Source organism: Microbacterium sp. Y355 (genome assembly GCF_059445345.1).
In genome coordinates, this window is the sequence record NZ_JCAIUD010000002.1 from 57517 (window position 1) to 286148 (window position 228632).

The 228632-nt window shown below is 64.3% G+C and carries 219 protein-coding genes and 6 tRNA genes (2 of these 225 only partly in view); 129 read left to right on the top strand and 96 right to left on the bottom strand.

Annotated elements, in window-relative coordinates; genetic code table 11:
* A protein-coding gene (locus AC1C2O_RS17280) for a RidA family protein (protein WP_495431810.1) crosses the window boundary here: on the top strand, positions 1-38 show its 3' end. It extends 421 nt beyond the left edge of the window; only the last 38 of its 459 coding nucleotides appear in the window; its start codon lies off the left edge, out of view; the stop codon is at positions 36-38.
* 81 nt (positions 39-119) lie between these two features.
* Here the strand turns inward: AC1C2O_RS17280 and acs are convergent, their stop codons facing one another.
* Complete coding sequence (acs, locus tag AC1C2O_RS17285; protein ID WP_495431811.1) at positions 120-2087, bottom strand: acetate--CoA ligase; 1968 nt, start codon at positions 2085-2087, stop codon at positions 120-122.
* 363 nt (positions 2088-2450) lie between these two features.
* Here acs and AC1C2O_RS17290 point away from each other — a divergent pair, with 363 nt between their 5' ends.
* From AC1C2O_RS17290 to AC1C2O_RS17335, 10 genes are all read left to right on the top strand, one after another.
* The gene (locus AC1C2O_RS17290) at positions 2451-3455 is read left to right on the top strand and encodes a TadA family conjugal transfer-associated ATPase (RefSeq protein WP_495431812.1); all 1005 of its coding nucleotides are present in this window, start codon (positions 2451-2453) and stop codon (positions 3453-3455) included.
* Complete coding sequence (locus tag AC1C2O_RS17295) at positions 3449-4348, top strand: type II secretion system F family protein (RefSeq protein ID WP_495431813.1); 900 nt, start codon at positions 3449-3451, stop codon at positions 4346-4348. Before AC1C2O_RS17290 ends, AC1C2O_RS17295 begins: the two co-directional genes overlap by 7 nt.
* 28 nt (positions 4349-4376) lie before the next feature.
* Positions 4377-4574, top strand: a complete 198-nt coding sequence (locus AC1C2O_RS17300; protein ID WP_495431814.1) for a DUF4244 domain-containing protein — start codon at positions 4377-4379, stop codon at positions 4572-4574.
* 2 nt (positions 4575-4576) lie between these two features.
* Positions 4577-4939, top strand: a complete 363-nt coding sequence (locus tag AC1C2O_RS17305; RefSeq protein WP_495431815.1) for a TadE family type IV pilus minor pilin — start codon at positions 4577-4579, stop codon at positions 4937-4939.
* Positions 4939-5268: an Rv3654c family TadE-like protein gene (locus tag AC1C2O_RS17310; RefSeq protein ID WP_495431816.1), complete on the top strand. Its 330-nt coding sequence runs from the start codon at positions 4939-4941 to the stop codon at positions 5266-5268. The genes AC1C2O_RS17305 and AC1C2O_RS17310 overlap by 1 nt, the downstream gene beginning before the upstream one ends.
* A gap of 89 nt (positions 5269-5357) precedes the next feature.
* Complete coding sequence (topA, locus tag AC1C2O_RS17315) at positions 5358-8210, top strand: type I DNA topoisomerase (protein ID WP_495431817.1); 2853 nt, start codon at positions 5358-5360, stop codon at positions 8208-8210.
* On the top strand, positions 8207-8845 hold the full coding sequence (gene tmk, locus AC1C2O_RS17320) for a dTMP kinase (protein WP_495431818.1): 639 nt from the start codon (positions 8207-8209) through the stop codon (positions 8843-8845). Before topA ends, tmk begins: the two co-directional genes overlap by 4 nt.
* A 462-nt stretch (positions 8846-9307) precedes the next feature.
* Positions 9308-10465 carry a DNA polymerase III subunit delta' gene (locus AC1C2O_RS17325; RefSeq protein WP_495431819.1) on the top strand — a complete coding sequence of 386 codons (1158 nt, stop codon included), beginning with the start codon at positions 9308-9310 and terminating at the stop codon, positions 10463-10465.
* Positions 10462-12027, top strand: coding sequence for an alpha/beta hydrolase (locus AC1C2O_RS17330; RefSeq protein ID WP_495431820.1), 1566 nt, complete (start codon positions 10462-10464; stop codon positions 12025-12027). Before AC1C2O_RS17325 ends, AC1C2O_RS17330 begins: the two co-directional genes overlap by 4 nt.
* A 59-nt stretch (positions 12028-12086) precedes the next feature.
* A tRNA-Thr gene (locus AC1C2O_RS17335) sits at positions 12087-12162 on the top strand.
* A 52-nt stretch (positions 12163-12214) separates the two neighbouring features.
* Here AC1C2O_RS17335 and AC1C2O_RS17340 read toward each other — a convergent pair.
* Positions 12215-13561 carry a GH1 family beta-glucosidase gene (locus AC1C2O_RS17340; RefSeq protein WP_495431821.1) on the bottom strand — a complete coding sequence of 449 codons (1347 nt, stop codon included), beginning with the start codon at positions 13559-13561 and terminating at the stop codon, positions 12215-12217.
* Positions 13558-16329, bottom strand: a complete 2772-nt coding sequence (locus AC1C2O_RS17345) for a glycosyl hydrolase (RefSeq protein WP_495431822.1) — start codon at positions 16327-16329, stop codon at positions 13558-13560. Before AC1C2O_RS17345 ends, AC1C2O_RS17340 begins: the two co-directional genes overlap by 4 nt.
* 79 nt (positions 16330-16408) lie before the next feature.
* On the opposite strand from AC1C2O_RS17345, the gene AC1C2O_RS17350 reads away from it, so the two are divergent.
* The 3 genes from AC1C2O_RS17350 to AC1C2O_RS17360 are packed head-to-tail and all read left to right on the top strand — an operon-like array spanning position 16409 to position 18170.
* Positions 16409-17011 carry an isochorismatase family protein gene (locus AC1C2O_RS17350; protein WP_495431823.1) on the top strand — a complete coding sequence of 201 codons (603 nt, stop codon included), beginning with the start codon at positions 16409-16411 and terminating at the stop codon, positions 17009-17011.
* Complete coding sequence (locus AC1C2O_RS17355) at positions 17008-17541, top strand: DUF1697 domain-containing protein (protein ID WP_495431824.1); 534 nt, start codon at positions 17008-17010, stop codon at positions 17539-17541. The genes AC1C2O_RS17350 and AC1C2O_RS17355 overlap by 4 nt, the downstream gene beginning before the upstream one ends.
* Positions 17538-18170, top strand: coding sequence for a M23 family metallopeptidase (locus AC1C2O_RS17360; RefSeq protein ID WP_495431825.1), 633 nt, complete (start codon positions 17538-17540; stop codon positions 18168-18170). The genes AC1C2O_RS17355 and AC1C2O_RS17360 overlap by 4 nt, the downstream gene beginning before the upstream one ends.
* Before the next feature lie 6 nt (positions 18171-18176).
* Here AC1C2O_RS17360 and AC1C2O_RS17365 read toward each other — a convergent pair whose 3' ends face one another.
* Positions 18177-18404 (bottom strand): hypothetical protein, encoded by a 228-nt coding sequence (locus AC1C2O_RS17365; RefSeq protein ID WP_495431826.1) that lies wholly within the window; start codon positions 18402-18404, stop codon positions 18177-18179.
* A gap of 25 nt (positions 18405-18429) precedes the next feature.
* On the opposite strand from AC1C2O_RS17365, the gene AC1C2O_RS17370 reads away from it, so the two are divergent.
* Positions 18430-18945 (top strand): CGNR zinc finger domain-containing protein, encoded by a 516-nt coding sequence (locus AC1C2O_RS17370; RefSeq protein WP_495431827.1) that lies wholly within the window; start codon positions 18430-18432, stop codon positions 18943-18945.
* 25 nt (positions 18946-18970) lie between these two features.
* Here the strand turns inward: AC1C2O_RS17370 and AC1C2O_RS17375 are convergent.
* Both AC1C2O_RS17375 and AC1C2O_RS17380 read right to left on the bottom strand, forming a co-directional pair.
* Positions 18971-19043, bottom strand: a tRNA-Lys gene (locus AC1C2O_RS17375).
* A gap of 117 nt (positions 19044-19160) precedes the next feature.
* Positions 19161-19835, bottom strand: a complete 675-nt coding sequence (locus AC1C2O_RS17380; RefSeq protein WP_495431828.1) for a fasciclin domain-containing protein — start codon at positions 19833-19835, stop codon at positions 19161-19163.
* Positions 19836-19986: 151 nt separating this feature from the next.
* Here AC1C2O_RS17380 and AC1C2O_RS17385 point away from each other — a divergent pair, with 151 nt between their 5' ends.
* From AC1C2O_RS17385 to AC1C2O_RS17410, 6 genes are all read left to right on the top strand, one after another.
* Positions 19987-21702 (top strand): cytochrome c biogenesis protein DipZ, encoded by a 1716-nt coding sequence (locus AC1C2O_RS17385; protein WP_495431829.1) that lies wholly within the window; start codon positions 19987-19989, stop codon positions 21700-21702.
* A gap of 90 nt (positions 21703-21792) precedes the next feature.
* Positions 21793-22392 (top strand): ECF RNA polymerase sigma factor SigK, encoded by a 600-nt coding sequence (sigK, locus tag AC1C2O_RS17390; RefSeq protein ID WP_495431830.1) that lies wholly within the window; start codon positions 21793-21795, stop codon positions 22390-22392.
* Positions 22389-23156, top strand: coding sequence for an anti-sigma factor (locus AC1C2O_RS17395; protein WP_495431831.1), 768 nt, complete (start codon positions 22389-22391; stop codon positions 23154-23156). The genes sigK and AC1C2O_RS17395 overlap by 4 nt, the downstream gene beginning before the upstream one ends.
* Positions 23157-23175: 19 nt before the next feature.
* Positions 23176-23805 (top strand): DNA-directed RNA polymerase subunit beta, encoded by a 630-nt coding sequence (locus AC1C2O_RS17400; RefSeq protein ID WP_495431832.1) that lies wholly within the window; start codon positions 23176-23178, stop codon positions 23803-23805.
* 217 nt (positions 23806-24022) lie between these two features.
* Positions 24023-24907 (top strand): aminodeoxychorismate lyase, encoded by an 885-nt coding sequence (locus AC1C2O_RS17405; RefSeq protein WP_495431833.1) that lies wholly within the window; start codon positions 24023-24025, stop codon positions 24905-24907.
* A gap of 31 nt (positions 24908-24938) precedes the next feature.
* A complete protein-coding gene (locus AC1C2O_RS17410) occupies positions 24939-26636 on the top strand; it encodes a long-chain-fatty-acid--CoA ligase (RefSeq protein WP_495431834.1) in 1698 nt (565 codons plus the stop codon).
* 22 nt (positions 26637-26658) lie between these two features.
* On the opposite strand, the gene pstB is transcribed toward AC1C2O_RS17410, so the two are convergent.
* From pstB to AC1C2O_RS17445, 7 genes are all read right to left on the bottom strand, one after another.
* Positions 26659-27438: a phosphate ABC transporter ATP-binding protein PstB gene (gene pstB / locus AC1C2O_RS17415; protein ID WP_495431835.1), complete on the bottom strand. Its 780-nt coding sequence runs from the start codon at positions 27436-27438 to the stop codon at positions 26659-26661.
* Between the two features lie 28 nt (positions 27439-27466).
* On the bottom strand, positions 27467-28561 hold the full coding sequence (pstA, locus tag AC1C2O_RS17420; RefSeq protein ID WP_495431836.1) for a phosphate ABC transporter permease PstA: 1095 nt from the start codon (positions 28559-28561) through the stop codon (positions 27467-27469).
* Position 28562: 1 nt separating this feature from the next.
* Positions 28563-29534, bottom strand: a complete 972-nt coding sequence (pstC, locus tag AC1C2O_RS17425; protein WP_495431837.1) for a phosphate ABC transporter permease subunit PstC — start codon at positions 29532-29534, stop codon at positions 28563-28565.
* A 115-nt stretch (positions 29535-29649) separates the two neighbouring features.
* Positions 29650-30765, bottom strand: a complete 1116-nt coding sequence (locus tag AC1C2O_RS17430; RefSeq protein WP_495431838.1) for a phosphate ABC transporter substrate-binding protein PstS — start codon at positions 30763-30765, stop codon at positions 29650-29652.
* Positions 30766-30900: 135 nt separating this feature from the next.
* Positions 30901-31863, bottom strand: coding sequence for an NUDIX hydrolase (locus AC1C2O_RS17435; protein WP_495431839.1), 963 nt, complete (start codon positions 31861-31863; stop codon positions 30901-30903).
* Positions 31860-34025, bottom strand: a complete 2166-nt coding sequence (locus AC1C2O_RS17440) for an RNA degradosome polyphosphate kinase (RefSeq protein ID WP_495431840.1) — start codon at positions 34023-34025, stop codon at positions 31860-31862. The genes AC1C2O_RS17435 and AC1C2O_RS17440 overlap by 4 nt, the downstream gene beginning before the upstream one ends.
* Before the next feature lie 54 nt (positions 34026-34079).
* Complete coding sequence (locus tag AC1C2O_RS17445) at positions 34080-34766, bottom strand: winged helix family transcriptional regulator (protein ID WP_495431841.1); 687 nt, start codon at positions 34764-34766, stop codon at positions 34080-34082.
* Between the two features lie 136 nt (positions 34767-34902).
* Here AC1C2O_RS17445 and AC1C2O_RS17450 point away from each other — a divergent pair, with 136 nt between their 5' ends.
* The 3 genes from AC1C2O_RS17450 to ygfZ all read left to right on the top strand — a co-directional run bounded on the left by AC1C2O_RS17450 (position 34903) and on the right by ygfZ (position 37090).
* On the top strand, positions 34903-35193 hold the full coding sequence (locus AC1C2O_RS17450; RefSeq protein WP_495431842.1) for a hypothetical protein: 291 nt from the start codon (positions 34903-34905) through the stop codon (positions 35191-35193).
* Positions 35194-35354: 161 nt separating this feature from the next.
* The gene (locus AC1C2O_RS17455) at positions 35355-35957 is read left to right on the top strand and encodes a heme-binding beta-barrel domain-containing protein (RefSeq protein WP_495431843.1); all 603 of its coding nucleotides are present in this window, start codon (positions 35355-35357) and stop codon (positions 35955-35957) included.
* 2 nt (positions 35958-35959) lie between these two features.
* Complete coding sequence (gene ygfZ, locus AC1C2O_RS17460) at positions 35960-37090, top strand: CAF17-like 4Fe-4S cluster assembly/insertion protein YgfZ (protein WP_495432169.1); 1131 nt, start codon at positions 35960-35962, stop codon at positions 37088-37090.
* On the opposite strand, the gene AC1C2O_RS17465 is transcribed toward ygfZ, so the two are convergent.
* Entirely contained in the window at positions 37087-37908 is an 822-nt protein-coding gene (locus tag AC1C2O_RS17465; protein ID WP_495431844.1) for a class I SAM-dependent methyltransferase, read from the bottom strand. The two genes, ygfZ and AC1C2O_RS17465, sit on opposite strands and share 4 nt — an antisense overlap.
* 47 nt (positions 37909-37955) lie before the next feature.
* Here AC1C2O_RS17465 and AC1C2O_RS17470 point away from each other — a divergent pair, with 47 nt between their 5' ends.
* Positions 37956-38699, top strand: a complete 744-nt coding sequence (locus AC1C2O_RS17470; RefSeq protein ID WP_495431845.1) for a phosphoglyceromutase — start codon at positions 37956-37958, stop codon at positions 38697-38699.
* Positions 38700-38778: 79 nt separating this feature from the next.
* Here AC1C2O_RS17470 and phoU read toward each other — a convergent pair whose 3' ends face one another.
* A complete protein-coding gene (phoU, locus tag AC1C2O_RS17475) occupies positions 38779-39486 on the bottom strand; it encodes a phosphate signaling complex protein PhoU (protein ID WP_495431846.1) in 708 nt (235 codons plus the stop codon).
* Between the two features lie 198 nt (positions 39487-39684).
* Here phoU and AC1C2O_RS17480 point away from each other — a divergent pair, with 198 nt between their 5' ends.
* A complete protein-coding gene (locus AC1C2O_RS17480) occupies positions 39685-40908 on the top strand; it encodes a sensor histidine kinase (RefSeq protein WP_495431847.1) in 1224 nt (407 codons plus the stop codon).
* On the top strand, positions 40905-41588 hold the full coding sequence (locus AC1C2O_RS17485; protein ID WP_495431848.1) for a response regulator: 684 nt from the start codon (positions 40905-40907) through the stop codon (positions 41586-41588). Before AC1C2O_RS17480 ends, AC1C2O_RS17485 begins: the two co-directional genes overlap by 4 nt.
* A 70-nt stretch (positions 41589-41658) precedes the next feature.
* Here the strand turns inward: AC1C2O_RS17485 and AC1C2O_RS17490 are convergent, their stop codons facing one another.
* Positions 41659-42129: a DNA modification methylase gene (locus AC1C2O_RS17490; protein ID WP_495431849.1), complete on the bottom strand. Its 471-nt coding sequence runs from the start codon at positions 42127-42129 to the stop codon at positions 41659-41661.
* A gap of 136 nt (positions 42130-42265) precedes the next feature.
* On the opposite strand from AC1C2O_RS17490, the gene AC1C2O_RS17495 reads away from it, so the two are divergent.
* From AC1C2O_RS17495 to AC1C2O_RS17515, 5 genes are all read left to right on the top strand, one after another.
* On the top strand, positions 42266-42748 hold the full coding sequence (locus tag AC1C2O_RS17495; protein ID WP_495431850.1) for a CarD family transcriptional regulator: 483 nt from the start codon (positions 42266-42268) through the stop codon (positions 42746-42748).
* A 118-nt stretch (positions 42749-42866) separates the two neighbouring features.
* Entirely contained in the window at positions 42867-44099 is a 1233-nt protein-coding gene (ispD, locus tag AC1C2O_RS17500; RefSeq protein ID WP_495431851.1) for a 2-C-methyl-D-erythritol 4-phosphate cytidylyltransferase, read from the top strand.
* A gap of 54 nt (positions 44100-44153) precedes the next feature.
* Positions 44154-45557, top strand: a complete 1404-nt coding sequence (gene cysS / locus AC1C2O_RS17505; RefSeq protein WP_495431852.1) for a cysteine--tRNA ligase — start codon at positions 44154-44156, stop codon at positions 45555-45557.
* A complete protein-coding gene (rlmB, locus tag AC1C2O_RS17510) occupies positions 45550-46560 on the top strand; it encodes a 23S rRNA (guanosine(2251)-2'-O)-methyltransferase RlmB (protein ID WP_495431853.1) in 1011 nt (336 codons plus the stop codon). The genes cysS and rlmB overlap by 8 nt, the downstream gene beginning before the upstream one ends.
* Before the next feature lie 68 nt (positions 46561-46628).
* Positions 46629-47267, top strand: coding sequence for an NAD(P)-dependent oxidoreductase (locus tag AC1C2O_RS17515; protein WP_495431854.1), 639 nt, complete (start codon positions 46629-46631; stop codon positions 47265-47267).
* On the opposite strand, the gene AC1C2O_RS17520 is transcribed toward AC1C2O_RS17515, so the two are convergent.
* Positions 47268-48572 (bottom strand): DUF4032 domain-containing protein, encoded by a 1305-nt coding sequence (locus tag AC1C2O_RS17520; RefSeq protein ID WP_495431855.1) that lies wholly within the window; start codon positions 48570-48572, stop codon positions 47268-47270. It abuts the gene before it with no gap.
* Between the two features lie 68 nt (positions 48573-48640).
* A complete protein-coding gene (locus AC1C2O_RS17525; RefSeq protein ID WP_495431856.1) occupies positions 48641-49747 on the bottom strand; it encodes an ABC transporter ATP-binding protein in 1107 nt (368 codons plus the stop codon).
* A 216-nt stretch (positions 49748-49963) separates the two neighbouring features.
* On the opposite strand from AC1C2O_RS17525, the gene AC1C2O_RS17530 reads away from it, so the two are divergent.
* Both AC1C2O_RS17530 and AC1C2O_RS17535 read left to right on the top strand, forming a co-directional pair.
* On the top strand, positions 49964-50935 hold the full coding sequence (locus tag AC1C2O_RS17530; protein WP_495431857.1) for a DsbA family protein: 972 nt from the start codon (positions 49964-49966) through the stop codon (positions 50933-50935).
* A 105-nt stretch (positions 50936-51040) separates the two neighbouring features.
* A tRNA-Thr gene (locus AC1C2O_RS17535) sits at positions 51041-51116 on the top strand.
* Positions 51117-51151: 35 nt separating this feature from the next.
* Here the strand turns inward: AC1C2O_RS17535 and AC1C2O_RS17540 are convergent.
* Positions 51152-51451, bottom strand: coding sequence for a hypothetical protein (locus tag AC1C2O_RS17540; RefSeq protein WP_495431858.1), 300 nt, complete (start codon positions 51449-51451; stop codon positions 51152-51154).
* 66 nt (positions 51452-51517) lie between these two features.
* Here AC1C2O_RS17540 and AC1C2O_RS17545 point away from each other — a divergent pair, with 66 nt between their 5' ends.
* Positions 51518-52240: a tyrosine-protein phosphatase gene (locus tag AC1C2O_RS17545; protein ID WP_495431859.1), complete on the top strand. Its 723-nt coding sequence runs from the start codon at positions 51518-51520 to the stop codon at positions 52238-52240.
* Between the two features lie 75 nt (positions 52241-52315).
* Here the strand turns inward: AC1C2O_RS17545 and AC1C2O_RS17550 are convergent, their stop codons facing one another.
* The 3 genes from AC1C2O_RS17550 to AC1C2O_RS17560 all read right to left on the bottom strand — a co-directional run bounded on the left by AC1C2O_RS17550 (position 52316) and on the right by AC1C2O_RS17560 (position 54581).
* Positions 52316-53704 carry an FAD-dependent oxidoreductase gene (locus tag AC1C2O_RS17550; RefSeq protein ID WP_495431860.1) on the bottom strand — a complete coding sequence of 463 codons (1389 nt, stop codon included), beginning with the start codon at positions 53702-53704 and terminating at the stop codon, positions 52316-52318.
* A complete protein-coding gene (locus AC1C2O_RS17555; protein WP_495431861.1) occupies positions 53686-53823 on the bottom strand; it encodes a hypothetical protein in 138 nt (45 codons plus the stop codon). The genes AC1C2O_RS17550 and AC1C2O_RS17555 overlap by 19 nt, the downstream gene beginning before the upstream one ends.
* Positions 53824-53924: 101 nt before the next feature.
* Complete coding sequence (locus tag AC1C2O_RS17560; protein ID WP_495431862.1) at positions 53925-54581, bottom strand: SOS response-associated peptidase family protein; 657 nt, start codon at positions 54579-54581, stop codon at positions 53925-53927.
* A gap of 106 nt (positions 54582-54687) precedes the next feature.
* Here AC1C2O_RS17560 and AC1C2O_RS17565 point away from each other — a divergent pair, with 106 nt between their 5' ends.
* On the top strand, positions 54688-55674 hold the full coding sequence (locus tag AC1C2O_RS17565; protein WP_495431863.1) for an aldo/keto reductase: 987 nt from the start codon (positions 54688-54690) through the stop codon (positions 55672-55674).
* 112 nt (positions 55675-55786) lie between these two features.
* Positions 55787-56701 (top strand): DMT family transporter, encoded by a 915-nt coding sequence (locus AC1C2O_RS17570; RefSeq protein WP_495432170.1) that lies wholly within the window; start codon positions 55787-55789, stop codon positions 56699-56701.
* Between the two features lie 237 nt (positions 56702-56938).
* Here AC1C2O_RS17570 and AC1C2O_RS17575 read toward each other — a convergent pair whose 3' ends face one another.
* Both AC1C2O_RS17575 and msrB read right to left on the bottom strand, forming a co-directional pair.
* On the bottom strand, positions 56939-57484 hold the full coding sequence (locus AC1C2O_RS17575) for a nitroreductase family protein (protein ID WP_495431864.1): 546 nt from the start codon (positions 57482-57484) through the stop codon (positions 56939-56941).
* On the bottom strand, positions 57481-57891 hold the full coding sequence (gene msrB, locus AC1C2O_RS17580; RefSeq protein WP_495431865.1) for a peptide-methionine (R)-S-oxide reductase MsrB: 411 nt from the start codon (positions 57889-57891) through the stop codon (positions 57481-57483). Before msrB ends, AC1C2O_RS17575 begins: the two co-directional genes overlap by 4 nt.
* 74 nt (positions 57892-57965) lie before the next feature.
* On the opposite strand from msrB, the gene AC1C2O_RS17585 reads away from it, so the two are divergent.
* From AC1C2O_RS17585 to groL, 4 genes are all read left to right on the top strand, one after another.
* Positions 57966-58958, top strand: coding sequence for a DUF2332 family protein (locus AC1C2O_RS17585; RefSeq protein ID WP_495431866.1), 993 nt, complete (start codon positions 57966-57968; stop codon positions 58956-58958).
* 9 nt (positions 58959-58967) lie between these two features.
* Positions 58968-59225, top strand: coding sequence for a DUF3263 domain-containing protein (locus AC1C2O_RS17590; protein ID WP_495431867.1), 258 nt, complete (start codon positions 58968-58970; stop codon positions 59223-59225).
* 58 nt (positions 59226-59283) lie between these two features.
* The gene (locus AC1C2O_RS17595) at positions 59284-59859 is read left to right on the top strand and encodes a LytR C-terminal domain-containing protein (protein WP_495431868.1); all 576 of its coding nucleotides are present in this window, start codon (positions 59284-59286) and stop codon (positions 59857-59859) included.
* 111 nt (positions 59860-59970) lie between these two features.
* Positions 59971-61590 (top strand): chaperonin GroEL, encoded by a 1620-nt coding sequence (groL, locus tag AC1C2O_RS17600; protein WP_495431869.1) that lies wholly within the window; start codon positions 59971-59973, stop codon positions 61588-61590.
* 77 nt (positions 61591-61667) lie between these two features.
* Here the strand turns inward: groL and AC1C2O_RS17605 are convergent, their stop codons facing one another.
* The 6 genes from AC1C2O_RS17605 to AC1C2O_RS17630 form a co-directional block, all read right to left on the bottom strand.
* Entirely contained in the window at positions 61668-61955 is a 288-nt protein-coding gene (locus AC1C2O_RS17605; protein WP_495431870.1) for a WXG100 family type VII secretion target, read from the bottom strand.
* Between the two features lie 126 nt (positions 61956-62081).
* Complete coding sequence (locus AC1C2O_RS17610) at positions 62082-63791, bottom strand: sensor histidine kinase (protein ID WP_495431871.1); 1710 nt, start codon at positions 63789-63791, stop codon at positions 62082-62084.
* An 18-nt stretch (positions 63792-63809) separates the two neighbouring features.
* The gene (locus tag AC1C2O_RS17615; RefSeq protein ID WP_033106665.1) at positions 63810-64496 is read right to left on the bottom strand and encodes a response regulator transcription factor; all 687 of its coding nucleotides are present in this window, start codon (positions 64494-64496) and stop codon (positions 63810-63812) included.
* 218 nt (positions 64497-64714) lie between these two features.
* Entirely contained in the window at positions 64715-66358 is a 1644-nt protein-coding gene (locus tag AC1C2O_RS17620) for a DNA repair helicase XPB (protein WP_495431872.1), read from the bottom strand.
* Between the two features lie 57 nt (positions 66359-66415).
* The gene (locus AC1C2O_RS17625) at positions 66416-68143 is read right to left on the bottom strand and encodes a helicase-associated domain-containing protein (protein WP_495431873.1); all 1728 of its coding nucleotides are present in this window, start codon (positions 68141-68143) and stop codon (positions 66416-66418) included.
* A gap of 2 nt (positions 68144-68145) precedes the next feature.
* A complete protein-coding gene (locus AC1C2O_RS17630) occupies positions 68146-68421 on the bottom strand; it encodes a multidrug ABC transporter ATPase (RefSeq protein ID WP_495431874.1) in 276 nt (91 codons plus the stop codon).
* A gap of 98 nt (positions 68422-68519) precedes the next feature.
* On the opposite strand from AC1C2O_RS17630, the gene AC1C2O_RS17635 reads away from it, so the two are divergent.
* Together AC1C2O_RS17635 and AC1C2O_RS17640 are read left to right on the top strand one after the other, a co-directional pair.
* Positions 68520-68900, top strand: coding sequence for a cold-shock protein (locus AC1C2O_RS17635; protein WP_495431875.1), 381 nt, complete (start codon positions 68520-68522; stop codon positions 68898-68900).
* Entirely contained in the window at positions 68884-69528 is a 645-nt protein-coding gene (locus AC1C2O_RS17640) for a DUF3027 domain-containing protein (protein WP_495431876.1), read from the top strand. Before AC1C2O_RS17635 ends, AC1C2O_RS17640 begins: the two co-directional genes overlap by 17 nt.
* A 61-nt stretch (positions 69529-69589) precedes the next feature.
* Here AC1C2O_RS17640 and serC read toward each other — a convergent pair whose 3' ends face one another.
* A complete protein-coding gene (serC, locus tag AC1C2O_RS17645; protein ID WP_495431877.1) occupies positions 69590-70702 on the bottom strand; it encodes a phosphoserine transaminase in 1113 nt (370 codons plus the stop codon).
* Positions 70703-70804: 102 nt separating this feature from the next.
* Between serC and AC1C2O_RS17650 the strand changes: the two genes are divergently transcribed.
* The 4 genes from AC1C2O_RS17650 to AC1C2O_RS17665 all read left to right on the top strand — a co-directional run bounded on the left by AC1C2O_RS17650 (position 70805) and on the right by AC1C2O_RS17665 (position 73540).
* Positions 70805-71506 (top strand): iron-dependent transcriptional repressor DtxR, encoded by a 702-nt coding sequence (locus AC1C2O_RS17650; RefSeq protein WP_495431878.1) that lies wholly within the window; start codon positions 70805-70807, stop codon positions 71504-71506.
* A 358-nt stretch (positions 71507-71864) separates the two neighbouring features.
* Positions 71865-72590 (top strand): M23 family metallopeptidase, encoded by a 726-nt coding sequence (locus AC1C2O_RS17655; RefSeq protein ID WP_495431879.1) that lies wholly within the window; start codon positions 71865-71867, stop codon positions 72588-72590.
* Positions 72591-72921: 331 nt separating this feature from the next.
* Positions 72922-73419, top strand: a complete 498-nt coding sequence (locus tag AC1C2O_RS17660) for an HNH endonuclease (protein WP_495431880.1) — start codon at positions 72922-72924, stop codon at positions 73417-73419.
* Positions 73420-73468: 49 nt separating this feature from the next.
* Positions 73469-73540: transfer RNA gene (locus AC1C2O_RS17665), tRNA-Arg, on the top strand.
* A 76-nt stretch (positions 73541-73616) separates the two neighbouring features.
* On the opposite strand, the gene AC1C2O_RS17670 is transcribed toward AC1C2O_RS17665, so the two are convergent.
* A complete protein-coding gene (locus tag AC1C2O_RS17670) occupies positions 73617-74642 on the bottom strand; it encodes a LacI family DNA-binding transcriptional regulator (protein ID WP_495431881.1) in 1026 nt (341 codons plus the stop codon).
* Between the two features lie 113 nt (positions 74643-74755).
* On the opposite strand from AC1C2O_RS17670, the gene AC1C2O_RS17675 reads away from it, so the two are divergent.
* Genes AC1C2O_RS17675 through AC1C2O_RS17690 form a run of 4 tightly spaced genes read left to right on the top strand, consistent with a single transcriptional unit; the run spans position 74756 to position 80443 of the window.
* Positions 74756-76051 (top strand): ABC transporter substrate-binding protein, encoded by a 1296-nt coding sequence (locus tag AC1C2O_RS17675; RefSeq protein ID WP_495431882.1) that lies wholly within the window; start codon positions 74756-74758, stop codon positions 76049-76051.
* Between the two features lie 56 nt (positions 76052-76107).
* Positions 76108-77001 carry a carbohydrate ABC transporter permease gene (locus tag AC1C2O_RS17680; RefSeq protein WP_495431883.1) on the top strand — a complete coding sequence of 298 codons (894 nt, stop codon included), beginning with the start codon at positions 76108-76110 and terminating at the stop codon, positions 76999-77001.
* Positions 76998-77858 (top strand): carbohydrate ABC transporter permease, encoded by an 861-nt coding sequence (locus AC1C2O_RS17685; RefSeq protein ID WP_495431884.1) that lies wholly within the window; start codon positions 76998-77000, stop codon positions 77856-77858. The genes AC1C2O_RS17680 and AC1C2O_RS17685 overlap by 4 nt, the downstream gene beginning before the upstream one ends.
* Positions 77859-77884: 26 nt before the next feature.
* Complete coding sequence (locus AC1C2O_RS17690; protein WP_495431885.1) at positions 77885-80443, top strand: family 78 glycoside hydrolase catalytic domain; 2559 nt, start codon at positions 77885-77887, stop codon at positions 80441-80443.
* 10 nt (positions 80444-80453) lie between these two features.
* Here the strand turns inward: AC1C2O_RS17690 and AC1C2O_RS17695 are convergent, their stop codons facing one another.
* From AC1C2O_RS17695 to AC1C2O_RS17720, 6 genes are read right to left on the bottom strand one after another with little or no spacing between them, the layout of a single operon-like run.
* Positions 80454-83225: a family 78 glycoside hydrolase catalytic domain gene (locus AC1C2O_RS17695; RefSeq protein WP_495431886.1), complete on the bottom strand. Its 2772-nt coding sequence runs from the start codon at positions 83223-83225 to the stop codon at positions 80454-80456.
* Complete coding sequence (locus AC1C2O_RS17700; RefSeq protein WP_495431887.1) at positions 83222-85000, bottom strand: glycoside hydrolase family 3 protein; 1779 nt, start codon at positions 84998-85000, stop codon at positions 83222-83224. Before AC1C2O_RS17700 ends, AC1C2O_RS17695 begins: the two co-directional genes overlap by 4 nt.
* On the bottom strand, positions 84997-85881 hold the full coding sequence (locus AC1C2O_RS17705; protein ID WP_495431888.1) for an ATP-binding cassette domain-containing protein: 885 nt from the start codon (positions 85879-85881) through the stop codon (positions 84997-84999). Before AC1C2O_RS17705 ends, AC1C2O_RS17700 begins: the two co-directional genes overlap by 4 nt.
* On the bottom strand, positions 85878-87632 hold the full coding sequence (locus tag AC1C2O_RS17710; protein WP_495431889.1) for an ATP-binding cassette domain-containing protein: 1755 nt from the start codon (positions 87630-87632) through the stop codon (positions 85878-85880). Before AC1C2O_RS17710 ends, AC1C2O_RS17705 begins: the two co-directional genes overlap by 4 nt.
* Entirely contained in the window at positions 87629-88570 is a 942-nt protein-coding gene (locus tag AC1C2O_RS17715; RefSeq protein ID WP_495431890.1) for an ABC transporter permease, read from the bottom strand. The genes AC1C2O_RS17710 and AC1C2O_RS17715 overlap by 4 nt, the downstream gene beginning before the upstream one ends.
* Positions 88571-88625: 55 nt before the next feature.
* Complete coding sequence (locus AC1C2O_RS17720) at positions 88626-90155, bottom strand: ABC transporter substrate-binding protein (protein WP_495431891.1); 1530 nt, start codon at positions 90153-90155, stop codon at positions 88626-88628.
* Positions 90156-90280: 125 nt separating this feature from the next.
* Here AC1C2O_RS17720 and AC1C2O_RS17725 point away from each other — a divergent pair, with 125 nt between their 5' ends.
* Positions 90281-90892, top strand: a complete 612-nt coding sequence (locus AC1C2O_RS17725) for a TetR family transcriptional regulator (protein ID WP_495431892.1) — start codon at positions 90281-90283, stop codon at positions 90890-90892.
* Between the two features lie 91 nt (positions 90893-90983).
* Here the strand turns inward: AC1C2O_RS17725 and AC1C2O_RS17730 are convergent, their stop codons facing one another.
* The gene (locus tag AC1C2O_RS17730; protein ID WP_495431893.1) at positions 90984-92183 is read right to left on the bottom strand and encodes a cytochrome P450; all 1200 of its coding nucleotides are present in this window, start codon (positions 92181-92183) and stop codon (positions 90984-90986) included.
* Between the two features lie 14 nt (positions 92184-92197).
* The gene (locus tag AC1C2O_RS17735; protein ID WP_495431894.1) at positions 92198-93175 is read right to left on the bottom strand and encodes a PDR/VanB family oxidoreductase; all 978 of its coding nucleotides are present in this window, start codon (positions 93173-93175) and stop codon (positions 92198-92200) included.
* 127 nt (positions 93176-93302) lie between these two features.
* Between AC1C2O_RS17735 and AC1C2O_RS17740 the strand changes: the two genes are divergently transcribed.
* Entirely contained in the window at positions 93303-94190 is an 888-nt protein-coding gene (locus AC1C2O_RS17740) for an IclR family transcriptional regulator (RefSeq protein ID WP_495431895.1), read from the top strand.
* A gap of 39 nt (positions 94191-94229) precedes the next feature.
* Here the strand turns inward: AC1C2O_RS17740 and AC1C2O_RS17745 are convergent, their stop codons facing one another.
* On the bottom strand, positions 94230-94832 hold the full coding sequence (locus AC1C2O_RS17745) for a GrpB family protein (protein WP_495431896.1): 603 nt from the start codon (positions 94830-94832) through the stop codon (positions 94230-94232).
* A gap of 127 nt (positions 94833-94959) precedes the next feature.
* Between AC1C2O_RS17745 and AC1C2O_RS17750 the strand changes: the two genes are divergently transcribed.
* Positions 94960-95340: a hypothetical protein gene (locus AC1C2O_RS17750; protein WP_495431897.1), complete on the top strand. Its 381-nt coding sequence runs from the start codon at positions 94960-94962 to the stop codon at positions 95338-95340.
* A gap of 2 nt (positions 95341-95342) precedes the next feature.
* Here AC1C2O_RS17750 and AC1C2O_RS17755 read toward each other — a convergent pair whose 3' ends face one another.
* Both AC1C2O_RS17755 and AC1C2O_RS17760 read right to left on the bottom strand, forming a co-directional pair.
* Positions 95343-96083, bottom strand: coding sequence for a gamma-glutamyl-gamma-aminobutyrate hydrolase family protein (locus AC1C2O_RS17755; RefSeq protein WP_495431898.1), 741 nt, complete (start codon positions 96081-96083; stop codon positions 95343-95345).
* A gap of 94 nt (positions 96084-96177) precedes the next feature.
* Positions 96178-98352, bottom strand: coding sequence for an MMPL family transporter (locus AC1C2O_RS17760; RefSeq protein WP_495431899.1), 2175 nt, complete (start codon positions 98350-98352; stop codon positions 96178-96180).
* Positions 98353-98421: 69 nt separating this feature from the next.
* Between AC1C2O_RS17760 and AC1C2O_RS17765 the strand changes: the two genes are divergently transcribed.
* The gene (locus tag AC1C2O_RS17765) at positions 98422-99015 is read left to right on the top strand and encodes a MarR family winged helix-turn-helix transcriptional regulator (protein ID WP_495431900.1); all 594 of its coding nucleotides are present in this window, start codon (positions 98422-98424) and stop codon (positions 99013-99015) included.
* Positions 99016-99022: 7 nt separating this feature from the next.
* On the opposite strand, the gene AC1C2O_RS17770 is transcribed toward AC1C2O_RS17765, so the two are convergent.
* Complete coding sequence (locus AC1C2O_RS17770; RefSeq protein ID WP_495431901.1) at positions 99023-99361, bottom strand: histone-like nucleoid-structuring protein Lsr2; 339 nt, start codon at positions 99359-99361, stop codon at positions 99023-99025.
* Between the two features lie 71 nt (positions 99362-99432).
* Positions 99433-100287: a LuxR C-terminal-related transcriptional regulator gene (locus AC1C2O_RS17775; protein WP_495431902.1), complete on the bottom strand. Its 855-nt coding sequence runs from the start codon at positions 100285-100287 to the stop codon at positions 99433-99435.
* A 110-nt stretch (positions 100288-100397) separates the two neighbouring features.
* Between AC1C2O_RS17775 and AC1C2O_RS17780 the strand changes: the two genes are divergently transcribed.
* A complete protein-coding gene (locus AC1C2O_RS17780) occupies positions 100398-100745 on the top strand; it encodes a DUF485 domain-containing protein (RefSeq protein ID WP_495431903.1) in 348 nt (115 codons plus the stop codon).
* On the top strand, positions 100742-102376 hold the full coding sequence (locus AC1C2O_RS17785; RefSeq protein ID WP_495431904.1) for a monocarboxylic acid transporter: 1635 nt from the start codon (positions 100742-100744) through the stop codon (positions 102374-102376). Before AC1C2O_RS17780 ends, AC1C2O_RS17785 begins: the two co-directional genes overlap by 4 nt.
* A gap of 71 nt (positions 102377-102447) precedes the next feature.
* Here AC1C2O_RS17785 and AC1C2O_RS17790 read toward each other — a convergent pair whose 3' ends face one another.
* Entirely contained in the window at positions 102448-102957 is a 510-nt protein-coding gene (locus AC1C2O_RS17790; RefSeq protein WP_495431905.1) for a methylated-DNA--[protein]-cysteine S-methyltransferase, read from the bottom strand.
* A gap of 197 nt (positions 102958-103154) precedes the next feature.
* On the opposite strand from AC1C2O_RS17790, the gene AC1C2O_RS17795 reads away from it, so the two are divergent.
* The gene (locus AC1C2O_RS17795; protein WP_495432171.1) at positions 103155-106817 is read left to right on the top strand and encodes an AAA family ATPase; all 3663 of its coding nucleotides are present in this window, start codon (positions 103155-103157) and stop codon (positions 106815-106817) included.
* Positions 106818-107072: 255 nt separating this feature from the next.
* Here the strand turns inward: AC1C2O_RS17795 and mscL are convergent, their stop codons facing one another.
* Genes mscL through AC1C2O_RS17810 form a run of 3 tightly spaced genes read right to left on the bottom strand, consistent with a single transcriptional unit; the run spans position 107073 to position 108389 of the window.
* Positions 107073-107480: a large conductance mechanosensitive channel protein MscL gene (gene mscL / locus AC1C2O_RS17800; protein ID WP_495431906.1), complete on the bottom strand. Its 408-nt coding sequence runs from the start codon at positions 107478-107480 to the stop codon at positions 107073-107075.
* A 23-nt stretch (positions 107481-107503) separates the two neighbouring features.
* The gene (locus AC1C2O_RS17805) at positions 107504-107776 is read right to left on the bottom strand and encodes an FmdB family zinc ribbon protein (protein ID WP_495431907.1); all 273 of its coding nucleotides are present in this window, start codon (positions 107774-107776) and stop codon (positions 107504-107506) included.
* A gap of 16 nt (positions 107777-107792) precedes the next feature.
* On the bottom strand, positions 107793-108389 hold the full coding sequence (locus tag AC1C2O_RS17810) for a 5-formyltetrahydrofolate cyclo-ligase (RefSeq protein WP_495431908.1): 597 nt from the start codon (positions 108387-108389) through the stop codon (positions 107793-107795).
* A gap of 64 nt (positions 108390-108453) precedes the next feature.
* On the opposite strand from AC1C2O_RS17810, the gene galU reads away from it, so the two are divergent.
* From galU to AC1C2O_RS17830, 4 genes are all read left to right on the top strand, one after another.
* Positions 108454-109341 (top strand): UTP--glucose-1-phosphate uridylyltransferase GalU, encoded by an 888-nt coding sequence (galU, locus tag AC1C2O_RS17815; RefSeq protein ID WP_495431909.1) that lies wholly within the window; start codon positions 108454-108456, stop codon positions 109339-109341.
* Positions 109342-109362: 21 nt separating this feature from the next.
* Complete coding sequence (locus AC1C2O_RS17820; RefSeq protein WP_495431910.1) at positions 109363-109992, top strand: GNAT family N-acetyltransferase; 630 nt, start codon at positions 109363-109365, stop codon at positions 109990-109992.
* Between the two features lie 74 nt (positions 109993-110066).
* Positions 110067-110924 carry a hypothetical protein gene (locus AC1C2O_RS17825; RefSeq protein ID WP_495431911.1) on the top strand — a complete coding sequence of 286 codons (858 nt, stop codon included), beginning with the start codon at positions 110067-110069 and terminating at the stop codon, positions 110922-110924.
* 54 nt (positions 110925-110978) lie between these two features.
* Positions 110979-111051: transfer RNA gene (locus tag AC1C2O_RS17830), tRNA-Ala, on the top strand.
* A gap of 63 nt (positions 111052-111114) precedes the next feature.
* On the opposite strand, the gene AC1C2O_RS17835 is transcribed toward AC1C2O_RS17830, so the two are convergent.
* Both AC1C2O_RS17835 and AC1C2O_RS17840 read right to left on the bottom strand, forming a co-directional pair.
* Positions 111115-111996: a metallophosphoesterase gene (locus tag AC1C2O_RS17835; RefSeq protein ID WP_495431912.1), complete on the bottom strand. Its 882-nt coding sequence runs from the start codon at positions 111994-111996 to the stop codon at positions 111115-111117.
* A gap of 27 nt (positions 111997-112023) precedes the next feature.
* Positions 112024-112944, bottom strand: a complete 921-nt coding sequence (locus AC1C2O_RS17840; protein WP_495431913.1) for an AEC family transporter — start codon at positions 112942-112944, stop codon at positions 112024-112026.
* Positions 112945-113087: 143 nt separating this feature from the next.
* Here AC1C2O_RS17840 and AC1C2O_RS17845 point away from each other — a divergent pair, with 143 nt between their 5' ends.
* The gene (locus AC1C2O_RS17845; RefSeq protein WP_495431914.1) at positions 113088-113222 is read left to right on the top strand and encodes a hypothetical protein; all 135 of its coding nucleotides are present in this window, start codon (positions 113088-113090) and stop codon (positions 113220-113222) included.
* 91 nt (positions 113223-113313) lie between these two features.
* Here AC1C2O_RS17845 and AC1C2O_RS17850 read toward each other — a convergent pair whose 3' ends face one another.
* The 5 genes from AC1C2O_RS17850 to AC1C2O_RS17870 all read right to left on the bottom strand — a co-directional run bounded on the left by AC1C2O_RS17850 (position 113314) and on the right by AC1C2O_RS17870 (position 117674).
* Positions 113314-114276 (bottom strand): sensor histidine kinase, encoded by a 963-nt coding sequence (locus AC1C2O_RS17850; protein WP_495431915.1) that lies wholly within the window; start codon positions 114274-114276, stop codon positions 113314-113316.
* The gene (locus AC1C2O_RS17855; protein ID WP_495431916.1) at positions 114273-114989 is read right to left on the bottom strand and encodes a response regulator transcription factor; all 717 of its coding nucleotides are present in this window, start codon (positions 114987-114989) and stop codon (positions 114273-114275) included. Before AC1C2O_RS17855 ends, AC1C2O_RS17850 begins: the two co-directional genes overlap by 4 nt.
* A 4-nt stretch (positions 114990-114993) precedes the next feature.
* Entirely contained in the window at positions 114994-115563 is a 570-nt protein-coding gene (locus AC1C2O_RS17860; RefSeq protein WP_495431917.1) for a DUF3060 domain-containing protein, read from the bottom strand.
* 47 nt (positions 115564-115610) lie between these two features.
* A complete protein-coding gene (locus AC1C2O_RS17865; RefSeq protein ID WP_495431918.1) occupies positions 115611-116834 on the bottom strand; it encodes an OmpA family protein in 1224 nt (407 codons plus the stop codon).
* Between the two features lie 63 nt (positions 116835-116897).
* On the bottom strand, positions 116898-117674 hold the full coding sequence (locus AC1C2O_RS17870; RefSeq protein WP_495431919.1) for an IclR family transcriptional regulator: 777 nt from the start codon (positions 117672-117674) through the stop codon (positions 116898-116900).
* A 52-nt stretch (positions 117675-117726) separates the two neighbouring features.
* On the opposite strand from AC1C2O_RS17870, the gene hutH reads away from it, so the two are divergent.
* From hutH to AC1C2O_RS17890, 4 genes are all read left to right on the top strand, one after another.
* Positions 117727-119307, top strand: a complete 1581-nt coding sequence (hutH, locus tag AC1C2O_RS17875; RefSeq protein ID WP_495432173.1) for a histidine ammonia-lyase — start codon at positions 117727-117729, stop codon at positions 119305-119307.
* Positions 119294-120940, top strand: coding sequence for a urocanate hydratase (hutU, locus tag AC1C2O_RS17880; RefSeq protein ID WP_495431920.1), 1647 nt, complete (start codon positions 119294-119296; stop codon positions 120938-120940). Before hutH ends, hutU begins: the two co-directional genes overlap by 14 nt.
* A 101-nt stretch (positions 120941-121041) precedes the next feature.
* On the top strand, positions 121042-122160 hold the full coding sequence (hutI, locus tag AC1C2O_RS17885; RefSeq protein ID WP_495431921.1) for an imidazolonepropionase: 1119 nt from the start codon (positions 121042-121044) through the stop codon (positions 122158-122160).
* A complete protein-coding gene (locus tag AC1C2O_RS17890) occupies positions 122157-123062 on the top strand; it encodes an arginase family protein (protein WP_495431922.1) in 906 nt (301 codons plus the stop codon). The genes hutI and AC1C2O_RS17890 overlap by 4 nt, the downstream gene beginning before the upstream one ends.
* 18 nt (positions 123063-123080) lie before the next feature.
* Here AC1C2O_RS17890 and AC1C2O_RS17895 read toward each other — a convergent pair whose 3' ends face one another.
* Complete coding sequence (locus AC1C2O_RS17895) at positions 123081-124358, bottom strand: DUF445 domain-containing protein (RefSeq protein ID WP_495431923.1); 1278 nt, start codon at positions 124356-124358, stop codon at positions 123081-123083.
* 68 nt (positions 124359-124426) lie between these two features.
* On the opposite strand from AC1C2O_RS17895, the gene AC1C2O_RS17900 reads away from it, so the two are divergent.
* Positions 124427-124699 (top strand): metal-sensitive transcriptional regulator, encoded by a 273-nt coding sequence (locus tag AC1C2O_RS17900; RefSeq protein WP_495431924.1) that lies wholly within the window; start codon positions 124427-124429, stop codon positions 124697-124699.
* A gap of 2 nt (positions 124700-124701) precedes the next feature.
* Here the strand turns inward: AC1C2O_RS17900 and AC1C2O_RS17905 are convergent, their stop codons facing one another.
* A complete protein-coding gene (locus AC1C2O_RS17905; RefSeq protein ID WP_495431925.1) occupies positions 124702-126246 on the bottom strand; it encodes an amino acid permease in 1545 nt (514 codons plus the stop codon).
* Between the two features lie 151 nt (positions 126247-126397).
* Here AC1C2O_RS17905 and AC1C2O_RS17910 point away from each other — a divergent pair, with 151 nt between their 5' ends.
* From AC1C2O_RS17910 to AC1C2O_RS17930, 5 genes are read left to right on the top strand one after another with little or no spacing between them, the layout of a single operon-like run.
* Positions 126398-127753, top strand: coding sequence for a glutamine synthetase family protein (locus tag AC1C2O_RS17910; protein ID WP_495431926.1), 1356 nt, complete (start codon positions 126398-126400; stop codon positions 127751-127753).
* The gene (locus tag AC1C2O_RS17915) at positions 127734-128555 is read left to right on the top strand and encodes a gamma-glutamyl-gamma-aminobutyrate hydrolase family protein (protein ID WP_495431927.1); all 822 of its coding nucleotides are present in this window, start codon (positions 127734-127736) and stop codon (positions 128553-128555) included. Before AC1C2O_RS17910 ends, AC1C2O_RS17915 begins: the two co-directional genes overlap by 20 nt.
* Positions 128552-129913, top strand: a complete 1362-nt coding sequence (locus tag AC1C2O_RS17920; protein WP_495431928.1) for an aldehyde dehydrogenase family protein — start codon at positions 128552-128554, stop codon at positions 129911-129913. Before AC1C2O_RS17915 ends, AC1C2O_RS17920 begins: the two co-directional genes overlap by 4 nt.
* A gap of 59 nt (positions 129914-129972) precedes the next feature.
* Positions 129973-130752 carry a 3-oxoacyl-ACP reductase gene (locus tag AC1C2O_RS17925; RefSeq protein ID WP_495431929.1) on the top strand — a complete coding sequence of 260 codons (780 nt, stop codon included), beginning with the start codon at positions 129973-129975 and terminating at the stop codon, positions 130750-130752.
* Between the two features lie 37 nt (positions 130753-130789).
* Entirely contained in the window at positions 130790-131518 is a 729-nt protein-coding gene (locus AC1C2O_RS17930) for a FadR/GntR family transcriptional regulator (protein WP_495431930.1), read from the top strand.
* On the opposite strand, the gene AC1C2O_RS17935 is transcribed toward AC1C2O_RS17930, so the two are convergent.
* The 4 genes from AC1C2O_RS17935 to AC1C2O_RS17950 are packed head-to-tail and all read right to left on the bottom strand — an operon-like array spanning position 131515 to position 135568.
* Positions 131515-132672 carry an acyl-CoA dehydrogenase family protein gene (locus AC1C2O_RS17935; protein ID WP_495431931.1) on the bottom strand — a complete coding sequence of 386 codons (1158 nt, stop codon included), beginning with the start codon at positions 132670-132672 and terminating at the stop codon, positions 131515-131517. The two genes, AC1C2O_RS17930 and AC1C2O_RS17935, sit on opposite strands and share 4 nt — an antisense overlap.
* On the bottom strand, positions 132669-133427 hold the full coding sequence (locus tag AC1C2O_RS17940) for an alpha/beta fold hydrolase (RefSeq protein ID WP_495431932.1): 759 nt from the start codon (positions 133425-133427) through the stop codon (positions 132669-132671). Before AC1C2O_RS17940 ends, AC1C2O_RS17935 begins: the two co-directional genes overlap by 4 nt.
* A 33-nt stretch (positions 133428-133460) precedes the next feature.
* Entirely contained in the window at positions 133461-134360 is a 900-nt protein-coding gene (locus tag AC1C2O_RS17945; protein WP_495431933.1) for a sugar kinase, read from the bottom strand.
* On the bottom strand, positions 134357-135568 hold the full coding sequence (locus tag AC1C2O_RS17950) for an MFS transporter (protein WP_495431934.1): 1212 nt from the start codon (positions 135566-135568) through the stop codon (positions 134357-134359). The genes AC1C2O_RS17945 and AC1C2O_RS17950 overlap by 4 nt, the downstream gene beginning before the upstream one ends.
* A 150-nt stretch (positions 135569-135718) precedes the next feature.
* Here AC1C2O_RS17950 and AC1C2O_RS17955 point away from each other — a divergent pair, with 150 nt between their 5' ends.
* The 6 genes from AC1C2O_RS17955 (at position 135719) to nrdF (ending at position 141498) form a co-directional block, all read left to right on the top strand.
* Complete coding sequence (locus AC1C2O_RS17955) at positions 135719-136474, top strand: SDR family NAD(P)-dependent oxidoreductase (RefSeq protein ID WP_495431935.1); 756 nt, start codon at positions 135719-135721, stop codon at positions 136472-136474.
* 83 nt (positions 136475-136557) lie between these two features.
* Entirely contained in the window at positions 136558-137298 is a 741-nt protein-coding gene (locus tag AC1C2O_RS17960) for a TetR/AcrR family transcriptional regulator (RefSeq protein ID WP_495431936.1), read from the top strand.
* 333 nt (positions 137299-137631) lie between these two features.
* Positions 137632-137865, top strand: a complete 234-nt coding sequence (nrdH, locus tag AC1C2O_RS17965; protein ID WP_495431937.1) for a glutaredoxin-like protein NrdH — start codon at positions 137632-137634, stop codon at positions 137863-137865.
* Positions 137866-137874: 9 nt separating this feature from the next.
* On the top strand, positions 137875-138336 hold the full coding sequence (gene nrdI, locus AC1C2O_RS17970) for a class Ib ribonucleoside-diphosphate reductase assembly flavoprotein NrdI (protein ID WP_495431938.1): 462 nt from the start codon (positions 137875-137877) through the stop codon (positions 138334-138336).
* Positions 138291-140477, top strand: a complete 2187-nt coding sequence (gene nrdE, locus AC1C2O_RS17975; protein ID WP_495431939.1) for a class 1b ribonucleoside-diphosphate reductase subunit alpha — start codon at positions 138291-138293, stop codon at positions 140475-140477. The genes nrdI and nrdE overlap by 46 nt, the downstream gene beginning before the upstream one ends.
* 40 nt (positions 140478-140517) lie before the next feature.
* Entirely contained in the window at positions 140518-141498 is a 981-nt protein-coding gene (nrdF, locus tag AC1C2O_RS17980; protein WP_495432175.1) for a class 1b ribonucleoside-diphosphate reductase subunit beta, read from the top strand.
* Between the two features lie 99 nt (positions 141499-141597).
* Here the strand turns inward: nrdF and AC1C2O_RS17985 are convergent, their stop codons facing one another.
* From AC1C2O_RS17985 to AC1C2O_RS17995, 3 genes are read right to left on the bottom strand one after another with little or no spacing between them, the layout of a single operon-like run.
* Complete coding sequence (locus AC1C2O_RS17985; protein ID WP_495431940.1) at positions 141598-141840, bottom strand: hypothetical protein; 243 nt, start codon at positions 141838-141840, stop codon at positions 141598-141600.
* Positions 141841-141871: 31 nt separating this feature from the next.
* Positions 141872-142423, bottom strand: coding sequence for a UGSC family (seleno)protein (locus AC1C2O_RS17990; protein ID WP_495431941.1), 552 nt, complete (start codon positions 142421-142423; stop codon positions 141872-141874).
* 46 nt (positions 142424-142469) lie between these two features.
* Positions 142470-143750, bottom strand: coding sequence for a Bcr/CflA family efflux MFS transporter (locus tag AC1C2O_RS17995; RefSeq protein WP_495431942.1), 1281 nt, complete (start codon positions 143748-143750; stop codon positions 142470-142472).
* A 117-nt stretch (positions 143751-143867) separates the two neighbouring features.
* Here AC1C2O_RS17995 and AC1C2O_RS18000 point away from each other — a divergent pair, with 117 nt between their 5' ends.
* Positions 143868-145571 carry a dihydroxy-acid dehydratase domain-containing protein gene (locus AC1C2O_RS18000; RefSeq protein WP_495431943.1) on the top strand — a complete coding sequence of 568 codons (1704 nt, stop codon included), beginning with the start codon at positions 143868-143870 and terminating at the stop codon, positions 145569-145571.
* Positions 145568-146974, top strand: a complete 1407-nt coding sequence (locus tag AC1C2O_RS18005) for an FAD-dependent oxidoreductase (RefSeq protein ID WP_495431944.1) — start codon at positions 145568-145570, stop codon at positions 146972-146974. The genes AC1C2O_RS18000 and AC1C2O_RS18005 overlap by 4 nt, the downstream gene beginning before the upstream one ends.
* Positions 146975-146992: 18 nt before the next feature.
* Here AC1C2O_RS18005 and AC1C2O_RS18010 read toward each other — a convergent pair whose 3' ends face one another.
* The 7 genes from AC1C2O_RS18010 to AC1C2O_RS18040 form a co-directional block, all read right to left on the bottom strand.
* Entirely contained in the window at positions 146993-147904 is a 912-nt protein-coding gene (locus AC1C2O_RS18010; RefSeq protein ID WP_495431945.1) for an IclR family transcriptional regulator domain-containing protein, read from the bottom strand.
* 33 nt (positions 147905-147937) lie between these two features.
* The gene (locus tag AC1C2O_RS18015) at positions 147938-148735 is read right to left on the bottom strand and encodes an ABC transporter permease (protein ID WP_495431946.1); all 798 of its coding nucleotides are present in this window, start codon (positions 148733-148735) and stop codon (positions 147938-147940) included.
* The gene (locus tag AC1C2O_RS18020; RefSeq protein ID WP_495431947.1) at positions 148735-149568 is read right to left on the bottom strand and encodes an ABC transporter ATP-binding protein; all 834 of its coding nucleotides are present in this window, start codon (positions 149566-149568) and stop codon (positions 148735-148737) included. The genes AC1C2O_RS18015 and AC1C2O_RS18020 overlap by 1 nt, the downstream gene beginning before the upstream one ends.
* Positions 149569-149652: 84 nt before the next feature.
* Positions 149653-150750: an ABC transporter substrate-binding protein gene (locus AC1C2O_RS18025; RefSeq protein WP_495431948.1), complete on the bottom strand. Its 1098-nt coding sequence runs from the start codon at positions 150748-150750 to the stop codon at positions 149653-149655.
* A 91-nt stretch (positions 150751-150841) separates the two neighbouring features.
* Positions 150842-151291, bottom strand: coding sequence for an aconitase X swivel domain-containing protein (locus AC1C2O_RS18030; protein WP_495431949.1), 450 nt, complete (start codon positions 151289-151291; stop codon positions 150842-150844).
* Positions 151288-152568, bottom strand: coding sequence for an aconitase X (locus AC1C2O_RS18035; RefSeq protein ID WP_495431950.1), 1281 nt, complete (start codon positions 152566-152568; stop codon positions 151288-151290). Before AC1C2O_RS18035 ends, AC1C2O_RS18030 begins: the two co-directional genes overlap by 4 nt.
* Before the next feature lie 37 nt (positions 152569-152605).
* A complete protein-coding gene (locus AC1C2O_RS18040; protein ID WP_495431951.1) occupies positions 152606-153709 on the bottom strand; it encodes a hypothetical protein in 1104 nt (367 codons plus the stop codon).
* A gap of 170 nt (positions 153710-153879) precedes the next feature.
* Between AC1C2O_RS18040 and AC1C2O_RS18045 the strand changes: the two genes are divergently transcribed.
* The 6 genes from AC1C2O_RS18045 to AC1C2O_RS18070 are packed head-to-tail and all read left to right on the top strand — an operon-like array spanning position 153880 to position 159957.
* Complete coding sequence (locus tag AC1C2O_RS18045) at positions 153880-154365, top strand: MaoC family dehydratase (protein WP_495431952.1); 486 nt, start codon at positions 153880-153882, stop codon at positions 154363-154365.
* A complete protein-coding gene (locus tag AC1C2O_RS18050) occupies positions 154362-155294 on the top strand; it encodes an SDR family oxidoreductase (RefSeq protein ID WP_495431953.1) in 933 nt (310 codons plus the stop codon). Before AC1C2O_RS18045 ends, AC1C2O_RS18050 begins: the two co-directional genes overlap by 4 nt.
* The gene (locus tag AC1C2O_RS18055) at positions 155291-156889 is read left to right on the top strand and encodes an AMP-binding protein (protein ID WP_495431954.1); all 1599 of its coding nucleotides are present in this window, start codon (positions 155291-155293) and stop codon (positions 156887-156889) included. Before AC1C2O_RS18050 ends, AC1C2O_RS18055 begins: the two co-directional genes overlap by 4 nt.
* On the top strand, positions 156886-157764 hold the full coding sequence (locus AC1C2O_RS18060) for an amidohydrolase family protein (protein WP_495431955.1): 879 nt from the start codon (positions 156886-156888) through the stop codon (positions 157762-157764). The genes AC1C2O_RS18055 and AC1C2O_RS18060 overlap by 4 nt, the downstream gene beginning before the upstream one ends.
* The gene (locus AC1C2O_RS18065; protein ID WP_495431956.1) at positions 157764-158945 is read left to right on the top strand and encodes an acyl-CoA dehydrogenase family protein; all 1182 of its coding nucleotides are present in this window, start codon (positions 157764-157766) and stop codon (positions 158943-158945) included. Before AC1C2O_RS18060 ends, AC1C2O_RS18065 begins: the two co-directional genes overlap by 1 nt.
* A 31-nt stretch (positions 158946-158976) precedes the next feature.
* Complete coding sequence (locus tag AC1C2O_RS18070) at positions 158977-159957, top strand: aldo/keto reductase (RefSeq protein ID WP_495431957.1); 981 nt, start codon at positions 158977-158979, stop codon at positions 159955-159957.
* Positions 159958-159963: 6 nt separating this feature from the next.
* Here the strand turns inward: AC1C2O_RS18070 and AC1C2O_RS18075 are convergent, their stop codons facing one another.
* The gene (locus AC1C2O_RS18075; RefSeq protein WP_495431958.1) at positions 159964-160761 is read right to left on the bottom strand and encodes an IclR family transcriptional regulator; all 798 of its coding nucleotides are present in this window, start codon (positions 160759-160761) and stop codon (positions 159964-159966) included.
* Between the two features lie 301 nt (positions 160762-161062).
* Positions 161063-161986: an NADP-dependent oxidoreductase gene (locus tag AC1C2O_RS18080; RefSeq protein ID WP_495431959.1), complete on the bottom strand. Its 924-nt coding sequence runs from the start codon at positions 161984-161986 to the stop codon at positions 161063-161065.
* A gap of 76 nt (positions 161987-162062) precedes the next feature.
* On the opposite strand from AC1C2O_RS18080, the gene AC1C2O_RS18085 reads away from it, so the two are divergent.
* Positions 162063-162644: a TetR/AcrR family transcriptional regulator gene (locus tag AC1C2O_RS18085; RefSeq protein WP_495431960.1), complete on the top strand. Its 582-nt coding sequence runs from the start codon at positions 162063-162065 to the stop codon at positions 162642-162644.
* Positions 162645-162695: 51 nt separating this feature from the next.
* Here the strand turns inward: AC1C2O_RS18085 and AC1C2O_RS18090 are convergent, their stop codons facing one another.
* Positions 162696-163649, bottom strand: a complete 954-nt coding sequence (locus AC1C2O_RS18090; RefSeq protein ID WP_495431961.1) for a GlxA family transcriptional regulator — start codon at positions 163647-163649, stop codon at positions 162696-162698.
* A 116-nt stretch (positions 163650-163765) separates the two neighbouring features.
* On the opposite strand from AC1C2O_RS18090, the gene AC1C2O_RS18095 reads away from it, so the two are divergent.
* The 3 genes from AC1C2O_RS18095 (at position 163766) to AC1C2O_RS18105 (ending at position 167194) form a co-directional block, all read left to right on the top strand.
* On the top strand, positions 163766-164404 hold the full coding sequence (locus tag AC1C2O_RS18095) for an HD domain-containing protein (RefSeq protein ID WP_495431962.1): 639 nt from the start codon (positions 163766-163768) through the stop codon (positions 164402-164404).
* A gap of 97 nt (positions 164405-164501) precedes the next feature.
* Entirely contained in the window at positions 164502-164711 is a 210-nt protein-coding gene (locus AC1C2O_RS18100; RefSeq protein WP_495431963.1) for a hypothetical protein, read from the top strand.
* Positions 164712-164848: 137 nt separating this feature from the next.
* Positions 164849-167194: a glycoside hydrolase family 3 protein gene (locus AC1C2O_RS18105; RefSeq protein ID WP_495431964.1), complete on the top strand. Its 2346-nt coding sequence runs from the start codon at positions 164849-164851 to the stop codon at positions 167192-167194.
* Positions 167195-167251: 57 nt separating this feature from the next.
* Here the strand turns inward: AC1C2O_RS18105 and AC1C2O_RS18110 are convergent, their stop codons facing one another.
* Entirely contained in the window at positions 167252-167854 is a 603-nt protein-coding gene (locus AC1C2O_RS18110; protein ID WP_495431965.1) for a GNAT family N-acetyltransferase, read from the bottom strand.
* 33 nt (positions 167855-167887) lie between these two features.
* On the opposite strand from AC1C2O_RS18110, the gene AC1C2O_RS18115 reads away from it, so the two are divergent.
* Both AC1C2O_RS18115 and AC1C2O_RS18120 read left to right on the top strand, forming a co-directional pair.
* Positions 167888-168817: an aldo/keto reductase gene (locus AC1C2O_RS18115; RefSeq protein WP_495431966.1), complete on the top strand. Its 930-nt coding sequence runs from the start codon at positions 167888-167890 to the stop codon at positions 168815-168817.
* Between the two features lie 37 nt (positions 168818-168854).
* A complete protein-coding gene (locus tag AC1C2O_RS18120) occupies positions 168855-169238 on the top strand; it encodes a PLD nuclease N-terminal domain-containing protein (RefSeq protein WP_495431967.1) in 384 nt (127 codons plus the stop codon).
* Here AC1C2O_RS18120 and AC1C2O_RS18125 read toward each other — a convergent pair.
* On the bottom strand, positions 169224-170204 hold the full coding sequence (locus tag AC1C2O_RS18125; protein ID WP_495431968.1) for an epimerase: 981 nt from the start codon (positions 170202-170204) through the stop codon (positions 169224-169226). The genes AC1C2O_RS18120 and AC1C2O_RS18125 overlap by 15 nt on opposite strands.
* Complete coding sequence (locus AC1C2O_RS18130) at positions 170201-170821, bottom strand: DUF4166 domain-containing protein (RefSeq protein ID WP_495431969.1); 621 nt, start codon at positions 170819-170821, stop codon at positions 170201-170203. Before AC1C2O_RS18130 ends, AC1C2O_RS18125 begins: the two co-directional genes overlap by 4 nt.
* Positions 170822-170888: 67 nt before the next feature.
* Between AC1C2O_RS18130 and AC1C2O_RS18135 the strand changes: the two genes are divergently transcribed.
* Positions 170889-171929, top strand: a complete 1041-nt coding sequence (locus AC1C2O_RS18135; RefSeq protein ID WP_495431970.1) for a Gfo/Idh/MocA family protein — start codon at positions 170889-170891, stop codon at positions 171927-171929.
* Between the two features lie 29 nt (positions 171930-171958).
* On the opposite strand, the gene AC1C2O_RS18140 is transcribed toward AC1C2O_RS18135, so the two are convergent.
* From AC1C2O_RS18140 to hrpA, 8 genes are all read right to left on the bottom strand, one after another.
* Positions 171959-172435, bottom strand: coding sequence for a heme-degrading domain-containing protein (locus AC1C2O_RS18140; protein WP_495431971.1), 477 nt, complete (start codon positions 172433-172435; stop codon positions 171959-171961).
* A gap of 12 nt (positions 172436-172447) precedes the next feature.
* Complete coding sequence (locus tag AC1C2O_RS18145; protein ID WP_495431972.1) at positions 172448-173428, bottom strand: NYN domain-containing protein; 981 nt, start codon at positions 173426-173428, stop codon at positions 172448-172450.
* Complete coding sequence (locus AC1C2O_RS18150; protein WP_495431973.1) at positions 173421-174422, bottom strand: Gfo/Idh/MocA family protein; 1002 nt, start codon at positions 174420-174422, stop codon at positions 173421-173423. The genes AC1C2O_RS18145 and AC1C2O_RS18150 overlap by 8 nt, the downstream gene beginning before the upstream one ends.
* Positions 174423-174480: 58 nt before the next feature.
* Positions 174481-175425: a quinone oxidoreductase family protein gene (locus tag AC1C2O_RS18155; RefSeq protein ID WP_495431974.1), complete on the bottom strand. Its 945-nt coding sequence runs from the start codon at positions 175423-175425 to the stop codon at positions 174481-174483.
* A gap of 70 nt (positions 175426-175495) precedes the next feature.
* Positions 175496-176323 carry a MetQ/NlpA family ABC transporter substrate-binding protein gene (locus AC1C2O_RS18160; RefSeq protein WP_495431975.1) on the bottom strand — a complete coding sequence of 276 codons (828 nt, stop codon included), beginning with the start codon at positions 176321-176323 and terminating at the stop codon, positions 175496-175498.
* Between the two features lie 71 nt (positions 176324-176394).
* Positions 176395-177138 (bottom strand): methionine ABC transporter permease, encoded by a 744-nt coding sequence (locus AC1C2O_RS18165; RefSeq protein WP_495431976.1) that lies wholly within the window; start codon positions 177136-177138, stop codon positions 176395-176397.
* The gene (locus AC1C2O_RS18170) at positions 177135-178112 is read right to left on the bottom strand and encodes a methionine ABC transporter ATP-binding protein (protein WP_495431977.1); all 978 of its coding nucleotides are present in this window, start codon (positions 178110-178112) and stop codon (positions 177135-177137) included. Before AC1C2O_RS18170 ends, AC1C2O_RS18165 begins: the two co-directional genes overlap by 4 nt.
* A 106-nt stretch (positions 178113-178218) precedes the next feature.
* Positions 178219-182172, bottom strand: coding sequence for an ATP-dependent RNA helicase HrpA (gene hrpA / locus AC1C2O_RS18175; protein ID WP_495431978.1), 3954 nt, complete (start codon positions 182170-182172; stop codon positions 178219-178221).
* A gap of 69 nt (positions 182173-182241) precedes the next feature.
* On the opposite strand from hrpA, the gene AC1C2O_RS18180 reads away from it, so the two are divergent.
* From AC1C2O_RS18180 to AC1C2O_RS18225, 10 genes are all read left to right on the top strand, one after another.
* On the top strand, positions 182242-183063 hold the full coding sequence (locus tag AC1C2O_RS18180; RefSeq protein WP_495431979.1) for a CPBP family intramembrane glutamic endopeptidase: 822 nt from the start codon (positions 182242-182244) through the stop codon (positions 183061-183063).
* Positions 183064-183065: 2 nt separating this feature from the next.
* Positions 183066-183719 carry a hypothetical protein gene (locus AC1C2O_RS18185; RefSeq protein ID WP_495431980.1) on the top strand — a complete coding sequence of 218 codons (654 nt, stop codon included), beginning with the start codon at positions 183066-183068 and terminating at the stop codon, positions 183717-183719.
* Between the two features lies 1 nt (position 183720).
* A complete protein-coding gene (locus AC1C2O_RS18190) occupies positions 183721-184017 on the top strand; it encodes a transcriptional regulator (RefSeq protein ID WP_495431981.1) in 297 nt (98 codons plus the stop codon).
* Complete coding sequence (locus AC1C2O_RS18195; protein ID WP_495431982.1) at positions 184014-184895, top strand: ABC transporter ATP-binding protein; 882 nt, start codon at positions 184014-184016, stop codon at positions 184893-184895. Before AC1C2O_RS18190 ends, AC1C2O_RS18195 begins: the two co-directional genes overlap by 4 nt.
* A complete protein-coding gene (locus AC1C2O_RS18200) occupies positions 184892-185677 on the top strand; it encodes an ABC transporter permease (protein WP_495431983.1) in 786 nt (261 codons plus the stop codon). The genes AC1C2O_RS18195 and AC1C2O_RS18200 overlap by 4 nt, the downstream gene beginning before the upstream one ends.
* A 47-nt stretch (positions 185678-185724) precedes the next feature.
* The gene (locus tag AC1C2O_RS18205) at positions 185725-186561 is read left to right on the top strand and encodes an aldo/keto reductase (RefSeq protein WP_495431984.1); all 837 of its coding nucleotides are present in this window, start codon (positions 185725-185727) and stop codon (positions 186559-186561) included.
* Positions 186562-186637: 76 nt separating this feature from the next.
* Positions 186638-187207 (top strand): FMN reductase, encoded by a 570-nt coding sequence (msuE, locus tag AC1C2O_RS18210; protein ID WP_495431985.1) that lies wholly within the window; start codon positions 186638-186640, stop codon positions 187205-187207.
* A gap of 84 nt (positions 187208-187291) precedes the next feature.
* The gene (locus AC1C2O_RS18215; protein WP_495431986.1) at positions 187292-189091 is read left to right on the top strand and encodes a thioredoxin domain-containing protein; all 1800 of its coding nucleotides are present in this window, start codon (positions 187292-187294) and stop codon (positions 189089-189091) included.
* Positions 189092-189232: 141 nt separating this feature from the next.
* Positions 189233-190720: an HNH endonuclease signature motif containing protein gene (locus AC1C2O_RS18220; RefSeq protein WP_495431987.1), complete on the top strand. Its 1488-nt coding sequence runs from the start codon at positions 189233-189235 to the stop codon at positions 190718-190720.
* A 29-nt stretch (positions 190721-190749) separates the two neighbouring features.
* The gene (locus AC1C2O_RS18225) at positions 190750-191505 is read left to right on the top strand and encodes a phosphotransferase enzyme family protein (protein ID WP_495431988.1); all 756 of its coding nucleotides are present in this window, start codon (positions 190750-190752) and stop codon (positions 191503-191505) included.
* On the opposite strand, the gene AC1C2O_RS18230 is transcribed toward AC1C2O_RS18225, so the two are convergent.
* Both AC1C2O_RS18230 and AC1C2O_RS18235 read right to left on the bottom strand, forming a co-directional pair.
* Positions 191495-192085 (bottom strand): HAD family hydrolase, encoded by a 591-nt coding sequence (locus AC1C2O_RS18230; RefSeq protein ID WP_495431989.1) that lies wholly within the window; start codon positions 192083-192085, stop codon positions 191495-191497. The genes AC1C2O_RS18225 and AC1C2O_RS18230 overlap by 11 nt on opposite strands.
* Before the next feature lie 13 nt (positions 192086-192098).
* The gene (locus tag AC1C2O_RS18235; RefSeq protein ID WP_495431990.1) at positions 192099-193649 is read right to left on the bottom strand and encodes a dolichyl-phosphate-mannose--protein mannosyltransferase; all 1551 of its coding nucleotides are present in this window, start codon (positions 193647-193649) and stop codon (positions 192099-192101) included.
* Between the two features lie 36 nt (positions 193650-193685).
* Between AC1C2O_RS18235 and rsmI the strand changes: the two genes are divergently transcribed.
* From rsmI to AC1C2O_RS18255, 4 genes are read left to right on the top strand one after another with little or no spacing between them, the layout of a single operon-like run.
* Positions 193686-194504 (top strand): 16S rRNA (cytidine(1402)-2'-O)-methyltransferase, encoded by an 819-nt coding sequence (rsmI, locus tag AC1C2O_RS18240; protein WP_495431991.1) that lies wholly within the window; start codon positions 193686-193688, stop codon positions 194502-194504.
* Positions 194501-195208 carry a class I SAM-dependent methyltransferase gene (locus AC1C2O_RS18245; RefSeq protein WP_495431992.1) on the top strand — a complete coding sequence of 236 codons (708 nt, stop codon included), beginning with the start codon at positions 194501-194503 and terminating at the stop codon, positions 195206-195208. The genes rsmI and AC1C2O_RS18245 overlap by 4 nt, the downstream gene beginning before the upstream one ends.
* A gap of 45 nt (positions 195209-195253) precedes the next feature.
* The gene (gene metG / locus AC1C2O_RS18250) at positions 195254-196831 is read left to right on the top strand and encodes a methionine--tRNA ligase (RefSeq protein WP_495431993.1); all 1578 of its coding nucleotides are present in this window, start codon (positions 195254-195256) and stop codon (positions 196829-196831) included.
* 16 nt (positions 196832-196847) lie between these two features.
* Positions 196848-197744, top strand: a complete 897-nt coding sequence (locus tag AC1C2O_RS18255) for a TatD family hydrolase (protein WP_495431994.1) — start codon at positions 196848-196850, stop codon at positions 197742-197744.
* A gap of 48 nt (positions 197745-197792) precedes the next feature.
* On the opposite strand, the gene AC1C2O_RS18260 is transcribed toward AC1C2O_RS18255, so the two are convergent.
* Positions 197793-199049, bottom strand: coding sequence for an MFS transporter (locus tag AC1C2O_RS18260; protein ID WP_495431995.1), 1257 nt, complete (start codon positions 199047-199049; stop codon positions 197793-197795).
* Between the two features lie 35 nt (positions 199050-199084).
* Between AC1C2O_RS18260 and rsmA the strand changes: the two genes are divergently transcribed.
* The 9 genes from rsmA (at position 199085) to AC1C2O_RS18305 (ending at position 209749) form a co-directional block, all read left to right on the top strand.
* Complete coding sequence (rsmA, locus tag AC1C2O_RS18265; protein WP_495431996.1) at positions 199085-199933, top strand: 16S rRNA (adenine(1518)-N(6)/adenine(1519)-N(6))-dimethyltransferase RsmA; 849 nt, start codon at positions 199085-199087, stop codon at positions 199931-199933.
* 9 nt (positions 199934-199942) lie between these two features.
* Positions 199943-201010 carry an L-glyceraldehyde 3-phosphate reductase gene (mgrA, locus tag AC1C2O_RS18270; protein WP_495431997.1) on the top strand — a complete coding sequence of 356 codons (1068 nt, stop codon included), beginning with the start codon at positions 199943-199945 and terminating at the stop codon, positions 201008-201010.
* Between the two features lie 7 nt (positions 201011-201017).
* The gene (locus AC1C2O_RS18275) at positions 201018-201953 is read left to right on the top strand and encodes a 4-(cytidine 5'-diphospho)-2-C-methyl-D-erythritol kinase (protein WP_495431998.1); all 936 of its coding nucleotides are present in this window, start codon (positions 201018-201020) and stop codon (positions 201951-201953) included.
* Between the two features lie 111 nt (positions 201954-202064).
* Positions 202065-202484 carry a hypothetical protein gene (locus tag AC1C2O_RS18280; protein WP_495431999.1) on the top strand — a complete coding sequence of 140 codons (420 nt, stop codon included), beginning with the start codon at positions 202065-202067 and terminating at the stop codon, positions 202482-202484.
* Between the two features lie 128 nt (positions 202485-202612).
* Positions 202613-203626 (top strand): LacI family DNA-binding transcriptional regulator, encoded by a 1014-nt coding sequence (locus AC1C2O_RS18285; protein WP_495432000.1) that lies wholly within the window; start codon positions 202613-202615, stop codon positions 203624-203626.
* Between the two features lie 161 nt (positions 203627-203787).
* Positions 203788-205338 (top strand): multiple monosaccharide ABC transporter ATP-binding protein, encoded by a 1551-nt coding sequence (mmsA, locus tag AC1C2O_RS18290; protein WP_495432176.1) that lies wholly within the window; start codon positions 203788-203790, stop codon positions 205336-205338.
* Positions 205335-206687 (top strand): multiple monosaccharide ABC transporter permease, encoded by a 1353-nt coding sequence (gene mmsB / locus AC1C2O_RS18295; RefSeq protein ID WP_495432001.1) that lies wholly within the window; start codon positions 205335-205337, stop codon positions 206685-206687. Before mmsA ends, mmsB begins: the two co-directional genes overlap by 4 nt.
* A gap of 37 nt (positions 206688-206724) precedes the next feature.
* Entirely contained in the window at positions 206725-207846 is a 1122-nt protein-coding gene (locus tag AC1C2O_RS18300; RefSeq protein WP_495432002.1) for a substrate-binding domain-containing protein, read from the top strand.
* Between the two features lie 85 nt (positions 207847-207931).
* Positions 207932-209749 carry an ABC-F family ATP-binding cassette domain-containing protein gene (locus AC1C2O_RS18305; protein ID WP_495432003.1) on the top strand — a complete coding sequence of 606 codons (1818 nt, stop codon included), beginning with the start codon at positions 207932-207934 and terminating at the stop codon, positions 209747-209749.
* 34 nt (positions 209750-209783) lie between these two features.
* Here the strand turns inward: AC1C2O_RS18305 and AC1C2O_RS18310 are convergent, their stop codons facing one another.
* Genes AC1C2O_RS18310 through AC1C2O_RS18325 form a run of 4 tightly spaced genes read right to left on the bottom strand, consistent with a single transcriptional unit; the run spans position 209784 to position 213368 of the window.
* Entirely contained in the window at positions 209784-210683 is a 900-nt protein-coding gene (locus AC1C2O_RS18310; protein WP_495432004.1) for a L,D-transpeptidase, read from the bottom strand.
* On the bottom strand, positions 210680-211588 hold the full coding sequence (locus AC1C2O_RS18315) for a pseudouridine synthase (protein WP_495432177.1): 909 nt from the start codon (positions 211586-211588) through the stop codon (positions 210680-210682). The genes AC1C2O_RS18310 and AC1C2O_RS18315 overlap by 4 nt, the downstream gene beginning before the upstream one ends.
* 5 nt (positions 211589-211593) lie before the next feature.
* Positions 211594-212088 (bottom strand): MarR family winged helix-turn-helix transcriptional regulator, encoded by a 495-nt coding sequence (locus tag AC1C2O_RS18320; RefSeq protein WP_495432005.1) that lies wholly within the window; start codon positions 212086-212088, stop codon positions 211594-211596.
* A 35-nt stretch (positions 212089-212123) separates the two neighbouring features.
* The gene (locus AC1C2O_RS18325; protein ID WP_495432006.1) at positions 212124-213368 is read right to left on the bottom strand and encodes an HNH endonuclease signature motif containing protein; all 1245 of its coding nucleotides are present in this window, start codon (positions 213366-213368) and stop codon (positions 212124-212126) included.
* Positions 213369-213518: 150 nt separating this feature from the next.
* Between AC1C2O_RS18325 and AC1C2O_RS18330 the strand changes: the two genes are divergently transcribed.
* The 6 genes from AC1C2O_RS18330 (at position 213519) to AC1C2O_RS18355 (ending at position 219017) form a co-directional block, all read left to right on the top strand.
* A tRNA-Gln gene (locus AC1C2O_RS18330) sits at positions 213519-213590 on the top strand.
* 1 nt (position 213591) lies between these two features.
* Positions 213592-215025, top strand: a complete 1434-nt coding sequence (glmU, locus tag AC1C2O_RS18335; protein ID WP_495432007.1) for a bifunctional UDP-N-acetylglucosamine diphosphorylase/glucosamine-1-phosphate N-acetyltransferase GlmU — start codon at positions 213592-213594, stop codon at positions 215023-215025.
* An 8-nt stretch (positions 215026-215033) separates the two neighbouring features.
* Entirely contained in the window at positions 215034-216068 is a 1035-nt protein-coding gene (locus tag AC1C2O_RS18340) for a ribose-phosphate diphosphokinase (protein ID WP_495432008.1), read from the top strand.
* A gap of 55 nt (positions 216069-216123) precedes the next feature.
* A complete protein-coding gene (locus AC1C2O_RS18345; protein ID WP_495432009.1) occupies positions 216124-216552 on the top strand; it encodes an FMN-binding protein in 429 nt (142 codons plus the stop codon).
* 6 nt (positions 216553-216558) lie between these two features.
* Positions 216559-217428 carry an FAD:protein FMN transferase gene (locus AC1C2O_RS18350; protein ID WP_495432010.1) on the top strand — a complete coding sequence of 290 codons (870 nt, stop codon included), beginning with the start codon at positions 216559-216561 and terminating at the stop codon, positions 217426-217428.
* A gap of 14 nt (positions 217429-217442) precedes the next feature.
* Positions 217443-219017 (top strand): FAD-dependent oxidoreductase, encoded by a 1575-nt coding sequence (locus AC1C2O_RS18355; protein ID WP_495432011.1) that lies wholly within the window; start codon positions 217443-217445, stop codon positions 219015-219017.
* Between the two features lie 76 nt (positions 219018-219093).
* Here AC1C2O_RS18355 and AC1C2O_RS18360 read toward each other — a convergent pair whose 3' ends face one another.
* On the bottom strand, positions 219094-220587 hold the full coding sequence (locus tag AC1C2O_RS18360; RefSeq protein WP_495432178.1) for a sensor histidine kinase: 1494 nt from the start codon (positions 220585-220587) through the stop codon (positions 219094-219096).
* Between the two features lie 5 nt (positions 220588-220592).
* The gene (locus tag AC1C2O_RS18365; protein WP_495432012.1) at positions 220593-221321 is read right to left on the bottom strand and encodes a response regulator transcription factor; all 729 of its coding nucleotides are present in this window, start codon (positions 221319-221321) and stop codon (positions 220593-220595) included.
* A gap of 180 nt (positions 221322-221501) precedes the next feature.
* Between AC1C2O_RS18365 and AC1C2O_RS18370 the strand changes: the two genes are divergently transcribed.
* Positions 221502-222989 (top strand): ABC transporter permease, encoded by a 1488-nt coding sequence (locus tag AC1C2O_RS18370; RefSeq protein WP_495432013.1) that lies wholly within the window; start codon positions 221502-221504, stop codon positions 222987-222989.
* A 26-nt stretch (positions 222990-223015) separates the two neighbouring features.
* Positions 223016-223744, top strand: a complete 729-nt coding sequence (locus AC1C2O_RS18375) for an ABC transporter ATP-binding protein (RefSeq protein WP_495432014.1) — start codon at positions 223016-223018, stop codon at positions 223742-223744.
* Positions 223745-223771: 27 nt separating this feature from the next.
* Here the strand turns inward: AC1C2O_RS18375 and AC1C2O_RS18380 are convergent, their stop codons facing one another.
* Positions 223772-224530 carry a FadR/GntR family transcriptional regulator gene (locus tag AC1C2O_RS18380; RefSeq protein WP_495432015.1) on the bottom strand — a complete coding sequence of 253 codons (759 nt, stop codon included), beginning with the start codon at positions 224528-224530 and terminating at the stop codon, positions 223772-223774.
* Between the two features lie 135 nt (positions 224531-224665).
* Between AC1C2O_RS18380 and AC1C2O_RS18385 the strand changes: the two genes are divergently transcribed.
* The 4 genes from AC1C2O_RS18385 to dgoD form a co-directional block, all read left to right on the top strand.
* Positions 224666-225976, top strand: a complete 1311-nt coding sequence (locus AC1C2O_RS18385; protein WP_495432016.1) for an ABC transporter substrate-binding protein — start codon at positions 224666-224668, stop codon at positions 225974-225976.
* A gap of 69 nt (positions 225977-226045) precedes the next feature.
* Positions 226046-226972 carry a carbohydrate ABC transporter permease gene (locus AC1C2O_RS18390; RefSeq protein ID WP_495432017.1) on the top strand — a complete coding sequence of 309 codons (927 nt, stop codon included), beginning with the start codon at positions 226046-226048 and terminating at the stop codon, positions 226970-226972.
* Complete coding sequence (locus tag AC1C2O_RS18395) at positions 226969-227868, top strand: carbohydrate ABC transporter permease (protein ID WP_495432018.1); 900 nt, start codon at positions 226969-226971, stop codon at positions 227866-227868. The genes AC1C2O_RS18390 and AC1C2O_RS18395 overlap by 4 nt, the downstream gene beginning before the upstream one ends.
* 8 nt (positions 227869-227876) lie before the next feature.
* On the top strand, positions 227877-228632 hold the 5' portion of the coding sequence (gene dgoD / locus AC1C2O_RS18400; RefSeq protein ID WP_495432019.1) for a galactonate dehydratase. 396 nt of this gene lie beyond the right edge of the window; 756 of the gene's 1152 nt are visible here — the first part of the coding sequence; its start codon is at positions 227877-227879; its stop codon lies off the right edge, out of view.

Below are 228632 nucleotides of genomic sequence, written 5' to 3' on the forward strand. Positions count from 1 at the left end.
GCCCGGTTGAGGTTGAGGTCACTTTCATCCTCGCCTGACCGTATTCACCGAGACCGCAAAACCACGCCGAAACTAACTCGAAAACGAGTAGTCTCGGCGTGGTTTTGCAGTCTCGCGGGCTATTTCACCTGCGCCGAGATGATGCTCATCACCGCGGTGTCGGCAAGCGTCGTGGTGTCGCCGACCTCGCGGCCTTCCGCGACATCGCGCAGCAGGCGCCGCATGATCTTTCCGGAGCGAGTCTTGGGCAGCTCGCCCACGATGTAGACGTCGCGGGGGCGAGCGATCGCACCGATCTGCTCGCCGACCCACTGGCGCAGCTGCGTCGCGAGCCCTCCCGCATCGTGCGCCGACAGGTAGCTCTCTTTGATGATCACGAACGCGACGACGGCCTGCCCAGTGGTCTCATCGGATGCTCCGACCACGGCGGCTTCGGCTGTCGCCTCATGCGCGACCAGAGAAGACTCGATCTCGGCGGTGGACAGGCGGTGTCCGGAGACGTTCATCACGTCATCCACGCGTCCGAGCAGCCATACGTCGCCGTCCTCATCGAGGCGCGCGCCGTCACCAGCGAAGTAATACCCCTGGTCTTCGAACTTCTCCCAGTAGGTCTCCTTGTAGCGCTCAGGGTCGCCCCAGATGCCGCGCAGCATCGCGGGCCACGGCTCGGTGATCACCAGCAGACCACCGTTGCCGTTGCCGACCTCGGCGCCGGACTCGTCGACGACGTCGAGTGAGATTCCTGGAATCGGCACCTGCGCGGAGCCAGGCTTGGTCGAGGTCACACCGGGCAGTGCCGACACCATGATCGCGCCGGTCTCGGTCTGCCACCAGGTGTCGACGATCGGGGCCTTGTTCGCCCCGATGACCTCGCGGTACCACATCCATGCCTCAGGGTTGATCGGTTCACCCACCGAACCGAGCAGGCGAATCGAGGAAAGGTCGAACCCTGCAGGAATGCTGCGCCCGGTCTTCATGAAAGAGCGGATCGCGGTCGGCGCGGTGTAGAAGATCGATACCTTGTACTTCTCGATGATCTCCCACCAGCGTCCGGGATGCGGAGCATCCGGGGTGCCTTCGTAGAGCACCTGGGTGGCGCCGTTGGCCAGCGGACCGTACGCGACGTAGCTGTGGCCGGTGATCCAGCCGATGTCTGCCGTGCACCAGAACACGTCGGTTTCGGGGTTCAGATCGAAGACGTTCTTGTGCGTGTATGCCGCCTGAGTGAGGTAGCCCCCAGAGGTATGCAGGATTCCCTTGGGCTTGCCCGTCGTGCCGGAGGTGTAAAGGATGAACAGCGGATTCTCGGCAGGAAATGCTTGCGCTTCGTGCTCTGCGGATGCCGCAGGGACGGCTTCGTGCCACCAGTGATCGCGGCCCTCGACCCAGTCGACCTCGTTCTCGCCGCGCCTGACAACCAGCACATGCTCGACGGTCTGCTGCTCACCATCGCCACGGTCGCTGAGCGACTGATCGACGGCGGGCTTGAGGGCTGAGACGCGACCCTTGCGGTAGCCACCGTCGGCGGTGATGACGACCTTCGCGCCGGCATCGTCGATGCGCGAGCGGAGGCTGTCTGCGCTGAAGCCGCCGAATACGACGGAGTGGATCGCGCCGAGGCGGGCGACCGCGAGCATCGACGCGACGGCCTCGGGGATCATCGGCAGGTAGATGGCGACACGGTCGCCGGCGCCGACGCCGTAGCCGGCGAGCACGTTGGCCACACGCTTGACCTCATCGGTGAGTTCGGCGTAGGTGATGCGGCGGGAGTCTCCTGGTTCGCCTTCCCACAGCAGAGCTGTGCGGTCACCATTGCCAGCTTCGACGTGACGGTCGAGACAGTTATAGGCGACGTTGAGCTCGCCGTCGTCGAACCACTTTGCGAACGGCGGCGTCGACCAGTCCAACACGCGAGTGAAGGGCTTGTGCCAGTGCAGCAGTTCTGCGGCCTGCTCGCCCCAGAATGCTTCGCGGTCAGCGGCGGCACGCTCATACAGTTCGGGCTTTGCGATGGCGGTGGCGGCGAACTCGTCCGAGGGCGGGAACTGCCGGGTCTCGTCGAGGAGGTGATCGATCTGGCTGCTCATGGCGTTGCGCTCCTTTGCGGCGGGACGAGGTCGCGCAGAAAACGCGACCGTGACACGGTGAATCTAGTCTGCGCCCGATTCGGCCAGTACTGCCGAAAGTGAGTAGTGCGAGGGTTTTGCGAGGGAGGTCGTCGTGCGTACACTCGACGACAGCCGAATTTTAATTCTGGCCTCGGCGTGTGTGCTTCCTTCAGGGAAGCGGCGCGCCTGTGGCGGCATCTCATTCCCCCCGTGAGGTGTCGCCCTTTCCTTTCGTGGGACGATTTCGCAGTTGTTCTGCACTTCCAGGCGGATGCCGCGAGTTGCCCACAGCGCGTGGGTTCTGCGCCTCCACGGGGGAGCCTGGCCGCATAGCTTCAGGGGATGCCACAGCCGTTTATCATCCAGCCGCGTGACGCTGCGCGCGCGGCCCCAGGCTTCCAGGCGCTCCCTGCCGATCTGGATGCCGCATTCGGGCCGCTCGCTGAGCACTGCGCCGACCCGCGGGTGACCGACGTCTTCATCAACGGCACCGACGGTCTGTTCATCGATCGGGGCGATGGGGTCGAGCGGGTGGCGGCGTGGGCGGCCTCAGAGCGAGAGGTGCGCGACCTTGCCGTGGCCATGATCGGCGCAGGTGGGCGACATCTGGATGATCAGTCTCCGTGTGTTGATGTGCGCCTTGCCTCAGGCATCCGCGTGCATGCGGTGCTCTCGCCGGTGTCGACGTCCGGCACCGCGGTGTCAGTGCGAATCCCGCGCGTGGGCGTGGCCGACCTGGATGCGCTCGCCGCGCTTGGCGCATTCGATGCCCGTCAACGCGCCTGGCTCGAACAGCTCGTCATGGACCGAGCGAACATCCTTCTCACCGGTGGCACCGGCACAGGCAAGACGACGCTGCTGGCCGCTCTATTACACGCGGTACCTCCATCGGAGCGCATCGTCACCATCGAGGACGTCGCAGAGCTCCGCCCCGCGCATCCGCATCACGTCGCGCTCGAAGCCCGACAGGCGAACCTCGAGGGCGCGGGGTCGATCACGCTCGCTCGCCTCGTCAGGGAGTCGCTGCGGATGCGGCCAGACCGACTCATCGTCGGTGAATGTCGCGGCGAGGAGGTGCGCGAGCTGCTGTCGGCGCTGAACACCGGTCACGACGGCGGTGCCGGCACGTTGCACGCCAGTGGAATCGCTGATGTGCCTGCCCGGCTTGAAGCGCTCGGTGCGCTCGCCGGGATGGATGCCACAGCTCTGGCGCGTCAGGCGGTGAGCGCATTCACGATCGTGGTGCATCTTGCTCGCGGCACAGACGGCGTGCGCCGGATTGCGCAGGCAGGGCGGTTTCTGCTGCGAGCCGACCGCCTCGATATTGAAGAGGTGCAGCCGTGGTGAAAGTGCATGCTCGCAAGAGCGTTGATTCCGGCGCCGAAGCTGCCGCAGTGTCGGTGCGCACCCTCGCCGTGCTCCTGCAGGCGGGAGCCGTGCCGCTGACCGCTTGGCGACATCTCGCCGATTCAGGAGACGTGCACGCCGAGCGAGTGGTCGAACGTTGCGACGACGGCGTGCCCCTCGTCGCTGCGATCGAAGTGGAGGACGGCGCCTGGCGCGACGTCGCCGCGGCATGGGAGGTCGCGACGACTGTCGGTGCGCCGCTGGCCGAGGTGCTGCGATCGTTGGCCGAGACGATGCAGGATGCCGCGTCTGCCTCCGATGACGTGCGCATCGCGCTCGCCGAGCCTGCCGGTACGGCCCGCCTGCTGATGTGGATGCCTCTGGCAGGACTCCTGCTCGGATTCGCGCTGGGGTTCGACACCTTGGGCGTACTCATCGGTAACCCGATCGGGACAGCCTGCCTTGTCGCGGGCCTGGCGCTGGTCTTCTGCGCGCGAGCGTGGACGCACCGGTTACTGCGGCGCGCGCAGCCGGACCCTGGCACACCGGGAATGCATGCCGAGTTGGTCGCCGTCGCGCTCTCTGGAGGCGCATCCATAGAACGCTCACTGCGCCTTGTTGAAGACAGTCCCGCTCGTGACCAGCTGAGCGGCGCGCGCACCAAAGGCGTGCTGCAGCTCTCGCGGGCGGCCGGGGTGCCAGCGGGCGAGCTCCTGCGCGCATCCGCAGCCCAGGAGCGTCACGATGCGCGCATCCGCGGGCGTCTGCGAGCCGCAAAGCTCTCCTCTCAGCTGCTCATCCCGCTCGGCGTCTGCACACTGCCCGCTTTCCTGCTGCTGGGCGTCGCGCCGATGATCCTCTCCGTGATCTCATCCACCCCGCTGCCGATTTGACGACAGCGCCAATGAAAGAAGGAACACCATGAACACCATTCCCACCCTCACCAGACGGCGCGCCGCCTCGCTCTTCACAGACGAGTCGGGTGCCGCGACCGCGGAGTATGCGATTACGACGATGGCCGCCGTTGCCTTTGCTGGGCTACTGGTCGTCATCATGCGCTCGAGTGAGGTGCGCGGCATCCTCACCGATCTCGTGCGCCGGGCATTGACCGTGTCCTAACGATGCGACTCAAGACGTCCGTGCGTGCGACGAAGACAGACGAGCACGGATCTGTCGCCGCAGAACTCGCGCTCGCGCTCCCCGCGGTGGTGCTTGCACTGCTGCTGGGAGCGGGCGCGCTGGGCGCTGCGGCGCGGCAGGTCTCGCTCCAGGACGCCGTCGCTGACGCTGCGCGGCTCCTCGGCCGCGGCGAAGACACCGCAACCGCGTATGCGGTGGTGGTGGCATCCGTCAGCGGTGCGCAGGTGTCCAGCGAGCAGCGCGGCGATCTTTCGTGCGTGAGTGCACGGCTCGACGTCACGATCGGGAGGGTCATTCAGATTCCCCTGACGGCGTCGAGCTGTGCGCTCAGCGGAGGACTCTGATGGCCGGATCGGCACTTGCGGCCGGTGTGCTGGCCGTTGCGGCGTCGCTCTCGCTGGGGCTGGCAGCCGTCGGCGGCGCGGCGGTCACCGCGCAACGAGCGGCTGGGGCAGCGGATGCTGCGGCGCTGGCCGCAGCAGACGCCGTATCCGGGGCAATCATCACTGATGAGGATCCCTGCGCGCTCGCCGCGCGAGTGGCCGCGGCATCCGATGCGACCCTCACCTCGTGCACAATCGATGGGTCAGTGGCGACCGTTCAGGTTCAGGCGGCGTACTCTGGTCTAGCTGCCGTCTCCCGAGCCCGCGCTGGGCCCCCCGAGGGATTCTGACGGCATTGATCCGGGCTTCACCTACGGCTTCGCTGTGAACGCACCATGCAAGTGGTGTGTATGGTGTGCTTCGAAGAAAGGACGCACCCTTGGCTGAAGGAAAGAAGCTCGTCATCGTCGAGTCTCCGACGAAGATGCGGTCGATTCAGGGATATCTCGGTGATGACTACGAGGTGCTCAGCTCTGTCGGCCATATCCGCGACCTCGCTGATAAGAAGGACATCCCTGCCGCTGATAAAGCCGCGTACGGGAAGTACTCGATCGACATCGAGAACGGCTTCGATCCGTACTATGTCGTCTCCGATCGCAAGACGAAGACAGTCGCCGAGCTCAAGCGTGCCCTGAAGAATGCCGACGAACTCCTCCTCGCAACTGATGAGGACCGCGAGGGTGAGGCGATCGCCTGGCACCTGCTGGAGACGCTGAAGCCGAAGGTTCCCGTCAAGCGCATGGTGTTCCACGAGATCACCAAGGACGCGATCCAGGCGGCGGTCGGAAACACCCGCGAGCTCGATCTCGCACTTGTTGACGCACAGGAGACCCGCCGCATCCTTGACCGCCTGTACGGCTGGGACGTCTCACCGGTGCTCTGGTACAAGGTGAAGACCGGTCTGTCGGCCGGTCGCGTGCAGTCAGCAGCCACCCGCATGATCGTCGAGCGTGAACGCGAGCGCATGGCGTTCGTCTCTGCCGAGTACTGGGATGTTGACGCTTCCGCGTCCAGTGGCATCTCCTTCCGCGTGCGCCTCGTGCGCGTCGACGGCGGCCAGCTCGCCCGTGGTACTGACTTCGATGACGCCGGAAAGCTGAAGAAGGCTGTCGTCGTTCTCGATGAGAACAAGGCCACAGCCCTCGCGCACGCCGTTGAGAAGTCTGGTGCCGGCACCGTCACCAAGGTCGAGGCCAAGCCAGGAACCCGCAGCCCCTACGCGCCGTTCACCACCTCCACTCTGCAGCAGGAGGCCGGTCGCAAGCTCTCGATGAGCGCGAAGCAGGCGATGAGCGTCGCCCAGCGTCTGTACGAAAAGGGCTTCATCACCTATATGCGTACCGACTCCGTGGCACTGAGCACTCAGGCGGTGCAGGCAGCGCGGAGCCAGGCTGTCTCGCTTTACGGCGACAGCGCGGTGCCGCTGAAGCCGCGCGTCTACAAGTCCAAGAGCAAGAACGCCCAAGAGGCGCACGAGGCGATCCGCCCATCGGGCGAGAACTTCCGCACCCCGGCATCCGTCTCGGGTGAGCTCGACCGCGAAGAGCAGCGCGTCTACGACCTGATCTGGAAGCGCACCGTCGCCAGCCAGATGGCCGACGCAAAGTACGAGACCACCACGGTCACCATCGCGGTCGACGCCGATGGCCAGAACGCCGAGTTCACGGCATCCGGAACCGTCTACACCTTCAAGGGTTTCCTCGAGGCGTACGAAGAGGGCCGCGACGAGAAGCGCGGCGATGCCGACGCAGCCTCCGACCAGTCGCTTCCTGCCGTCGCCGTCGGTGACGAACTCGCAATGACGGATGCCGAGGCAAAGGGCCATAAGACCAATCCGAAGCCCCGCTTCACCGAAGCATCGCTGGTGAAGACGCTCGAAGAGCACGGCATCGGCCGCCCATCGACGTTCGCCAGCATCATCGGCACAGTCATCGATCGCGGCTATGCCACCAAGCGTGGCCAAGCGCTCGTGCCGACTTGGATGGCGTTCAGCGTCGTGCGTCTGTTGGAAGAGCACTTCGCGCACCTCATCGACTACGACTTCACTGCCGGTCTCGAGGATGACCTCGACGCGATCGCACGCGGTGAGCAGAAGCGTGGCGATTGGCTGAAGTCCTTCTACTTCGGCACCGATGCGCAGGTGGGCCTGCGTCAGGTCGTCGACAACCTGGGCGAGATCGATGCCCGCGCGCTGAACTCGACGCCCATTACCGACACCGCCACGCTCCGCTTCGGCAAGTACGGCCCCTACCTCGAGGTCGTCGACCCGGCGAAACCGGAGGAGCGCGGGCGCATCGTCAACGTGCCCGAGGATCTCGCTCCGGACGAGCTCACCGCGGCCAAGGCGCAGGAGCTCATCGACGCTCCCGTCGCAGGCGACCGAGTTCTTGGAGAGAACCCCGAGAACGGCCGAGTCATCGTCGTCAAGGACGGACGCTACGGCCCCTACGTGCAGGAGAACCTGCCGGAGGAAGTCGTCGAGGTCGACGAGACGACAGGTGAGGTCGTCGAGGCTCCGAAGAAGAAGAAGACCGCGAAGAAGGATGCGCCGAAACCGCGCACCGGCTCACTGTTCCGCTCGATGTCGGTCGACACGATCGACCTCGACACCGCACTGCAACTGCTGAGCCTGCCGCGAGTGGTCGGCGCTGATCCTGAATCAGGCGACGAGATCACGGCCCAGAACGGCCGGTACGGTCCGTACCTGAAGAAGGGTACCGATTCGCGCTCCCTCGAGGGTGAACAGCAGATCTTCGACGTCACTCTGGATCAGGCGCTCGCGATCTACTCGCAGCCGAAGTACGGCGCCGGCTCTCGCCGTGCATCCAGCGCGCTCGCCGAGTTCGAGGCCGACCCGGTCAGCGGCAAGCCGATCCGCATCCGCGACGGCCGTTTCGGTGCGTACGTCACCGACGGTGAGACGAACGTGACGATTCCGCGCGGACAGATGCCGGACGACATCACCTTCGAAGCCGCCGTGCAGATGCTCGCCGACAAGCGCGCCAAGGGACCAGTTGCCAAGCGCGGCGCTGCCAAGAAGGCGCCGGCGAAGAAGGCTCCTGCGAAGAAGCCTGCGGCGAAGAAGGCACCTGCTAAGAAGGCTCCAGCGAAGAAGGCCCCGGCCAAGGCCGCAGCGAAGACCGATGAGGAGAAGGCCGCCGCACGCTCGGCCGCCGCCAAGAAGGCCGCGGCCACTCGTGCGGCCAACGCCGCCAAAAAGGCGGCCTCGTGACCGCACGCTCAGGGCTGTGGATCACTCTCGAAGGCGGCGACGGCTCCGGGAAGACCACCCAGGCCGAGCTGCTGGAGAACTGGTTGGCGGATGCCGGACACACGGTAGTTCGTACGCGTGAGCCCGGCGGCAGCGAGGTGGGCCAGCTGATCCGCGACATCGTGCTGCACCACCGCGGCGACATTGCACCGCGTGCAGAGGCGCTGCTGTATGCGGCCGACCGGGCGCATCACGTTGCAACTGTTGTGCAGCCCGCGCTCGATCGCGGCGAGATCGTGCTGCAGGATCGCTACCTCGACTCCTCGGTCGCCTACCAGGGCGCGGGGCGCGTGCTCGATGCCACCGAGGTGCGCGATTTGTCGCTGTGGGCGGCTGAAGGTGCGCTGCCCGACCTCACCGTGCTGCTCGACCTCGACCCCGCGGCCGCGCGCGTTCGTCTCGACTCTGCCGACAAGCCGTTCGATCGGCTGGAGGCAGAGAAGGCAGAGTTCCACACCCGAGTGCGTGAGGCTTTTTTGCGGCTTGCCGATGCCGAGCCAGAGCGATTCCTGGTACTGGATGCTGCGGCATCCGTCGACGAGATCGCCGAAGCCGTCCGAGCTCGCGTCGCCACGCTTGTTCCCGCCACATCCTGAGTCGTCGCATCGCGTGCACGTGTAGGTGCGTGTGCCGTCGCTGAGACTTCGCTCGGGTGTCGCAGGTGGTCGCCTCCGGGCGGGGGATGCGGCATTCTGCGCCCCTTGGGTTGGCCCGCCGGCCGGGGTGAGGTGGCGGGGTGTCGCAGGTGGTCGCTTTCGGGTGGGGGATGCGGCATTCTGCGCCCCCTCGTCCGGCGTACCCGCCGGGGTGGGGTGGCGGGGTGTCGCAGGTGGTCGCTTCGGGGTGGGGATGCGGCAATCTGCGACCCCTGGTCCGGCGTACCCGCCGGTGTGGGTGGCGGGGTGTCGCAGGTGGTCGCTTCCGGGTGGGGGATGCGGCGATCTGCGACCCCTGGTCCGCCCGACCGCCCGACCGCCCGCCCGCCGGCCGGGCGGTCGCGCTGAGACGGGCCCGGGCATACGGCGGGCGCTGTCGGACACTCCGGTTAGGCTGAGTCCATGCCCGCTGCAGCCCTCGCCCCGTTCCCATGGACGGATATCTGGGGACAGGATGACGCGGTCACGGCGCTGCGCACGGCGGCATCCGATCCATCCGCTCTCTCGCATGCCTGGTTGATCACAGGCCCGCCAGGGTCTGGGCGATCAACTCTTGCCTACGCCTTCGCCGCCGCGCTCGTCGCCGACAGCCCGGACGACGAGCACACCATGCGACAGGTGCTCGCCGGCACGCATCCCGATGTTACGGCGCTCCGCACCGACAAGGTCATCATCACGATCAAAGAGGCGCGTGCGCTTGTCGAGCGCTCCTATTTCGCGCCCTCGGCAGGGCGCTATCGGGTTCTCGTCGTGGAAGACGCCGATCGCATGGTCGAGCGCACGTCCAATGTGCTGCTGAAGGCGCTTGAGGAGCCGCCCGAGAACACGGTGTGGATTCTCTGCGCGCCGAGCGAAGCAGATCTCCTGCCGACGATCCGCTCGAGAGCGCGGACGCTGCGACTGCGCGAGCCGGATGTCAGTGACGTCACGCGGCTGATCGTGCAGCGCACCGGAGCGGACGAAGCCATCGCAGAGCAGGCCGCTCGGCACGCGCAGCGCCACATCGGCATGGCGCAGCGGCTGGCAACGGATGACGCCGCTCGCCGCCGTCGAGACACCACGCTGCGCTCTGTGCTCGCGGTGCGAGGTGTCGGCAGCGCCGTGGAAGTCGCGGGTGAGATCATCCAGGCCGCCACAGACGATGCCAAGACGCTTACTGCCGAGCGGGATGCCGCCGAGAGGTCATCACTGCTGCGCATGGTCGGAGTCGGAGAAGGTCAGGCGGTGCCGCCAGTGCTGCGCGCCCAGATCTCCGCCCTTGAAGACGACCAGAAGAAGCGCGCGACTCGCAGCCTGCGCGATGGCATCGACCGCGTACTCACCGATCTGCAGTCGATGTTCCGCGACGTGGTCATGCTGCAGTTCAGTCGCGGTGACGATCTCATAAACCGTGAATTGCATGATGATCTGAGTGCGTTGGCCACAGCGTGGCCGGTGGAACGTACGCTGGTCGTTCTTGACCATCTCGCAGAGACGAGGGAGTCGCTGGAGCGCAACGTCGCCCCGACTCTGGCCCTGGAAAGTTTGCTCGTGACTGTCGCGAGCGGGAGGAAACCGTGAACACTCGAAAGACTTCCCGTCTGCGACGTCTCGCCGCCGCGATCGCAGGGATTGCGGTGGCATCCGTGGCGTTGAGCGGATGCCTCTACTCGGTGATCCCCGAGCAAGCCCAGCCGCGCCCGTCCACGACGAACGCGCCCGACACCGAGGGCGTCGCGACAGATCTGCTGCCGTTCTACGAGCAGTCGCTCGAGTGGACGCAGTGCGATGACGCATCCGTCGGATTCGACTGCACGTACGTGACCGCGCCGCTGGACTGGGAGAACCCTGGTGCCGGCGAAATCGAGATCTCAGTGGTGCGCCATCAGGCGTCCGGTACTCCAATGGGATCACTGCTCACCAACCCCGGTGGACCCGGTGGTAGCGGGCGTGACTTCATTCTCACCAGCCTCGACTACGCCGTCGGCGCCGATCTCATCGACAACTACGACGTGATCGGGTTCGATCCGCGCGGCGTGGGCGATTCGACCGCCGTGACGTGCTTCGACGCGGCGGGCATGGACGCATACCTCTATGACATTCCCAAGGCGCCACGTGGCACCGACGAGTGGGAAGCCGAGCTGACCGAACGTAACCAGGCTTTCGCCGACGCATGTGAAGCGAACAGCGAAGGGATCCTGCAGTTCATCACGACGATCAACTCGGCGCGTGACATGGATCTGATTCGTGCCGTGCTGGGGGACAAGCAACTCAACTACCTGGGCTACTCCTACGGCACCTTCCTCGGCGCGACCTACGCCGAGCTCTACCCCGATAAGGCCGGTCGACTCGTGCTCGACGGTGCAATCGATCCTGCCGTCTCCGGTCTTGAGGTGGGTACGACCCAGGCCCTCGGCTTTGAATCGGCACTGCGCGCCTACATGCAGAACTGTCTCGACTCCGGCGAATGCCCGTTCAACGGCACGGTCGATGAGGCGATGGCTGATCTCGGTGCGCTCCTGGCGAGTGTGGATCGTACGCCGCTGAAGAACGATGACGGCCGGATGCTCGGCGCTGACGCGCTCATGACCGGCATCATCGTCACCCTGTATTCGGAAGAGTCGTGGGGTGTGCTCACGCAAGCACTGGAGGGCGTTCTGCAGGGCGACCCCTACGCCGCTTTCTACCTCGCGGATGCATACAACGGCCGCGAGGACGGCGTCTACATCGACAACTCCAGCGAGGCGTTCCGTGCCTACAACTGCATGGATTACCCGTTGGAAGACGACGAGGCTGCTGAGGCCGCGGCAGAGTCGAAGATCGCAAAGGGTGCGCCGACCATCGCTCCATACTGGAGTGGTCCAGACTCCTGCATCGTGTGGCCGTACGAGCCGACCGGCACACGCGGCGAGATTCACGCCTCCGGCGCGGGTCCGATCCTCGTGGTGGGCACGACCAATGACCCGGCGACACCCTACGAGTGGTCTGTTTCGCTCGCAGAGCAGCTCGAAGAAGGTGTGCTCATCACTCGAGTGGGCGAGGGTCACACCGGCTACAACAAGGGCAATATCTGTGTTGACGAGGCTGTTGAGGCGTTCTTCCTCGACGACACTGTCCCAGGGGAAGATCTACGCTGCGAGTGATTTCGCGATGAGCGGGGGAACAAGGTAATATCGTTCTTCGTGCCGCTCTCGCAGCGCACGCCGCCTTAGCTCAGTCGGTAGAGCATCTCACTCGTAATGAGAAGGTCGTCAGTTCGATTCTGACAGGCGGCTCCACACACAAAACCCCGCCTACCCGAAAGCATCGGATGGGCGGGGTTTTGGCTCTCTAGATCGTGCGGTGTGAAGCGATAACGTCTCGGTACCAGTGAGCAGAATCCTTCGGAGTGCGTTTCAGCGTGACCGGGTCGACGTGCGCGATGCCGTACTTCTTGCTGAAGCCTGCTCCCCACTCGTAGTTGTCCATGAGGCTCCACAGGTAGTAGCCGCGCACATCCGAACCCTCGGCCACGGCACGATCGATCCATTCCAGGAAGCCGCCGACATAGCGGATGCGTTCCTGGTCGCGGAGTGGGTCGTCGCCGGGCGCAGTGGGCGCGTCTGGTAGCCCGTTCTCGGTGATGTAGATCGGTCCGGTCCAGCCGTAGTCGTCGCGGACCATCTGCAGCGCCTCGTAGACGGCCCGCGGGTAGAACTCCGAACCGTCGTCGAGGAAGTTGCCGCCAGCGGGCGGATCGCTCTCTGCCCATCCGGTTCCGTCATGCGTCTTCGAATTCACGACTACCCGGGCGTAGACGTTCAAACCGAGATAGTCGAGGGGTTCCTCGATGATCTTCTGGTCTGTGTCATGGATTTCAGGATACGTTCCCTCCGCCTGGAGACGCGCCTGAATTCGTTCGCTGTAGCCACCGCCGCGCAGCGTGTCGAGGAAGTATCGGAAGCCGTCGTCTTCGCCCTGATCTGCCAGGGCAAGGTCTTCGGGGGAATTGGTGGCTGGCTGGCGCTTCCAGATGTCGAGCACAACGCCGATGTCCCCAGGGGAACCAGCCGCGCGGAACGCCTGCACGGCTTTTCCGTGGGCGAGCATCTGGTTGTGCATCGCCTGGCGACCGGCGCGCTCGTCGCGCAGACCGGGCGCGAACGCTCCCAGCGCGTAGCCCACCCATGTGGAGATCGGCTCGTTCACCGTCGCCCAGCGACCGATGCGATCGCCGAGCGCGTCGAAGGTGACGGAGGCGTACTCGGCGAACCAATCAGCCACGTCGCGATTGGGCCATCCGCCACGGTCTTCAAGCGCCTGTGGCAGATCCCAGTGATACAGCGTGGCGTTGGGGGTGATGCCGGCTTCCAACAGGGAGTCGGCGAGCCTACGGTAGAAGTCCAGGCCCTTCTGATTGACCTTGCCGACGCCATCGGGCATGATCCGCGACCAGCTCAGCGAGAACCGATAGCTGTCCAGCCCGAGCCATTTCATGAGTTCGATGTCTTCGGGGTACCGGTGGTAATGGTCGCAGGCCACATCCCCTGGGATGTCGTCGTGCACCTTGCCAGGGGTGTGACCGAACGTATCCCAGATCGACGGGCCTTTGCCGTCTTCGTTCCACGCCCCCTCGATCTGGAAAGCGCTGGTAGCGACTCCGAATTCGAAGGACGCAGGAAGGTTCAGGAGGGTCATGCAGACTGCCTTTCGTTGAACAGGATTCTCACGGGACCGATCAGCCCGTGCGGGCGTGACGGGTTCTCATCGAAGACTTCGATCCCGCTCTCGATCACCGCGTTGCGAAGCGCAGTTCTTACCTCGATCTCGATCTCCGCTCGGTTCACGGTTGACGCGTCGAGGTCGAAGTCGAGGATTGTGTCGTCGACATATGCCGTACCGATGACGCGCCCGTTCACTCGCACGACCGCAGAACCCGCTAGCCCGCCGAGGTCGATCCTCGCGGCACTCTCCGCGAGAGCGTCGTCCGGGCGCGTAACTCGCGCGCGGTAGCGACCAGTGCCGGACACTCCTTTAAGCTCAGCGATGTCTCGCCAATCACCGGGGCTGACGCCACCCAGCTCGATCTCGCGCGGACCACCTGGCTCCTCGCTGAGCACGTGCAGGCGCCAGCCCTCGAGCTCCACTTCCACCTCGCCGACCACAGGTGCGTCGAGCACGGTCTCTGGGTCCGCCGCGACATCGAGCTCGAACACACGCACCGCGAGCGCAGGAACGAGTATCTGCAGCGTCGTGCGGTCGCCCTCCGCAGCATGGGGTACAGAATCGATGCGCCCGCTCCACAGATCGAGCTCCCGTACTCGGCCGACTCCTTCGAGCGTCAGCCGCGCAGACATCGGCTGCGAAAGTGTGTTGTACACCAGTAGGTAGCGACTTGTTCCCGCTTCACGCCATTGGGTAAGCAGCGCCTTGCTGTCAACGGTCGCCCTGGGCACGAGGCCCAGTCGCGTGAGGGCTTCGGATGCCCCAGCCATCGTTTCGACATGCGCCGTCGAGGGCATCGCCAGGGCGCGGGCCATTGCCGCACGCACGCGCTCGTCGCCGGCCTGCCCAAGTGCGAAACCGGAATCGGATGACGGAGGCTGGCCGACCACGACGAGACGTACCCCGTTCGCGGCCGCCTCTGCGAGCGCCTCAGCCGTCTCAGGCGGCAGCATCCGCTCATCCACGATGAGTCCTCGGTAGGCAGGGCCGTCGGGGAACACCTCCGAGCCTTCACCGACTCCTTCGACCACCCCGTCCGGATCGATGAACTGCACGCTGAATCCCGCCAGCTCGAGCGCCTCGGTATCGGCCAGTCGAGCGGGGGCCGTTGCATCCGCCGTCGCATCTCGCACTCCACGCGCTGCGGTGGTCAGGAAGCCATCGCGGTAGATAGCGATGTCCGTGCGCGCGACCCCGGTTTCCAACACGACAGTGCCACGCGCCCAGTAGTCGGTGAGGGGTCGCCAGTTTGCCCACTCAGGGAAGTGAGTGTCATTCCAGCTGTCAGAGACGATCTGCTGGAATCGGGTCTGCGTCGGCCATTCGGCGTCTGGCGATTGCGACGCCACCCCGTGCACAAACGGCTTGGTGATACCCGCAGCCCATTCCTTTGCGAGCATCTGCTGTAGATCACCGAGGGTGACCGCGTAGGCGGCCCGAAACTGCGCGCCCAGCTCGGTGCTGATGCGCACGGCGCCGCCCTGGTGAGCGCCGCCCACGACAGTGCGTTGCGAGTCGAGCGCAAATCGCCAGGTTGCATCGGTACGTGTGAGGGGTACGCGGTCGCCTGAATTCAATGACTCGCTCTCGGCACGGCCGCCGGCACGCACGAACGCACGGTTGCTGCGTACCGCCTCCAGATTCTGCCCATACGCCGCCTGCGATTTGTGCCGCAGCCCGTGGCCCGCTGCCCATTCCTGCAGCGCCAACAGGTGATCCGAGATGTAGAGATCGGTCAGTAGCCGGTAATAGTCGCGGCGCACTCGCGCTCCGACACCTGTGTCGAGTTCGAAGTCGGGCACTGGCTCCTCGTTCGGCACCCAGAAGCGGCACATTCCGTGCGCGAACAGCACCGGAAGGTACGGCGTCGGATCGTAACCGTGACGTTCGATGAAGCGTTCCAGCATGTCGACTGTCCAGTAGAGCGAGTCGGCATTCAGTTCCAGCGAGTCCTCGAAGAGCTCCGTGCCGACCGTCCGCAACAGCGCGGAGTTCTCGGGCCCGATCTGATGTTCGTCGATGTATGCCGTCGCCGCGAGTGCGGCGTCACGGTCGAGAAAATTCGTCACGCCCTGTTCGCAGTCGCGCATCCAATACGCGAAGAGCACCCAGTCGCCGTCGCGAGGCTCCCAGGTGATCGCGCCGTCTTTGACCTTCGATGTCAGGTCTATCAGTGAGGTCGAATCGAGCACCGTCGATGCGGCGGGCGGTTCGATGATGTGCCGATGGGGAGATCCAGGGGCTGTCGGGACGACCGATGCTGGGGCGTGGCGCTGCACGACTCTGGCCGCGGTGACGCGCACGAGAGTGGAGGGGCGTTCGGCGTTGGGGTCGTCGAACGCCGCAGGTAATGGCACCGTCTCTGCTCCACCTGAGGGCAGTTGTACCGATCCGTATTGCAGCTCGCGAGTGGCGTAGGGCGTGCCGGCGGTGGTGTTCGGAGTGCTGAGCGGCCAGGCTGCGCCGAGCGTCATCGCCACCGAAACGCCGAGTCCGGATGCTTCGAGCAGCACGGCATGCAGCGCAACGCGTTGCACCTCGTCACCCCAGAACCCGCGACTAAAGGCGATCTCCACCTCGCGAAAGCCTGCGTCGGCGATCGCGTGCAGTTGGCGGACGAGTTCTTCGGTCGAGACAGGGCTTTGCCACCACCAGCGCACCCCTGGGCGGTCATCGGCCCACGGTTCAGCGAAACGCAGGGGATCAAGAGGATCAAGTCGGACACGCGGGCCATCGAGCACGGTGAGTCCCTTTTCTGAATCGTTTCATTTATTCCGGAACAGCATATGCCAAAAGTTCTTCTCGGCGTACCCTCGAAGTATGACTAGGGCACTCCTCATCGTCGACGTGCAGAACGACTTCACCGAGGGCGGCGCACTCGCTGTCGCGGGAGGTGACGCCGTGGCATCCGGTATCACCGCCTATCTCGCTGCGCACGCGGGTGACTATGAGGTGATCGTGGCGTCGCGAGACTGGCACGACGTGGACAGCGACAACAGCGGGCACTTCGCTGACGAACCCGATTTCGTGGACTCCTGGCCGCTGCACTGCGTCGCGGGCAGCAACGGTGCCGAGTATGACCCGCTGCTGGTGACTGATGCCGTCACACACCACATCCTCAAGGGGCAGGGCGTTGCCGCGTATTCGATGTTCGAGGGCATCGCGGATGACGGCGCTTCGGTCGCCGTCGTGCTGAGTGGCCACGGTGTACTCAACGCCGATGTGGTCGGCCTCGCGACGGATCACTGCGTCCGGGCATCCGCACTCGACGCCATCGCGCATGGCGTGCACGTGCGGGTGCTGACCGATCTCGTCGCCGGAGTTGGCGCGGAGAGCAGCGAGGCGGCGTTGGTCGAACTCGCCCATGCGGGTGCAGAGTTGATCGAGAGTTCTGCTGGAGCAGGCGGAAGCGCACAGGCGTGAGCCGTAGCGTTCTGTTGCTGCGGGCCGTCAACGTCAGCGGGCGCAACCTCGTGCCAATGGTGAGACTGCGTGAGGTGCTGGACGCCGAAACCGATCTGACCGGCGTGACCACGTATATCGCCAGCGGAAACATCATCTGCAACGAGCCAGCGGATGCCACGGCATCCTGCGCTGCCGTGCGGAAGACGATCGCGGCGGAGTTCGGCGTCGACACTCCGGTGATCTACCGCAGTCATGCGCAGTTGGTCACCTCGGAAGCAGCGCAGCCGTTCACCGACGGCGTTGAGAAGCTCGTGCACGCGATGTTCCTCGAGGGGAAGCCCACGCCAGGTGCCGTCGCAGTGCTCGAGGAACGCCTGATTCCGGGGGAGCGGCTCTCGCTCGTCGGATGCGATCTCTGGATCGACTATGCCGAGAGCGGAGTGCACTCCACCAGGCTCACCAAAGTGGTGCTGGAGCGTGCGCTGGGTGTCACCGGAACCGCGCGGAACCTCCGCACGACGCGGAAGCTGATCGAGCTGACGGCATGACAGGAGCGGATGCTGTAGGGCTCGCGCTGCCGTTCGCCGGGCCCTGGCTCGTGCAGAACAGTCCGGCGACGCGGGTACCCAGTCACGGCACCGAACTGTTCGGAACGTCCCATGCGATTGATTTCGTGCCCGTGGGGAAGGACGGGCGGAGTGCTCCGCGCGGGCTGCGGAGCTGGCTAAGGGCGGAACCGGTGGACAGGTTCGTGGGCTTCGGGCGACCGATCCTTGCTCCGGTCGCGGGCGAGGTCATCGCTGCGCACGACGGCGAGCCCGACCATGAGGCACGCCGCTCGCCGTTCGGACTCTTCGCCTACGCGCTCACCCAGCCGTCTCGAATCCGCCGCGGGGCTGCGGGGATCGCCGGGAACCATGTCGCGATCCGCGCGGGCGAGGCGCTCGTGCTGCTCGCTCATCTGCGTTCGGGGAGTGTGCGGGTTCGTGTCGGGCAGCGCGTGTTGGTGGGGCAGCAGCTCGGGGAGTGCGGCAATTCCGGCAACAGCACCGAACCTCATCTCCACGTGCAGGTCTCGGAAACGCTCGAGAGGAACGGGCGCGGCATTCCGCTGATGTTCGTGCGCGCGGATCGCTCGGCGTGGGTTCCGGTGAACGGCGAGATCGTACGCGCATGAGGACGATCAGCGCACCGGGCCAGGCGTGTCTGTGGATGCCTCGCGACTGAGCGCGCGCGGCGGCGTCTGCGGGTGTGACTGCAGGTCGACGCGACGGACGCCGCATCCCGTGCAGTGCACGTAGAGGACGATCCCTTCACTCGTCGCGTGGCGTGATGTGACGAGCCAGGCGTGCTCGTGTGCCGGTGCTTGAACGTGTGGACGGCGAATCGGGAGCGTATTTTGTGAGGTCATATCTCTAGCGTGATGTAATGGCCTTATGCATCTCAACCCTTACGGCGAGTACGCGGTGCTGCTCGCCGCATCCCTCGCGAATGAGTGGCCCGAGGACCGGGTAGGTATCGAGCAGCGCACGCTCGAATTCGGCATGACAATGACGTTCCCTTCGGGCTCGGGCGACCACGCAGGGGTGCGAGCTGTGATCGATGACTGGCTGCGCATTGTCGACGCAGTTGACGAGGAAGAACGTGCAGTGCAGCTGAATGTGCAGATGGCGGCGACGGCCGCCTACCCCCGCCTCACCAATCACGACGGCGAAGGCTGGCACCTGCACTACCGTGACAGGAACGACTCACTCCCGTTCGTCCTGCGTGCAGTGATTAGCGTCGGAACCTCCCTGCACCTCGTCACCCGAGGCATGCACAGACTCGGCAGATGCGAGTCCGAACCGTGCACGAACGTCGTCGTGGATGTCACCCGCAACGGCCGTCAACGATACTGCTCGGTGCGCTGCGCCAACCGTGCGGCAGTGCGTAGGCACCGAGGGCGGGGCTGAGAACATACACCGATGAATGAAAGGGTGGGCCCCATGGGGCTCGAACCCATGACCCGCGGATTAAAAGTCCGATGCTCTGCCAACTGAGCTAGAGGCCCTCGCGTACAGTCTAGAACCACAAAAGCGCGGTCGCCGACGACATGGTGTCGTCGGCGACCGCGCTTCTGCCGATTGTGCCGTTGCTCCCCCGAACCGGCACGATCAGATCCGTCCGGTCACTCAGCCGGGGGCATCAGAACCGAGTCGATGAGGTAGACGGTCGCGTTCGCAGTCTGGACTCCACCGCAAATCACGTTGGCGTCGTTGACCATCCACGCGTCCCCGCTACCGGTGACCTCGAGGTCTGCACCCTGAACAGTGGTGTGCATGCCGGCGATGTCCGCAGGCTCGATCTGGCCGGGAACCACGTGGTAGGTGAGGATCGACGACAGCGTCGCTGAGTCGGTCTTCAATCCCTCGATAGTGGCCGGGTCGATCATCGCAAACGCGTCGTCCACGGGTGCGAACACGGTGAACTCGTCGCCGTTGAGGGTGTCAACGAGGTTCACATCAGGGTTCAGCTGTCCGCTCACCGCGGCGACGAGGGTCGTCAGCAGTGGGTTGTTGGATGCTGCGACCGCAACTGGATCCTGAGACATGCCCTGGATCGAGCCGCCACCGTCCGGGACAGCTTCTGCGTAAGCCTCGCAGCCGGGGCCGACGAGGTTCGCCGCGGGATCCATTGTCTCGGGCATCGCCTCAGGCGTCGTCTCTGTCGTCTCTGAAGACTCAGGTGTGGTGGGCTCTGCCTCTTCAGCAGTGTCGGTGCCCATGGAACAACCCGACAGCACGAGAACGCTGGCGAAGCCGAGCGACAGAGCTGCGGTGATCTTCTTCTTGGTGCTGAACATGTCTACCTCCGGGAATCGAAGCCACGGAATTCCCGTGGCGTTGATGATTCTTCGGAGCCCCTTCCGCATTGGATGGGAACTTTCTTCAAAAACTTTTGAGCCAATCCGTTGGGCCGCTCAATCCGAAGTACCCGCAACGGAAGGCGAGGACATGGACCTCATCATCATCGGGCTGCTCGGCGGCCTCATCACGGGGATCTCGCCGTGCATCTTGCCGGTACTCCCGGTCATCTTCCTCACTGGAGGTGCACAGTCGGCGCGTTTTGAAGGGGAGGGGGATATTGCTCCCGCTCGACGCAGCCGTCCGTATCTCGTTATCGCAGGACTCGTTCTGAGCTTCAGCCTGGTCACTCTGGTCGGCTCCCTCATCCTCGGACTCCTCAATTTGCCGCAGGACATTATCCGATGGGTAGGGATCGTCGTACTCGCGCTCCTCGGCGTCGGGCTGCTTGTCCCGAAGCTTGAGCGGCTACTAGAGAGGCCTTTCCAACGTCTTCAGTCTCGAAAGGAAGTGAAGAACCAGGGCAGCGGCTTTGGCGTCGGGCTCGCGCTCGGCGCGGTCTTCGTCCCCTGCGCTGGCCCGGTGCTCGCGGCGATCATCGTGGCAGGCGCCACAGGTCAGATCGGCGTCGGAACCGTGGCGCTCACATTCTCCTTCGCCATCGGCGTGGCCATCCCGCTTCTCGTCTTCGCCCTCGCTGGTCGAAGTGTCGTCGAGCGTATCCGAGCATTCCGCACACGTGAGCGCGGACTGCGTATCGCTGCGGGCATCGCGATGATCGCACTCGCGATCGGACTCGTCTTCAACGTGCCGCAGATGCTGCAGCGGCTGGTCCCGGACTACACGGCAGGAATCCAAGAGGACCTGGCAGACAAGCAGGCCGATGCGCTCGACCTCGGTGGCCTCGTCACCGACGAGAACCGCGAGCTCGACAACTGCACCAACGGAGCCGAAGAGCTTGAGTCCTGCGGGACGGCACCATCGATTCGCGGCATCGAAGAATGGCTGAACACTCCGGGCGGCGAAGCGATCGACCTGAAGGATCTGCGTGGACAGGTCGTGCTGATCGACTTCTGGGCGTACTCGTGCATCAACTGCCAGCGCTCGCTCCCACACGTCGTTGCCTGGGATGAGGCTTACAAGGATGCGGGGTTGCAGGTTATCGGCATCCATTCGCCCGAGTACGCGTTCGAGAAGGATGCGGCCAACGTGGCTGCCGGAATCGAGGACTTCGGCATCGACTACCCGGTTGCACTCGATAACAACCTGTCCACCTGGACGAACTATCGCAACCGCTACTGGCCCGCGCACTACCTCATCGACGCCGAAGGCACCGTCCGACACATCTCGTTCGGCGAGGGCAACTACGCAGCGACCGAGAGCATGATCCGCGAGCTGCTCGACGACGCCGACCCCACAGCCACGCTGCCAGAACCGACAGAGGTTGCAGATGCGACGCCGGAGCTGGGCTCGACGACGCCCGAAACTTTCCTCGGCTCTTCCAAGGACATCAACTACGGCGGCGGCGACACCTACGGCGCCGGGACGACGACCTTTACGCTTCCGGACAAGCAGCCAGCGGACTCGTTCGCCCTGGAGGGGGAGTGGGAGATCGCGACCCAATTCGCGACTCCCACAGGTGATGGCGGAAGCATCCGCCTGACCTATCGGGCCGCTGAGGTGAGGATGGTGCTCGCCGGCGAGGGAGAGATCATCGTCACCACCCAGAACGGTGAAAGTCGGACGATCACCGTCGACGGCACACCGAAGTCGTATGAGCTCCTGAAGACCGCCGACGGTGAGACCGGCGAGCTGACAGTGGAGGTCCCGACTGGCATCCAGGCATACTCCTTCACGTTCGGATGAACTGTGTGGCGGATGCGCCGTGTGGCGGATGAGCCGTATTCAATGACGCGCTGATCGGCGAGTGGTTCGGATGAGAAGAGGAGATACGGCATGCTTGTGGAGATGGTCATCGACGGCGTGGATATGCGCGAGGACGGCACCGCGGGAGATCCCGTTGCCGACCTCCTCATCCGCGTGGCCGGCGGAGACCAGACCGCCTTCGCGGAACTCTACGACTTGCTCTCCTCGCGCGTGTTCGGACTCATCCTGCGCGTGCTCGTCAATCGCTCGCAGAGCGAAGAGGTGCTTCAGGAGGTCTTCCTGGAGATCTGGCAATCCGCGGCGCGCTTCGCTCCGAACAAAGGGCACGGACGTACCTGGATCCTCACGATCGCTCACCGCCGGGCGGTCGATCGGGTCAGAGCGTCGCAATCCAGCACGGATCGCGACGTTCGGGTCGGAATCCGCGATATCGGAGTGGCGCACGACAGCGTCGCCGAGCAGGTCGAGATGAGTATCGAGGGGGAACGGGTGGTCGCAGCACTTGCGACGCTGCCTGAACCGCAGCGTGAGGCACTCGTCCTGTCGTACTACGGCGGTTACAGTCAGAGCGAGATCTCGGTGCTCATCGGGGCACCGCTGGGCACGATCAAGACCAGGGTCAGAGACGGACTTTCACGACTTCGGAACGAAATGGGGGTGAACGCATGAACGAGAACGAATTCGCCGAACTCGCGGCAGGGAACGCCCTGCACGCGCTGTCGGATGCTGATGGGCAGCGCTATGCGGACGCCCTCAGTGCGCATCCTGAGTGGGCAGCGATCGCGGAAGGCGACGCTGAGACCGCGGCGCTGCTCGCCGACGCCACCTCGCCGGTCGTACCGCCTGCCGGTATTCGAGAGATGCTGCTCGCGCAGATCGCCACCACGCCGCAGCAGCCGTCCGAACCTCGTCGTCCAGAACCAGTGGTTTCGGATGCGTCTGAGGATGCGGCTGAGGGTGAGATACGCGCTCCGCGGCGATGGTCGCGCGTGCTGTTCACGCTCGCCGCGTCCGTCGTGCTTCTCGTCGGCATCGGGTTCGGAGCCGTGTTTCTGTCGTCGCAGCTGACGCCACCAGCATCCGTCGTCGCTCTGGAACAGATCGAATCAGCAGCGGATGCGCAACAGGCGACGGTCGAACTGGAATCCGGCGTGCTTGCCACGGCCCACTGGTCGGAATCCGTCGGAAATGCAGTGCTGGTCACCGAAGGTCTCGACACGCTCAGCGCGGAACAGTCGTATCAGCTGTGGTTCGTGCGCGCAGGCGAGCCTGTACCCGCTGGGCTGTTCAACACGGATGCTGGATCTGCGACCGCCTTGCTCGACGGAGACATGCATGAGGGTGACATCATCGCCGTGACGGTGGAAGAAGCCGGCGGATCGCCGACGGGTCTGCCCACGACGGATCCGATAATCGCGATCCCGACCGCCTGAGCGCGAGTAGCCTGGATGGATGCCTGAGCAGTTCCACCGACCGGTTCGCCGACCATCGGCATCCTTCGACAAGCTCGTCGGAGCATCCGACTCTGCCGAAGCGCTGCGCGTGGCTCACGCCACGGCATCCGCTCTGCTGACGCGAGCCCGCGACGACGAATCCGGTGAGAGCGCGAAGCGGCTGATCGCGTTCACCAGCGAGCATGGCATCGATGACATCGCTGAGCTGTGGGCGTCGGCTCCTGCTGTCTCACTGCCCGGCGCGCTGTGGCGCCTGTACCTGCTGCAACTCGCGATCCACACTGATCCGCAGACCTCTGCGTTGCTATACGAACGAGGCAGAGTCGAGCTCGCGTCGGCGGATGCCGTCGTGGCGGGCGCGCCGGTGCCAGCGAGCCCGGAAGAGCTCGTGGCGCTCATCGACACGATCCTGCGGGGCGTGTTCCAGGGGGACTTCGCCGTTGCGTTGGAACGGGCGGCGGCGTTCTGCCGGGTGCAGGTGTCAGGTGCGACCCACGCCGCTGACGACTGTGAGGCGACCGAGCCGGTGCGAGCGACAGAGCTCACCGCACGCGCCCGACGCCTGCACACCTATGCGAATGACCTCAGTGCGGCGGCCTCGCTCTGGACCGTCGGCAGCTTGACCTGAGTCGAGGACATGCCATTAGGAGCGGTGCTGTCCTCTGCAGAGCGCCGGGGCAGAGCGCCCGTAGGCAGAGAAAGACCGGGCCGCAGAAACGCCTCTCGGCGGGAGGCCGCTCAAAGCGGCAAAAATTGGAGCCCGGGGTTATGCGGCCCGGCTACTCCATTGTAACGTCCCGACGCCGACGGTATTCCCGTTGCCGCCCGGGTCGTAGAGTCGATTCATGTCCCAGCGCTTCGCTCTGATCATCGATCCCGTCCACTCCGACGAGGAGCGTGCCGACTACGCCGACACGTTCACCGTGGTGGATGCCACGGCTCCTGCCCTCAGCGTCGGTGAGCTCAGCACACAGCGCGGCGACGGGGTGTTCGAGTCGATCGGTGTGATCGACGGGCACGCTCAGGAGGTCATCGCGCACCTCGAGCGTCTTGCCAACTCTGCGCGCCTGTGCGACCTCCCGGTGCCGCACCAGGAGCAGTGGCGTCAGGCTGTCGCGGTGGCGTCCGCCGAGTGCCCGCCGGGGGAGGCCGTGATCAAACTGATCCTCAGCCGTGGCGTGGAGCACGGGCCGACTCCGACGGCGTGGGTTACTGCGGCGCCGGCATCCGATTTCTCTCGTGTGCGCAGCGACGGTGTGCGCGTCGTGACCCTGGACCGTGGGTACGACCTGGATGTGGCGGAGCGCGCGCCCTGGCTGCTGCTGGGAGCCAAGACGCTGTCGTACGCAGTGAACATGGCGGCACTGCGCGAAGCGCGCAGGCGTGGGGCGGATGACGCGATTTTCCTATCCACAGACGGCTTCGTGCTCGAGGCTCCGACGGCATCGCTGATCCTCCGCTTCGGTGACCGCTTCGTCACGCCAGCGCCCTCGGGCGGCATCCTGCACGGCACGACGCAGTTGAGCGTCTACGAGTACCTGTCGGGACGCGGCTTCGAGACCGAGTACACGCGGATTCCGGCATCCGATCTGGTGCGAGCGGATGCCGCATGGCTGGTCTCGAGCGTCCGTCTCGCAGCCCCGATCACATCCATCGACAGCACCTCGTTGTCCGTCGACGCTGAACTCACTGCAGATGTGAACCAGTACCTTCTTTCTGCCCGAGACTGACAGCGGGCGGCGTTCGAGGCAGGATGGATACATGTCTGGCAACGCATACGAATCACGGCCATGGCTCGCGTCATACGCGGACGGCGTTCCCGCTGAGATAGCTACGCCAGCGCAGACGTTGACCGAGATGATTGATGCGAGCGTCAAGATGTTCGGACGCCGGCCTGCGCTCGAGTTCTTCGGTGCAGTCACGAGCTACCGGGATCTGGGCGAGCAGATTCAGCGGGCCGCGGAAGGACTGCGGCGGCTGGGTGTGAAGAAGGGGGACCGCGTCGCCCTGGTTCTGCCGAACTGCCCGCAGCATGTGGTGGCCTTCTATGCGGCGCTGCGGCTGGGCGCGATCGTCGTCGAGCACAACCCGCTCTACACTCCGCGCGAACTACGCCACCAGTTTGAAGACCACGGCGCCCGCGTCGCGATCGTGTGGGACAAAAGCGTTGACACGCTCGCTGGCTTCCCCGCCGACCTCAAGCTTGAGCGCATCATCAGTGTCAACATCACGACTGCGCTCCCGTTCGCCAAACAGTTGGCCCTGCGTCTGCCTCTGAGAAAAGCGCGCGAATCCAGGAAAAAGCTGACCGGCACGCCAAAGACAAGGAATCCGCTCGCCTGGAAGAAACTGCTCGACAACCGTCGGATCTCCCGTCGTGTGGCGGGGCCCAGGCTCGAGGACGTCGCCCTGCTCCAGTACACGAGCGGCACGACCGGTGACCCGAAGGGTGCCATCCTCACGCACTCGAACTTGCGCGCGAATGCCATGCAGGGCCGTGCCTGGGTGCCAGGGCTCGTTGACGGGCAGGAGACGTTCTACGGAGTGCTGCCACTTTTTCACGCCTACGGGATGACGCTGTGTCTGACCTTCGCAATGAGTATCGGTGCGAAGCTCGTGCTGTTTCCCACCTTCGATCTCGACCTCGTCACGGATGCTGCACGCACGAGTCCGCCCACCTTCCTGCCTGCGGTGCCGCCGATCTATGATCAGCTCGCTCGCGCAGCCTCCCGCGGCACGATCGACCTGTCGACGGTGCGGTTTGCGATTTCCGGCGCCATGAGCCTGCCGGTGGAGACCGTCCGGCGCTGGGAGGAGGCCACAGGAGGGCTCCTTGTCGAGGGGTACGGCATGACAGAGGCCTCACCGGTGGCGCTCGGCAATCCGATGGGCCCGACGCGACGGCCTGGAACCGTCGGCGTGCCGTTCCCGAGCACCGAAATCCGTGTTGCCGATCCGGGTGACTCGTCCATCGACTTGGCGCTGGGCGAACGAGGCGAACTCCTCATTCGCGGACCGCAGGTCTTCCAGGGTTACTGGGGACGCCCGGGTGACACCGCGACAGCGTTGCTTGCTGACGGGTGGCTGCGAACGGGTGACATCGCTGAGGTCTCCGCAGACGGCTTTGTGACGATCGTTGATCGGCTCAAGGAGCTCATCATCACTGGCGGCTTCAATGTATCGCCCACCGAAGTCGAGCAGGCGCTTGAGGTGCATCCAGACGTCGTCGCCGCTGCCGTCGTCGGGATCCCGCGATCGAACGGCGGTGAAGACGTCGCGGCGGCCGTCGTGCTTCGTGAAGGAGCCGAGCTCGATGCAGGCGCCCTGCGGGACTTCTGCCGAACTCGGCTCGCTTCGTACAAAGTACCCAAGCGAATCACCGCGGTCGATGATCTACCGCGGTCACTCATCGGCAAGGTGCTGCGCCGTCAAGTGCGAGATCGCATGCTCTCGGCGTAGCGACGGACGTGCTCGGCTCAGCTCAACCGAACCGACCCGACACGTAGTCCTCGGTCGCCTGTACCGCGGGAGCGGTGAAGATCGACGCGGTGTCGTTGTACTCGATGAGATTGCCGGGCTTGCCGGTGCCGGAGATGTTGAAGAATGCCGTCCGGTCACTCACGCGAGACGCCTGCTGCATGTTGTGGGTGACGATGACGACGGTGTACTGGTTCTTCAGCTCGCCGATCAGCTCTTCGATCGCGTAGGTCGAGATCGGGTCGAGTGCCGAGCACGGCTCGTCCATGAGGATGACCTGCGGCTCCACAGCGATCGCACGCGCGATGCACAAGCGCTGCTGCTGGCCACCCGAGAGGCCCGAGCCCGGCCGGTCGAGACGGTCCTTGACCTCGTTCCAGAGGTTCGCGCCGGTGAGGGCGCTCTCGACCAGAGCCTCCTGGTCGCTCTTGGACATGCGCGTGTTGTTCAGCTTGACGCCAGCGAGCACGTTCTCTTTGATCGACATGGTCGGGAACGGGTTCGGGCGCTGGAACACCATGCCCACCTGTCGACGAACGAGCACCGGGTCGACCCCGGGGCCGTACAGATCTTTGCCGTCCAGCAGTACTTCACCCTGCACGCGCGCACCCGGAATAACCTCGTGCATGCGGTTCAGCGTGCGTAGGAACGTGGACTTGCCGCAACCGGATGGTCCGATGAACGCGGTCACGCTGCGCGGCTGGATGTCGAGGGATACGCCCTCCACGGCGAGGAAGTCGCCGTAGTAGACGTTGAGGTCATTGACTTCGATGCTCTTAGACACGGGAGATTCCTTAAATATCGGGTACGACTCAGCGGCCGGAGGTCTTCGGGGCGAACCACTTCGCGATCAGTCGCGCGAGCAGGTTCAACACCATGACGATCAGGATCAGGGTGAGCGCAGATGCCCATGCACGGTCGAGCGCGGCATCCGGGTTCGTGCCCTGGTTCATGTACTGGTTGTAGGCGAACACGGGCAACGTCATCATCTGTCCGTCGAAGATGTTCGTGTTCATGCTCATTGTGAACCCGGCGGTCAGCAGGAGCGGCGCGGTTTCACCGATCACGCGAGCGATCGCCAGGGTGACCGAGGTCATGATGCCCGCGATTGAGGTGGGCAGTACGACCTTGAGGATCGTGAGCCACTTCGGAACGCCCAGCGCGTAGGCTGCTTCGCGCAGCTCGTTCGGGACGATCTTCAGCAGTTCCTCGCTGCCACGCACGACAACCGGCGTCATCAGTACGGCCAGCGCAAGTGCACCCATGATGCCCATCGAGATTCCGGGCCGGAAGATCAACGAGAACACCGCGTAGATGAACAGACCCGCGACGATCGACGGAATTCCCGTCATCACATCGACGAAGAATGTGATGCCCTTCGCGAGTCTGCCGCGGCCGTACTCGACCAGGTAGATCGAGGTCATCAGGCCGATGGGCACCGAGATCACCGTGGCGGTGAGAGTGATCAGCAGCGTGCCCCAGATGGCGTGCACGATTCCGCCGCCCTCGCCGACGACGTTGCGCATCGAGAACGAGAAGAACTCCGCATCAAAGCGGTTGAGACCGTTCGACACGACGGTCCAGAGCAGAGAGATGAGCGGCAGTAGGGCGATCAGGAACGCTGTCGCGACGAGCGCCGTCATCAGCCGGTCGACGGCCTTGCGACGGCTTTCCACGATCATCGACAGGACCGTGATCAGCACCATGTAGAGCACGATGCCGATGATGGATGCGCCCACCACGTTGAAGTCGGCTGGGTCCTGGCCGATGCTCGCAACGCCGAACACGGCGAACGAGATCACGAATGACAGCAGCAGCAGAGCCCATGGAGCCCACTTCGGAAGTCTGCCGGAGGTGAGAGAGACGTTGGGGGCGAGCGAAACGCTGGCGGCTTCTGCGATGGTCATGTCAGTTCGCTCCCGAGAACTCGGCGCGGCGGGCAACGATCCAGCGCGCCAACGCATTGACCGCGAAGGTCACGACGAAGAGGATGAGGCCGGTCGCGATGAGCGTGTTGACGCCGGTGCCATGCGCTTCGGGGAAGGCAAGGGCGATGTTCGCGGGAATCGGCGTGGGGTTGGTGGCGGTGATCACCAGGAAGCTGACGACAGCTGCCGGTGAGAGCACCATCGTGACGGCCATCGTCTCGCCGAGTGCGCGGCCGAGGGCGAGCATTGCCGCAGAGACCATGCCGCCGCGGGCGAAGGGAAGGACGGCCATCCGCACCATTTCCCAGCGTGTCGCGCCGAGTGCGAGCGCTGCCTCTTCGTGGAGCGTTGGCGTCTGCAGGAATACCTCACGGGAGATCGCTGTCATGATCGGAATGCACATCACGGCGAGCACCAGAGCAGCTGTCAGAATCGTCTTTCCGGTCGAGGAGACCTGACCCTGGAAGAACGGGATCCAGCTCGCGTTCTCGCTCAGCCATGCGTAGATGGGCTGGAGCAGCGGGGCCAGCACGAGGCCACCCCACAGGCCGAAGACGACCGAGGGAACGGCGGCGAGCAGGTCGATGATGTAACCGAGGAAGGATGCAAGTCTGCGGGGCGCGTAGTGCGAGATGAAAAGCGCGATGCCGATCGAGATCGGAGCGGCGATGACCAGCGCCATGAACGCGGCCCAGAGCGTGCCGAAAACCAGCGGCCAGACGTACGTCAAGAACGACTCGCCCTTGAGGATGTGGTTGTCGCTGGTGTCGGCCTGGAATGTGGGGATGCTCTGGATGATGAGGAACGTGGCGACGGCCGCGAGGACCACGAGGATGATGATTCCGGCGCTGAGTGCGGTGCCAGAGAACACACGGTCGCCGAGCCTCTGCTTGGCGGTGATCGGGGCCGGCGGATCGGTGCGCGCGGTCTGTACCTGCTCGGTCGTGCTCATGTTCTCCCTGTTTCGGGCGGAGGAGTCGGGGTGAAGCGTAGCGTGCTCATTGCTGCCCTCGCACCTGTTCGGGGTGCGAGGGCAGCAATATCAGTTCTGTACAGTCAAGCTGCGATCAGCCGACCTGGATCATGTCGATTGCAGCGAGCACCTGCTCGCGCAGGCCGTCCGAGATCGGGGCGTTGCCGGCGTTCTCTTCTGCAGCAGCCTGGCCCTCGGGGCTGGCGATGTAGGTGAAGTACGCCTTGACGAGCGCTGCGATGTTCGTGTCCTCGTACTGCTCGCAGCCGATCAGGTAGCTGACCAGAGCGATCGGGTACGCGCCACCCGTGGCCGAAGCAGGGTCAACGTCGAACACGAGGTCTCCGTCGCCACGGCCTTCGACGAGCGGGGAGTTCTCGACCAGGAGGGATGCTGCCTCTGCCGAGTAAGGGACGAATTCGCCGTCAACCTCGACGTGGACCTGACCGAGGTCGCCAGCCTGCGAGGCGTCCAGGAAGCCGATCGCTCCGTTGCCGGCAGTGATCGCCTGCTTCACACCTGAGGTGCCCTGAGCGGCTTCGCCGCCCTCGATCGGCCAAACGTCAGCGGCCTCGAAGGTCCAGACATCTGCCGCGGTCGCGCTGAGGTACGAGGTGAAAGTCTCCTGCGTGCCGGACGGGTCGGAGCGGTGCACCGGCGAGATGGCCAGGTCGGGCAGCTCGACGCCGTCGTTCAGGGCGGCGATGGCCGGGTCGTTCCAGTTCGCAATGGTTCCGGCGAAGACGCCCGCGATGGCGGCGGCATCCAGGTTCAGTGTGTCGACGCCTTCGAGGTTGAACGCGACGGCGACCGGGGAGATGTAGAGCGGAACTTCGACGATGTCGTCAGTGGTGCACGCGCCGAAGCCGCCGGCGGCGACTTCCTCGTCGTTGAACGCACGGTCGGAGCCGATGAAGTTGCTGCCGCCTTCGAGGAAGTTCTCGCGGCCAGTGCCGGAGCCGGTGGGCTCGTAGTTGACGGTGACGTCGCTGTTGGCGGTCTGGAAAGCGGCGACCCATGCTTCCTGGGCTGCTGCCTGCGAGGAAGCGCCCGTGGCGTCGATGGTGCCGGACAGCTCGGATGCGGTGGTGTCATCGCTGGGCGCGGCGGATGTGTCGTCGGCGGGAGCTTCGTTCGCGGCACAGCCGGCGAGAGCGAGGGCGGCGATGGCGCCGATGGCGCCAATTCGGGCGATTCGGGAGATCTTCACTGTGGATCCTTCGATCGTGGATGGTTGAGGCCCGGTGCAGGGCACACAGTGACGCTAGGCGCGGCGGTTAACGAGATTCTCCCGTGCAGGTAAACGGAAGGTGAACGACTGGCGACCCCTTGGGGTAGGGATCGGTCAGATCTTCGGAACGTGCGTCTCGATCGAGATGATGCCCGAACCTGGGTTTGTCGCTGACAGATGCGCGACAGAGAAGGCGCCGACCTCGAGATCTGCGGCGCTGCTGACGTAGGAGCCGCGCAACGTTCCGGTCGCGAGCGCGAGCTCGGTGAGAATGTCTGGAAGCACGGGGCCGTGGCTGCAGAGTACGGCAGGCTTGCGTGAGCGCACGCGCTTGCCAATCACAGCGCGCACGTCCGATCGCCCCTCTTCCCAGGCGTCTTGGCTGATGCGCTCCGTCTCCACCGGATTGCGGTCGAGGGCCTTCGCAAGCGGTGCGACGGTCTGCACGCAGCGTGTGGCGTCGCTGGTGATGATCTTGCGGATGCCGAAGGCGCGCAGCGGCGCGACGATGGCCGCCGCCTGCCGCTTGCCGCGCTCGGTCAGCGGACGCGAAGCATCTGACATCGCCCACTCGGAGCGACTGACTGCCTTCGCATGCCGCAGTGCGATGATCGGAAACGTGTGCAGCACGCCATCGTCGACGAGTCGTTCGAACTCATCGAGAATTTCCAGATCCACCGGATAGCTGAGGCACTTTCGTGCCTTCTTCAGGCTCATCCACTCCAGCGCGGCGATCTCATGATTCGGCACGAAAGCGGAGTTGCGAATCGCCTCCTCGGTTGCCTCAGCAGCCCAGTAGTGCACGACCTTCTGACGCTTGGGACGCATGAAATAACGGCTGACGCCCACCGGAACTCCGAGGCTCACCCGGATGCCGGTTTCCTCATGCACTTCACGCACCGCCGTCTGGGCGAGCATCTCACCAGGGTCGACTTTGCCTTTGGGGAGTGTCACATCACGGTACTTTGTGCGATGGATCAGGAGGATGCGGAGCTTGCCCTCGACCAATCGCCACACGACGGCGCCCGCCGCGTACACGGCCTTGTCGTCGCGCACGCCGATCTCCATCGTCGTCATCGCACCGACCGCGTGCGACGGCGCCGTTGGATCTGGCTCATCGTCTTGTCCTGCAGATCGATGAGTGGATTTCCCTCAGCATCAGTGGAGCGGCGCTCCCAGACACCCTCTGCACCGAGATGCCAGGAGGTGGTGCCATCATCCATGGCGAGGTCGAAGAATGCCAACAGCTCTTTGATGTGAGCCGCGTCGGTCACTCGCACCAGGGCCTCGACTCGTCGGTCGAGATTTCGGTGCATCATGTCTGCGCTGCCGATGTGAATCTGGGGGTCACCGGCATTGTCGAACGCAAAGATCCGGGAGTGCTCAAGATAGCGTCCAAGGATGCTGCGTACGGTGATGTTGTCGCTGATGCCTGGCAGGTCGACCTTGATGCTGCAGATGCCGCGCACCCACACATCGACCTTGACCCCGGCCTGGCTCGCACGATAGAGAGCATCGATGATCTCCTCGTCGACCATCGAGTTGACCTTGATACGAATGTGAGCGCGACCGCCTGCCTCGGCGTTCTTTCGCTCGTTGTCGATCTGGCGAAGGAGCCCCTTGCGCAGGTGCAGCGGAGCGACCAGAAGTCGCTTGAACTTCTTCTCGATCGCGTAGCCGCTGAGCTCGTTGAACAGTCGGGTGAGGTCCTTGCCCACCTGCGCATCCGCGGTGAACAGGCCGAAGTCTTCGTAGACGCGGCTCGTCTTCGGGTTGTAGTTGCCCGTGCCGACGTGTGAATAATGCTGCAGCATCCCGCCTTCCTCACGGATGACGAGAGCGAGCTTGCAGTGGGTCTTCAGGCCCACGAGCCCGTATACGACATGCACGCCGGCCTTTTCGAGCTTGCGCGCCCAGACGATGTTGTTCGCTTCGTCGAAGCGCGCCTTGACCTCGACGAGGGCGAGCACCTGTTTTCCTGCCTCGGCCGCGTCGATCAACGCCTGCACGATGGGGCTGTCTCCCGAGGTGCGGTACAGCGTCTGCTTGATCGCGAGTACGTGCGGGTCGCGCGCTGCCTGCTCGAGGAATGCCTGCACACTCGTCGCGAACGACTCGTACGGGTGGTGCACGAGCACGTCGTTCTTGCGGATCGCGGCGAAGATGTCGGCGCGGCTGTTCGAGCCGGTGGGTTGGAAGGCGACTGCCGTCGTCGGCAGATGCGGCGGATAGCGCAGATCGGGGCGGTTGACGCGGGAGAGGGAAAATAGTCCGCGCAGATCGAGCGGACTGGGGAGGCGGTAGACCTCCTGATCGGTGATGTCGAGCTCTTTGATCAGCAGATCAAGGGTCACGTCATCCATGTCGTCTGCGATCTCGAGCCGGATCGGCGGTCCGAATCGGCGTCGGAGCAGCTCGGCCTCGAGCGCCTGAATCAGGTTCTCGCTCTCGTCCTCCTCGATCTCCACATCCTCGTTGCGGGTGAGGCGGAATGCGTGATGATCGAGCACCTCCATCCCCGGGAAGAGATCGCCGAGGTGATTCGAGAGTAGATCCTCGAGCGGCAGGAACCGCTTGATCTCACTGGTACCAGGCACCTCGACAAGTCGCGGCAGCATCGGTGGCACCTTGAGCCTGGCGAATTCCTGCCGGCCGGTGCGCGCGTTGCGGATGCGGATCGCGAGGTTCAGTGAGAGCCCCGAGATGTAGGGGAACGGGTGCGCCGGGTCAACCGCAAGCGGCATGAGCACAGGGAAGACGTGCAGTTGGAAATACTCGGTGAGGGCGGCACGCTCAGCATCGGTGAGTGCGTCCCATTCGGTGATCTCGATCCCGGCATCCGCCAGAGCAGGTCGAACGAGTTCAGTCCACGCGGCGGCGTGCCTTCGCTGCAGGGCATGGGCCTCGTTGGAAATATCAGCGAGGACATCCGAGGGCGATCTGCCTACGTTTGTGGGAATGGCGAGTCCGGTGAGGATGCGGCGCTTGAGGCCGGCCACGCGCACCATGAAGAACTCGTCAAGGTTGCTCGCGAAGATCGCCAGGAAGTTCGCTCGCTCAAGTTCTGGGAGGCTCGAGTCCTCGGCCAGTTCCAGAACGCGTTGATTGAACGCCAGCCAGCTGATCTCGCGGTCGTGGTACCGGTGGTCAGGCAGCAGCGAGTCCGGGGACTCGATGGCGTCGAAGTCATCGTCCTCAGCGTCACCGAGGCCAGCGTCTGCGAAAGCGGGTTCGATCATGCTGTATATCTTGGCATTGCCAGGTGACACGTGTGTGAACGAGTCAATGCAGTGTCACGGGGATGTGGCAGCCAACTGCTCTTCGTCGTACACATTGAAGCGGTACCCGACGTTGCGAACGGTGCCGATGATCTGTTCCTGGTCGCCGAGTTTTGCGCGCAGCCGACGCACGTGCACGTCGACAGTGCGTGTGCCGCCGAAGTAGTCGTAGCCCCACACTTCGCTCAGCAGTTGTTCGCGAGTGAATACGCGTGACGGATGCGTGGCGAGGAAGTGCAGCAGCTGAAACTCCTTGTAGGTGAGATCCAGCACCTTGCCGTGCAGTTTGGCGGAGTACGACTGTTCATCGATCGAGACGCCGGATGCCTGCACTCGGGTGGGCGCGGCACTGGCATCGCTGCGAGCGATCGCCAGCCTGATGCGCGCGTCGGTCTCCGCCGGGCCAGCATTCGTGAGCAGCACATCGTCGATGCCCCAGTCTCCGGAGACGGCGCTCATGCCGCCTTCGGTGACGACGAGCAGAAGCGGAGCATCCTGGCCGGTCGTGCGCAGCAACTTGCACAGCGATTTGGCACCGGCGAGGTCGTGTCTGCCATCGACGATCACGATCTCGCTCTCGGGCGCGCTCACGAGTTGAGCGGGTTCTGCAAGGATCTGGCGCACACGATGACTGAGCAGATCGAGGGCGGGCAGAACCTGCTCCGATGTGGGAGCAGAAGTCAGAACAAGGATCAGAGCCACGCACTTTCCTTTCGGGCGACGAGGTCGACGCCCTGCACGGCGATCGGGGGAAGCCGTGCGCCAATGATACCGAGCGAGAGCCGACGTCGTGACCTGCTGTGGGTGCATTCCGCGACGAATGCGTAACAATGGACTCATGCCTGAACCCGCTCTCGCACCGCGTAGCCCACTGAGTGGCGTCGCCGTCGTGTGGGCTGCCGCCCTCATTGCTGCGGTCGTCATCGGTATCTTCGTGCCGGAGGAGTGGCGGTTCCAGTGGCTGCTTGTTGGTTTCGGTGGCGCGATTCTGCTCGCCTTCGCTTTGCAGCTCTGGTACGGCCAGACCAAGGGGTTCATTTTCCGGCTGGCCGCGAGCGTGACCGGCGCACTGCTGCTGCTCGGCATGGTCTCGGCGGGTTTCGCTCTGGCTGCGCTGGTCCCTGCCTGAGGCACTCGCCGCGAGGGCTGACAGCAAGAGTAGAGTGGCGTTATGGACCTTGTCGCTCTTGAACTCTTCTTCATCGGTCTGCTGGGCCTTGCGAGTCTCGCGATCTTCTTCGTCGCCGGTGTGGTGCTTCGGAACCTGTTCCGCGGCCAGCGCTGAGCGCAATGATCGAGCTTCCTACCGACCTTCCTGCTGATCTCGCGCCGCTGAGCTGGCTCATCGGCGTCTGGGAAGGCACCGGGGTCATCGATTACACCGCGGATGATCACCGATTCCAAGGCGAGTTCACCCATCGGGTGAGCTTCAGCCACGACGGCACCGGGTACTTGAACTATTCCGCGACAGCGTGGATGGCAGCGGCAGAGGGCGAAGCATCCGTGCCGCTCGTTGCCGAGATGGGTTTCTGGCGCATCGCTCGTCCTGCGACAGCGGCAGATGCCGGTCCGGCGCTGCTGCCGCCGGTCGGCGCGGCCCCGGTGCGTACCGTTCACGACGTCGAGTTGCTTCGCACTTCATCCGGCGGCTTCCCGCTGGAGGTGTCGGTCGCGCACTCTGACGGTGCGCTTGAGCTGTATTTGGGCGAAATCAACGGCCCTCGTGTCGACATCGTGACCGATGCGATCGTGCGCGGTGCAGGCGGTAAGGAATACCGCGCAGCTAGCCGTATGTATGGCCTGGTCGATGATCACCTGCTCTGGGCCTGGGACATCGCCGCTCTCGGCGCCACGCTGGCGTCGCACGCATCCGCTCGTCTGGCGAGGGTCTGATGATGTCGACACTTATCGAGGCCTTTGCCGCACTTCCTGGCGCAGTCGAAACCGACGGCGTCCTCATGCACCTGGGCGACCCCATGCGAGAGCAGCGTCGTCTACTCGCAGGCAGCGCCATCGCGCCGCTGGGGGATCGCGCTGTGATCGAAGTGGCCGGGGAAGACCGCCTGAGCTGGCTGGACTCCATCACTTCGCAGGCCGTTGCCCGTCTGCGCGCAGGTGACAGCACTGAGCTGCTCGTGCTTGATCCGCAGGGGCGCGTCGAACACGCTGCCGGTGTCTTCGAAGACGGCTCGTCCGTGTGGCTGATCGCAGACGCCGCAGATGCCGAGCCTCTCGCCGCCTGGCTGAAGCGCATGGTCTTCCGCTCGCGTGTCACGGTGACCGTGCGCACAGAGCTTGGACTGCTCGGTTTCTTCGCCGGCGGGGATGCACAGGCCACCGCACGCGCGATCGCGGCAGCACCCAATGGCACGCCGCTCGTATGGTCTGATCCATGGAGCACTGTGCAGCCCGGCGGGCATCAGTATGCAAATGTCGAGCAGCATCCCGCCGCTGACTACGCGTGGCGTGTGGCGATCGTCGAGGCGGATGCCGTTGCATCCGCTGTCCCCACATTTGATGCCGCTGGCATTCTCGCGGTCGAGGCGCTGCGTATCGCAGCCTGGAGGCCGCGCTGGGCCAGCGAGGTCGATGAGCGTTCGCTGCCGCACGAAGCAGACTGGATCCGCAGTGCGGTGCACCTGAACAAGGGCTGCTACCGCGGTCAGGAGACGGTCGCGAAGGTGCACAATCTCGGGCACCCGCCGCGCCGCCTTGCCGCCCTGCACCTTGATGGCAGCGATGCCGTACTGCCGGAGCCGGGGGCTGCGGTCTTCGCAGGTGACGCAGAGGTCGGGCACATCACCTCAGTGGCCAGGCACTATGAAGACGGACCGATCGCGCTGGCGATGCTGTCGCGCCGTGCGCCGACCGTTGAGTTGGTCGTGCGGGCAGAGGGCATCGATGTCCCCGCGGCGCAGCAGGTGATCGTACCGGCGGATGCCGGTGCCACCGCCGATGTGCCCAGGCTCACTCGGCTCTCTCGTCGTCCCGAAGGACAGGATCCGCGCAGGACGACCGGCAGCTAACGAGGCGCGACGGCGCTCCACGGCACTGTGAGCTCGCCGAGTCGCCAGCGGCTGCGGCCGCCCAGGACTGGCCATCCCTGCTCCTTGAGTGCCTTCGCAGCAGCGAGGAATCGCTGCGTCGCACCGAAGGTCGACAGTGGCGCAGCACGGTCCCATTCCCGATCCAGGCCGACGAGCAGGTCGTGCACGCGTTCACCTGGCACGTTTCGGTGGATGAGTGCTTTGGGCAGCCGCTCGGCGACGATGCTGGGCTGGTCCAGCTCGGCCAGCCGCAGTGAGATCGTGAAACGTTGAGGCTGCCCGTCGCCGGTGACGTCGATCCAACTGGCGATCCGCCCGATTTCGTCACAGGTGCCCTCGAACAGCAGTCCCTTCGGAGCGAGCCGGGCAGCCATCGACGCCCATGCGGCCGGAACTTCCGATTCGTCATACTGGCGCAGCACGTTCATCGCTCGGATCGCTGCCGGGCGCCTGCCGTCGATCATGGGCACTTCGAACCCGCCACGCGCGAAGGAGACGCGAAGATCGGGGGAGAAGGGCGTGCGCCCCGCGCGCACATCCTCTAGCTGTCTGCGCGCGGTGGCGACGCGTTCAGGATCGAGTTCGAAGCCGATGACCTCCGCATCCGCACGCACCCGGCCGAGCCTGGTTGCCAACTCGAACGCGGTCACACCGCTGGCGCCGAACCCCAGATCGATTACCAATGGATCTGCGGCAGTGCGAAATGCGTCGCTGGCGGCGATCCAGCGATCGTTACGGCGCAGTCTGTTCGTGCCCGTGGTGCCCCTGGTGGGATGCCCGAGTGGAGATGACGCCATGCATCCATCCTGCCATCGGCGGCGAGGGCTCTCGATAGACTGGAGCCATGACGCGCACCCTCATCCTGCTCCGCCACGGCCAGAGCGAGTGGAACGAACTGAACCTGTTCACCGGCTGGGTGGATGTCCGACTCACCGAACAGGGCAAGAACGAAGCTCGCCGCGGCGGCGAGCTGCTCGCCGAGTCCGGCCTGCTGCCCGACGTTCTGCACACCTCGCTGCTCAGCCGCGCGATCCAGACCGCGGATATCGCGCTGGATGCCGCCGACCGCCTGTGGATCCCAGTGACCCGCTCCTGGCGGCTCAACGAGCGTCATTACGGCGCTCTGCAGGGCAAAGACAAGGCGCAGACGCTTGAGGAGTTCGGTCCAGAGCAGTTCCAGCTGTGGCGTCGCTCGTTCGACGTGCCACCGCCCCTGCTCGATGACGCCAGCGAGTTCAGCCAGGTTAACGACCCCCGCTACGTCGGCATCGACGGCGAGGTGCCCCGCACCGAGTCGCTTTCAATCGTCATCGACCGCATGCTGCCCTACTGGGAGAGCGCGATCATTCCTGACCTCGAAGCAGGCAAGACAGTCCTGGTCGCCGCGCACGGCAACTCGCTGCGCGGCCTCGTCAAGCACCTGGACGGCATCAGTGACGACGCGATCGCCGAGCTGAACATCCCCACCGGCATCCCGCTGATTTATGAGCTGGACGAGAACAACGTTCCCACCGGTCCTGGCCGCTACCTCGACCCCGAGGCTGCTGCCGCTGGAGCCGCCGCCGTCGCATCCCAGGGCAAGAAGTAACGCCGAACCCGGGTAAAAGCCGAGGGCCCGTGATGCAGATGTCTGCATCACGGGCCCTCGGCTTTAGGTAGGTAGGGCGTCAGGCCAGGCCCTTGCCGTCGCTGCCCGCAGCATCGGCCGCAGCTTGAGCGATATCGTCCTCGCGGACGTCCCAGTCGCCAGTGGCGAGGTAGACGACCTTCTTGGCTACAGCAACCGCGTGGTCCGCGAAGCGCTCGTGGTAACGGCTGGCGAGTGTGGCATCGACGGTCGCATTCGCCTCACCCTTCCAGGTGTCGCTGAGCACCTTCTCGAACACGCGGGCGTGCAGCTCGTCGACCTCGTCATCCGCGTTGCGGATGGTGTCGGCCAAGCGCAGGTCCTGCGTTCGCAGCAGCTCTGAGAGCGTACGGGCGATCTCGACATCCTGCTCGCCCATCTTCGTGAAAGTGCTCTTGAGCCCCTTCGGAATGGCGCGCTCAGGGAAGCGCATGCGAGCAAGCTGAGCGATGTGCTCTGACATGTCGCCCATGCGCTCCAGGGAAGCGCTCACACGCAGCGCGAAGACGACGATGCGAAGATCGCGCGCGACCGGCTGCTGGCGCGCGAGGATCTCAATGGCCTGCTCGTCGAGCTTGAGGGCCAGGTCGTCAATCTTCGAGTCGTCGGCGATCACCTCTTCAGCAAGGGAGACGTCGCTGGTGGCGAAGGCGCGGGTGGCTTTGTCGATGGAGACCGTGACAAGGTCAGCGATCTCCACGAGGCGAGACTGCAGGTCCTCGAGGGACTGGTGGAAGACTTCGCGCATGTGCGGCGCAACCTTTCGTTCGGATCTCGGGCGGTTCCGGCCGGCCGATGGGGGGAGCAGCGGTGTTCGCACGCCCACAGCGATTGTGTTCGTTGAAGGTTAACGAACGGTGCCCAGTATGTGAATACTAGTTCGACGCTTCCCGCCCTGATGCGGAAACTCGCCGAAGTTCGGGTGAACGCACTCTACGCTTGAGACATGTCCCCGCCGCAGATCACGTTCCTTGCACTTGCTGTGGGCTTAGTGATCGGCGGGGGGTTATCGGCTCTCATCGTGTGGGCGTATCGGGCGCGCGCGAAGGTCGTAGAGGAATCTTCCGCCACCGTTCCGCAGGGCACGGCGGACGTGCTCGACAGCATGGATGACGCGGCCTGTGTCATTGACACGTCGGGGCTCGTACTCGCGACCTCCCATGCCGCTGCGCGGTTCGGGATCGACGTCGGTGAGACGCTTGACAACCAAGAGTTGCGCCAGCTCGTGCGCACGGTGCGCTCGATCGGAGCATCCACCACCGAGACGATGAGAATCACGCGCCCCGGCATGAGCCTGGACCCACGACTGGTGTCGGCGCGAGCCAGCACGCTGGGGCCGCGGCTGACGTTGTTGATCATCCGCGATGTCACCGAGCAGGAACGATTGGATCAGGTGCGCCGCGACTTCGTCGCCAACACCAGCCATGAACTGAAGACGCCGGTCGGCGCGGTGAGCCTGCTCGCCGAGGCGATCGAATCGGCGGCAGATGACCCGGCACAGGTGCGCATCTTTGCCGCTCGCATCTCGGCAGAGGCATCGCGTCTCGGCCAGCTCACCGGTCGTATCATGAGCCTGTCTCGTCTGCAGGCGGCTGATGGGATCACTGATTTTGACCCGGTTGCCATCGACGAGGTCGTCACTGCATCCGTCGAGGCGCATGCCGTGCAGGCCGATTCCGCCGGCGTCGAGCTTCTTCGCGGTGGTGATCGAGGTGCTTTCGTGCGTGGTGACGCGCAGATTCTCATCGAGGCGGTCAGCAACCTCATCGCGAACGCGATCGTCTACTCATCGAACGGCTCTCGGGTGGGCATCGGCATCAAGATTGAGGGCGAAACCGTTGAGATTGCGGTGTCGGATCAGGGCATCGGGATCACCGAATCTGACCGCGAACGCATCTTCGAGCGCTTCTATCGCGCAGATGAAGCGCGTTCGAGGCGAACCGGTGGCACCGGCCTCGGCCTCTCGATCGTAAAGCACGCCACCCAGCGGCACGGAGGCGAGGTGCGCTTGTGGTCTCGCCCCGGCCGCGGATCAACTTTCACCATTGTCCTGCCACGAATCGAAGCGCCGGTAACGGAAGACGCCGACCGGAAGATCAAGAAGAAGCGCGCGCGGAAAGCGGCCAAGGCTGTCGCATCCAATCGCGTCCGAAACGGAGACACCGCATGACTCGCATCCTGATCGTCGAGGACGAACCCGACCTCGCGGACCCGCTTGCTTACCTGATGCGCCGCGAAGGCTACGAGGTGGAGATCGCAGAGGACGGCCCTGGCGCCCTCACCGCGTTCGGAGAACGCGGCGCAGACATCGTGCTGCTCGACCTCATGCTTCCCGGTATGCCGGGCACTGAGGTGTGCAGGCAGATCCGCTCCACATCCACTGTGCCGATCATCATGGTCACGGCAAAGGATTCCGAAGTGGACATCGTCGTCGGACTGGAGTTGGGCGCAGACGACTACATCACCAAGCCGTACTCGTCTCGCGAACTGCTTGCTCGCATGCGCGCGGTACTGCGTCGGGTCGTGCAGGCCGACAGCGACCTCGACGAGCGTGTGCTCGACGGTGGCAGGGTTGCACTCGACATCGATCGGCACACGGTCACTGTCGCAGGTGCGGGGATCAACATGCCGTTGAAGGAATTCGAGCTGCTCGAGCTGCTGATGCGTAATTCCGGCAGGGTGCTCACACGTGGTCAACTGATCGACCGAGTGTGGGGCAGCGACTACTTCGGAGACACCAAGACGCTTGACGTGCATATCAAACGCATCCGATCACGAATCGAGGAGAACCCCAGTGAACCGGTCATGCTGGTGACCGTTCGCGGACTGGGCTATCGCTTCGAGGGCTGAGTGAACAACGAGAGGCCGGCACCCGTATGGGTGCCGGCCTCTCGTCAGTTGGTGCTGATGAGGATCAGTGTCAGTCCTGTGGAACCAGGTCTGCGTAGTACGAGAGAGCTCCGTCGAGGACGGGCACTTCGGCGCTGGCTCCGGTGGCGTCGCCAGACTGGAAGTACAGCTCGATGGTGGCCCCAGGCATCGTGTTGAGATCTTCGATGCGCAGCGGCTCAGCGTTCGCGCCAAGGCTCAAGGTGTCGCCCGCGCCGACGCGGACAGTGAGAGTTTCGCCGCCCGCGATTTCCACGGTGAGCTTCTCGGCCTTGTCGGTGTCGTTGACGATGGCTGCGACGAGGTTGCCGGTGGAGCCGTCTTCCGTTGCGATAATCATCGCGTTGCGGATCGCGAGAGGCCCGTCCGAGTCGGGGATGTTCACCCCATCAGACGCTGAGTACTGGATGTCGGTCGACTGCGGGGTGATGAAGGTGCATCCCGTCGCGCCGAGCAGAACAAGGGCGCTGACGGCGGCAGACGCTACAAGGCGCGATTTCACGAGTCCTCCTGAAAGGCTTTGGGGTATCCGTACCTATTCTATGGGTATCGGTGATGCTGCTCAGGATCGCTGCGGCGGCGAACCTTAGCGCATCTTGCCTGTGGTATTCTGGAGGTTGCCGAAAGGACACGATTTTATGCTTTTTGAGGTTGGCGAAACCGTCGTCTATCCGCACCATGGAGCCGCGACGATCATCGAGGTCAAAGATCGCGTCATCAAGGGCGAGACGAAGAAATATCTGAAGCTCAATGTCACCCAGGGTGATCTCATCATTGAGGTCCCCGCTGAGAACGTCGATCTAGTCGGCGTTCGTGATGTCATCGGCCAGGAGGGGCTCGACAACGTGTTCGAGGTGCTGCGTGCGCCGTTCACGGAAGAGCCCACGAACTGGTCTCGTCGTTACAAGGCGAACCTTGAGAAGCTCGCCTCCGGCGACGTGATCAAGGTAAGCGAGGTCGTTCGCGACTTGTGGCGTCGCGATCAGGACCGCGGCCTGTCCGCTGGTGAGAAGCGCATGCTCGCAAAGGCTCGTCAGATCCTCATCTCCGAGCTCGCGCTCGCTGAGAAGTGCGACGAGGACAAGGCCGGCGTCATCCTTGACGAGGTCTTGGCTTCCTGAGCCACGAGGACCTAGTCCACGAAAAACGTCGTGCCGCATGAAGAACATGCGTGCACGACGTTTTTCATGTTGCGGGTCGATTCTCGGGCCGTGTGCGGGGCGACGGTAACCTGAGCATGTGACCGTCGTGCCAGAACTCCTGCCTGTGCCCAGTGTGGCGATCATCGTCGTCGCGGCTGGTTCCGGCTCCCGATTGGGGGCGGGAGCACCAAAGGCGTTCGTCGGAATCGACGCGCGTTCCGTGCTTCGACATGCCCTCGACGGCGTGTTTGCGGCCGGTCCAGCCCAAGTCATCGTCGTCGCGCCTGCTGGGCACGAAGGTGATGCAGAGACGGCTCTGCTCGAGGCTGCCGGTAATCGACGAGAGCTCGGCCGTGTCGTTGTCGGCGGCGAGACCAGACAGCAGTCGGTGGCTGCGGGCCTCGGCGCGCTGTGGGGTGACATCACGACAGTGCTCGTGCATGACGCCGCGCGCGCACTGACTCCCTCGTCGCAGATCGATGCCATCGTTGCTGCCGTCACGAACGACGCGGGAGCCATCCCGGCACTGGCGGTCATCGACACCATAAAGAGGGTGGACGCCGGCGACATCGTCGCTGCAGTCGACCGCTCCGAGCTCGCCGCCGCACAGACACCGCAAGGATTTCCGCGCGAACTGTTGGAGGTGTCCTATGCGGCCGCGCTTGCGTCGGGGGCGGAGTACACCGACGATGCCGCACTGTTCGCGGCGGCCGGTTATCAGGTGCGACACATTAAGGGGTCGCCGATGGCATTCAAGATCACGACGCCCGCAGATCTAGAGCGTGCGCGGCAGATTCTCGCCGGACCAGTGGCATCCGCGCCGCTCATTCCTCGCGTGGGATTAGGCACAGACGTGCACGCTTTCGGCGGGGAGGGAAACCTCTGGCTCGCCGGGCTCGAATGGCCGGGGGAGCCGGCGCTGTCCGGACATTCGGATGGCGACGTGGTCGCGCACGCGATTGTCGACGCCCTCTTAGGGGCGGCCGGACTCGGAGACATCGGCCAACACTTCGGAACCGCGCATCCCGAGTATGCCGGAGCACATGGTGAGGTGTTCCTCGCTCGCACGCGTGAGATTCTCGCTGAGGCCGGCTTCGCGATCGGCAACGTCTCTGTGCAGTTCCAAGGCAATCGTCCACGCTTCAGTGCGCGACGGGCAGAGGCCGAAGCGGTGCTGTCAGCGGCGCTTGGTGGCATCCCGGTCTCCGCATCGGCGACGACGACAGACGGGCTCGGCTTCGCTGGACGCAGTGAAGGCATCGCTGCGACCGCCGTCGCCCTCGTCTTGCCCGTAGCGAGCCCGCCGCGCTCGGCATCCTCACAACGCTGAGTTCAGCAAGGTCACGCTCAGGGGATGCGGGAGCGGGCCGAGTAAGCTATAGCAGTGACTCTCCGCCTCCATGACACTCGCGCACAGCAGCTGCGTGACTTCGTGCCTCTCGACCCCGAGAACGTCACGATGTATGTGTGTGGTCCGACGGTGCAGTCAGGACCGCACATCGGGCATGTCCGCGCGGCGCTGAGCTTCGACATTCTTCGTCGCTGGCTCGCGCATCGCTACGGGCGCGTGACCTTCGTACGCAACGTCACCGACATCGATGACAAGGTGCTCGCGAACGCGTCCGACTCGGAGCCCTGGTGGGCGCTCGCCTACCGGATCGAGCAGGAGTTCACCGCGGCATATGCCGGCATCGGCATCCTGTCGCCCACGTATGAGCCTCGAGCGACAGCATCCATTCCGCAGATGCAGGAACTCATCTCGACGCTCATCGAGCGGGGGCATGCGTACCCTGCACCCGACGGATCGGGTGACGTCTACTTCGACGTCCATTCTTGGGCAGAATATGGTGCGCTCACGCACCAGTCTGTCGATGCGATGGAGGCGGCAGAGGATGCCGACCCTCGCGGCAAGCGGAATCCCCAGGACTTCGCCCTCTGGAAGGGTGCCAAGTCAGGCGAGCCGGCTGACGCCACCTGGGAATCGCCGTGGGGCGCTGGCCGCCCCGGCTGGCACATCGAGTGCTCGGCCATGGCAAAGCGGTATCTCGGTGCGGAATTCGACATCCACGGGGGCGGCCTCGATCTGCGCTTCCCGCATCACGAGAACGAACTCGCGCAGTCGGCTGCGGCCGGCGACGCTTTCGCCCGGTACTGGATGCACAACGGCCTCGTCACCGTCGACGGCCAGAAGATGTCGAAGTCGCTCGGAAACTTCACTCTCGCCGCAGGTGTGCTCGCCGATCACGATCCGCTCGTGATCCGCTACGCGCTCGCCGCTGCGCACTACCGCTCAAGCCTTGACCTGTCGGCGTCGTCCTATGCAGAGGCTGAAGCCGCTCTCGGACGCATTGACACATTCTGGCAGCGGGTGCTGCGCGCAGCGGATGCTGATCCTGCTGTTCTCGTGCCCTCAGAGCTTCCGGATGCGTTCGTTGCCGCGATGGACGATGATCTCGGTGTGCCGCAGGCTCTGGCCGCCGTGCACGAGGCGGTTCGAGCGGGAAACTCGGCATTGGATGCTGGCGACACAGATACCGCGATTCAGGCGGCTCGTGCGCTCGCCGCGATGCTCGACGTGCTCGGGCTGGACGGCGCGGTCACGGCCGTCGCAGGAGGAGCCGAGGCATCCGCTCTCGACGCTCTCGTGCAGACGATGATCACGCAACGCGCTCAGGCGCGGGCCGACAAGGACTGGGCAACGGCTGACCGCATCCGCGACGCGATCGCGGCGGCAGGCATTGCTTTGGAAGACACAGCAGACGGAACTCATTGGAGTATTGATGGCTAAGCCACCGCGCCCCGGCGCACACAACGGTAAGAAGAAGGGCCCGCTCAAGGGCACAGGCGGACTCGGACGCAAGTCTCTCGAAGGTCGTGGCCCCACGCCCAAGGCAGAGGACCGCGCCTGGCACGTTGCAGGCAAGCGCAAGGCCGCGAACGAGCGTTACGCCGCGGCAGGCGGCAAGGGCCGTCCACCCGGCGCACGCTCGAGCAGCGGCGGCGGGAGCAACCCGAACCGCGCGCCGAAGTCGAAGGCCGGAGACGACACCGAGAACGTCACCGGTCGTAACTCGGTGCTTGAGGCACTTCGGGCGAAGATCCCCGCGACCGCGTTCTACATCGCGCAGCGCGTCGAGATGGACGACCGTGTCAAGGAGATGCTCTCGATCGCGACGGGTCGCGGCATCCCCGTGATGGAAGTCACTCGTCAGGAACTTGACCGCATGGCCGGCTTCGACGGCGTTCACCAGGGCGTCGCGCTCAAGGTGCCGCCGTACGAGTACGCGCACCCGCAGGACCTGCTGGAGCAGGTCATCGGCCGCGGCGAGCTGCCCCTGTTCGTGGCGCTCGACGGCATCACCGACCCGCGCAACCTCGGTGCGATCATCCGCTCGACTGCTGCCTTCGGCGGCCACGGCATCATCCTGCCGCAGCGTCGCTCTGCGGGTGTGAACTCGGCGGCCTGGAAGACCAGTGCGGGTGCCGCAGCACGCATCCCGGTGGCGATGGCGACGAACCTCACCACGCAGCTGAAGGAATTCAAGAAGCAGGGCGTATTCGTGATCGGCCTTGATGGCGGCGGCGATGTTTCACTGCCCGAGCTTCAGCTGGCAGACCGTCCCGTGGTCATCGTCGTGGGCTCTGAGGGCAAGGGGCTCTCGCGCCTTGTCACCGAGAACTGCGACCAGATCATCTCGATTCCGATCTCGGCGGCGACAGAGTCGCTGAACGCCGGCATCGCCGCATCCGTCGCGCTGTACCAGGTGTCGACGGTGCGGGCACAGCTCTGACCACGGCACAATCCGGTCACTGCGGACGCTGGCGCTGAGAGACCACACTGCTGTTCAGAAGGAGAACCATGTCCCGTATCGCTGTCATCGGAGGGACCGGCTATGCCGGTTCGAACATCGTCGCTGAGGCGGTGTCGCGCGGTCATTCGGTGATTTCCGTTTCCCGCTCGATAGCTGCTGAGCGGGTAGCGGGTGCGATGTACATCGAGGGTACGATCCTCGATGTGCCGACCCTGCTTGCGCAGATCGACGAGGTCGATGTCGTGATCCAGGCGCTGTCACCGCGTGGGGACATGGTGGGCAAGGTGCGTCCGGCGACCGCCGAGCTGTTCGCCGCTCTGCCGAAGACGGTACGACTGGGCGTTGTCGGGGGAGCGGGTGGCAGTCTTGTCGCTCCCGGTGGCGCCCGTCTTATCGACTCGGGATTCCCCGAGGAGTACAAGGCCGAGGCGCTCGAGGCCATCGGCGTGTTGGAAGACCTGCAGAAGACCTCCAGCGACAAGGACTGGTTCTTCGTGCACCCCGCCGGCGGGTTCGGCGTCTGGGCACCGGGGGAACGCACCGGGAAGTACCGCGATGGCGGTCTATTGCTGGTCACCGACGAAAAGGGCGACTCGTTCATCTCCGGTCGCGACCTCGGCGTCGCGTTCGTCGACGAGATCGAGAACCCGAAGCACAGCCGCGAGAACTTCGCCGTCGGGTACTGATCAGACCAGGTCACGCCAGTCGACGGCCTCGTCCTCGGCAGAGATCGGCATGGCGCCGGTCATCACCGGCAGAGACATCGTCTCGGTGGGCGGTCCCATGATCGTCGCTTCATCGCGGCGATGGCGCAGCACTTCGTTGATGTACGACGTCAAGACTTCGGCGAGCGGAACCGAGCGCCCTCCGGCCTGGGAGAGATACCAGCGGTGCTCCAGCACCTGGTGGAAGACTTCCGCTGGCTCCAGCTTTGCCCGCAGGTCGTACGGGATCGCCCGCACGACGGGTTCGAAGACTCGGGTGAGCCATTCGTGGGCGTACATCTCTTCGTCCGCCCAGTCCTTCTTCGAGCGTGCCCGGAACTCGTCGAGATCGTTCAGCAGGCGGCGGGCCTGATTCTCCTCGACGTCGAGACCGGTGAGGCGGATGAGGCGCCGCTGATGGTGCCCGGCATCCACCACCTTCGGCTGAATTTCGACGACCGTGCCGTCAGCGGTGGTTGACATCGACATCTCGTCGATGTCGAAACCGAGCGCGTTGAGGCGTTCGACGCGTTCAGTGATGCGCCATGTCTCGTTCGCCGAGAATGATTCTTCGGCCGTGAGCGCGGCCCATAGCGAGTGATACGACGACACGATTCCGTCGGCGATCGCAACAGCATCCACGCCGTGCTCGAGTCGTCCACCGGCGGCGAGGTCCATGATCTCGCCGGCGATGTTCGTGCGTGCGAGGTCGAGGTCGTAGAGGCGCTGCCCCTCGGTGAGGCCCTCTTCGTGTAGCTCACCGGTCTCGGCATCCACCAGGTAGGCGGCGAACGCGCCGGCATCGCGACGAAAGAGCGTGTTCGACAGCGAGACGTCGCCCCAATAGAAGCCGACGTTGTGTAGGCGAACGAGCAAGAGCGCGAGCGCATCGACGAGCCTGGTGGCGGTGTCGGGGCGCAGCACACGGGTGAATAGTGCGCGGTAGGGCATGGAGAAGCGCAGGTGCGCGGTGACGAGGACTGCGGGCAGTGGCGTGCCCGCGGCATCCGTTCTTCCTGCGATCACCGCGACGCGATCAACGCACGGTACGTCTAAGCGGGTCAGGTTTCCGAGCATGTCGTACTCGCGCTGGGCCATCTCCGCGGTCGTCTCCTTGACAGCGACGACGCGGCCTGCGAGATCAGCGAAGCGCACCAGATGTCGGGAGAGGCCCTTAGGGAGCGAGACGATGCGCTCGGATGGCCACTTCGCGAGCGGAGTCGACCACGGCAGTGTCAACAGCTCGGGATTGACCTTGCTGGCAGTGATCCGAAGTGCGTCCTGCATAACTCTCCCCGGGGAAACGACGCGGCGCGGGCGACCCGAAGGTCAGCCCGCGCCGCGTGTGATGGAACCTACGAAGCCGAGACGACCGGCTTGTCGTTCAGGCGCAGGCCAGACTCGATGTCAAACGCGTGGACGTGTCCAGCGCTCGCAGCGAGCGTGACCGTGTCGCCAGCGATCGGGTGGCTGCGGCCATCGACGCGTGCGACGAGGTCGGCGCGCTTGCCGTTGATTTCGGTGTGGCCGTAGAGGTAGCCGTCAGCGCCGAGCTCCTCGACGAGGTCGACCGTGACCGAGAGGCCCTTGCCGTCGGCGGGACCGACGACGATGTCCTCGGGGCGCACGCCGACCGTGACCTGGCTGCCGTTGGCGCGGCCGACGGTGTCGCGGTCGAGCGGGACGACCTCGGTACCGAACCGAACGCCACCCTCGGCGAGGTCCGCCGAGAAGAGGTTCATGGCAGGCGAGCCGATGAATCCGGCGACGAACACGTTCTCCGGCTTCTCGTACAGGTCGCGGGGCGTGCCGACCTGCTGCAGGAGGCCATCCTTGAGGACGGCGATGCGGTCACCCATGGTGAGAGCCTCGGTCTGGTCGTGCGTGACGTAGACCGTGGTGACACCCAGGCGACGCTGCAGCGACGCGATCTGCGTACGCGTCTGCACACGGAGCTTCGCGTCAAGGTTCGACAGCGGCTCGTCCATGAGGAACACCTGCGGCTGACGGACGATGGCGCGACCCATGGCAACACGCTGACGCTGACCACCGGAGAGGGCCTTCGGCTTGCGGGTCAGGTACTCCTCGAGGTCGAGGAGCTTTGCGGCCTCAAGCACGCGGGCGGCACGATCTTCCTTGCCGATTCCAGCGATCTTGAGCGCGAAGCCCATGTTCTCGGCGACGGTCATGTGCGGGTACAGCGCGTAGTTCTGGAAGACCATCGCGATGTCACGGTCCTTCGGGGGCACGTCGGTGACGTCGCGGTCGCCGATGAGGATGCGTCCGTCGTTGACCTCTTCAAGGCCAGCGAGCATGCGCAGCGACGTGGACTTGCCACAGCCAGAGGGGCCGACCAGGACGAGGAACTCGCCGTCTGCAACCTCAAGGTTCAGCTTGTCAACTGCCGGGCGGGTGCCGCCGGGGTAGAGACGCGTCGCGTCATCGAAAGTGACAGATGCCATTGTTTTCTCCTTCACCGGCAGGTACGTGCCGGACGATCCGTTGTGATGGATGCGGTGGATTTGACTCCACCGTGGCCCGCCATCGGGCCGTGTTCAGTATGGCACGGATGGGCGCACCTGGTTGTTTCCCAGCCTGACTGGTTAACATCGAAGGCGGTGCTGCTCAGCGAAGCGGACTCCGGGGAGCCCGTCCCCACAAGACTTTCAAGAGGAACGATGTCGAGCGACAAAACGCCGAACGTCCCCACCCCTCGCAATTCCCGTGAGGTGGTTCGGGAGAAGGCCCAGCAGGTGCACGCCCAGCAGTCGAGGGTTCGCGTCATGCGAAGGATCATCATTGGGGTGGTCGCCATTGTTGCGGTCGGTGCTATTGGCACCGCTGTGACCATGGCCGTCACTTCGACGATCTCACAGCCGACCATGAGCCCGAGCGGCATGTCGAGCGATGGCATCATCGTGTCTGACGTCCCAGAGGCGAGCAGCGAGAGCGTGCCTGAAACGCCAGCGCCTGAAGCGCTCGAAGAAGCCGCAGAGCCGGCTCCCTCCGTGTCGGCGGCCGCTGTTGACGTGCATATCTATGTCGACTACCTCTCACCTGGGGCCGGAGAGTTCGAGCGTGCCAACGCCCGCCAGCTCGCCGGTTGGATCGACGAGGATGCCGTCACTGTGACCTACCACCCGGTCTCGATGCTCACGGCGAGCTCGAACGGTACGAAGTACTCGCTGCGTTCCGCGGCTGCTGCTGCGTGCGTAGCCACGCACTCACCTGAGCAGTTCTACGCGTTCAACCATGAACTGCTCATCAATCAGCCGGAGGTAGACAGCAACGGCTCGACAGATGTTGAGCTTGCCGACCTCGCAGTTGCCGTCGGTGTCGATGACCCCAAGGTCGTTCGCAGCTGTATCGAGGGTGCCGACTTCGTCTCGTGGGCGAAGGATGCAACGTCGCGCGCGCTGGCAGGGCCGCTGGCCGGATCCGACGATCTTGTACTCACGAGCGCACCCATGGTCGTTGTCAACGGCGAGGCGTATGTCGGTTCGCTAAAGGATCCTGCGGAGTTCTCACAGTTCGTGCTCACCGTTGCCAGCGACACCGATGCAACGCCGTCTCCGGCGCCGGCCGAGACACCTGCTGCTACGGAAGCGCCCGCCGAGCCTGAGGCACCTGCCGAGACACCGGCCGGATAGTCCCGGGGCTGTCCACCGATTGGTCTGTGCCTCGACGCTGTCCGTTCAGAGTTGACAGCGCGGTGCCTTAGAATTTGTGTTGCGACATCTTTACGGAAGCCGCATGCCGACTTAGCTCAGCTGGTAGAGCACCTGTCTTGTAAACAGGATGTCGCGGGTTCGAACCCCGCAGTCGGCTCCATTTCTCACCGAGAATCGCCCAGTCGGCGGTTTCAGTTACTGCGCGCTGTTTGGCTTCCGCCCTCGGCGCGGGCGATCGTGCCACGCCTCGATCGCCTCTGGTGTCAGATCGTCGCGATCCCACAGGTAGCCGGATACATTCCCGATCGGGTCGATGAACGCATCGCTCGCGGAGGAGGCTTCACCGGAATCGCGTCGGCGCATCGTCTGGCGCAATGACACCGGTGTGACGCCCAGCAGCGCAGCCACCTCGTCGATCGTCGCGTAGCGCTCGGCGAAGCGCGGCTCGGTCGTGCCATCGCGGAGCGCGCGCGGGCGGGACTTTTCGTCGGACATGGTTTCCTCCCTGGCGTGACGCCCCACGATATCCGACCTGGACGCGGCCGCAGCTAGCATGGCGACATGGACGACTCCGTCACCCGTCTCGACGTGCCAGGCACGCACAACTTTCGCGAGGTCGCCCCCGGTGTGCTGCGACCCGGTCGCCTGTACCGATCGGATGCCCTGCACCGGCTCACCCGCGCGGGGCGCGAGCGACTCAAGGAACTCGGCATCAGCCAGGTCATTGATCTGCGTTCGGCAATCGATCGACGCATCGGCGGACGCGACAGGCTGCGTGGCACCGGTGCGTCCTATCTCGCTGTTCCGATCGATGGCGCACCGCGCAAAGTCGATCCGACCACGCTCACACTTCGTGACGTCTATGAGGTGGTGCTCACTCGACATCAACAGGATCTCGGACGGGTCATCCGTGCTGTCGCATCCGCCGAAGGCCCGGTCGTCGTGCACTGCACCGCGGGCAAAGACCGCACCGGCCTGGTGTCGGCGCTCATCCTCATCGCGCTCGACATCGACCGCGATGTCATCGTGGCCGACTATGCAGCCACCGCGGCAAACTTGTCAGGCGTGTGGACAGAGCGGATGCTACGCAAAGTGCGACGGTTCCGCGTGCCGATCACGGACAACCTCGTCAAGGTGCTTGCGGGATCACCGCCCGAATTACTCAACGAGACGTTCGACTGGCTCGACAGCGAGCACGGTGGAGCGTTGGCCTATCTGGAGCAAGCGGGCGTCGATGCGGCCGTGCGGGATCAGCTCCGCCAGAAACTGCTGCCGCCGCGCTGATCGTCAGAAAAGTCGATCCGCCTCACCCTTGTCGTTTCCCCGCGGCGTCACTGTGACGCGTTCACCGACGGATGTTCATGCAGGGATCACGACTCGGGTGTGGGTTCGGGTCCATGCCTGGGTCGCGACTTGGACGGCGTCCCACGGGGAGCCGAGCGGGGGTGTGTAGGAGAGGTCAAGGTCGGAGACCTGCGCGATGGTGAGGCCAGCGTGCAGAGCGGTGGCGTATGTGTCGACGCGTTTCGCGGTCTCCGTGCCGAGCCGGCCGACCAGCTGGGCGCCCAGCAGGTGCCCGCTCGCGGTGTCGCCGGTGATCCGGATGGTGATGGGCTGCGCGCCCGGGTAGTAGCGTTTGTGGTCGTCCGCGACGGACTGGACCGTCAGCGGGGAGAGGCCAGCGACTGCGGCGTCCTGGTCGCGGAGGCCAGTGCGGGCGGCCACAAGGTTGAAGACTTTCACGACCTGGGTGCCGACGGAGCCCGCAAACCGGGCGGTCCCGCCGAGCGCGTTTTCCCCGGCGATCCGGCCCTGCTTGTGCGAGGTGGTCCCCAGTGGCAGGTAGGTGGCACCCAGGAGCCGGTGGTGGGTGATGACGCCGTCGCCGGCGGCGAACACGTGCGGCAGGCCGGTGCGCATCTGCTGGTCGACGACGACTGCGCGCCCGGCGCCCAGGGTCGCGCCCGCCTGCTCGAGGAGTGTCGTGTTGGGGCGGACGCCAACGACGGCGAGGACGAGGTCCGCGGTGTGCATGACGGACTGCCCGTCACGGGTGCCGGTGACGACGAGGCCGGCCGGGGTTTTCTCGATCGCGGCGACGAGGGTGTCGGTGTGGACGGTGATGCCGTGCTCCTCGAGCTCCGTGCGGACGAGGCCGCCGAGTTCGGGGTCGAGGGTGGAGAGGACCTCAGGTCCGCGCTGCAACTGCGTGACATGCATGCCGCGGGCTACGAATGCTTCGGCCATCTCGAGGCCGACGTAGCCGGCACCGATGATGATCGCCGAGGTCGGGTTCCGTTCGGTCAGGTGCCGGTCGAGTGCGAACGTGTCGCCCATCGAGTGGATGACATGGACGCCGTCTTCGGGTCCCAGCCGGCCCAGGCCTGAGATCCCGGCGTGAGACGGGAGCGCTCCGGTCCCGACGACGAGCTCGTCATAGGCGATCGTCGACTCAGCTCCGGACTGGTCGCGGACGGTGAGCCTCTGCCCGGCGATGTCGATGCCCGTGGCAAGCGTGTTCAGCCGTAGCTTCATGCCGGTCGCTTCCAGGTCTGCGTGGGTGCGATGCGCGAGGGACTTCCAGGGAGCGACCTCGCCAGTGAAGTAGTAGGGGATCCCGCAGATCGAGTAGTTCGGGTAGGCGTCAGCGACGACCACCGTCACCTCGACATCCGGGTCGATCTCCCGCGCACGCAGGGCGGCGGAGATGCCTGCGTCACTGCCGCCGATCACAGCGATATGGGACATGCGGGAATCTCCTTCGTGAGGCGCGCTGCTGCGATCCCGGACCTGACCACAACGGTCAACAGCACACCGGTGCCGAGGAACTCAGCGATGTCGCGGCGCAGCAGGGTTGCGTAGTTCATGGGCTACTCATTTTGATGAGCTGACCATAGCTCGGTCAACATTGAGGCAATGAACGGTGAGCGAATTTTGTCGGCCAGCTTGCCCCTAGGCTTCTCTCCGTCTAGAAGAGTTGGGCGGAATCCTTTGGCGGGATTTCGCCATCTGCGGGGGCGGCTCGGATCCTCTCATTGAACGGCGAAGCCGCAGCGATCGCCGCGTCGATCAGGTCACCTCCGGGACTCGACGTTTCGAGCCACTCCTCCGCGAAGCCCGGGTTGATCAGCAGCGGCATCCGCTCGTGGATGTGCTCCAGGTGTGGCGCGGCGGGTTGCATCACGATGCTGTAGCAGGTGTAGTCCGTCCCGTCGGCGGCGCGACCAGGTCGGGTCACCGCGGCAAGCCCGAGCAGGGTGTTCTCCGGAGCGGTGAAGTGATGCCAGACGCGCGATGGCTTGGCCATCTCGCGCCAGTATGAGACCGGGACAATCGCGCGATCCGGGAGCGAGCCCTTGCTGCCCGAGAGTCGTTCGGATCGAGTGTTGATCGACGCGAAGCTCGCCGGTGCGCCGCTCACTAAGTACCCCCACCAGGCGAGCTCCAGGCTCGAAACACCAGTGACAATAGGGTTCAGGTTCCGCAGATTCTTGCCCGTCGGGCGGAGAATTTCACCGTCGTTGCGCGCCGCCCAAGACCGAAGCCCCTCGAGCACGGCGGAATCGACGACCTCCTGATACTCGCGATCGTCAAACCGAGGGTCCAGCCCGTAGCTTGCGCACATGCGGCAAGAGTAGCCCCGCTCACCGACATTCAGTGTCAGAACGGTGGCTTCTGTTTGGGTAGTGTGTGCGGCCCTCGCTCCCTGACGTTGTGTGAGGATGGCTCGCATGGACTACACGTATCTCGGTCGTACCGGGACCTCTGTTTCGCGAATCGTTCTGGGAACGATGAACTTCGGCGATCGCACCTCGGAAGAGGACGCGTTCGCAATCATGGATCGTGCCCTTGAGCTGGGCGTGAACTTCATCGATACGGCAAACGGATATGGGGGTTCCGCCGGGCGTGGAGCAACGGAGGAGATCATCGGTCGTTGGTTCGCCGCCCGCCCAGGTGTCCGCGACAACATCGTGCTGGCGACGAAGGTGCATTCGCCGATGGCTGATCCCGGCCCCGACGGTGATGCCGTCAACGCCCGTGGCGCATCCGCATGGCAGGTCCGCCGTGAGGCGACCGCGTCGCTGCGGAGGCTGCAGACCGATCGGATCGACCTGTACCAGTTCCACCACATCGACCGCCACATCTCCTGGCAGGAACTGTGGCAAGCCATGGAGGTTCTTGTAGCTCGGGGTGAAGTGGTCTACACGGGAAGCTCGAACTTCGCGGCATGGAACATCGCCCAGGCCAACGAGATCGCGCAGCAGCGACACTTCCTCGGTCTGGTGAGCGAGCAGTCGCTCTACAACCTGACCCAGCGATCGATCGAGCTCGAGGTCATTCCCGCTGCCCAGAATTATGGTCTCGGTATCCTGCCCTGGTCGCCACTGGCCGGTGGCCTGCTCAGCGGAGTGTCATCTGACGCCAAGGCGCGGTCCAACGCTGACCGAGTCAAGAGCGCCCGCGACGATCGTCGCTCGCAGGTCGATGCCTACGAGAGCTTCGCGCAGGAGCGCGGCTGGACTCCGTCTGCGCTGGGTCTCGCATGGCTGCTGCACCAGCCGGGCGTCACCGGGCCGATCATCGGGCCGCGCACGGTCGCTCAACTGGAATCGGCAGTGTCGGCGCTGGATATTCGACTCAGCACAGACGATCTCCAGAAGCTCGACGTGATCTTCCCCGGTCCCGGTGGGCAGGCGCCGGAGGCGTACGCCTGGTAGCCACACGACTGCCGGCGCGAATCGCTAAATCGCGGACATCCGGTGGTCAGGGGAACGACCTCTGCTCGGGTAGTGTGCACGAGTGACTGAGACCCGTACGTTGTCCGCGCCTTTGGCGCTGGGCGGCGCCGTCGCAATCGGAGTGATGACTGCGATCCAAGCGCGGATCAACGGCGTGCTCGGGGTCCGCATCGACGACGGCATCGTCGCTGGTCTCATCTCATTCAGCGTCGGACTTGTCGTCCTCATCGTCGTCACGATCCTGCTGCCCTCAACGCGCGCCGGGGCCGGTCGGCTGTGGCGCGGCATCCGCTCGCGCACCATCCCGCCATGGATGCTCCTCGGCGGCGCCTGCGGTGCGCTCACAGTCTCGACGCAGGGCGTGACGGCGGGTGTGCTCGGCGTCTCGCTCTTCACCGTCGGCGTTGTGGCCGGTCAGACCCTGCACGGCCTCGTGCTCGACCGCATCGGATTCGGACCGGCCGGCGTCGTCGCGGTCACACCGGGGCGCGTGCTCGGTGGTGTCTTCGCGCTCGGTGCGGTCGGCATCTCGCTCGGTGGGGACGTACTCGCCACGACTCCGCTGTGGCTGCTCCTGCTACCTTTTGCCGCCGGCATCGGCATCGCGTGGCAGGCAGCAACGAACGGACGCCTTGCCCGACGGGTGCAGTCTCCGATGACGGCGACGCTGATGAGCTTTATCGCGGGAACACTGGTGCTGTGCGTCGCGGCGGGCGTCAGCGTCGCTGTGCGTGGGATGCCGCAGACGCTGCCCCTCGAACCGTGGCTGTACGTCGGGGGATTCCTCGGATTCGTGTACATCCTGCTGGGAGCAGCGATCGTCGCCCACACCGGTGTGCTGCTGCTCGGACTCGGCTCCGTGCTCGGACAGCTCGTCACCTCTGTCGTGATCGACCTGCTGTGGCCGGCAGCAGCGGGCCCCGCAATGTGGCAGTTGATCGCGATGATCATTGTGGCCGTGGCATCCGTTGTCGTTGCCATGCCCTGGCGGCGCCGAACTCGCTGAGAATCGCCGGGGATTGTCCCGCGCCTCGCAGGGGTAGCGCGGGGTGGGGTGGCGCACATTGCCGCCTGAGTGCGCAGGATGCGACCATGTGTGACCCCTACCCGACCGGGGTGCAGCGGGGTCGCGGGGGAGGTGGCGCACTTTGCCGCCTAGGTGCGCAGGATGCGACCATGTGCGACCCCTGCCGGGGAGGCAGGCGGGCCGGTGGCCGGGCACGATGCCGCGCGCCTTCCGCGACTACCTCTTCTTCGAGGGCATCCGGGTCAGTAGCTCGCGGGCATTTACGCTCTTGCGTCGCCCAGGCCTCTTACGCTCCGGCTTGCCGCCGACGTAAAGCCACCCCAGCAGTTCCTCGTTCTTCTTCAGCCCATGCGCCTTCGCGACGGCCTTCGAGCGCGTGTAGCCGCCGGTGCGCCAGAACACGCCCCAGCCGGCCTCATCCAAGAGCAGACTGAGTGTGTGTGCAACGCCGGAGGCGACAGCCTCCTGCTCCCACCGCGGCACCTTTTCGCTCTTGCGGTAGCTGGCCACCACCGCGATCAGCAGCGAGGCACGCAGTGGCTTTGACGACGGGTTCTTGTCACCCTCCGCCTTCGCGATGGCCTTCCCGAGCGCCAACCGATCGTCGCCACGCAACTCGATGAGCCGCCACGGTCGCATTGAGGAATGGTCTGCAACGCGACCTGCCGCGGCCACCAGCGGCAACAGCTCGTCGCTGGTCGGCGCGTCTTCGGTGACCTTCGACCAGGATTGCCGTGCGAGGGCCGCGTCGAGCGCGCTCACGCCTCGGGTGCCTCGGGCGTGAAGTTCAGCGCCAGCGAGTTCATGCAGTACCGGTCGCCGGTGGGCGTGCCGAAACCATCAGGGAACACATGGCCGAGGTGTGAACCGCAGTTTGCACAACGCACCTCCGTGCGCTTCATGCCGAGCGTGGTGTCCTCGATGAGCTGCACTGCCTCCGGGCGAATCGACTCGTAGAAGCTCGGCCATCCGCATCCGGAATCGAACTTGGTGCCGCTCTTGAACAGCTCCGTTCCGCAGGCGCCACATGTGTAGAGGCCGCCGCGCGTCTCATCGAGCAGTTCGCCTGTCCAGGCACGTTCGGTCGAGGCTTCGCGCAGTACCGCGAACTCTTCGTCGCCGAGTTCTTCGCGCCATTCGGCATCCGTCTTCTTCACGCTGTAGTCCATCAGACCTCCTGTGTCTCTTCTATTGTCCACCGCGCCGAGGCATGGAAGGTCAAACATCGGGTGAGAATGGGTGGATGACGGATGCTGTGCGCGAACGCTACGACCGTTTCGCGCGTGAGGAAGCGCCAGGCCGCTCCGGGATGTACGAGGGATGGGCTGCGGGAGTCGCCGCTGATGCCGACGTGCAGGCGGTGCTCGCCCGCATCCCTGATACACATCGGCAGCCCCCGCTGGTGTTCGCAGTGACGCGGATGCTGGGCGCACCGCTGGCGGGTTTCGAGACGTGGCGGGCGTTTCTTCTCGCTCACGCGGACGAGATCGTCGCGGAATGCTCTGCGCGCCGGGTGCAGACAAACGAGCCACTGCGCCTCGCGCCCCTGCTGCCGGTGCTCTCCGAGATCGACGGGCCGATCGCGCTGCTCGAGATCGGCGCGTCCGGAGGCCTCTGCCTCTACCCAGATCGCTACTCCTATCGCTTCGTTGGCGCCGACGGCAGACTGCGTGCGGCTCTCGATCCGGATGACGGACCCTCTGAAGTCGTGCTCACCAGCGAGGTGCGTGGGGAGATCCCGCCGCTGCGGATGCCTCAGATCGTCTGGCGTGCAGGTATCGACCTTGATCCGCTCGATGCCAGCGACCCGCGAGATCGTGCCTGGCTGCAGGGACTCGTCTGGCCGGGGGAGACAGGTCGGGAGGCGCGGATCACGGCCGCGCTCGACATCGTTGCGGCAGATCCTCCCACGATGGTGCCCGGTGACGCCGGGGAGCAGGTGGTGGCGCTCGCTGCATCCGCTCCACCTGACGCGACGCTCGTGATCACAACGCCCGGCGTTCTCGCTCATATTCCCTGGGCGCCGCGGCAGTCGCTGATCACGCAACTGCAGCACCTGCCAGCGCGCTGGATCACCATCGACGCGCCGAAACTTCATGACGCCTGGCATCCGCCGGTGGATGCCAGCACCTGGCCGGGATTCGTCGTCGCAGTCGACGGGGAAGTGCGTGCGGCCGCCGACCCATTGGGGCGCTGGTGGGAGTGGCGCGCTGGTTCGCCGGGGAATCGCCCTTAGCCTGGACGCATGCTCGGAGACCTCACGGATCGCGACCGCGCGATCCTCGCGCTGGAAGCCGCATGGCCGCGGCACGGCGGCGCGAAGGAAGAGGCGATCCGCACGAAGCTCGGCATGAGTCCTGCGCGCTACTACCAACTGCTCGGACGGCTGATCGACACAGAGCAGGCGCTCGATCATGACCCTCTGCTGGTGCGACGATTGCGTCGGCTGCGCGAGAGTAGAACGGATAAGCGCGTGGCGCGAATGCGTGGATTCGCGGGCTGAGCGACGCCGACTGCGCACTATGTGTGGATTCCAAGGCCCCGCCAGATAACATCGACGAGTGCCTCAGCCCGTCAAAGATCGCTTCGATGATGTTCCCCGTTCCTCTGGACGCGTAGGAGCGCATCGAGCCGAAGCCCCTGGAATGAACGGCTGGGTCGTGCTGCTGTGGTCTTTTGTTGCCGCACTCGTGATCGTCGTCGTCGGCATCTTCGTCGCGTTGATGCTGATGGGACGCATCACTCTGTTCCCCGGAGTCGGCTCGACCGCGGAGCCGGCACCCGAAAACACCGGGGTCGTCGACACGACCTATTCGGTACTGGTGCTCAACGCCACGCCGGAGGAGGGTCTGGACGTGCAGGTACGCGAGACGCTCATCAACAACGGCTGGGCCCCTGAATCAGTGAGCTACGGTGACGCGGGAACACAGGATTTCGCCGACACCACCGTGTACTACCTGGCCGAGGCCGACCAGTTGGCGGCTATCGGGCTTGCTGATCTGATCGGCGGAGCGCAGGTCGCGCAGAGCGATGCCTATGCTGACCCGAATAACCCCGAGCAGAAGCAACTGGTCGTCGCCATTGGCCTTGACCGCATGACCGTCGCGCCTGAGCCTGTGGAGCCTCCCGCAGAATAGACGCCTCTCGTGGCTTGCACTCGATGGGGTCGAGTGCCAGAATGGGCGTTAGCACTCTCGTACTGTGAGTGCTAACCAGAACGTCTACGTCCAGGAGGGACGACAAAACTCATGGCAAAGATCATCGCTTTCGATGAGGAGGCCCGTCGCGGTCTCGAGCGCGGCCTCAACATCCTCGCCGACGCTGTCAAGGTGACCCTCGGCCCGCGCGGCCGCAACGTCGTGCTTGAGAAGAAGTGGGGCGCTCCCACGATCACTAACGACGGTGTGTCGATCGCCAAGGAGATCGAGCTGGACGACCCGTACGAGAAGATCGGTGCGGAGCTCGTCAAGGAGGTCGCCAAGAAGACCGACGACGTCGCAGGTGATGGAACCACCACCGCGACCGTCCTCGCTCAGGCACTCGTCCGTGAAGGCCTGCGCAACGTCGCAGCCGGCGCCGACCCGATCTCGCTCAAGCGCGGCATCGAGAAGGCCGTTGCAGCGATCACCGCTGAGCTGCTTGCCAGCGCTAAGGAGATCGACTCCAAGGAGCAGATTGCCGCCACGGCATCCATCTCCGCCGCCGACACCGAGATCGGCGAGCTCATCGCCGAGGCGATCGACAAGGTCGGCAAGGAAGGCGTCGTCACCGTCGAGGAGTCGCAGACCTTCGGTACCGAGCTTGAGCTCACCGAGGGCATGCGCTTCGACAAGGGCTACCTGAACCCGTACTTCGTGACGGATGCAGACCGCCAGGAGGCCGTGTTCGAGGAGCCTTACATCCTCATCGTGAACTCGAAGATCTCGAACATCAAGGATCTTCTCCCGGTCGTCGACAAGGTGATCCAGGACGGCAAGGAACTCGTCATCATCGCCGAGGACGTCGAGGGCGAAGCTCTTGCGACTCTGGTGCTGAACAAGATCCGCGGCATCTTCAAGTCGGCTGCCGTCAAGGCTCCCGGCTTCGGCGACCGTCGCAAGGCTCAGCTGCAGGACATCGCGATCCTCACGGGTGCTCAGGTCATCAGCGAAGAGGTCGGTCTCAAGCTCGAGAACACGACCCTCGACCTGCTGGGCCGTGCGCGCAAGGTCATCATCACCAAGGACGAGACCACCATCGTCGAGGGTGCTGGCGAGACCGAGCAGATCGAGGGTCGCGTGACCCAGATCCGCCGCGAGATCGAGAACACCGACAGCGACTACGACCGTGAGAAGCTCCAGGAGCGTCTCGCCAAGCTCGCTGGTGGCGTCGCGGTCATCAAGGCAGGAGCTGCAACCGAGGTCGAGCTCAAGGAGCGCAAGCACCGCATCGAGGACGCCGTTCGCAACGCGAAGGCAGCCGTCGAAGAGGGCATCGTCCCCGGTGGTGGCGTCGCGCTCATCCAGGCCGGTACGAAGGCTCTCGATGCTCTCGAGCTCACGGGTGACGAGGCAACGGGTGCGAACATCGTTCGCGTCGCCATCTCCGCTCCGCTCAAGCAGATCGCGCTCAACGCCGGTCTCGAGCCCGGTGTTGTCGCTCACAAGGTCTCCGAGCTTCCCAGCGGTCACGGCCTCAACGCCGCAACCGGTGAGTACGTGGAGATGTTCGCCGCTGGCATCATCGACCCCGCCAAGGTGACGCGCTCGGCGCTGCAGAACGCAGCCTCGATCGCCGGCCTCTTCCTCACCACTGAGGTTGTTGTCGCCGACAAGCCTGAGCGGGCCGCAGCTCCGGCTGGCGACCCCACGGGTGGCATGGACTTCTAAGTCCACACGCTTAGACAGAAACGCCCCGGCCTCGGCCGGGGCGTTTCTGCATTTCGCCGGTGTCGGGCCAACCGGGGTCAGCGGAACAGGCTCGCCGAATACTGATCAGCGTCGGAGTACTGCGTCGCCGCAGACCCCAGCGCAACGCCGATCGAATCCAGCACCTGCTCGACATGCATCTGGGCGGCACTCCACTGATCGCTGCAGCCCTGGAACGCCACGGATGCGGCGCCTGTCCATGAGGACTGCAACTGGGTGAGCTGTGATTTCAGTGCAAGCGACTCGCTGCGCAGCCGTTCCATCGTGGCTCTCGCGGCACCGTTGGCTGCAAAGACTGCCTCGGTGTCGACGGTATATACGGACATGGGAACTCCTCTCGTCGGAGCTCATACGTTACGAGAACGCCGATCTGCGCGTGACGGGAGAAGCCACGTTCCGTGGATGCCGGACAGCCTCACAAATGCGTGCAGAACGAGTCAGCTGTGCGTCTCTCAGAGGTTCTCAAGGTCCAGTCGCTCCAGCGGCTGGGTGTCTTCCAGCAGGTGCGCGGGAGTCGCCTGAGCCGGTGCGAGCGGGAAGGTCACGGTGAATGTGGCGCCTCCGTTCGGCGTCTCGTCGACGCGCACGCTGCCGTGCAGCGCAGACACGATCGAAGAAACGATAGCGAGGCCGAGGCCGGAACCGCCGGTCTCTCGGGCCCTGGACGTGTCAGCGCGCCAGAAGCGCTCGAAGATCTGCTCGCGGATCTGCGGCGGGATGCCTTCACCATGATCGACGATCGAGATGCTGCCGGTGCCGGCTGCTCGATCCGTATCGACGACGAGTTCGATCGGGCTGTCCTCCGCAGAGAATCGACGCGCGTTGCCCAGCAGGTTCGCCACCACCTGGCGCACCTTGTTCTCTTCGCCGAGGATGATCGGCGGAGTGCGCACCGGAGTGTCTTCCGCTTCGGTGAAGTCGATCTCTGGCATCGCCGGCCCGGTGTTGCGAGGCTTGCGGCGCAGCCGGGCGAGCGCACCCGCGCGTGCTCGGGTGGTGGGTGTGCTGCTTGTCTCCGGCAGCGGCGGGTGCGTCCGCACCGAAGCGGTGGGCACAGCATCCACGGTCTTATCGACGACGGTGATCGTTCGCCGCGGGGCAGTGGCACGTAGATCGAGCGCGGCGTCACGGGCGATCGGCCGCAGATCAAGTGGCACGATCTGCAGTTCAGGCTCTTCATCAAGCCGCGCGAGAGCGAGCAGATCCTCGACGAGCACCCCCATCCGGATCGCTTCCTTCTCGATGCGCTCCATCGCCCTGGCGGTGTCCTCTTCGCCGCGAATCGCCCCCATCCGGTAAAGCTCCGCATAACCGCGCACGCTCACCAGCGGAGTGCGCAGCTCGTGGCTGGCATCGCCGATAAAGCGACGCATATGCCGCACTGTCCGGTCACGCTGCGCGATTGACTCATCGATGCGTTCAAGCATCGTGTTGATCGCGAGATTTAGCCTGCCCACCTCGGTGCTGGGCTCAATGTCGGTGAGTCGTTGGCTGAAGTCGCCGGAGGCGATCAGCATTGCAGTGGATTCGACCTGCCCGAGGCGACGGAACGTGAGGGTGACGAGGCCGCGGATGAGGAGCGCCGCGACCAGCGTCGTGACAAGGGCGACCGTCGTATAGACGGCGAAGTACTGGCCGATGATGCGGTCTGCCTCTTCCAGGGGCAAAGCCACATACTGCACATACAGGGTGGCGGCTGGGCCACTGCGACCGGCGACGGACGCAGTGAATGCTTTGCCGTCTGCACTCTCCAGGGCGAGAATCTTGTCTTCCTGGGCGTGCGCCTGCTCCAGAGTGAACGTCTCTGGGAACATTGGCGGTTGCGCATCCGGTGTGCCTCCCGCCTGTGCGAGGAAGGTGCCATCGGCGGCATAGATCGCGAAGAAGTACTCGGCTGAACGTGGAGCAGTTTCCGACTCGATGAACGTCAGGTTGCCGTCGGTCGCCTGAATGTCGAACCAGCGGTTGGCGAGGTCGCTTGTGACCAGTGACGGCAGTTGCGCGCTGATGTTGTTGACGAGGGAATTGCGCAGCAATGGCACCGTCCCGATGCCGGCGACGAGGAGGCCGAGCGCGAGGACTGCAACGGTGACACCGGTGACCTTCGCGCGAAGGCTGATGCGCCGCCACCAGCCGGTGACGGCGTCAGGCTGAGGCCCCATGCGGCTTCCCTTCGTGGGCTACTTGCCCACCTTCAGCATGTAGCCGAAACCGCGCTTGGTCTGGATGACGGATTCTTCGGTGTGCGGATCGATCTTGCGGCGCAGATACGAGATGTAGCTCTCGACGATGCCTGCATCGCCGTTGAAATCGTACTCCCACACGTGGTCGAGGATCTGCGCCTTCGACAGCACACGGTTGGGATTGAGCATCAGGTAGCGCAGCAGCTTGAATTCGGTTGGGCTGAGCTCAATTGGCTCCTTGCCTACGAACACGTCATGTGTGTCCTGATCCATCGACAGCTCACCGGCACGAATGATCGACTCTTCATCGGCCTGCATCGTGCGGCGGAGGATCGCCTGGGCGCGAGCGACGATCTCATCGAGGGCAAACGGCTTGGTGACGTAGTCGTCACCGCCAGCGTTCAGACCCTCGATCTTGTCCTGCGTGTCATCCTTCGCCGTGAGGAAGAGGATCGGGGCTGTGAAGCCCGCGCCACGCAGACGCTTGGTCACGCTGAACCCGTTCATGTCGGGGAGCATGACGTCGAGGATGATGAGGTCTGGTTCTTCCTCGAGGACAGCCGAGATCGTGGCTGCACCGTTTGCGACCGTCTTCACCTGAAATCCGGCGAAGCTCAGGCCTGTGGAGAGTAGGTCACGGATGTTCGGCTCGTCATCGACGACCAGGATGCGCGCATCAGTCATCTCCCCATTATGGTGACTTCAGCGATGCGAAGGCTGACTATCTTTCGGAGAGCCCGAATTCTCGGAGTAGCCTGACGGCATGAACGACGACGAAGTGGGCGGAGATTCCGCCTGCTGGCTCGCCCAGGTGTGCCCTGAGTGCGGCGCAATGCTGGCCGATCGCGTCAGCCCGTGCTGGCGCTGTGGCGCCAGCCCTGCTGACGATTCAGAGTGACCGGTTACGCCGCTTCCAGCGCGTCGGCGTCAAGGATGGTGTAGCTGTAGCCCTGCTCAGCGAGGAAACGCTGGCGATTCTGCGCATAATCCTGGTCGACCGTGTCGCGAGCGATAAGCGTGTAGAAGCTCGCAGTGTGACCGGACTCCTTCGGGCGCAGCAGACGCCCCAGACGCTGGGCCTCTTCCTGACGGGAACCGAATGACCCTGATACCTGGATCGCGACGGATGCCTCTGGTAGATCGATCGAGAAGTTCGCGACCTTCGATACGACGAGCAGCTCGATCTCACCCTCGCGGAACTGGTTGTACAACTTCTCACGATCGTCGATCGGTGTGGCGCCGGTGATCTGCGGTGCGTTCAGCGCGTCGGAGAGTGTGTCGAGCTGGTCGAGATACTGGCCGATCACGAGGATGCGTTCACCGGGGTGCTTTGCAATCAACTCGCGTACGACGTCGATCTTGACTGGTGACGATGCCGCGAGCCGATAGCGGTCCTCATCCGTCGCAGCGGCGTACTCCATCCGGTCATCCGGCGGCAGATCCACGCGAACCTCGTAGCAGGCCGCGGGGGAGATGAACCCCTGCGCCTCGATCTGCTTCCACGGGGCATCGAAGCGCTTGGGGCCGATGAGGCTGAACACATCGCCTTCGCGACCGTCTTCGCGCACGAGAGTGGCCGTCAAGCCGATGCGACGGCGGGCCTGCAGATCAGCGGTCAGCTTGAACACCGGTGCCGGCAGCAGGTGCACCTCGTCATAGATGATGAGGCCCCAGTCCATCTGATCGAGCAGCGACAGGTGGGCATACTCGCCCTTCCGCTTCGCCGTGAGGATCTGGTAAGTCGCGATCGTGACTGGCTTGACCTCCTTGACCTGTCCGGAGTATTCGCCGATCTCCTCGGCGGTGAGCGATGTGCGCTTGAGCAGCTCATCGCGCCATTGCCGCGCCGAGACCGTGTTCGTCACGAGGATCAGCGTTGTCGTTTTCGTTGCAGCCATAGCGCCTGCTCCGACGATCGTCTTTCCTGCGCCACAGGGGAGCACCACAACACCTGAGCCGTCCTTGGAGAAGGCGTTGACAGCATCCTGCTGGTAGGGCCGGATGTGCCAGCCGTCCTCGGCCAGATCGATCTCGTGCGGAGTTCCAGGGGTATACCCGGCGAGGTCCTCGGCAGGCCAGCCGATCTTCAGCAGTTCCTGCTTGATCTGGCCACGCGCCCACGCATCGACGACATAGGTGTCCGGGGAGGGATGCCCGACCAGCAGCGGCTGGATGCGCTTGTTGTTCGCGACCTGGGTGAGCACGGCCGGCTCGCTCGAGCGGAGTATCAGAGTGCCCTCGTCGTCGCGCTCGATCACCAGTCGTCCGTAGCGGTTCACCGTCTCACGGAGATCGACGGACACCGACGGCGGCACCGGGAAACGTGACCAGCGGTCAAGCGTCTCCAACATGTCTTCGGCGGTGTGGCCGGCGGCGCGCGCATTCCACAGTCCGAGACGGGTGATCCGGTAGGTGTGGATGTGCTCGGGGGCGCGCTCCAGCTCGGCGAAGATCGCCAGCTCGTGGCGGGCGCTCTCGGCATCCGCGTGTGCGACTTCGAGCAGGACGGTGCGGTCGCTCTGGACAATCAGTGGGCCATCAGACATAGCAGGCTAGTCTACCGCGCCGAGGCGACACAGGACTCAACCTGCGGCACCTGAAATTCACCTGCTGGTCCCTGAGCCCGTCGAAGGGCCGACCAATTTCGCGGAACGAATGCTCTTGACCGGAAGAGTGCGCTCCACATCGGCTGCACGGTCACGACCGCGCAGTCGTCCGCCACCCAGACCGCTCGCCTCGAGCTGCAGTTCGCGCGTGGAGCCATCGGGCATCGCGATCTCGATCAGCAGCACAGCCTTGGCGCGCACGGCCGCTTCCAGCTCGCGATCCAGCCACGCGGCATCCGCATCGGGGCCCTGCTGCGCGCGCAGTCGTGCAATGAGCGAATCGTAGGATGCTGCCGCAACGGGCTCCTGCGGCGGAGCGGGGTTGCGGTCAACGACCTGTGGGCGACCGTCAGAGCCGACAATGGTCGCCGGATAGCGGGCATCGGTCAGGGCCCAGTAGACGGTGTCGCGCCCGACGCGAGAGCTGAGCCCACCGGCATCCCGAGCAAGCCCCAGCGGACGCAGCGCTTGGTCGACTCCTACGGAATCAAGAAGTGTCGCATCGACGCTGGTGACGCGGGTGCGGCCAGTCTCGGCATCCGTGAAGACGCGCACGAGACCGTGCCGCTGCGCGGTCTGGGTGACGAGGTACTCGAGTGGCTGTGGGATGCCGGTCAGGGACAACTCGCCGAGGAACTCGAGGATGGATGATGCCGTTTCGCCAGCGGCCAGGGCGTGCGAGACCGACTCGGCTGTGAAGCGATACGAGGAGGCCTGGGCCGCGGATTCTCTGGCGGCGATGCTTCGAAGTCGCACATCCAGCCCCGACGCGAGGGGGCCAGGTGCGATCGCGGACAGGTCATTCTGCAAGAAGATGCGGTCGACTTCGGTGGGCAGCATCCGTTGCAGTGCGGCGGCGTCCGCTGGGGCGCCTTCGCGCAACGGCGAAGCCCAGACAGGCTCGGTCCCGCCATCGGCGATCAGCCCGAGCAGGCGCGCGCGTTCGCTGAGAATTGAGCTGCGCTCGCCCCAGGTCGAATCCCATGGATGCTGACGATCCCACAGAGACACAGGCAGCCAACCGTCGCCCGTCGTGCGCAGCCCGCGGGGGAGCGTTGCCCGGAATGCATCTGCGAGCTGAGCCCAGCGCTCGGCGGCGGCGAGCCGCAGCCATGCCTCGCCGACCGATGTCAGGCGCACCTGACGCTCACTCGTCGTGATCAGATCGGCACCTTCGGCAAGTGCGATGAGGTCATCAACAACGTCAACGGGAAGACCGGCATCCGCCATGCGTCGCTTTTCTCCGGCGGCGAGGATTCCGCTGGTCAGCAGGGCAAGCGGCGACTCCCTGGCCAGCAGTAGCACGTCGGCAAGCGCCGCAACGCTTGTGAATGCACGCTCGGCCGCATGGGCATTCGCTTCCTCGGAGGCAGGGTGCGTCGCAGCGGTCTCGGCAGCGAGCGGACGGTCTCGAGAGCCCACCGCGTCGGCGACGGGAGGAGCAGGCGTGCCGTCTGGGCGCAGCAGTGCCAGTGCCAGAAGTGTCTCGGTCTCAGCGCCAGCGCCTTCGCCACCGACTGCGCGATGCAATGCTGTGGCTTCCGTGAGCGTCAGGCGCGGGAGCATCCGCTCGATGGATGCGGGTTCCAGCAGCGCTTCTGCCGCGTCGAAGAAGTCGAGCCATGCGACATCGGTGCGCACGCCGCGTGCTTCGAAGAGTGTGGCTAGCTGTGAATCGCGCGCAGCAGCCAGCCAAACAGCGAGCGGGCGTGCATGCGTGCTCATGGTCAGGAGCGCTTGGCGGCGCGGCCTTTCCGTATGAAACTCATCACGAGCAGCGTGATGATCATCACGAACGCGATGGGTAGGCCATACAGCGGGATGCCCGCGACGATAGGCCAGAGGCCGCTACCGAAGGAATTTTGATCCATTCCGACCGCGCTGCCGATGATGATGGCGAAGAAGCAGATGACCGAGAGCGCGGCGAGCGTCAGCGCTGTAAAAGCGAGGGTGCGATCCAATCTGCGGACGGAAACCTCCGGTCCGGAATTCTGGGTGCTCATCCGTCTCAGCCTAGTCCCTGGAACACCGGTAGGCTGATGGGTGGTCGCGCATGGACGCGACGTTTCTTTTCGGCACCATCACACAGCGAGGTTTTCCCATGCCCACCGGCAAGGTCAGGTTCTACGACGACGAGAAGGGGTTCGGCTTCATCGCCAGCGATGATGGCCAGGACGTCTTCCTGCACGCCTCCGCCCTGCCCACCGACGCCACCGTCAAGGCAGGCGCTCGAGTGGAGTTCGGCGTCGCCGACGGCAAGCGCGGTCTGCAGGCACTGTCCGTGCGTGTGCTCGAAGCTCCCGTCAGCCTCTCGAAGGCCAAGCGCAAGCCCGCCGACGACATGGCGATCATCGTCGAGGATCTCGTGAAGCTTCTCGACAGCATCGGCGGCGATCTGCGCCGCGGACGTTATCCGGCAGGCCCCCAGAGTCACAAGATTGCAGCAGTCCTGCGAAAGGTCGCTGATGACCTCGATGCCTGAGCCCGACGCGCACCTGATCGGTGCGCACGACGTCGCGCTCGCAGCGTCGCACGAGATCACCCCTGCCTCGACGGTTGGCCCGCCTGCGGGCTACCTGGCCGAGGACGATGGCTCTGTATCGCTGCGCTTCGAGAACCGTCTGCCTGGATACCCAGGCTGGTACTGGACGGTCACTGTGGCGCGCGTTGAAGGCGCCGAGCCGACCGTGCTCGAAGTCGAACTGATGCCCAACGAGGGTGCGTTGCTCGCGCCGGAGTGGGTGCCGTGGGACGAGCGGCTTGCTGACTATCGCGCGCACCAGGTGGAGCTTGCTGAGCAGGCAGCCGTTGCTGCGGCTGAGGCGGGCGAGTCGACCGAGGATTCCGATGAGGATTCCGATGACGACGAGTCCGACGATGTCCTCGACGAGGACGACGAGGACGACGAGGACGACGACGACGATGATGACGAGGTTGACGCTTCGGAATCGCGCGTGCTCCACGCCGGCGACCTCGACGGCGTGGACATTGACGAACTCGATGAGTCGGCGATCGACCAACCGGATGCTGACGACGAATCTGTAGTTGCTTTCGACGATGAGTCCGTAGTCGCTTTCGACGACGAGTCGGAGTCCGACGAAGAGGAGTGATCCTCCCAACTTGCATACGAAAAAGGGCTGGCATGATGCCAGCCCTTTTTCGTTGCTTGAGTCAGCCGGCGGTATTCGCGAGCACGTAGTCGATCGAGCGGATGAGCTGGCGCACGTCGTCCGGCTCGATTGAGACGAAGGTCGCGACGCGCAGTTGATTACGGCCGAGCTTGCGGTACGGCTCAGTGTCGACGATGCCGTTGGCGCGCAACGTCTTTGCGATCGCTGCCGCGTCGATGCTGTCGTCGAAGTCAATAGTGACGACGACGGGGGAGCGGTGCTCCGGATTCGTCACGAAGGGTGTTGCGACGGCCGATGCCTCTGCCCAGTCGTACAGCGCCTGTGACGACTCTGCTGTGCGCGCGCCTGCCCATGCGAGCCCACCGTTGTCGTTGATCCACTTCAGCTGGTTGTCGAGCAAATGCAGGGTCGTGAGTGCCGGCGTGTTCAGCGTCTGGTTCAGACGTGAATTATCGACGGCGTTCTTCAGGCTCAGGAACTCAGGGATGTAGCGACCGGATGCTGCGATCTGCTCGATCCGCTCGATGGCGGCCGGCGACACCGCCGCGAACCACAGGCCACCGTCGGAGCCGAGGTTCTTCTGCGGTGCGAAGTAGTAGACATCAGCCTGGCTCACGTCGAAATCGATGCCACCCGCGGCGCTGGTCGCGTCAATAACAGTGAGGGCGCCGGCTGCGGCCACGCGCTCGATGGGCGCCGACACACCGGTCGAAGTCTCGTTGTGCGGCCACGCGTACACGTCGACACCTTCGACGATCTCCGCCGCGACACGCGAACCGGGCTCTGCTGTGCGCACATCGGGTGACTCCAGCCACGGGGCGCCTGCGGCCTTGGCGAACTTGCCGCCGAACTCCCCGAAGGTGAGGTTCTGGCTGCGGCGCTCGATCAGGCCGAATGCCGCAGCATCCCAGAACGCGGTCGATCCGCCATTGCCGAGCAGGATCTCGTAACCCTCGGGAATGCGGAGGAGGCTCGCGAACTGCTCGCGGACGCTGCCGACGAGATTCTTCACTGGTGCCTGGCGATGTGAAGTGCCCAGGATGCTGGCGCCGGATGCAAGTAGCGCTTCCAGCTGCGCCGGGCGCACCTTCGAGGGTCCGCAGCCGAAGCGGCCGTCAACGGGCAGGAGGTCACTGGGAATCTCGATCGCCATGCGTTGATTCTAGGCGCGCGAGGATGCGACCACTTTCACTGTGTCCAACTCTGACGTGCGCGCGGGAAGGTAGGCTTGCCTAACAAGACCCCGGAGGGCCAGATGACGGATTTGATCGATACCACGGAGATGTATCTCCGCACCATCCTCGAACTCGAAGAAGAGAACATCGTGCCGTTGCGCGCACGCATCTCTGAGCGGCTCGGACACTCTGGCCCGACCGTCTCGCAGACGGTGGGGCGCATGGAGCGGGACGGCCTCGTGGTTGTTTCCGAGGACCGCACCCTCGAATTGACCGCGTCTGGCCGTCGTAAGTCTGTCGACGTGATGCGTAAGCACCGCCTGGCAGAGCGGTTGCTGGCGGATGTGATCGGCTTGGACTGGGCCTACGTGCACGAGGAAGCGTGCCGCTGGGAGCACGTGATGAGTGAGCAGGTCGAACGCCGCCTCGTAGAGCTGCTGGGCCACCCGACCGAGTCGCCTTATGGAAATCCGATTCCCGGCCTTGACCAGCTGGGCGATATTTCCGCGCACACGTTCAATGAGGGCGTCATCGGGCTCGTGCAGAAGCTCAATGCTGCTGGGGGGCCGATCGAAGGAACGGTTCGCCGTCTCGCTGAGCCGGCGCAGGTTGACCCCGAGCTGCTTGAGCAGCTGCGCGATGCTGGGGTCATGCCCGGCTCCCACGGCAACTATCGCTTCAACGAGGGCTACGTGCTGATCCAGATGGATGGCAATGATGAGGGTCTTGAGCTTCCGGTCGAGCTCGCTTCGCACATCTTCCTGGTGGGCGATCCAGCCTGATAAGTCGTGCCGGGTGGGTGCGTCGGCATCCGCTCTCGGACGATTATCAGCAGCTCAGGGTGACAGAATCGTTATCATCCGGTAACCTCGGACAAGTCGCCAGCGAAAGCCCGCTGGTGGTAAACCCGTGAAGATTGCCTCACCGGCTCGTCATCTCTGCGGACAGATCGCATAAAGTGCCCCGAGCAGATGCCACGAGAAGCAGAGTGCCGACGAGCCAGCGCTACCCGAGCGCGAGGCGCAGGAGGATCACCTTTTGGCCTTAGATATTGAACCAATCACGAATACACCCGAAAAAGCCCTGAAGCGAAAGCGGACTGTCGCCCCTCGTGACGCCGCACGCAAGATGATCAAGCCGGTGCGCTCGATCGCTATCTTCGGCGCCGTCGGTGTATTGGTTGCCGGAATCGCGCTTCCGTCATTCGCGTCTTCCGCAGATCCGGTTGACGCCACCGCGACTCTTCAGCAGGTAGCTTTCGACGATGCGCAGTCGCTGGTGGTTGCCTCTCAAGCCACCGCAGCGCCCCTTGACCGGGGCACATACACCGCCACGACTCCTGAGGAGATCACGGCGAAGAAGGAAGAGGAAGCAGCTGCCGCTCGTGCCGCAGCCGCAGCCGCCGCATCCGTGGCTTCCATTCCGAACAACAACTTCAACCCGGGCGATTACGCTCTCGTTGCGCCGGGCTCAGGCGAGGTGCGCTACCCGCTTCCGGGGGGCTCCTACAGCCAGGGACGCAGCGTCGGCGGCGGGCACAACGGCGTTGACATGCTCGCGCCCCAGGGCACGCCCATCTACGCGGCGGCAGCCGGCGTGGTCCGCGCCTCGGCCGAGAGCATCGGCGGCTACGGCGTATCGATCATGATCGATCACGTCATCGGTGGGCAGAGCGTTGGCACGACTTACGGTCACATGACATACGGCTCCCGTCAGGTTCAGACCGGACAGAGCGTCGTTGCCGGTCAGCTCATCGGATTCGTCGGTAGCACGGGCCGCTCGACGGCGAATCACCTGCACTTCGAAGTCTGGTACGGAGGCTCACTCGTAGAGCCGTATGCCTGGCTCGCTGCCAACGCTGGCTGATCTCTTTTCGGTGGGGTTCGGAGCAACACGCGTCTGAGCGTTCACCTGCTGTTTCGTCATCTGTCGGCACGATGGGTTAGCCTGTACCCGTCGTCGCACGGATGGGAGAAAGCCGATGGAACGAATACCGAGCATCCGCACCATGGATGCACTCGGTCGTTACGTTCTTCGGCATTGCCCGCAGGGATGCACTGAGCTTGTCGTGTGCGAAAGGCGCTGTCTGTAAAGACGGCGCCTTTTTTGGTTCCTGCGTACTTTCCTCTGTCGTCCGAGTGGCGTCGTGTGAGTCGAGAGTGCCGGGAAGCCGTCCCGGCGGATCGAGAGGAAGACGATGCGCACACTTGTTCTGAACGCCGGGTATGAACCGCTTGCGGTGGTGTCCTTCAAACGAGCCCTGGTGCTCGTCATGAATCAGAAGGCCACCGTGGTGGAACGTGTGGAGGATGATCCTGTCTGGGCGGCAGGTGGTGCCTACGATCGTCCCGCCGTCATCGTCCTAGCAAGATACGTCCGCTTACCGAGAAGCCGGCGCGTCCCCGTGACCAGACGTGGTGTGTTGAGGCGGGACGACCATAGATGTGGGTACTGCGGCAAGTCAGCATCCACGATCGATCACGTCCTTCCGCGCTCACGCGGCGGAGCGGATTCCTGGGAGAACCTCGTCGCCTGCTGTCTGCGGTGCAATAACGTCAAGAGTGACCGCACGCCGCAGGAGATGCAGTGGCAGCTGCGATTCAGTCCGCGCCCACCGCGAGGAACCTCCTGGACCGTTCGAGGCACTGAGCGCAGCGATCCCTGCTGGGAGCCGTATCTCGCCCTGGCGGCGTAGGTGTCACGAGCGAACCGAGCTCGCTTGATTGACTAGACTGGTCGGGCCAGCCTCTGTAGCTCAATGGAAGAGCAGTTCCGTCCTAAGGAAAGGGTTGGGGGTTCGACTCCCTCCAGGGGCACCGTATAAAGTCCTGATCAGTCATTATTTTGATGCCTCATGTAGGCGTCAGGCGTAGCAACAGCTGCAAATCTCTATCAAACGGCGGAGCTTACGCGTTCGAACAGAGTGGGGCCCAGCGTGATCGTGCGATGCACATGATCAACAGATGAGATCTCCTCCAGCAGGACTTGCGCGGCGATCCTGCCCATCTCGTGGCCGGGTTGCCCGACACTTGTGATCGGAATTGAGCTGTCCTGGGCGAAGTGATTGTTGTCATATCCGACGACCGCCATGTCTTCTGGGACACGAATCCCGGCGAGTTGCATCGTTTGAATCGCTCCGGCCGCCAGAGCATCAGAAGCCGCGACAAGCCCGTCGGGGCGGTCCGGGATGCTGCGCTCACTGAGGGTGGCGCCGAGATCGTAGCCGCCCCGCACGCTGATACTTCGAGTTTCGATCTTTTGGAGCGTAGCGTCGTCGACTTCCGAGACGGCACGAGTGGCACCGGCGAATCGTTGGGCGATCGCCGACAGGGAGAATGGGCCGCCGGCGAACGCGAGGCGACGGAGTCCGCGGTCGAGGAGATGCCGAGCGGCGAGATAGCCGCCTAACTCCTCGTCGACGACCACTCCGCAGGCATCGTGCTCACCTGGCCAGTTCACATGCACGACGGGTACACCGCGTCCACGGGTGGCACGAGCCGCATCCAGGGGTGCATCGAGTGGTGCCAGTAGAATTCCGGCAACTTTGGTTTCCTCGAAGACATTGATGTACGCGTCTTGCTTGGACAGATTGACATCGCTGTTGGCCAAGAGGAGACGGATACCGTGTTCGTCGAGTTCTTCCTCCGCCCCGCGTGCGAGGTCGATGAAGAACGAGTTTCCCACGTCAACGATGACGAATCCGACGGTGTCCGCGCGTCCAGTCACCAGCGATCGAGCTGCATCATTGCGGACGAACCCCAACTCGCTGATCGACCGGAGCACCCGTTCGCGCTTCTCTTGGGTGACGATGTGCGGATTATTCAGCACGTTTGACACTGTGCCGAGGGACACGCCCGCATGGCGAGCGACATCGGTCATGACGGGGCGCGGACGGCCTGCGCTCGGCGTCGAGTTCATTTGATCATTATCCGTCCATCATTGGAGAGCTTGCTTTTTGTAACGCTTCAAGCGTACTATCTGAAGCGCTTCAAGATGTGATCAACCAGGCTCGCCCATTCAAGGAGGAATTGATGAAGCGCAACACAGCAGTGCATTTCAAGCGCGGTGCCCTCACCGCCATCGCCGGGGCATCAGCTCTCGCTCTCACCGCCTGCGGCGGGGGAGGCGCGTCCGCAGGTGGCGACGCTATGTCTCTCTTCATCAACGTGGAGAACACCGAGATCCCCGCGGTCCTGGAAACGCTGGCCGACGGCGCATGCGCCGCGGACGCCGAGGCGCTTCCGCTCAAGGTGGAGACCGTTCCCCAGAGCAATCTCGACCAGCAGCTTCAGCTGAAGGCGGGCCAGGGCGATCTGCCCGTCCTCTTCTCAGCAGGCAACGCGCCGGCGCTGACTCAAACTCTCGCCGATGCTGGCAACGTCGTCGACTTTGAGGAGGTTCTCACCGATCTCGACGTCATCGACAACATCGAGCCCGCCGCCATTTCGACCATCGAGAATCTCTACGGCGGCTTCCGTGCTCTGCCGTTCGAATACAACGTCGAAGGTATCTGGTACAACAAGGCGCTCTTCGCGGAGCAGGGTATCGAAGAGCCGCAGACCTTCGATGACCTCGCCGCCGCTGCCGGCACACTCGACGCCGCAGGCGTCCAGCCGTTCTCCGCGAGTGGTGAGCAGGGCTGGCCGATCACGCGGCTCATCTCTAGCTACATCTTCCGCGATCTGGGCCCCGATGCGCTGCAGAAAGTCGCCGACGGCGAGGCAAGCCTCACCGACCCGGAGTACGTTGCTGCGGCACAGGCCATCGCCGACCTTGGCGCCGAGGGCTATTTCGGCCAGGGCGTCGGATCGATCGACATGGCCACGAGTGAGAACCAGTTCCTTAACGGATCTGCCGCGATGTTCTACATGGGCTCGTGGTTCCTCAGCGGTCTGAACGACCCTGAGATGAACCAGATCGGCGCGGAGAACGTCGGCTTCATGCCGTTCCCCGGGGTAGAGGGCGGTGCGGGCGACCGTTCGCAGCTCGCCGCGAACGTGGGCCTTCCGGTCACGATGAACGCAAAAGCCGTCAACGAGGGCACCGAGAGCTGGCTGTCTTGCATCGTGGAGAACTACGGCAGCACCGCTCTCGCTCAGGAGAACCGCGTCTCTGGCTTCGCCCTGAACGAGGAGGTCACGGACGTCCCCGCGCTCACGCAGCTCGTCCAGGAGCAGATCGCCAGCACTGAGACCACCGTGCTGTGGTTCGAGGCGCTGTTCTCCGCTGAGGCGACGACCACCAGCCAGCGCAATGCGGCTCCGCTGATGACCGGCAGCATCTCGGCAGAGGAGTTTATGTCGATGGTCCAGGCGGACCTGGACTAATGACCCGGAGGGGGTGGCGGTTCGCACTGTCACCCCCTCGATAAACAGGAGAACGAATGCAGAACGTGTTGGGCGACCGCAAGGCGATCGCCATCCTTCTCGGCCCTGCGCTGGTGATCTATACGGTCGTCATGCTCGTGCCGGTCATCTGGTCGCTTGGCTACACTTTTTTCGAGGGCAACGCCATCGTCGGCTTCGAATTCGTCGGTGTCGACAACTTCGTCCGTCTTTTCGGTGACTCGGAAGTGCACGCAGCGCTGCTCTTCACGCTCAAGTACGCCCTCGTCGTGACCGTCGGGCAGGTGCTGCTGGGGTACATGCTTTCGCTCCTCTATGTCTTTGCGCTCAAGCGAGCCTCTGGGATCGTCCGCACGCTCGTCTTCTTCCCGGTGGTCATGCCCACTGTCGCCGTGGCTTTGCTCTTCCAGCAATTGTTCTCGATCGCGCCGACCCAGGGCGTGGTGAACTCGCTGCTTTCGGGTCTTGGGGGCGTGCCTGTCGACTGGTTCGGCGACGGGGCCAGCGCCTTCATCGTCATTGCGATCATGGACATTTGGCGCTCGATGGGCTTCTATGGCGTTCTTCTCTACGCAGGCCTCATCGACATCCCAGAGGATGTGCTGGAGTCTGCGCGACTCGATGGCGCGAGCGGGTGGAAGCTCGTCCGCCACATCATCCTGCCGCTGTCCGCGCCCGTTCTTGTTTCTTCCCTGATCTTCTCCGTCAACGGAACCCTGAAGGTCTTCGACAGTGTTCTCGCCCTGACCAACGGCGGACCGGGAACCTCGACGAGCCCCCTGACGATCTCAATGTTCGACAACGCGTTCACTTACGGCAATTACGGATACGGCTCGACGATCGCCATGCTCCTCACGATCATCTGCCTCGTCGTAACCGTGTTCATATTCCGCGCGAATGCCGGTACGAAGAAGAAGGGATTCGCAGCATGACCTCTTCCGTCTCTGTCTCTCGTCGCGCGTCCCGCGCGCTCAAGCGCCTACCGATCTGGATTCTCGTCGCCCTCCTTCTCGTCGTCGTCGGGTATCCGCTCGTCTGGCTTTTCCTGGGATCTTTCAAGACGCAGCAGGAGTTCCTCGAGTCACCGACCTGGGCGCTTCCGCAGCAGTGGAACTTCGACAACTACATCGTCGCCTGGGACACCGCAGGTCTCGGGCAGGCACTGTTCAACAGCGCGATCACCGTCCTTCCGGCGCTTTTCCTCATGCTCCTGCTCGGTACCGCCGCAGCTTTCGCGCTCGAGGTACTGGTGTGGAAGGGGCGGGGCGGAGTCCTCATCATCTTCCTGGCCGGAATCATGGTGCCGACGCAGATGATTCTGCTGCCGTTGTTCAGCGCATACTTCCAGATTGGCCTCACCGGCACGCTGTGGCCCTTGCTGATCACCTATACCGCGACGGGCATGCCGCTGACGGTCTTCCTCATGGCGACGTACTTCCGCGCAATCCCGCGCGAGGTGTTCGAAGCGGCGACTCTCGACGGTGCAAGCATCTATCGGCAGTTCTTCTCCATCGCGGTGCCCATGATGAAGAACGGACTTTTCACGGTCGGGCTCGTACAGTTCTTCTTCTTCTGGAACGACCTGCTCATCGCTCTCACATTCGCCAACTCCGGCGACCTGCGAACCCTGCAAGTCGGCCTCCTCAATTTCAACGGACAGTTCGGAACGACCCAGTACGGTCCGCTGTTCGCTGCCGTCAGCATCAATGTGTTCGCGCTGCTGCTCATTTACCTCATCCTGAACCAGCGAATCCAGAAGGGTCTGACCGCAGGAGCTGTCAAGGGATGATCGATCGACGACCCGAAAGGAACCGCGTGAGGATATCTGCGCCCCGGTTCGAACACCTCGACGATGCTTTGGGGCTCGGTACGCCGACGCCACGCGTGTCGTGGAAAACCTCCGCTGAGAGCGGCTGGACACAGCACGGATGGCAGATCTCCTGCGAACGCGCGGACGGCATCGTGGTGGCCTCCGGAAGCGGCGCAGGGCAGGTTTTGGTGGCGTGGCCCTTCGAGCCGCTGACCTCAAGGGAACGGGTGGAGATCCGCGTTCGCGTCCGCGGCGCCGATGCTGCGTGGTCAGAGTGGAGTGAACCTGCTTTTGCAGAGGCTGGACTTCTTCTGGCCACCGATTGGGCGGCTGAGCCGGTCGGGGGTGGATGGGTGGAGGCCGCAGATACGGAGCGCCGACCGGCGCTCGTCCGACGCGGCTTCACCGTAGAGAGTCCGGTCGCCCGTGCCCGCCTCTACGTCACCGCGCACGGCCTCTACGAGGCAGAGATCAACGGACGTCGGATAGGCGACCACGAGCTCTCACCCGGTTGGACGAAATACGACGAGCGGCTGGTCTATTGGACGTTCGACGTGACAGACGACATCCACGTCGGCGAAAACGTGATCGGCGCGTGGCTCGGTGACGGGTGGTACCGGGGACGCCTCGGATTCAATGGCGGGTATCGCGACCTCTATGGGGCCGACCAGGCGCTGATCGCCCAGCTCGAATTGGTCCACGAAGATGGCACTCGGGCCACGGTTGCCACAGACAGCACCTGGCAGGCTGCCCGCAGTCCCATCCAGATCTCCGGGCTGTACGACGGTGAGAAGCACGATGCGCGCGCTGAGCAGGCTGATTGGTCGAGCTCCACAGCCGAGCACGAGGGATGGAAGCCAGTGACAGTGGGGCGTCGGGATCCCCACACGCTCGTGGCGCCCTCGCTCCCACCGGTGCGCTGCACCGAGGAGCTCGCACCGGTGACTGTGACTCGCATGAGCGAGGATGTTCACCTGCTGGACTTCGGACAGAACCTCGTCGGACGTCTGCGCGTGAGGGTGAGTGGTGATGCCGGACAGGTAATCGAACTGCGTCACGCCGAGGTGCTCGACAACGGCGCGCTCGGTGTGCGCCCGTTGCGCCTCGCCGACGCTCACGACACCATCACGCTCGACGGCGGTCCCGCCCGGGCCTGGGAACCGAAATTCACGTTCCACGGGTTCCGGTACGCGACGGTAGCAGGGCTGACTGATCTTGCAGAGGGGGATGTCGTCGCGCGCGTGCTGCACAACGACATGCGGCGCACCGGCTGGTTCGAGACCTCGAACAGTGATCTCAACCGTCTGCATGAGAACGTCCGTTGGGGTATGAGAGGGAACTTTCTCAGCATCCCCACCGACTGCCCGCAGCGCGACGAGCGCCTGGGGTGGACAGGCGACATCCAGGTGTTCGCGCCCACGGCGTCGTTCCTCTATGACTCCGCGGGGTTCCTCGAGAACTGGCTCGTCGATGTCGCGCTCGAGCAGCTCCCAGACGGAACTGTTCCCTGGTTCGTTCCCGTGATCCCCGGAGGTCCCTCGTGGACGCCGATCGAGACAGGCGCTGTGTGGGGAGATGTCGCGGTGCTCACGCCGTGGACGCTGTACGAGCGTTTCGGAGATATCGAAGTTCTCCGTCGCCAGTACGACAGCGCCCAGAAGTGGGTCGAACGCATGATCCGTCAGGCCGGACCCAGCAGGCTCTGGTCAAGTGGGCATCAACTCGGAGATTGGCTGGACCCCGCCGCACCGCCGCATGATCCGGCCGACGCGCGGACGGATAAATACCTGGTTGCGGCTGCGTACTTCGCGTACTCGACGCGACGCTTGGCGGACATTGCGCGACTGCTGGGACGAGACGCCGACGCGGACCGGTACGCACGTGTGGGCGCCGAGGCGCGTGATGCGTTCCGCGCCGAGTATGTGACGGGTGATCGGAAGCTGACATCTGATGCGCAGACTGCCTATGCCCTCGCGATTCGCTTCGGACTTTTGAGCGCGGACGAGGAGGAAGCCGCGGGGCGCCGGCTGGCCGAACTCGTGCGCGAGGAGGGCAACCGGATCGCGACCGGGTTCGCCGGGACGCCAGTGATCAGCGACGCACTATCGGCATCAGGACACCTCGACACTGCATACGATCTGCTTCTCGAGACCGAATGCCCCTCATGGCTGTACACGGTGCGCATGGGTGGAACGACGATCTGGGAGCGTTGGGATTCGATGCTGCCGGACGGCACGATCAACCCCGGAGAGATGACGAGCTTCAACCACTATGCGCTCGGTTCCGTGGCCGACTGGATGCACCGCGTGATTGGCGGGCTCTCGCCAGCAGCCCCCGGCTATCAACGGATCCGCTGGGCGCCGGAGCCAGGCGGAGATCTCGAACATGCTCGGATCGCCTTCGATTCGCCATACGGCCTCATTGAGGCAGCCTGGCAACGCACGGCGGACGGAACCGAATACACCCTCTCGGTGCCCACTGGCGTCGAAGGTATCGTTCTACTTCCGGGCGCTGAGGAGCAGCGGATCGAGTCGGGTGGACGGTTTACAGCCGTGGTTGCGTGACAACTCCGACTCAGTCCTGAGCGCGCGTCGCCGCGAGGTTGCCCAGCGCGCCCGCGAGGGCACCAAACGCTGCGGGCGGCATGTCATATAGTCCTGCTGGCAGCGGGTCCTCGACGTTCCAATCGATCCGGCGCCGCGCGAGCGCCGCATACGAGGGGTCGTGCTCTTCCAAGGTCGCGAGGACAGTCGCCAACGCGTCCGCATCGTCGGCGATCTCGCGGAACGTTGATTCTAATGACGGCAATGGAAGTTCGCTGTGTCCAGTGGGCGCGGTGATCGTCCATGAATGCGTGCCGTGGCCGACTTCAACAGCGGTTCCGTCTGGCAGGACAACTTCGGCGGTGGAGTGGACAGGCACCGTCAGTCGCAGCGCAATCTTTTCGCCTGACCGTTCCCACCCGCCGACCACCCGACCGGACGGCGTGTCGATTGTCGTCGCTGCGTGGTCGAGACCGTCAATGATCGTCGGAGCGAAGCGAATCCGACGATACGCGCGTTCGACGGGGGCGACCCCCGCGACCCTGCGGTGCAGCCAGTCAACGACGGCGCCGAACGCGTAATGGTTGAATGACGTCATCTCGCCCGGGTTGACAGAACCGTCGGGGAGCATCGAGTCCCACCGCTCCCACACGGTTGTTGCGCCCATTGTGACGGGATACAGCCACGACGGATAGCCCGTCTGTAGCAGCAGCCGACCGGCTGTCTCAGCGTGGCCTGTGTCCACGAGTGCGTCGAGCACGAGCGGAGTGCCCACGAACCCGGTCGCGATGTGAAATGCAGTCCGGCGAGAAACATGCGCCAGTCGATCGCCGAGTGCTTGACGCTGTGCGGGAACAGTCGAGATGCCGAAGACGAGAGCCAGCGCATATGCGGTGGGCGCATCAGCAGTCATGCGGCCGAGTGGCGTCACGTAGGCGGCCAAGAACGCCTTGCGGGTGCGCTCGGCGATCTCGGCGTAGCGCGCGATGAACTCGGGACGCCCAACCCTGGCTGCTGCGCGAGCCACGAGATCTGCAGATCGGAACAGATACGCGGTGGCGACGATGTCACCCGGTGTCTGTGCGAGGCTCGGGGCATCCGGCGGTGCCAGCGGATCGAGCCAGTCGCCGAGCTGATTGTGGTTGGCCCAGAGGCCGTCCGCGTCCAGTAGCGGAAGGATGCTGTCGACCCAGGCGCGCATGGAGTCGAACTGTCGCGCGAGGACCGCTTCATCGCCGAAACGGTCGGCCAGTACGGTCGGGATCACTGTCGCAGCGTCTCCCCACGCCGCTGTCGGCGCGACAGGGAAGCGCAGCACATCGGGCACGACGAACGGCACGATTCCATCGCGCTTGCTCTGCTCAAAGGCGAGGTCTTCAAGCCAGTTCGACAGGAAGGCATCGCAGTCAAACAGCGTGGCGGCGGTCGGGGCGAAAACCTGCGCGTCTCCGGTCCAGCCCATCCGCTCATCACGCTGCGGGCAGTCGCTGGGCACCGAGAGGAAGTTTCCGCGCATCGACCACACGACGTTCTCGTGCAGCCTGTCGAGGAGGGGAGCAGACGATTCGAACCAGGCAGTGCGACGCATGTCTGTATGGATCACAACGGCGACGACGGCGGTGGGGTCGAGCTCTTCAGGCCAGCCCGAGATCTCGGCGAAGCGGAAACCATGGAATGTGCCCATCGGCTCGAGGACGCGATGCCCATCGCCATCCAGGATGTACCGGTCGGTCGCACTCGCGCGGCGGAGCGGCCGCGTCGCGAGCTCGCCATTGTCGAGCACCTCTGCGTGGCGCACGGTGATCTCGGTTCCCTCTGGCCCGTTCACCGCGAGTCGCAGGTTTCCCACGAGATTCTGACCGAAGTCGAGTCGATATGTGTCGGCAGTGATGCGCTCGATTGACACTGGTGCGATGGTCTCGATCCTGCGAACGGGCTCGAACGTTCGGGCGATCGGAACAAGAGACGTCTCAACAATCACGGCGGGTGCGTGGTCCACGGGATCGCGTCGCAGGTCAACGCTCTCACCGGCATAGATGCCAGAGTCAACGACCTGCCACGTGCCGGTCGCGTGCCACGAAGCATCCGTTCCGATCACTTGTCGACGGCCGTCTGCCCAGCGCAGGTGGAGTTCGGCTGCGACGGCCGGCTGTTCTCCGTATACACGCGTGCCCTGCGCGCCGAAGCCATACTCCTCCGTGTACCAACCGCCCGTCAGCGCGATTCGTACGTCGTGCGAGCCGGGGGAGAGTAAGGGCAGGACGTCCATCGTGTCGTGGAGGACGCGCGAGTCGTAGCTTGTCCAGCCCGGGCCCAGGACGGAATCATCGATCGACGTGTCGTCGATGGTGACGGCGGCGATGCCGAGCGCGGAGACGTGCATGACCGCCGAGACGAGACCCTCGGTGACGTCGATGGTGCGCGACAACAACACCGGGTGGGCCGGACGAGTGGGCGAGGCCAGTCCGATGAACGGGGCTTCCCATTCTGCCACCCGCGCGAGTCGAACGACGAGCGGTGCACTCCAGTCGGATGCCTCTTCGTTCGCACCTACAACGCGCAGTTCTACGGTGTGCGGGGCATCGCCTTGCAGGGGCGCGAAGGGCCAGGGCACGAAAACGTGGTCATCTCCGTCGAGGTGCACGATGCGCTCTCCGTCGAGGCGGACTTGCGCCCCTGCCTGCTGCCATCCCGAAGGGGCAGAGTCGACGATCCACGACAGTCGAGGACGATCGGTCGCGACGAACGGGGTGTCTCGGCGGCGCTCCGCTGAGACGGATCCAATGCGGACGGGAGCGCTCATCGGTTTAGTCCTTCTGCTTCGAGTGACGAGTAGTTCGCACTCCAGCCTGCGGGGTACAGCGGGTCGACGGTGTCGCCTGGCACATCTGGCCTGCTCGCCGCAATTGCGGCCATGCTGCGCGGCAGCTCGAAGGGCAGACGCCCTTCGGGCGCAACTCGACCAGCGAGCGCATCCAATAGTGCCGCGTCGGAAGCGCCGTAGTCGCCGACGATCGCAGTGGCGAACTCATCGAACGGTGTCAGGATCGCCGGACGGCTAAGTGTGACCGAGATGATCAACGGCACGCGTGCTGCGATCGCGCGCAGTTGTTCGACGACCTCGGTGGGGAACTCCAGCGAACCCTGCTCCATTCCGGCTTCGAGGAAAAACTGGTCGCGGGGTTCAAACGGCGCCGACAGGCGCGCGATCGCGACATCGGCAGTCTCCAGGTCGGTCGCTTCCCAGTCGGTCGGCAGGTCCACCGGGTCGAGACTGAGGACATGCACGCGGAGGGGGCCAATCAGCGGCAGCGCGTTGTCGATGCACTTCAGTACGGTGATCGCCCGCGATTGAGCGTGGCGGCCTAACGCGACGTGCTCACGAGCGGGGATCAGTGCGGCGTCGGGCGCGGATGATCCCAAATCGTCGCCGTTGAGCCTTAGCATGACATCGACGATTCGCGTCGCCGCGTTGTCGATACGATCTTCGCTGACAAGATCATCGTCTAGCAGGCGGAGCAGCTGTGCCGTGTCGCTCTCGCCGCCGAGTTGGTCGACGCCCGCGGCAAAAAGACGCGCCATTCGACCCGCGGTGTCGAGATGCTCGACACCCCACGCACGGGCAGGGAATGGCTTGCCGAACACATGCGCATCGGTGATGAGACCGAAGTCACTTAACACGACACCGGTAAAGCCCAGTTCGTCCCGAAGCAGGTCAGTGATGAGTGCCCGATTGAACGCGAATCCGACCTCCTCGATCGGGCGACCGCTACGAGCCAGACCGACCGGCATGCCGTAGTAGGGCATGATCGCCGCGACGCCAGCGGCAATTGCTGTGCGGAACGGAAGAAGGTGCTCCTCGAAGCGCCCGCCCGGGTACACCTGCTCGCGTCCATAAGGGAAATGCGGGTCTTCACCGTCCTTCTGCGGACCACCACCAGGGAAGTGCTTGACGGTGGCAGCAACACTTGTGCTGCCAAGTTCTGGGCCCTGGAGGCCGGCGAGGAATGCCGAAAGCAGGCGCGACGTGAGTGCGGGGTCGGCCCCGAAACTCTGCGCCTGGCGTGCCCATCGTGCATCGGTGGCGAGGTCGACTTGCGGGTGCAACGCCATGCGGATGCCCATCGCGCGGTAGTCGTCGCGCACGATCCGGGCGAAAGTCTCGACAAGGTCTGGGTCGTCAAGGGCGCCGAGACCTATCGGTTCAGGCCACTGTGAAACACCAGCGGCGCGATGTGTCGCGCCCATGTTATTGAGGAATGAGTGACGCGGGTCACTCGAGAAGACGATAGGCAGCCGAGATCCGTGTGAGACAGCGATCTCCTGCAAGCAAGAGAGCACTACCGCAGTCTCAACGGGAGAAGGAACGGAGGCGAGACAGAAATGGCGGATGCCACGATCTACGATCAGCTCTCGACTGGACGGTCCGAAGGGTGATGGCGCATCCGGATCGTGGTCTGCGTCAATCATGAGGATCGGGTGAAAGAGCAACCCTGCTTTCTCTTGTGCGCTCAAGCCGGCGACGACCTCGTGGGCGCGGACGCGTTGATCGGGAGCGGTCGGCTGAGAATGATTCATGACTTTTCTTCCATAACGGTCATAGCGGTTGCAGATTCGTTCTTCACCGCGTGCAGAAGTGTGCGGCGGCGTGCCTGCTCTTTCGGGTCTGCCACGGGTGAGGTTAGAAGGAGGCGACGCGTATAGGGGTGTGAAGGGGTCGATGTCACAGTGTCACCATCGCCCCATTCCACGATTTCGCCCCCGCTCATGACGGCGACCCGATGGCACAGCACTCGCACGACATTGAGATCATGCGAGATGAAGAGGTAGGCGACGCCGGTTCGCGCCTGCACCTCGAGCAGGAGATCGAGAATGTGTGCCTGCGTCGTGAGGTCGAGGGCCGAGACCGGCTCGTCGCACACGATGATGCGCGGCTCGAGGGCGATGGCACGGGCGATAGCGATTCGCTGGCGCTGCCCGCCACTGAACTCACGTGGCAGGCGACGGGCAGCGTCCGAGGGGAGGTGAACGAGATCGAGCAGTTCGCCAACGCGACGGGCGGCATCCTTCGACGACATTCCGCTCGCGCGGAGCGGCTCGGAAAGAGTGTCACCGATTGTGAGTGACGGACTCAGCGACGAATAAGGATCTTGAAAGATGACCTGTAGGTCGCCTGCGAGCGCGCGTCGGCGGCTCCGCGAAGCGTGCGAGGTATCTTCGTCGTCGATCATTATGGTGCCACCAGTGACGGGCGCGAGCCCGAGAACGGCACGCCCGAGGGTCGACTTACCCGAGCCTGATTCACCTACGAGCCCGACGGTTTCACCGGCGCGGACATCGAGGGTCACGCCATGGAGTATCTCGACGGGCGGCCGTCGGAAGCCGCGCGCCGGGTACGCGACGCGGAGTTCCCGGATATCGAGCAGCGGCGTCGACATGTGTGATTCGCGGAGGGTCATACCGAGTCCGATCCGAGAGTGAGCGGGCCACGAGCGGGGGCATCATCGAGGAGCGCGGCAAACAGCCCGCGCGTGTATTCGTGCTGGGGCGAGGCGAAGACATCCGCGACGGACCCGGTCTCGACGATGCTTCCGGACCGCATCACCGACACCCGGTCGGCCAGATCTGCGACCACGCCAAAGTTGTGGGTCACGAGCAACATCGACATACCCGTTTCCCGCTGGAGGTCGCGCAGCAGCTGGAGGATCTCAGCTTGGACCGTGACATCCAATGCCGTCGTGGGTTCGTCGGCGATGATGATCTCGGGCTCCGAAGCGATGGCACCCGCGATGAGTACTCGCTGGGCCATACCGCCTGAGATCTGGTGGGGGTAGGCGGCGAACGTGCGTGCCGGATCGGTGATCCCGACACGGCCGAGAAGCTCCAGCGCACGTGCGCGCGCTGCCTGTCGGGAGAGTCCGAGAACTGCGCGCATCGGTTCCGCGAGCTGATGCCCGATTGTGTAGGAGGGGTCGAGGTTCGACATCGGCTCCTGCGGAATGTAACCGATGCGGCGGCCGCGGACCTGCTGCATCTCGCGGTCGGTGACGCGGAGCAGGTCAGTGCCGTTGAGCGTGATCGCGCCAGCGACGCACGTGCCGCCCAAGGGGAGGAGCCCCAGGGTCGACCATGCAGTCTGTGTTTTACCGGAACCGGATTCGCCGATCAGCGCGTGGATCTCGCCACGACCGATCGCGATCGACACGTCGTCTACGACTGTCTTCCATCCGCTCTCGATGCGGTACGCAATCGAGAGGCCCTCGATGTTGAGCAACGGCTCGGCTGCTGCGTCGTCGTGCGTGATCGCAGATGCGGGCCGCGGCAGGGGAGCGCTCCAAGCGACGTATCGTGTTGACGTGGCGTCACCCGTTTGCTCGAGCTCGTCGCGCAACGCGGTGCCAAAAAGACTCAACGCAATACACGTCAGCGCGATCGCGAGGCTTGGCCACACCATTAGCCATGGGGTGCGCGCGAGGTTCGTGAACCCTTCGCTCAGCATGCCTCCCCAGGTGGGTAGCGAGGGATCACCAACACCCAGGAAATCCAGACTCGCCTGGATTGCGATCGCGACGGCAAAGAGGCCGGCCGTAAGCAGGATTACGGGTGCGCGGACGGCTGTGAGAATGTGGCGCCCGACGATGCGCAGGTCACTCAACCCTGATACTCGCGCAGCGTCAATGTAGAGCTCTCCGCGCACTCCTACTACTGCGCCATAGACGATGCGGTAGTAGGAGGGTGCCAGTACGACGCCGAAGATCGCCATGATCAGCCAGATCGACGGGCCGATGACCGAGCGCGCCGCGAGCAAGACCACGATGGCGGGGAGAGAGAGGATCGTGCCAGCGAGCCAGCTGGCGATGCCGTCAAACCAGCCGCCTCGGTACCCCGCGATGAGGCCGCCTGTGACCCCGAGCGCAGCGGCGACCGCGACGGCGATAGTTGCACCGAGAAGACTCGTCGAGCTCGCGTGGATAAGTCGGGAGAAAACGTCTCTTCCGGCACTGTCGCCGCCGAGCAGATGTTCGGGGCTGGGTGGCGCGAGCACGAGGGGGAGCGAAGACGAATCGGCGGAGTGGGGCGCAAGCATTGGGCCGAATACTGCGACGGCGAGCAGCAGAACGAGGTAGGAGGAAGAGACCGCTCCTAGCGGGTTGCGCAAGAGGCGACGGCCAAGCGATCGGTGCGCGGGAGCGGCAGCAGAGTTTGTCACGACAGACGCACCTTCGGGTTGAGCCATCCCTGCAGAAGGTCGACGGCGAGATTGATCAGGAGCACGATGAGCGCAGTCATGACGAGCAATCCCATGACGAGGGGGATGTCGCCCTGGAGCGTCGCCGAGACGGCAGTCTGACCGAGCCCGGGCAGGGAGAACACCTGCTCGACAACGACGGCACCGCCAAAAAGAACGATGAATTGGATGCCGAGGACGCTAAGTGCCGGCCCAGAGGCGTTACGGAGGACGTGCCGGTATACGACCGCGCGGTGCGGGATGCCGCGAGCGCGCAGCGTACGCACGTAGTCCATTCGTTGTGCATCCACCATCGAACCGCGCACCTGTTGCGCGACGCTGGCGATGGCGCCGATCGAGAGGGCGATGACGGGAAGAATGATTGTGGAGAGCCAACCTGTGATCGATGTCTCGGGGCGAATGTATCCCGTCGCAGGTACCCAGCGCAGTCCGATGGCGAAGGTGAGGACGAGGACCAACGCGACGAGAAAGCCGGGAATTGCGGAGGCGACGACAGAGGTGATTTGGATACTGCGGTCGGCCCACCCGCGACGGGTGGCGGCAACGACGCCGATAACAGTGCCCACCATGGCGGTCACGAGGATCGCACCAATTGTGAGCGAGAGCGTGACGGGGAGGCGGCTCATGAGGGCGTCAGTGACCGGCTGCCCGGAGAACCAGGAACGGCCGAGGTTGCCTGTGAGGGCCCCGCTCGCCCAATCGGCGAACTGAATGATAAGTGGGCGATCGAGTCCCAGCTCTTGTTCCTTGCGTGCGACGATCTCGGGGTCGGCGGTCGCACCCACAATCCGTCGGGCGACGCCTGCGGCACCGAGGTACAGCAGGAAGAACCCGAGTATGCAGATGGTCGCCACGGTCAAAACGCCAGCAGCGAGGCGGCGAAGAATGAAGGTCAGCATTGATGTTGCCCGTTCCGGGGCGGTTCTGACCGGCCCCGGAACGGTTCTTCCTATCTCACTCGGAGGGGCGGATGTTCCACAGGTACGGCATCGCGTTGTCGGCCTGAACGACTGCTTCGGTGCCCTCCGCTGTCAGAAAAGCGGAGGATGGCCGATAGATCGGTGCAAACCATGCCTGATCGACGATGTACTCGTTGAGCTCCTTGGCCGCCGCATCCGCATCCGCCTCGTCGCCCGAGCGCACAACCTCGGCGAGTTCGATGACCGTTGGATCGCCGACATGGAACACATTCCACGCCGATTCGGGAAGCATCGAGAATTGGATCGTCTGCCACGATGTCGGGTCGGTCTGCAGGAGGAACGGGAAGGCCGACCATGTGCCGCCGAGCATCTGTCCGAACAGGTCGTCGCCGGTCGTCTGCCATTCGACGTTGAAGCCGCCGGCTGCCAGCTGCTCCTTGTAGATCGCGAACTCCGACTCTGGGACGAAGTTGTTGCTCGGCATGACGAGGTCGACGCCGTTGGGGTGTCCGGCTTCAGCGAGAAGTGACTTCGCCTTCTCGGGGTCGAAGGGGTAGGCGTCATTGAGAGCGTCATCGTAAGCAGACGACTGGACGCCGAACACCTGGGTTGTAGGTGTTCCCAGTCCGCCGGCGAGCGCCTGAAGTAGCCCTTCCCGGTCGAGCGCGTAGTTGAACGCCTGGCGGACACGGACATCACCCAGGGCGGGATTGAGTTGACCGGCGCGGTCGACCAGCAGGAATCCACTCCAGTTCTGTTCGTACGTCAGTGCGGTGAAGCCGGCGGCTTCCGCTTCGGGAATCTGCGTCGGACTCTGCGCGTTAGACGCATCCACCTGGCCGCCCTTGACAGCGTTCATTAGCGCTGTCGGGTCACCGTAGAAACTCATCTCGATCGAGTCGTAGTGAGCCGACTCGGAGTCCCAGTAGTCGGGATTCGCATCGAACACCCACTTGGATCCGACGACGGTGTCCTGCTCGTCAAGTAGGTAGGGTCCGCTTCCGATCGGCGTCGTCTGTGCATCCGGCGAGTCGAACATCGCCGAGCTGCCGACGAGGCCGGCGTTCTGGCTCAGGTATACCGGGAGTGCGGGGTCAGGAGCGCCGAGCGTGATGATGAGCGTCGTGTCATCCGGCGCTTCCGCTGACGTCATTCCGGCGAGGAAGGACGCGTTCTCGCTCGTGCCGTCACGGAAGCGGGTCAGGTTGTCGGCCGCGACCTGCGCGGTGAGCGCCGTACCGTCGGAGAACTCCACGTCGTCGCGGAGGGTGAGCGTGAGGATGCTTCGTGACTCGTCCCATTCCCACGAGGTGGCGAGCCCTGCCACGATCGTTCCGTCGGGGTCCGTCCGCAGCAGCGTGTCATAGACAGCCTGCAGGTAGGGCGACTGATTTGCCCAGGATGCTTCCCAGGGAGCGAACGACGCCAGCTGTGTGACGACTCCAAGGCGGAGCATCGTCGGCTCGTCGCTAGCGGCGGGCACCTGCGCTGAGCAGCCTGTTGCCGCAAGCGCGGTGACGAGTCCGCCGATGGCAACGGCGCGCATGATTTTGGTGCGGTGCATCTTTGCACGTCCTCTCGGAACGATCGGGTGTGTCGGCACGAAACTGTGGCGACGACGAAAAGCTAGCACGAAAACCTTTAGGAGTGAAAGTTTTAACTTGTTGAAGGTTTTGGTAGCTTTGCTGGATGCCACGCAGACCGGGCCCACGCGGCGAGTATGCCAAGACTCCGAAGCGGCGCGAGGAGATTCTCGACGCCGCGTTCGGGGTGTTTGCGCGGTACGGGTATCTGAACAGCTCGATGAGTGAGATTGCCAAGCGGGCGGGGATGACACTTCCTGGTGTGGCTCATCACTTTCCGACGAAGCCCGGTCTTCTTGAAGCCGTCCTGCAGCAACGCGATCTCGACGCTGTGCGTCATCTCGAGGGGCGACAGGGTGTCGAACTTCTCCGTGGGCTGCTTGCGATTGCCGAGCGAGACCAGGATGACCGCGGCCTCACGCAGCTGTTCGCAATCCTTGCCGCAGAGGCGACCGCTGATGATCACCCCGCGCACGTCTACTTCCGTGAACGCTACGAACTGATTCTGGGCACGGTGCGCGGTGCCTTCGAAGAGGCCGCAGAACGTGGTGACGTGCGCGAGGGGATCACTCCAGCGGAGGCCGCGCAGACTTATGTCGCCCTCTCTGACGGACTGCAGCTCCAGCGTCTCTACGGCGTCGGTCACGAGAGCCAACTTGCGGTGACTCGCCGGTTCCTTGACAGCGTTCTCACGGTGCCCATCAACGACGTGAACTGAGTCGACACGCGAGAAAGCTCTCCACCACGGCGTTATGGGGACGCACCGACGACGCGCACGCAATCACTGACGGGCTTGCCTCCTCACATAGTCAGACGTCCACACGCACCGGCATGCTTTCCCAACCGCGCAGCGTGTTGTTCAAGTGTCGCCGTGGAGGTTCGGTGAGTTCGATGGATGAGACTCGGTCGAGGAGGGCGTCGAGGAGCGTCACTGCCTCTAACCGCGCGATGTGCTGGCCGACGCAGTGATGGATGCCCATGCCAAATCCGACGTGGCCGGAGGGGTCTCGTGACAGATCAAATCTCCCGGGGTCGGTCCATCGGCGCGGGTCGCGGTTCGCAGCGCCGAGGAACATGAGTACCTTGCGTTCTGGCGAAAGCACGGCGTCTGCGATCCGTGTTTCAGTCGTCGTGGTGCGGAAGAAGGTCTGCACCGGAGACTCGAGTCGGATTGCCTCTTCGAAGGCGCGTGGCAGCAGACCTCTATCGGCGCGGAGCCGCTGCCACTGATCCGGGTGCGTGGCGACGGCGTGCAGCACGGCGGATATGCCGGTGACGGTCGTGTCCACGCCGGCGGTCAGTAGCGAGCGGACGATGAGCGGCGCCTGTTCGTATCCGATCTCACCGCGGTCGGCTGCCTCCCAAATCTGCGCACCGAACCCGGTCTCGCTGAGATTCTCACGACGACACTGTGCAGCGATCCACTCGACTGTCGGGCCGATGGTCTTTGCCGGATCGGTGACCCGTTCGTTCATCGGACCGAAAGCGTTGAAGGCGAAGTCGCCGTAGGGAAGGAGGTTTTCCCTGTTCTGCGTTCCGATTCCCACCGCGTCAGGGAAGACACGCAGAGGGAAGGGCTCGGCGAGGGCGGTCACGGCATCGAACTCGTGCCCCTCCGACAGCACTCGCTCCACCAAGGCGACGGCATCCGTCTGCCAGCGCGACTCCAGCGCGCGCAGTCGTCGCGGCGACAACAGCTGTGACAGAACGGCACGCGGGGCATCGTGGCGAGGCGGGTCGGCTTCAAGTAAGAGGCTTGGCGGACGCCAGGGCGCCTCGTGATTGAAGTTGCTGAGTCCTACGCCAGCGCCTGACTGCAGCGATTGCCAATCGGTCAGCGCCCGGTGAACATCGTCATATCGCGCGACGGCGTGGACATCGTAGCGAGGCAGGTAGACGACGGGACCGAGTTCGCGGAGCTCTTCGTGGAAGGGCAACGGGTCGCTGAGGAACTCAGTAGAGAACGGATCGATATCCGAGGCAGGGATCGGGGGTGCGGTGGTGGGCATTGTGTCTCCTAGGATCAAATGTCGAGGACGAGCTGTGCGTCGAGACTGCGTGAGACGCAGGGGAACACGCATTCTGAAGCCGAGCGCTCCACATCATTCAGCAGAGAGTCGCGGTGGTCTGGCCGACCAGCGACCACGTCGGTTTCGCAGGTTCCACACACCCCTTGGCCGCAGGAAGTCAGCACATCGACGCCGATGCGGCGCAGTGCGGTGACCACGGTCTCGTCGACTGCCACGGTGGTAGAACGGCCAGATCTGGCGGCGACGACGGCGAAGGCGGTCGCGGGCGACGACGACCTGGTGGATGCAGCGAATCGCTCCACCTTTGCCGGATGACCGCCCTCGGATGAACCCCATGCCTCGACCTCGTCCAGCAACCGCGACGGTCCACAAGCGTAGACGCGCACGCCACCGTCGATCGGCCGCCAGGCATCGAGGTCTGCCCGTCCGATTTCGTCCGCGCAATGGATTGTGACTCGCTCGGTGAAGGCTTCCAGCTCGTCGGCGTATGCGAGCATCGTTCTGCTGCGGCTCAGATACAGGAGCCGCCAATCGGCGCCCAGGATGTCCGCCTGACGGATCATCGGAAGCAGAGGGGTAATTCCGATACCGCCCGCCACGAATAGGTATTGGCCAGACGGTGCGAGGCGGAAGTTGTTTCGTGGTCCACCAAACCGCAGCACGTCGCCCTCGTGCACAGTGTCGTGTAGTGCGATTGATCCGCCGGATCCGCCCGCTTCGCGCTGCACGGCGATCCGGTAGGTATGGGCGTCCCATCGGTCACCGCAGAGCGAGTATTGGCGGGTGGTGCCGTCATCGAGAATGACGTCGATGTGGGCGCCGGGCGACCAATCAGGTAAGCGCGCGCCGTCCGGAGCGCGGAGGCTGAACTCCATGACGCTGTCGGAGATCGCGCGGCGGTGTGCCACGACCAGGCGTCCGCTCGACGCGTCGCGCGGCATGGCGATGGAGTTGACCATGATCGAGGACAAATTCGTCTCCTCTTCGTTGAGGGCCCGACAGCTGTGTCGGTGAGAAAACGGTACCTTCGGAGTCAACGCGTCCGACTCTCGATTCCATTGAACGGAATCGAGAGTAATCTGCTCGGAGGAGGCACAAATGGCTCGGGGGTCCGCAGGAGAATCCGTGCTGAGCAAGCACCTGCGAGTTTTGGATGCATTCGACCCGCTACGGCCGTTCCTCACGCTGGCCGAGATCGCGGAAGCGGCGGCGCTTGCTCCCTCGACAGCACACAGACTGGTCGCGGAGCTGGAGCGTGAAGGATTGCTTGAACGGCTCCCTGACAGGTCATATCGACTCGGTGTGCGCCTCTGGGAGTTCGCTTCGCGCACGCCGGGGGCGTTGGGATTGCGTGAGTTGGCGCGACCGTGGATGAACGCTGTGCACAGCCGTGTCGCTCAGCACACACAGCTCGGTGTCTTGAACGGACTCGACGTCCTCTTCATCGAGCGGATGTCCACCCGCGGTGCGGTTGTCAACGCGACGCTCATCGGCGGTCGTATTCCACTCGCCGTGAGCTCCAGCGGCTTGGTTCTGCTCGCGCATGCCGCAGAGGATGTTGTCAGTGAGGTCATTCGCGTGGGTTGGCCCCACCACACTCGGCACACGCTGCGTGATGGCGCCGCGTTGCGCGCTCGGCTTCGCCGTGTGCGCACCGATGGATACGCAGTGATGGACGGGCACATCTATGAAGAGTCGCGGGGTGTCGCGGTGCCTGTGTTCGGACCGCAGGACGGTGTCTACGCGGCGCTCAGCGTTGTGGTCCCGGTCGAGGAAACGTCACCTTCCGGTGTGATCGAGATGCTCATCGTCGCAGCGGCGGGAATCACTCGGTCAATGAGCGACGCATACCTGAGCGGACTCGCTGCATCGCCGGACGGCTCGCCGGCTGGGATCGGGCCCCTGGTCAGTACCTCCCTGGCGACGGTCGAGTACTTCGCGAAGCGAGGGGAACAGAGCGCTGGCATACCGCCGCTCCTTCATTGAGGACCTAGTTGGGCGCACCTCGGCCCGATCGCCGCAACCTCAGCGGCCTCTCGCCGCCCACGCCTCGAACTCGGACTGGACCTGATCAAAGAACGCCGTCTTGGCCAGGGTGTAATCGTCGTAATCAGCTTTGCCGATCTGTTGGGCGCTGAGCGTTCGCTTTACGTCCTCATAGCGCTGGCGGGCATCGTCATTCGCCCGAAGCCAGTTGCGGAACCAGACCGTGTACAGACCCCACGGTGAATCCGCGCGCCGGACGTGAAGTATTGCTTGGTCGTCTTCGTGCCAGAACAGCCGCTTTTCCCAAACGAGGGGATCGGCCACGATCGACCCCCTCGGTAGATCGCGATCAACGCCGGGGGAATCGGGGCGCGAACCGCGCGCTCGCACGTAGCCGAGCGGTGCGAGCCTGGTGATGAGTTCGGCCTCCGAGGGGAGCGGAGAGATGCGCAGTTGCAGGTCTACGAACGGCTTTGCGGCGAGACCCGGCACCGATGTCGAGCCGATGTGATCTAGCTCTGCAGCCTCGGCGCCGTCAAGTCCACCTACAGCGTTCCAGACGCCCGATAGTAGTCGCGACGCGCGCTGTGCCCACTCCGCCTGGTGCTCGATCAATGCGGCCGGGTTCTTCTCGTCGTTCATCCGGCCCAATCTACGGGTCGTGAATCCGAGCGGCAACGAACGACGCGATGAGCTGCGGCGGTCGTTTACCGTCACCAGCGTGCATGCCTGGATCTACACGTCACCACTTCTCTCCTAATATGAACATGTGCAGCCAATCGACACCCTCGCCGTAGTTGGTGAGGTGCTGTCGTGGATCGGCCTCGGTATCGGCATCCCGCTCCTCGTGATCGCCGGAATGATCGCGCTCGCCGAAGGACGCTGGGAACGCGTCGACATGGCGGTGATCGATCGCGACGGCGTCCTGATCGCGCGATGGTTCGCCGGTGGGGAGTTTCACGAACGCCCACTCACCTCACGCGAGCACGTGGAGGACGACTGGCATCGAGGATTTGTGAGCGCGCGGAACCCGAGTCATGTGCGGACGCATCCGCCGATGCTGCGGCACTTCTTCCTGACGCTGGGTACGGTCTTCACCGCCATCGGCGCGATCGGACTCATCGTCTCGTTCATCCCCGCCTTCGTCTGAGATCAGGCCAGCGCAGGCGCCGTCGAACGCTGACGCTCCAGGCGGCGTAACAGTGCGGACAGCTGTGTGGATGCCGTCTGCGGATGCTCAGGATGCCATTGCACGGCTGTGATCGGTGCCGACTCGTGGGTGACTGCCTCGATCACACCGTCGGATGAGCGGGCGCCAACACGGAGTTCTTTACCCAGCTGGTCGAGCGCCTGATGGTGGGTGCAGAGCACGGCCCGAGTCGCATCGATGTCAAGGTGCAGATCCACAGCGGGGTCCAGGCGCAGCCGTGTGTGGACGAAGGTATCGGCGGAAGGCGTTCGCGCGCGATGCTTCTCCGCGGTGAGGTGTTGCACGAGCGTGCCGCCGAGAGCGACGTTGATGAGTTGGATGCCGCGGCAGATGCCCAACAGCGGTGTGCGTTGCTGAATCGCCTCCAGGACGACCGCAATCTGCGCGCGGTCCGCGCGTGACTCGTGCTGCCCTGAGCCGGGATAGCGCTCGTTGTCGCTGTAGAGCGATGGGGCGACATCCTCTCCGCCCATGAGCACGATCATGTCGGCCTTCCTCGCAGCCATCAACGTTTCCGTTGTCGATTGCTCTGCGGTGGCGATGAGTTCCGTGGTCCAGTTCATCGCCTGGATCGTCTGCAGCGTCGACGCGTTCAACAAATCGAGCGCGTCCTGGTAGCGCGGATTGGCCGGGCGCGAGTTCCTAATATGAACGACAGCGACGTGGTGACGCGGGGAAGGCATGATCACATCCTGCGTCGTTAGCTTTGCGCGACGGGGTCGGATGTGTTTCCGGCACGTTGCCGGCACGGGACTGCCGGTCGGCGTCGGATGCGGACTACTTCTTCCCGCGGTGCAGTTTCGACGGCCACCAGATCGAACGCCCGATGTCGTACGCCAGGGCCGGAACCAGCAGCGACCGCACGATGAACGTGTCCAGCAGCACGCCGAACGCGACGATAAACGCCAACTGCACCAGGAACAGGATCGGAATCACCGATAGCGCCGCGAACGTCGCCGCCAGCACAAGACCGGCCGAGGTGATCACGCCGCCGGTGACGGACAGCCCGCGCAGGACGCCCTCTCGGGTGCCGTGCTTGATGGATTCTTCGCGCACCCGCGTCATCAGGAAAATGTTGTAGTCGATTCCGAGCGCCACAAGGAACACGAAACCATAGAGCGGCACGGCCGGGTCTGCACCGGGGAAGTCGAAGATCCCGTTGAATACCCACGCCGCCACACCCATCGCGGTGCCGAACGACAACACGGTGGTGAGGATCAGCAGCACCGGCGCCAGGATCGAACGCAGCAGCAGCATCAGGATGATCAGGATCACGACCAAGATCAGCGGGATGATCAGATTTCGATCGTGAATCGACGTGTCATTCGTGTCAATCGACGTGGCTGTCACCCCACCCACGATCGCGTCGTGCTCGGAAAGTTCTGTGCGGAGGTCGCGGACCGTGGATGCCGCGGCATCCGAATCTGCAGCGTCGCTCAGCGTCGCCTGCAGCATCACGTCACCGTCGACGACGGTCGGCTCCGGAGCAGGCGTGCCGGGAGGACCGAACGCCGTGATGCCATCCTCGGTGACGCTGGCTGTGCCGCTGGGGGAATCGGATGCATTGACGGAGACCGCATCGACGCCTTCGTGCGCCAGCAGCAGATCTGCGACCTCTTGCAGCGAATCTTCGGCGACGACCACGTAGGCAGGGCTCCCTGAGCCGCCGGGGAAGTGCTCGCCGAGCGCGACCTGGCCGTCTCGGGCTTCCGATGCGCCCAGCACCAGTTCGGACTGCGGAATCCCCGAAGCGTTGAGCTGAGTGAATCCGGTCGCCCCAGCGATGAGCACGAGCGTCGTCACGATCCAGATCAGGCGCGGACGCTTTTGGATGCCGCGGGCAAGAAACGCCCACAGGCCCTTGGTGGCGATGCCTGTCTCCGCTGCCACGACTTCGGGTTCGAATGCCGGGCGACGCGGCCAGAACACTGCCCGCCCGAACGTGAACAGCAGTGCGGGCAGGAGCGTGAGCGCGGAGAGCATGGCGAACACAATGCCAATGGCAGCGACAGGTCCGAGCGTGCTGTTGGACTTCAGATCGCTCAGCAGCAGGCAGAGGAGCCCCGCGATCACCGTGCCACCGGACGCGGCTATCGGCTCAAGCGATCCCTTCCACGCAGCGATGGTCGCCGCGCCCTTGTCTTTCGTGTGGCGCAGTTCTTCACGGAATCTCGCGACGAAGAGCAACGAGTAGTCGGTCGCCGCACCGATCACCAGGATGAATAGGATGCCCTGCGTCTGGCCGCTGAGCAGCAGGATCTCCCACTTCGCGAGCCACCACACCACCAGCAGCGCCACGCACAGACCGAACAAGCTGGTGGAGAGCACGACGATCGGCAGCAGCGCAGAGCGGTACACGAGGATCAGGATCAGGAATACGGCAAGCAAAGCGACGCCCAGCAGCAGTCCGTCAATGCCCGCAAATCCGGCTACGAGGTCTGCGGAAAAGCCGGCAGGCCCGGTGATGTAAACAGCCACGTCGTCCGGCGTCGCCGCACGCAGCTCGTCGCCCAGGGCTGACACTGCGTCGCCGAGCTCGGCATCGCTGGAGATCGGGATGAACGCCTGAACAGCCTTGCCGTCCTCGGAGGGAATGCCGGGGGAGACCTCGTCCGCCACACCCTCGATGTCTGACGCGCCCGCGATGGCTTCGTTGATCGCCGCAAGCTGGTCTTCGTCAAGTTCGCTGTCGCCGACGAACACCGCGATTGCGGGGATCGCATCGGAGTCGTTGAACTCGCCGAGAAGTGCTTGCACCTGAGTGGCGTCGGCATTCGAAGGCAGGTAGCTGGTCTGATCGTTAGAGGAGACCTCGCTGACCTTTCCAAACAGTGGGCCGCCGAGTCCGGCCCCCACAAGCCAGACGAGAATCAGCACTGCCGGGATGACTACTCGCGCCAATGAGCGACGGCGCACGCGAACGCGCGTGGTGGTGTTGGTGTCGTCGATCATGTCATCCCCTTTGCTAGCCAGGCTAGATTAAAACCTAGCATGAAACATTCTAGGCGCTAGCATCAGGAGATGCCCCCCGTCCCTCCCGAACCCACCGAGTCGAGCGCTTTCGCATTCGGCTCGGCGATCTATGACGTCGAAGTCAGCGATCCAAAGGGAGAACTGATCGATCGTGCGGGAATGTCCGAGAACGACATCCGTCAGATCAGCGGAGTCATGCGTGCGCTGGGTGGGCTCCGAGACGCCGAGCAGAAACTGTCAGAGGCCTCGCTGCGTTACATGAAGCTCAACCAGACCGATATGCGTGCGCTGCATTTTTTGATCGCCTGCGAGAACAGTGGAGTCGTCGCGACCCCCGGCGCAATCTCCGCGCACCTGCGCATCTCGACCGCATCCACCACCAAGCTGCTTGATCGACTCGAGCGCGGCGAACACATCACTCGTTCGCCGCATCCCTCTGATCGCCGTGCCTTGGCGATCGCCATCACGCCGGAGACACGGAAATCGGCAGTTGAGACGGTGGGACGTCTGCATGCCCGCAGATTCATTGCGGCCGCACGGCTGTCGCACACGGAGCGTGAGATCGTCACACGATTCCTCACGGACATGACAACGGAGATTGCCCTCGACGATGAACCGTGGGCAACCTCCGCAGAAGATTGATCAGTGTCTAGTGCGCGGCGCGGTATGCCTCGACCACTGTCTGGGGAATGCGGCCGCGTTCGGAAACCTGGTGACCGTTGGCGTTCGCCCATTCACGGATTACGGCGGTCTCGGGAGAGGAGGCCGCGCGCGTGCGTGTCGAGCCTCGGGAAGCGGATGCCGAAGAGCGCCGTGCAGCCGAAACAAATGGTTCCAGTGCTTCTCGCAAAGCATCCGCATTCTCGGTGGTCAGATCGATTTCATAAGCGGTGTTGTTGAGCGAGAAAAGAACAGTCTCGCCCTCACCGATTCCGAGGATCGTTCCATCGATGTCGTCTACTAGCTGGTGCACAATACGTCGGGCCATTTGTTCAGTGTACGCAGAAAAGAATGGCGGCTACAACGATTCTGTCGTGATTCGAGAATGATTCTTTACGTTTATGGGAGCAGACCGGCCCGGCGCGCCCGCGCGACGGCAGCATGTCGAGTTGAAGCATCCAATTTGGACATCGCCGTGCTGAGATAGGCCTTCACAGTTCCTTCGCGTAGTCCGAGCTCTGCGGCGATCTCGGCATTCGTGTAGCCGAGTGCAGCGCACGCGAGCACATCAGTCTCGCGCGGCGACAGATGGACTGTGGGAATCGATCCGGTCGTGGCTGGAGCTTCATCGCCAGCGACAGTGAGCAGCCTCTGCTCGAGACGTGCGAGGCTTTCGCGCAGAAGGGGGTCACTGATACTTCCAGACAGTCCGCGCAACTCTGCAAAGCTCTCACGCAATTCTTCGCGATGGAGGGCGGTGAAGGTGGGGCTACGAGGTGCCAACGAGCGCAGTCGCCGATCGACCTCGTCGCGCACTCGCAGCTCGGATGCCACAGAATCGGCGACCGCCATCGCCGGGGCTGTCGTGATGCCGCCGATGGGTGTTTCACCCCACGCTCCGGCATAGAGAACGCCGCGTGAGCGCCCGTTCACGACGATGGGAAGTGCCAGGAGAGTGCGCAGGCCTTCGCCGAGAACGAAACCGTCGTAGTCGTGGGTTATGTGCTGAGAGGAGCCGTAATTGCTGGTCATGCGGGGCCGGAGTTCCATCATCGCGCGACCGCCAAGGCCGCGCTCGGAACGAACCTTGAGCCCCTCGAGACTGTGGGTGCGGGTCCCGATGATGCTGGTGACCGAAACGACGCCGTCTTCGATCAGGCCGCCGAAAGCGACGGGGAAGCGGGTGCGTTGAGCCAGCTCGCGCACTGCCTGCGCGACGATGTCGGTGTCTGGGTCCAGGGTGATGGTGTTCATCGAGTACCTACTTTCGGGGGTGACGACGCTGTTCCCCGTTTCGTAGCGTCGACCCTACCACTCGCAGGGTACCGCCTTGCGAGCTCCCATACGTGTGGCAAGGAGGCCTCATGACCGATCGAACCGACGCTGAACGGGTAGATGGAATCGACTACATCGCCGTTCAGCAGTCACCAGGATTCCAAACACTGAAGAGAACGCAACGGTCCTTCATCTTTCCGTTGGCGGCGCTCTTTCTGATCTGGTACTTCACCTACGTGCTGTTGGGTGCATATGCGACGGAATTCATGGGACAACGGGTGTGGGGCGATATCACCGTCGGGCTGCTGCTCGGACTCGCACAGTTCGTCACGACTTTCGCCATCACGATGGGATACGTCTCCTTCGCCAACCGAAAGCTCGATCCGAAAGCGGAAGAAATCCGTGAAGAGCTGGAGAAGGTTGAGGCGCAGGCATGAACATCGTCCATTTGGCTGCCGCGCCCGCCGGTGAGAATAACCCCGTCCTCAATATCTCCATCTTTGCCGCATTCGTCGCGGTGACCCTTTTCATCGTCATTCGCGCCAGTAAGAACAACAAAACGGCCGCCGATTACTACGCGGCCGGCCGTTCCTTCACCGGACCTCAGAATGGCTTCGCCATTGCCGGTGATTATCTGTCTGCCGCATCCTTCCTCGGCATCTGCGGCGCGATCGCCGTAAATGGGTATGACGGATTCTTGTATTCCATCGGATTCCTCGTCGCTTGGCTGGTGGCGTTGCTGCTTGTCGCCGAGATGATGCGCAACACCGGTAAATTCACGATGGCCGATGTGCTCTCGTTCCGCCTCAAGCAGCGTCCAGTGCGGATGGCAGCCGCGATCACCACGCTGGTGGTGTGCTTCTTCTATCTGCTCGCCCAGATGGCCGGTGCCGGTGGTCTGGTCTCGCTACTGATGGGCATCGACGGCAAGGTCGGCCAATCGATCGTCATCGCCGTCGTCGGCCTTCTGATGATCGTCTACGTCCTCATCGGCGGTATGAAGGGCACCACCTGGGTGCAGATCGTCAAGGCTGTGCTGCTCATCGCCGGCGCTTTGGCGATGACCATCTGGGTGCTCGCACTGCACGGCTTCAACCTGAACACGCTGCTCGAAACCGCAGTCGCGAACTCGCCGAACGGCGATGCGATCCTTGCACCGGGGCTTCAGTACGGCGCCAATCCCTTGGACTTCATCTCGCTCGGACTTGCCCTGGTGCTGGGCACCGCAGGGCTTCCACACGTGCTGATGCGCTTCTACACCGTTCCGACGGCCAAGGAAGCGCGACGTTCAGTCGTGTGGGCCATCTGGCTGATCGGTGGGTTCTACCTGCTGACGCTGGTGCTCGGATACGGTGCAGGCGCGCTCGTCGGCGCTGATGTGATCAAGGCCGCCCCCGGCGGCGTGAACTCCGCAGCACCGTTGCTCGCGCAGTATCTCGGTGGCCCACTCCTGCTCGGTTTCATCTCCGCCGTCGCCTTCGCGACGATCCTTGCGGTCGTGGCAGGACTCACCATCACGGCGGCCGCGTCGTTTGCACACGACATCTACGCGAACGTCATCCAGAAGGGCCGCAAGAAGGCGGATGGAACGCCTGTCGACGCTGACCCGAACGCGGAAGTGAAGGTTGCTCGTCGCACGGTGATCGTCATCGGCATCCTCGCGATCCTCGGTGGCATCGGCGCACAGGGCCAGAACATCGCCTTCCTCGTCGCCCTTGCCTTCGCTGTTGCGGCGTCCGCGAACCTACCGACGATCCTTTACTCGCTGTTCTGGCGGCGCTTCAACACTCGTGGTGCGGTGTGGAGCATGTACGGCGGTCTGGCGTCTGCGATCATCTTGATCGTCCTCTCGCCGGTGTTCTCCGGTTCGGAGACCGCGATGATTCCAAGTATTGACATCGCCATCTGGCCGCTCAACAACCCGGGCATCGTCTCGATACCGCTCGGGTTCTTCCTGGGCTGGCTCGGCACGGTCACGAGCCGCACGATCGAATCTCCTCAGCTTGCTGCGGAGATGGAAGTGCGATCGTTGACCGGCTTCGGCGCAGAGAAGGCGGTGGATCACTAGCCGCCTGCGCCAACAGAATCATTGATCGAACAGGAACCCCCGACGGCCCACACGTCGGGGGTTCCTGACGTTTATTGCTCCAGATCGAGCAGGAAGCGCTTGTGCTCAGGATGCGCGCCATACTGACCCGGACTGCCATCGGAGCGCACCACACGGTGCACCGGCACGATGATCGAGAACGGAGTCAGCCGGCACGCGGTACCGACCGCACGGGCAGCGCCGGGGCTACCAGCGGATGCTGCGACTTCGCCGTAGCTCATGGTCTCGCCCCATTCGATCGTGTTGATCGTCTGAAGCGCCGTGCGGTGGAAGCCATCGACCAATCGCCAGTCGAAGCGCAGGTGCTCGTGGAATCGCACCGGGGTGCCGGCGAAGTAGTCATCGAGCAGATGCGCAAGCTCGTCGGCTGCCCCTGGATCGGGGGCGGGCACGTCGTGGAGACGTGCAGAGATGTTCTCGAGCAGCCATGGCACCGAGGGATCTGCCGACTCGGAAAGGTCGAAACGTACGATTCCCTCGTCTGAGAACACCACCAGCGCATCACCGAACGGTGTGGGTGCGAAGTCGTAGCGGAATGTCATGACACCATCCTGACGTGCGCCGCGGACTTCAGAAGGCGCTGATCACATGGGTGGGGGAGAACCAGGCGTAGGTGCGCGGGTGTGCAGAAAAAGTGGCCCAATCCGGTGAAACCCGGCCAGAATACAGGGATCGAGCACCTACGGAGCCTAGTGTGTCCTATGTGTGGCGACGTGAAGAGAAGGCTGCGGAATCTGCGATGACGCTCGGCAGCCAACAGGACGACCAGACCGTAATCGCGGTCGCTCACATCGCCGACGCCGAACGCACCCGGCTGCGGGCTGAAGCCGCCGATCTCGGTGGGCCATCGCCGCTTGTCAACTACCGCGACTCCGTCGAGGGTGGAATCGATATCTCCAAGGCTCACCCGGGGAGCCTGCCGCAGTTCATCACCGGAAAATCCACGCTGCTGTCCAACCTCTTCCGCGATGAGGTTGGACTGCGCACCGCACGCCTGGCCGCTGAGCGGATCACCGCCAAGCACACTGAGCTGCGCACGGTTCGCGGCATCGAGGCCGTTCACCTGGCTGTCGGTCTCGCCAGCTGGCGCATCGGGGGAGCGGACTTCGCTGCTCCCGTGCTGCTGCGTCCACTTGCCATCCGCCGGCATCACACCGACTTCGAGCTGAAGCTGCAGGGTGCGTTCGTCGTCAATCCCGAACTGGTGAGCGCCGCGCGCGAGCACTTCGGGATCACGATCGATGCGGAGACGCTGGCGTCGCTGGCATATGACGGTGGCATCTTCAAGCCACAACCGGTCATCGACAGCCTGCGCGCTGCGACCCAGTCGATCGACACGTTCACTGTGCTGCCGCGACTGGTCGTGTCGACCTTCGCCGACGTCGCCTCCGCGATGGCACGCGACAGCCGCGCACTCGATCATCAACTGCTGAACGCTCTGGCAGGTCACGTCGCCGACCGTGAGCAGGTGACCTCTGCGCGTCCGCAACCGCACATCACCAGTCCGGATGACCGTGCTCCGGCATCCGACACGCTCCTGCTCGACGCTGACGCTGAGCAGGAATCGGTGTTGGCTCGAATCTCCGCTGGTCATTCGCTTGTTGTCTCCACGTTGCCAGGCACCGGCGGCACCCAGACCGTCATCAACGCACTTGGTGAACTCGTGCGCGCAGGCAAGCGTGTGCTTGTCGTGTCTGCACGACGTTCCACCCTCGACGGCGTTCGTCATCGTCTGACAGGTATCGGGCTGGACAGCTTCGCCGTGTCCCCTGCAAGCATCCGGCGTGACCTCGTTCGCGCGATCGGACGCAACGAGAAGGCGACCGCGCCCAAGGTCAGCGACGTAGATGATGCGCTGGTGCGCCTGCGTGCCGTCTTGCTCGACTACCGCACGGCACTGACTGCTCCGGTCGCCGGCATCAACGCATCCGTACTGGATTCCACCAGGCAGCTCACCCGCCTGGCATCGCTGCCGGTGCCGCCGTCGACGACCGCGCGGCTGAGCACAGAAACGCTCCGCCGACTCACCGACAATCGCGCCGACGCCGCCGCTGCGCTCGTGCAGGCTGCGCGTCTGGGGGAGTTCCGCTTCGGACCAGATGACTCTCCCTGGTACGGCGTGAGCTTCAACAGCACCGAAGCAGCGCGCTCGGCGCACGAACTCGCCGGCCGGCTGCACGCTTCCAGCGTGCCCGCTCTGATGGAGCGCGGCTACGAGCTCATTTCTCAGACACACATGCGGCCTTTCGCGACGATCGACGAGCTGGGTGAGTACCTGCACCTGCTCGAAGGCATCCGTGACTCGCTCGACCGCTTCAGCCCGACGGTCTTCGAGCGTCCGCTTGGCGAGCTGATTCAGGCGCACGGCTCTCGACGCGATGCTCCGGGGCTGTCGGGTGCGAACCGTCGCCGACTGCGCCGCCTTGCCAAGGAATATGTGCGCCCCGGCGTGCACATCACCGAGATGCACGAAGCTCTGTTGCGCATTCAGCAGCAGCGCACGCAGTGGCAACGATTCGTCGATGCAGGTGTCGCCCCTGAGGTTCCGCTCGGTCTGTCCGAGGTGCTCGGATCCTGGCAGCGGGTGAGCGCTGAGCTGGCCGAGCTCGACACCGCTCTCGGCCGTCGCGAGCCGCTCGAGGCGCTACCCGTCGAACGACTCGTGCGCACCCTGGCAGGGCTTGCCGCACGCTCGGACGTGTTCGACAACCTCGTCGAACGCGCCACCATTCGCGACAAGCTGGCGACTCTCGGGCTGGAACCGCTGCTCGCCGAGCTCTCGGTGCGGCATGTCGCGGAAGATCAGGTCGCCGAAGAGCTCGAGTTCGCCTGGTGGCAGTCGCTGCTGGAGCGAGCGTTGCAGGACAACCGTGCCCTGCTGGGAGCGAATACCGCGGTCGTCGACCGTCTGGAGCGAGACTTCCGCCTTGTCGATGAGGCTCACGCCGCGATGGCGGGGCCGCTGCTGGCCTGGCAGCTCGCAAATCAATGGCGGATCGGCATCGTCGATGAGCCCACTGAGTCGCAGCACCTGCGACGTGCGCTCACCCAGGGCACTCCATCAACGGCAGAGATCGTATCCGCAGCGCCCACACTGATGAATGTGCTGGCGCCAGCCTGGATCTCCTCTCCGTATCAGGTGCCCGAGATTCCGGAATCGGTCGAGTTCGACACGGTTCTGCTGGTGGATGCTGCGGCTATCAACCTTGCCGAGGCAGCCCCTGCGATTCGTCGTGCACGCCAGGTAGTTGCCTTTGGCGACCCGGTGACGCAGCGACCGTCACCGTTCACCATGGCAGTGGATGCTGACACCGAATGGGAAGCTGAGGTCCCATACGATGAGACCTCGGTGTTCGAGCGGCTTGCAGAGCTGCTGCCGGTGATGACGCTGACCCGCAGCTACCGCGCCGGTGGCGAAGACCTCGCCGAGCTCATCAACGATGCCTTCTATGGCGGCGAGATCATCTCGCTGCCTTGGGCCGGTTCCTACCTCGGGCGCGGCAGCCTCACCGTCGATTACGTCGAGGGTGGTGTCGGCACACCCGACCCGATCTCCGGCGCCGTGGAGAGCCCTGACGCCGAGGTCTCGCGTGTTGTGACGCTGGTCGTCGAGCACGCCGTGCACCGTCCGACCGAGTCGCTCATGGTGATCACCGCGAGCGCCCGCCACGCAGAGCGTGTTCGTGCCGCGGTGACGACGGCCTTCGCCGGACGCTCAGACGTTGCAGACTTCGTCGGTCGCTATACCGCAGAGCCGTTCGCCGTGCTCACGTTGGAAGAGTCCGTGGCGGAGAGCCGCGATCGAGTGATCTTCTCGCTGGGCTACGGACTCACCAAGCATGGCCGAGTGCTCAGTGATTTCGGCGACCTGTCCACACCTGACGGCGAGCGGCTGTTGACCGTCAGCATGACCAGGGCACGTCGCTCGATGGTGCTGGTGTCCTCTATCCGTCCTTCGTCGTTCGATGACGGACGCCTTGCGCATGGGGCATCCACGCTCATGTCGATCCTCGGGGGGTTGGCGACACGCAGCCGCGAATCGCGCCTGGAAGACCTTGCCGACCCGCTCACCCTCGCCCTGGCCAGGGAACTGCGACGCCTCGGCGCATCCGTCGACGTCGACTATCGCGGCCTGCTGCCACTGGTCGCGCAGCACAAGGGCAAGGCCGTCATCATCGAGTCTGACCCCGAGACGCGCGGAGAGTCGCTGCGTGAGACTCTGCGACTGCGTCCGCACGTGCTTCGTCGCCTCGGCTGGCACTATGTGCGGGTGCACGCTTTCGACCTCTACAGCGACCCGGTGACCACGGCGTCCCGCATCGCCGCGGTACTCGGAATCGCAGCGGACGCAGTGAAAGCCGACAACGACACGCAGCCGCTCAATTTCTCTGACGATGCGTGACGAACACTCTTCGGAGTCCGAGCGCCAACGCGTCGTCCGGGTCCCTGGCAGTCGCCGCGCACGCCTGACGCCGGCGCCCGGCACCGACACGTCACCTGACGTAGTGACGAACCGGCCACCCGCGAAGGAATCGGTCAAAGGACGCGGTCCGAACGACGACCGGATGCTGGGCGACGTCCCCCCGCACTACTGAGCGCGGCATCAGGAAAGCCCCCGCCTCCCGAAGGAGACGAGGGCTTCTGCTGATGCTGAGTTTTAGCTCACGCTGTTCTTGCGGAGCAGATCGCGGATCTCGATGAGCAGCTCCTGCTCGTTCGGCAGGGTCTCCTCCTCTACCGCGGGGTTCAGTCGGGCCTGGCGTTCCTTGTACCTGTTCATCGGCACGACAAAGACGAAGTACACGACGAGCGCGACGGCCAGGAAACTAATGAGCGCCGTGATGAGGTTGCCCAGCGGGAACGTGACCGGCTGGCCATAGATTCCGAAGATCGTCGGACCGATGTTCCCCGCCGCGTCCGCTGTGTAGAACAGTGAGACGAGTGGAGTGATGATGCTGTCGACCACCGCGGTCACGATCGCCGTGAACGCACCGCCGATGACCACGGCCACGGCAAGGTCGATGACATTGCCCTTCGTGATGAATTCCTTGAATCCCTGGATCATGGGAACCCCCGTTGAATCGAACCTCAGGTCGAGGCTGGAGACGACGCGGGCGCCGGAGTGGCGCTCGTCGACGAATCTGACTTCGATGATGCCGATGAATTCGACTTTCCGCCACCGCCACTCCGAGAATCGGTGCGATAGAAGCCAGAACCGTTGAACGTCACGCCGATCGATCCATACTGCTTGCGCAGTGCGCCACCGCATTCGGGGCAGATGCTGAGGGCATCCTCGGAGAAACTCTGGACGGCGTCGAAGCGGTGATCGCACGACGTGCAGGCATAGGCGTAGGTGGGCATGTTCGTTTCAGTTGGTTCAGTGTCGCGCAGGCGACAGGGTGAGAGTCCGCGTGGGGGTCACGATGCCGGTCACCGGCTGGTCGTGCACCTCTCGCGGAAGGGAATCAAGTACCTCGGAATCATAGATCACGGCGTATACAGGAGGGCATTTCTCCATTGAGCCGATGGTCTTGTCGAAGTAGCCACGACCCCAGCCGAGGCGCATGCCCGTGGCGTCGATTGCGGCTGCGGGGATGATCATGAGGTCGACGTCATTGACGGCGATGGGGCCGAGGACTTCACCGGTCGGCTCCGGAAGGCCGAAGAGCCCCTCGGCTACATCGTCGGTGTCGTTGGCGACGGCCCAGTCCAGCAGGCCGTCGGCCCGGGTGATTGGCAGCAACACACGGATGCCTCGCTGCACTGCTCTGGTGACGAAGTCGCGCGTGCCGGGCTCTGTGGTCGTGGACAGGAAGCAGGAGATCGACCGTGCGCCGTGGTTCTCGAGGAGTGCATCTAGTTGCTCGCCGATACCGGATGCTGCGGCTTCACGCTGTGCATCGGAGAGCAGCTGTCGGCGCTCGCGCAACTCCGCACGCAGTGCGCGCTTCTCCTGCTCGATGTCAGTCGACATCCTTTGAGTCTACGTGTCAGGCCGCAATGTCAGGCCGAAGGCCGCTCCCCGCTAAGCTGGCCCAATGGGAAAACAGTCAATGAAGGCAGTAATTCCGGCAGCGGGTCTGGGTACGCGCTTCCTGCCAGCCACCAAGGCCATGCCGAAAGAGATGCTTCCGGTGGTCGACAAGCCGGCTATTCAGTATGTGGTCGAAGAAGCTGTTGCTGCGGGCATCGATGACATTCTCGTGATCATCGGCCGAAACAAGAACGCTATCTCCAACCACTTTGACTCCGTCCCGGAGCTTGAGGTGAAGCTCACTGAGAAGGGCGACATCGAGCGCCTGGAGCGGGTGATGAAGTCCAGTGATCTGGCCGACATTCATTACCTTCGTCAGGGTGAGCCGAAGGGACTGGGGCACGCGGTGTTGCGCGCCAAGACTCACGTCGGCGACAGCTCTTTCGTCGTCATGCTCGGTGATGACCTCATCGATGAGCGTGACGAACTCATCACGACGATGATCGCGGAGCACGAGCGCACGGGTGCGGCGGTCGTCGCTCTCATGGAGGTCGAGCCTGCCAACATTCATATGTACGGTGCTGCCGCGATCGAGACCACGGATGCCGACGACGTCGTCCGCATCACGGGCCTCGTCGAGAAGCCGGCCAGGGAAGACGCACCGTCCAACCTCGCCATCATCGGTCGCTACGTGCTGCCCGCGTCTGTGTTCCCGGTTCTTGAGCACACAGCTCCGGGCAAGGGCGGCGAGATTCAGCTCACGGATGCGCTGCAGGAGCTCGCAGCAGATACCGATGGCCCCGGCGTCGTCGGCGTCATCTTCCGTGGCCGTCGCTATGACACCGGCGATCGCGTCGATTACATCAAGGCGATCGTGCAGCTCGCTGCGGATCGTGATGACCTCGGCCCGGAGCTTCGCCCGTGGTTGAAGGAATTCGGCGAGAGCCTGTAGGCGCTCGGGGTCGAGGATCGGATGGATTTCGTGCTGGGGCACCGTCATGGACCGGTCGAGCTGAGGCTTGTCCGCACCCGTGACGCACGTGTGCTCCAGAACGAGCTGCTTCAGAACCGTGCCTGGTTGCAGCGCTGGGAAGCGACCATCCCGAACGGTGTTGCATCGTTCGACATGCGACTCGGTATTCGGCGCCTGCTGCAGCAGTACCGCGATGGCGGCGGATACCCGTTCGTCCTGGAGTACGACGGTGAGGTCGCCGGTCAGCTGAACGTGTGGGGAGTCTCCCGCGGTTCGTTGTGCTCAGCGACCATCGGCTATTGGGTGAGCGAGCGATTCGCCGGCCGGGGAATCACACCCACGGCAGTGGCGCTCGCCACGGACGCGGCCTTCGGCGAGTTCGGGTTGCACCGGATGGAGATCTGCATCCGCCCGGAGAATATAGCAAGCCTGCGAGTCGTGCAGAAGCTCGGCTTCCGCTACGAAGGGCTGCGCCGACGTTACATCCACATCGACGGCGACTGGCGCGATCACTACGCTTTCGCGCTCACTCGTGAGGACGTTCCGAATGGCGTGTTGGCGCGCTGGGTGAACGGTAACGTTCCGCAGGATGCGGCGGCCATTCCGCCATCGGATCGACTTTCGATCTAAGATTCTCATCTTGCGCGAGCGACACGCGCCCTGACTGAGGCCGATGTCGGCCACGGTCGCATACCGTTATCCCTATGAATGGGCCGGTACTGAGTGGGGGCGTCATCGTCCTTGTTTCGGTGCTGCTCTGGATGCTGTACCTGCTGCCCTCATGGCGAGGTAGGTATCAGTACAATGCTGCGGAGCGGAACGCCGTGCGTCTGAACCAGACGCTGCGTGTGCTGGCAGAAACGAGCGAGACACCCGATGAGGTGCATCTCGAACTCAATGCGCGCACCGTGCTTGCGCAACAGAAGCTTGTGAAGCGTCTGCAATCAGAGAAGGAAGCATCCGAGCTGGTGCGACTTCGAGCCGAACTCGCCGCGACCCGCGCCGATCCGGTCATGCGGCAGGCACGCGCACGCCGCAACGTGCGCATGGTGGCGACGGTGCTGCTGTTCGCCGGCCTCGCGACCGCGGGGCTGGGCATCTGGCAGATGATGACCGGTGGTGTGCAGTTGCTGATTTGGGTCGGCGGCGCGCTCGCCGTCGTCGCCGTGGTCACGCTGCAGAAGATGGCGTCTGTCTCGCTTCGTGCGGCTCGTCGCCCGGCGGAGGTGCTCGTCGAGAGTGCTGCTGTGCGGGTTGCGCCGCCGTTGCACGATCAGGGTCGTGCGACATGGACTCCCCGGCCTCTGCCGGCACCGCTGGTAACCGTCAGCGGCTCACTGGCACAGACTGCGCGGGCCGAGATCGACGCGAAGCAAGAACTGCGTCGCGCCGAGCGTGTCGCGCGACTGCGTGAGCGTGCGGAGGAGATGGCGCTGCCTGCACCGGTAAGTTTGCCCGCAGCCAAGGCTCCCGCATCGCCCTACGCGAAGATGGGTTTCGTGGATGACGCGGAGATCGAAGAGCACGTGCGTCAGCTGCTGCAGCGCCGTGCTGTCGGTTGAGTTTCCGCGCGGCGCAGCGAACCTTTCTGGCGTGATAATCTAGCTGAGGTTCATGGGCCTATGGCGCAGTTGGTAGCGCGCCTCGTTCGCATCGAGGAGGTCAGGGGTTCGAATCCCCTTAGGTCCACACTGTGTTGAGACAGTAAGAAGAAGCCCCGCTCAGGCGGGGCTTCTTCGTTTTCTCGGACGATCAGTCCGGCCGACCGGCATCCTGAACGATCTGCGCCACGACATCCGCATCGAAGTGGAAGACCACGTCATCGGGCGTCAGTCGCTCGATGAATGGCACGATGCGCACGCTGTCACCATCGATCGTGACGACTGAGCCGCCGAAAGCGTCGATCGCCGATTCCTCGGCGGGGTCGGCGAAAGCGTGGGAGACGTTGGTCACGCCCGGAGCCACGGTTACGGGGATGCCACCGACGAACTCGGTGATCGGCAGGTGGTAATGCCCCGCCAGGATGACCCGAACATCAGTGCCGCGCACGATGTCGATCAACTCCTGCCCGTCACGCTCGTCGAGGGCCAGGGCCTGCAGCAGATCGGTCTGCGCCCTGATCGGCGGATGATGCACGATCACTACCGTGCCGTGCGCAGCCGGAGCCCTGAGAACCTCACGCAGGAACTGCTTCTGCTCGGCCTCGAGGGTGCCGTGGCCGGCGCCTGGCACTGAGCTGTCGAGCACGATGACCCGCCACCCGTCCTGGTCGACGACAGAGGCCACGGGGCGGTCCAGGTCGATGCCGGGTAGCTGTTGCTCATCGGCATCCGGCTGTCCGCCACCCAACAATGCGCGGAACGCTTCGCGGCGGTCATGGTTACCCATCGCGAACACCACACGTGCTCCGCGCTCACGTGCCCAGGGTGCGACGGCATCCCTGACCTGTCGGTACGACTCGGCAGAGCCGTCATCACTGACGTCACCGGATACGACGACGAGGTCGAACGGGAGATGCTCCACATGCGCCAACGCTCTGCTCAGGTGCTCGGCGGTGTCGACGACGCCGTAGTGCCGGCCGTTGTCTCCGGAGAAGTGCGTGTCGCTGAGATGCAGGATGCGAAGAGCGCTCATGGTGACACTCTTCCAGATCAGCGGTGCTCAGCCCAGGAGTACGGTCGCGATCAGCAGCACGGGCACGCAACCAATCGTCGTGATGAAGACCGTATCGCGAGAGATGGACTCGCCGATGTCGTAGCGCTGTGAGTAGTTGAAGACGTTCTGCGCGGTCGGTAGAGCCGCGAGCACGACGACGATCAGGACTTCATGCGCGGAGAGGCCGAACACGAACTGTGCGACCGCCCAGGCGATGAGCGGCATGACCAGCAGCTTCAGCGTGCTCGCAAGCAGCACGTCCCGACGGTGCCCCGACGTGCCGAGCACCTTCTGGCCGTAGAGCGAGATGCCGTAGCTGATCAGCAGCACCGGCACGCAGGCGTTCGCCAGCAGAACGGCGGGCTCCATCACAATCGGTGGCAGCTCGATATCGAGTACAGAGACGAGAGTTCCGAGGGCTGAGCCGAGGATGATCGGGTTCGTCGCCGTACGAACGAAGGTGCGCCAGGGGGAGGTGCGGCCGCTCGTGACGGCATCGAGGATCGTCAGCGAGATCGGCGTGAACACCAGCAACTGCAACAGGATCACCGGCGCCGGGTAGGCGGCGCTGCCCAGCAGATACAGCGAGAGCGGAATGCCGATGTTGTTCGAGTTGACCTGTCCGGCCGACAGCGCACCGATCACGGTTTCACCGATGCTGCGCTTCCAGACGTACTTGGCCACCAGCGCGTAGCCGCCGATCACAGCAACCGCAGCGATGGCCGACACCGGCAGTAGCGACGAGAACAGCATCGATGCATCCGCCTGCGAGAGCACGGTGAAGAGCAGGAAAGGTGACAGCACGAAGAACGTCAGGCGCCCGAGTACATGGCGGGCGTGCGGGCCGAGCAGATCGATGCGTCCGATGATGTATCCGACGGCGATCGCGAGCCCGACGACGGCGAATCCGGTGAGTGTATCGAGCACGTTCTGAGCGTAGTGGCTCCGGATGCTCTCGCCGGTTCTGCAGGAACGTTTTTTCCTTCTCACCGGGAAATTTGACTTCGCTGTGGAAGTGGCTATGGTCAATGGTTACACCCGCCAGCTGAATCAGAGGGAAGCGAGTCTCGATGTCTGGAAAGACACCCACAGAACGAACTGGAAAGAAGACCGCGAAGCTGTCGCTGAAGGAGAAGCGAGCAGTCAAGCGTGCCAAGCAGGAACCGGAGAGCTTCATCAAGTCCCGCAAGGGCGCGGCTGGCTGATCTGACGAATAGATCCGGTTCCTGAGAGGGGGTCGCAGGCGCGTGAGCCTGCGGCCCCTTCCACCTTTTTGGCGCGGGGGTGGGGGGTGGTTCAGTGCAGCGGCAGGCTCAGCGTGAACACGCTGCCGGATCCTTCAACGGAACGCAGCGCGACGTGTCCGCCGTGTCGGGCAAGCACTGTCGAGACGAGCGTTAATCCGAGCCCTGATCCCTGGACATCGCGTGCATTCTGTGCGCGAGCCAGCTCATCGAAGACGATGGGAAGATCGGATGCGGGGATGCCACGACCCGCATCGGCAATCTCGATGATGGCCCATCCGCTCTCCTCGCGAAGTCGCACCTCGATTGGGCCCGCGACAGAGTACTTCACCGCGTTGCCGAGGACGTTGTCGATCGCGAGGGACAACAGATCGATGTCGGCGGGCACCGGCGGCACGGTCCACGGAACTCGCGTGACGTCCACACGGATGCGGGCCGCCGAGGCGGCGTCGCGCTGGCGGATCGCATCGACGGCTTCCTCGAGCACGACCTCGAGGTCGACCTGTTCTCGCTCGAGTTCTCGCGTCTCCAACTCGGCTAGCTTGCGCAGATCTCGGACGAGCCCGGCGAGCTTTCTGGCCTGCGCATCGACCGTCTGCCATTCGACGGATTCCCGGCCTGCGGCCGTCGCGAGAATCGCGGTCAGCGGGTTTTTCAGCTCATGGTCGAGTCGGGCCAGGAACATGCGATGACTCTCACGCTCTGTGCGCTGGCCCACTTTCTCGCCCTCGATGTAGGCGGCGGCGACACGCGCCCTGCTATGGCGACGGTCCGAGCGCACAAGTAGGGCGATCCCCACGATCAGGCTGATCAGGATGCCTGCGGCCAAGAAGACACCGGGAAGCGCCATCGCGATCGTCAGGCTGCGGCGCTCGCCGAGCAGGAGCAAAATGCCACCGGCTGCGGCGCCCAGTATGACCGGGGTGATGACCGCCGCTGCCAGTCTGACGCGGTGAGCGGGGCTCCAGCCGAAGCGACTTGCGGCGCTCCCACGTGGCCAACGCACGGTGCTCATGCTGCGGTCACCGCGGCGATGAAGCGATAGCCGAGACCCGGGGCGGTGTCGATGTATCTCGGTGCGGCAGGATCATCGCTGAGCACCCGACGCAGCTCGGCGATGCGGTGATCGACCGCGCGACTCGAGGTGGCGAAGTCGAAGCCCCACAGTGCAGCGAGCAGTCGCTCTCTCGGCAGCGCCTCCTGCGGATGCGTCATCATGTACTCCAACAGGGTCAGTGCTTTGGGGGTCAGGGTGAGCTCGCGGTCCTGCAACCACACTCGACGTGACGTCCGATCCAGGAGTAGCTCTTCGGCGCGCAACTTCGTCGCAGCCGGCAGTCCGCCCGAGCCCTGTGAGGCCCGTCGCAACACCGCGCGGATGCGCGAGAGCAGTTCCTGAGGATCGAACGGCTTGTTCAGATAGTCATCGGCGCCCTCGTCCAGCGCCGCGCTGCGTTCCCAGGATTCGCCGACCTGTGTGAGCAGGATCACCGGCAGCCACAGGTCGCGCTCGCGGAGTCGCCGCACGAACTCACGTCCATCCATATGCGGCATCAGGACGTCACTGACGACGAGATCAGGCACCTCCTCGGCCACAGCATCCAAACCTGCCCGGCCATCGCTGGCGATGCGGACGTCATAGCCGCTGCGTTCCAGGAACGCGCTCAGCGCACCGGTGATCGCCTCGTCGTCGTCGACAAGGAGGAGGAGGGGTCGGTTGGCGCACATGACATCATCCTGACGTTGCGACGTTGCCGGCTCCGGAGTCTGCAACGGTCGGAGTGGCGCCGAGCCAGTACACCTCGTTGATCGTCCCAGTAAGCTGCACGGTCGCCACGGAATCGACGAAGACGACGTTCCCCGCCCCCCTTATCTCCAGGGTCGTGACCGGGCCAGCGACCACGACACCGATGTCCATCTCCACCACGAGGTGCTCGCACGGGCCGTCGACGATGATGACGTTGCCGGTGGTGTCGGCGAGAAGCAACTCGCCGTCGCAGCGCACGGTCTGTGTCGTCAGAGCGATCGCGTTATCGCGGACTTCGGCGACTTCCGTGCTCCACGAGGTCGTGACGGTGGCATCCTCAGCGGTCTCTTCTGGTTCCGTCGATTCCTGCGTGTCCGGTGTCTCGTCGGAATTGGTCTTTTCGGAAGGTGTCTTTTCGGAAGGTGTCTCTTCGGATTCGGTGGCGGCGGGCGCCTTCGCGTCTGCCGGGTCGGTGAGTGCGACGGCGCATCCGGAGAGGCTCGCGAGCAGGACGACCGCGGCGAGAGTGACGGGGAGCGTGCGTGTGAATGGCATGACGTGTTCCTCGTTGCTGGTCAGAGTTGCTGGTGGGCGAGGGTGGTTCAAAGGGTCGCCGGGATGAAGATTTCAACGCGTCTGTTGAGCTGGCGACCTGCCGGGTTGTCCTGACCGTCGATCTCGTTTGCGGCAACCGGACGGGCCTCGCCAAGCCCCTCGGCGGTGAGAACGGTCGTTACGTCGGCATTGTCGAGGGCGGCGACAACGGATGCCGCGCGGTCTTCAGAGAGCGTCTGATTGTAGGAATCCGCGCCGATCGCGTCGGTGTGACCGGAGACGATCGCCTGGGGGACGTCGTACTCGGTCAGCACCGAGGCGACAGTCTGGAGCGTTTCGGTGGCATCGTCGCGCACCTCGCTGCGATCGAAGTCGAACAGCACGCCGTCCTGGAAGGTGAGGATGGTGCCGCACGACTCGATCGGCTGCAGTGCGCTCAAAGGCGGAAAGACTCCGAGGACCGGCACGACACCGATCGGATCGACCTCGATCGGCACGCCATCGATCGCGCCGGTGCCGTCGCCGTAGTTGTTGATTGTGATGTCAGCGTCGCTGTAGACGCCTGATCCGTCGCCGTAGTTCTCGATGCTGACGGTGCCGTCTGCGTAGTTGCCCGATCCGTCACCGTAGTTGTGGATCACCACGGCGCCCGCGGCATAGTCGCCGGAGCCGTCGCCGTAGATCTGCACACTCATGGAGGCATCGACGTAGTTGCCCGATCCGTCACCGTAGTTCTGGATACTGACGCTGCCATTGTCGTAGTTGCCCGATCCGTCGCCGTAGTTCTCAACCGTGACTCCGTTGAGAGTGAAGGATCCAGACCCGTCTCCATAATTCTGGATGCTGCCGTCGGAGCCGGCGTAGTTGCCCGATCCATCGCCGTACAGATACGCGCTGCCATTGCCCGCAATCACGCTGCCACCGGCATCGCACTGCGCGGCAGAGACCGTCACGCCGGGAATCGTCGCGAAGTCATCGCGAACCTCCATCGCGAAAGAGGAGACACTCGTGTCCAAGAGCGAGAGGTCGGGTAGTTGGAACAGTGGTACCGGAGGGAATTCACCCTCCGAGTAGCCCGCGACGGTGGGGAGGCCAGTGGCTGCAGCGGGCTCAGGCGTGTTCGTCGCAGGCGGAGACGCAGACTCAGACGTGGCTGCGGCCGGTGCCGTCGGGGTCGATGCGGCCGGAATCTGAGCCGAGCATCCGGCTGCGGTGATGAGGGTGAGAGCTGCACCCAGGGCGGCCACTGCGCGGCGTGTGGTCGTGTTCATGCCTTGAGAGTATCGAACCAATGTCGCTGTCTTGTCGCGCCGATGTCGCAGTTCTGCGACACGTCAGTGACGCAGTCTCCGCTGTAGTTCTGCTGCCGTCTGTGCCACTGCGGTCGCGGCATCCGCTTCAGCTGGTCCGGCGTCACTCGACCACGTGACGGCGACAGCAGCGAGCGGCCATCCTGAGGCGTCTTGCACCGCCGCTCCCACCGATCGCATACCCTCAGTCACTTCGCTGTCCTCCGACGCGAAACCGACGGCACGGATGCTGCGCAGCAGCTCACGGAGCTCTCCGGGTGTGGTCGGGCCACGATCGGTGCGGGTGGAGAACACCCCGGCGCTCGGATACAGCGCACGTACCTGCTCTCGGGGGAGTGTCGCCAGCATCGCGCGGCCGGTTGCGGTCAGATGCGCTGGCAGCCGCACACCCACATCTGTGACCAGCGCCGGACGCCGTGGAGCGCGCTCTTCGACGATGTAGACGACGTCGCTGCCGCTCAGCACCGCCAGATGCGTGCTCTCGCCCAGACGGTCGGCGAGGGCCGCAACCAGAGGGCGGCCGAGGCGGGCCAACGGCTGCTGGCGGGCGAATCCGCCGGCGAGTTCGGATGCTGCAGTACCCAGCACCCAGCGTCGTTCCTCGCGCAGGTGCAGCACGAACCCGTGCGAGGCCAGTGTGTTCAGCAGATGGTGAACGGTCGACCGCGGAAGCGCGAGCTCGCGAGCGATCGCTGAAGCCGCGACGGAGGCAGGGCGCCCGGCCAGATAGCGCAGGATGCGCAGCGTCTGGTCGGCAGCGGGAACCTGCGCTCCACTTGAACTGTCTGGGATCACAGACAAAGGATGTCACGTGCCCCTGTTCGCCGCCACCGCTGAGGTGTGGAATCAAGTCATGGCAGAGTTTCCCCCTATCCTCGTCGGCAGTGCAGCGCGTCTCGGTGATGCAGTGCGCGTAGGTGCCGATGTTCTGAGCCCGGCGGACGTCGTCGCGATCGCTCGGCACGGTGCGCAGATCGTGCTCGATGACGCCGCCCTCGACCGGATCGCCGAGACCCGCGGCATCGTTGACGCCCTCGCGGCCGACCCGGACCCGCACTACGGCGTCTCCACGGGTTTCGGCGCGCTCGCGACGACCTTCATCGCACCAGAGCGACGCCACCAGCTGCAGGCGAGCCTCATCCGCTCACACGCTGCGGGCACAGGTGCTGAGGTCGAGACCGAAGTCGTGCGGGCGCTGCAACTGTTGCGGCTGCAGACCCTGGCATCCGGCCGCACCGGCGTACGCCCCGTCGTCGCCGAAACGTATGCCGCCATGCTGAACGCAGGTATCACCCCCGTCGTCAGGGAGTACGGCTCGCTGGGCTGTTCCGGCGACCTCGCGCCGCTCTCACACATCGCGCTGGCCGCGATGGGAGAGGGCGAGGTACGGGTTGAGGGCATTCTCCTGCCTGCATCCGAGGCGCTTGCCGCCGCGGGGATCGAGCCCCTTGTCCTCGTAGAGAAGGAGGGACTCGCCCTCATCAACGGCACCGACGGCATGCTCGGGATGTTGCTGCTCGCTCTGCACGATCTTGAAACCCTCATCACCACCGCAGACCTCGCAGCGTCCATGTCGATCGAGAGCCAGCTAGGCACGGATGCCGTGTTCGCCGCTGATCTGATGGCGCTGCGCCCACAGGTCGGGCAGGCGAAGTCGGCTGCGAATCTGCGCGCCTTTCTGGCGGAGTCGCCCATTCTCGCCAGCCACAAGGGCCCGGAAGACGGTCGAGTGCAGGATGCGTACTCGCTGCGCTGCTCACCACAGGTGCACGGGGTCATGCGCGACACCATGGCGCACGCCGCCACCATCGCCTCGTGTGAACTGGCAAGCGTGATCGACAACCCGGTCATCACCATGGACGGTCGCATCGAATCGAACGGCAACTTCCACGGGGCTCCGGTCGCTGCCGTACTCGACTTCTTGGCAATCTCGGTGGCCGATGTCGCGAGCGTGTCCGAACGTCGCACCGACCGTGCGCTGGACCCGGCCCGCAACCGTGGCCTGCCGCCGTTTCTCGCGCATGAAGTCGGTGTCGACTCCGGCCTCATGATCGCGCAGTATGCCGCAGCGGGCATCGTGTCTGAACTGAAGCGCCTTGCCGTTCCGGCATCCGTCGATTCGATTCCGTCATCCGCGATGCAGGAGGATCACGTTTCGATGGGGTGGTCTGCAGCGCGCAAGCTCCGTCGGGCGATCGATGGGCTCACGCGCGTCCTCGCGATCGAGGTGCTCACCGGAGCCCGCGCCCTCGACCTGCGCGCGCCGCTCAAGGCAGGACCCGCCACCGGAGCCGTGCGCGACCTCGTCCGCACTGTGGTTGAGGGACCCGGTCCCGATCGTTTTCTCTCACCCGAGATAGAAGCGGTCACCGAACTTGTGCGCTCGGGCGCTGTTGCCCGTACTGCGAAGGAGAACGCAAATGTCCCGTCCTGATATCCATGCCGCCCGCGGCCCTGAGCGCACGGCGAAGAGCTGGGGCGCGGAGGCCGCCAAGCGCATGCTGATGAACAACCTCGATCCGGAGGTGGCCGAGCATCCCGAGGACCTCGTCGTGTACGGCGGCACCGGAAAGGCGGCCCGCAGTTGGGAAGCGTACGACGCGATCGTCCGCACGCTCGATGAACTCGAGCCGGATGAAACCCTGCTGGTGCAGTCAGGAAAGCCGGTCGGAGTCTTCCGCACACACGAGTGGGCGCCGCGCGTTCTCATCGCGAACTCGAATCTCGTGGGCGACTGGGCGACGTGGCCGGAGTTTCGCCGGCTGGAAGCACTCGGGCTGACCATGTACGGCCAGATGACCGCAGGGTCGTGGATCTATATCGGCACGCAGGGCATTTTGCAGGGCACATACGAAACGTTCGCCGCGGTCGCCCGATCTCTCGATCGCGACTCGCTCGCCGGCACGTTGACGCTCACCGGCGGGGCGGGCGGCATGGGCGGCGCGCAGCCCCTCGCCGTCACGATGAACGGGGGAGCGGTGCTCATCGTCGACGTCGACGAGTCCCGCCTCGCTCGCCGCGTCGAGCACGGCTACCTCGACGAGTACACGACGGATCTGGATAGTGCGGTCGCGCGGGTCGTTGCCGCGAAGGATGCCGGTGAGGCGCTCTCGGTCGGTGTCGTCGGCAACGCCGCCGAGGTCTTCCCGGAGTTGCAGCGTCGTGGCATCCCCATCGATATCGTCACAGACCAGACCAGCGCACACGACCCGCTCGCCTACCTGCCGATCGGCATCTCCGTCGACGACTGGAAAGCACAGGCCGAGCGCGACCCGGAGGAGTTCACCCGCCGTGCCCGCGAATCGATGGCCACCCACGTGGCGGCGATGGTGGCGTTCCAGGACGCCGGAGCCACCGTCTTCGATTACGGCAACTCGATCCGTCGCGAGGCGGAGTTGGGCGGATTCGACCGCGCGTTCGACTTCCCGGGCTTTGTGCCGGCCTACATCCGCCCGCAGTTCGAGGAGGGACGCGGCCCGTTTCGCTGGGTGGCGCTATCGGGCGACCCAGAGGACATCTACCGCACGGACCGCGCGATCGCCGAACTCTTCCCCGAAGACGCGGCCCTTCACCGCTGGCTCGAGCAAGCCGCCGAGAAGGTGCACTTCGAGGGACTCCCCGCCCGCATCTGCTGGCTCGGTTACAAAGAGCGTCACCTCGCGGGTCTGAAGTTCAACGAGATGGTCGCTTCCGGTGAGGTGAAAGCGCCGATCGTCATCGGCCGCGATCACCTGGACGCAGGATCCGTCGCGTCGCCGTACCGCGAGACGGAGGCAATGAAGGACGGCTCGGATGCGATCGCTGATTGGCCACTGCTGAATGCGCTGCTGAACACGGCATCCGGCGCATCCTGGGTGTCGCTGCACCACGGCGGGGGCGTCGGCATTGGCCGCAGCATCCACGCCGGTCAGGTCACCGTCGCCGACGGCTCCGCGCTCGCCGCAGAGCAACTGGAGCGCGTCCTCACCAACGATCCAGGCTCCGGCGTGATGCGCCACGTGGATGCCGGTTACGAGCACGCCCGCGAAGTCGCTCGCACCCGCGGCCTGAAGGTTCCGATGCTATGAATCCCTCTCCCGCCCCGCGAGACTTCACGAATGTACGGTTTTCGCCGCCAAACGATGACACAAGTGAAGTTTCGCGGGTGGTGATCAGGAACATTGGAGAGTTGAGCACGAACACTGACGGCGGCATCCTGCACGATGCGGCCGTGCTCATTGAGGATGGCCGCATCGCATGGGTGGGTCCGGACGCTGAAGCCCCTGCGATCGCCGACACGGTGGATGCCGGAGGGCGCGCCGTCATCCCCGGATTCGTGGACAGCCACAGCCACCTCGTCTTCGCGGGCGACCGCGCCGCAGAGTTCGAGGCGCGCATGGCGGGGGAGAGGTATGCCGCAGGTGGCATACGATCCACCGTCGCGGCGACGCGAGCAGCGACAGAAGACGAGCTACGCACGCGGCTCCACGGCTTCGTGGACGAGCTGCTCGCGCAGGGCACGACCACGGTCGAGATCAAGAGCGGCTATGGCCTCGATGTGGAGACAGAGGAGCGACTGGTGCGGCTCGCGGCCGAGGTCACCTCGGAGGTGACGTTCCTCGGGGCACATGTCGTCCCCGCGGAGTACGCCAACCGCTCCGACGAGTATGTCGACCTGGTGGTCGGGGAGATGCTGGATGCCTGCGCTCCGCACGCGAAGTGGATCGACGTCTTCTGCGAGACGGGCGCCTTCACGGTCGAGCAGTCCGGTCGAGTGCTGGAGGCGGGGATCGCGCGTGGCCTTGTGCCGCGGGTGCACGCCAGCCAACTCGGGCCGGGCGGGGGAGTGCAGCTCGCTGTCGAGCTCGGCGCGGCATCCATCGATCACGGCACGTACCTGACCGATGACGATGTCTCGGCGCTCGCGGCATCCGACACGGTGCTCACGCTGCTGCCCGGCGTCGAGTTCTCCACACGGCAGCCCTACCCGGATGCGCGTCGCCTCATCGACGCCGGAGTCACTGTCGCGCTTGCGTGCGACACCAACCCCGGGTCGAGTTTCACATCGTCCATGCCGTTCTGCATCGCGATCGCCGTGCGAGACATGGGCATGACGCCAGCCGAGGCGCTGTGGGCGGCGACCGCCGGGGGAGCGCGAGCCTTGCGCCGCGACGACATCGGCATGATCGCTCCAGGTGCCCGAGCCGACCTCGTGCTGCTGAACGCCCCGACGTACGTGCACCTGGCGTATCGCCCCGGTGTGCCGCTGGTTCGGCGGGTCTGGAAAGACGGGGAGGTTATCGCATGACTCTCTCGCATGACGAACTCTGGCCAAGGGCGGGCGGATGGCCTTCTTTCGAACCTGGAGACCGAGCGGATGCCGTGCTGCTGGGCGTTCCGACATGGCGGACTTCGCTCTCGCCGACCGGAGCGCACGCGACACCTGCCGCGATCCGCGAGGCTTTCCCTCGATACAGTGCCACGCTGATGGGCCCGCCTGTCCTAGATCTGAACGCCGCGTTGCGGATCGTGGATGCTGGCGACATCGCCGAACCTGACGGCGACGCCGGCATCACTGCCACGATCGCCCGGGTCGCCGAGTTGTCGGCAGCGGCAGAGCTCGTCATCGCGCTCGGCGGCGACAATTCACTCACCTACCCGGTGGCGCGCGGCGCTGCCGGCACCGGACTCATCACGATCGACGCGCACTTCGACCTGCGCGATGGTGTTTCAAACGGTTCACCCGTCCGCCGTCTCGTGGAGGATGCCCCGGCCGAGGAGCGCATCGACCCGACGCGGATCGTGCAGATCGGGATCGCCGACTACGCGAACTCCGCCGCCTATGCGCAGCGGGCAGCGGACTGGGGCATCCGCGTCATCACGCTTGACGAGTTGCGCCGCCGCGGTCTCGCTGACGTGGTGAGCGAGGCACATGAGATCGCCGGAGCGGATGCCGAGGCGCGCATCCACCTCGATGTCGATGTCGACGCGGCCGATCGTGCGGCGGTGCCCGGGTGTCCGGCGAGCGTGCCCGGTGGGCTCGCCGCTTTCGAACTGCGTGCGCTGGTGCGCGCACTCACCTCAGATGCCCGTGTCGTCAGCGCAGACATCGCCGAGGTGGACGCCACCGCAGACTCGGCCGACGGCCGCACCGTGCGCCTTGCGGCGCTGTGTGTGCTGGAAATGCTCGCCGGCCTCGCCGCGCGCTGAGCGGGCAGGCGCCGCGGCTCAGACCCCCGGAATCACGGCATGTGCGATCGTGAAGATCGCCAGGCCTGCCAGCGCACCCACCACCGTGCCGTTCAGGCGGATGTACTGCAGGTCGCGGCCGACCATCAGCTCGATCTTCTCAGTGGTCTCGGCGGGATCCCAGCGCTCGACGGTGTCGGTGATGATCGAGGCGATGTCGTGTCGATACCGATCGACGAGGAACACCGCGGCGTCGGACACCCAGGTGTCCACGCGCTTCTGCAGCGCAACATCCGTCGTCAGTCGCTCGCCGACCTCCTGCACGGCTTGCGCCGCGCGTGCGCGCAGACCGCTCTCCGGGTCAGCGAGGGCCTTCAGTAGGCCGGCCTTCGCGGTGTTCCATGCCTCCGCTGCCAACGCGCCCACGCGGGGGCTGTCGAACAGTGAGGCCTTCGCGTTCTCCAACTTCGCGCGGGTCGCCGGATCATTCTGCAGACTGTCGGCGAGCCGTCCGAGATAGCCATCGATCGCGAGGCGAGCCGGATGCTGCGGATCGGCCTGCACCGCATGAACGAACTTGACGGCCTCGTGATAAACCGTCTCGTCGACGAAGCGGTGCGCGAGCTTGGGCACCCAAGACGGCAACCGCCGCGAGATGAGGCCGGCGAAGGCCTCGCCGTTGGTAGCCAACCAGGTCGAAATGCTGTCGGCGGCAAGGTCGACGGCACCGTGGTGCGCATCCGCTTCGACGATTTTCTCAAGCCAAGCGCCTGCGGGTGGGCCCCATTCCGGATCGACCAGATGTTCGCGCGCGAGGTCGGTGATGAGGTCGCGGACGTCATCGTCGCTGAGCGCGTTGAGGATGGCGGTCGCGATCGTCGCGCCCTCCGTCGCGACCCGCGCAGCGTGCGGCTCCTCACGCAGCCATTCTCCTGCGCGATGGGCGATGGCTGTTTGGGAAAGCTTGGTACGAACGACATCGGCGGCGAGGAAATTCGTTTCGACGAATTCGCCGAGGGTGCGTCCGATCTCATCCTTGCGGTTCGGGATGATCGCGGTGTGCGGAATCGGCAGCCCCAGTGGTCTGCGGAACAGCGCAGTGACAGCGAACCAGTCGGCGAGCGCGCCGACCATTCCGCCCTCCGCTGCTGCACGGACGTATCCGAGCCACGGATACCGCTGCTGCAGCCAGAACGCGATGACGAACACGACCGCCATGAATATCAGCGCGCCGACGGCGATCGCTTTCATGCGGCGAAGCGCGCGCAGGCGCTCTTGGTCGGCGGGGGAGAGAAGGGCCATCGGGGTGCGCGGCATGACGTCATCCTCGCATGCGCGGCGCTTCGAACCGCTCAGCTATCGGCGGGCCGGGGTACTCTCGGATCGTGATCGAAGACATCAAGAAGCGCGCTCTGCATCGCACCAGCATCCTCGAGGGTCAACTGCGCGGCGTTACGAGGATGATCGAGAACGAGGAGTACTGCATGGACATCATCACGCAGTCCCGCGCCATCCAGCGCTCGCTCGAGTCCCTCAACCGCCTGCTACTGGAGAACCACCTGCGCACGCACGTCACCCACATGTTCGAGCAGGGTGGGGACGAACGTGAACAGGCCGTCGGTGAACTACTGAAGGCGTTCGACTTCGATAAGAAGTAGTCCTACTTCTTGCCGAACACCTGGCCATCCATGGCGTCATAGCCCTCTTCCTGAGGGTCGCCGTGCTCGCCGCCGGAGAGCGCGTACTCCTCCTCCGGCGAGAGCACGAGCCGGTGCCGGAAGAATAGGCCGAATCCGAGCAGGATGATCACGTAGACGATCGCGATAGCGATGATGGCCGGTCCGAACGTCGGGTTCAGCAGGAAGCCGACGAAGATGAGAGCCGCGATCACAAGAGCGGCGACCGCCCCCGGGATGCCCCACGGGCTACGGTACGGACGGTCGGCATTCGGGAACTTCTTGCGCAGAATGATGAACGAGATCAGCTGCAGACCATACGCGAGAACAGCACCCCAGACGGCGATGTTCAACACGATCGCTCCGGCGACGGTGCCGGCACCCGCCTCATCGACCACGGCGAGCACGTCGAGCACGATGAGCGCGATGAAGCCGATGGCCGCGCCTACAACGAGCGCGACCCACGGCGTCTGACGCTTTCCAGTCAAGGAAAGGAAGCGCGGGTAGTAGCCAGCGCGAGAGAGGGAGTACATGTTGCGTCCGTAGGCGAACATGATGCCCTGCAGCGACGCAAGCAGGCCGATGAGGGCGAACAGGGCGAGGACCGCGGCCAACTGGTCGCCGACGATCGCGCGGAATCCGTCGAGCAGCGGCTCTCCGGCCTTGCCTGTGGCGTCGGCGCCGAGGACGCCAGTGTTCAGGAAGAGGACGAGTAGGCCCGTGACGATGAGCGTTCCTCGTGCCCAGAAACCTGCGCGGGGTATATCACGGGTGGGGTTGTGCGACTCTTCCGCGGCAAGCGGCAGTTCCTCGATGCCAAGGAAGAACCACATCGCGAACGGCAGCGCGAACAGGATCGGCAGCACTCCGTGCGGGAGGAACGCGGTCTGACCCTCGTCGGGCACGATGTCCCAGAGGGCATCCCAGGAGAACGCGCCGGAGAACACTGCCATGAGAGAGAAGACCAGGATGATGCCGATCGAGATCACCGAGACGATGATCGCGAAGCGGAACGAGATGGCGGCGCCAGCGGAGTTCAAGGCAATGAAGACGATGTAGAGGATCAAGTACCAGAGCCAACCAGGCAGCGTCAGCCCCAGCAGCTCCGAGGTGATCCCGTTCGCATACGACGCCGAGAAGTAGACGATCACCGCCGTCGTGGCGACGTACTCGATGGTCTCGGCGGCGCCGGTGACCAGACCGCCCCAGGGCCCCATCGCGGAACGGGCGAAGGAGTATGCGCCGCCGGTGTGCGGCATCGCTGATGCCATCTCGCCGATGGCGAAGATCATGCCGTAGTACATGATCACGAGAATGGCGAACGCGATCAGCATTCCGCCGAAGCCGGCGAACTCGATGCCGAAGTTCCAGCCGGAGAAGTCGCCAGAGATGACGGCGGCAACCGCGAGTCCCCACAGTCCCCACACGCCGGCGCTGCGCCGGAGCGAGCGTTTCGCGAAATACTCGCTTCCGGCTCGTGTATAGGTCGCCCCAGCGACCTTGCGGGACCCACTTTGTTGCTCAGACATCCGAACTCCGTTCGCACCTGGACAGACGCGGGAGCGCCTTGCGAGAGATTGTGACAGCTAATGGTCGGATTCGTCTACCTTTAGATCAGAAAGTGCTCTAGTGTGCGAAGAGCTCGGACGAACACCGGGCGCAGACGGAGTGGAGCGGAACATGCCGGGAAACCTCAGCGTCGAGCAGCTGGACGAGGCCATCGCGAAAGGCGAGATCGACACCGTGATCGTCGCCTTCGCGGACGCGCAGGGCAGACTCACTGGCAAACGCATCTCCGCCAGACTCTTCCAGGAAGAGGTACTCGAACACGGTGCGGAATCGTGCGACTACCTGCTCTCCGTCGACATCGACGTGAACACGATGGACGGCTACGCGATGTCGAGCTGGGACAAGGGCTACGGCGACATGGTGCTGCGCCCAGATCCTGCAACCTTGCGCCGCATCCCCTGGATCGAGGGCTCAGCGCTCGTCATTGCGGATCTGCTCTGGGGTGACGGCACGGCTGTCGCACCCTCTCCACGCGCCATCCTCGACCGCCAGCGTGACCGTCTCGCGGAGCGCGGGTGGACGGCGTTCTCCGGCACGGAACTCGAGTTCATCGTCTTCGAAGACACCTACCGCGAGGCCTGGGCACGCAAGTACGAAGGACTCACCCCGACGAGCGATTACAACGTCGATTACAACCTGCTCGCCACGACCCGCCTCGAGCCACTTCTGCGAGACATCCGCAACAGCATGGACGGTGCGGGAATGTACAACGAGGGGGTGAAGGGGGAGTGCAACTTCGGTCAGCAGGAGATCGCCTTCCGTTACGCCGAGGTGCGCGAGACCGCCGATCAACACACGATCTACAAGAACGGTGCGAAGGAGATCGCCGAGCAGCACGGGCAGTCACTCACCTTCATGGCGAAGTTCAATGAGCGCGAGGGCAACAGCTGCCACATCCATCTTTCGCTGCAGGATGCCGATGGCAACTCCGTCATGGCGGGCGACGGCGAGCACGGCTTCAGCCCGGTGATGGAGCATTGGATCGCCGGCATCCTCGCCTCTCTTCGCGAGTTCACGCTCCTGTACGCCCCGACCATTAACTCCTACAAACGCTTCGCCGAGGGCAGCTTTGCACCCACCGGCGTCGCGTGGGGGATCGACAACCGCACCTGCGCGCTGCGCGTGGTCGGTCATGGCCCGTCGCTGCGCGTGGAGAACCGCGTGCCGGGAGGAGATGTGAACCCGTATCTCAGCATCTCCGCGATCATCGCGGGGGGCCTTTACGGTGTCGAGAACGAGCTGACGCTCCCGCCCCGGCTAGAGGGGTCGGCCTACGCCGCTGACGTCGATCACCTTCCGACGACGCTGCGGGAGGCGGCTCGGCTGTTCAGCGAATCGAAGATCGCACGTGCGGCGTTCGGTGACGACGTCGTGGAGCACTATCTGAACCAGGCGCGCATCGAGGTTGAGGCCTTCGACGCTGCCGTCACCGACTGGGAGCGCGTCCGTGGCTTCGAACGACTCTGAACGCTCGAAGGGCGATGAGCGTGCACGCCGCCCGTTGATCGGCGTGACCACGTATCTGGAACGCGCAACTCAAGGGGTGTGGGACGTGCGTGCCGCGTTTCTGCCGGAGCAGTATCTGCACAGTGTCACCTCTTCCGGAGGCATCGTGATGCTGTTACCACCGCAGGACGACGCCGTCGCGGATGCCGTGATCTCCGGTCTCGATGGACTCATCCTCACCGGAGGTGCGGATGTGCAACCCGAGCTCTACGGTGCTGAGCGTCACCCGATGACAGACCCCGCACGCCTCGATCGTGATGCGTGGGAGCTTGCCCTCTTCCAGGCCGCCGAGCGTCGCCTGATGCCGGTGCTCGCGATCTGCCGAGGGCTCCAGCTCGTGAACGTCGCCCGTGGGGGTTCGCTGCAGCAGCACTTGCCAGAGTCTCTCGGCACCGAACGGTACAAGCTCGGGGGTGGAGTATTCGCTGAGAATGACGTCGCGGTCGCCCCTGACACGATGCTCGCCGGCATGCTCAGTGAGGTTTTGAGCGACGGCGAATTCCGCGTGCACAGCTACCACCACCAGGGCATCGACCGCCTGGGCGCAGGGCTCACCGTCTCTGCACGCACCGATGACGGCCTCGTGCAGGCGTTCGAGGACACCGCGAATGGCTATCTCGTCGGAGTGCAGTGGCACCCGGAGGAGAACGCCCAGAATCGTCACCTGTTCGAGGGCCTCGTCACCGAGGCTCGCGCGTTCGCTTCGCAGAAGACCCAGGACGCGCAGCATGTCCAGAACCAGCAGAAGGAGGGCGCACGATGAGCGCATTCACCGTGATCAACCCGTCGACCGGCGGGTCCATCCGCGACGTCCCGCGTGCGAGCATCGCCGAGGTGGATGCCGCGATCGCGCGTGCCGTCGTCGCGCAGCGCCGCTGGTCGTCGCTCGCGCCGGCCGCGCGTGCAGACGCGCTGCGTTCCTTCGCCCGCCACGTCGAGGCCGCGACCGAGGAACTCGCCCAGCTCGAGGTGCTCAACTCCGGGCATCCGATCGGCTCTGCCCGCTGGGAGGCGGGGCACGTCGCTCAGGTACTGAACTACTACTCGGCTGACCCAGAGCGACTCTCCGGCAGGCAGATCCCTGTCGCCGGTGGTCTGGATGTCACCTTCCATGAGGCCTATGGCGTCGTCGGCGTGATCGTGCCGTGGAACTTCCCGATGACGATCGCTTCCTGGGCGTTCGCGCCCGCGCTCGCCGCAGGAAATGCTGTCGTACTCAAGCCCGCAGAGCTCACCCCTCTCACCGCGATCCGTCTGGGCGAGATCGCTGCCGAATCTGGCCTGCCGGAGGGGCTCTTCCAGGTCGTCACGGGCTCGGGCTCAGTCGTGGGACAGCGCTTCGTCTCTCATCCGGATGTGCGCAAGGTCGTATTCACCGGGTCCACTGAGGTCGGAATCGACGTCGCGGCGGGCTGTGCCAGGGCACTGAAGCCGGTGACGTTGGAGCTTGGAGGGAAGTCCGCCAACATCGTGTTCGAGGATGCCGATCTCGAGAAGGCCGCCGCAGCCGTGCCGGGTTCGGTGTTCGACAACGCAGGCCAGGACTGCTGCGCGCGAAGCCGCCTGCTCGTGCAGCGCAGTGTCTACGATCGTTTCCTTGAGTTGCTCGAGCCCGCAGTGCAGAGCTGGAAGGTCGGCGATCCGAGCCAGGAAAGCACCGACATGGGTCCGCTCATCTCCGCATCGCACCGAGACACCGTGGCATCCTTCCTCGACGGCGCGAACATCGCCTATCGCGGCAGTGCGCCGAGCGGAGACGGATTCTGGTTCGCTCCGGCCGTCGTCCTCGCACAACCCGGCGAACGCATCGCCCAGGACGAGATCTTCGGCCCGATCCTGTCGGTATTGCCGTTCGACGACGAAGCCGACGCCATCCGCCTCGCGAACGACACGATCTACGGTCTTGCCGGCTCCCTGTGGACCGAGAATCTCGGCCGCGCCATGCGCGTCGCCCAGGGTGTCCAGGCCGGAGTGCTCTCGGTGAACTCGCACTCTTCGGTGCGCTACGCCACGCCATTCGGCGGTATGAAGTCTTCCGGTCTTGGGCGCGAGCTCGGGCCGGATGCGGCCGAGCACTTCACTCAGACGAAGAACGTGTTCTTCGCGACCGACGCCTCCTGACAACCACCTGCACTGACCACCCCTGAACTGCCTGACCACTCGTACTGAAGGAAATGCATATGACCATCGATCTGACCCAGCGTCTCAAGGACCGCGTTGCGATCATCACCGGCGGCGCGAGCGGGATCGGTCTCGCCACTGCACGCCGCTTCGCCGCCGAGGGTGCGTTCGTCGTGATCGCCGACATGGACCCTACCGCCGGTGAGGCCGCCGCTGTCGAAGTCGGCGGTGTCTTCCGCCCGGTGAATGTGGCCGATGAAGCGATGGTGAACACTCTGTTCGATGGTGTCGCCGAGGAGTTCGGCCGTATCGACATCGCGTTCAACAACGCGGGCATCTCACCAGCATCCGACGACTCGATCGAGACCACGGAGCTGCCGGCCTGGGACCTCGTGCAGGACGTCAATCTGAAGAGCGTCTACCTCTGCAGCCGCGCTGCCCTGCGTCACATGGTGCCGGCAGGGCGCGGATCGATCATCAACACGGCATCCTTCGTCGCGCTCCTGGGCTCGGCCACCTCGCAGATCAGTTACACGGCGTCGAAGGGGGGAGTGCTGGCGATGTCGCGTGAGCTCGGCGTGCAGTTCGCCCGCCAGGGCATCCGCGTGAACGCACTCTGCCCTGGCCCGGTCAACACCCCACTGCTGCAGGAACTCTTCGCGAAGGACCCAGAGCGCGCACAGCGCCGCCTCGTGCACGTGCCGATGGGGCGATTCGCCGAGCCGGAGGAACTGGCAGCGGCCGTCGCCTTCCTCGCCTCTGATGACTCCTCGTTCATCACCGGCAGCGCCTTCGTCGTCGACGGCGGGATCACGAATGCGTACGTCACCCCGCTGTGAGAGCCGGCTTTGACGCCGTCTTTGAGAGAATGAGACCATGAGCGAGAACCCGCGGGAGCGCGACCTCATTGAGGTTCGAAAGGCCGTTTTTCGGCCGCTCCGGCGGGGGAACGCGCTGGAGGACACCGTCGCACGACTCGTGCAGATCGTGCGTCTCGGAGTTGTCGCGCCCGGGGCCTCGTTGCCGCCGGAGCGGGAGCTCGCCGCGTCCTATGGCGTCAGCCGCGACACCGTGCGCGAAGCGATCCGTGAGCTTGCAGACGCCGGTTTTCTTGAGCCGCGGCGCGGTCGCTACGGAGGCACTTTCGTCGCCGACCCGCTGCCGATGCCGGCTGATACCGGGCGCACTGATCCCGGCGAACTGGATGACGTGCTGGGGTTGAGGTTCGTGTTGGAGAGCGGTTCAGCGCGGACCGCGGCCGGGCGCACACTCGACGCCGACACGAGAGCTCAGCTGTGGGCACGGCATGAGGCGGCGCTGCCGGCAGGACCTGAGGAGTACCGTCGTTTGGATACGCTGCTGCACCTGGAGATCGCCGAGGCCACCGGGATTCCGTCGCTGGTTGCTCTCGTCGCCGAGAATCGCGCGCGGATCAACGCCTGGCTCGACACGTTCCCGCTGCTGCCGCGCAATATCGAGCATTCCGGTGAGCAGCACGATCGGATCATCACTGCCATCCTGATGGGGCAACCGGATGCCGCGGAAGACGCGATGCGCGACCACCTGGCCGGCTCCGAAGCTCTGCTGCGGGGCTTTCTGGCCTAGTTGTCGAGCGGACCGAGCACTGCGCTCGCCGCGGTGGAATGTGCCGACTCAGGGTCGGACGGGTGGAACATGCCCGCGATCACGTCGCGGTAGAGGCGAGAGAGCTCGTTGGACGAGAAGTATGAGCTGCCGCCTGCCGTGAGGATCGCCTGATCCACCACATGCTTGGCCATCACCACAGCCCGGTGTTTGGTGCCGGACAGCAGCGTGAACCAGCGTGCGCCGTGATCGCCCTGCTCGTCGACATCACGGGCGAGGGAAGCGATCTGTGGGGGCAACGCGTCGTACGCGAGGCTCATATCGCCGATGCGCCAGCGGATGTCCGGGTCCTGGCTGTACGCCAGACCAGTCTTCTTGGACTGTCTCTTCTGCACGGTCTCGGCTGCGAGGTCGAGCGCCCGGCGAGCGATGCCGGTGTAGACCGAGGCGAGCAGCAGCTCGAACACACTGAAGATTCCGAAGATGATCGGGTCAGCGCTCGGGCCAGGATCGATGCGGCGCACGACATGTTCGGCGGTGGCGACCGCGCCGTCGAGCCTGGTGGTGCGGCTTTGCGTCGCTCGCATGCCGAGAGTGTCCCATTCGTCGCTGGTCGTCACCGCATCCGTGCGGTCGATGAATGCGAACACGAGCTTCGGAGCATCCGCATCGGAAGTGTCCAAGCCGTGCAGCCCGAGCTTGTCCCACACCGGGGCAAGTGAGGTGAAGATTTTCGTGCCGGTGAAGGAGTAGGAGCCGTCGCTCTGAGGCGTGGCGGTCGTGTCACTGGCGAACAGCACGAGGTCATTGCCGCCCTCGCTGATGCCGAACGCGAACACCTCACCGCGCGCGGCACCGTCTTGCACGAACTCCATCCCCGTGACGCCGCGGTCGCTGAAAACCTTGGCGACGCCGGTCCAGACCAGGTGCATGTTGATCGCGAGTGCGGTGGCTGGCGCAGCCGTGGCAAGTCGCTGCTGCAGGATCGCGGCCTGCTCCAAGCCGAGTCCAGCGCCGCCGCGCTCGACGGGCACGAGGATCTTCAGATATCCGGCATCCCGAAGCTCGTCGAGATCCTGTGTGGGGAAGGTGTTCTCCCGATCGTGGATCGGCGCTCGGTCACGGATGCGCTCAAGCAGATCGTCTGGCAGGTATGCGGCGGGGTCGAACGTCATGACAGTGCCTCCAAGAGCTGGCTGATGGTCTCATCCGGTTTATCCCGGTGCAGGGAGTGTCCGGCGCCGGCGACGATGGACATCGAGATGTTCGCGTTCGATGCGAGCACACCCTCGGCGTTGCTGCCGGTGAACAGGCTGAAGACCTTCGGGTCCGCACCGATGACGCGTGTGGGAATGGTGAGCCGCGCGGCATCCGCTCGTACATCCCATGGCTGGTTCTGGGCGCTGGTCTGCTCGACCGCCCAGCGGCTGGTGCGCGTGACGGCATCGATCTTCAGTTCGTGATCCTGCGGGTGCCAGTGCGGATGCTCCTCCTGCACGACCGCGATGCGATTGTCCGCGAAGGCCCGCTCCTGGCTGCGCCGGATGATCGATGCATCGTGGTCCTCGACGAAGATCGCGGGGTCGATCAGGATCAGCCGGTTGGTCCAGGACGAAGCGGATGCTGCGGCCACCGTGCTCGACGCACCGCCGAGGGAATGCCCGATAACGGCGTCCCAGGGGCCACCTCGTGCGGGGCCGGTCGCTGCGAGGTCGCTGGCATACGCGCCGATCGTGTAATCCAGGGTTCGTGGGGCATCGCCGTGACCACGCAGGTCGATGGCAACCGCGTGCCATCCGGCGTTCGCGAGGGCATCGCCGAGGCGCCACATCAGGGCTCCAGAGGATCCGAGTCCGTGCACGAGCAGAGCGGTCCTGGGCGAATCGACGTTGCCCCAGGAAAGGCGAGGCAGCTGAACAGGTGCAAGCATAGGACCAGCCTAGGAGGCTTAGAGTCGGCGGGCTCAGCCGATGGGTGGCATGTCCGCGGCGATCGTGAGCACGCGTTCGGCCGAGACATGCCCCGCCTGTAGTCGCTCGGCCAACGGCAGACCATCCAGCGTGGCGGCGAGGAAGCCGGCGGCGAATGCGTCGCCGGCGCCGACCGGTTCGACGACGTCCACTACCGGGGCAGCCACGAAAACCGGATCGGCGTCGCCGTCGAATGCGGTGGCGCCGATGTCGCCGTCCTTCACGACCAGCAGCGCGCAGTCCGGCAGGAAGGCGCGGATATCCTCTGCGGTCGCCGTGCCCCAGATCCGTTCGGCCTCGTCGCGCCCCACGAAAGCAATGTCGGCGGCGTTGGCGAGACGAGCGAGAGTGGCAGCGGCATCCTCTAGCGACCAGAGCGCACGGCGGTCATTCACATCGAACGAGACCAGGGCGCCCGCGGCGCGTGCATCCGAGAAGAGCTGATCGACCATCTCGCGGCAGGTGGCGGAGAGGGCGGGGGTGATGCCGGTGGTGTGCACGATTCGGGTGCCGGAGAGCTGTTCGACCGAGAGGTATCCGGCATCCATGCGGGAAGCAGCGGAGCCGCGGCGGTAGTAGTGCACGGCAGAGCCCTCGGCACCGGGGTCCTTGAACATGACGCCGGTCGGCGCTGCCGGATCGAGCTCTACCCACAGCTCCACTCCGCGCCTGCGCAGTTCAGAGGCGATGCGGACGCCGAGAGGATCGTCGCCGAGCCGCGAGGCCCATGCCGTCCGTCGCCCGGCAGCGGCAAGCCCCGCGGCGACGTTTGACTCGGCACCGGCGAGTCCCAGCGATGCCTCGCGCGCCTCGGAGAGCGCAGCATCCGTGGGCGTCACCAGTGCCATCGTCTCGCCGATGCAGACGATCTCAGGTGTGGAAGAGGAGTTCATGAGGGAGTGACCGCCACGGGTTCGGTGTCAGGGAAGGGGCTGGGGTCTCGATGGCGTAGGTCGGGGAGTGCCCGCACGAACACCACAGAGACGATGACACCGACGATAGCGAACAGCACGGCTGCCAAGTACGCGCCCTGCGGTCCACCGGTGCCGTCGACGAGGAACCCGGCGATGGCGGAGCCGGATGCCGCGCCGATGAGCTGGCCGGTGCCTGCCCAGCCGAAGGCTTCGGCTGTCTCGCTGAATTTCACGCTGGCCGTGGTGATGGCGAAAAGCACCGCGAGAGCTGGGGCGATGCCGAGTCCGGCAATGAACAGTGCCCCGCCCAGCCAATAGGCGTTGAGCATCACCATGGTCAGGGCGAGGCCAACGGTCACGAGCACCAGGCGCCGCGCCATCGCCCACGGCCCGATCGGGATGTGCCCGAACGACAACCCGCCGACGAGGCTGCCGGCAGCGAAGACTGCGAGCACGACTCCGGCTTTGAGGCTGCCGTGCTCAAACGTGGCGACGACACCGACCTCGACGGCCGAACAGGCGCCGATCACGAGGAATCCGATCACGGTCGCAAGCGCCACCGGAGGGCGGAGCAGCACACGGCCAAAGGCGCGACGGCTGCGCGGGATGCGCACGCGACCGACCTCTGGAGAGAGGATGAACCAGCCGCAACCCAGCACCAGGATGATCGCGACCAGCATCAGCCCCTCGGTGGTGCCGATCTGGGTGGATACCAGTGTGATGACGACGGGGGCGAGAATCCAGATGATCTCCTGCAGCGAGGCATCCAGAGAGAACAGTGGTGTCAGCTGCGAAGAGTTGACCAGCTTGGGGTAGATCGTGCGCACCGCCGACTGAACAGGCGGAGTCGACAACCCGACCATCATGCCGAATGCCATGTAGCCGGCCAGATTAAGCGGAAGCAGGCCGAGAGCCAGCACGGCGAGAGTGCAGACGGCCGCGGTGAGGGTGAGTACCCGGCGCATGCCCCAAACGCCCATCCAACGACTCGTGACGGGGCCGGACACGGCCTGCCCGACCGAGGTCGCCGCGAGCACGAGGCCGGCGGCACCGTACGACCCGGTCTGCTGTTCGACGTGCAGCAGAATCGCCAGCGATGCCATGCCGCTGGGGAAACGCGCCGTCAGCTGAGCTGCGATCATGCGCCCCACGCCAGGGGTGCGAAGAAGGTCCCGATATCCCGCCACGAGACAACGCTACCCGGGTCGGCCGCGAGAATGCATCGGCGCGGCACCTGTGGTCGTGGGTCGATCGTTCTCAGGTTCCCAACTACTAGTACATGCATATACTGTTTACGTCAGTACGAGAAACAAATTCACGCACCTCAGGAGGGCATCATGAACGACACCATTTCCCGCTTTAGCGGCCTTACAGCCATCGTTACCGGCTCTGGATCAGGGATCGGCTGGGCCACGACGCAGATCCTCGCGCGGGCCGGGGCGACGGTGGTCGCCACGGACATTGCTGAAGACGGACTGCGCGCGCTTGCCGCAGACCTCTCCGGTTTCGACCTGCAGGTGGTCGCGGGCGACATCACCCAGGAGGAGACCGTGCACAAGGTCATCGACGCTGCAGGTGGGAGAGCCGACATACTCGCGAACGTCGCGGGCATCATGGACGGCGTTCTTCCTGCGGACGAAGTCGATGACGCGACGTGGCAGCGCGTCTTCGAGGTCAACGTCACTGCAGTCATGCGTATGACGCGCGCGGTCATTCCGTTGATGCGCGCACACGGATCCGGTGCGATCGTGAACATCGCGTCCGAAGCTGCCTTCCGTGGGTCGGTGGGCGGCGCCGCATATACGGCCTCCAAGCACGCGGTGGTCGGCCTCACGAAGAGCTGCGCTTTCATGTATGGGCCACAGGGCATTCGCACAAATGCCGTCGCGCCCGGTGCGGTGATGACGGGTCTGGACATGTCGTTGAAATCCGAGTACGGCGCGGGCCGTGGCGGCCCCGTTCTTCAGGCGACGATGTCACCTCCGGCTACGGCCGAGCAGATCGCGAGCACCGTCGTCTGGCTAGCGAGCGACGCTGCCACCAACATCAACGGTGTCATTCTGGCATCCGACGGCGGCTGGTCCGTGGCCTGACCCGACTGGTCGGAGGTTTCGGGGTCGGCGTTGGTGCGTCGGTCCCGAGACCTATGCTGGAACGCGCGGATAGGAGGTAGGCAGTGGTCGACGATGTGGCAAAGCCCGAGTGGCCGCGCGGTCTTGCGCTCGCGTGGGGAGCCGTGCCTTCCGCACGACGAGGCCCCAAGCGTGAATTCACGCTGGACCAGGTGCTGGATGCAGCACTCTCCATCGCCGACGCGGACGGTCTCGAAGCGGTAACCATGCCTTCGGTCGCCGCCGCGCTCGGCCTCACAGCGATGTCGCTCTACCGATATGTGTCATCCAAGGACACCCTCCTGCTTCTGCTGCAGGAGCGAGGGATGGGGGTGCCGCCGAGTTCGATCACTCAGGCGGAGGGCTGGCGAGCCGGGCTCGAGGCGCACGCTGCGGCAGCTGCCGCCGTCTATCGCCTCCACCCGTGGATGCTGGACATCACGATCACAGGCATCGCGACAACTCCGAACAATCTCGCATGGTTGGAAGCCGGACTCGCGGCACTTGAGGCGACATCACTGAGTCGTCGGGAACGTGTTGCGGTCGTGCTGCAGGTGGTAGGGCACGCGCGGTTTCGTGCGCTCATCGAGCGCGGCTATGACGAGCGAGCCACCGAGATCGATGCGTCGGTGAGCGCTGTCGCGCTCGATGAAGTCCAACTGATCGGCGATCTCGTCACCAGTGATCGTTTCCCCGAACTGCACGCGACGCTTGCGATGGGAGCTCTCAAAGATGAGAACTTCGACAACTTCGACTTCGGTCTTGCAAGGATCCTCGACGGAGTTGGGCACTACCTGGTTCGGTGATGATCGGCCGTTCGGGCGACACGCCGCGACACGCCGAATCGCAGTTTCCACAGGCTGAGGAATGTCTGAACCCCCGCGTAGCGTGCCGCCTGTGGATGGATTTCTGAACGGCTTCGGAGAACCGCGAGATCATGCGCTTTGCGAGGTCAGAAACTCGTCCCCCGGCTGTGGATGAAATGGTGGACAACCTGTGTTGTATCAGTGGAGAGCGGTGGAAAACTACACGGATGTAACTACTAGCCCTTGTGGTCACTCTCAATGTCCGTACCTATATGTAGTATTAAAGTCCCGGCGGGGGGTCTGCCGGAAAATCTAGATTTGAGGGGAAAAAAGATGTCGATCACGGTCTACACGAAGCCTTCCTGCGTTCAGTGCAACGCGACCTATCGCGCGCTGGATGCACAGGGCATCGAGTACGAGATTCACGACCTCTCGGAAGACGCTGCGGCGCTCGAGCGGGTCAAGGCGCTCGGCTACATGCAGGCGCCCGTCGTCGTCACTGACGAGGACCACTGGTCGGGCTTTCGTCCCGACAAGATCAGCGAACTCGCTTCACGCTTGGCATAAGGATCTGTCATGAGCGTCGTCGCGACAGCCGCGCCGCTCCTGGTCTATTTCTCCAGTACCTCGGGCAACACGGCCAGATTCGTTGAGAAGCTCGGCCTTCCGGCGCAGCGCATCCCGTTGCACCGTAATGAAGAGCCTCTTCTCATCGACGAACCCTTCGTGCTTGTCACACCGACGTATGGCGGTGGCCAGGGTCACGGCGAGGAGAAGGGCGCCGTGCCCAAACAAGTGATCCGGTTCCTCAACGATGAGAACAACCGGCGTCATATTCGCGGAGTGATCTCCGCAGGCAATACCAACTTCGGCGAGGCGTTCTGCCTTGCCGGAGAAATCATCAGTCGCAAGTGTCGTGTGCCGCACTTGTATCGGCTTGAAGTATTCGGCACACCAGACGATGTTGATCGCGTGAGCGACGGATTGGAACGATGGTGGGTATTGCAGTTGAAGAGCATGCAGGGCATGACACAGTGACCGAGCAGGTGCAGTTCAAGGTCAACCCCGCTTACGACGGACTTGACTATCACTCGCTCAACGCGATGCTGAATCTCTACGACGCGAACGGCAAGATCCAGTTCGGCGCCGACAAGCGCGCCGCGCAGGAGTACTTCCTGCAGCATGTGAACCAGAACACGGTGTTCTTCCACTCCCTCAAGGAGCGACTGGACTATCTGGTCGAGAAGGAGTACTACGAGGGTGCGCTCATCGAGAAGTACTCGCTCGAGTTCATTCAGAAGCTCAACGACCTCGCCTACTCGAAGAAGTTCCGGTTCGAGACGTTCCTCGGCGCTTTTAAGTACTACACGAGCTACACGCTGAAGACCTTCGACGGCAAGCGCTACCTCGAACGCTTCGAAGACCGCGTCGTGATGACCGCCCTGGGCCTCGCCGACGGCGAAGAGCAGGTCGCGATCGACCTGGTCGAGGAGATCATCTCCGGCCGCTTCCAGCCTGCGACTCCCACCTTCCTCAACTCGGGCAAGGCTCAGCGCGGCGAACTCGTCAGCTGTTTCCTGCTGCGTATCGAAGACAACATGGAGTCGATTTCACGCGGCATCAACTCCTCGCTGCAGTTGTCCAAGCGCGGCGGCGGCGTAGCGCTGCTGCTGTCGAACATCCGCGAGTCCGGTGCGCCGATCAAGCAGATCGAGAACCAGTCCAGCGGAATCATCCCCGTCATGAAGCTGCTCGAAGACAGCTTCAGTTACGCCAACCAGCTCGGTGCCCGCCAGGGCGCAGGTGCGGTGTACCTGAACGCGCACCACCCCGACATCATGCGCTTCCTCGACACCAAGCGTGAGAACGCTGACGAGAAGATCCGCATCAAGACACTTTCGCTGGGCGTTGTCGTTCCGGACATCACGTTCGAACTCGCCAAGAACGGCGAAGACATGTACCTGTTCTCGCCGTATGACGTCGAGAAGGTTTACGGAGTGCCTTTCGGTGACATCTCGGTCACCGAGAAGTACCGCGAGATGGTTGATGACCCTCGCATCAAGAAGACCAAGATCAACGCGCGTGAGTTCTTCCAGACCATCGCTGAGATCCAGTTCGAGTCCGGCTACCCCTACATCATGTTCGAGGACACGGTCAACAAGGCGAACCCGATCAAGGGCCGCATCAACATGTCGAACCTCTGCAGCGAGATCCTGCAGGTGAACACGCCGACCACGTACAACGAGGACCTCTCGTACGATCAGATCGGCAAGGACATCTCGTGCAACCTCGGCTCGATGAACATCGCGCTGGCGATGGATGCCGGTGACCTGGGTAAGACGGTAGAGACGGCGATTCGCGGCTTGACCGCAGTCAGCAACCAGAGCCACATCGCTTCGGTGCGCTCGATCGAAGTGGGTAACGACCGCTCGCACGCCATCGGCCTCGGCCAGATGAACCTGCACGGCTACCTGGCTCGTGAGCACGTGCACTACGGGTCAGAGGCGGGTATCGACTTCACGAACATCTACTTCTACACGGTGCTGTTCCACGCGCTGCGTGCATCGAATGCGCTGTCCATCGAGCGCGGCGTGTCCTTCGACGGGTTCGAGGACTCCACGTACGCGTCGGGTGAATTCTTCGACAAGTACATCGAGCGCGTTTGGGAGCCCGAGACCGACAAGGTCAAGGAGCTTTTCGCTGGCATGCACATCCCGACCCAGGCTGACTGGACCGCGCTGAAGGACAGCATCCAGAAGCACGGCATCTACAACCAGAACCTGCAGGCGGTGCCACCGACCGGCTCGATCTCGTACATCAACAACTCCACGAGCTCGATCCACCCGATCGCCTCGAAGGTCGAGATCCGCAAGGAAGGCAAGCTCGGCCGCGTCTACTACCCGGCGCCGTTCATGACGAACGACAACCTGGAGTACTACGAAGACGCATACGAGATCGGCTACGAGAAGGTCATCGACACCTACGCCGCGGCAACGCAGCACGTCGACCAGGGCCTCTCGCTGACGCTGTTCTTCAAGGACACCGCGACCACGCGCGACATCAACCGGGCTCAGATCTACGCATGGCGCAAGGGCATCAAGACGATCTACTACATCCGTCTCCGCCAGATGGCGCTCGAGGGCACCGACATGGCTGAATGCGTTAGCTGCATGCTTTGATGTGCGCTGATCATGGATTTTTAGAACAGAGAGAAGCATGATGACCCCCTCACCGAAGCTCAAGCTGGTCGACCACGTACAGGCGATCAACTGGAACCGCATCGAGGACGATAAGGACCTCGAGGTCTGGAACCGTCTGGTGAACAACTTCTGGTTGCCTGAAAAGGTGCCGCTGTCCAACGACATCCAGTCGTGGAACACCCTGACGCCCGAAGAGCAGCTCCTCACGATGCGGGTCTTCACCGGTCTCACGCTGCTAGACACGATTCAGGGCACGGTTGGCGCTGTCTCGCTGATCCCTGATGCGATCACTCAGCATGAGGAAGCGGTGTACACCAACATCGCGTTCATGGAGTCGGTGCACGCCAAGAGCTACTCTTCGATCTTCTCGACCCTTGCGTCGACGAAGGAGATCGACGAGGCGTTCCGGTGGTCCACGGAGAATGTGAACCTTCAGAAGAAGGCTCAGATCATCATGGATTACTACACCGGTGATGACCCACTCAAGCGCAAGGTCGCTTCGACCCTGCTGGAGTCATTCCTGTTCTACTCGGGCTTCTACCTGCCGATCTACTGGTCGTCCAAGGCGAAGCTGACGAACACAGCCGACCTCATCCGCCTCATCATCCGTGACGAGGCCGTGCACGGTTACTACATCGGCTACAAGTTCCAGAAGGGCCTCGAAAAGGAGACCCAGGAGCGCCGTGATGAGCTGAAGGAGTACACCTTCAACCTCATGTACGAGCTCTACGACAACGAGGTGCAGTACACGCAGGACCTCTACGACGGCGTCGGTCTGACCGAAGATGTCAAGAAGTTCCTGCACTACAACGCCAACAAGGCGCTGATGAACCTCGGCTATGAGGCGATGTTCCCCTCCACGGTGACGAACGTGAACCCGGCGATTCTGTCGGCGCTTTCGCCCAACGGCGATGAGAACCACGACTTCTTCTCGGGCTCCGGCTCGTCGTACGTCATCGGCAAGGCTGAGGCCACAGAAGACGACGACTGGGACTTCTAGAGCTTCTCTGCGAAGTCCTGGCTGAACGCCTGGTCGAAGGCCCGGATCTGCGAAATCTCGCAGGTTCGGGCCTCTTTCGTGCCCTCTTCGGCGGTGCCCCTAGTGGCTCCCTGGGAGCTCGACGTGGTCGAGTTCGTACCCGGTCGCTCCGAGTGCCTTCGCCATGATGTTGGTCATGATCGGCAGGGGCACGAGACAGTCCTCGCACGCACCTTCAGTCGCATCGATCTTGACGACGACCTTGTCGTTTCCGACGTCCGACCATGTGAGCAGATAGCCATCTGTCGCCATCATCTCGCGAAACGAAGCGAGGGCGTCGTCTACTGGCACGGTAGTACTCATAGTGATCTCCTTGGTTCTCGGATGCGGACGATTAGGCGAGTTCGGTCACACCGAGGATGCGCAGCGCCTCCGGCACGGCCTGGTCGGCACGTCCTCGGATATGCTCCACGTCCAGACTCGCGACGGGGTGCTGCACCATGACGAACTGGAATCCTGGGAAGCCCTGCACGTCGGCCATCGCCTGACCTGACATGGCGAAAGAGTCTGAAGTGATGCTCACGGTTGGGATGCCAGCGCGCTCGAACAGGATGCCATCAGCAACCGTCGCCGCACTGCATGAGCCGCAGTCGCCGACCGCGGTAATGACGATGTCGACCTCGGAGACGATCTGCTGGAACAGCTCATCCTTGACCGGAGTGCCGAAGTAGTCCTTGACGTAGTGCTTGATCTCGCCGATGCCATAGTCACGTTTGAGGTCGGCCGCGATTTCGTCGAGCAGCAGCGTCGAGTTCGGTTTCGTGTTGTCGAGTAGGCCGACGGTGAGCCCCTTCAACGACACCGGGCGCGGAGAAAGTGTGCTGTCGTTCGCGCCCTCGGCTGCACCCGTCGGGTCGAGAAGCGATTCGCGCGTCGAGGTGGTCATCCGGTTCCTCCGTGTGTTGCCGCGACCCGTCTTGGACCGCTGACTTCTACAGTGCCCCGCCGCCGGTGGGCGCCGCAGGAGGGTTTTCATCTATCGGAAAGCCGCGCGGGGCGCGACGCTCATGAAATCGCGCGAATCGGCTCGCCGCGAAGCTAAGCACGAAGCATGCGAGCATCCCGGCTGTCATCGGCAGCGCAGTCTCCGGCCCAGCGAACCCTCCGACCGGGGTCGCGAGCGCCCCGAATGCGAACTGGACGCAACCCATCAGGGCAGCGCCGGATCCCGCAGCGAACGGAGTACGGCCCAGAGTGAGGGTCGTCACGTTTGCCATTACGCCGGCGACTCCCGCGCAGCTAATGGAGATCAGCGACACGTAGACGGGCACGTCGAGGCCGCCCAGGGCCGTCACCGAGACGAGCAGTGCGGCCGCCCCCATCGCCACCGCGAGATCGATCAACAGCATCCGTCGCGGGCCGTATCGCGCCGAGAGCGGCGCATTCATCCATGCTCCCGCAAAGACAGCGAGTCCGTATGCCATGAACATGAGCCAGAAGCCCCATATGTCGACACCGAGCACATCCTGCGCGACGAACGACGAGGCGTTCACGTAGATCGTGAGACCAGCGAAGACGAAAGCCATCGTCAGAACGAACCCGACGTAGACAGGGTCGCGCAGCAAACGCCCGTACATAGCGACCATGCCTGTGGCGCTGAACGCTGCGCGGCGGGCCGGTGGAAGACTCTCGGGAATGCCGACGACAGCCAACAACAGGAAGGCCACGCTCGCGACAACCGTGCCGACGAGGATTGCGCGCCAGCCAGAGACCTGCAGTAGCACGGTGCCAGAGAGTGACGCGATCATTGGCCCCGCTGCCAGTGTGCCCATGAGCAGGCTGTAGGCGCGCGAAATCTGCGGTCCGACGCCGATATCGGCGACGATCGCGCGCACCACCACGACGCCAGCCGCGGCGCCAAGCCCCTGGAGCACGCGGCCCGTGATCAAAAGCTCGAGGGTTGGAGCGAGAGCAACGAAGATACTCGCTGCCGTGAGTACCGCGAAGGCGAGCAACACGACGCGGCGCCTACCGAGGCTGTCGGAGAGAGCCCCGACGATGAGCTGACCGACCGCGACTCCGAAGAAAAACGCGGTGAGGGTGATCTGAATCCCGATGATGTTCGTCCCCAGATCGTCGGCCATGACGCCGAGCGCCGGCAGATACATGCTCGCGATGATCGGGTTGAGGGTCATCAGCACGCAGAGCACCCCGAGTAGGCCACCTGTCAGTCGAGGGCCTTCGGCGCCACCGAAGTGTCCGTCTGATCGCACATGTACCTCCTGGCCGCAACCCAAATGTACGCATTGCGACTTAGTGCCCGCAATGCGTACACTGACATTGTCGCACCGAGCTAGTTATTTCGGATGAATCGCTGCGACGAGAGGACAATGATGCCCACACTCCGCAGCAACCTTCCACCGTCGTCGGCGCTCGCAATCGCGCGCCGTGCGCACTATATGGCGCTCGGTATTCCGAAAGCCGATTGGGAAAAGCCCAAGGTCGCGATCGTCAACACATCGTCGGAACTCGCCGCGTGTTTCTCGCACCTCGACGACATCGCTGCGCGACTCAAGGTCGACCTGCGCGAAGCCGGACTGCTTCCGTTTGAGATCCGCACGACCGCGCCGAGTGACTTCGTGACGAGTGCAGGGCGTGCGGGCCGGTACATTCTGCCCGGCCGCGACCTGATAGTCGACGATATTGAAGCCGCTGTCGAAGGTGCGAAGCTCGACGCGATGATCTGTCTGTCTTCCTGCGACAAGACGACGCCTGCGCATCTCATGGCCGCGGGTCGACTCGACATTCCCACGATTATCGTCCCGTGCGGCTACCAGCACTCCGGCCTCGCCGAAGGCCGTGAAGCCGACATCGAAGAGATCTTCTTGCGTGCTTCGAAAGCCGCCGTCACGGGAGAGCCGACCGATGCGCTCGAGCTGCTCGCCGAAGACGCGATCCTCAGCCCCGGTGTATGCGCAGGTCTCGCAACCGCCAATTCGATGCACATCCTGGCTGAAGCGCTCGGCATGGCGATGCCCAAATCCGCTCCCGTTCGAGCACTGAGCGCCCCGATGTGGGACACGGTGCAGCGCTCCGCCCATGCGCTCGCCGCCCTGATCGAGAACGATGTGCGCCCACGGCAGATCATCACCGAGGGGTCGGTGCGCAACGCTGCCCGCGCGATGCTCGCGATCGGTGGCTCGATGAACACCATCAAGCATCTGCAGGCGATCGCCATCGAATCGGGCCTCGACGTCGACGTATGGGAGATGTACCGGCAGCTCGGTCGTGAGACCCCGCTGCTGTGTTCGGTGCGCCCCAACGGACCCCGCCTCACGGAGGAGTTCGAAGATGCCGGAGGGGGAGCCACAATCATCCGCGAGTTGCTGCCGTTGCTCGACGGTACTCAGCTCACCGTTTCGGGGGCGACCATCGCCGAGAACTCTGAGCTTGCCAAGCCTGCCGACGGCGATATTATTCGGTCGCTCGATGACCCGTTCGGCACCGATCCGGCGATCAGCGTGCTCAAAGGTACCCTCGCCCCGGGGGGTGCCGTCGCCAAGCGGCCGGTCCCCGATCCGGGCCCGCACGTCTTCCGGGGCCCCGCGCGCGTCTTCGGCACCCGTGAAGAGGCGATCGCAGGAATCTCGAGCGGACGTCTACGTGAAGGCGACGTTGCGGTCATCCGAGGCATCGGAGTCACCGGCGCACCCGGCCTCGGGCTGACGTCGTCGTTCATCTTCGCGCTCCACGCGCGCGGGCTCGCCCAGAGCGTCGCGCTCGTGACGGACGGGCAGTTCTCCGGCCTCGTGAACCAAGGCATGACGGTCGGCGAGGTCTCTCCCGAGGCCGCGAGCCCCGGTTCGCCGCTCGGCCGCGTGCGTGACGACGACCTGATCGAGATCGACGTCAAGCGAGGCGCTGTCGACCTGCTGGTTGACGACGCCGAGCTCGCGGCCCGCCCCGATTACGACCCGCCCGCAGACCGCGATACGGGTGGCGGGTACCTCGATCAGTACGAGGCGCTCGTCCAGCCTCTCTCGTGCGGCGCCGTCCTATGCGCCCGACCGTGTCCCTCGAAGGAGATCGCATGATCAGCATCGACCCTGCGGCCCTGAGCAGCGCTACCGAGCGGCCGCGGACCCTTCGCGAGCCCGCTCGTGACACTCCTATCATCGGCGAGTACGACGTTGTCGTTGTTGGCGGCGGCCCGGCCGGTTTGATGGCGGCGACCGCCGCCTCGCGCGCCGGACGCTCGACATTGCTCATCGAAAAGTATGGTTTTCTCGGCGGTGCCGGCACGATGGGTGGCCTCGCGACGTTCTGTGGGATGCACGCCCGCGCGTACGGCACTGACTTCCAGTCGGTACACGGCTACGCTGATGAACTGCTCGATCGGATGCGGGCCATGGATGGCCTGAACGACGTGCACCTCTCGGTCGACGACCGTATCCAGGCCCTCTCGTACGACATCTCTGCGCTCAAGATCGCCGCCGACGAACTTGTCGTGGCGGGGGGCGCCGAACTCCTGTTCCATACCTCCGTCGTCGACGTGTCAATGAGCGAGGACCGCACGATCGACGCCGTCATCGTCGAATCAAAGTCGGGACGCGGTGCTGTGCGCGGACGGTTCTTTATCGATGGCTCAGGCGACGGCGACATCGCCGCCTGGTCGGGTGCCCCGTTCGAGGTGAGCGAGCACCTCATGTACCCCTCCCTCATGTTCCGAATCAACGGAGTGCATCCCGCCGAGGCGGGCGAGGCGTGGAAGACCATCCGCCGTCTCATGGAAGAAGCCGAAGCTGCCGGTACGCACTCCTTCCCTCGCAAGAAGCCGATTGTGCGCCCGCAACGCAACCCGCTCGAATGGCGCTCGAACCTCACGCAACTCTCCAACGAAGACGGCTCAGCCGTTGACGGCACCAACGTCCACCAGTTGACGCGCGGAGAGCTCCAGGGCCGTCAGCAGGTGAAGGACACCTTCGCCTTCATTAAACAGGTCGCTCCCGGGTTCCAGGACTCGTACGTCGTCGACATCGCCCCGTCGATCGGCATCCGAGAGACTCGGCGTATCGTCGGCTCCTACCAGCTCACACAGGAGGACGTGCTGGAATGCCGAGACTTCGATGACACGATCGGTGTCAACGGGTGGCCAGTCGAGGCGCACGTCGTCGGCGACGTCGCGTTCAAGTTCGCGCCGGTGGACTCGCGGGGGTTCAACCAGCTTCCCTATCGAATGCTGGTGCCACAGATTGTCGGCAATCTTCTCGTCGCCGGACGCGCAGGTTCGATGACGCAGGGAGGCCAATCGTCCGGTCGTGTCACCGGGCCGTGCTTCGTCATGGGCCAGGCAGCGGGCACCGCGGCCGACCTCGCGCTCGCGGGGGACGGCACGGGTCCGGGCGTTGACGTGCCGACACTGCAGAAGCGTCTCGAAACCCAGGGTGCGTACCTGGGGACCAGGCTCCCTGAGCGGATCACCGTCCCCGTCGCCTGAGCACCGGGGATGGTAGTTTCATCGTTCGCTCGCCCGGAATCGTTGGGGGTTGGCGTTCCGGTAAGCACTCGCGATCTCGGTGGCCGCGGAGAGCAGCAGTGGCACGACGACGTCGCGCAGACTGTCGGCGGTCTCACGCACGGTCGTTGACGATACGCCGAGTCCACCGACGGCACGGTTGTCGATGAGGATCGGCACCGCCGCGGCTACCCTGCCGGGGAGCATCTCCTCGACCGAGATGTCGTAGCCGCGTGCGCGCACGAGATCGGTGCGCGCACGCAGCCCGTCCGCATCCGTCACCGTCGCGGGCGTGAGCGTCTCGAACGAGTGCTCGGCGAGAATGACGTTGAGTTCGGTATCCGAAAGCTGAGCGAGCAGCACCTTGCCGATCGCCGTCGCGTGCGCGGGGAGTCGTTGGCCGATGCGCACCGAATCAGGCAGCGGCCGGCGGTCTTCGACCCGCGCGATGTGAATGACGTCCGTCCCGTCGAGCACACCGATGCTGCACGTCTCGCCGGTGCGCTTGACGACGTCGAGCATGTAACCGTAAGAGATCTCCGGCAATGATGACGACGCGAAGTACCCGGAACCGAGCTCGAGGATGCGCGGGGTCAGACTCCAGAGCCCACCCGCCGACTCTGCATAGCCGAGGTGGGCGAAGGTCAACATGATGCGGCGCACGACGGGTCGCGCGAGGTCGACACGCGCGGCGATCTCGGCGACACTCAGTGAACCCTGCCGACCATTGAAAGCGCGCAACACCTCCACACCGCGTTCAATACTCTGAATTCGATCGCGTGATCTGTCGTCCGGCATATCCCACCCGTCTCCTGGCGGACGCTCTGCGTCCAACACGACCATCCTAGAGACATGCGGTGCCCAACCGGCACGACGCGACGCCGTGCGACGTGACGCCGAAGGTTCACCCATGTACCGCACCTCGAGTTGGCAGGCGAGGTTCGATCACGCCATCGTGTTGCGCAGGCCGTAGACGGACTCGTGCCAGGGGATGAAAAATCGCTTCAACTCGTTGACGATGAGGTACAGAGCGAGACCGAGGAGCGACAGCCACAGGATGAGTGCGAAGGTGAGTGCCGCATCGAGTTGGTTCATGCTCGAAACGACGAGGAACCCGAGCCCCTGGCTACCCGCGATGTACTCGCCAACGATCGCGCCCGTCGTTGCGAGGACGATGCCCACCTCCATACCAGCGAACAGATAGGGCTGAACGCTGCGCATTTCAAGCTGTAGAAGCGTTTGTGATCGCGTCGCGTTCAAGCTCTTCATCACTTCTCGCTGCCCTTGCTCGACCGATCGCACACCCAAAAGCATGTTGAGCATGATGGGAAAGAACGCCAGAAGCGCGGATAGCCAGATCTTCGAGGTGATGCCGAAGCCGAACCAGATCACGAATAGTGGGATGAACGCGACCTTCGGCGCCACCTGAGTGATCACGATGAGGGGGCGCACGCTCGCCTCGAGCCACGGCAGCTTGCCGAGCAGGACACCGACGACGGCACCCGTCACCACGGCGATCGCGAATCCGATCAGGATCTCGGAGAGCGTGGTCAGGGTGTGGGTCCAGATACCGGGGGTCGAAAAGAGCCCGATGAACTTCTCGCCCACGGCACCGGGCGGCGGGAACAGGAACGGGTTCACCTGCCCGATGGAGACAACCAGCTGCCAGATGACGACTATCACCACGACGAGCACGGGCGTCACAACCCAGGGCAGGACCCGCATGACCTTCTGGCGGCTCATCAGTTCTCCTCGTCAATGTCGTGTCGGAGTTTCCGGACGATCTCGTTGAATTCTGGCGTCGTCGTGGTGTTGACCGTGCGTGGTTTTGGCTCGACGACCGGCAGAACCTGGCGCACCCGGCCAGGCCGCGGCGTCATGTGCACGACGCGGTCGGCGAGGAACACCGCCTCGGGTATGTCGTGGGTAACGAAGACGACCGTCGACTTGGTCTCGAGCACGATGCGCTGCAGTTCAAGGTTCATGCGCTCGCGTGTGAGCGCATCCAGTGCGCCAAACGGCTCGTCCATGAGGAGGAGATCCGGCTCAGTCGACAACGAACGCGCGATCGCGGCACGCTGGCGCATCCCGCCGGAAAGCTCGCGCGGGTAGGACTTTTCGAATCCACCGAGGCCGACGAGCGCCGCAAGCTCGGAGGCGCGTGCGCGACGATCCTGCTTGCCGACGCCTCGCAGCTTCATCGGCAGCGCGATGTTGTCAAGCACTGAGAGCCAGGGGAACAGGTTGCTTTCTTGAAAGACGAAGCCCAGCTTCGTGATGGCCGATTCATCTACCGTCGAACCGCGCCACAGGTTGTTGCCGTCGACCTCGATCGTTCCCGCGCTGGGTGCGAGGAGGCCACCAATCATGCGCAGCAGTGTCGTCTTGCCGCAGCCCGATCTTCCAATCAGTGCGACGAACTCACCGCGCTGAATGCTCAGATCGACGCCCGAGACAGCGTGGGTGATGCCCGACCTAGTGACGAAGTCGCGCCCGAGGCCCTGGATGTTCAGCCGCGGAACAGTATCCGCTGTGCCCAGGGCGGACGCGGGTGGTGTCGGGGTCTGTGTGCTCATGATGGGCATCGTCGCCTCTCGTTGTCAGGGGAAGGTGATGGCCCCGCGGATTGCGCGGGGCCATCACCAGGGATGGGTGCGAGGTCAGTTGGCCGCGAGTAGGTCGCTCGTGATCCAGGCCGACGGGTCGGCACCGCCTTCAAGCAAGCCACCAGCGACGTACGCATCGTAGATGACTGTCCAGAAATCGTCGTCGTTCTCGAGCAGGCCGACCGTGCCCGTCGAATCGATCCACGTCTCGGTCGTGTAAGTGTTGAGCGCCTCAACCGCGATGGCGTCGTCTTTCAATGCTGCAAAGTCCCAGTCACCGCTGTCGCGCAACGTGGCGAGCACGTTCTCGAAGTCGTTCTCTCGGTCGTCGATGAGCTCCTGCGTCGCTTCCTTGATCGCCGCGAGGAAACGTTCGATCTCGTCGACTCGCTCGGGGTTCTCGAGGTTCGACTCCGTCGTGATCCAGACCTGACGCTCTGGAGCATCGACCAGACCCGCGGGGCTGGAGACGGCATCCTCGTTCTGCTCGACGATACCGATGGAGGTGTCGAGGCTGACGACGTAACCGTCGAGCTGCCCCTGCTTAACCAGTTCGTATGTGGCCGAGGTGACCGGTACCGCCTGGCGGGTCACCGAATCGAGCGGCACACCGGCCTCGTCGAGCGCAAAGTTGAGCATCTTCTCGCTCGTACCACCGACCGAGCCGAGGCCGATGACCTTGCCTTCCATGTCCTCTGCGGACTCAATCGGGTTCGCTTCGGTCGAAATGACACGCAGGTTGCTGCGGTAGGCCATCGTACCGACGCCGACGATGGGTTGACCGGATTCCATCCCGGGCATGACGTCAACAGTGCTCACTCGGGTGATCGGCGTGGCGCCGCCGAGCAAGGTCTGGATCGCCGCAGAGGTGCCCTGCACCGGCTGCAGCTGCACGTCGAGACCGTGCTCTTCGAATATTCCGGACGAGTATGCGTACATCTCGGGTGTGAAAGTGAACGACTGAAGCGGGAGGAATGACACCACGACGATATCGTCGAGTTTGGCCGGGGCTTCCCCTCCCTCGGTCGCGGGTGCGCTATCTGCGCCCGCGCACCCGCTAAGCGCGAGCGATGCCGCGATGAGCACGGCGGTCGCAGCGCGAAGGCGCGAGCGGGAAGACCAGGGGCTATATTTCTGCACTGCTGTGGGCATTTTCGACTCCTGTGTCGGATGGTCCCGCACGCAACAGTGCGGTCGGTCGGACCAGTTTGCCGACCATGCTCTGCGAGAGGAACATATCTTTTTACTGGATGAAATCGGTTGGCGAAACTGGTGCCTGCGTAGCTCTTCGAAGCACCGTAATAACACCGCTGTCTCCGTCGACGCGCAGCAGATCGCCGGTGCGGACCACATCAAGCGGATTGGGTACAGCCTCGACGATAGTCGGGACGCGCGTGACGATCGCCCCCAGCACCGCCTTGGTCGTGATGACGTTGAACACCATCGCGGCGGGGGCGGTACCCATGAGCCGTGTCGACTGGAAGAAGCCCGACCACCCTGACGACCCTTTCGCTCCCGGAAACACAAGGATCTTGCCCGTGAAACACACGCCGAACAGCTCGTGCCGCGGTTCGATCACCGTGCCCGTTGCCACATCGATTCCGCCGAACCCCGAGATCGGGTCGTGTGTGACGAGTGCCTCCGCCTCGGCGACACCGGGCACGATGCCGCGGCCGCGCAACTCCAACGTCACGCGAGCTCCCCGCGCCACCGGCCTGTTACGGCTGCGTCTACGCATTCTTCGAGCGTCCCGAACCAGGCCTCGATGCCGAGGATCGCAGGCAGGTAGTGTGCTTGCTTGGCTGAGTCGGTCGCGAACACGCGGGTGCCGGGGGGTGCCGCGCGCGACATCGCTGGGCAGGAGTCGGTCAATACCTTGCCCCCGGCGCGCGTGATCGTCTGTGTATATCCGTTGCGGTCCGCCATCGTACGCAGAGCCCGCGGCGTCATGACCCAGAGATCGGTGCTCTCGTGCAGCCGCCGTCCCTCGAGCAGGTGCGCGACCTGCGCGATCTGGTCGAGCGAGGCGTGCGGGCAACCGAGCAAAATGAAGTCGACGTCGTCACTTTCGCCCTGCGCGTTGAGCGTCTCGTACGCCCAGCGTCGCTGGGCATCACCGTAGTGGATCGCCTCCGGCACCGTTCTCCCGCCGAATGCGGCTTCAAGCGTGGGAGCTTCAGGAGTGATTCCTGGGATGTGGTAGATCTCGACCCCGCCGGATGTCGCGGTCGCGGCGCCGAAGTGCTTGAGGTCGGCAAGGTCAGGTTGAGCGAAGGATCCGATGATCGCGGGCCGCGCCTCTTGCACGACTTCGCCAACGTAGTAGCCCAGCATGCCCCACTCCTGGAAGCTATCGATACTCGTGTCGGCCTGAAGCAGGTGCGTCGCGTAGCGGTTCTCAGTGAGATGGTTGCCCCAGTACGGAATCTTGCCCGTGAGTGCAGCGGCCCCGGTCGAAGCGCCGCCCTCGCAGTTGGTGCGTGCACCGAGAACTGAGTTGGCGTAGACAACGGCCGAGGATTCCATCCACGCGACGTGTTCGCCACGCACCGGCAGGTTACCCACCTGGTATGGCGTGCAGGTGGCCAGGATGTTGACGCCGCGCTCCGAATAGTATGATTCGGCGTCCGTCTGCAGTTCGATCGACTGCTTTGCATAGCCCGTCAGCCCGTCGGCGTCATCCGAGAACCCGTGCTGCAGCTGGCACGTCGGCACTTTCATGCGAGGGATCTCGAAGTCGTCATCGCTATCGAGGTTGATGACGGCATAGGCCTTGGCCCAACCATTTTCGCGCACCAATTGCGCCTTCGCGGGCGACGGTTGCGTCATCGTTCCCGCCACGTTGCGCGTATCCACCAGGCGTTCCGCTCCGAGTGCGTCGCCATAGCGGATGAGTAGGTTCATCGCGGCCGCGACGGCGCCACCCTCCGCACCATCGCGCATCGAGCTCTCTTCATCGGTGAGCTTCATCGCTCCTCCTCCTCGGGTTTGCGTCGCGGGGGCCGCGTTACGCCTCGATCTTGGTGGATGAGAACGGGATCGCGCGAGGCGGATTGAGCGTGAAGACCTCGACGATGGCCGAGACTCCCGCGTTGTCGGCGCCCGCGACGATGATTTGCACGTTCGTCGGGTGGCTGAGCAACCGCACGCGATCCGGTGTGTCGGTGCCGCTCGCCGTGTCTGACGTCGAGTCGGGGTGGTCGGCAGGAAGCCGCCAACGAGTCTTGTTCGACAGCGCTTCTTTGCCCACCCGCACCAAGTCCGCGCGATCACGCACGGCGTTTTCAAAGATGAATCTGCGCAGGTCTTCCTTGCTCCAACCGGCATTCGCGAACATCTCCGCATGCTCGGGCACGAGCACAAGCAGCGTCGACGTGTACTCGTGGATGAGCGCGCCGGTACGGCAGATCGTGTCGACAAAGTCGAGAGCGAGTTGTTCGGGAATCATCGTGTGGCGCGCCTCGATGTGTATGACCGAGCGGATAACGAACATCGTCGCAACGCTGTCAGTAGCGTCGAATCCATGCTCCACGGCAAATGACGGCCACGGACTCTGCTCTTCGTTCTCACCGACAACAGCGGTGTACTTGGAGGGGTTTCCCTGCGTGGCTTGGTCAAGTCCGTGCGGTGTGAGACCAAACACGTTGATGAGGCCGAGACGGATGGCTCGTCCGATCGTGGCGTTCGGCCGGAAGCCTGAGCCGAAGATGTTGCCCCGGCTGTTGATCTCGAGTTCGGTGCGGACAGGACCGTTGACGACGAGGAACGGCGCCGTGCCGGTCGTTGACTGCCAGATGCCGCGGGCCGGGTGCGGCTCTGTCGCGACGGACTCCCACGCGGCGATCACGACGGGCAAATACTCTGGCTTGCACCCCGCGAGTGCGGCGTTGAGAGCAGCGAGACGCACCGTGATGCTGCGGTTGAGGTGGGCAACGGTAAATAACACCTCGTCTGGGTCGCGCGTGACGGTCGCGAGAAACTCTGCGAGGTACGACTCCGTTACGGGAACGACGGGCAGTCCATCGGTCCACTCGTTTTCCCAGTAGTAGTCGAGTGCCTTGCGGATCTCGTTCGAATCGACTTCGTGCGTGCTGGACACCGTGACAGACATGCGTACAACTCCTTCGTATCCGCGTGGCCCCACCCTGCGGGGGCCTCAAGCAATCTCGCATAGGCCCAACCGGGTCACCCGTCCCGGTTTCACTGGTCGAAAAGCTTCGTCTCAGGACGCCTCCGACACGGCAGGATGGTCGGAGCACCCCCTCAGGCAAGGAAGCCCGCATGACAGATATCTCCTCAACGCCCGCAGAGACGACGCGCGTGTTCACCACGATCGACGAGGTCGGCGGCATCGCCGGCCGCGAATTCGGCCCCTCGACTTGGCGCGCTATCCCGCAAGAGGACATCGACCTCTATGCGCAGCTCTCCGGCGACGACAATCCCATCCACGTCGATGCTGAAGTCGCCGCGAAATCGCAGTTCGGTGGGCGCATCGCTCACGGCATGCTGACCCTAACGATGGTGGTGCCGCACCTGCGTGAGATATACCGAGTCTCGGGCACGACAACGGGAATCGTTTACGGTTTCAACAAAATCCGGTTCCCAACCGCGGTGCCGTCGGGGGCGAGCATCCGGGTGCGTGGCACCGTCGCGCAGGCCGAAGAAGTACCGGGTGGCTGGCAGGTGACTCTCGCCCTCACCTTCGAGGTCGAGGGCGCGACGAAGCCGGCTGTAGCTGCCGAGCTCGTCCTGAGGCACTACCGGTGAGCCGCGTGAACGCCGCCGACGTCCGGCTCGACGGCCGTGTTGCGATCGTGACCGGTGCGGGCCGAAGCCTGGGGCGTGCCTACGCGATTGCTCTCGCCGATGCAGGTGCCGGCGTCGTCGTCAACGACGTCGACGTGACCTCGGCGGCCGATACCGTCGCCGAGATCAAGAAGCGCGGCGGTGCGGCGATCGCATCAATCGGCCCCGTCGGGCCGGCCGAGACCGCTGAGCAACTGGTCGAAGACGCCGTCACTGCGTTCGGCCGGCTCGATGTGCTCGTAGCCAACGCGGGCGTGCTGCGCGACCGCGTGTTGTGGAAGATGTCCGACGACGACTTCGACGCGGTGATCGCAACCCACCTGCGCGGAACATTTACCACGGGCCGTGCCGCCGCCATCCGGATGCGTGAGCAAGGCGAGGGTGGGCGTCTGATCGTGATCGGCTCGCCCGCCGGCCAACTCGGATCATTCGGGCAAACCAATTACGCGGCCGCCAAGTCGGGTCTGGTAGCGATGGCACGAACATGGTCGCTCGAGCTTGCTCGCGCCGACATTACCGCCAACGCCGTCATCCCGATCGCTATGTCGGCGATGACCGGAACGATCCCCGCGTATTCCGAGCTTTACGAGCGCTATCTCGCGGGTGAGCCGATTCCGCGAGAAATTCGACGCGAAAGGGGTCTGGGCAGCCCCGAGGATGTTGCGCCGCTCATTGTCTGGCTCGCGTCGGACAAATCGCAGTCGGTCTCCGGTCAGGCGATCGGCATCGGTGGGGACAGAATTTCGCTGTACTCGCACCCCACGGTCCTCGACGTCGACTATTCCGACGACGGGTGGAGCGCCTCCGGGATCGACGCCGCTTGGCACGAGCGCTTCGCCGCGCAGGCGCAGGCATCCGGTCCGCCCTCCCGTGCGGAGGAGGGCCAGTGACACGCATCCACTACTCGGACCTCTGGCAGGGCATCGCACGCGAGCTGCCCGAGCGCACGGCGATCATCACGCGCGACAGCGAGATGACGTGGTCGCAGTTCAGCGCCGAATCCGGCGCTCTCGCCCGCTACTTCATCGAGGAGTGCGGGTTGCAGACAGGCGACGCTGCGGCGACCCTCCTCTACAATCGCCCGGAATACCTGACGTTCACCTGGGCGTGCCTCGCGACCGGTGTCGCCCCCGTTGCGCTCAACTACCGGTACACAGCGAGCGAGGTGCGTGCCCTCCTCGTCGACTCCGACTCGAAGGTGCTCGTCGCCCCGGCATCGTTCGCCGCGATCGCGACCGAGGCCACTGTCGGGCTCAACATTCCGATCATCATCGTCGACGACGATGACGCGATCCCTGGCGCCGTGCGCTACGACGACATCGTTGCTGCCGGAGGCTCGATGCCCGCCCAGGCTCCCACGGGCGCCGACCTGCGGCTGTACACCGGTGGCACGACGGGGGCGCCGAAAGCTGTGGTGTGGGATCTCGACACGCTGCTGGAAGCGCGACGCCAATCCACCTGGGCGGTGACCGGCATCGAGCCCCCGAGGACTCTCGAACGTGCTATCGCGATCGCCGTTGACCCCGCGACCCCGAAGGTTGTGACGTTGCCGATGAGTCCGATGCTGCATGGCACGGCGCAGTCGATGACGATGGGTACCCTCGCTCTGGGCGGCACCGTCGTGCTGCACGCCCGCCCGAGCATGGACATCGGCGAGGCGTACCGCCTGCTGAGCGAGCACCGCGCGACGCGGCTCATCGTCGCGGGCGACGCGCTCGCGCTGCCCCTGGCGGAAATGGCAGAACTGAACGGCGGACTCCCGCACGTTAGGTGGATCTTCTCGTCGGGCATGCGGTTCAGTGACGACGTGAAGCACCGGCTGCATTCTTTGGGTGACCTCGAGATCATCGACTTGCTCGCCTCGAGCGAGGGCGGCCCGTATGCGTTCGGCATCACGAAGGGCATCGAGGACCTACCAGCTCGGCTCGTGCTCACACCCGGTACAGTGCTGCTCGACGAGCAGTACAACGAAATTCCGCTCAAGGCTGGAGCCCTCGGCATCCTCGGCTTCCGGGGAGTGCTGCCGAAAGGGTATTACGGCGACCCGGTCAAGACCGCAAAGACGTTCCTGCAGATCCGCGGACACCGCTACGTCGTTCCCGGAGACTGGGCACGCTCGAATGGTGACGGCACGATCGACCTTCTCGGTCGTCTCTCCGCCGTCGTCAACACGGGTGGCGAGAAGGTGTTCCCCGCCGAGGTCGAGCAGGTGCTGCTCGATCATCCGAGTGTCGGCGACGCGATCGTTTTCGGGCTCCCGCATCCGCGTTTCGGTGAAGCTGTGAGCGCCATGGTCTCACCCGTCGAGGGAGTCGAGATCGAGCCCGCCGACCTGCTCGACTACGTCGCCGAGCGTCTCGCCGGGTTCAAGAAGCCGCGGCATCTGTTCGTGCGTGTGAGCCTTGACCGATCGCTCACCGGAAAAATCGAACTCGCCCGAGTGAAGGAGGACGCGATGCGCGAACTTGAGGAGGCCGGCGCATGAGCCCGATCCCCGGATTCGACCCCGATAAGCTGACCGCGATCGACGTGCACGTGCACGTGTCCATCGACTCAACTGGCCGCACGGCATCGCCACCCGCGCTCACCGAGGCGCTCGCAAAATATTTCAAGAGCACTGAGAAGCCGCGCGATGTCGATGCGACCGCAGCCTACTACCGAGAGCGGCAGATGGGGGCGGTGGTGTTCACGGTCGATGCCACGACGAACCTGGGTCATGCCCCGAACAGTGTCGACGAGATCGTGGAGGGCGCGGCTCGAAACTCCGACGTGCTTATCCCGTTCGGTAGCGTCGACCCGCTGCAGGGCGAAGCCGCCGTCGAGGAGGCACGCCGTCAGGCGGAGATTGGAGTGCGGGGTTTCAAGTTCCATCCGACGGTGCAGGCGTTCGATCCCTCCGACCCCGCATACACGCCGCTATTCAGCGCGATCGAAGAGTTGGGACTGCCGATCATCGTGCACACAGGGCAGACCGGTGCCGGTGCTCAGCTGGCGGGCGGGTGGGGCTTCCGGCTCAGCCTGTCGAACCCGATGTTGCTCGACGACCTCGCGGCGCGGCATCCCGAGATGCAAATTGTCATGGCGCACCCGAGCGTTCCGTGGCAGGACGAGCAGCTCTCCGTGGCGACTCACAAGGGCAACGTGTGGATCGAACTCTCGGGTTGGTCAGCGAAGTACTTCGCGCCATCCCTCGTGCGCGCCGCGCGCACGTATCTCAACGGGAAGACTCTGTTCGGCTCGGACCTCCCGGCGCTGACGCCCGATCGCTGGCTGAATGACTTCGCGAAGCTTGAGTTCCCGGACGCGGCGGTCCAAGCGATCGTTAAGGACAACGCCGTCCGCCTACTCGGACTGACCTGATGTCCGTCGCTCCGCCGACCGATCTGCTCGGTTACATCGACGAACTGCTGACGCTGCCCGAACGCGCAAAGCTGCAGGCATTGCGCGATCTGCTGGAGGAGCGCGCGCGTCCGCATCTTGCTGACTGGTGGGAAGCGGGCGATTCCCCCGCTCACCTGCGTGGCGAGCTTGCCGCTTTGCGCCTCGAGGACGACCCCGATCTGCTCGACGCCGATGGTCGTTTGAACCCCGCCTACGTGGGTTTCAAGCACTTCGAGTTCCAGCGCTTCGACGCGTCGATCGCGACGCTCTACGGGGGTCAGGTCGGCATGTTCCGCACCGTCGTGCGCGAGGGCGGATCACCGGAGCAGGTAGCACGACTTGATCCGCGCATCCCGTCGTTCGAACTCACGGGATGCTTCGCTCTCACCGAACCCGACCACGGATCGGATGTCGCAAATGGCATGGAGACGACGGCGACACGCGATGGCGACACCTGGCACCTCACCGGACGCAAGCGATGGATCGGCAACGCAGCCCTCTCCGATCTTCTGTTGGTCGTGGCGAAGGACGCCGCCGACGGCGCCGCGAAGGCCTTCCTCGTGCCGCGGGAATCTCCCGGAGTGACCGTCACCGACATCCGTGGCAAGATCGCGCTGCGCATGGTGCGAAGCGGCGACATTACTCTCGACGACGTGCAGGTACCCGAGTCGGAGCGATTGCAGCGCATCAATTCGTTTCGCGATGTCTCCGCGATCCTCGCCCAACTGCGGTACGTCATCGGCTGGAACGCGGCAGGTATGCAGATCGGCGCCTACGAGGCCGCCCTTCGCTATGCCCTCGCTCGGCATCAGTTCGGACGACCGATTGCAGGCTTCCAGCTCATCCAAGAGAAGCTCACGCGCATGTTGGGCAACGCAACCTCAACTCTCGCGTTCGCGGTGCGACTGACCGACCTGAAGACGCGCGGCGAACTCACCGAACCGGTTGCCGCTCTGGCGAAGACCTGGGCGGCCGATCGAGTGCGCGAGACGGTCGCACTCGGCCGAGAGATCGCAGGTGCCGAGGGTATCCGCGTCGACCACGACCTCGCCCGGTACTTCACCGATGCCGAAGCGGTATACACCTACGAGGGCACGCACGAAATGAACTCGCTCATCGTCGGCCGTGCGATCACCGGTCTATCAGCGTTCACACGCTGATCAGCCCTCGGTCCTGCCTGAGGAGGCTGCCATGAAATACACCCGACTCGGTGCGAGTGGCCTGACCATCTCGCGCCTCGTGCTGGGCTGCATGAGCTACGGCGAACCAGGGCGTGGCGGCCACGGCTGGTCGCTCGCCGAAGAGCAATCACGTTCGTTCTTTCGTGCGGCCGTTGAGGCGGGGATCACGACGTTCGACACCGCGAACGTTTACTCGCTTGGCTCGAGCGAAGAGATAACCGGACGGATGCTGCGCGAGTTCACGACGCGCGACCAGGTTGTGATCGCAACGAAGCTCGCGATGCCGATGGGCTCGGGCCCCAGCGATCGTGGTCTTTCGCGCGGAGCGATCATGACGCAGATCGACGCATCGTTGGAGCGTCTGGGCACCGACTACATCGACCTATACCAGGTCCACCGGTTCGACGGCCGCACTCCGATTGACGAGACGATGGAGGCGCTCCACGATGTCGTGCGGGCGGGCAAGGTGCGCTACCTGGGTGCGTCATCGATGTGGACGTGGCAGTTCGCCCAGATGCAACACACTGCCAGGCAACACGGATGGACCCCATTCGTTTCGATGCAGGACCAATACAACCTGATCATGCGCGAGGAGGAGCGCGAGATGCATCCGTTCTGTGCTGCGACCGGCGTCGGAGTACTCAGTTACAGCCCTCTCGCGCGGGGCCGGCTCTCGCGTGCTTACGGGGTAACGGGTGATCGGTTTGAGCTGGACGAGACAGGCGCGAAGCTCTATCTCCAGGATGAGGCATCCGATCGCGCGATTACCGACGCCGTCAGGGCCATCGCCGAGGCGCGCGGGATCCCCCGCGCGCAGGCAGCCCTCGCGTGGCAACTCACGAAGCCGACCGTTTCGGCGCCGATCGTCGGAGCGACGAAACCGAACCATCTCTCCGATGCTGTGGCCGCGCTCGATATCGCACTCACTCCTGACGAAGTCGCGAGTCTCGAGGCACCGTACACACCAAGGAGGGCCGAGGGTTTCGTCTAGCCATGCTCAGTCGGCGAGGTCACCAAAGCCAGCAGCGGCGAGCGAGCGCGAGATCGACGTCGCTGTCAGGCGGATCAGGTGCACCATGCCGCGGTGGTCGCCCGTGTTCACGGGGTACGAGAGTGAGACGGCAGCGATTACCGAACCGTCAACTCCGCGGACCGGGGCAGACACAGCGACGTTCTCGAGGTCGACTTGCCGATCGCTCACCGCATAGCCGGTGCGCTGGATGTCGGTGAGCACCCGCTCGAGCGTAGTGCGGTCGGTATATGTGTACGGAGTGTACGCGGGCAGGTCGCCCGCGAGCACCTCCTCCTGGATGTGCCGGGGCGCGTAGGCGAGCAGAACCTGCCCGATCGCGGTGATGTGCAGCTGGTAGCGGTCGCCGACGACGGGTCGACGCGGGGTCGTGCGCGGGTTATGGAAGCGCTCGATCGAGACCAGCTCGGTGCCTTCCCGGATGGCGAGGTGCGTGGCGAATCCTGTCGTCTCGTAGAGGTCGAGCAGGTATGGGCGCGCATACCGCTGCAGGCCAACTGAGCGCGGTGCACGTGATGCGACTTCCCACAGTCGCAGGCCGACCCGGTAGCGGCTGTCCCCATCACGTTCGAGCGCACCCCACTCGGTGAGGCGCTGCACGATGCGATAGCACGTGGCAATGGGCAGCCCGCTGTTGCGGCTGATGTCAGACAGCGCCTGACGGGCACGATGACCCTGGAAAGTGCCGAGGATCGAGAGTGCTCGATCCACAACCGAGCGAGACCCGGCTTCGGGGTCGAGGGCCTTCACTGGCGCCATTGTCATGACCTCAGGCTACTCCAATTGTACGCTTTGGCGTCTGTTAGTACGCTGAGCGTTCAATTGTCGTACATTCTCCCGAGCGGGGCCGTCGTGCCGATCGTGCTGGCGTTCTTCATCCGCAAGCCGGTTAAGAATGGCGAGGCTCCCGCCTCCGACCTTTGACGACATCCCTTGAAGAACATCAGCCCACCGCAGTCCTTGCCGGACTGTGGTGGGCTGGTGCTGGACACCGATAGTCGCCGACGCGCTCGATTGCTTCTCGACGCCAGATGCAGTTCTCTGCTGCGGGTCGCTTGGCGCCGCCTCACATGCGGACGGTGATCTTGCCGTGGATATTCCTGCTCGACTGCAGCGCGACGGCCTCTTGGATCTCGTCAAGCTCGAAGATGCGGGAGATCGGCACCGTCAGCTCACCCGCGACGATCGCGTCGGTGATGTGTTCAAGCGCGCCGCCGGGGGCGTTGAATGCGCCTGTGGTGTGCACGCCGTCCGGGGCCTCGCCGCCGGCTGCGACGGTCGATATCCTCGATGCAGGAACGCCGAGGGCGAGCGCGACTTCGGCGACCTCGGTGCCGAACAGGTCTGCAGCTGCGGTGATGCCGCTCGGGGCGAGCAGACGAACCCGCTCCTCGAGCCCTACCCCGTAGGCGATGGGCTCGATGCCGAGCTCCTCAAGAAACCCGAATGTGCCGGTCGAGCACGTCCCGATGACGCGGGCGCCCGCGAGCCTCGCGAGTTGCCCCGCGAAGATTCCCACGCCGCCGGCGGCGCCGCCGATCAGCACCGTGTCGCCCCCGGCGACGCCAGCCGCATCGATCGCGGCCGAAGCCGTCATACCCGCGACGGCGAGTGTGCTCGCCGTCGCATCGCTGATCCCCTCCGGAGTATGGCGTAAGACGTCGGCGCCCACCGGATCGATGACGATGTGGTCTGCGGCGGCCCGGCCGATGGCGGATCCGTACACGCGGTCGCCCACGACGAAGCCGGTGATACCGTCCCCGACTTCATCAATGACGCCCGCGAAGTCGGTTGCGAAGCGCGCGGGGAGCGATATCCCGAACATCGCCGCTGTTTCGGGCGATGACGAGAACAACCAGTCCATCGGATTCAGACCCACGAACGTGGTGCGCACGCGCACCTCACCCGGGCCTGAGTGTGGCTCGGTAACTTCCTGGATCTCAAGGACCTCGGGGCCCCCGAAGGCGTTGTAGATGACGGCTCTGCTCATGTTGTCTCCAAATCAGTGACGGGACTTAGTCTCATCACTCTACATTCGATGAGACCAAGTCCCGTACACTGGAGGGATGTCACGATGGGAACCCGACGCACCGCAGCGTCTCGCTCAAGCCGCCATCGAGCTGTTCGCCGAGCACGGCTACGACGAGACGAGCGTGATCGACATTGTCCGGCGGGCGGGGCTCGCGAAGAGCACGTTCTTCCGGCATTTTGCGAGCAAGCGCGAGGTGCTGTTCGGCGAGGAAACGATGTCAAAGGCGCTCATCGAGACGATCACCTCTGCCTCCGCGGGTACACGGCCCTTCGATGTCATCGCGCAGGTGATCCGAGTCCTCGATGAGTCTGTGTTCTCATCGGACTATCGCGACGTCGCGGTCCGCAGACGCGCGGTCATCGAAGCGCACCCCGACCTCCGTGAGCGGGAGGCGCTGAAGTCGGCGCACCTAGCCGAAGGCGCTGCTCGCGCATTCGAACTGCATTGCGAATCCAGCGCTGGCACGCGACTTGCAGCACAGCTGTGTCTGTTTGTCATCGCTGAGACTTACGCGCGTTGGGCTGTAGATGGCAGTGCCGTCAGCCTCGGGGAAAGTTTCGTGGCGATAGGGGATCGTGTCCTCGATGACGTGCGAGAAAGAGTTCTCGCCCTGTAGCTGCTTTAGTGCCATTGCCACAAGTAGCCAGGATAAGGCTGAGGACTTCCGTCAGTCGCCGACGCCCTGGAAGTGTTGCTTGTACAGGTTCGGCGGTATCCCAAGCCTGCTCGTGAACGCGCGCCGCATGGTCTCCGCGTTCGAAAATCCGGCGCGTCGGGCCGTGGTGGCGACAGACTCCCCGCGGAGCAGCATGGACTTCGCGGTCTCCACGCGCACATGCTGAACGAACTTGACCGGTGTCATGCCGATCTCGGCGACGAATATCCTGGTGAGATGTCGAGGGCTGACGCCTGCGATCGCGGCGAGGTCCGTCATCTCGTGCGACTCGGCTGGCGAGGCCATGACCTTCTCGGCGACCAGCCTCACGCCCGCCTGCGCTCCGCGAGAGATGTCGAGCAGTGAGGAGAACTGCGACTGACCTCCCGGGCGCTGCACGTAGACGACGAGCTGCTGGGCAACGGCTCTGGCGAGTTCAGGACCGTGATCCGCTTCGATCAGGGTGAGCGCGAGGTCGATGCCCGCCGACACACCAGCCGACGTATGGAATCTTCCGTCGTGCACGAATAGGGCGTCCGGGATGACGTCGACTTTCGGGTGGATCCGGGCGAGCAGTGCCGCATGGGCCCAGTGGGTAGTCGCCCGTCGTCCATCCAAGGCTCCTACCTGGGCCAAGAGCAGAGCGCCCGTGCACACGGATGCGACCCGCTCGGCGACTTCGACGAGGTGCGCGGTGGCCTCCAGGAGTTCAAGCGGGATTGGTTCGACGGGCAGCGCATCGCCTCCGACGACCACAACCGTATCGGCCCGAATTACTTGGCTCGCAGCGACGGTGTTGATCGAAGCCCCGATCGATGTGGGGATCGATCCACCGGTGGGGGAGCAGTATTCCAGCTCATATTCGGCGCCCAGCCGCGTCGCTTCTGCGAAGACCTCCGCCGGCCCGGCGACGTCGAGATGCTTGGCGCCGGGGTAGACGAGGAAGGCGACGGTGTGATCAGCCATCCCACCAGTATGTCCAAAGATCAGGGAAAGTTGTCAATTCTGACACTCACGAACCGAGCTGTCGGCGACGATGCTTGTCTTACCCCGCGTCGAGCGGGACCGAGTTGGAGGAAGACATGACCGAGACGATCGCGGGGATCACCATCCCCGACACTGAGCTTGTCCGCGACATCACCGAGTACATCCGTGAGCGCGAAGACGATCTGCTCTATCACCACTCCCGCCGCGTGTACGTGTTCGGGGCGCTCATGGGGCAACGCCGGGGCGTCGACGTCGACCTCGAACTGCTCTACGCCGGAGCGATGTTCCATGACCTCGGGTTGACGAGCGCATTCCACGACTCGCTCCTCCGATTCGAGGTCGACGGTGCCAACGCCGCTCGTGACTTCCTCGCCTCGCGCGGTGTGGACGACGAGCGCACGGCAGCCGTGTGGACCGGAATCGCGCTGCACACGACGCCTGGCGTTCCCGAGTTCATGGCTCCGGAAGTCGCGCTTGTCACGGCCGGAGTCGAGACAGACGTCCTGGGCATCTGGTACCAAGACCTCACCGCCGACGAGATCGAAGCCGTGACCACGATCCACCCGAGAGTGGATTTCAAGAATCAGATCCTCAACGCCTTTGCGGAAGGTAACCGTCGGCGTCCGGATAGCACCTTCGGCAATGTGAACGCAGACGTGCTCGCGCACTACATGCCGGGGTATGTGAGGGGCGACTTCGTGGAAGTCATCCGCTCGAACTCGTGGCCAGAGTGATTCGCGCGGGGCGGATGCTCCGGCATCCGCCTGTTTCGTCATTCCAGAGCACCCACCCGGGTATCCTGGACAGAGCATTCACTATAGGAGGCACCCCGTGATTCTCAGCTTCATCATCTTCCTGGTCCTGTTCCTCGGCGGGATCGTGCTGATGGGCATCTCGCACGGTCTGCCAGACTTCCAGGCGATCGTCTTCTGCGCGGGCGTGCTCGCCTTCAGCCTTTCGATGGCGTGGATCATGCGCGAGGGCAAGAGCGGCGCGACGCGTCGTTCGAACAACTGGGATGGTGGCCCCGCCGCCAACTGAGGTGGCAACAGGGGTCGTCCTGTTGACCCCACGCGTGCAACTGGCGGCAATCGCTAGCCGCAACTGAACAGCCCCGGCAGGCTGAGTGCTCTCGGAACCCAATTCCGAGAGCCCCCTGTTCGAAGGAGAACTGTTCCATGCACGCATTTTCACGTGGCACCCGGCGGCGAGGACTCATTTCGCTCGTCCTTGCCGTACCCCTGACCCTGGGAGTCGGCATCGGTGGAGTCGCCGCCGCACCGCAGCCCGTCGCCACCGGCAATGAGGGCAATCATGGCAAGCCGCCGGTGCTGGAGTCCAGAGACAAGGACACCATCAAGGTCAAGGGCCGATACTTCAAGGACCTCAACGCAAACGGTGCGCTGGACGTTTACGAGGACTGGCGAAAGCCCGTCGACGATCGTGTGGCCGATCTCATCGGCCAGATGACGCTTGAGGAGAAGGCCGGCCTCATGCTGATCGACACGCTCAACGCGTCATGTGACGTCGCAACCGGTGAGTTCGGCACTGTGCCCGCGCTCGCGGCCGACTACATCGGCGAGCAGCAGATGCACCGTTTCATCTTCCGCAACGTGGTGGATGCCGGTGACCGGGCGGAATGCGCCCCTGCGGGTGGCGGATTCTCCACCAACGTCACCGTGACGCCTGCCGAAGCCGCAGAGTTCATGAACGCGATCCAGGAGCAGAGCGAAGCGACTCGTCTCGGCATCCCCGTGCTGTACAAATCCAACGCACGCAACCACATCGATCCGCAAGCAAGAGCGGGCATCAACGAGTCGGCCGGCGCCTTCTCGCCGTTCCCGAAGGAGGCGGGCATCGCCGCGGCGGCGCTCGGCGAACAGGCTCTGCAGACCGGCGAGGCGACCGACGGAGAAATGTCCGTCGTCGATGAGTTCGCCACCGTGATGGGGGACGAATGGTCATCGATCGGCCTGCGTGGCATGTACGGCTACATGGCAGATCTCTCCACCGAACCGCGCTGGTACCGCACGCACGAAACATTCACCGAGGATGCTGATCTCGGCGCGAACATCGCCAGGCAGCTCGTCGAGTCGCTTCAGGGCGAGGTTGGCAAGGATGGCAACTCGCTGAGCGCGGACAGCAACGTCGCTCTGACCATGAAGCACTTCCCGGGCGGTGGCCCGCAGGAACTGGGTCTTGACCCGCACTACTCCTTCGGCAAGGCGCAGGTCTATCCCGGTAATGCATTCGGCTACCACCTCAAGCCGTTCGAAGCCGCCATTGAGGCGGGCGTCTCCTCGATCATGCCGTACTACGGCGTGCCCGTCGACGTCACCTACGAAGGTGTGGACTACGACGAGGTCGGCATGGCGTTCTCCGATCAGATCGTCAACGGCCTGCTGCGTGACCAGATGGGGTTCGACGGATACGTGAACTCCGACACCGGCATCATCAATGATCGTGCGTGGGGGCTGGAAGAGGCCACCGTGCCTGAGCGCGTCGCAGCGGCGATCAACGGCGGAACCGACACCCTGTCCGGATTCCACGACGTGTCGACGATCACTGATCTGGTGGATACCGGTCTGGTCAGCGAAGAGCGTGTGACGCTTGCCGCTGAGCGCATGCTGGCGCCGATGTTCGAGATGGGATTGTTCGAGAACCCATATGTCGACCCGGCTCTCGCGGATGCCACGGTGGGCAGTGAAGAGCACCAGGCGAGCGCTCTGGACCTGCAGCGCAAGTCCACCGTGCTCCTGCAGAACGAGGAGAACGATGGCGAGTCGCTCCTTCCGTTCAAGGGCGGCGAGACGGTCTACGTACTCGGCAACATCGACGCTGTGGAGGTCGAGGCGGCCGGCTTCGAGGTCATCGACGGCAACGACTCGGCAGAGCAGCGTACTGCTGCCGACGCCGACGTCGCGCTCATCTCGATGACGGCGCGCAACATCAACACTGGCGCCTACGCCAGCAACGACCCGGCAACGGGCCTCAACAGCGACCACATCAACCCGAGTGTGATCGACGGTGTCACTGGACTCGACGGGCAGAGTTCTTATGGCGCGGCTGACGCGTGCGTCGTCACCGGTACCGGCTCCTGCACGGACTCCGGTCTGCGTTTCGGCGGTTCGCTGCCTTGGGAGTCGAGCATCCTCGACTTCACCGGCATTGCGCAGTCCGAGTCGTGGGAGGTCACCCCGGCGCTCGACTCGGTGCAGCAGGTGATGGCCGAGGTTGGTGCCGAGAACACCGTTCTGGACATCTACTTCCGTCAGCCGTTCGTGCTCGACGAGGAGAGCGGCCTGCGCGATGCTGGTGCGATCCTCGCCAACTTCGGCAACACCACGGCGGCATTGATGGACGTCGTCTCCGGCGAGTTCAACCCGCAGGGGCGCTTGCCGTTCGCCCTGGCAGGCACGCGTGAGGCTGTTATCGAGCAGAACAGCGACACTCCTGGCTATGACGAGACCGAAGACGGGGCGCTTTTCGCCTACGGGTTCGGCCTCAGCTACGAACAGGACTGACGCTCAGCACGCGAAGCGCCGTCGGGGTGTCAACCCCGGCGGCGCTTCTTCCGTGAATCAGCGCCGCTTCGCCAATCGTGCTTCCAAGGTCGCCCTCACGGCCGGCCACTCTGGCTCGATGATGGAGAACTCCACGCTGTCGCGAAGCGCACCGTTGCGGTAGCGGGAGATGGCCCGCATCACGCCGTCCTGCTTCGCCCCGAGGCGCTCGATCGCCGCACGGGACTGGAAGTTCACCCACTGGGTTGTCAGCCCCACCCGGTACACCCCGAGCGTTTCGAACGCATGCCGCAGGAGCAGCAGCTTGGACTCCGCGTTCGTTCCCGTGCCGTGGGCGGACAGGCGGTTCCAGGTGTAGCCGATGTGCAGACGCGGCACGTCAGCGACCAGGTCGTAGAAGGTCGTCTGCCCGATCACACGTCCGGCGGCATCGAATGCGGTGAACGGCACCATCTCACCCTTCTCGCTGAGTGCGAGGCGACGCTCGATCTCGGCGGCGACTCCATCAGGTGCCGGCACGGATGTGTACCAGGCTGTCTCCTGTAGGTTGCCCTCCTGCACGGCCTCGACGAGGCCGTCGTGGTGGGTCCGGTCAAGGGGTCGCAGCTCGACCAGGTTGCCGGTGAGGGTGACAGGGGCGGGGGAGAGGAGGAAGGCCATGAATCCATTCAACACCGGGGTATCGTTGCGAGCATGAAGACAGTGCCGTTCGCCTCTGCCACCGCCCCCGCCGTCGTCGCCGGAATGATGCGCATCATCGACAAGGATGACGCGCAGATCCGGGACCTCTACGAATCCGCGCGCGGAGCGGGGATCGATTTCTTCGATCACGCCGACATCTATGGTGGTCGGATGCATGCCTGCGAAGAGCGTTTCGCACAGGCTCTCGAACTGTCGGATGCCGAACGATCCGAGATCCGCCTGCAGACCAAATGCGGGATCGTTCCCGCTGACGGCTCCTTCGACTTCTCTTACGAGCACATCATCGGTCAGGTCGACGGGTCGTTGCGCGCGCTGCGGACCGACTACATCGACGTGCTCCTACTGCACCGTCCGGATGCCCTTGTCGAACCGTCAGAGGTCGCTCGTGCGTTCGACGAGCTCGAGGCCTCAGGCAAGGTGCGCGCCTTCGGCGTCTCCAACCACACCCCGCGCCAGATCGACCTATTGCGCACCGCCGTGCGGCAGCCGCTCGTGGCCAACCAACTCCAGCTCTCGCTCACCCAGGCGCCGATCATCGCCCAGGGGATCGCCGCAAACAGGATCGGCACCGATCAAGCGATCAGCCGAGATGGTGGTGGCATCCTGGAGTACTGCCGCATCAACGAGATCACGATCCAAGCGTGGTCGCCGATGCAAGCGGCATCGGGAGCGGGCAGCTTTGTCGGCAATCCCGAGTACCCCGAGCTGAACACGGTGCTTGAGCGACTGGCGGCCGAGCACGGCGTCACCGCCACCGGCATAGCCGTCGCCTGGATCACCCGTCACCCCGCACAGATGCAGGTCGTGATGGGCACAACCACTCCCGAGCGACTCGTCGCCGCAGCGGAGGGTTCAGATGTCGTGCTGAGCCGCACAGAGTGGTACGAGCTGTTCCGCGCGGCCGGCCACCTCGTACCCTGATCCGGCACGAGACTCATCCGTCGTCTACCCTGAAGTCATGCCGTTCCTGACGATTCTTGTCGTCGCGCTGATGATTGTCGCGCTGATCGATGTCATCACGCGCGACAACGCCCAGGTGAAGCATCTGCCGAAGATGATGTGGATCATCCTCGTCATCTTCCTGCCACTGATCGGCAGCATCCTCTGGTTCGCACTCGGTCGCGAGTACGCCGGGGGCGGTATTTCGATGCCGAGGATGACACGTCGAGCGGCCCGCGCGAAGACGCAGGCTCCTTCGGCGCAACATTGGGCGCCGCCCTCGGAGACTCGCACAACCGAACAGCAGATCGCAGACCTCGACCGTGAGATCGAAGAGTGGCGTATTCGTCAGGAGATCGAGAAGCGCAATCAGAACCCCGCGACGGGCTCAGACGCCGAGTGAGTGCGCTGCCGGCCGGTCGAATGACTCTCTGACTGCCGGTTCCAGCGTCGGGTACTTGAACTCGAATCCTGCAGCTGTTAGCTTCTCCGGCACCACCCACCGGCTCTTGAGAATCAACTCGGTTTCAGTGCGGATGCCGATGGCGCCGAGTTCCAGCATCCATCGTGGCATGGGCGGGCCGAACTTCACTCCCAGCACCCGGCGCACGGTCGCCATGAAGATCTTGTTGTCGACCGGGTAGGGGGCGGCGGCGTTCACGGGGCCGTCCAGCTCTGGATGCTGCTCGACGAAGTCGATGATGCGTGCCACGTCGTCGATGTGCACCCAGCTGAAGCGCTGCCCGCCACGTTTCGCGCCGGGGAAATGCCCGGTGCCGGCGTCGCGCCTGGTCTTGGATACCGGCCACCAGCCGTCGTGCTGCGCTCCGCCGAGTCCGATCCCTGCCAGGTTCTTCAGCGGTCCGAGCACACCGCCGTGGCCCAGGACTATCGTGCTGCGCAGCGCCACTCGGCGCGTGTGAGGCAACTCCTCGGCGAACAGCGACTTTTCCCACGCCTTCGCGACCTCGACGGAAAAGCCGGTGCCGATATCGCCCGCCGACTCTGTCATCGGTCGGTCCTCGGCATGACGGTAGATCGTCGCGGTAGACGAGTTCACCCACAGCGCGGGTGGATTCGCTGCTGTCGCGATCGCGGTGCTGAGGGATGCCGTGGTGTCGAGACGAGAGCGGAAGATCTCAGCCCGGTTCTCGGGAGTGTAGCGGCAGTTCACGCTCTTGCCGGCGAGGCCGATCACGAGGGCGGCGCCGTTGACTGCCTGGTCGATGCCTGCCTGGTCGCCCCAGCTCAGGTCGGCACCCGATCGGGAGATTGTGACGACCTCGCGGCCCTCGGATCGATACTTCTTCTGGAGGTGCTGTCCCACGAACCCGGACGATCCGCCAATTACGATGCGGTCTGAACTCACAGCGACTCCTTCTCGATGCGATAGCGGAAATCGCCGACGTACTCGTAGACCCGGCCGAGAAGTGGAACGTCGATCGTGACCGCCACACGCTGACGCTCGGTCACATCGTCGAAGCTCTCCGTGAGTCTCACGACGGGGGAGAAGATGCGAGGAAGGCGCACTTTGGCCTTCCCGATGCGGATCCCGACCGCGTGACTGATCATCGTCAGTGCGCCGTCGCGCACCTCAGTCTCGAAGCTCGCCGCCACGATTCCGGGTTCACCGAGTTCATCGACGAGCCTGCCGTTCGCCCGCAGGGCCACCGCATCACGCATTGTCCACGATTGGCCTGGAAGCAGAAACTCCCGCTCGCTGACCGCGCGGCCGTCGACAAGCCTGTTGGTGACACGGAACGGGACGCTCAGCTGCCAGCCGGCGTAGACCACGCCGCGGTCATGGAGCGGGCGCAATAGCGTCCAGAGCCATCGCCGAGGAGTGCCGACCCTGCTGAAGACGCCCTCGCCGACACCGATGTGCCCCTCGGGAAGAGACGAGAAGTACTGCTGCAGAGTGGGGTGCAGCTCACGCATCCGATCACCCAGCGCGCGCGCATACGGCGACTGCGAGATGTGGGTCATGCTCCGAGCCTAGAGTGGGAATGCCTCGGGGAGTGAACCCCACATCATCTCAAGAAAGAGACCGCTCGTGAGCGAACGCAACCCGATGTCCGTACCGCTGCCTCGAGTGACCCCACTGCGCGGCGGTCCAGTGCTGCGCTGGGGAGTTCTTGGCCCTGGGGGGATCGCCGAAGATTGGGTGAGTGCGGTCCATCGGCACACAGATCAGCGCGTTCACGCGGTCGCCTCGCGGTCGCAGGAACGGTCGGATGCGTTCGGGCAGCGCCACGGCATCCCGCGTCGTTATGAGGGCTATCAAGGTCTTCTTGACGATCAGGAAGTCGATGTCGTGTACATCTCAGTGCCGCACGCGCAGCATCATCCGTTGGCTCTCGCAGCGATCGCCGCGGGCAAGCACGTGCTGGTCGAGAAGCCCATTGCCCTCACCGCGGTGCAGGCAGCGGAGATCGCCGAGGCGGCCAAGGCTGCTGGCGTCTTCGCGATGGAGGCGATGTGGTCGCGCTACCTTCCGCAGTCTGACGTTCTTGCTCAGCTTCTTGAGCGCGGCGCACTTGGCGACGTTCGGTTGGTCACCGCGCACCTCGGCTGGCAGTGGGCGTACGACCCGAATCATCCCAATTTCGACCCGGCGGTCGGCGGCGGAGTGATGATCGATGCCGGCGTCTACAGCCTGTGGTTCGCACACTCTGTGCTCGGTGTTCCCACCCGCATTGACGCGTCGGGACTCCTTGCCCCGACCGGTGCCGAGACCGAAGCGCTGATCTTGTTGGAGAACGATCGCGGTGCGCGCGGCATGGTGAGTGCGTCGGCGACGGTGACGACGCCGGGGCTCGCTGCCGTATATGGGACTGCCGGCTCGGTGAACTACGAGACGAGCTTCGTGTTTCCGGCGCGGCTGCGCTTCACGCTGAACGGCGAGGAGCATGTCTGGGAGGACGAGAGCGGACTCGTAGGGAGGGACGGACTTGCCTGGCAGGCCGCCGCGCTCGCGTCATACGTCGCCGAGGGGCGCACGCAATCCCCGTTGCATTCGCTCGATGACTCGGTTGCTGTCCTGCGCAGCATCGACGAAGTACGTCGCCAGATCGGCAGTCTCCCCGCTGACTAGGCGGTGATTCACTGCCAGGGCGGGCATCCTCACAACCCGAGGTGATGCTCCAAAGCCTCGACGACGAGTGCGTGATCGTCCGCCTGGGCGAGGCCCGACACCGTTATGCTGCCGACCACTCCGGTGCCGGCGACGATGGCGGGAAACGAGCCGCCGTGGGCGGCATACAGTGCGCCATCGTTCCATGGCTGCGCCAGGAAGTCGGTGCCTGACCGTTTGTGCGAGAGGCCGACGAGGTAGGAGCTTTGTCCAAAGCGCTGCACGGTGCGCGCCTTGCGCTGCGCCCACAGGTCATTGTCGAGTGAGGTTCCTGGCAGGGCCGCGTGGAACAGCACCTGCTCGCCGCGAACGATGCGGATGGTGATCGCCAGCGTGCGCTCGTGCGCCCAATCGACGAGCGTAGTGCCGATGGCCCAGGCACCCTCAAAGGAGAAATGTGGCAGCACGAGACGCTTCTCTTGCGCGTGGATCTGCGCGATCTGGTCGCTGAGCTCTTCAGTATTCATATGTTCCTCGTCTCAACCTTCGCGCAAGCGGACCAGCCGCTCGTGCCCGGTCTCTTCGAGTTCGGCGATTTTATCGCGCGACTTCAGGAAATCGGAGAACGAACGGTAGCCGAGTGCCTTCTCGCTGAACGACGGATCCATCCGGCGCATGTGCGTCTTCACGGCAGAGCTGTGCAACCACTCATCCGCGCCAGCCTTGTCATGGCCGAGGCGCAGGGCGCGCTCGAGCAGCAGGGTGGACTCTTCCTGCTCGGTGAGCTGAGGAGTCTCTACCTCGGGCTCGGCAGGCTTGGCCACTTTCTTCGCGCGCGTTCGCGTCGACTTGGGCTTCACCGGGGCTTCGGGCTCAGCATCCGCTGTCGGCTGCGGTGCAACAGGCTCGGCAGCCTGTGGCGCAGCAGGCGGAGCAGTCTGCTTGGGAGCCGGACGCACGACACCAGGCAGGGAGTCGTATGACTCGAACTCGTCGCACGCTGCGGCCAGCGACTTCGCGGTGGAGTTGGCCACACCGACGCCGATCACATAGCGTCCGAGACGCTTGCAGCGCTGTGCGAGCGGCACGTAGTCGCTGTCGCCACCGACGATCACAACGTGGGTGAGATCGGGGAGGCGGAACATGTCTTCGACGGCATCCACAGCGAGGCGGATGTCGGCACCGTTCTTCGCGTAGGCGGCGGCCGGGAAGAGCTGCACGAGATCGACCGCACGCGCGACGAGCTGCGAGCGATACTCGGCGTTCACCGGCGACGACCAGTCGGCGTACGCGCGGGTGAGGACCAACGTGCCGAAGGAAGCGGCGTAGTCGATGATCGCGCCGACCTCAATCATCGCGCTCTTCAGTCGCTCGGCGACCTCTGGGTCGTGCGGATTCTCGGCTATGCGCTGCCGATCTTTACCGTACGAATTTCGACCGTGAACGCGGTCGTACCAGGAGATGACGATGTTGTCGAAGTCCAAGTAGACGGCGACGCGGGTGTCCTGTGAGTCAGCCAATTGCGCTCTCCTCGTTCGGGTAACGGACGCCGATCTGGGCGCGGATTTCATCGAGCGTTCCCATGATTGCGACGCTCTCTGCGACGGGGAGCGGCAGCAGCGTACCCGCGGTATCCCCGGCGGCTACTGCGCCCTCTGCGGCGAATGCCTGGTACTGCATGCCACGGCCGTCAGCCTCGGAGGCGTAGCTTTCGATCACGGTGCCGTCAGGACCGACGACTCGGAACGATGTCGGCGTGTACCAGACCCGGTCGATCTCGATTCGCGCTTCGGTGCCGATGATCGCGGCGGTGTTGGGGCCCGAGGCCCGGGAAGAGGACAGGCTGGTCGAGACGGCGCCGCCCTCGTGCGTCATGATCGTGGCGACCTCGGAATCCGCGCCGGTCTCCATGAGGCGCGCGGTGGCCTGGATCGAAGTCGGTGCGCCCAGGATGTCCCAGATGAAGGAGATGGGGTAGATGCCGAGATCGAGCAGCGCACCGCCGCCGAGTGCAAGTGCGTTGAGACGGTGCTCGGGGTCAGCGGTGATCCGCTGCGTGTGGTCTGCGCTCATCGCGCGGACCTCGCCCAGGGTGCCCTCTGCGAGGATCTCCCGAATGCGCACCATGTGTGGCAGATAGCGGGTCCACATGGCCTCCATCGCCAGCAGACCGCGTTCGGTGGCGATGCGCTGCAGATCTTCGGCTTCGGCGCGATTGACCGTAAACGACTTCTCCACGAGGACGTGCTTGCCGTTTTCTAGGGCGAGCTTCGCACCTGCATGATGCATCGGGTGGGGGGTGGAGACGTAGATGATATCGACGTCGGGATCGGCAACGAGCGCCTCGTACGAGGCGTGTGCGCGAGGGATGTCGAATTTCGCCGCGAACGCATCGGCGGAGGCCCCCGAGCGGGATCCCACCGCGACAAGATCGAGCCCCGCGGTGCGCAGATCGGAGGCGAAGGAGGTGGCGATGCCACCAGTGGCGAGGATTCCCCAGCGAAGACCAGTCATGTTCTCAGCGTAGCGGCGCGTGCGCTCCCCGGTTTCGCCGAACCGTCAGCGTGGCGGATTACGGCACCAGTGTGATCTTGCCGCGGGCGGCATGCGTCTCGATCAGCTCGTGGGCCTGGGCGGCATCGGCGAGCGGCAGCTCTGGGCCGAGCTCAACCTGGAAGTCTCCTGTTGTGATGAGGCTGATCGCGATGCCACTGGCCTCGGCCCGCCAGGCGAGCTCCTGCGCAGTGAGCGGCTCAGGCGAGCCACCGCTGAAGGCGCGGATGCCGAAGCCCTCGGCATCCGGACCGCGCACGATCGTCGCGATGCGGCCCCGGTCGGCAACTAGCTCAAGCGAGGTCTCGATCGCCTCGTCGGTGCCGATGCAATCCAGTGCCACCGTGACGGCGCCGTCCGCTGCGGCGCGCACACGGTCGGCGAGGCCTTCACCGTAGGCGACGGGAATCGCACCCAGCTCGCGCAGCTGCTCGTGGCGGGCCGGGCTCCCGGTCGCGATCACCGTAGCGCCGGCAGCGACGGCGAACTGGATCGTAGCTTGCCCGACCGCGCCGGAACCCGCATGCACGAGCAGTGTGTCGCCCGCGGAGACGTCGAGCGATCGCACGCACTGGTATGCGGTGCCGATCGGGATCCCGAGAGCTGCGCCTTCGGCAGCGGTCACCGCGTCTGTCAATGGAGTGAGGTTCTTCGCCGCTATCGCGAGGTGCGTCGCATACGTGCCGTCGCCATCGCGGATCGCGACACGGTCACCGATGCTGAAGCCGGTCACGCCTTCGCCGAGCGAGTCGACGATGCCGGCACCGTCGAAACCGATACGACGCGGTTCGGTGATAGGCGGCATCGGACGCAGACCGCTGCGACGTTTCGCATCGAGCGGGTTGACGCCCGCCGCTTCGATCCGCACCACGACCTGGCCAGGGCCAGCCACTGGGTCGGGGACCTCCACGAGGTGGAGGACGTCGGGGGTGCCGAGTTCTGTGTAGACGATCGCGCGAGCCATGCCGCCAGGTTACCCGCAACGAGCGAAGCCCCCGCACCGGACGGTGCGAGGGCTTCACGAGGGTCGGTGCTCAGCTGACCGGAACGATCAGACCCTTCCACGTCTCCAGGATGTACTCCTGGGTGCGCTCGTCGTTCAACAGTTCGATGAGAGCCTCGATACGGGGGTCGTCCTTCAACTCTGGGCGAGTGGCGAGCACGTTGTAGTACTTGCTGTCGTTGCCCTCGAGAAGAATCGCCTGCTCGTCCGAGAGGCCGGCTGGGATCGCGAACGACGCCGTGACGAAGGCGGCGTCGTTGTCGGGCAGTGCGAGGGCGAGCGAGGCGTTCTCGATCTCGACGAACTTCAGGTCCTTGGGGTTCTCGCTGATCTCGCCGAGCGTGGTCGCGCCATCCTCGATTTCGATGATGCCCTCGGCCGCGAGCAACTCGAGCGCACGACCCTCGTTCGTGGGGTCGTTGGGGATCGCGACACTCGCGCCGTCCTTCAGCTCGTCGAGGCTGTCGATCTTGTCGCTGTAGTACGCGGCAGCGGGCAGGTAGACGTCGCCGAGCGAGATCAGATCGTCGCCGGACTGCTCGTTGAAGGTGTCGAGGAAGGTCGAGTTCTGGAACAGGTTGGCATCGACCGAACCATCAGACAGCGCCGGGTTCGGCGTGTTGTAGTCGGTGAACTCCTGCCACTCGATCGTGAGGCCCTTTTCCTCGGCGAGGTTCTCTGAGATCCACTTCAGCATGTCGCCGGCGGGCACGGGCAGTGCGCCGACCTTCAGCGTCCCGAGGCCTTCGGAGCCGTCGGCCGCAGGAGTGGGCTCAGAGCTGGCGCAGGCGGTGAGACCGAGCGCGAGGGCGCCGGTCGCGGCGATCGCGATGCCGCGCGTGAGAGAGGAGAAGGACATGGAGATGCTCCTAGTGATTGTCAGGGGTGAAGGGATGCTGAAGGGATGTTGTGATGCGGGATGCCGCGGGCTCAGGCCCCAACGGCGATGACGTCGGCGGAGTGCGATGCGCGGTTGGCGTGGTCGAGGCGGCGGGCAATCACGTTGCACGCCCACTGCACGAGCAGCACGATCACGAACAGCACGATCACGACGGCGACGATGTGCACCCAGCTGTAGCGCTGGAAGCCGTAGGTGAGCGCGACGTTTCCGAGCCCGCCACCGCCGACGACGCCGACCATGGCCGAGAAGTTGATGATCGAGGTGATCGTCGTCGCGATGCCGAGCACGAGCGCTGGCCCGGTCTCGGGAAGGATGACGCGCCGCACGAGCTGCCAACGCGTCGCGCCGAGCGAGTCGGATGCCTCCAACAGGCCCGAATCGACCTCCTTGACCGCGATCTCCACCACCCGGGCGAAGAACGGGATCGCAACGAGAGTGAGGGGGAAGATCGCCGGTCCTGTGCCGATGAACGAGCCGAGAAGCAGGCGCGTCAGCGGGATCAGGGCGATCATCAGCACGATGAACGGAACCGATCGGCCAAGGTTCACGATGAATCCGAGCAGACGGTTGATGAAGACGCCGGCCGCAGCGGAACCGAAGGGGGTCGAGAGGAAGCGACCCTTCTCGGTGCCGACGAGCACGATGCCGAGGGGGAGCCCGACGAGGATCGTGATGAGGATCGCGACGCTGGTCATCCAGAGCGTTTCGAGTGTGCCCTCGAGCATGACCTCGAACAGATCGGGCCAGAAGTCGGGGGATGTGTAATCGATCATGCTGCCTTCACCACTTCAAACGCGACGCTGTGCTCTGCGAGGAACGCCTGTGCACGAGCGAGGACTTCCGGATCCGCGGGGAAAGCGAGACGGGTGCGTCCCGCCTGAGCCCCGTTGATCGTTTCGATCGTGGCGCCGAGAATCGACACATCCAGATCGAGCGCGCGGGCGAGCATCGTGATGGTCGGCTTCTGCGCCTCTTCGCCGGCGAACGTGAGGTCGATGATCGCGGATGCCGGTATATCTGGCACGTCACCGAGAGGGAACAGATCGTGTGCGAGCCGGCTGCCCGGTGTGCGGATGAGCTCGGTCAGTGCACCCTGCTCGATGACCTTGCCGTGTTCGAGAAGAGCGGCGGCATCGCAGATCTGCTTCACGACGGCCATCTCGTGGGTGATGAGCATGATCGTGAGCCCGAGCTCCCCGGAGAGGCGGCGCAGCAGCGCCAGAATCTGTCGGGTGGTGTCAGGGTCGAGCGCGCTGGTGGCCTCATCGGAGAGCAGCACGCTCGGACGGGATGCGAGGGCGCGGGCAATACCGACGCGTTGACGCTGACCGCCGGAGAGCTGCGACGGATAGGCTCCGGCGCGTGCGGAAAGGCCCACCAGATCGAGCATCTCGAGCGCTTCCTTCGTGCGGTCGCCGCGACTGCGTCCGACGGCTTCGAGCGCGAACTCGACGTTTTGGGCGATCGTGCGGTTGCCGACCAGGTTGAAGTGCTGAAAGACCATGCCGATGCCGTGGCGCGCAGCCCGCAACTCATTGCCGGCCAGGTGCGAGATCTTCACACCGTCAACGACGACGCTGCCCGAATCCGGGCGCTCCAGCGCATTTACGGTGCGCAGCAGCGTCGACTTGCCTGCGCCGGACTGGCCGACGACGCCGAAAATCTGACCGCGCGGAATCTCGAGCGACACGTCGTCGAGTGCGAGGGTGCCGCCGAAGGACCGGCTGACGTGCTCAATGGTGATCATGGGAATGCCAAACGCCCCTTTCGGGGAGGAGAAATGAGGGTAGGAGACAATTCCACCTGATCGTGAAGGCAAACGCCAAATTGACGTGACGTCGTATGACGAGAAATCAGATGTCTCGCAGAACCTTTGCTATGCGCTGCGGGGAGACCGCCTGGGCGGTGCCCAGTCGCTGTGCGAAGACGCTGATGCGGAACTCTTCGAGCAACCAGCGGACCTCGACGAGCGCGGCGGAGGCTGTGGGTGCGAGGGGGATCGTGCCCCCGGCATCCTCAAACACCTTCGCCACGCGTTCGTACTCTGTCATCCGGGTGCGATCCTTACCAGGCTCGCTGGCCAGGGTCTTGATTCTGTCGAGCATTCCGTCGAGGTAGCGGGGAAAATGCGCCAGATGATCAATGCCGGACGCTGAGATGAACCCCGGATGCAGCAGCCCACTGAGTTGCGTGCGGATATCGTTCAGCGGTCCGAGCAGGGCGAGCGAGTTCTGCGACTTGATACCGCGCTCGACTTCGCGCGACTTCGTGAGAATGCGGGCAACGAGTGAGACGGTCGCGAACAGCGCATCTACCAGGGTGGCGTTCACTGCATCCCGCGCCTGGATGAACTCGGCCTCGGTGCGGATCACGCCGTCGGTACCGTGCTGCTGAAGGGCCGCGCGCACAACGGCGGCCCTGGCATCCTCGATCAGCGCCGCAGCCGACGAGTACGGCGATGCGGCCAGCGCGAGCTTCTCCTGAGAGGTGAGGTGCTCCTGCACATATGACGCAGGAGACGGAACGTTCAACAGCACCAGTCGCAGCACACCGTCACGGGTCGCTGCGGCGGCGGCATCCGCTGTCGCCTCGACGCGCACGGAAACCGTCTTGCCCTGGTCGGCGATCGCTGGGTATCCGCGAACGACGCCGCCGGCGACCTTGGTGTCGAGGACCCCCGGCAGGTCACCGAATGTCCAGTTTGTGAGGCCGTCCTGTTCGATCGGACCGCGCGCGGATGCGGCGGCGACGGCGCTCGCATCGGGCTTCGCCCCGCCGTGATCTGCCCGGCCGTGATTTGCTCTGCCGTCGGTCTTCTCTGGACGGGCGATCGAGCGAGCGACGCTCGCCCTGGCGCGATCCGATAGCGAGCTCTGCAATTCGCTGAGATCACGCGCGGATCCTGCGACCCGGCCACGTTCATCGACGGCGCGGAAGTTCATGCGCAGGTGGCCAGGCACACGCTCATCATCGAAATCGGATGCCAAGACGGGCTGATTCGCCAGCGGTTGAATCATCCGTGCCAGTGCTTCCTTCAGCGACCGCTGCGGGAAGCCGCCGTGTCGCTCCGGCCCTTCTTCTGCCAGCGTCTCGCCGAACTTCTCTGCCCAGTCGGCCGCGGGAACGACGTGTCGGCGGATCGACTTCGGCAGAGCGCGCAAAAGTGCTGTGACAAGGTCTGCGCGGAGTCCTGGAACCTGCCAGTCGAAGCCGCGATCCTCGATCTGCGCCAGCAGTGCCAACGGCACCACGACGCTGACGCCATCATCGGCAGCTCCCGGCTCGAAACGGTAGGCGAGGCCCAGCACCTGATCGCCCTGCGTCCAGCGTGTGGGGAACTCGTTCTGGTCAGCCCGCTCGTCGTCGTCGATGAGGTCGCTTTCGCGCATGACGAGCAACTTGGGCGTCGTCTGCAACGCTTCGCCCCACCACTGCTCGAATGAGCGCACATCGAACACCTCGGCGGGGATGCGCTCATCGTAGAAACGGAACACCTCTTCATCGCCAGCGAGGATGTCGCGACGGCGTTCACGCTCTTCGAGCTTCTCGAGCCGCTTGCGCAGCTCACCGTTGCTGCGCCAGAACGCGCTGACACGCTTGTCGATCCGGCTCGGATCCCACTCGCCATCGACCAGCGCGTGCCGGACGAACAATTCGCGAGATGCCGCGCGATCGACGCGCGCGAACTGGATGCGTCGGCGTGGAATGATCTCCACTCCGAACAGCGTCACCTTCTCGAAGGCGACTGCGGCTCCGGCATCCTTGGACCAGTGCGGCTCTGACACCGACCGCTTGGCGAGGTCGCCCGCGAGCGATTCTGCCCACGCTGGGTCGATCGCAGCCACAGTGCGCGCGAAGGTGCGCGAGGTCTCGACGATCTCGGCGGACATGACAGCGCGGGGGCTCTGTTTGCGCAAGCCGGATCCAGGGAAGATCGAGAATCGGATGCCACGGGCGCCGCGATACTCAGCGATGCGACGCTTCGGATCCTTCTGGCTCTTCGCCTGGCCCTTGGGTGGCGTCTTGGTGTTTCGCTCGTCGAGAATGCCGATCTGAGACAGCAGTCCTGACAGCAGAGCGCGGTGGATCGCATCGGGGTCGGCCGCGGCGCCGCCGTTGCTCGTCGATGACGAGTCAGTCGACTTTGGTGTCTTTACTAGTGACCGCAGTTGGCGGTGCACATCGAACCACTCCCGCACACGCACATAGTTCAGATGCTCCGAGCGGCACAGTCGCCGGAAGGCGCTTGATCCGAGCTCACGCTGCTGCTCTCGCAGATGGTTCCACAGATTCAGGATCGCGAGGAAGTCGCTGGTCGGATCGGCAAAGCGCGCGTGCATCCTCTCGGCGGAATCTCGAACGGCCTGCGGTGCATCCTGTGATGGGCGTTCACGGACGTCTTGGATCGTGAGACCGGAGACGATCGCGAGTACGGCGTCCACACCGCCGGTCTTCTGCGCCTCGACCAGCATTCGTGCGAAGCGCGGGTCGATCGGCATTCGCGAGATTTCGCGTCCGGTGTTGGTGAGCCGAGGCGTATCGCGACCGAGGTCAACGGCGCCCAACTCGGTAAGCAGATCGAACGCCGCCTTGATTCCACGGGAATCGGGGGGTGTGAGGAAAGGGAAGGCAGTGATGTCGCCGAAGCCGAGCGACAGCATCTGCAACACCACGGATGCGAGCGAAGTACGCAGGATCTCCGGCTCAGTGAACTCCGCTCGCTTGTCGAAGTCCTCTTCGCTGTAGAGACGGATCGCGATGCCATCGCTGGTGCGGCCCGCGCGACCCGAGCGTTGATTCGCCGAGGCCTGCGAGATCGCCTCGATTGGCAGTCGCTGCACCTTCGAACGGTTGCTGTAGCGCGAGATGCGTGCGGTGCCGGTGTCGATGACGTACTTGATGCCGGGGACGGTCAGGCTCGTCTCGGCGACGTTCGTGGCGAGGATGACTCGGCGCCGGACTCCGGCGACGCGGCTCTTCTCGAATACGCGGTGCTGCTCAGCAGCGGATAGGCGGCCGTATAGGGGGAGCACCTCGACGGGCGCGGATGCTGACGTGTAGGCCGCGCGCACGGCATCCGCGGCATCCCGAATCTCGGCCTCGCCTGGCAGGAACACGAGCACGTCGCCGGGGGCCTCGCGATCGAGTTCGCGGAGTGCGGTGACGATCGCGGAGACTTCGTCCTCTGTCTCGTCTTCCGCGGGCGCCCGATACCGGATCTCGACCGGGTAGGTGCGGCCGGACACCTCTATGACGGGAGCAGGGATGCCGGCAGGGGTCGCGAAGTGCTTCGCGAAGCTGACCGGATCGATTGTCGCCGAGGTGATGATGACCTTGAGGTCCGGTCGCTCCGGCAGGATCCGGGTGAGGTAGCCGAGCAGGAAGTCGACGTTGAGGGAGCGCTCGTGGGCCTCATCGATGATGATCGTGTCGTAGCGGCGCAGGAGTCGGTCGCGGTGGATCTCGTTGAGCAGGATGCCGTCGGTCATCAGAGCGACGAGGGTAGATTCTGACACCTTGTCGGTGAAGCGCACCTTGTAGCCGACCGTGGTGCCGAGCTCGACCTGCAACTCTTCTGCGATCCGCTCCGCGATCGTGCGAGCGGCGAGGCGTCGAGGCTGAGTGTGCGCGATCTTCGTGCGGCCGAGCTCCAGGCAGATCTTCGGTAGCTGCGTCGTCTTGCCGGATCCGGTGGCGCCGGCGACGACGACGACCTGATTGTCGCGGATGGCGTCGGCGATCTCCTCCCTGGCGGCGCTGACGGGCAGTTCCGGGGGATAGGTGATCACGAGATCTGGTACAGGCATGGCCCTTCATCGTATGACGGACGGCACCGAGTCTTGACACACAAACCAGTTTGCGCTACAAAGTTGTTTATGAGTTCACGCAACGCGACACAGGAATTGGCGGCGGATGCTGCCACCGTCCGCCGCGCGTCTGCGAAGAGATGGGCGATCGGGCTCCCCGTGTTGCGCATCGGGCTCGTCGCCGCGGCGTCCACACTGACCTGGCTCATCGTCAGCGCATTCGAGAGCGGCGTAACGTTCCCGCCTCCGCCGATGATCGCAGTGGTGGCGATGCTGCCGGTCAACGTCATCTGCCTGTTGCTGGTCGCCCGGCTGCTACGCAGAGAAGGTCGCAGCATCCGCGACGTCCTCGGATTCGAGCCGCGCCGGATCCTGAAGGATCTACTCTGGGGCCTGCTGTGGCTCGTCGTGATGTACCTCCCGTTCAGCGGCACGATCATGCTGGTGGTTTGGGCGCAGCACGGCGATGAGCTGTTCATCCAGATGGAGACGGTGTTCGTCGATCCGTCGGCTATCCCCACACTGAATCCCATCGCCTGGAGCATTATCGGAGTCGTCGGAGCGCTGACCTTCGCGCCGCTGAATGCGCCCGTCGAAGAGCTCGTCTACCGCGGATACTCACAGGGAATGCTCGCCCGCCGCTGGCCGACCGCTCTCGCGATCATCGTGCCGTCGATCCTGTTCGCGCTGCAGCACGTCTGGTACGCGCCGACTCCCGGAGCGACTGTCGCGTTCGTCTGCGCGTTCTTCGTATGGGGTGTCTGCTCCGGACTGATCTACCTGCGCCAACGCCGGCTCATGCCGCTCGTCTTCGCACACGGGCTGGTCAATCTCCTCTTCACCCTTCCCGCACTCGCGATGCCCTTCCTCCTGACACAGAACGGATTCTGAACATGACCAATGATGATGAGGTTCTCTCGCCAGCGGAGATGCTCGCGCTGGCGAGCAATCAACAGCGGAGCATAGAGGGCCAGGTGGCATCGTTCGTCCCCGCCCTCGTGACGATGTGGGGTGTCGTCTGGTTGCTGGGATTCGGTGCTCTCTGGCTCATCGACGGCCTGAAGCCGAACTTCAGCCTCCCGCTGCCCGTGGCCGCGAGTATCTTTGTCTGCCTGTTGGTCGTCGCCATCGTGGTGTCGGCTGTGTTGGGAAGTCGTTCAGGGCGCGGTATCCGTGGCAACGCGGCATCCGCCTTCTCCGGCATCGTCTACGGATCCACGTGGACGGTCGGCAGCCTCGCGATCTTCGTCTTCGCGCAGGGGCTGGCTGTGAACGGGATGACCAGAGAACTCGCGAACATCTTCTATCCGGTCGCCTTCGTCCTTTTCGCCGGGATCATGTACATCGTGGGTGCCGCGATCTGGCAGGCCGTGCCGATGCTCATCGTCGGAGTCTGGACGGTGATCGTGGCGGTGATCGCCCCGTTCTTCGGCTACCCGACCCACTATCTCGTGCTCGCGATCGGCGGGGGCGCCGGCTTCCTCATCCTCGGGGTCGTCTCCTTTGCTCATCTGTCGCGGCTACGTCAGGCTGCGAAGGGGGTGTGACATGACTGAGCTCGATCCCGTCATCCACGCCGCAGCCCGGCTACGCATCACCGCAGCACTCGCGACTTTGGAAGCGACTGAGAGCATCGCCTTCCCGCGACTGCAAGAACTGCTCGACATGACGGCGGGCAACCTGTCGACGCACCTACGCAAGCTTGAGGATGCCGGTTACGTCGCTGTCGAGAAGACGCACAAGGGCCGAACACCGGTCACCTACGTTGCTCTGACCAAGCAGGGGCGACGTGCATTCGAGGACTACACCGAGGCACTTCGTGCCGTACTGGGAGCAGGAACATGACACTGGCGCGATTCGAACACGTGACCCGCACTTACGGCGAACAGACTGCCGTTGACGATGTCACCCTGGAGATCGGAGCGGGTGCGATCGTCGGCCTGCTCGGTCCGAACGGTGCAGGAAAGACCACGTTGCTCTCCCTGCTGCAGGGACTGCGTCGTCCGACCAGCGGCACGGTGACGCTGTTCGGAGGCAACCCGCTGGATGCCAGGTCTCGCCGCGCGCTGGGCACGACGCCGCAGGAGACGGCGCTGCCGGAAACGCTGCGGGTCGGAGAGGTGATCGACTACGTCGGTGGTCACTTCAGCGACCGGGTTCCGACCGCACAGCTTGCCGATGAATTCGGGCTCACTGAGTTCCTGCGCCGTCAGTGCGGGTCGCTCTCTGGTGGGCAGAAGCGCAGGGTCGCTGTTGCGCTTGCATTCGTCGGCCGTCCGCAATTGGTATTGCTCGATGAACCGACCACCGGGCTGGACGTCGACGGTCGCCGCGCCCTGTGGGAAGCGATCCGCCGCCAGCATGACGCTGGAGCCACGGTGGTCGTCACCAGTCACTACCTGGAAGAGATCGAAGCACTCGCGGAGCGGGTCGTTGTTCTCGGGGGTGGCAGGGTGCTCGCGGATGACACTGTGCAGAACGTCCTTGCCAGGGTGGAGGCCAGCCAGGTGCAGCTCACCACAGCTGACGCCGCAGCCGTGGCATCTCTCCCCGGCGTCGTCCGGAATGAGCATCATGACGGGCGCGAAGTGTTGACGGTGTCGGATGCCGACGCTTTCGTTCGCGCTCTGGTTGCAGCAGGCATCGATTTCCGCGGACTCAGCGTTCGCGGCGCGACACTCGAAGAAGCCTTCCTCGCACTGACTGAAAAGGTGACCGCATGACCGCCACAGCCGCAGTATCCACCGCCCCGCCATCCACCGCCAGGCTGACTCTCCTGCACGCGAAATACGGTCTCATCGAGCCACTGCGCGTCCCGATCGCCGTCATCGGCTCGGTGGTGTTTCCGGCGCTTGCGCTGCTGTTCTTCGTCGTACCGCAGGAGGTGGTCGCGGCGAATCCTGAGTACGCCACCCAAGCGGTGATCTCGCTGTCGGTCTTCGCCGTCATGACGAACGCGCTGTTCAGCTTTGGCCTGACCATCGCGGAGAGCCGGGAGAAGCCGTGGGATCCGTATCTGCGGACGCTCCCTGCGCCTGGTCTTGCCCGCGTGTTCGCGCAGGTGCTCTCGACCGGGACGATGGGGATCGTCGCGATTCTTCCCGTCATCGCGGTCGGCGGCTTGCTCACTGCCGCGGAGGCCTCTCCGCTTCGGATTCTTGCGGGCGTCCTTGCGCTTGCCCTCGCCGCTTTGCCCTTCATGCTGCTGGGAACCGTCATCGGATACGCGATGCCGTTCAAAGCCGCAATCGCCGTGATCCAGATCGTCATGTTCGGCTTCGCATTCCTCGGTGGGTTGTTCCTGCCGCCAGTGATGTTCGCACCGTGGCTCAACGCAGTATCGGCGTTCACGCCATCGAGGCAGGCGCGTGAGTTCGTGATCTGGGCGGTACAGGGCGGCGACCTTCCATGGTGGGCGTGGGCCGGAATCCTGGTCTGGACCGCCATCACGCTGGCGCTCGCACTGCTACTGTTCCGTCGCGACCAGGGAAGACGCTATCGGTGAGTGCCGACGAGCATCGCGCCTGTCATGACAAGCCGTATGCTGAACGCATGACGATCCCCAATGTGACTCTCAACGACGGTGTTTCGATCCCGCAGCTCGGCTACGGCGTGTTCAAGGTGCCGCTGGCAGACACCGAGCGTACGGTCAGCGAGGCGCTCGAGATCGGCTACCGCCACATCGACACAGCCGCGATCTACGGCAATGAATCCGGCGTCGGCGCTGCGATCGCGAAGAGTGGCATCGCTCGCGACGAGCTGTTCATCACGACCAAGCTGTGGAACGACCGCCACGAGGGTGACGAGCCGAACTCCGCGATCGCGGAGAGCCTCGAGAAGCTAGGGCTCGACCAGGTCGACTTGTACCTCGTGCACTGGCCGACGCCTGCGAAGGACAACTACGTCCATGCATTCGCGAAGCTGATCGAGCTGCGCGAACAGGGACTGACACGCAGCATCGGCGTCTCGAACTTCCTCGTCGAGCACCTTGAGCGCGTCGTCGCAGAGACCGGAGTCGTGCCGGCAGTCGATCAGATCGAGCTGCACCCGGCGTACCAGCAGCGTGAGGTTGTCGAGTGGGGTGCCGATCATGGCATGCACATCGAATCCTGGGGTCCGCTCGGTCAGGGCAAGTACGACCTGTTCGGCACTCCTGCTGTCGCAGATGCGGCCGCAGCGCACGGCAAGACTCCGGCGCAGGTCGTGCTGGGCTGGCACCTGCAGAAGGGCACCATCGTGTTCCCGAAGTCGGTGCGCGCCGAGCGTCTGCGCGAGAACCTGGACGTCTTCGACTTCACGCTGAGCGTCGCAGAGATCGCGGCGATCAACGCACTCGACCCGCTCGACGGGTCGGGCCGTGTCGGAGCGCACCCCAACGAAAACAACTGAGACGCTTCACGTCGTTGAATGACGCCCTGTGTCGCACTTTGCGTCACAGGGCGTCGTGCGTCGCTAGCGTCAGATCATGACTGCTCCTTACCGCATCGTCGCCGTGTCCGGCTCGCTTCACGAGCCCAGCAAGACGACGGCTCTGCTTACGGCGATCGCGGCTGCAATCGCCGATCGCGCGGAGGCTGAGGTGCAGTTGATAGAACTCACCGAGATCGGGCCGTCGCTTGCAGGCGCCCTGCGCCGCGAGGATCTGCCTGTGCACATTGAGGAGCAGTTGATTGCGATCGAGCAGGCTGATTTGCTCATCGTCGGCAGCCCTGTGTATCGGGCATCGTTCACTGGGCTGTTCAAGCACCTGTTCGATTTCGTCGGCCAGTACGAGCTGGTCGGCAAGCCGGTGCTGCTCGCCGCGACCGGTGGCGGCGAACGACACGCGCTCATGATCGAGCACCAGCTGCGTCCGCTGTTCGCGTTCTTCCAGGCGCTCACGCTGCCGCTCGGCGTGTACGCGAGCGACACTGACTTCGATGGTTACAAGATCGGCTCTGAGGTGCTCGCCGGGCGCATCGCGCTCGCAGCAGACCGCGCCCTGCCGCTGGTTGGCTATGCGGCATCGCGCGCTCCCGTGGCTCTCGTCGGCTGACTCGAAACTGCACAACCACGCCGAGATGCGGCGTAAACGCCGTCATCTCGGCGTGGTTGTGCTGACTCGGCGTAGCGTGAGGGCATGAGCAATCGCCTCGCGGAGACACTCAGCCCCTATCTGCGTGCGCACGCCGACAACCCGGTCGATTGGTATCCGTGGGGTGCGGAGGCCTTCGCCGAAGCACAGCGTCGCAACGTGCCGCTGTTGATATCGATCGGCTACTCCACCTGCCACTGGTGCCATGTGATGGCGCGGGAATCGTTCTCTTCTCCGGAGATCGCGGGTCTCATCAACCGGGATTTCGTGGCGGTCAAGGTTGATCGGGAGGAGCATCCGGATGTCGATGGCGCCTTTATGGCGGCGGCATCCGCGTTCACGCAGAATCTCGGCTGGCCGTTGACGGTGTTCGCGACCCCACAGGGGCGCACATTTTATGCAGGCACGTATTGGCCGCCGGAAGCCCGTACGCCGCTGCCCGCATTCCGCACTGTGTTGGGTGCGGTGCAGGAAGCGTGGACGTTGCGCCGCGAGCAGGCAGTGGAATCGGCGGATGCCGTCGCTGAAGCGCTTGCGCAGGCCGCCGTCATCACGCCGACTGACTTGCCGTCTGCATCGGAGCTGGCCGCAGCAGCCGCGACGGTCGCCTCCCGCGAAGACACCATGTTCGGCGGATTCGGGGGCGCCCCCAAGTTTCCGGTCGCGACGACATTGAGTTTTCTGCAGCATCCGCTCGTGCGACGAGAGGCGTCGGAGGTGGCAGCCTCGGCTGAGCGTGCGTTGGCATCAATGGCGGCATCCGATCTTCGCGACCCTGTAGACGGCGGGTTCTTCCGATACGCCACGCAGCGCGATTGGACCGTGCCGCACTATGAGCGGATGCTGACGGACAACGCCCAGCTGCTGGACATCTCTGTGCGTGCTGGCGACGAGGTGACCGCGCGCGGAATCGCGAGATTCCTGCTCGAGGTGCTGCAGCAGGGCGGTGGGGCGTTCGGCGCCGCACAGGACTCGGAATCATGGATCGACGGCGCGCGAAGCGAAGGCGGGTATTACCTCGCCGCTTCTCGTGAGGGACTGGAGTCGCCCGCGGTCGACGGCAAGGTCATCACCGGGTGGAATGGGCTTGCGATCGGCGCGCTCGCGCGGGCAGGTGCTGCGCTCGGTGAGCGGGAGTGGGTGGATGCCGCGGCTGAGGCGGCATCTTTCGTATCGTTGGTGAACCGTTCGCCAGCGGGTCGACTCGTGCGGGCGTCGTTGGACGGCGGGGCCTCGACCGCGGTGGCAACGCTCGCCGATGTGGGTCTTTACGCCGATGGATTGTTCGCGCTCGCGGTGGCGACCGGCGAAACCTCGTGGGCGGTGGCGGCGCGTGAGCTGCTGGATGACATGCTCGCCGGCGGCGCTGCGGGCGACCCGGTGCTTGCGGCGCAGGGCGTGGCATTGGCTCCTGATCAGACTGATGGTGATCTGCCGTCCGGCGTCGCGGCGCTGGCGTCGGCAGCGCTGACAGCATGGCGTTTGGGTGCGGGGGAGAAGTATCGGGAGGCTGCCAATTCGCAGGTCCGCGGACACGCGGCATCCGCCCTCCAACACCCCTTCGGGCATGGTTCGCTTCTCGCGGTCGCGGCGGGGCTCGTCGAACCGCCACGCCAGGTCGTCGTAGTGACGCGTGATCGCGCCGGTGCGCTTGCCACGGCATCCCGTCGTGTCGACGCGGACGTGATCGCCATCGTGACGCCCGAGCAGGCGGGTGCTTTTTCGGATGCCGGATTCGAGCTGTTCCTCGGGAAAGACGCGGTTGAGGATCTCGTGTATGACTGCCGGGCGTTCGTATGCCGGTTGCCGACGGGGGATGCGGCGGCGATTGTTCGCGCCCGCTGAGAGCGAATCTTGCGCGATTCTGATGCCGAGAAGAGCTGCGCGAGCAGATTTCTGCAGCGCCCCGAAATTCTTTTGAAAATGTCCGCTGATCGGCCGGAAAAGTGGGTCTGAATGTCGGTGGCCCCCTGTTGAATAGACAGTATGAACAGCATCGTCGCTCGGCTTCGGAATCTCGAGGAGACCCTCGATTCCGTGGCGCGCGATGCGTTCGACGAGGAGGAGATTCCGCGGCTTTCTGATCAGGATGCCGCGGAGCTTCTCGCCCTGACCGGTCGGATTCAGCGCCGGCTGGAGGGCGTACAGGTCGAGGCGTCGGTGCTTGTCGGAGACCGGTCGCAGGGTCTCAAAGAAGAACGCATGACGACGCGGTACGGCTGCTCCCGACCTGCTGATCTGGTGCGGATGCTCACCGGTAGTGACACCCGCGGCGCGACCCAGCTCGTGAAAGCCGCCCGACTGGTGCGCAGAGATATCGGATTCAGCGACGGAGCCTTCCTGCCCGCCCGATATCAGGCACTGCGCGAGGTCATGGTCAGTGGGGTGCTCGGGGTAGCGGGGCTCCTGGCCGCGACCGATCCGCTTGAGCAGTCCGCGCGTCGAATCAGCGATGAGGACCGCATTGAGGCCGACCGTCAGCTCGCCGACTTCGCTCGGGGAACCGATCCTGACGGCGAGGATGCCGCGCCGCGGCCCCTCCCGCTCCCGGAAGATTTGAATGTGCTGGCCAAGGTGATGGTGGCATATCTTGACCCCGACGGCGCGGAGCCCGCGGAAGAAACGGCGTTGCGCGGCCGGTACTTCTCGATCGGCAAGGTCCGTGACGGCGCGGTCCCGGTGCGAGGCAGTCTGCTTCCTGAAGTCGCCGGGCAACTCGGCCTGCTCATGGACAGCCTTCTAAATCCCAGAGTGAATGGCGCCGAGGCGCCTGACGGCGGGGCGCAGGACGACAGCGCACCTGACGACAGCGCCGAGTGCGGCGGGGTGCATTTCGAGCCGTCTGCGGAGGAAGGGGCCGGAGTCGATGACGACCTGGCGGCTGCGGACACCCGCACCCCCGGCCAGAAGCGACATGATGCGCTGGCCGCGATCCTGACCACTGCGGCCGGGTCAGATTTGTTCCCGCACCTGGGCGGTGCGGCGCCGACACTCGTCGTGGCGGCGACCGCTGCCGATCTCGCGGCGGGCCATGGGTGGGGGAGCATCGCGCACACTGGCGACCTTGTCTCTCTGGCCGCGGCACTGCAAGCCGGGTGCGCAGGCGGAATCCAACGCATCCTGTTTGATGAGAACGGCCGGATCGTCTCGATCGGCACCAGCTCTCGCATCTTCAACGCGCTGCAGCGTCGCGCGATCATCGCCCGCGATGGCGGATGCATCATTCCAGGCTGCACGATCCCCGCGACCTGGTGCGAGGTGCATCATGTGCAGGAGCATGCCGTCGGTGGCCCGACGCACACTGACAACGGTGTTCTGCTCTGCTGGTTTCACCATCGAACCCTGCATCTGACCGAGTGGGTGATCCGCATGAGTCGGGGCGTTCCCGAGGTGCGCGGACCCGCCTGGTGGGACCCTCACCAGCACTGGCATCCGGCTCGAAGCCCGCACCGTCGACAACCTGTTCCCGGGTGAGTGGCGAGGCCAGGTCATAGGCTCGACGCATGCGCGACGATCAGGCGGAGCAGGCGCTCCCGGGCGGCAACACGAATGAAGTGACTCGAGTTGGCCAGGAAGTGCGCCGCCTGTCGGGAGCATGGACGCCCAACGTTCACGCGTTTCTCAACGAGCTTCAGGGGGCGGGCGTTGAAGGGGTCCCTCGTGTGCTCGGGATGATGGCCGACGGGCGCGAACGGCTGTCTTTCGTAGAAGGCGAGGTCGCGCACTATCCACTTCCGGAGTGGCTCTGGGACGCAAGCATTTTGGTCAGCGCTGCGCAGCTTCTCCGACGTATTCACGATGCCGGAACGGACAGCGTACGCACGACGACGGGGTGGCGGATGCCGGCGCGAGAGCCGATCGAAGTGGTGTGCCACAACGATTTCGCGCCCTACAATCTTGTGTTCGAAGGACGAGTGCTCGTCGGCGTCATTGATTTCGATATGGCTGCACCGGGTCCGCGCTTGTGGGACCTTGCTTACCTTGCCTACCGATTGGTCCCGTATGTCGAGGACGCCGAAGCACCACTCAGCGTGCAAGCGGCGGAGCCTGCGCGCTTGACAGCGCTGTTGTCGGCGTATGGCACGGAGGCGTCAGCGGAATCGATTTGGGGAATGATCGCACTTCGACTTGACGACCTTGCGCTGCACTCGTGGAAGGGAGCGGACGCGAGGCCCGAACTTGCGGCACACGCCGCGATGTACGAGCGCGATGCAGCGCGGATGCGCGCTCGCGCCGCGGGCAGCGCCGTCAGACGCTGACCCCGTGCTCGCGCAGGGCAGCACGCAGTCCTGGTGCACCGCGAAACACGTGTGTCGTCATTCCCAGCGTGTGCGCTCCAGTGAGCTTGTCTTCGGAATCATCGGTGAAGAACACCTCCGAGGCGCTGATGCCGATTTCGAACAGCACGTGTTTGAAGGCGCGTGTATCCGGCTTTGAGAACCCGATCTCGGCGGAGTTGAAGATGTGATCGAAGTACTCCGTCACGCCGAGCTTCATAAGCTCATCGGGGACGGTGTCAGTCCCGTTCGTGAGGATCGCGGTCGCATGGCCGAGCCTGCGGATCTCTGCGACAAGTTCGATCATCTCCGGATCGACGGATGCCTTGAGTCGGCCCCACTCGTCAGCAGCCGCCATGCTCGCCAGGAGCGCGCCGACTTCGTCGATCCATTCGCGTCGCGTGATTCGCCCGGTCGTGACCTGCTCGAGCAATGGGCTCGAGAACGCAGCATCCGCAATGGCTCCAGGCGCGAGCCCGTGGGTAATTTCGATGGAGGAGGCGTCGCGCGGATCGAAATGCCGGATCACGCCATCGAGGTCGAACAGCACGGTGTGGATCATGGCATGCTCTCCGCTAAACCCAGGTCGGCAGCCAGTTGTGGACGAGCCAGAAGTCGTAAGGCACGTTCATGCCGGTCCACACGGGGTAGAAGAATGCGGAGACGAGCACCGTGATGACGAGGAAGATAATGACGGTTCGCTCGCCCGACTGCCGTCGATGCAGCGGATCTTCGCGTCGCCCCGCAATCTCGCGCAACGCGAGCACCAGCGCCAGCACGAGGAACGGCATCATCACCACCGTGTAGAACTGGAAGATCGTGCGCTCGGGGTACAGCAGCCACGGCACATAGGTGACGGCGAGTCCGACGAGAGGCATCGCGTAGGTCCACGGCATCGGCTGCCGCCGGATGAGCCCTCGGACGAGCCGGTACAGCAAGAAGATCGCCGCAGCGACGCCGGCGTACCAGATCAGCGGATTCGGGATGGCGGAGACCACCGAGATGCAATGATCGGTGCCGCAGCTCTGGTCATCTCCCACCCAGACCGCTGTGGGGCGAACAAGGAACGGCCATTGCCATGCCGCGCTGGCATATGGATGCCCGGTGCTGAGTCCGACGTGGAATCCATAGATCGACTCGTGGTACTTCCACAGTGCGACGAGCGGGTTGTCTGAGCTCTGCCTGTCGTAGCCGTCGGCCGTGACGAGCCAGCTTGTCCAGGAGACGAGATACGTGAGCAAAGCCGCGGGCACCAGCAACAGGAACGAGACAGGGCCCTGCCGGAATGCGGCATCCATCGGCCAGAAGACCACCCCGGCGCGGCGACGGGCCACTGCATCGGCGATCACGAGGTAGAGGCCGAAGCCGGCCAGCGCGTAGAGTCCCGACCACTTCACGGCAGACGCTGCACCCAGTGTGACGCCAGCGGCGATGACCCATGGCCGCCGCCAGATGACGCGGCCCCACAGCGGTTCCGATCCATCAGCAGCGGCAGATTCCACCAGCGGAATGCTTCGCCTGCGGTCGTAGAGGATGAACAAGAACGCGAGCAGGACGAAGAAAGTCAGCGTGCCGTCGAGCAGCGCGATACGGCTCATGACGATGCTGAGCCCGTCGATCGCCAGCAGAAGGCCAGCGACGGTGGCGGCGACCGTCGAGCGTGTCAACTCTTTGGCGACGATGTAGACCAACAGGACTGTCAGCGTGCCGATGATTGCCGTCGTCAAACGCCAGGCTGCACTGCTTCCGGGCCCGAACATGCCCATGCCGACCGCAATGATCCACTTGCCGAGCGGTGGATGTACGACATAGCTGCCCGTCTCGCTGAGCGTGCCGGTATCGCCGGTGAGGAAGTCTTCGTTCGCACCGTCACCCCACGTGCCCTCGTACCCGAGCGTCCACAGCGACCAGGCATCCTTGACGTAGTAGGTCTCATCGAACGCAAGTGTGTGCGGATGAGCGAGGTTCGCCAGCCTCAGAACGGCGGCGAGCGCGGTAATGACGAGCGGGGCGAGCCAGCGGATCACTCCTCGCCACTCGGGATCGCGGAGCAGGCGATCGCGCAGTTGTCCCCAGCGCGTCAGACGCTCCGCGGGTGGCGGGAGCAGAGGCACGGGCGCGGTCACGGCATAAGCCTATGACTTCCCGCTTAGGCTGAACGCGTGATCATCCTCGCTGCGACCCCGATCGGAAACCTCGGTGACGCCTCCCGTCGCCTCATCGAGGTGCTCGAGAACGCCGAGATCGTCGCGGCAGAAGACACCCGCACCACCGCTCACCTGCTCCGCGCGCTGCAGATCGAGAATCGTCCGCGATTGATCGCGCTGCACGATCACAACGAGAAGCACAAAGCGGCGGAGCTTGCCGCGCTCGCCGCAGACCAGGACATCGTCGTCGTCAGCGACGCGGGGATGCCGGCGGTCAGCGACCCCGGCTACGGTCTGGTCGCCGAAGCTGTCGCGCAGGGGGTCACGGTCACCGCGATTCCAGGGCCCAGCGCCGTACTGATGGCGCTGGCGATCTCGGGATTGCCGACGGACCGATTCACGTTCGAGGGCTTCCTGCCGCGGAAACCGGGGGACCGGCGCACGGCACTCAAGAAGCTCGCGACCGAGCCCCGAACGATGATCTTCTTTGAGTCCGCGGCACGGCTGGCCTCCTCGCTCACTGACATGGGAACGGTGTTCGGCGAGACCCGGCGTATCGCCGTGTGCCGTGAGCTGACCAAGTTCTACGAAGAGGTGCGCCGAGGCACGGCACCCGAACTTGTCGAATGGGCGAACAACGGGGTCAAAGGCGAGATCGTCGTGGTCGTCGAAGGCGCGGCGCCCGTCGTGGCATCCGCAGAGGATGCAGTCGCGCAAGTGCAGGCGCTCGTGGCGTCGGGCATGCGGCTGAAGGAAGCCTGCGCCGAGGTCGCCGCCGCGACCGGCCTGAGTTCCCGTGACCTCTACCAGCAGGTGCTGGCGGCCCGCAAGTGAGCACTCCGCGAGCGCTTCCCTCGGAGATGTGCGCTTCGCTCGGAGCGAATACCGGGATTGCTCCGAAGATGTCCCACAACTCCGAACGAGCAGCACGCGAAGCCCTGATCGCCGCAGCCTACAACGCCCGCGCGGCGGAGTACATCGAGCTCGCCGGCGACATCTCGCAGATGGATGCCCGTGACCGCGAGCAGATTGCCACCTGGCGAGACGCCACTTCTGGACCGCTTCTGGATGCCGGATGCGGACCAGGGCTCTGGACCGAGTTTCTGCATGACGGCCACCGCAATGTCACAGGCATCGATATCTCGGAGGAGTTCCTCTCCGCTGCTCGTGCCCGCTACCCGCACCTCGACTTTCGCGCCGGGTCGTTGCGAACCCTTCCGTTCGCAGACGCTTCGCTCGACGGCATCCTCGTCTGGTATTCGTTGATCCATACTCCACCGGAGGATATCCCCGCGATCGGGGCAGAGTTCGCACGGGTGCTGGCGCCAGGTGGCTCGCTGTTGATCGGATACTTTGACGGCACTCCGCGAGAGCCGTTCGCTCACGCCGTCGCTCCGGCGTACTTCTGGTCGGCGGATGCGCTCACAGAACTCCTCGCCCACGCCGGTTTCGCGGTTACTCAGGCAGAAGTGCGCGCCCGAGAGCCCGGGGAAATCAGCCGTCGTCCGCACGGTGCCATCGCTGCCCGCCGTCTCTGAGTAACCGGCGTAACCACCTCGCGCATCCGGCCTAGAATTGACCGCATGCCCGCAGGCGAATCTTTCTATATCACCACGCCCATCTACTACCCCTCCGATGTCCCGCACATCGGCCACGGGTACACGTCAGTGGCGGTCGACACGCTCGCCCGTTGGCACCGCCAGGGCGGCGATGACACCTGGATGCTTACCGGCACCGATGAGCACGGTCAGAAGATGTTGCGTGCTGCCGCGGCGAACAATGTCACCCCGCAGGAGTGGGTGGACAAGCTCGTCACCGAGGCATGGTTCCCGCTGTTGGAGACGCTCGACGTCGCCAACGACGACTTCATCCGCACCACGCAGGAGCGGCACGAGACCAACGTGCAGGTGTTCTTCCAGCGTCTGTACGACGCCGGGTACATCTATGCGGGCGAGTACGAAGCGCTCTACTGTGTGGGCTGTGAGGAATTCAAGCCCGAGAGCGAGATCGTCGACGGCACCGGTCCCTTCGAGGGCCTGAAGGTCTGCGCGATCCACTCCAAGCCGCTCGAGTTGCTGCAGGAGAAGAACTACTTCTTCAAGCTCAGCGAGTTCCAAGACCGACTGCTTGAGCTCTACAAGACCGAGCCTGACTTCGTGCGCCCGCATTCTGCGCGCAACGAGGTCGTCTCCTTCGTGAGCCAGGGTTTGAAGGACCTCTCGATCTCGCGCTCCACCTTCGACTGGGGCATCCCGTTGCCGTGGGACACCTCGCACGTCATCTATGTGTGGGTCGATGCACTGCTGAACTATGCCACTGCGGTTGGCTACGGCTCCGATGAGGCGCTGTTCGAAAAGCGCTGGCCTGCCTACCACGTGGTCGGCAAGGACATCCTGCGCTTCCACGCCGTCATCTGGCCAGCACTGCTGATGGCCGCTGGCCTCGACGTTCCCAAGGGCGTCTTCGCGCACGGCTGGCTGCTCGTCGGCGGCGAGAAGATGTCGAAGTCGAAGCTCACCGGCATCGCGCCGACCGAGATCACCGACGTGTTCGGTTCTGACGCCTACCGCTACTACTTCCTCTCTGCGATCGCCTTCGGACAGGACGGCTCCTTCAGCTGGGAAGACCTCTCTGCCCGCTACCAGTCAGAGCTCGCGAACGGCTTCGGCAACCTCGCCTCGCGCACGATCGCGATGATCGAGAAGTACTTCGACGGTGTCGTTCCTGAGGCTGCCGAGTACACCGAGCAGGATCTCGCGATCCAGAAGATCGTGGCGGATGCTGCGAGCAATGCGGATGCGGCCATCGAGCAGTTCCGCATCGACGAGGCGATCTCCGCGATCTGGACGATCGTCGACGCTCTGAACGGTTACATCACCGAGAACGAGCCGTGGGCGCTGGCCCGCGATGAGGACAAGCGCGCGCGCCTTGGCGCCGTGCTCTACACCTGCGCTGAGGGACTCCGCGCGCTCAGCGTGCTGTTGTCGCCGGTCATGCCGCAGTCGACGGAGAAGCTCTGGTCGGCACTCGGTACTGCCGAGGCGCTCGGCCTGCTGCAGGACCAGCCGCTGCGCGAGGCCGGCACATGGGGCGTCCTCCCCGCCGGTACGAAGGTATCCGCGCTGGCCCCTTTGTTCCCGCGTGTAGAGTCCCAGGCCTGATCGCGAGACTTCACGTATGACTTCAGAACAGCCCGAAACGGTGACATACGTGAAGGCTCGCAGCCAGGAAGGGCGCAAGGAACTCAGGTATCCAGCGACACCCGAACCGCTCATGGTGGGCGTGTACGACAATCACGCGCACCTGGAGATCACGGATGGCGTTGAAGCGCTCAGCCTGAGTGAGCAGCTCGATCGCGCACAGGCCGTCGGCGTGCTCGGCGTCGTGCAGGCATCCGGCGATATCGAGTCGTCGCAGTGGGCGGTGGATGCCGCGGCATCCGATCTGCGTGTGCTCGCCGCCGTCGCGATTCATCCGAACGACGCCCCGACGTACGCCGAGGCAGGCCAGCTCGATCACGCGATCAGCGTGATCGACGAGCTCGCCGCTCACCCGCGTGTACGCGCAATAGGTGAGACCGGACTGGATTTTTTCCGCACCGAGGAGGACCGTCGCGGTCCGCAGTTCACCTCGTTCGAAGCGCATATCGCCCTCGCTAAGAAGCACGGCATCGCGTTGCAGATCCATGACCGTGACGCGCACGACGCGGTGCTCGAGACCCTGACCCGCGTCGGTGCCCCAGACACGACCGTGTTTCACTGCTTCTCTGGCGACGACGCGATGGCGAGGATCTGCGCGGATGCCGGGTATTACCTATCCTTCGCCGGCAACGTCACGTTCAAGAATGCGCAGAACCTGCGCGATGCGCTGAAAGTCACCCCGCTCGATCGAATCCTGGTCGAAACGGATGCGCCGTTCCTCACGCCTGTGCCGCTGCGCGGCCGGCCGAACGCCCCGTACCTGATCCCGCACACCCTGCGATTCATGGCCGCTGAGCTGGAACTCGACGTCGACGAACTTGCGACCCAGATCGCGGCGAACACCCTCGCGGTCTACGGCTCCTTCTCGGACTGAGGATATCGGCGGACAGCTGTGCCCCGAACCGACATCCGTGTGCGAACGTCAGCCGGCGGCATCCACATCGTCGAGCACGGGTTTCGCGTTCACAATGTGCGAGATCGGCTTCCAGACGATCAGCAGGGTGATCGCCGAACCAACGAACGCGAACCACCAGGGCGCAGTCAGCCCCCAGACTTGAGCGATAACACCGCCGAGCGCCTGGCCGATCACCATGCCGCCGAACACGCCGACCATGTTCACCGAGGCGACTCGGCCCTGCAACGCGTGCGGTACGAGCCGCTGGCGCACAGTCGTCGAGATTGTGCCCCAGACGAACGCATAACTGCCGAACACGAACATGATCACAAGCGCCACCCAAGCGAGCGTGGTGAGGGCGAACGCGAGATGCATGACCACCTCCAGCGACAGCGCGACCCGCATGAGCGTGGCGAAGGAGACGTGTCGCTCTAGCCATCCGAACGTCAGCGTGGCGAGGATGCCACCTGTTGCGGATGCCGTTGTGAGGGCGCCGTAGCCGATGGCGCCCATGTGCAGATGCTCGGTTGCGTAGAGGACGAGTACGCCCCAGGGCGCGGCCCACGTGATGTTGAAGGTGAGGATAATCAGCACGAGCATCCGCACTGGCGGGTTCCGCCACATCCATCGCACGCCCTCGGCGATGTCTGTGTGCACCGGCGCCGGCTTCTCCACATCGCGCGGTGGCACTGGAGTGTGCGCCATCCGGGAGATCAGAACGACTGCCAGAGAGACGCACACGACCTCGACGAGGAACGGCCATGCGGAACCGGCTGCGAACAGAAACGCACCGATCGGTGGACCGGCGAACTGGTTGGCGACCAGGTATCCCGCCTGCAGTCGGGCGTTGCCGATACCGAGGTCAGCGGGTTTCACGAGCATGGGCAGCAGGGTGCTGCCCGCGGTGTCGACGAACACCTCTGCCGTGCCATAGAGGAAGGCGACGGCGAGCACGATCCAGATGTTCGCCATGCCAGTGAACAGGAACACGCACAGCGCGACCAGCACGAGCGCACGCGCCGCGTTCGCGAACATCACCATCCGCCGCCTGTCGAACCGGTCGGCGATGGCGCCCGCGTGCAACCCGAAGATCAGCCACGGCAGGAACTGCAGCACGGCCCCTGAGGCGACCAGGATCGGTGATGACGTCATCGAGGCGATCAGCAGGGGAGCTGCCGCCAGGGCGATGCCGTCGCCGACGTTGCTCGTCCATGAGGATGCGAGTAGCCAGCGGAAATCATGGCCCATGCGACGAGGCGCGATGAGCTCTCCGAGAGTGGGCACTCGAACAGAGTACTCGCGTAGGGGAGAATGGCAGGATGACTGTCACGCTGCTCGGCGCCACCGAGATCCGCCGCCTCGCTGCCGAACTTGACGTGACCCCCACCAAGAAGCTCGGCCAAAACTTCGTCGTCGACGCCAACACGGTGCGCAAGATTGTTCAGGTGGGTGCGGTCAAGGCGGGTGAGCGCGTCGTCGAGGTGGGTCCGGGGCTCGGGTCTCTGACGCTTGCGATCCTGGAGGCCGGAGCATCCGTCACCGCCGTCGAGATCGACCATCGGCTTGCCGCACGTCTGCCGGAGACCGCCATCGCGCACGGAGCGCCTGCGGATGCACTGACCGTGGTTGATGCGGATGCACTGCGCATCACCGAGCTCCCAGGGGATCCGACCGTGCTGGTCGCGAACCTGCCTTACAACATTTCGGTGCCGGTGCTGCTGCACTTCATGGAAACTTTCCCGAACTTGCAGCGCGGCGTCGTGATGGTGCAGGCAGAGGTCGGCGAGCGTCTCGCTGCCCCTCCCGGAAGCAAAATCTATGGCACACCGAGCGTGAAAGCCGCCTGGTACGGCAATTGGCGTGTCGGTGGCACCGTATCTCGTCAGGTGTTCTGGCCAGTGCCTAACGTGGACAGCATCCTGGTCGTCTTCGAACGTTCGGAGGTCGTGCGTGGCAGCGAGGAACTCCGACGGGCGACCTTCCGCATCATCGACGCCGCCTTCCAACAGCGTCGCAAGATGCTGCGTCAGGCGCTCTCCGTCGTTCTCGGTGGCACAGCGGCCGAGGCTTCCGCAGTTCTAGAGAAAGCCGGCGTTGCACCCACCGCACGTGGTGAGCAGTTGACGATTGATGATTTCGTGCGAATCGCCGAGGCGCTGGACGGCTAACCTGGAGGCGTGACTGAATCTCCGCGCTTCCCCACAAACATCGCCGAGCTCCACCGCCCGTACGTGGCGAAGGAGGATCGCTATCAGCAGTTCGAATACCGCCAGGTCGGTACTTCCGGGCTCTACCTGCCGCCAATTTCACTCGGCCTGTGGTGGAACTTCGGCGACAACATCCCACTGAACAATCAGCGCGCATTGCTGCGCCACGCGTTCGATCGCGGCATTACACACTTCGATCTCGCCAACAACTACGGCCCGCCCTACGGTTCGGCGGAGAAGAACTTCGGCCGCATCTTCGCCGAAGACTTCCGTCCCTACCGTGATGAACTGATCATCTCGTCGAAGGCCGGCTACGACATGTGGCCGGGCCCGTACGGCAACTTCGGCAGCCGCAAGTACGTCCTCGCGAGCGCCGAAAAGTCGCTGACCTCGATGAACCTCGACTACGTCGACATCTTCTACTCGCACCGCGTCGACCCCGTCACACCGATCGAGGAGACTGTCGGTGCGCTGGACACGCTGGTGCGCCAGGGCAAGGCACTCTACGTCGGAATCTCCTCGTACAGCGCCGAGCGCACGGCGAAAGCCGTCGAGGTCGCCCGCGAACTGGGCACGCCACTGGTGATCCACCAGCCTTCGTACTCGATCCTCAACCGCTGGACCGAGGCCGAGCTCAACGACACCCTCCGCACCGCTGGACTGGGCGCGATCGCGTTCACACCGCTCGCGCAGGGGTTGCTCACCGACAAGTACCTCGGCGACGGCACGGCGGATCGGGCCCAGAAGCGTGGCTCGATCTCTGACCGGCCCCTCTCGGTTGAGGGACTCGCGATCCTCCGCGGCCTGAACGAGGTCGCCAAGGAGCGTGGGCAGTCGCTCGCGCAGATGTCGCTGCAGTGGACGCTGCGCGATCCGGTGGTCGTCTCGGCCCTGATCGGCGCTTCGCGCACCGAGCAGCTCGATGAGAACATCGCCGCGATCAACGGTCCGGCGTTCTCGAGCGACGAGTTGGCGCGCATCGATGCGCTCTCCAACGGTATCGACGTCGACCTCTGGGCTTCTTCGTCCACTCTGTGAGATCTTCATGACCCTCGCCGCAGTCCCTGAAGCAGTGCACGTGCGTGCGCCGGGGAAGATCAACGTCTACCTGGGCGTGGGCGGCCGTCACGACGACGGCTACCACGCCCTGGCGACGGTGTTCCAGGCGGTGTCGCTTTACGAGGACGTCATCGCCTATCCGGACGATGGCTTCTCGTTGAGTGTGTCTGGAGTCGATGACCCCAGTACCGTTCCGGTGGACGACAGAAACCTCGCAATGCGCGCGGCGAAAATGCTCGCCGCGGCAACCGGATACACCGGTGGCGTGCACCTCGAGCTGCGAAAGAGCGTGCCGGTCGCGGGTGGAATGGGCGGCGGATCAGCGGATGCTGCGGCCGCTCTCGTCGCGTGCGATGCACTGTGGGGCACCGGGCTCTCGCCACAGCGTCTGCACGAGCTTGCCGCCCGTCTGGGGGCCGATGTGCCCTTTGCGCTCCACGGCGGCACCGCGGTGGGCACCGGGCGCGGAGACCAGCTCAATCCGGCACTTGCACGTGGTCGTTTTGACTGGGTGCTCGTGACCAGTGAAGAGGGGCTGTCGACGCCGGCGATCTACGGACGACTTGACGAACACCGAGCGCAGCACGGCGCACTGAGCGATGATCCGCCGCTCTCGTTGGACGTGCCGATTCCGGTGCTCCAGGCACTGCGTGCGGGGGATCCGCACTCGCTGGCGGCGTCGATGTACAACGATCTGGAGGTGCCGGCTCTGCTGGCACGACCCAGCCTGGATGAGGTCATCAAAGCGGGACTGGATGCCGGCGCTCTCAGCGGCATCGTCTCCGGCTCCGGTCCTACCATCGCCTTCCTCTGCGAGACACCCGAGAGCGCGCGGTATGTGCAGGGTGAGCTGCAGGCCTCCGGCCGCGTGGCTCTGCACGTGCACGGACCGGTGCCGGGCGCACGCATCATGTCGACCTGAGTTCACTTGCGCTTTCTGAATTCACTCAGTCTTCACCCGAATCTGTGATCGGGAGTGGTAGCCGCGGCCTAGCGTTGTGGGCAACGAAGCTCGCCGAAATCAGGAGTGATCATGGGTCTGTTCAACCGCAAGTCGATGCAGGAGCGTCAGGAAGACGCGATGAAGATGGCCGATGACATCGGCCAGGGACGCGGTTTCGTCGGAAAGATGACCAAGACCATCATGGGCGGTGAGTTCACTGAATCAGTGCAACAGGCCACCGCATCGATGCATCAGGCGGAGCACGTCGCAGGGCTGCGAGCAGCTGGCTTTCCCACAGAGACGGCGACCGTGACTGCGATGCAGGACACAGGGCAGACCATCAACGACAATCCGAACATCGTGCTCACGCTCGACCTTGCCGGTCAGCCGGTGGCGCTGGCGACGCTGGTGTCGCGCCTGGAGATTCCTCGAGTGGGGGAGCAGGTGCTCGTGATGCGTGACGCGCAGACGGGAAACCTGCTTTACGCAGGGCTTGCGCCGCGCGTCTGACCGTTACCAGGCAGCCGTCTGATCGTACGAATGTGACAACGCCGACGGCCCGTCGGATGCGCCGATTGTGTGTGAGGGACATAATGGAGTGATCCATGTGACCGTGCACATGCAGAGGAGGCGTTGTGATGGCAGCCTCCGGCGACCGTGCGCGCGTTCCCAGCATCCGCGACGTCGCCCGGTTGGCTGGGGTGTCGCATCAGACCGTCTCTCGTGTGCTGAACGATCATCCAAGCATTCGCCCCGAGACAAAGAAGCGCGTGCAGGATGCGATCGCCGTTCTCGATTACAAGCCGAACCTCGCGGCGCGCGCGCTCGTCACGAGCCAGTCGCGCACGATCGGCATTCTGTCAGCCACCATCGGTGAGTTTGGTCCGACGTCATCGATCGCGAGCATCGAAGATGCCGCGCGTGCGCAGGGATACTCGGTCACCACGGTGAACCTGCCGGAGACCACGCCCGAGGCAATCGGCGATGCAATCCGTCAGCTCGGCCGTGAGCAGGTCAGTGGCATCGTCGCGCTCGCGCCGCAGGTGCGCGTGTTCAACGTGCTGCGAGGTATGGCGGTGGGCGTGCCGTTCGTCAGTCTGCAGACGGCGTCGGGGTCTGACGGTTTCACGCTTTCCGCCGATCAGGTGGCCGGCGCACGCGCGGTGACAGAGCATCTGATTTCCCTCGGTCACACCGAAATCCTGCACCTTGCGGGCCCCCAGGACTGGATCGAGGCGGAGTCGCGCATGCGTGGCTATCTCGATGCTTTGCGCGAGGCGGACCTGCCGACCTTCCCGCCGATTCGCGGGGACTGGACCGCGGATTTCGGCTATTTTGCCGGGACGGAGCTGGCGCGACGCCCAGACTTCACCGCGGTCTTCGCCGCGAATGACCTCATGGCCATCGGCCTTATGCACGGCTTCCGGGATGCCGGGATCGAGGTGCCGCGCCAGGTCAGCGTCGTAGGCTTTGATGACATTCCGGTCGCGGCACACGTCTGGCCTCCGCTGACAACCGTGCATCAGGACTTCCCCATGATTGGGCAGCGCGCCGTGCAGATCCTGCTCGCCGAGATTCGTGGCGAGGTTGTGCCGGAATTCGGCCCTGTTGTGCCTCAGTTGCGGATGCGCGCCTCCAGCGCATCCCACTAGCTCTCCGCTAGCGCATCGCAATAACGCATCTCGATAACGCAACGAGAATCGGTGTCCACTTGACACCAGCGTTCAGTGAGCGCAATATTGTGTCTCATGTGAACGGTCACATTAGAGTGGCCGCCGAGTATCGAGGAAGATTCGTGAGCAACACAGCAACGATGCCGGCCGTATCCGGGCCGATCTTGGAGATGCGCAGCATCACCAAGGAGTTTCCCGGAGTGAAAGCCCTCTCAGAGGTGTCCATCTCCGTGCGAGCGGGCGAGATCCACGCCATCTGCGGTGAGAACGGCGCAGGCAAGTCGACTCTCATGAAGGTGCTCTCCGGGGTCTACCCGTACGGCACCTACGACGGCGACATCCTGCTCTACGGCGAGGAACAGCGCTTCAAGGACATCGCGGCCAGCGAGCAGGCGGGTATCGCGATCATCCACCAGGAGCTCGCACTGATCCCAGAACTGTCGATCACGGAGAACATCTTCCTCGGCAATGAGATCTCCAGCGCTGGAGTGATCGACTGGCGCGCTGCCAAGACCCGCGCCATCGAGCTGCTTGCCCGTGTCGGTCTCAGCGAAGACCCCGACCTGGCGATCAAACACCTCGGCGTCGGCAAGCAGCAGCTCATCGAAATCGCGAAGGCGCTCAACAAGGACGTCCGTCTCCTCATCCTCGACGAGCCGACGGCCGCGCTGAACGAGAACGACTCCCAGCACCTGCTAGATCTGATCCTCGGTCTCAAGGCCAAGGGGATCGCCTCGATCATGATCAGCCACAAGCTGAACGAGATCGAGCAGATCGCCGATGAGATCACGATCATTCGTGATGGTCGCACCGTCGAGACGCTCGACATCTCCAAGGGCGAGATCAACGAGGACCGCATCATCCGCGGCATGGTTGGTCGGTCACTCGAGAGTCGGTACCCTGACCGCACGCCAGAGATCGGCGAGGTGTTCTTCGAGGTCAAGGACTGGTGGGTCCAGCATCCGACAGTCTCCGAGCGCATGGTCGTCAAGGGATCCAGCCTGAACGTCCGCCGTGGCGAGGTCGTCGGAATCGCCGGGCTCATGGGCGCCGGTCGCACCGAGTTCGCCCGCAGCATCTTCGGCCGCTCGTACGGCACGTTCCTCAGCGGGCAGATGTTCAAGGACGGCGAGCAGATCGAGCTTCGCGACGTGTCCAGCGCCATTCGTCATGGACTTGCGTATGTCAGCGAGGACCGCAAGAGCCTGGGACTGAACCTGCTCGACACGATCAAGCGCTCCATCGTCTCGGCGAAGCTGTCGAAGATCGCCAAACGCGGCGTCGTCGATAACCGCGAGGAGTTCGCGATCGCTGAACGCTACCGCAAGGCGCTGCGCATCAAGACGCCAACTGTCGACGAGGGTGTAGGCAAGCTGTCCGGCGGAAATCAGCAGAAGGTTGTGTTGGCGAAGTGGATGTTCACCGACCCCGACCTGCTGATCCTCGATGAGCCGACCCGCGGCATCGACGTCGGCGCAAAGTACGAGATCTACTCGATCATCAACGAGCTCGCAGCCTCCGGCAAGGGCGTCATCGTGATCTCCAGCGAGCTGCCAGAGCTGATGGGTATCTCCGACCGTATTTACACGATTTTCGAGGGACGCGTCACCGACTGCATCCCCGCCGATCAAGCAACCCCGGAGGCGCTCATGCGCAGCATGACCTCCACGAACCAGAAGGCGAGCGCATGAGCACCACGACCACCGAGACCGAGAAGCAGGGCTTCCACTTCGGCGATATCAAGAAGATTTTCGGCGGCGGCACGTCGTCGCTGCGCCAGTTCGGCATCCTCGGCAGCCTCATCGCGATCATCATCATCTTCCAGGTGCTGACCTTCGTGATCAAGGGCCAGGGGCTGACGCTGTCCTCCGGCAACCTGATCAACGTCATCAACCAGTACTCCTACATCCTGATCCTCGCGATCGGCATGGTGATGGTCATCATCATGGGACACATCGACCTCTCGGTCGGATCTGTCGCGGCGTTCACGGGCATCATCGTGGCGAAGTCGATGGCCGAATGGAACATCCCCTGGCCGCTGGCGATCGTGCTCGGCCTGGTAGTCGGTGCGCTGGTCGGTGCCTGGCAAGGATTCTGGGTCGCCTACGTCGGGGTGCCGGCGTTCATCGTGACGCTTGCAGGTATGTTGCTGTTCCGTGGCGCCAACCAGTGGGTCGGCGACTCGCAGTCCATTCCCGTACCCGCCGGATTCCAGAAGATCGGCGCCGGATATCTCCCTGAGCTGGGAGTTCCGCTGAACTTCAACGTGTGGACCATGGTCCTCGCCATCATCGGCGCGGCATGGGTGATCGTCTGGGAGCTGCGCACCCGTCGGGTGCAGGCGAAGATGGGCTCGGATCGCGCGCCGGTCTGGGTGAGTGTGACCAAGGTGGTCATCCTGTCGGTGGTCATCCTTGTCGCCGGCTGGTTGTTCGCCAACGGGCGCCCTGGCACGAGTTTCCCGATCTCGGGCCTCATCCTGCTTGCTCTCGTCATCCTGTACTCCTTCATCACTCAGAGCACTGTGTTCGGTCGCCACATCTACGCGGTCGGTGGCAACCGTCAGGCTGCCCGCCTGTCGGGTGTGAAAGATCGCAAGGTCGACTTCTTCGTGATGATGAACATGTCGTTGCTCGCCGCTGTCGCCGGAATGATCTATGTCGCCCGCGCCACGGCATCCGGTCCTCAGGACGGAAACGGCTGGGAGCTGGACGCCATCGCCTCGGTCTTCATCGGAGGCGCTGCCGTCTCGGGCGGTATCGGCACGGTGATCGGCTCGATCATCGGTGGTCTCGTCATGGCGTTCCTAAACAACGGACTCCAGCTCCTCGGCGCAGGCGCCGACGTCGTCTCGATGATCAAGGGCCTCGTGTTGCTGTTCGCCGTCGGCATTGACGTGTGGAACAAGCAGCAGGGTCGGCCCTCGCTGATCGGGTTCATGACGCGCAACCGCAATCGTCAGGACGCGTCAAACCTCACCGACTATTCAACCTCCGCCGCGGGCACCGCGAGCGGCAAGAAGGAGACGCCGTCGAACTGAGACGGTAGTCCCCACACACCAGAGAGAAAGAGATCGCATGAAGAGAATGGCATGGACGGCGACAGCGTTGGTCGCCGTGACAGCTCTCGCCCTCACCGGATGCTCCTCCGAGCGCGGCGGCGGCGACACCGGAACGGGAACCGAAGAGGAGACCGCCGCCGGATTCGAGGCAGGTTCGACGATCGGTGTCGCACTTCCGGACAAGACCAGTGAGAACTGGGTGCTCGCAGGTCAGCTGTTCACCGACGGTCTTGAGGCCGCAGGATTCAAGGCTGACGTCCAGTACGCGCCGGCCAGCAACACCGTCGCGGAGCAGCAGAACCAGATCCAGGCCATGGTGACCGGTGGCGCGAAGGTCATCATCATCGGGGCGAAGGATGGCAAGCAGCTTGCCACGCAGGTGCAGGCAGCTCAGGATGCCGGCGTCTACGTGATCGCATACGACCGTCTCATCGAGAACACCAAGGCAGTCGACTTCTACGTCGCGTTCGACAACTTCAAGGTCGGCGAACTGCAGGGCAATGCGCTGTTGCAGGGTCTTGACGAGCGAGCAGCCCACGATGCGCCGTACAACGTCGAGTTGTTCTCGGGATCTCCGGATGACGCGAACTCGGCCGTGTTCTTCGACGGTGCGATGAGCGTTCTGCAGCCGAAGATCGACGATGGCACGCTTGTCGTCAGCTCGGGACAGACCGAGATCGAACAGACTGCAACCGAAGGCTGGAAGGCAGAGAATGCCCAGCGCCGGATGGACTCGCTTCTGACGTCGACCTACGGCACCGCGGAGCTCGATGGAGTTCTGTCGCCGAACGACACGCTGGCTCGCGCCATCATCACCTCGGTGCAGCAGGCCGGAAAGACCGTTCCGGTCGTCACCGGCCAGGATTCCGAAGTCGAGTCGGTGAAGTCGATCATGGAGGGCATCCAGTTCTCCACGATCAACAAGGACACTGCGCTCCTCGTTGAGCAGTCGATCAAGATGGTCGGCCAGCTGCAGAAGGGCGAGGAAGTCGACGTCAACGACACCGAGTCCTACGACAACGGCGAGAAGATCGTGCCGGCATACCTCCTTGAGCCGCTGATCGTCACGAAGGACAACGCTCTCGAGGCGTATGCCAACGTGCCGAGCCTGCTGGAGATTGTGAAGTCGTTCCAGTAACGACTTCTCGTTGGGGACGTGGAAGCCGTCCGGGCCTGGTGCCCGGGCGGCTTCTCCCATGTATGACGACTACCCTTGAGGGGACATGGCACATCTTCTTGGGGCCGAGGCCCTCCACCTGGAATACCCGACCAAAGTCGTCTTCGACTCCATCACCCTCGGCATCGAGGAGGGGGATCGGATCGGCATCGTCGGACGCAACGGCGACGGCAAGTCCAGCCTGCTGGCGATGCTCGCCGGCCGCAAGGAGCCGGATGGCGGGCGCGTCACGATGCGTGCGGGCACCACCGTCGGCGTGCTGGATCAGGCAGACACCCTCGATGACTCGCTCACGATCGCCCAGAGCGTCGTCGGCGATGTGCCTGAGTACGAATGGGCAGGCGACGCGCGCGTGCGCGACGTCATCCAGGGCCTGCTCGCCGACTTGGACTGGGACGCGCCTGTGCTGGGGCTCAGCGGTGGCCAGCGTCGCCGTGTTGCGCTCGCTACTCTCCTGGTCAAGGACTGGGACATCATCGCGCTCGACGAGCCGACCAACCACCTCGACGTCGAGGCGATCACCTGGCTCGCAGGGCACTTGAACAGGCGTTGGGCAGTGAACTCCGGCGCTTTCCTCGTCGTCACACACGACCGGTGGTTCCTCGATGAGGTCTGCAATGAGACCTGGGAGGTGCACGACCGGATCGTCGAGCCCTTCGAGGGCGGGTACGCCGCGTACATCTTGCAGCGTGTGGAGCGCGACCGGATGTCGTCGGCGACGGAGGCCAAGCGTCAGAACCTCGCACGCAAGGAGCTCGCGTGGTTGCGCCGCGGAGCACCTGCACGCAGCACCAAGCCGAAGTTCCGCATCGATGCGGCAAACGAACTCATCGCCGACGTGCCAGAGATTCGTGACGCCGTATCGCTGCAGTCGCTTGCCGTTTCGCGGCTTGGTAAAGACGTCGTCGACCTGCTGGATGCCGGCGTCACTTATCCCGCGACAGGGTCTGGGATCGGCGAGGGTGAGCGCGAAGTGCTCCGCGATGTGGAATGGCGTATCGCGCCCGGCGAGCGCACCGGCATCCTCGGCGTGAACGGTGCGGGAAAATCGACGCTACTGGGGCTTGTCGCTGGCACCATCGAGCCGACCAGCGGTCGGGTCAAGCGCGGCACGACCGTCAAGGTGCAGACGCTGACACAGCGCATCGATGAGCTCACTGCGGTCTGGAACGATCCGGTGCGAAAGGTCATCGAGGGCCTTCGCACCGAGTACACGTTCGGTACCGGCTCCAAGGCGCAGGCGCTCACGCCAGGCCAGCTGCTCGAGCGTCTCGGCTTCTCATCCGCGCAGCTGTCGACGCCGGTGAAGGATCTCTCGGGTGGTCAGCAGCGCCGGCTGCAGTTGCTGCTCGTCCTGCTTGAGCAGCCGAACGTGCTGATCCTCGACGAGCCGACCAACGACATGGACACCGACATGCTCGCGGCGATCGAGGATCTGCTGGACTCGTGGCCTGGCACACTCCTCGTGGTCAGCCATGACCGATACTTCATCGAGCGCGTCACCGACCAGCAGTTCGCCGTCATGGGCGGCAAGCTCCGTCACCTGCCAGGAGGAGTGGATGAGTACCTCCGCCTCCGCACAGCAGAACAGAATGCTCCGCGGTCGCAGGGGGCCTCGACAACCGCTCGGGCATCCGGCCTTGACGGTGCAGCGCTGCGCGTTGCTCAGAAGGAAGTCGCGGCAGTAGAGCGAAAGATCCAGAAGCTGACGCAGCAGATCGACAAGGCGAAGCACGCTCTCGTCGAGCACGATCAGTCAGACTATGAGGGTCTCGCTGCCAAGATGAAGCGGATCAGCACGCTGCAGGCCGAGGTCGAAGAGCACGAGGCGCGCTGGTTGCAGCTCAGCGACCAGCTCGGCTGAGCTCGAGAGGGACCGAACCCGCGTCAGTCGCTCGTCAGGGATGGATGCTGACGCCGGTGCCCTCCGGCAGTTCGGAGAGCCTCGTGATCGCCGCTTCGTCAACGCGGATGCATCCGTTCGAGATGGCCCCGCTGCGATTGTCGTGATAGTGAAACGCGGTCACAGCGACGTTCGTGCCGCCGAAACCGTCGAGAACGGGCGACTGCAGCGACAGGTAGGCGATCGGGTGACCGCGCGTGTAATCGAACGAGGTGACCTCGGTCAGATGGATGAAGGATCGCCCGATCGGGGTGGGGGATTCTTCAGCACCCGATGCGAAGTCTGTCGCGATGCGCTCGGGAACGCCGGCGCGCACGATATCTATCGTGCGCGCAGACAAGCTCACCTCGACCGTGGTGTCCATGATCGCCAGTTCGACATCAGCCGTGCGCATCCATCCCGTCAGCTGCGCTGAATTACCTTCGGACGGGATGCTCTGGCGCCCAGTCAGCAGCACGCGCACCCAGTTCTCCTGCTGCTCCACCACGGCGACCGTGGTGCCGCCGTACCGGTGCTCCCGCGGCAGCGCGGCCACCGGCTCTCCGAGCGGATCGGCCCAGACCGGCGCGGCAGCTGCGATGGCGCGGGCTGTATAGCCGGCAAACGGCGCCTCCGGGTCGGTGTCGATCGGAAGATCCTGCAGCACGGCGAACACATTCGCCTCTGGAAGTGCGAGAGCGTCGTAGACGGCGGTGTTCGCCGGGAAGCCTGTCGGAGTCGGCGTGGGAGTAGGCGTCGGAACCGGAGTAGCGGTCGGCGCACTGGTGGCGGGCGAGGCGACGTCCGGAGAGGCGTCTGAGCGCGGCCAGACTACGGCGAGGACAATGACCAGCGCGACAACCAGGGCACCGATGACGCCGATGAGGGTCCACTCACGCGGCCCGAGCCGCTTCATGGCGCGTACCGTAACCTGCGGCGCGTCAAGAACTCACGGTGCTCGCCCGTCAGCGGATCGATGAAGCGCAGCTCTCTGGCGAGCAGTTGGAGGGGCCGTTCATGGTCGTCGGGCTTCTCGTCGGTGAGCACCGGGTAGAGATTGTCGTGCAGGATCCCGGTGCCCAAGGAAGCAAGATGCACCCGCAGTTGATGCATCTTGCCGGTGTGCGGACGCAGCAACGTGTGGATGAATCGATCGTTGGCATCGATCAGCTCGATGAGGGTCTCCGAGTTCGGCTCTCGTGACGGATCGACCTCAACACAAAGCTGACCGCGCAGCTTCTCGATATGGGTGCGAACTGTCACGGGGAACGGGTTCTCCCAGCGTTCGGGCCGTGCGGATACCGCCTCGTAGACCTTCGTGATCTGCCGATTCTGGAACATCACCTGGTAAGCGCCGCGCGTCTGCACGCGGGCAGAGAACATCAGCAGCCCGGCGGTAGCGCGGTCGAGTCGGTGGATCGGCGCGAGATCTGCATTGTCGAGTTGCCTCCGTAATCGCACGAGCGCTGAGTTCTGCACATACTTCCCGGCTGGGGTGCTCGGCAGAAAATGCGGTTTGTCGATCACGACGAGATCGTCGTCCTGATACAGAATCTCGGCGTGGAACGGGATCTCGGTCTCTGCCGGCGGCTCACGGTAGTACCAGACGAACTCCTCGGCATCCAGAGGAGTGTGGCGGGTCAAGGCTGAGCCGTCAGCGGCGACAATCTCACCGCGATCGAAGCGTTCGCGTAGCCATTCCGGATCGAGATGGAAGAAGCGTTCGACCATGTACGCGCTCGCTGTCGGCCAGGGGCCTGTGCGTGGCAGATGCAGGCGCGTGGCGCCGACGCCATCGCGGACGGGGAGCGGGGAGGACATCGCCATCAGGAGTCGTAGCTCAGGCTGAGCTTGCGCAGCAGGGATGCCATCCGGTCACGGTCGCCCCTGGTCAGCACTCGCAATAATTCGGCCTCGACGTCGACGAGGCGGGTGATCGCGGCATCAACCCTGATGAGGCCATCGTCGGTGAGCGTGACCAGGACGCTGCGGCCATCTCCTGGATCGGCCTCTCGGCGCACGAAGCGGCGCCCCACCAACCGGTCGATCCGGTTCGTCATGGTGCCGCTGGAGACGAGGGTCTGCTGCAGCAGCTGCTTGGGAGAGAGTTGGAAGGGTGTTCCCGCCCGGCGAAGCGCGGAAAGAACATCCCACTCCCAGGTCTCGATGTCACTACGACGGAACACATCGCGGCGTGCGCGGTCGAGGTGCTTGGAGAGGCGATCCATCCGGGAGAGCACCTCGAGAGGCGAGAAATCGAGGTCGGGGCGCTGGGTGTTCCACGCGCCGACGATCCGGTCGACTTCATCTGCCTCGCTCATCTGTCCATTATCGTCTCAGACGAACAGCTGTCTTCTCAGGCGAACATCACTCGTCGCGTCGGCTCATCGATGTACTCGCGTCCGAGCGGACTCGTCCACACCAGAGTTCCTTCTGGTTCCTGCCGAACGGTCCATCGATGACGGACATCGACATCAGGGTGCTTCAGGGGGTGATGACTCGAGCAGAATTCCGCGAGGTTGTTGAGTGATGTTGGCCCACCCAATGCGCGATCAAAATTGTGATCGATCTGGCAACGGACCGCCTTCACTCGGCATCCGGGGAATCGGCAGTGCTGATCTCGAGCCCGTAGATAGCGCTTCATCCGGTTCGACGGCACGTAAGTGTCGACGTTCGTGACCATTCCGCTCGGGTCGAGGAATAGACGAGAGAAACTCGGCGCATACCCGGCCAGCGTACGAGCGATGTCTGGATGGATCGGTCCGACTCCGTCGAGCTCAGCCATCAGATCATCGCGGCCCAGGAGCGTGTTCGCGGCGATCGTCACCTGGACAGAGGGGCGCAACGCCTCCATATCGGACCCTGTGAGGCATGACGGCATGGCTGTGAGCAGCAGGTCGCAAAAGATATCGGCTCGACGCTGATCCATCGTTCGATCGTCGTCCAGGGTCTTGGCCATGGCGGTCAGGCGGTCGATGATGGCGAACGCGATAATCTCAGGAATCACCGAGAGGAACTGTGCCATCGCATCGGAAGTGGACCGGGCCGAAACCTTGCGTTCTTCTCTTGCCTCACGGTGAGCCTGCTCGAGGCTCACGGGGCGGAGCGCCGCCGTCACGGCGCGGGCATGGACGCGTGTGCGTGCAGCCGTCGTCGTGCATGCGTACGGTACGACGTCGCGTTCGTACGCGGCGCGCAGGGTCGCGCCGTTATCTGCACCGTCGTGCGCTCCTTCTGGCGCAGCATCCAGAATCACTTCCGCATGCCGCCGGCTGATGCGGCCGTCGCGAAGAGCCTGGAGGGTTGCAGGGAAATCTGCTGCTAGCGCGACCCCGTAGCTGAATTGAATGTCCATTGTGTTCGGGGAGACGTGTCCTGCGGCCGCGAACTCGGCGACCATGGAGCGCTGCGCCATCGAACTGTAGACGATCGTGGGATCGGTCTCGTATGCGAGCAACTCGGCGCGTTCTGCGAGTGCCATGGCCCGCAGCGCTTCCAACGACGCGATCTGGGAACCCAGATCGACCCATTCATCAAGCAGATCAGCGCGACGGTCGGTGGCGACCGAAGGATCCGTTCGACGCTGCTCTGCGATGGGCATACTCCATTATCGAAGATCAATACGAGTAAGTCAAGATAGTGAGGCGTGAATACTCGTATATATCTCGGGTGCGTAGCGATACAGGATTTCATTGGTCAGGGAGTGCCCCCTCGGGCATGGCAGAATTGTCTCGCGGCCTCATCGCCGCGGTCCGCCGTAGTGTAATGGCAGCACGACAGCCTTTGGAGCTGTTAAGTCTAGGTTCGAATCCTGGCGGCGGAGCATGACGGAGAACAAGCTCGCGATCATCGTGCTCGCCGCAGGGCAGGGCACCCGCATGAAATCTCGATTGCCGAAAGTGCTCCATTCGATCAGCGGACGTTCGCTCGTCGGACATGTGCTGACCACTGCATCCCGTCTCGGCGCGGAGCGCATCGAGGTCGTGGTCCGTCACGAGCGCGACCGCGTCGTCGCGGTGCTCGCCGAGCAGTACCCGGACGCCATCGTCGTCGACCAGGACGAGATTCCAGGCACCGGGCGCGCGGTGCAGATCGCTGTCGACGCGCTGCCGGATGACTTCGTGGGTGACGTTCTCGTGCTCTCCGGCGACGTGCCACTGCTGGAGGCCGAGACCCTCCAGGCACTTGTTGACGCGCACCGAGGAGCCTCCGCTGCGGCCACTGTGCTCAGCGCGCTGCTGGACGACCCGACCGGCTATGGACGCATCATCCGCGACGCCACCGGCACCGTGGCGCGCATTGTGGAGCAGAAGGATGCCACGGCTGAAGAGGCGGCGGTCGCCGAAATCAACTCCGGCGTCTATGTGTTCCGTGCCTCCGCGCTGCGCACGTTCCTGACGAAGGTCGACCAGAACAACGCGCAGGGTGAGATGTACCTCACCGATGTGATCGGGCTACTGCGTGATGCGCAGGAGATCGTCGCAGCCGAGATCGCCGTGGATACCGCCGCGACCTTCGGCATCAATGACCGGGTGCAACTGGCTGAGGCCGGCCGCGTGCTCAACGACCGCATCGTGCGCCGCTGGCAGCGCGAGGGTGTCACGATCATCGACCCCGCGACCACCTGGATCGATGACGACGCGAAGCTCGCTGCGGATGTCACGATCCTGCCGAACACGATCATCTCCGGTGCGACCGTCATCGAATCCGGTGCCGTGATCGGACCAGACACGTCGCTGGTCGACACCGAGGTCGGTGAGGACGCCGTCATCCGCCGGGCCGATGTCACGCTCGCCGTCATCGGCGCCGGCGCCAACGTCGGACCGTTCGCCTACGTTCGCCCAGGCACGGTGCTTGGCGCGAACGGCAAGATCGGCACCTTCGTCGAGACAAAGAACTCGCAGATCGGTGAGGGCAGCAAGGTTCCGCACCTCTCGTACGTCGGTGACACCACGATCGGTGAACGAGTCAACCTCGGCGCCGGAGCGATCACCGCGAACTACGACGACATCGTCAAGCACCGCACCGAGATCGGTGACGAGGTGCACACGGGCTCGCATAACGTCTTCGTCGCGCCGGTTAGGATTGGTGCTGGTGCGAAGACCGGAGCGGGAGCAATCGTCCGCAAGGACGTCCCCGCTGGTGCCCTAGCCTTGAGTGTCGCCCCTCAGCGCAATGTCGAGGGGTGGGTCGAGAAGAATCGTGCCGGGACGGGCGCCGCAGAAGTGGCATCCCGAGCGAATAAAACCGCAGAGTAAGGCTGGTCATGGGGCACAAGAAGAAGACCGTTGAACTGGATCGGGACAACGGTGTGGCCCCCGGGCTCATCGCGAAGACCAAGAAGCGGCTCGTCGTCGCAGGCGGTCGTTCGCACCCAGAGTTGACTGCGGCGGTCGCCGAAGGACTCGGCATCCAGCCGGTACCCGTCGAACACCGCACGTTCGCCTCAGGTGAGATTTACGCCCGCTTCGAGGTCTCGATCCGCGGATGCGACCTGTTCCTCATTCAGACCTTCGGTACGCCGGTCAATGAGTGGCTCATGGAGACGCTCATCATGATCGATGCCGCGAAGCGTGCTTCTGCCAAGCGCATCACCGTCGTCGCCCCGTACTACCCGTACTCCCGTCAGGACAAGAAGGGTCGCGGTCGCGAGCCGATCAGTGCCCGCCTCGTCGCAGACCTGCTCAAGACTGCCGGTGCCGACCGTGTGATGAGTGTCGACCTGCACGCCGCGCAGATTCAGGGCTTCTTCGACGGCCCCGTCGACCACCTGTTCGCCAAGCCTGTGCTGCTGGAGCACTTCAAAGCGAACCTCACTCCCGAAGATCGTGAGACCCTCACGATCGTCTCGCCCGATATGGGCCGTGTCCGGGTGGCTGACACCTGGTCAGATAGCCTGGGCGCCCCGCTGGCGATCATCCACAAGCGCCGCGACCCGAAGGTCGCCAACCAGGTCTCGGTGCACGAGATCGTCGGCGCCGTCGAAGGCCGCACCTGCCTTCTCGTCGATGACATGATCGACACCGGTGGCACCATCGTCAAGGCTGCACAAGCGCTGAAGTCTGCAGGCGCGCGCCGCGTCATCGTCGCCGCCACGCACGCGATCTTCAGCGACCCGGCGAGTGAGCGTCTTCAGGATGCTTCGATTGACGAGGTCGTCGTCACCGACACCATCCCGCTGAGCGAGTCGCGTCGCTGGGATGGGCTCATTGTGCTGCCGATCGCCCCGCTGCTGGCCCGCGCCGTCCACGAGGTGTTTGAGGATGGTTCTGTCACCAGCATGTTCGGCGGCGACGCGTAACCGACCCTTCGATCAGCACAGCCCGCGCATAGCGGGCCGTTCTAATCTCGAACCCATGATCAGCTCGACTGTCCCGTCATCCGTTCGCAAGAGCGCAGCCGTCGCAGGTGTCGCAGGACTTCTGGTTCTGGCCGGATGCTCCGGTGCAGCGGACGCAGAGGCAGAGGCAGGCCCACCGTCGGGCGACGAATACGTCGACGGCACCTACACGGCCGAGGGTTCGTACCAGACGCCAGAGACGGTGGAGCAGATCTCGGTGACGCTCAGCCTTGAAGGCGGCGTCGTCACCGATGTTGAGGTGGCCGGTGACCCGCAGGCGCGGGAGACCGAGCAGTATCAGGGCCAATTCATCGGCGGGATCGCCGAAGAAGTGGTCGGCGTCTCAATCGACGAGCTGAATGTGAGTCGCGTCGCCGGTTCGTCGCTGACCAGCGGCGGATTCAACTCTGCAGTGGCCGACATCAAAGAGCAGGCCGCGGCCTAGTCCACGATGTCCGTCTGGCGCTTCGACGCGATCGGCACGCGGTGGGAGATCGAGACCGAAAGCCCGCTGAAGCAGGCGCAGCGGGCGGCGATCGATTCCCTCATCGAAGACTTCGACCTGACCTGGTCCCGCTTTCGTGATGATTCGCTGGTGACACACCTTTCGCTGGCTGGTGGTACGGCTGCGATACCGGCGGATGCCGCGGCAATGCTCGAGACGTATCGCGAACTGTCCGCAGCAACCGAGGGAGCCGTGAACCCGTTGGTGGGGGAGAGTCTCAACGCGCTCGGCTACGACGCTGCATACTCCCTCGCTGCCGTGGAGCCGCAGGCGGCGCCGTCCGATTGGGCCAGCATCCTCACCTGGTCGGAATTGCAGCTGTCGCTGGCATCCGCTGGGGTGATCGATGTCGGCGCGCTCGGCAAGGGACGACTCGTCGATCTCGTGGTCGACGCTCTCTCCGACGTCGACGGCGACCTCATCGTCGATGCGGGTGGCGATCTCGCCGTGCGGGGCTCCGAGGTGCGTATCGGTCTGGAGCACCCGTTTGATGCATCCAAGGCGATCGGCATCGCGACGATCCGTGATCAGGCGCTGTGCGCATCCGCCATCAATCGGCGCGCGTGGGGCGACGGTCTGCACCACGTGCTGGATGCTCGCACCGGCAGGCCGGTGCGCACGTGGGCAGCGACGTGGGCGATCGCCCCCGACGCGATGCGGGCGGATGCCGCGGCCACCGCACTGTTCTTCGATGGAGGTGCGGAGCTCGCTGACCGCTGGGATGTGCGGTGGGTGCGAATGAGCACCGACGGACGCTCACAGCGCTCCACGGATGCCCCGGTTGAGCTGTTCACGACCTCAGCGGGCCACGGATAGGGAAGAGTTGTTCTGTGACATCTTCATTCATCGCCATCCGTCAACGAGTGCTCGCCGTTCTCGGTGCCGTGTCCATGTACCGGCTGGTGTTCTTCGCACTGGCGACGCTCGCGCTCATCGCGCTGGTGTTGTCGGCGTTCGGCGTGATTGTGTCGCCGACACCGCTGGAGCTCGTCGTCTCGTTCTTCGTGCTCGCCGTGGTGATCTCTGCCGTCGATGCGGGAGCGCAGCGACTTCTGCATCTGCCATGGCGGGTGGAGTCTTCGCTGGTAACCGCGCTGATTCTGCTGTTCGTCATGAGGCCAGGGGTCGAGCCCGCGAGCATCCTCGGTCTCGCCCTGGCAGGTGCCCTCGCGAGCCTGTCGAAGTACGTCATCGCCTGGCGGGGTAGGCACATCCTGAACCCCGCGGCGTTCGGTGCAGCCGTTGTCACGATTGTCGGCTCTTTCGGTGCATTTGAATGGCTCGGCACTTCGGCCTCCTGGTGGGTCGGAAACCCAGCTCTCGCGATCCCGGTCGCAGTCTTCGGGCTGGTCGTGCTGTGGCGCACTGAGAAGGTGCGTGTGGTGCTGGTCTTCTTGATGATCGCCGTCGGCACTGCGGTCGTGCGCCAAGCGGTGCAGGCGCAGCAGTTTGACATCGACTTCGACCTTGTATCCGCGCTTCAGTTCGCTCTGTTGCAGTCGCCATACCTGTTCCTCGGCGTGTTCATGGTCTCAGAGCCCCTGACGAGCCCGCCCCGGCGCTGGCAGCAGTTCTCGGTCGCGGCTCTGGTTGGTGTGCTCGCCGGCTGGCCGATCCTCGTCGGCGGACTTTTCACGCTGGGCCAGGAACGGGCGCTGCTGATCGGCAACCTGCTCGCAGTGGCCTTCGCGCTGCGTGGATCTGTGCGGCTCACTCTTCAGAAGCGCGAGTTCATCACCCCGACGGCGCAGGAATTGACCTTCCGGGCTAAGGGGAAGCTGAAGTTCGTGCCGGGGCAGTACCTCGAGCTCGATGTGCCGCACCACCGCCCGGATGCGCGTGGCACCCGCCGTGAGTTCAGCATCGTCTCGGCGCCGGCAGACCTCCCGACACTACGGATCGCGTACAAGAATGGCGATCAGAAGCATCCGTCTTCGTATAAGCGAGCATTGGCGAGCGCCGAGCCGGGTGCCACCCTCGCCGTCACCGGCACCTGGGGCGATTTCGTGCTGCCGCACGGTGATGTGCCGTTGCTTATGGTCGCCGCAGGCATCGGCGTCACACCATTCGTCTCGCAGCTGCGGCAGATGCGGGCCGATGGCGTGCACCGCGATGTCGTGCTGGTCTATGTCGCCGCCGAGGCCGCAGAGCTCGCGTTCCGCGCCGAACTCGAGGCGACCGGCGTGCGCACGATCGTGTTCACACGGGATGCCCCAGAGCGTCTGCCCGAGCACTGGACGTGGGCGCAAGGGGTGCGTCTGGATGCAGAGGGTCTGGAACGAGTGGTTCCCGACATCTCGACCAGGCACACGTTCATCTCAGGTCCGCCGAGGTTGCTCGCGGATCTCGCCCCTGCTCTGCAGAAGGCGCGCACCCTGACGACGGACGCCTTCGCCGGCTACTGAGGGGAGCCTTCGCACGTCGGCCCCTGCCTCCCGCGGTGAGGCGACTGGGGCCTGTCCGAGACCCAGGCCAGCCGGGCTACGCCGACGCGGAGGGCACCGGCGTCAGCGGGAACCGGACGGTGAAGGCGGTGTCTCCGGGCTTGGACTCCACCGTGATCTCTCCGTGGTGGCCCTCGACGATGGCCTTGACGATCGCGAGTCCGAGGCCGGTGCCACCGGTTTGGCGGGCGCGTGAACTGTCTCCCCTGGCGAAACGAGCGAACAGCTCATCACGTACCTGAGGATCGATGCCCGGGCCATCATCGTGCACGCGAATCACGGCTTCGTCGTTCTCTCGTGCCACGCTCAGGGTGATCTCGGTGCCGGCAGGTGTGTGGGTGCGGGCGTTGGCGAGCAGGTTCGCGACGACCTGATGCAGTCGCCCTGCATCGCCGAGCATGGTCACCGGCTCCTCTGGAACATCGATGCTCCAGTGATGATCCGGAGCAGTGGGGCGTGCATCGGCCAGACCCTCCAGGGCAAGCTGGGTGAGATCGACTGTGCCGTGCACGAGTTCCTGACCCTCATCCAGGCGAGCCAGCAGCAGCAGGTCCTCAACGAGTCGGGTCATCCGCAGCGACTGTGCCTGAATGCGCTCCAGTGCCATCTGAGCAGTTTCTGGCAACGCGCGATCCCGCAGCGAGAGCTCGGAATACCCGCGGATGGATGCCAGAGGCGTACGCAGTTCATGGCTCGCGTCCGCGACGAATCGACGCATCCGCTCTTCGTTGTTCTGGCGTGACGCCAGGGAGTCGTTGACGTGGTCGAGCAGCGTGTTGAGCGACGCGCCCACGAGTCCGATCTCCGTGCGTGGATCTGCCTCAGTTTCGGGCACGCGCTCGGTGATGGTGACCTCGCCGCGATCGAGCGGCTGATTCGCCACGCGGGTCGCCGTTGCGGCCACCGCGCGCAACGGACGCAGGCTCATGCGAATCGTGACGGTCGTCGTGATGGCGAGCAGGATCAGGCCACCCAGGGTCGCCAGCGTGATGACCGTCAGTAGCTGCGCCAATGTGCTCTGGATATTGTCACGAGGAAGACCAGTGACGACGTTGATCGTGGGGAAGAGCTTCGTGACTTGCGTCTGCGTCACGAACAGCTGATAGGACTCACCACCGGGGAGCGTAATCGTGCCGGTGCCGCGTCCGGCCAGCGCCTTGTCGATGGCACCGAGTTGGGAGTTCGTCAGATCAGTGAGGGCGCCTGAACCGTCGACCACGACGCCGCTGGCGCCGCCGTCCGGCATCCAGAAGGCCAGCAGCATCCCGGTCGCCGGCGGAGCGACGTTCTCCATTGTTGAACGCGCCGTCAGCGAAGTATTCGTGACCGTGGCATAGCCAGCGGTCTGTGTGACGAGACTCGTCGTACGACCGGAGAGCGAGCGCACCTGCTCCGTGAGCTGACCCTCCAACGCCTGGCCGAGCGTCGCGCTCGTGATGACCGCGACGATGATGAGGATGAGCGACACGAACCCGATCACAGCGGCCATCAGCCGCGCCTGCAGGGTCAACGGGCGTCGCGGCAGCCTCATTGAAGTCACTGCGGGGCCTTGATCATGTACCCGACGCCGCGGACGGTGTGCAGCAATGGCGTGCGCCCGGCGTCGATCTTCTTGCGGAGGTAAGAGATGTACAGCTCGACGACCGAGGACTTGCCGCCGAAGTCGTAGCTCCACACCCGGTCGAGAATCTGCGCCTTCGAGAGCACCCGGCGCTCGTTGCGCATGAGGTAGCGGAGTAGCTCGAACTCAGTGGCGGTCAGCTCGATCTCGGTGCCATCGCGTTCGACTTCGTGGCTGTCCTCGTTCAGCGTGAGGTCACCAACGCGCAGAATCGACTGGCCGTCATCGCTGGTGGCAAGCCCGGTGCGGCGAATGATCGCACGCAGACGCGCGATGACCTCCTCCAGGCTGAAAGGCTTGGTGACGTAGTCGTCGCCGCCGGCGGTGAGACCAGCGATGCGATCGCCGACGGCATCCTTCGCGGTGAGGAAGAGCACTGGCACGAAGTTGCCCGATTCGCGGAGGCGTCGCAGCACGCTCATGCCGTCGAGGTCGGGCATCATGATGTCGAGCACGAGGGCATCGGGCTCGAATTCGCGCGCGACCTGGAGTGCTTCCAGACCCGAGGATGCAGTGCGCACCTCCCACCCTTCCATGCGAAGCGCCATGGCGAGCAGATCGGTGAGCATCTGCTCATCGTCTACGGCGAGGATGCGCAGGGGCGAGCCGTCGGGGCGGCGCAGTTCAGGCTGGTCGTTGGGCATGACACCATTCTGGGCAATCTCCTATGTGATTGCTATGGAATCCGCTATGCGTGATCTGTGAATCTCAGTACTGATGTGAATCAGTGCTCATACGAATCTCATCACCCGGTCATCACGCGTCCAAATGCACGATGCATAACTTCGAATTCAGTCGTGGATGGCCGCGGACGAAGGAGAGAGATGTACGGAAGATATCTCCGGCGAGAACTCGCCGGACGAAAGAAACAGACGGTGATCGTCGCTGTGGGTCTCGCCGTGGCGATCGCGCTGGTGATCGTCGTCAACGCGCTGACCGCAGGTGTGCGCGATGCGCAGGCACAGGCGCTGGAGTCGGTATATGGGGTGGGGACAGACCTGACGGTCACCGGTGCCGCATTCGAACCAGGCGAGGGAGGCGGGCGCCAGTTCGACTTCGATTCGGATGCCGGAGCGAGCACCGACGACACCACCACGATCAGCCAGTCGCAGCTCACCACCGAGATGATGCGCAGCACTCTGGAAGGATCGGTTCTCGACGACATACGCGCGACCGATGGTGTCGGCGCTGCAGCCGCAGCTCTCAGCCTGACCAACTCGACATTTTCTGGCGAGTTGCCCACTGGCGGTTTCGGTGGGCAGGGCGACCAAAGCGACCTGGGTGCAATGCCCGGCGAAGGACAGAGCCCGCCGAGCGGTGGCCCTGATGGTGCCGGAGGAAGCTCTTTCGACATCGACTCGTTCACGGTGCTCGGGATCGATCCGGCAGGCTCGGCAATCGGCCCGCTCGCCTCCGTCGAGGTCAGCGCTGGTCGTGGCTTCGATGCCGACGACTCAGGGGCGCTCGTCGCTCTGGTCGATGGCTCTTATGCGACCACGAACGAGATCGCCGTGGGCGATGTCATCGACGTCGCCGGCTCTGAGCTTGAGGTCGTCGGCCTGATCACTTCGACGTCGGATGCCGCGGACACCGCAGCCAACGTTTACCTGCCGCTGGATACCGCGCAGACTCTTGCCGGAGTCGACGACGTGATCTCGACGGTCTATGTCCAGGCGGAATCTTCGTCGGCAATCGACGCTCTGCAGACCACTCTTGCGGACGATCTTCCGGATGCGACGGTGAGCTCGCAGTCCGAGTTTGCCTCCACTGTGTCCGGCTCGCTGACCAGCGCAACCTCGATGATCACGAACCTCGGCACATGGCTGTCTATCATCGTGCTCGGCGTCGCGCTGCTGATGGCCGTGCTGTTCACGATTTCTGGTGTCTCGCGTCGCACACGAGAGTTCGGCACGCTGAAGTCGATCGGCTGGTCCAACAGTCGTGTCGTGCGACAGGTCGCCGGAGAATCGATGGTGCAGGGCCTCATCGGTGGTATCGGCGGACTCATCCTCGGGGTGGTGGGCATCGTCGTGATCAACATCATCCAGCCCACGATCTCTGCCGCTGCGAGCTCTACCACTGAGGGTATGCGCGGACCAGGCGGCGGAGGCATGGGCGGACCGACCGGTGGTGGCGGGGGCATGTTCCAAACGACTGAGGCCGTGGACATCGTGCTCAATGCGCCGTTCACGCCTGTGGTGATTCTGGCGGCCGTGGGCATCGCTGTGCTCGGAGGCCTCCTCGCCGGTGCGTTTGGTGGTTGGCGCGCTGCTCGTCTGAGCCCCGCTGAAGCACTTCGTTCGGTCGCGTGAGCGCCGACATGTCTGGAGGAGAAGCAATGACCGTCACTGACACGATCACGCATGAAGCGGATGCTGCGCCGCGGCCCGATGCCATCTACCGGCTGAAGGATGTCACCCGCACCTACACACAGAAGAACCGGGTGATCAAGGCGCTCACGGGTGTGGATCTGGAGATTCGTGCCGGAGAGTTCGTCACGATTCAAGGACCGACCGGAGGTGGCAAGTCCACCCTGCTGCAGTTGCTTGGGGCGCTAGACCGGCCCAGTAGCGGTTCGCTGCGGCTGGGTGAAACTGAGCTGGCATCCGCATCCGCGACGGAGCTGAACCGACTGCGCTCGGAGGAGATCGGATTCGTCTTCCAGGGGTTCAACCTGATCCCGACGCTCACGGCGTCGGAGAACGTGAACATGGCGTTGGAGATGATGAAGCTCGACAAAGCTGAGCGGCTGCGCCGAGTCGAGGAGGCTCTGGTTCACGTGGGCCTCGCCGATCGTGGTGACCACCTGCCATCAGAGCTCTCCGGCGGTCAGCAGCAGCGCGTCGCCATCGCTCGGGCGATCATCAAGCGCCCGAAGGTGCTGCTGGCGGACGAGCCGACCGGAAATCTCGATGAGAGCATGCGTGACGAGATTCTGGTGCTTCTGGAGGGGTTGTGCGCCGAAGGGATCACGATGATCATCGTGACCCACGACTCTGCGGTTGCTCGTCGGGCCACGCGGCGACTGCGCTTGGCAAAGGGAACAGTGACCGACATCACGAAGTGACCGTGGCGAGGTCCCGATCGGCGGCACTCAGCCGATGATCGGGATCTCGTTGTCCCAGATGGAGCTCATCTCGGTGAGCGTGCGATCCATGATCGCGACCATGGAGGCGGCTGCCTTATCCGCATTTCCGGTCTGGATCGCGGTAGCGATGTCTACATGCATTTGCAGAGCTTCGGATGCCGGGAACTGCGGCATCAGGTTGTACTGTGAGCGCCCGGTGAGTACCTCGGCGACGAGGTGATGCAGCTGTGCGAACATCTCGTTGCCGCTCATCGTGAGGACGAGGGAGTGGAACTCCTTGTCGAGGTTCAGGAAGCCTGCGACATCGCCTGCTTTGCCGGCAGCCCACAGCCGTCCGGCGAGACCCATGAGGTCGCTGGCCTGATTCAGCGGGGCGCGCATCGCAGCCATTCGGGCTGCGGCGGGTTCGATCGCTCCGCGCAGTTCGGTGAGCGACCGCAGCTGTGAGACGCGACTGGGGCCCGCGAGGCGCCAGCGGATGACCTGAAGGTCGTAGACGTTCCATTGAGTCAGCGGCAGCACGCGCAAGCCCACACGCCGCTTCGGTGTGATGAGCCCCAGAGCCTCGAGCGCACGCAGGGCTTCGCGAACCACAGATCGCGAGACCTGGAAGCGAGCTTCAAGCGACTCGGTCGTGAATGTTGTCTCGGGTCCGATCGCACCTGAACAGATCTCGCGACCGAGTGTGTCGAGTACGAGATTGCGGAGGTCGCCTTTCACCACTGAACCTTTGGGGTCGGTGGTGGGTGCAATTTCGGTGTTCATGGCTAGATCTTATCTTTTTGGTCACATGGGTTGATAAGTATGACTTGTGGGAACTATCTTGACCACTGAGCAGATGTAACGGAACACCTGCACCAGGAGCATTCGCGATGACGCGCGGCTCAGGATGGAGTCACAGTGAAGTACGGATCCAAGACCGCACGCTTCCTCGCGGCGGCAACAACAGCAGTGGTCGCTGGCGCACTCGTCAGCTGCAGCTCGGGCTCGGACATCGATGCGAGTGAAGGCATCGAAGGCGAGACCATTCGCGTCACCCTTGCGAACCACGTGTGGACGGAATCGCTCAAGGACCTGATCCCTGAGTTCGAAGAGGAGACCGGAGCCACAGTCGAGATCTCACAGCTCGCCGAAGACCAGCTCTCCGACCAGTACAACGTCAAGCTCAACGCAGGAACCGATGAGATCGACGTCCTGATGTACCGCCCGCTGCAGGAGAACAAGCTGTTCGCCAGCAATGGCTATCTCTCTGACATCACCGAAGAGGTCGAGGCCGACGCCGACTGGGACTGGTCAGACTTCCAGTCTGGGCCCGCGTCGCTGACCACCTACGAGGACGAGGTCGTCGGAGTTCCGATCATCACCGAGCGCACGGTGCTGTACTACCGCAAAGACCTCCTGGAGGAGGCCGGACTTGAAGTCCCGGCCACGCTCGAGGAACTCGATGCGGCAGCAGCTGCCATCCACGAGCTGCACCCCGACGTCGCCGGCTACATCGGCCGCACCGGAAAATCAGCCGCGGTGACCCAGTTCAGCGCGTTCCTGTTCAGTTCGGGCGGCAAGTGGATCAACGAGGACGGCACCTCCGCGATCAACAGCGATGAGGCACGTGGTGCCTACCAGTACTACGGTGACCTCATCCGCAACCACACGGATGCCACGATTAACCCGGAGATGAGCTGGGCTGAGGCGTTCGCCGTCTTCCAGCAGGGCCAGGCCGCTTTCATCGCGGATGCGGACAGCCTCTACAAGAACATGACTGACCCGACGCAGTCGACGGTCTCTGACCAGGTGGGCTTCGCGGCCTTCCCCGAGGGATCCGCTGGCTCCAAGCCATACAACGTGGCGGCGTGGGCACTCGCGATCAACGAAACCAGCGAGAACCAGTCCGCGGCGTGGCAGTTCATCCAGTGGGCGACGTCGAAGGAGGTCACCCTGGAGATGTCGAAACTCGGAGTCATGGGTGCTCGCACCTCGGTGTGGGATGACCCCGATGCGACGGCTGACTACCCGGCCGAACTTGTCGAAGCGATCAAGATCAACGGCGCGAACGGCGTCGGCGAGGATCGCCCGCTGGTGATCCAGGTCGCTCAGGCCCGCGAGATCGTCGGCGATCCGATTGTCATCGCCATCTCCGGAGGCGACGTGGATGCTGCGGCCGATTCCGCGAACACGGCGTTCGACGAATTCCTCCTCGAAGACGCCGAGTAACCACTCCGAGTCCGTCGTCGCCCCGGTGAATCACCGGGGCGATGACGGCCGATCCTCACGGAAGTACTCATGACTGCACTTCAGACTCCCGACCAGGTCGGGGCAGGGGAGCGCTTCAGTCGCTGGGCCAATCGGCACCGAAAGTGGCTGTTCGCTGGACCCTCCATCGCGTTCACCGTTCTCCTGCTCGCCATCCCGTTGGGATGGACACTCTTCCTCAGCTTCACCGATTCGAAGCGCTCTGTCCGCCGGGACTTTGATTTCATCGGCGTGAACAACTACGTCGAGGCGCTCACCGACACCGAGCGCTTTTGGCCCGCGGTCTGGCGTACCTTCGCCTTCACCGGTGGTGCGCTCTTCTTCGAGTTGATTCTCGGAATGATCATCGCCCTCCTGCTGTGGAAGCCGTTCCGCGGTCAGGGTGTCGTCCGAACGATCATCCTGCTTCCCCTAGTGGCGACACCGGTCGCGGTCGGCATGATGTGGCGACTGCTCTTCGAGCCGAACATCGGCTTCATCAACGAGATGCTCGGCTGGGTCGGAATTCCCCCTCAACCGTGGCTGGCGGATCCTGCCACGTCGTTGGCGACGCTGACTTTCGTCGACATCTGGCAGTGGACGCCGATGGTGACGCTCATCCTGTTGGCCGGGCTTACCGGCCTCTCCGAGGAGCCTCAGGAGGCCGCGAAGGTCGACGGCGCGAACGGTTGGCAGCGCTTCTGGTACGTCATCGTTCCGCTGATGCGTCCGGTGATCATCGCGGCGGTTCTGCTGCGCGGTATCGACGCGTTGAAGACCTTCGACATCCTCTATGCCACCAAGGGCAAGGGCGGTGGTGCGTTCCACGATGTGGAGACGCTCAACGTCTACGCCTACGGCCTGAGCTTCGACTACAACGAGTACGGACTGGCGTCAGCGGTGCTGATCTTGTTCTTCCTGCTCATCCTGGCCGTGATCTGGGTTCTCCAGATGCAGAGAAAGGGCAAGGAGTCATGAGCGCACTCAACCATGACACTCAGGCCGATACCCGCACGCTCGTCACCGGCGGCGCAAAGCCGCGGCCGCGTCGGCGCAAGAAGGCCCGCTGGGGCACAGTCGGCCGGTTCGTCGGCCTTGCCCTCATCGTGCTCGCATTCCTCGGCCCGATCGTATGGATGGTGCTGGCGAGCTTCAAATACAACGTGCAGATCTACGATCCGACCAAGGCGCTCATCTTCGACCCGACGCTGGACAACTACGGAACGGTGTTCGACCCGCGTCGCGGCAACTACCTGGTCTACATCTGGAACTCGTTCTTCGTCGCCTTCATGGCGACTGCGCTCTCGCTGGTGCTTGCAGTTCCTGCCGCGTACGCCATGAGCCGGTTCATCATGAACAAGTCCTCCATGGTCGTATTGTTGGCCCGCATCATTCCCGGTGTCAGTCTGCTGGTGCCCTGGTACTTCATCTTCGCGCAGCTGAAGCTGACGGGCGGGTACGCACCACTGATCCTGTCGCACATGTTCGTGTCACTACCGCTGATCCTCTACATCATGATGTCTTTCTTCGATCAGCTGCCAGAAGAGTTGGAGGAGTCGGCGCAGGTGGACGGGCTCACAGCGATCGGCGCGTTCTTCCGGATCACGCTGCCGCTTTCGGTGCCAGGTATCGCAACGGCCACGATCTTGTCGTTCATCTTCTCGTGGAACAACTTCATGTTCGCCCTCGTGCTCTCCGGCAACTCCACGAAGACACTGCCGGTGGCGATCTTCGACTTCATCGGCTACGCGTCGATCGACTGGGGTGCGCTGATGGCGGCATCCGTCGTGGTGACGACGCCCATCATGCTGATCGCCCTGTTCACGCAGCGCTACATCGTCAGCGGGCTCACCGCCGGCGCCACCAAGGGGTGAGGCCTGATATGACCGTCACCATCGCTCGCGTCGAGTCCTTCCCTGTTGCGCCGCGCTGGCTGTTCGTGCGTATCGAGACAAGTGATGGCCTCGTCGGCTGGGGCGAGGCGTCGCTGGAGGGTTATGCCGATGTCGTGCGTGCGGCCGTCGACCAGTTCGCCGAGTACCTCTTGGGGCGTGACCCAGGACTGATCGAGGACCACTGGCAGGTGCTCACCAAGAGCCAGTTCTACCGTGGCGGCGCGGTGCTCGCCAGTGCCGTCGCCGGCGTCGATCAGGCGCTGTGGGACCTCAAAGGCAAGAGACTCGGCGTCCCTGTGTACGATCTGCTCGGCGGTGCCGTTCGCGACCGCATCCGAGCATACGGCTGGGTCGGCGGTGATGACCCGGCCGAAGTGGCTGATCACATCTCCGAACAGCTCGAGGTCGGACTCACCGCGGTGAAGATGAACGCCTCGGGCAAGATGAGCCGCAACGGCTCGGTCGCCGAGCTTGACGGCGTCGTCTCGCGAGTCGCCATGGCACGGGAGGTGCTCGGGCCGGATCGCGATGTCGCGGTCGATCTGCACGGGCGGTTCACGCTCGCCACCGCTCGTCGCTTGGCGCCGCTGCTGGAGCCGCTGCATCCGTTCTTCCTCGAGGAGCCAGTTGTTCCCGAGAACTCGCACGCCATTGCGCGGATTGTGGATGCCACGACGATTCCGATTGCGACGGGGGAGCGGCTGTACAGCAGGCAGGAGTTTCTCCCCGTGCTGCAGGCCGGA

Coding starts and splice junctions, on each gene's coding strand:
- acs (WP_495431811.1), bottom strand. CDS start 2,087: ATGAGCAGCCAGATCGATCACCTCCTCGACGAGACCCGGCAGTTCCCG.
- AC1C2O_RS17290 (WP_495431812.1), top strand. CDS start 2,451: ATGCCACAGCCGTTTATCATCCAGCCGCGTGACGCTGCGCGCGCGGCC.
- AC1C2O_RS17300 (WP_495431814.1), top strand. CDS start 4,377: ATGAACACCATTCCCACCCTCACCAGACGGCGCGCCGCCTCGCTCTTC.
- AC1C2O_RS17305 (WP_495431815.1), top strand. CDS start 4,577: ATGCGACTCAAGACGTCCGTGCGTGCGACGAAGACAGACGAGCACGGA.
- AC1C2O_RS17310 (WP_495431816.1), top strand. CDS start 4,939: ATGGCCGGATCGGCACTTGCGGCCGGTGTGCTGGCCGTTGCGGCGTCG.
- AC1C2O_RS17325 (WP_495431819.1), top strand. CDS start 9,308: ATGCCCGCTGCAGCCCTCGCCCCGTTCCCATGGACGGATATCTGGGGA.
- AC1C2O_RS17340 (WP_495431821.1), bottom strand. CDS start 13,561: ATGACCCTCCTGAACCTTCCTGCGTCCTTCGAATTCGGAGTCGCTACC.
- AC1C2O_RS17350 (WP_495431823.1), top strand. CDS start 16,409: ATGACTAGGGCACTCCTCATCGTCGACGTGCAGAACGACTTCACCGAG.
- AC1C2O_RS17360 (WP_495431825.1), top strand. CDS start 17,538: ATGACAGGAGCGGATGCTGTAGGGCTCGCGCTGCCGTTCGCCGGGCCC.
- AC1C2O_RS17365 (WP_495431826.1), bottom strand. CDS start 18,404: ATGACCTCACAAAATACGCTCCCGATTCGCCGTCCACACGTTCAAGCA.
- AC1C2O_RS17370 (WP_495431827.1), top strand. CDS start 18,430: ATGCATCTCAACCCTTACGGCGAGTACGCGGTGCTGCTCGCCGCATCC.
- AC1C2O_RS17380 (WP_495431828.1), bottom strand. CDS start 19,835: ATGTTCAGCACCAAGAAGAAGATCACCGCAGCTCTGTCGCTCGGCTTC.
- AC1C2O_RS17385 (WP_495431829.1), top strand. CDS start 19,987: ATGGACCTCATCATCATCGGGCTGCTCGGCGGCCTCATCACGGGGATC.
- sigK (WP_495431830.1), top strand. CDS start 21,793: ATGCTTGTGGAGATGGTCATCGACGGCGTGGATATGCGCGAGGACGGC.
- AC1C2O_RS17395 (WP_495431831.1), top strand. CDS start 22,389: ATGAACGAGAACGAATTCGCCGAACTCGCGGCAGGGAACGCCCTGCAC.
- AC1C2O_RS17400 (WP_495431832.1), top strand. CDS start 23,176: ATGCCTGAGCAGTTCCACCGACCGGTTCGCCGACCATCGGCATCCTTC.
- AC1C2O_RS17405 (WP_495431833.1), top strand. CDS start 24,023: ATGTCCCAGCGCTTCGCTCTGATCATCGATCCCGTCCACTCCGACGAG.
- AC1C2O_RS17410 (WP_495431834.1), top strand. CDS start 24,939: ATGTCTGGCAACGCATACGAATCACGGCCATGGCTCGCGTCATACGCG.
- pstA (WP_495431836.1), bottom strand. CDS start 28,561: ATGACCATCGCAGAAGCCGCCAGCGTTTCGCTCGCCCCCAACGTCTCT.
- pstC (WP_495431837.1), bottom strand. CDS start 29,534: ATGAGCACGACCGAGCAGGTACAGACCGCGCGCACCGATCCGCCGGCC.
- AC1C2O_RS17435 (WP_495431839.1), bottom strand. CDS start 31,863: ATGACGACGATGGAGATCGGCGTGCGCGACGACAAGGCCGTGTACGCG.
- AC1C2O_RS17440 (WP_495431840.1), bottom strand. CDS start 34,025: ATGATCGAACCCGCTTTCGCAGACGCTGGCCTCGGTGACGCTGAGGAC.
- AC1C2O_RS17450 (WP_495431842.1), top strand. CDS start 34,903: ATGCCTGAACCCGCTCTCGCACCGCGTAGCCCACTGAGTGGCGTCGCC.
- AC1C2O_RS17455 (WP_495431843.1), top strand. CDS start 35,355: ATGATCGAGCTTCCTACCGACCTTCCTGCTGATCTCGCGCCGCTGAGC.
- ygfZ (WP_495432169.1), top strand. CDS start 35,960: ATGTCGACACTTATCGAGGCCTTTGCCGCACTTCCTGGCGCAGTCGAA.
- AC1C2O_RS17465 (WP_495431844.1), bottom strand. CDS start 37,908: ATGGCGTCATCTCCACTCGGGCATCCCACCAGGGGCACCACGGGCACG.
- AC1C2O_RS17470 (WP_495431845.1), top strand. CDS start 37,956: ATGACGCGCACCCTCATCCTGCTCCGCCACGGCCAGAGCGAGTGGAAC.
- phoU (WP_495431846.1), bottom strand. CDS start 39,486: ATGCGCGAAGTCTTCCACCAGTCCCTCGAGGACCTGCAGTCTCGCCTC.
- AC1C2O_RS17480 (WP_495431847.1), top strand. CDS start 39,685: ATGTCCCCGCCGCAGATCACGTTCCTTGCACTTGCTGTGGGCTTAGTG.
- AC1C2O_RS17485 (WP_495431848.1), top strand. CDS start 40,905: ATGACTCGCATCCTGATCGTCGAGGACGAACCCGACCTCGCGGACCCG.
- AC1C2O_RS17495 (WP_495431850.1), top strand. CDS start 42,266: ATGCTTTTTGAGGTTGGCGAAACCGTCGTCTATCCGCACCATGGAGCC.
- rlmB (WP_495431853.1), top strand. CDS start 45,550: ATGGCTAAGCCACCGCGCCCCGGCGCACACAACGGTAAGAAGAAGGGC.
- AC1C2O_RS17515 (WP_495431854.1), top strand. CDS start 46,629: ATGTCCCGTATCGCTGTCATCGGAGGGACCGGCTATGCCGGTTCGAAC.
- AC1C2O_RS17520 (WP_495431855.1), bottom strand. CDS start 48,572: ATGCAGGACGCACTTCGGATCACTGCCAGCAAGGTCAATCCCGAGCTG.
- AC1C2O_RS17525 (WP_495431856.1), bottom strand. CDS start 49,747: ATGGCATCTGTCACTTTCGATGACGCGACGCGTCTCTACCCCGGCGGC.
- AC1C2O_RS17530 (WP_495431857.1), top strand. CDS start 49,964: ATGTCGAGCGACAAAACGCCGAACGTCCCCACCCCTCGCAATTCCCGT.
- AC1C2O_RS17540 (WP_495431858.1), bottom strand. CDS start 51,451: ATGTCCGACGAAAAGTCCCGCCCGCGCGCGCTCCGCGATGGCACGACC.
- AC1C2O_RS17545 (WP_495431859.1), top strand. CDS start 51,518: ATGGACGACTCCGTCACCCGTCTCGACGTGCCAGGCACGCACAACTTT.
- AC1C2O_RS17550 (WP_495431860.1), bottom strand. CDS start 53,704: ATGTCCCATATCGCTGTGATCGGCGGCAGTGACGCAGGCATCTCCGCC.
- AC1C2O_RS17555 (WP_495431861.1), bottom strand. CDS start 53,823: ATGAACTACGCAACCCTGCTGCGCCGCGACATCGCTGAGTTCCTCGGC.
- AC1C2O_RS17560 (WP_495431862.1), bottom strand. CDS start 54,581: ATGTGCGCAAGCTACGGGCTGGACCCTCGGTTTGACGATCGCGAGTAT.
- AC1C2O_RS17565 (WP_495431863.1), top strand. CDS start 54,688: ATGGACTACACGTATCTCGGTCGTACCGGGACCTCTGTTTCGCGAATC.
- msrB (WP_495431865.1), bottom strand. CDS start 57,891: ATGGACTACAGCGTGAAGAAGACGGATGCCGAATGGCGCGAAGAACTC.
- AC1C2O_RS17585 (WP_495431866.1), top strand. CDS start 57,966: ATGACGGATGCTGTGCGCGAACGCTACGACCGTTTCGCGCGTGAGGAA.
- AC1C2O_RS17590 (WP_495431867.1), top strand. CDS start 58,968: ATGCTCGGAGACCTCACGGATCGCGACCGCGCGATCCTCGCGCTGGAA.
- groL (WP_495431869.1), top strand. CDS start 59,971: ATGGCAAAGATCATCGCTTTCGATGAGGAGGCCCGTCGCGGTCTCGAG.
- AC1C2O_RS17605 (WP_495431870.1), bottom strand. CDS start 61,955: ATGTCCGTATATACCGTCGACACCGAGGCAGTCTTTGCAGCCAACGGT.
- AC1C2O_RS17610 (WP_495431871.1), bottom strand. CDS start 63,791: ATGGGGCCTCAGCCTGACGCCGTCACCGGCTGGTGGCGGCGCATCAGC.
- AC1C2O_RS17615 (WP_033106665.1), bottom strand. CDS start 64,496: ATGACTGATGCGCGCATCCTGGTCGTCGATGACGAGCCGAACATCCGT.
- AC1C2O_RS17620 (WP_495431872.1), bottom strand. CDS start 66,358: ATGTCTGATGGCCCACTGATTGTCCAGAGCGACCGCACCGTCCTGCTC.
- AC1C2O_RS17625 (WP_495431873.1), bottom strand. CDS start 68,143: ATGAGCACGCATGCACGCCCGCTCGCTGTTTGGCTGGCTGCTGCGCGC.
- AC1C2O_RS17630 (WP_495431874.1), bottom strand. CDS start 68,421: ATGAGCACCCAGAATTCCGGACCGGAGGTTTCCGTCCGCAGATTGGAT.
- AC1C2O_RS17635 (WP_495431875.1), top strand. CDS start 68,520: ATGCCCACCGGCAAGGTCAGGTTCTACGACGACGAGAAGGGGTTCGGC.
- AC1C2O_RS17640 (WP_495431876.1), top strand. CDS start 68,884: ATGACCTCGATGCCTGAGCCCGACGCGCACCTGATCGGTGCGCACGAC.
- serC (WP_495431877.1), bottom strand. CDS start 70,702: ATGGCGATCGAGATTCCCAGTGACCTCCTGCCCGTTGACGGCCGCTTC.
- AC1C2O_RS17650 (WP_495431878.1), top strand. CDS start 70,805: ATGACGGATTTGATCGATACCACGGAGATGTATCTCCGCACCATCCTC.
- AC1C2O_RS17660 (WP_495431880.1), top strand. CDS start 72,922: ATGCGCACACTTGTTCTGAACGCCGGGTATGAACCGCTTGCGGTGGTG.
- AC1C2O_RS17670 (WP_495431881.1), bottom strand. CDS start 74,642: ATGAACTCGACGCCGAGCGCAGGCCGTCCGCGCCCCGTCATGACCGAT.
- AC1C2O_RS17675 (WP_495431882.1), top strand. CDS start 74,756: ATGAAGCGCAACACAGCAGTGCATTTCAAGCGCGGTGCCCTCACCGCC.
- AC1C2O_RS17680 (WP_495431883.1), top strand. CDS start 76,108: ATGCAGAACGTGTTGGGCGACCGCAAGGCGATCGCCATCCTTCTCGGC.
- AC1C2O_RS17685 (WP_495431884.1), top strand. CDS start 76,998: ATGACCTCTTCCGTCTCTGTCTCTCGTCGCGCGTCCCGCGCGCTCAAG.
- AC1C2O_RS17695 (WP_495431886.1), bottom strand. CDS start 83,225: ATGAGCGCTCCCGTCCGCATTGGATCCGTCTCAGCGGAGCGCCGCCGA.
- AC1C2O_RS17700 (WP_495431887.1), bottom strand. CDS start 85,000: ATGAATCATTCTCAGCCGACCGCTCCCGATCAACGCGTCCGCGCCCAC.
- AC1C2O_RS17705 (WP_495431888.1), bottom strand. CDS start 85,881: ATGACCCTCCGCGAATCACACATGTCGACGCCGCTGCTCGATATCCGG.
- AC1C2O_RS17715 (WP_495431890.1), bottom strand. CDS start 88,570: ATGCTGACCTTCATTCTTCGCCGCCTCGCTGCTGGCGTTTTGACCGTG.
- AC1C2O_RS17720 (WP_495431891.1), bottom strand. CDS start 90,155: ATGCACCGCACCAAAATCATGCGCGCCGTTGCCATCGGCGGACTCGTC.
- AC1C2O_RS17725 (WP_495431892.1), top strand. CDS start 90,281: ATGCCACGCAGACCGGGCCCACGCGGCGAGTATGCCAAGACTCCGAAG.
- AC1C2O_RS17730 (WP_495431893.1), bottom strand. CDS start 92,183: ATGCCCACCACCGCACCCCCGATCCCTGCCTCGGATATCGATCCGTTC.
- AC1C2O_RS17740 (WP_495431895.1), top strand. CDS start 93,303: ATGGCTCGGGGGTCCGCAGGAGAATCCGTGCTGAGCAAGCACCTGCGA.
- AC1C2O_RS17745 (WP_495431896.1), bottom strand. CDS start 94,832: ATGAACGACGAGAAGAACCCGGCCGCATTGATCGAGCACCAGGCGGAG.
- AC1C2O_RS17755 (WP_495431898.1), bottom strand. CDS start 96,083: ATGCCTTCCCCGCGTCACCACGTCGCTGTCGTTCATATTAGGAACTCG.
- AC1C2O_RS17760 (WP_495431899.1), bottom strand. CDS start 98,352: ATGATCGACGACACCAACACCACCACGCGCGTTCGCGTGCGCCGTCGC.
- AC1C2O_RS17765 (WP_495431900.1), top strand. CDS start 98,422: ATGCCCCCCGTCCCTCCCGAACCCACCGAGTCGAGCGCTTTCGCATTC.
- AC1C2O_RS17770 (WP_495431901.1), bottom strand. CDS start 99,361: ATGGCCCGACGTATTGTGCACCAGCTAGTAGACGACATCGATGGAACG.
- AC1C2O_RS17775 (WP_495431902.1), bottom strand. CDS start 100,287: ATGAACACCATCACCCTGGACCCAGACACCGACATCGTCGCGCAGGCA.
- AC1C2O_RS17780 (WP_495431903.1), top strand. CDS start 100,398: ATGACCGATCGAACCGACGCTGAACGGGTAGATGGAATCGACTACATC.
- AC1C2O_RS17785 (WP_495431904.1), top strand. CDS start 100,742: ATGAACATCGTCCATTTGGCTGCCGCGCCCGCCGGTGAGAATAACCCC.
- AC1C2O_RS17790 (WP_495431905.1), bottom strand. CDS start 102,957: ATGACATTCCGCTACGACTTCGCACCCACACCGTTCGGTGATGCGCTG.
- AC1C2O_RS17795 (WP_495432171.1), top strand. CDS start 103,155: ATGACGCTCGGCAGCCAACAGGACGACCAGACCGTAATCGCGGTCGCT.
- mscL (WP_495431906.1), bottom strand. CDS start 107,480: ATGATCCAGGGATTCAAGGAATTCATCACGAAGGGCAATGTCATCGAC.
- AC1C2O_RS17805 (WP_495431907.1), bottom strand. CDS start 107,776: ATGCCCACCTACGCCTATGCCTGCACGTCGTGCGATCACCGCTTCGAC.
- AC1C2O_RS17810 (WP_495431908.1), bottom strand. CDS start 108,389: ATGTCGACTGACATCGAGCAGGAGAAGCGCGCACTGCGTGCGGAGTTG.
- galU (WP_495431909.1), top strand. CDS start 108,454: ATGGGAAAACAGTCAATGAAGGCAGTAATTCCGGCAGCGGGTCTGGGT.
- AC1C2O_RS17820 (WP_495431910.1), top strand. CDS start 109,363: ATGGATTTCGTGCTGGGGCACCGTCATGGACCGGTCGAGCTGAGGCTT.
- AC1C2O_RS17825 (WP_495431911.1), top strand. CDS start 110,067: ATGAATGGGCCGGTACTGAGTGGGGGCGTCATCGTCCTTGTTTCGGTG.
- AC1C2O_RS17835 (WP_495431912.1), bottom strand. CDS start 111,996: ATGAGCGCTCTTCGCATCCTGCATCTCAGCGACACGCACTTCTCCGGA.
- AC1C2O_RS17845 (WP_495431914.1), top strand. CDS start 113,088: ATGTCTGGAAAGACACCCACAGAACGAACTGGAAAGAAGACCGCGAAG.
- AC1C2O_RS17850 (WP_495431915.1), bottom strand. CDS start 114,276: ATGAGCACCGTGCGTTGGCCACGTGGGAGCGCCGCAAGTCGCTTCGGC.
- AC1C2O_RS17855 (WP_495431916.1), bottom strand. CDS start 114,989: ATGTGCGCCAACCGACCCCTCCTCCTCCTTGTCGACGACGACGAGGCG.
- AC1C2O_RS17860 (WP_495431917.1), bottom strand. CDS start 115,563: ATGCCATTCACACGCACGCTCCCCGTCACTCTCGCCGCGGTCGTCCTG.
- AC1C2O_RS17865 (WP_495431918.1), bottom strand. CDS start 116,834: ATGAACACGACCACACGCCGCGCAGTGGCCGCCCTGGGTGCAGCTCTC.
- hutH (WP_495432173.1), top strand. CDS start 117,727: ATGGCAGAGTTTCCCCCTATCCTCGTCGGCAGTGCAGCGCGTCTCGGT.
- hutU (WP_495431920.1), top strand. CDS start 119,294: ATGTCCCGTCCTGATATCCATGCCGCCCGCGGCCCTGAGCGCACGGCG.
- AC1C2O_RS17890 (WP_495431922.1), top strand. CDS start 122,157: ATGACTCTCTCGCATGACGAACTCTGGCCAAGGGCGGGCGGATGGCCT.
- AC1C2O_RS17895 (WP_495431923.1), bottom strand. CDS start 124,358: ATGCCGCGCACCCCGATGGCCCTTCTCTCCCCCGCCGACCAAGAGCGC.
- AC1C2O_RS17905 (WP_495431925.1), bottom strand. CDS start 126,246: ATGTCTGAGCAACAAAGTGGGTCCCGCAAGGTCGCTGGGGCGACCTAT.
- AC1C2O_RS17910 (WP_495431926.1), top strand. CDS start 126,398: ATGCCGGGAAACCTCAGCGTCGAGCAGCTGGACGAGGCCATCGCGAAA.
- AC1C2O_RS17920 (WP_495431928.1), top strand. CDS start 128,552: ATGAGCGCATTCACCGTGATCAACCCGTCGACCGGCGGGTCCATCCGC.
- AC1C2O_RS17925 (WP_495431929.1), top strand. CDS start 129,973: ATGACCATCGATCTGACCCAGCGTCTCAAGGACCGCGTTGCGATCATC.
- AC1C2O_RS17930 (WP_495431930.1), top strand. CDS start 130,790: ATGAGCGAGAACCCGCGGGAGCGCGACCTCATTGAGGTTCGAAAGGCC.
- AC1C2O_RS17935 (WP_495431931.1), bottom strand. CDS start 132,672: ATGACGTTCGACCCCGCCGCATACCTGCCAGACGATCTGCTTGAGCGC.
- AC1C2O_RS17940 (WP_495431932.1), bottom strand. CDS start 133,427: ATGCTTGCACCTGTTCAGCTGCCTCGCCTTTCCTGGGGCAACGTCGAT.
- AC1C2O_RS17945 (WP_495431933.1), bottom strand. CDS start 134,360: ATGAACTCCTCTTCCACACCTGAGATCGTCTGCATCGGCGAGACGATG.
- AC1C2O_RS17955 (WP_495431935.1), top strand. CDS start 135,719: ATGAACGACACCATTTCCCGCTTTAGCGGCCTTACAGCCATCGTTACC.
- nrdH (WP_495431937.1), top strand. CDS start 137,632: ATGTCGATCACGGTCTACACGAAGCCTTCCTGCGTTCAGTGCAACGCG.
- nrdI (WP_495431938.1), top strand. CDS start 137,875: ATGAGCGTCGTCGCGACAGCCGCGCCGCTCCTGGTCTATTTCTCCAGT.
- nrdE (WP_495431939.1), top strand. CDS start 138,291: ATGGTGGGTATTGCAGTTGAAGAGCATGCAGGGCATGACACAGTGACC.
- nrdF (WP_495432175.1), top strand. CDS start 140,518: ATGACCCCCTCACCGAAGCTCAAGCTGGTCGACCACGTACAGGCGATC.
- AC1C2O_RS17985 (WP_495431940.1), bottom strand. CDS start 141,840: ATGAGTACTACCGTGCCAGTAGACGACGCCCTCGCTTCGTTTCGCGAG.
- AC1C2O_RS17990 (WP_495431941.1), bottom strand. CDS start 142,423: ATGACCACCTCGACGCGCGAATCGCTTCTCGACCCGACGGGTGCAGCC.
- AC1C2O_RS18000 (WP_495431943.1), top strand. CDS start 143,868: ATGATGCCCACACTCCGCAGCAACCTTCCACCGTCGTCGGCGCTCGCA.
- AC1C2O_RS18005 (WP_495431944.1), top strand. CDS start 145,568: ATGATCAGCATCGACCCTGCGGCCCTGAGCAGCGCTACCGAGCGGCCG.
- AC1C2O_RS18010 (WP_495431945.1), bottom strand. CDS start 147,904: ATGGGTGAACCTTCGGCGTCACGTCGCACGGCGTCGCGTCGTGCCGGT.
- AC1C2O_RS18015 (WP_495431946.1), bottom strand. CDS start 148,735: ATGAGCCGCCAGAAGGTCATGCGGGTCCTGCCCTGGGTTGTGACGCCC.
- AC1C2O_RS18020 (WP_495431947.1), bottom strand. CDS start 149,568: ATGAGCACACAGACCCCGACACCACCCGCGTCCGCCCTGGGCACAGCG.
- AC1C2O_RS18025 (WP_495431948.1), bottom strand. CDS start 150,750: ATGCCCACAGCAGTGCAGAAATATAGCCCCTGGTCTTCCCGCTCGCGC.
- AC1C2O_RS18035 (WP_495431950.1), bottom strand. CDS start 152,568: ATGAAGCTCACCGATGAAGAGAGCTCGATGCGCGATGGTGCGGAGGGT.
- AC1C2O_RS18040 (WP_495431951.1), bottom strand. CDS start 153,709: ATGTCTGTCACGGTGTCCAGCACGCACGAAGTCGATTCGAACGAGATC.
- AC1C2O_RS18045 (WP_495431952.1), top strand. CDS start 153,880: ATGACAGATATCTCCTCAACGCCCGCAGAGACGACGCGCGTGTTCACC.
- AC1C2O_RS18060 (WP_495431955.1), top strand. CDS start 156,886: ATGAGCCCGATCCCCGGATTCGACCCCGATAAGCTGACCGCGATCGAC.
- AC1C2O_RS18065 (WP_495431956.1), top strand. CDS start 157,764: ATGTCCGTCGCTCCGCCGACCGATCTGCTCGGTTACATCGACGAACTG.
- AC1C2O_RS18070 (WP_495431957.1), top strand. CDS start 158,977: ATGAAATACACCCGACTCGGTGCGAGTGGCCTGACCATCTCGCGCCTC.
- AC1C2O_RS18075 (WP_495431958.1), bottom strand. CDS start 160,761: ATGACAATGGCGCCAGTGAAGGCCCTCGACCCCGAAGCCGGGTCTCGC.
- AC1C2O_RS18080 (WP_495431959.1), bottom strand. CDS start 161,986: ATGAGCAGAGCCGTCATCTACAACGCCTTCGGGGGCCCCGAGGTCCTT.
- AC1C2O_RS18085 (WP_495431960.1), top strand. CDS start 162,063: ATGTCACGATGGGAACCCGACGCACCGCAGCGTCTCGCTCAAGCCGCC.
- AC1C2O_RS18090 (WP_495431961.1), bottom strand. CDS start 163,649: ATGGCTGATCACACCGTCGCCTTCCTCGTCTACCCCGGCGCCAAGCAT.
- AC1C2O_RS18095 (WP_495431962.1), top strand. CDS start 163,766: ATGACCGAGACGATCGCGGGGATCACCATCCCCGACACTGAGCTTGTC.
- AC1C2O_RS18105 (WP_495431964.1), top strand. CDS start 164,849: ATGCACGCATTTTCACGTGGCACCCGGCGGCGAGGACTCATTTCGCTC.
- AC1C2O_RS18110 (WP_495431965.1), bottom strand. CDS start 167,854: ATGGCCTTCCTCCTCTCCCCCGCCCCTGTCACCCTCACCGGCAACCTG.
- AC1C2O_RS18115 (WP_495431966.1), top strand. CDS start 167,888: ATGAAGACAGTGCCGTTCGCCTCTGCCACCGCCCCCGCCGTCGTCGCC.
- AC1C2O_RS18120 (WP_495431967.1), top strand. CDS start 168,855: ATGCCGTTCCTGACGATTCTTGTCGTCGCGCTGATGATTGTCGCGCTG.
- AC1C2O_RS18130 (WP_495431969.1), bottom strand. CDS start 170,821: ATGACCCACATCTCGCAGTCGCCGTATGCGCGCGCGCTGGGTGATCGG.
- AC1C2O_RS18140 (WP_495431971.1), bottom strand. CDS start 172,435: ATGAATACTGAAGAGCTCAGCGACCAGATCGCGCAGATCCACGCGCAA.
- AC1C2O_RS18150 (WP_495431973.1), bottom strand. CDS start 174,422: ATGACTGGTCTTCGCTGGGGAATCCTCGCCACTGGTGGCATCGCCACC.
- AC1C2O_RS18155 (WP_495431974.1), bottom strand. CDS start 175,425: ATGGCTCGCGCGATCGTCTACACAGAACTCGGCACCCCCGACGTCCTC.
- AC1C2O_RS18160 (WP_495431975.1), bottom strand. CDS start 176,323: ATGTCCTTCTCCTCTCTCACGCGCGGCATCGCGATCGCCGCGACCGGC.
- AC1C2O_RS18165 (WP_495431976.1), bottom strand. CDS start 177,138: ATGATCGATTACACATCCCCCGACTTCTGGCCCGATCTGTTCGAGGTC.
- AC1C2O_RS18170 (WP_495431977.1), bottom strand. CDS start 178,112: ATGATCACCATTGAGCACGTCAGCCGGTCCTTCGGCGGCACCCTCGCA.
- hrpA (WP_495431978.1), bottom strand. CDS start 182,172: ATGCCTGTACCAGATCTCGTGATCACCTATCCCCCGGAACTGCCCGTC.
- AC1C2O_RS18180 (WP_495431979.1), top strand. CDS start 182,242: ATGAGTTCACGCAACGCGACACAGGAATTGGCGGCGGATGCTGCCACC.
- AC1C2O_RS18185 (WP_495431980.1), top strand. CDS start 183,066: ATGACCAATGATGATGAGGTTCTCTCGCCAGCGGAGATGCTCGCGCTG.
- AC1C2O_RS18190 (WP_495431981.1), top strand. CDS start 183,721: ATGACTGAGCTCGATCCCGTCATCCACGCCGCAGCCCGGCTACGCATC.
- AC1C2O_RS18195 (WP_495431982.1), top strand. CDS start 184,014: ATGACACTGGCGCGATTCGAACACGTGACCCGCACTTACGGCGAACAG.
- AC1C2O_RS18200 (WP_495431983.1), top strand. CDS start 184,892: ATGACCGCCACAGCCGCAGTATCCACCGCCCCGCCATCCACCGCCAGG.
- AC1C2O_RS18205 (WP_495431984.1), top strand. CDS start 185,725: ATGACGATCCCCAATGTGACTCTCAACGACGGTGTTTCGATCCCGCAG.
- msuE (WP_495431985.1), top strand. CDS start 186,638: ATGACTGCTCCTTACCGCATCGTCGCCGTGTCCGGCTCGCTTCACGAG.
- AC1C2O_RS18215 (WP_495431986.1), top strand. CDS start 187,292: ATGAGCAATCGCCTCGCGGAGACACTCAGCCCCTATCTGCGTGCGCAC.
- AC1C2O_RS18220 (WP_495431987.1), top strand. CDS start 189,233: ATGAACAGCATCGTCGCTCGGCTTCGGAATCTCGAGGAGACCCTCGAT.
- AC1C2O_RS18225 (WP_495431988.1), top strand. CDS start 190,750: ATGCGCGACGATCAGGCGGAGCAGGCGCTCCCGGGCGGCAACACGAAT.
- AC1C2O_RS18230 (WP_495431989.1), bottom strand. CDS start 192,085: ATGATCCACACCGTGCTGTTCGACCTCGATGGCGTGATCCGGCATTTC.
- metG (WP_495431993.1), top strand. CDS start 195,254: ATGCCCGCAGGCGAATCTTTCTATATCACCACGCCCATCTACTACCCC.
- AC1C2O_RS18255 (WP_495431994.1), top strand. CDS start 196,848: ATGACTTCAGAACAGCCCGAAACGGTGACATACGTGAAGGCTCGCAGC.
- rsmA (WP_495431996.1), top strand. CDS start 199,085: ATGACTGTCACGCTGCTCGGCGCCACCGAGATCCGCCGCCTCGCTGCC.
- AC1C2O_RS18275 (WP_495431998.1), top strand. CDS start 201,018: ATGACCCTCGCCGCAGTCCCTGAAGCAGTGCACGTGCGTGCGCCGGGG.
- AC1C2O_RS18280 (WP_495431999.1), top strand. CDS start 202,065: ATGGGTCTGTTCAACCGCAAGTCGATGCAGGAGCGTCAGGAAGACGCG.
- AC1C2O_RS18285 (WP_495432000.1), top strand. CDS start 202,613: ATGGCAGCCTCCGGCGACCGTGCGCGCGTTCCCAGCATCCGCGACGTC.
- mmsA (WP_495432176.1), top strand. CDS start 203,788: ATGCCGGCCGTATCCGGGCCGATCTTGGAGATGCGCAGCATCACCAAG.
- mmsB (WP_495432001.1), top strand. CDS start 205,335: ATGAGCACCACGACCACCGAGACCGAGAAGCAGGGCTTCCACTTCGGC.
- AC1C2O_RS18300 (WP_495432002.1), top strand. CDS start 206,725: ATGAAGAGAATGGCATGGACGGCGACAGCGTTGGTCGCCGTGACAGCT.
- AC1C2O_RS18305 (WP_495432003.1), top strand. CDS start 207,932: ATGGCACATCTTCTTGGGGCCGAGGCCCTCCACCTGGAATACCCGACC.
- AC1C2O_RS18310 (WP_495432004.1), bottom strand. CDS start 210,683: ATGAAGCGGCTCGGGCCGCGTGAGTGGACCCTCATCGGCGTCATCGGT.
- AC1C2O_RS18315 (WP_495432177.1), bottom strand. CDS start 211,588: ATGTCCTCCCCGCTCCCCGTCCGCGATGGCGTCGGCGCCACGCGCCTG.
- AC1C2O_RS18320 (WP_495432005.1), bottom strand. CDS start 212,088: ATGAGCGAGGCAGATGAAGTCGACCGGATCGTCGGCGCGTGGAACACC.
- AC1C2O_RS18325 (WP_495432006.1), bottom strand. CDS start 213,368: ATGCCCATCGCAGAGCAGCGTCGAACGGATCCTTCGGTCGCCACCGAC.
- glmU (WP_495432007.1), top strand. CDS start 213,592: ATGACGGAGAACAAGCTCGCGATCATCGTGCTCGCCGCAGGGCAGGGC.
- AC1C2O_RS18340 (WP_495432008.1), top strand. CDS start 215,034: ATGGGGCACAAGAAGAAGACCGTTGAACTGGATCGGGACAACGGTGTG.
- AC1C2O_RS18345 (WP_495432009.1), top strand. CDS start 216,124: ATGATCAGCTCGACTGTCCCGTCATCCGTTCGCAAGAGCGCAGCCGTC.
- AC1C2O_RS18350 (WP_495432010.1), top strand. CDS start 216,559: ATGTCCGTCTGGCGCTTCGACGCGATCGGCACGCGGTGGGAGATCGAG.
- AC1C2O_RS18360 (WP_495432178.1), bottom strand. CDS start 220,587: ATGAGGCTGCCGCGACGCCCGTTGACCCTGCAGGCGCGGCTGATGGCC.
- AC1C2O_RS18365 (WP_495432012.1), bottom strand. CDS start 221,321: ATGCCCAACGACCAGCCTGAACTGCGCCGCCCCGACGGCTCGCCCCTG.
- AC1C2O_RS18370 (WP_495432013.1), top strand. CDS start 221,502: ATGTACGGAAGATATCTCCGGCGAGAACTCGCCGGACGAAAGAAACAG.
- AC1C2O_RS18375 (WP_495432014.1), top strand. CDS start 223,016: ATGACCGTCACTGACACGATCACGCATGAAGCGGATGCTGCGCCGCGG.
- AC1C2O_RS18380 (WP_495432015.1), bottom strand. CDS start 224,530: ATGAACACCGAAATTGCACCCACCACCGACCCCAAAGGTTCAGTGGTG.
- AC1C2O_RS18390 (WP_495432017.1), top strand. CDS start 226,046: ATGACTGCACTTCAGACTCCCGACCAGGTCGGGGCAGGGGAGCGCTTC.
- AC1C2O_RS18395 (WP_495432018.1), top strand. CDS start 226,969: ATGAGCGCACTCAACCATGACACTCAGGCCGATACCCGCACGCTCGTC.